Origin of the sequence: Bacillus sp. FSL M7-0307, assembly GCF_038627835.1 — a bacterium.
Taxonomy (GTDB): Bacteria; Bacillota; Bacilli; order Bacillales; family Bacillaceae; genus Bacillus; species Bacillus altitudinis.
Map to the genome: position 1 here is coordinate 3,243,239 of NZ_CP152023.1, position 230,686 is coordinate 3,473,924.

234 protein-coding genes (2 of these 234 cut by a window edge) are annotated in these 230,686 nt (G+C 41.7%); 80 read left to right on the top strand and 154 right to left on the bottom strand.

Going from position 1 to position 230,686, the window contains the following annotated elements; genetic code table 11:
* From rfbA to tagD, 4 genes are all read right to left on the bottom strand, one after another.
* On the bottom strand, window positions 1-553 hold the 5' portion of the coding sequence (gene rfbA / locus MHI41_RS16630) for a glucose-1-phosphate thymidylyltransferase RfbA (RefSeq protein WP_057078973.1). It extends 332 nt beyond the left edge of the window; 553 of the gene's 885 nt are visible here — the first part of the coding sequence; the start codon lies at window positions 551-553; its stop codon lies beyond the left edge, outside the window.
* A 211-nt stretch (window positions 554-764) separates the two neighbouring features.
* On the bottom strand, window positions 765-3,038 hold the full coding sequence (locus tag MHI41_RS16635) for a CDP-glycerol glycerophosphotransferase family protein (protein ID WP_282833353.1): 2,274 nt from the start codon (window positions 3,036-3,038) through the stop codon (window positions 765-767).
* A gap of 47 nt (window positions 3,039-3,085) precedes the next feature.
* Entirely contained in the window at window positions 3,086-4,579 is a 1,494-nt protein-coding gene (locus MHI41_RS16640) for an alpha-glucosyltransferase N-terminal domain-containing protein (protein ID WP_272511174.1), read from the bottom strand.
* Between the two features lie 95 nt (window positions 4,580-4,674).
* Window positions 4,675-5,064 carry a glycerol-3-phosphate cytidylyltransferase gene (gene tagD, locus MHI41_RS16645; RefSeq protein WP_008343212.1) on the bottom strand — a complete coding sequence of 130 codons (390 nt, stop codon included), beginning with the start codon at window positions 5,062-5,064 and terminating at the stop codon, window positions 4,675-4,677.
* Between the two features lie 368 nt (window positions 5,065-5,432).
* Here tagD and MHI41_RS16650 point away from each other — a divergent pair, with 368 nt between their 5' ends.
* Window positions 5,433-6,203, top strand: coding sequence for a WecB/TagA/CpsF family glycosyltransferase (locus tag MHI41_RS16650; protein ID WP_007499915.1), 771 nt, complete (start codon window positions 5,433-5,435; stop codon window positions 6,201-6,203).
* Window positions 6,204-6,214: 11 nt separating this feature from the next.
* Entirely contained in the window at window positions 6,215-7,402 is a 1,188-nt protein-coding gene (locus MHI41_RS16655) for a CDP-glycerol glycerophosphotransferase family protein (RefSeq protein ID WP_342494324.1), read from the top strand.
* A gap of 17 nt (window positions 7,403-7,419) precedes the next feature.
* Here MHI41_RS16655 and MHI41_RS16660 read toward each other — a convergent pair whose 3' ends face one another.
* Entirely contained in the window at window positions 7,420-10,050 is a 2,631-nt protein-coding gene (locus tag MHI41_RS16660; protein WP_342494325.1) for an N-acetylglucosaminidase, read from the bottom strand.
* Between the two features lie 312 nt (window positions 10,051-10,362).
* Here MHI41_RS16660 and MHI41_RS16665 point away from each other — a divergent pair, with 312 nt between their 5' ends.
* A complete protein-coding gene (locus MHI41_RS16665) occupies window positions 10,363-13,977 on the top strand; it encodes a CDP-glycerol glycerophosphotransferase family protein (RefSeq protein WP_057078970.1) in 3,615 nt (1,204 codons plus the stop codon).
* A 47-nt stretch (window positions 13,978-14,024) separates the two neighbouring features.
* Here MHI41_RS16665 and manA read toward each other — a convergent pair whose 3' ends face one another.
* The 11 genes from manA to MHI41_RS16720 all read right to left on the bottom strand — a co-directional run bounded on the left by manA (window position 14,025) and on the right by MHI41_RS16720 (window position 25,521).
* The gene (gene manA, locus MHI41_RS16670) at window positions 14,025-14,975 is read right to left on the bottom strand and encodes a mannose-6-phosphate isomerase, class I (protein WP_178897382.1); all 951 of its coding nucleotides are present in this window, start codon (window positions 14,973-14,975) and stop codon (window positions 14,025-14,027) included.
* Between the two features lie 147 nt (window positions 14,976-15,122).
* Entirely contained in the window at window positions 15,123-15,944 is an 822-nt protein-coding gene (locus MHI41_RS16675) for a carbohydrate ABC transporter permease (RefSeq protein WP_008343219.1), read from the bottom strand.
* Entirely contained in the window at window positions 15,941-16,912 is a 972-nt protein-coding gene (locus MHI41_RS16680) for a sugar ABC transporter permease (RefSeq protein WP_008343220.1), read from the bottom strand. Before MHI41_RS16680 ends, MHI41_RS16675 begins: the two co-directional genes overlap by 4 nt.
* Before the next feature lie 58 nt (window positions 16,913-16,970).
* A complete protein-coding gene (locus MHI41_RS16685; RefSeq protein ID WP_268416885.1) occupies window positions 16,971-18,239 on the bottom strand; it encodes an ABC transporter substrate-binding protein in 1,269 nt (422 codons plus the stop codon).
* A gap of 99 nt (window positions 18,240-18,338) precedes the next feature.
* Window positions 18,339-19,757, bottom strand: coding sequence for a response regulator (locus MHI41_RS16690; RefSeq protein ID WP_342494326.1), 1,419 nt, complete (start codon window positions 19,755-19,757; stop codon window positions 18,339-18,341).
* Window positions 19,751-21,193, bottom strand: a complete 1,443-nt coding sequence (locus MHI41_RS16695) for a sensor histidine kinase (RefSeq protein WP_017368163.1) — start codon at window positions 21,191-21,193, stop codon at window positions 19,751-19,753. Before MHI41_RS16695 ends, MHI41_RS16690 begins: the two co-directional genes overlap by 7 nt.
* The gene (locus MHI41_RS16700; RefSeq protein ID WP_250026665.1) at window positions 21,190-22,191 is read right to left on the bottom strand and encodes a sugar-binding protein; all 1,002 of its coding nucleotides are present in this window, start codon (window positions 22,189-22,191) and stop codon (window positions 21,190-21,192) included. The genes MHI41_RS16695 and MHI41_RS16700 overlap by 4 nt, the downstream gene beginning before the upstream one ends.
* Window positions 22,192-22,261: 70 nt before the next feature.
* The gene (locus MHI41_RS16705; protein ID WP_272511177.1) at window positions 22,262-22,717 is read right to left on the bottom strand and encodes a GNAT family N-acetyltransferase; all 456 of its coding nucleotides are present in this window, start codon (window positions 22,715-22,717) and stop codon (window positions 22,262-22,264) included.
* A gap of 109 nt (window positions 22,718-22,826) precedes the next feature.
* On the bottom strand, window positions 22,827-23,435 hold the full coding sequence (locus MHI41_RS16710) for a bifunctional 4-hydroxy-2-oxoglutarate aldolase/2-dehydro-3-deoxy-phosphogluconate aldolase (protein ID WP_342494327.1): 609 nt from the start codon (window positions 23,433-23,435) through the stop codon (window positions 22,827-22,829).
* Complete coding sequence (locus MHI41_RS16715) at window positions 23,407-24,423, bottom strand: sugar kinase (protein ID WP_342494328.1); 1,017 nt, start codon at window positions 24,421-24,423, stop codon at window positions 23,407-23,409. The genes MHI41_RS16710 and MHI41_RS16715 overlap by 29 nt, the downstream gene beginning before the upstream one ends.
* Window positions 24,424-24,510: 87 nt before the next feature.
* Window positions 24,511-25,521 (bottom strand): LacI family DNA-binding transcriptional regulator, encoded by a 1,011-nt coding sequence (locus MHI41_RS16720; protein ID WP_039963657.1) that lies wholly within the window; start codon window positions 25,519-25,521, stop codon window positions 24,511-24,513.
* A 257-nt stretch (window positions 25,522-25,778) separates the two neighbouring features.
* Between MHI41_RS16720 and kduI the strand changes: the two genes are divergently transcribed.
* The 5 genes from kduI (at window position 25,779) to MHI41_RS16745 (ending at window position 31,201) form a co-directional block, all read left to right on the top strand.
* A complete protein-coding gene (kduI, locus tag MHI41_RS16725) occupies window positions 25,779-26,606 on the top strand; it encodes a 5-dehydro-4-deoxy-D-glucuronate isomerase (RefSeq protein ID WP_342494329.1) in 828 nt (275 codons plus the stop codon).
* A 4-nt stretch (window positions 26,607-26,610) separates the two neighbouring features.
* Window positions 26,611-27,384 (top strand): 2-dehydro-3-deoxy-D-gluconate 5-dehydrogenase KduD, encoded by a 774-nt coding sequence (gene kduD / locus MHI41_RS16730; RefSeq protein ID WP_008343242.1) that lies wholly within the window; start codon window positions 26,611-26,613, stop codon window positions 27,382-27,384.
* Window positions 27,385-27,488: 104 nt separating this feature from the next.
* Entirely contained in the window at window positions 27,489-28,955 is a 1,467-nt protein-coding gene (locus tag MHI41_RS16735) for a spore germination protein (RefSeq protein ID WP_342494330.1), read from the top strand.
* Window positions 28,956-28,958: 3 nt separating this feature from the next.
* Window positions 28,959-30,059, top strand: a complete 1,101-nt coding sequence (locus MHI41_RS16740; RefSeq protein ID WP_045033957.1) for a GerAB/ArcD/ProY family transporter — start codon at window positions 28,959-28,961, stop codon at window positions 30,057-30,059.
* Window positions 30,056-31,201 (top strand): Ger(x)C family spore germination protein, encoded by a 1,146-nt coding sequence (locus MHI41_RS16745; RefSeq protein WP_342494331.1) that lies wholly within the window; start codon window positions 30,056-30,058, stop codon window positions 31,199-31,201. The genes MHI41_RS16740 and MHI41_RS16745 overlap by 4 nt, the downstream gene beginning before the upstream one ends.
* Window positions 31,202-31,405: 204 nt before the next feature.
* Here the strand turns inward: MHI41_RS16745 and MHI41_RS16750 are convergent, their stop codons facing one another.
* A complete protein-coding gene (locus MHI41_RS16750) occupies window positions 31,406-32,803 on the bottom strand; it encodes a bifunctional glycosyltransferase family 2 protein/class I SAM-dependent methyltransferase (protein WP_342494332.1) in 1,398 nt (465 codons plus the stop codon).
* A 136-nt stretch (window positions 32,804-32,939) separates the two neighbouring features.
* A complete protein-coding gene (locus tag MHI41_RS16755) occupies window positions 32,940-34,304 on the bottom strand; it encodes a sugar porter family MFS transporter (RefSeq protein WP_089374136.1) in 1,365 nt (454 codons plus the stop codon).
* A gap of 271 nt (window positions 34,305-34,575) precedes the next feature.
* Between MHI41_RS16755 and MHI41_RS16760 the strand changes: the two genes are divergently transcribed.
* Window positions 34,576-35,541 carry an LCP family protein gene (locus MHI41_RS16760; protein WP_008343248.1) on the top strand — a complete coding sequence of 322 codons (966 nt, stop codon included), beginning with the start codon at window positions 34,576-34,578 and terminating at the stop codon, window positions 35,539-35,541.
* Between the two features lie 348 nt (window positions 35,542-35,889).
* Window positions 35,890-36,771, top strand: a complete 882-nt coding sequence (locus MHI41_RS16765) for a Cof-type HAD-IIB family hydrolase (RefSeq protein WP_172673031.1) — start codon at window positions 35,890-35,892, stop codon at window positions 36,769-36,771.
* A 56-nt stretch (window positions 36,772-36,827) separates the two neighbouring features.
* Here MHI41_RS16765 and MHI41_RS16770 read toward each other — a convergent pair whose 3' ends face one another.
* From MHI41_RS16770 to pgsB, 5 genes are all read right to left on the bottom strand, one after another.
* Window positions 36,828-38,051, bottom strand: a complete 1,224-nt coding sequence (locus MHI41_RS16770) for a C40 family peptidase (RefSeq protein ID WP_342494333.1) — start codon at window positions 38,049-38,051, stop codon at window positions 36,828-36,830.
* Window positions 38,052-38,157: 106 nt separating this feature from the next.
* Window positions 38,158-38,328, bottom strand: a complete 171-nt coding sequence (locus tag MHI41_RS16775) for a hypothetical protein (RefSeq protein ID WP_008343253.1) — start codon at window positions 38,326-38,328, stop codon at window positions 38,158-38,160.
* Window positions 38,325-39,491 (bottom strand): CapA family protein, encoded by a 1,167-nt coding sequence (locus tag MHI41_RS16780; RefSeq protein ID WP_342494334.1) that lies wholly within the window; start codon window positions 39,489-39,491, stop codon window positions 38,325-38,327. The genes MHI41_RS16775 and MHI41_RS16780 overlap by 4 nt, the downstream gene beginning before the upstream one ends.
* Window positions 39,492-39,509: 18 nt before the next feature.
* Entirely contained in the window at window positions 39,510-39,959 is a 450-nt protein-coding gene (gene pgsC, locus MHI41_RS16785; protein ID WP_007497520.1) for a poly-gamma-glutamate biosynthesis protein PgsC, read from the bottom strand.
* Window positions 39,960-39,974: 15 nt separating this feature from the next.
* Window positions 39,975-41,156, bottom strand: coding sequence for a poly-gamma-glutamate synthase PgsB (gene pgsB, locus MHI41_RS16790; RefSeq protein WP_007497522.1), 1,182 nt, complete (start codon window positions 41,154-41,156; stop codon window positions 39,975-39,977).
* Window positions 41,157-41,903: 747 nt separating this feature from the next.
* Between pgsB and MHI41_RS16795 the strand changes: the two genes are divergently transcribed.
* From MHI41_RS16795 to rbsB, 9 genes are all read left to right on the top strand, one after another.
* Window positions 41,904-43,385 carry a spore germination protein gene (locus MHI41_RS16795; protein WP_008343262.1) on the top strand — a complete coding sequence of 494 codons (1,482 nt, stop codon included), beginning with the start codon at window positions 41,904-41,906 and terminating at the stop codon, window positions 43,383-43,385.
* Window positions 43,375-44,472, top strand: coding sequence for an endospore germination permease (locus tag MHI41_RS16800; RefSeq protein ID WP_035702259.1), 1,098 nt, complete (start codon window positions 43,375-43,377; stop codon window positions 44,470-44,472). Before MHI41_RS16795 ends, MHI41_RS16800 begins: the two co-directional genes overlap by 11 nt.
* Window positions 44,462-45,604: a Ger(x)C family spore germination protein gene (locus MHI41_RS16805; protein ID WP_058213526.1), complete on the top strand. Its 1,143-nt coding sequence runs from the start codon at window positions 44,462-44,464 to the stop codon at window positions 45,602-45,604. Before MHI41_RS16800 ends, MHI41_RS16805 begins: the two co-directional genes overlap by 11 nt.
* A gap of 117 nt (window positions 45,605-45,721) precedes the next feature.
* Window positions 45,722-46,708: a LacI family DNA-binding transcriptional regulator gene (locus MHI41_RS16810; RefSeq protein WP_058213525.1), complete on the top strand. Its 987-nt coding sequence runs from the start codon at window positions 45,722-45,724 to the stop codon at window positions 46,706-46,708.
* Window positions 46,705-47,583 carry a ribokinase gene (gene rbsK / locus MHI41_RS16815; RefSeq protein ID WP_342494335.1) on the top strand — a complete coding sequence of 293 codons (879 nt, stop codon included), beginning with the start codon at window positions 46,705-46,707 and terminating at the stop codon, window positions 47,581-47,583. The genes MHI41_RS16810 and rbsK overlap by 4 nt, the downstream gene beginning before the upstream one ends.
* A complete protein-coding gene (gene rbsD / locus MHI41_RS16820) occupies window positions 47,580-47,972 on the top strand; it encodes a D-ribose pyranase (protein WP_342494336.1) in 393 nt (130 codons plus the stop codon). Before rbsK ends, rbsD begins: the two co-directional genes overlap by 4 nt.
* A gap of 15 nt (window positions 47,973-47,987) precedes the next feature.
* Complete coding sequence (locus MHI41_RS16825; protein WP_342494337.1) at window positions 47,988-49,469, top strand: sugar ABC transporter ATP-binding protein; 1,482 nt, start codon at window positions 47,988-47,990, stop codon at window positions 49,467-49,469.
* 1 nt (window position 49,470) lies between these two features.
* On the top strand, window positions 49,471-50,424 hold the full coding sequence (gene rbsC, locus MHI41_RS16830) for a ribose ABC transporter permease RbsC (protein WP_008343271.1): 954 nt from the start codon (window positions 49,471-49,473) through the stop codon (window positions 50,422-50,424).
* 13 nt (window positions 50,425-50,437) lie between these two features.
* On the top strand, window positions 50,438-51,355 hold the full coding sequence (rbsB, locus tag MHI41_RS16835) for a ribose ABC transporter substrate-binding protein RbsB (protein ID WP_017368181.1): 918 nt from the start codon (window positions 50,438-50,440) through the stop codon (window positions 51,353-51,355).
* 233 nt (window positions 51,356-51,588) lie between these two features.
* Here the strand turns inward: rbsB and MHI41_RS16840 are convergent, their stop codons facing one another.
* Together MHI41_RS16840 and alsR are read right to left on the bottom strand one after the other, a co-directional pair.
* Window positions 51,589-52,206 carry a flavin reductase family protein gene (locus MHI41_RS16840; protein WP_282833341.1) on the bottom strand — a complete coding sequence of 206 codons (618 nt, stop codon included), beginning with the start codon at window positions 52,204-52,206 and terminating at the stop codon, window positions 51,589-51,591.
* Between the two features lie 59 nt (window positions 52,207-52,265).
* Window positions 52,266-53,153 (bottom strand): acetoin biosynthesis transcriptional regulator AlsR, encoded by an 888-nt coding sequence (gene alsR / locus MHI41_RS16845; RefSeq protein WP_008343276.1) that lies wholly within the window; start codon window positions 53,151-53,153, stop codon window positions 52,266-52,268.
* Window positions 53,154-53,303: 150 nt separating this feature from the next.
* Here alsR and alsS point away from each other — a divergent pair, with 150 nt between their 5' ends.
* From alsS to MHI41_RS16870, 5 genes are all read left to right on the top strand, one after another.
* A complete protein-coding gene (gene alsS / locus MHI41_RS16850) occupies window positions 53,304-55,004 on the top strand; it encodes an acetolactate synthase AlsS (RefSeq protein WP_017368183.1) in 1,701 nt (566 codons plus the stop codon).
* 53 nt (window positions 55,005-55,057) lie between these two features.
* Window positions 55,058-55,810 carry an acetolactate decarboxylase gene (gene budA / locus MHI41_RS16855; protein ID WP_024718720.1) on the top strand — a complete coding sequence of 251 codons (753 nt, stop codon included), beginning with the start codon at window positions 55,058-55,060 and terminating at the stop codon, window positions 55,808-55,810.
* 153 nt (window positions 55,811-55,963) lie between these two features.
* Window positions 55,964-56,440, top strand: a complete 477-nt coding sequence (locus tag MHI41_RS16860; RefSeq protein ID WP_017360010.1) for an Lrp/AsnC family transcriptional regulator — start codon at window positions 55,964-55,966, stop codon at window positions 56,438-56,440.
* A 37-nt stretch (window positions 56,441-56,477) separates the two neighbouring features.
* Entirely contained in the window at window positions 56,478-57,038 is a 561-nt protein-coding gene (locus tag MHI41_RS16865; RefSeq protein WP_058337158.1) for a chromate transporter, read from the top strand.
* The gene (locus MHI41_RS16870; RefSeq protein ID WP_007497548.1) at window positions 57,038-57,571 is read left to right on the top strand and encodes a chromate transporter; all 534 of its coding nucleotides are present in this window, start codon (window positions 57,038-57,040) and stop codon (window positions 57,569-57,571) included. The genes MHI41_RS16865 and MHI41_RS16870 overlap by 1 nt, the downstream gene beginning before the upstream one ends.
* Window positions 57,572-57,611: 40 nt before the next feature.
* Here the strand turns inward: MHI41_RS16870 and MHI41_RS16875 are convergent, their stop codons facing one another.
* Window positions 57,612-58,931: a UDP-glucose/GDP-mannose dehydrogenase family protein gene (locus MHI41_RS16875; protein ID WP_342494338.1), complete on the bottom strand. Its 1,320-nt coding sequence runs from the start codon at window positions 58,929-58,931 to the stop codon at window positions 57,612-57,614.
* A 114-nt stretch (window positions 58,932-59,045) separates the two neighbouring features.
* On the bottom strand, window positions 59,046-59,189 hold the full coding sequence (locus tag MHI41_RS16880) for a hypothetical protein (RefSeq protein WP_003214884.1): 144 nt from the start codon (window positions 59,187-59,189) through the stop codon (window positions 59,046-59,048).
* A 186-nt stretch (window positions 59,190-59,375) separates the two neighbouring features.
* Between MHI41_RS16880 and MHI41_RS16885 the strand changes: the two genes are divergently transcribed.
* The gene (locus MHI41_RS16885; RefSeq protein WP_048002959.1) at window positions 59,376-60,983 is read left to right on the top strand and encodes an SWIM zinc finger family protein; all 1,608 of its coding nucleotides are present in this window, start codon (window positions 59,376-59,378) and stop codon (window positions 60,981-60,983) included.
* A complete protein-coding gene (locus MHI41_RS16890) occupies window positions 60,970-63,747 on the top strand; it encodes a DEAD/DEAH box helicase (RefSeq protein ID WP_342494339.1) in 2,778 nt (925 codons plus the stop codon). The genes MHI41_RS16885 and MHI41_RS16890 overlap by 14 nt, the downstream gene beginning before the upstream one ends.
* 72 nt (window positions 63,748-63,819) lie before the next feature.
* Here MHI41_RS16890 and MHI41_RS16895 read toward each other — a convergent pair whose 3' ends face one another.
* The 3 genes from MHI41_RS16895 to MHI41_RS16905 all read right to left on the bottom strand — a co-directional run bounded on the left by MHI41_RS16895 (window position 63,820) and on the right by MHI41_RS16905 (window position 66,370).
* Window positions 63,820-64,608, bottom strand: a complete 789-nt coding sequence (locus tag MHI41_RS16895; RefSeq protein ID WP_017360015.1) for an STAS domain-containing protein — start codon at window positions 64,606-64,608, stop codon at window positions 63,820-63,822.
* Window positions 64,609-64,761: 153 nt separating this feature from the next.
* Window positions 64,762-65,622, bottom strand: coding sequence for a Cof-type HAD-IIB family hydrolase (locus MHI41_RS16900; protein ID WP_342494774.1), 861 nt, complete (start codon window positions 65,620-65,622; stop codon window positions 64,762-64,764).
* A gap of 391 nt (window positions 65,623-66,013) precedes the next feature.
* Window positions 66,014-66,370, bottom strand: a complete 357-nt coding sequence (locus tag MHI41_RS16905) for a hypothetical protein (protein ID WP_008343305.1) — start codon at window positions 66,368-66,370, stop codon at window positions 66,014-66,016.
* Between the two features lie 117 nt (window positions 66,371-66,487).
* Between MHI41_RS16905 and MHI41_RS16910 the strand changes: the two genes are divergently transcribed.
* A complete protein-coding gene (locus MHI41_RS16910; protein WP_003215215.1) occupies window positions 66,488-66,898 on the top strand; it encodes a YwpF-like family protein in 411 nt (136 codons plus the stop codon).
* A gap of 224 nt (window positions 66,899-67,122) precedes the next feature.
* Here the strand turns inward: MHI41_RS16910 and mscL are convergent, their stop codons facing one another.
* Both mscL and fabZ read right to left on the bottom strand, forming a co-directional pair.
* Complete coding sequence (gene mscL / locus MHI41_RS16915) at window positions 67,123-67,518, bottom strand: large conductance mechanosensitive channel protein MscL (RefSeq protein ID WP_007497563.1); 396 nt, start codon at window positions 67,516-67,518, stop codon at window positions 67,123-67,125.
* A gap of 126 nt (window positions 67,519-67,644) precedes the next feature.
* Entirely contained in the window at window positions 67,645-68,079 is a 435-nt protein-coding gene (fabZ, locus tag MHI41_RS16920) for a 3-hydroxyacyl-ACP dehydratase FabZ (protein WP_007497564.1), read from the bottom strand.
* A 219-nt stretch (window positions 68,080-68,298) separates the two neighbouring features.
* Between fabZ and MHI41_RS16925 the strand changes: the two genes are divergently transcribed.
* Window positions 68,299-69,354 (top strand): tetratricopeptide repeat protein, encoded by a 1,056-nt coding sequence (locus tag MHI41_RS16925; RefSeq protein ID WP_008343319.1) that lies wholly within the window; start codon window positions 68,299-68,301, stop codon window positions 69,352-69,354.
* Window positions 69,355-69,368: 14 nt separating this feature from the next.
* On the opposite strand, the gene MHI41_RS16930 is transcribed toward MHI41_RS16925, so the two are convergent.
* The 4 genes from MHI41_RS16930 to spoIIID form a co-directional block, all read right to left on the bottom strand.
* A complete protein-coding gene (locus MHI41_RS16930; protein WP_007497568.1) occupies window positions 69,369-70,187 on the bottom strand; it encodes a flagellar hook-basal body protein in 819 nt (272 codons plus the stop codon).
* Between the two features lie 30 nt (window positions 70,188-70,217).
* Window positions 70,218-71,057, bottom strand: a complete 840-nt coding sequence (locus MHI41_RS16935) for a flagellar hook-basal body protein (protein WP_017360018.1) — start codon at window positions 71,055-71,057, stop codon at window positions 70,218-70,220.
* Between the two features lie 134 nt (window positions 71,058-71,191).
* Window positions 71,192-72,193, bottom strand: coding sequence for a cell shape-determining protein Mbl (gene mbl / locus MHI41_RS16940; RefSeq protein WP_007497573.1), 1,002 nt, complete (start codon window positions 72,191-72,193; stop codon window positions 71,192-71,194).
* A 185-nt stretch (window positions 72,194-72,378) separates the two neighbouring features.
* The gene (gene spoIIID / locus MHI41_RS16945) at window positions 72,379-72,657 is read right to left on the bottom strand and encodes a sporulation transcriptional regulator SpoIIID (RefSeq protein ID WP_008343327.1); all 279 of its coding nucleotides are present in this window, start codon (window positions 72,655-72,657) and stop codon (window positions 72,379-72,381) included.
* 347 nt (window positions 72,658-73,004) lie between these two features.
* On the opposite strand from spoIIID, the gene MHI41_RS16950 reads away from it, so the two are divergent.
* The 3 genes from MHI41_RS16950 (at window position 73,005) to MHI41_RS16960 (ending at window position 75,330) form a co-directional block, all read left to right on the top strand.
* Window positions 73,005-73,418 (top strand): MarR family transcriptional regulator, encoded by a 414-nt coding sequence (locus tag MHI41_RS16950; RefSeq protein ID WP_008343328.1) that lies wholly within the window; start codon window positions 73,005-73,007, stop codon window positions 73,416-73,418.
* Window positions 73,419-73,433: 15 nt separating this feature from the next.
* A complete protein-coding gene (locus tag MHI41_RS16955) occupies window positions 73,434-74,621 on the top strand; it encodes an MFS transporter (protein WP_342494340.1) in 1,188 nt (395 codons plus the stop codon).
* 109 nt (window positions 74,622-74,730) lie between these two features.
* Complete coding sequence (locus MHI41_RS16960; RefSeq protein ID WP_008343330.1) at window positions 74,731-75,330, top strand: undecaprenyl-diphosphatase; 600 nt, start codon at window positions 74,731-74,733, stop codon at window positions 75,328-75,330.
* Between the two features lie 33 nt (window positions 75,331-75,363).
* Here the strand turns inward: MHI41_RS16960 and MHI41_RS16965 are convergent, their stop codons facing one another.
* On the bottom strand, window positions 75,364-76,755 hold the full coding sequence (locus MHI41_RS16965; protein ID WP_058213521.1) for an MFS transporter: 1,392 nt from the start codon (window positions 76,753-76,755) through the stop codon (window positions 75,364-75,366).
* A 179-nt stretch (window positions 76,756-76,934) separates the two neighbouring features.
* Here MHI41_RS16965 and MHI41_RS16970 point away from each other — a divergent pair, with 179 nt between their 5' ends.
* The 5 genes from MHI41_RS16970 (at window position 76,935) to MHI41_RS16990 (ending at window position 81,060) form a co-directional block, all read left to right on the top strand.
* A complete protein-coding gene (locus MHI41_RS16970; RefSeq protein ID WP_058213520.1) occupies window positions 76,935-77,822 on the top strand; it encodes a transporter substrate-binding domain-containing protein in 888 nt (295 codons plus the stop codon).
* 41 nt (window positions 77,823-77,863) lie between these two features.
* Window positions 77,864-78,541, top strand: coding sequence for an amino acid ABC transporter permease (locus tag MHI41_RS16975; RefSeq protein ID WP_007497584.1), 678 nt, complete (start codon window positions 77,864-77,866; stop codon window positions 78,539-78,541).
* Between the two features lie 10 nt (window positions 78,542-78,551).
* Window positions 78,552-79,292 carry an amino acid ABC transporter ATP-binding protein gene (locus MHI41_RS16980; RefSeq protein ID WP_008343342.1) on the top strand — a complete coding sequence of 247 codons (741 nt, stop codon included), beginning with the start codon at window positions 78,552-78,554 and terminating at the stop codon, window positions 79,290-79,292.
* A gap of 193 nt (window positions 79,293-79,485) precedes the next feature.
* Window positions 79,486-80,694, top strand: coding sequence for an ammonium transporter (locus MHI41_RS16985; RefSeq protein WP_008343343.1), 1,209 nt, complete (start codon window positions 79,486-79,488; stop codon window positions 80,692-80,694).
* A gap of 18 nt (window positions 80,695-80,712) precedes the next feature.
* Window positions 80,713-81,060, top strand: a complete 348-nt coding sequence (locus MHI41_RS16990) for a P-II family nitrogen regulator (RefSeq protein WP_007497589.1) — start codon at window positions 80,713-80,715, stop codon at window positions 81,058-81,060.
* 85 nt (window positions 81,061-81,145) lie between these two features.
* Here MHI41_RS16990 and MHI41_RS16995 read toward each other — a convergent pair whose 3' ends face one another.
* Entirely contained in the window at window positions 81,146-82,042 is an 897-nt protein-coding gene (locus MHI41_RS16995) for a M23 family metallopeptidase (RefSeq protein ID WP_008343344.1), read from the bottom strand.
* A gap of 127 nt (window positions 82,043-82,169) precedes the next feature.
* Here MHI41_RS16995 and MHI41_RS17000 point away from each other — a divergent pair, with 127 nt between their 5' ends.
* Window positions 82,170-82,667 carry a GNAT family N-acetyltransferase gene (locus tag MHI41_RS17000; protein ID WP_008343345.1) on the top strand — a complete coding sequence of 166 codons (498 nt, stop codon included), beginning with the start codon at window positions 82,170-82,172 and terminating at the stop codon, window positions 82,665-82,667.
* A 235-nt stretch (window positions 82,668-82,902) separates the two neighbouring features.
* Here the strand turns inward: MHI41_RS17000 and MHI41_RS17005 are convergent, their stop codons facing one another.
* The 3 genes from MHI41_RS17005 to MHI41_RS17015 are packed head-to-tail and all read right to left on the bottom strand — an operon-like array spanning window position 82,903 to window position 85,800.
* On the bottom strand, window positions 82,903-83,433 hold the full coding sequence (locus MHI41_RS17005) for a thioredoxin family protein (protein ID WP_243824623.1): 531 nt from the start codon (window positions 83,431-83,433) through the stop codon (window positions 82,903-82,905).
* Window positions 83,430-83,999, bottom strand: a complete 570-nt coding sequence (locus MHI41_RS17010) for a MauE/DoxX family redox-associated membrane protein (protein ID WP_342494341.1) — start codon at window positions 83,997-83,999, stop codon at window positions 83,430-83,432. The genes MHI41_RS17005 and MHI41_RS17010 overlap by 4 nt, the downstream gene beginning before the upstream one ends.
* Before the next feature lies 1 nt (window position 84,000).
* Entirely contained in the window at window positions 84,001-85,800 is a 1,800-nt protein-coding gene (locus MHI41_RS17015) for an ABC transporter ATP-binding protein (RefSeq protein ID WP_342494342.1), read from the bottom strand.
* 98 nt (window positions 85,801-85,898) lie between these two features.
* Between MHI41_RS17015 and MHI41_RS17020 the strand changes: the two genes are divergently transcribed.
* Complete coding sequence (locus tag MHI41_RS17020; RefSeq protein ID WP_039956086.1) at window positions 85,899-86,408, top strand: thiol:disulfide interchange protein; 510 nt, start codon at window positions 85,899-85,901, stop codon at window positions 86,406-86,408.
* Window positions 86,409-86,456: 48 nt separating this feature from the next.
* Here the strand turns inward: MHI41_RS17020 and MHI41_RS17025 are convergent, their stop codons facing one another.
* Window positions 86,457-86,855 (bottom strand): hypothetical protein, encoded by a 399-nt coding sequence (locus MHI41_RS17025; protein ID WP_342494343.1) that lies wholly within the window; start codon window positions 86,853-86,855, stop codon window positions 86,457-86,459.
* A gap of 516 nt (window positions 86,856-87,371) precedes the next feature.
* Here MHI41_RS17025 and MHI41_RS17030 point away from each other — a divergent pair.
* The 4 genes from MHI41_RS17030 (at window position 87,372) to rpsN (ending at window position 89,647) form a co-directional block, all read left to right on the top strand.
* Entirely contained in the window at window positions 87,372-87,794 is a 423-nt protein-coding gene (locus tag MHI41_RS17030) for a DUF5362 family protein (RefSeq protein ID WP_342494344.1), read from the top strand.
* A gap of 140 nt (window positions 87,795-87,934) precedes the next feature.
* On the top strand, window positions 87,935-88,084 hold the full coding sequence (gene rpmG, locus MHI41_RS17035) for a 50S ribosomal protein L33 (protein ID WP_003214771.1): 150 nt from the start codon (window positions 87,935-87,937) through the stop codon (window positions 88,082-88,084).
* Between the two features lie 80 nt (window positions 88,085-88,164).
* On the top strand, window positions 88,165-89,361 hold the full coding sequence (locus tag MHI41_RS17040; RefSeq protein ID WP_342494345.1) for a GTP-binding protein: 1,197 nt from the start codon (window positions 88,165-88,167) through the stop codon (window positions 89,359-89,361).
* A 16-nt stretch (window positions 89,362-89,377) separates the two neighbouring features.
* The gene (gene rpsN / locus MHI41_RS17045) at window positions 89,378-89,647 is read left to right on the top strand and encodes a 30S ribosomal protein S14 (RefSeq protein ID WP_008343369.1); all 270 of its coding nucleotides are present in this window, start codon (window positions 89,378-89,380) and stop codon (window positions 89,645-89,647) included.
* Window positions 89,648-89,900: 253 nt separating this feature from the next.
* Here rpsN and moaA read toward each other — a convergent pair whose 3' ends face one another.
* Window positions 89,901-90,908, bottom strand: coding sequence for a GTP 3',8-cyclase MoaA (moaA, locus tag MHI41_RS17050; RefSeq protein WP_017360030.1), 1,008 nt, complete (start codon window positions 90,906-90,908; stop codon window positions 89,901-89,903).
* A 10-nt stretch (window positions 90,909-90,918) separates the two neighbouring features.
* Entirely contained in the window at window positions 90,919-91,707 is a 789-nt protein-coding gene (fdhD, locus tag MHI41_RS17055; RefSeq protein WP_017360031.1) for a formate dehydrogenase accessory sulfurtransferase FdhD, read from the bottom strand.
* 134 nt (window positions 91,708-91,841) lie between these two features.
* Here fdhD and MHI41_RS17060 point away from each other — a divergent pair, with 134 nt between their 5' ends.
* Window positions 91,842-93,107, top strand: a complete 1,266-nt coding sequence (locus MHI41_RS17060; RefSeq protein ID WP_342494346.1) for an OFA family MFS transporter — start codon at window positions 91,842-91,844, stop codon at window positions 93,105-93,107.
* 82 nt (window positions 93,108-93,189) lie between these two features.
* Window positions 93,190-95,538: an FdhF/YdeP family oxidoreductase gene (locus MHI41_RS17065; protein WP_017360033.1), complete on the top strand. Its 2,349-nt coding sequence runs from the start codon at window positions 93,190-93,192 to the stop codon at window positions 95,536-95,538.
* Between the two features lie 51 nt (window positions 95,539-95,589).
* Here MHI41_RS17065 and MHI41_RS17070 read toward each other — a convergent pair whose 3' ends face one another.
* The 6 genes from MHI41_RS17070 to MHI41_RS17095 form a co-directional block, all read right to left on the bottom strand.
* The gene (locus tag MHI41_RS17070; protein WP_026050166.1) at window positions 95,590-96,264 is read right to left on the bottom strand and encodes a VWA domain-containing protein; all 675 of its coding nucleotides are present in this window, start codon (window positions 96,262-96,264) and stop codon (window positions 95,590-95,592) included.
* An 81-nt stretch (window positions 96,265-96,345) separates the two neighbouring features.
* Window positions 96,346-97,044: a VWA domain-containing protein gene (locus tag MHI41_RS17075; protein ID WP_080934067.1), complete on the bottom strand. Its 699-nt coding sequence runs from the start codon at window positions 97,042-97,044 to the stop codon at window positions 96,346-96,348.
* A gap of 324 nt (window positions 97,045-97,368) precedes the next feature.
* Window positions 97,369-98,391, bottom strand: coding sequence for a stage II sporulation protein D (gene spoIID, locus MHI41_RS17080; RefSeq protein ID WP_008343381.1), 1,023 nt, complete (start codon window positions 98,389-98,391; stop codon window positions 97,369-97,371).
* Window positions 98,392-98,648: 257 nt separating this feature from the next.
* On the bottom strand, window positions 98,649-99,956 hold the full coding sequence (gene murA / locus MHI41_RS17085; protein WP_007497616.1) for a UDP-N-acetylglucosamine 1-carboxyvinyltransferase: 1,308 nt from the start codon (window positions 99,954-99,956) through the stop codon (window positions 98,649-98,651).
* 32 nt (window positions 99,957-99,988) lie between these two features.
* Complete coding sequence (locus MHI41_RS17090; protein ID WP_342494347.1) at window positions 99,989-100,723, bottom strand: YwmB family TATA-box binding protein; 735 nt, start codon at window positions 100,721-100,723, stop codon at window positions 99,989-99,991.
* 128 nt (window positions 100,724-100,851) lie between these two features.
* Window positions 100,852-101,082: a DUF1146 family protein gene (locus MHI41_RS17095; protein ID WP_008343389.1), complete on the bottom strand. Its 231-nt coding sequence runs from the start codon at window positions 101,080-101,082 to the stop codon at window positions 100,852-100,854.
* A gap of 170 nt (window positions 101,083-101,252) precedes the next feature.
* Here MHI41_RS17095 and MHI41_RS17100 point away from each other — a divergent pair, with 170 nt between their 5' ends.
* Window positions 101,253-101,720 carry a hypothetical protein gene (locus MHI41_RS17100; RefSeq protein ID WP_342494348.1) on the top strand — a complete coding sequence of 156 codons (468 nt, stop codon included), beginning with the start codon at window positions 101,253-101,255 and terminating at the stop codon, window positions 101,718-101,720.
* 48 nt (window positions 101,721-101,768) lie between these two features.
* Here the strand turns inward: MHI41_RS17100 and MHI41_RS17105 are convergent, their stop codons facing one another.
* The 21 genes from MHI41_RS17105 to prfA all read right to left on the bottom strand — a co-directional run bounded on the left by MHI41_RS17105 (window position 101,769) and on the right by prfA (window position 118,748).
* Window positions 101,769-102,164, bottom strand: coding sequence for a F0F1 ATP synthase subunit epsilon (locus MHI41_RS17105; protein ID WP_008343393.1), 396 nt, complete (start codon window positions 102,162-102,164; stop codon window positions 101,769-101,771).
* 24 nt (window positions 102,165-102,188) lie between these two features.
* Window positions 102,189-103,610 (bottom strand): F0F1 ATP synthase subunit beta, encoded by a 1,422-nt coding sequence (atpD, locus tag MHI41_RS17110; protein WP_008343395.1) that lies wholly within the window; start codon window positions 103,608-103,610, stop codon window positions 102,189-102,191.
* 24 nt (window positions 103,611-103,634) lie between these two features.
* Window positions 103,635-104,501, bottom strand: coding sequence for a F0F1 ATP synthase subunit gamma (locus MHI41_RS17115; RefSeq protein ID WP_007497628.1), 867 nt, complete (start codon window positions 104,499-104,501; stop codon window positions 103,635-103,637).
* 88 nt (window positions 104,502-104,589) lie between these two features.
* Window positions 104,590-106,098, bottom strand: coding sequence for a F0F1 ATP synthase subunit alpha (gene atpA / locus MHI41_RS17120; RefSeq protein WP_008343398.1), 1,509 nt, complete (start codon window positions 106,096-106,098; stop codon window positions 104,590-104,592).
* 16 nt (window positions 106,099-106,114) lie between these two features.
* Complete coding sequence (locus MHI41_RS17125) at window positions 106,115-106,660, bottom strand: F0F1 ATP synthase subunit delta (RefSeq protein WP_007497632.1); 546 nt, start codon at window positions 106,658-106,660, stop codon at window positions 106,115-106,117.
* Entirely contained in the window at window positions 106,657-107,169 is a 513-nt protein-coding gene (gene atpF, locus MHI41_RS17130) for a F0F1 ATP synthase subunit B (protein ID WP_007497634.1), read from the bottom strand. The genes MHI41_RS17125 and atpF overlap by 4 nt, the downstream gene beginning before the upstream one ends.
* Before the next feature lie 120 nt (window positions 107,170-107,289).
* Window positions 107,290-107,502, bottom strand: coding sequence for a F0F1 ATP synthase subunit C (gene atpE / locus MHI41_RS17135; protein ID WP_003214968.1), 213 nt, complete (start codon window positions 107,500-107,502; stop codon window positions 107,290-107,292).
* A gap of 48 nt (window positions 107,503-107,550) precedes the next feature.
* Entirely contained in the window at window positions 107,551-108,285 is a 735-nt protein-coding gene (atpB, locus tag MHI41_RS17140) for a F0F1 ATP synthase subunit A (RefSeq protein ID WP_007497637.1), read from the bottom strand.
* A gap of 7 nt (window positions 108,286-108,292) precedes the next feature.
* On the bottom strand, window positions 108,293-108,676 hold the full coding sequence (locus MHI41_RS17145; protein WP_007497639.1) for an ATP synthase subunit I: 384 nt from the start codon (window positions 108,674-108,676) through the stop codon (window positions 108,293-108,295).
* Window positions 108,677-109,174: 498 nt separating this feature from the next.
* A complete protein-coding gene (upp, locus tag MHI41_RS17150; protein WP_003214553.1) occupies window positions 109,175-109,804 on the bottom strand; it encodes a uracil phosphoribosyltransferase in 630 nt (209 codons plus the stop codon).
* Window positions 109,805-109,951: 147 nt separating this feature from the next.
* Complete coding sequence (gene glyA, locus MHI41_RS17155; RefSeq protein WP_024718755.1) at window positions 109,952-111,199, bottom strand: serine hydroxymethyltransferase; 1,248 nt, start codon at window positions 111,197-111,199, stop codon at window positions 109,952-109,954.
* Between the two features lie 177 nt (window positions 111,200-111,376).
* Entirely contained in the window at window positions 111,377-111,916 is a 540-nt protein-coding gene (locus MHI41_RS17160) for a TIGR01440 family protein (RefSeq protein ID WP_017368208.1), read from the bottom strand.
* 12 nt (window positions 111,917-111,928) lie between these two features.
* Window positions 111,929-112,378, bottom strand: coding sequence for a ribose 5-phosphate isomerase B (gene rpiB, locus MHI41_RS17165; protein ID WP_003214714.1), 450 nt, complete (start codon window positions 112,376-112,378; stop codon window positions 111,929-111,931).
* Window positions 112,379-112,519: 141 nt separating this feature from the next.
* Window positions 112,520-112,978, bottom strand: a complete 459-nt coding sequence (locus tag MHI41_RS17170) for a low molecular weight protein arginine phosphatase (protein ID WP_017360042.1) — start codon at window positions 112,976-112,978, stop codon at window positions 112,520-112,522.
* Window positions 112,979-113,041: 63 nt separating this feature from the next.
* Window positions 113,042-113,596, bottom strand: a complete 555-nt coding sequence (locus tag MHI41_RS17175; protein WP_052320298.1) for a manganese efflux pump MntP family protein — start codon at window positions 113,594-113,596, stop codon at window positions 113,042-113,044.
* A gap of 60 nt (window positions 113,597-113,656) precedes the next feature.
* Complete coding sequence (locus MHI41_RS17180; RefSeq protein ID WP_342494349.1) at window positions 113,657-114,709, bottom strand: L-threonylcarbamoyladenylate synthase; 1,053 nt, start codon at window positions 114,707-114,709, stop codon at window positions 113,657-113,659.
* Between the two features lie 165 nt (window positions 114,710-114,874).
* The gene (locus MHI41_RS17185; protein WP_327868498.1) at window positions 114,875-115,315 is read right to left on the bottom strand and encodes a general stress acyl- n-acyltransferase; all 441 of its coding nucleotides are present in this window, start codon (window positions 115,313-115,315) and stop codon (window positions 114,875-114,877) included.
* A gap of 63 nt (window positions 115,316-115,378) precedes the next feature.
* Entirely contained in the window at window positions 115,379-116,029 is a 651-nt protein-coding gene (spoIIR, locus tag MHI41_RS17190) for a stage II sporulation protein R (protein WP_007497652.1), read from the bottom strand.
* Between the two features lie 157 nt (window positions 116,030-116,186).
* Window positions 116,187-116,666, bottom strand: a complete 480-nt coding sequence (locus MHI41_RS17195) for a hypothetical protein (protein ID WP_017368211.1) — start codon at window positions 116,664-116,666, stop codon at window positions 116,187-116,189.
* 137 nt (window positions 116,667-116,803) lie between these two features.
* Window positions 116,804-117,691 (bottom strand): peptide chain release factor N(5)-glutamine methyltransferase, encoded by an 888-nt coding sequence (gene prmC / locus MHI41_RS17200; protein WP_342494350.1) that lies wholly within the window; start codon window positions 117,689-117,691, stop codon window positions 116,804-116,806.
* Window positions 117,681-118,748 (bottom strand): peptide chain release factor 1, encoded by a 1,068-nt coding sequence (prfA, locus tag MHI41_RS17205; protein WP_008343422.1) that lies wholly within the window; start codon window positions 118,746-118,748, stop codon window positions 117,681-117,683. Before prfA ends, prmC begins: the two co-directional genes overlap by 11 nt.
* 210 nt (window positions 118,749-118,958) lie before the next feature.
* On the opposite strand from prfA, the gene racA reads away from it, so the two are divergent.
* Window positions 118,959-119,510, top strand: a complete 552-nt coding sequence (gene racA / locus MHI41_RS17210; protein WP_342494351.1) for a chromosome-anchoring protein RacA — start codon at window positions 118,959-118,961, stop codon at window positions 119,508-119,510.
* 34 nt (window positions 119,511-119,544) lie between these two features.
* Here the strand turns inward: racA and MHI41_RS17215 are convergent, their stop codons facing one another.
* From MHI41_RS17215 to MHI41_RS17260, 10 genes are all read right to left on the bottom strand, one after another.
* Entirely contained in the window at window positions 119,545-120,501 is a 957-nt protein-coding gene (locus MHI41_RS17215; RefSeq protein ID WP_007497662.1) for an AEC family transporter, read from the bottom strand.
* A 91-nt stretch (window positions 120,502-120,592) separates the two neighbouring features.
* Entirely contained in the window at window positions 120,593-122,293 is a 1,701-nt protein-coding gene (gene malS / locus MHI41_RS17220) for an oxaloacetate-decarboxylating malate dehydrogenase (protein WP_019743245.1), read from the bottom strand.
* A 279-nt stretch (window positions 122,294-122,572) separates the two neighbouring features.
* Entirely contained in the window at window positions 122,573-123,175 is a 603-nt protein-coding gene (locus MHI41_RS17225) for a thymidine kinase (protein WP_007497666.1), read from the bottom strand.
* Between the two features lie 87 nt (window positions 123,176-123,262).
* The gene (gene rpmE / locus MHI41_RS17230) at window positions 123,263-123,463 is read right to left on the bottom strand and encodes a 50S ribosomal protein L31 (RefSeq protein ID WP_003215407.1); all 201 of its coding nucleotides are present in this window, start codon (window positions 123,461-123,463) and stop codon (window positions 123,263-123,265) included.
* A 130-nt stretch (window positions 123,464-123,593) separates the two neighbouring features.
* Window positions 123,594-124,877 carry a transcription termination factor Rho gene (gene rho, locus MHI41_RS17235; protein WP_007497667.1) on the bottom strand — a complete coding sequence of 428 codons (1,284 nt, stop codon included), beginning with the start codon at window positions 124,875-124,877 and terminating at the stop codon, window positions 123,594-123,596.
* A 365-nt stretch (window positions 124,878-125,242) separates the two neighbouring features.
* A complete protein-coding gene (gene glpX, locus MHI41_RS17240) occupies window positions 125,243-126,208 on the bottom strand; it encodes a class II fructose-bisphosphatase (protein WP_007497670.1) in 966 nt (321 codons plus the stop codon).
* Between the two features lie 32 nt (window positions 126,209-126,240).
* Window positions 126,241-127,530 carry a UDP-N-acetylglucosamine 1-carboxyvinyltransferase gene (locus MHI41_RS17245; RefSeq protein WP_007497673.1) on the bottom strand — a complete coding sequence of 430 codons (1,290 nt, stop codon included), beginning with the start codon at window positions 127,528-127,530 and terminating at the stop codon, window positions 126,241-126,243.
* 246 nt (window positions 127,531-127,776) lie between these two features.
* A complete protein-coding gene (gene fsa / locus MHI41_RS17250) occupies window positions 127,777-128,415 on the bottom strand; it encodes a fructose-6-phosphate aldolase (RefSeq protein ID WP_003215343.1) in 639 nt (212 codons plus the stop codon).
* 111 nt (window positions 128,416-128,526) lie between these two features.
* Complete coding sequence (locus MHI41_RS17255) at window positions 128,527-129,384, bottom strand: class II fructose-bisphosphate aldolase (protein ID WP_007497678.1); 858 nt, start codon at window positions 129,382-129,384, stop codon at window positions 128,527-128,529.
* Window positions 129,385-129,562: 178 nt separating this feature from the next.
* Entirely contained in the window at window positions 129,563-129,937 is a 375-nt protein-coding gene (locus MHI41_RS17260) for a response regulator (protein ID WP_003214681.1), read from the bottom strand.
* Between the two features lie 180 nt (window positions 129,938-130,117).
* On the opposite strand from MHI41_RS17260, the gene MHI41_RS17265 reads away from it, so the two are divergent.
* A complete protein-coding gene (locus MHI41_RS17265; RefSeq protein WP_008343445.1) occupies window positions 130,118-130,648 on the top strand; it encodes a DUF2529 domain-containing protein in 531 nt (176 codons plus the stop codon).
* A 41-nt stretch (window positions 130,649-130,689) separates the two neighbouring features.
* Here the strand turns inward: MHI41_RS17265 and pyrG are convergent, their stop codons facing one another.
* Both pyrG and rpoE read right to left on the bottom strand, forming a co-directional pair.
* The gene (gene pyrG / locus MHI41_RS17270; protein WP_017360053.1) at window positions 130,690-132,297 is read right to left on the bottom strand and encodes a CTP synthase (glutamine hydrolyzing); all 1,608 of its coding nucleotides are present in this window, start codon (window positions 132,295-132,297) and stop codon (window positions 130,690-130,692) included.
* Between the two features lie 238 nt (window positions 132,298-132,535).
* Complete coding sequence (rpoE, locus tag MHI41_RS17275) at window positions 132,536-133,072, bottom strand: DNA-directed RNA polymerase subunit delta (protein ID WP_017368217.1); 537 nt, start codon at window positions 133,070-133,072, stop codon at window positions 132,536-132,538.
* A gap of 371 nt (window positions 133,073-133,443) precedes the next feature.
* On the opposite strand from rpoE, the gene MHI41_RS17280 reads away from it, so the two are divergent.
* Window positions 133,444-133,923 carry a DUF2798 domain-containing protein gene (locus MHI41_RS17280; protein ID WP_317328198.1) on the top strand — a complete coding sequence of 160 codons (480 nt, stop codon included), beginning with the start codon at window positions 133,444-133,446 and terminating at the stop codon, window positions 133,921-133,923.
* 13 nt (window positions 133,924-133,936) lie between these two features.
* Here MHI41_RS17280 and MHI41_RS17285 read toward each other — a convergent pair whose 3' ends face one another.
* From MHI41_RS17285 to MHI41_RS17310, 6 genes are all read right to left on the bottom strand, one after another.
* Entirely contained in the window at window positions 133,937-134,134 is a 198-nt protein-coding gene (locus MHI41_RS17285) for a hypothetical protein (protein WP_082114265.1), read from the bottom strand.
* A gap of 132 nt (window positions 134,135-134,266) precedes the next feature.
* The gene (locus MHI41_RS17290; RefSeq protein ID WP_017368220.1) at window positions 134,267-135,409 is read right to left on the bottom strand and encodes an acyl-CoA dehydrogenase; all 1,143 of its coding nucleotides are present in this window, start codon (window positions 135,407-135,409) and stop codon (window positions 134,267-134,269) included.
* Window positions 135,410-135,425: 16 nt separating this feature from the next.
* Complete coding sequence (locus MHI41_RS17295) at window positions 135,426-136,538, bottom strand: acyl-CoA dehydrogenase family protein (RefSeq protein WP_017360058.1); 1,113 nt, start codon at window positions 136,536-136,538, stop codon at window positions 135,426-135,428.
* Window positions 136,539-136,549: 11 nt separating this feature from the next.
* Window positions 136,550-137,413, bottom strand: a complete 864-nt coding sequence (locus MHI41_RS17300; protein ID WP_035389816.1) for a 3-hydroxybutyryl-CoA dehydrogenase — start codon at window positions 137,411-137,413, stop codon at window positions 136,550-136,552.
* Window positions 137,414-137,432: 19 nt separating this feature from the next.
* Window positions 137,433-138,608 carry an acetyl-CoA C-acetyltransferase gene (locus MHI41_RS17305; RefSeq protein ID WP_342494352.1) on the bottom strand — a complete coding sequence of 392 codons (1,176 nt, stop codon included), beginning with the start codon at window positions 138,606-138,608 and terminating at the stop codon, window positions 137,433-137,435.
* A 102-nt stretch (window positions 138,609-138,710) separates the two neighbouring features.
* Window positions 138,711-140,822, bottom strand: coding sequence for a heterodisulfide reductase-related iron-sulfur binding cluster (locus MHI41_RS17310; protein ID WP_017360061.1), 2,112 nt, complete (start codon window positions 140,820-140,822; stop codon window positions 138,711-138,713).
* 143 nt (window positions 140,823-140,965) lie between these two features.
* Here MHI41_RS17310 and cls (MHI41_RS17315) point away from each other — a divergent pair, with 143 nt between their 5' ends.
* The 3 genes from cls (MHI41_RS17315) (at window position 140,966) to MHI41_RS17325 (ending at window position 143,465) form a co-directional block, all read left to right on the top strand.
* On the top strand, window positions 140,966-142,162 hold the full coding sequence (gene cls, locus MHI41_RS17315; protein WP_144716428.1) for a cardiolipin synthase: 1,197 nt from the start codon (window positions 140,966-140,968) through the stop codon (window positions 142,160-142,162).
* Between the two features lie 12 nt (window positions 142,163-142,174).
* Window positions 142,175-143,137 carry a UV DNA damage repair endonuclease UvsE gene (gene uvsE / locus MHI41_RS17320; RefSeq protein ID WP_046344681.1) on the top strand — a complete coding sequence of 321 codons (963 nt, stop codon included), beginning with the start codon at window positions 142,175-142,177 and terminating at the stop codon, window positions 143,135-143,137.
* A 73-nt stretch (window positions 143,138-143,210) separates the two neighbouring features.
* A complete protein-coding gene (locus MHI41_RS17325) occupies window positions 143,211-143,465 on the top strand; it encodes a hypothetical protein (RefSeq protein ID WP_008343494.1) in 255 nt (84 codons plus the stop codon).
* Window positions 143,466-143,681: 216 nt separating this feature from the next.
* Here MHI41_RS17325 and MHI41_RS17330 read toward each other — a convergent pair whose 3' ends face one another.
* From MHI41_RS17330 to cls (MHI41_RS17340), 3 genes are all read right to left on the bottom strand, one after another.
* Window positions 143,682-144,680, bottom strand: coding sequence for a S66 peptidase family protein (locus MHI41_RS17330; protein ID WP_057078926.1), 999 nt, complete (start codon window positions 144,678-144,680; stop codon window positions 143,682-143,684).
* Window positions 144,681-144,889: 209 nt separating this feature from the next.
* Complete coding sequence (locus MHI41_RS17335) at window positions 144,890-146,605, bottom strand: ABC transporter ATP-binding protein (protein WP_317328204.1); 1,716 nt, start codon at window positions 146,603-146,605, stop codon at window positions 144,890-144,892.
* 105 nt (window positions 146,606-146,710) lie between these two features.
* Window positions 146,711-148,213, bottom strand: coding sequence for a cardiolipin synthase (gene cls / locus MHI41_RS17340; RefSeq protein ID WP_317328205.1), 1,503 nt, complete (start codon window positions 148,211-148,213; stop codon window positions 146,711-146,713).
* Between the two features lie 156 nt (window positions 148,214-148,369).
* On the opposite strand from cls (MHI41_RS17340), the gene MHI41_RS17345 reads away from it, so the two are divergent.
* Window positions 148,370-149,338 (top strand): S66 peptidase family protein, encoded by a 969-nt coding sequence (locus MHI41_RS17345; RefSeq protein WP_317328206.1) that lies wholly within the window; start codon window positions 148,370-148,372, stop codon window positions 149,336-149,338.
* A 521-nt stretch (window positions 149,339-149,859) separates the two neighbouring features.
* On the opposite strand, the gene argS is transcribed toward MHI41_RS17345, so the two are convergent.
* The 5 genes from argS to speE all read right to left on the bottom strand — a co-directional run bounded on the left by argS (window position 149,860) and on the right by speE (window position 154,276).
* Window positions 149,860-151,533: an arginine--tRNA ligase gene (gene argS, locus MHI41_RS17350; RefSeq protein WP_048001121.1), complete on the bottom strand. Its 1,674-nt coding sequence runs from the start codon at window positions 151,531-151,533 to the stop codon at window positions 149,860-149,862.
* The gene (locus MHI41_RS17355; protein WP_007497707.1) at window positions 151,530-151,952 is read right to left on the bottom strand and encodes a DUF1934 family protein; all 423 of its coding nucleotides are present in this window, start codon (window positions 151,950-151,952) and stop codon (window positions 151,530-151,532) included. Before MHI41_RS17355 ends, argS begins: the two co-directional genes overlap by 4 nt.
* A 124-nt stretch (window positions 151,953-152,076) precedes the next feature.
* Complete coding sequence (locus MHI41_RS17360; RefSeq protein WP_007497708.1) at window positions 152,077-152,424, bottom strand: hypothetical protein; 348 nt, start codon at window positions 152,422-152,424, stop codon at window positions 152,077-152,079.
* A gap of 79 nt (window positions 152,425-152,503) precedes the next feature.
* Window positions 152,504-153,376: an agmatinase gene (gene speB / locus MHI41_RS17365; RefSeq protein ID WP_017360073.1), complete on the bottom strand. Its 873-nt coding sequence runs from the start codon at window positions 153,374-153,376 to the stop codon at window positions 152,504-152,506.
* Window positions 153,377-153,445: 69 nt separating this feature from the next.
* Window positions 153,446-154,276 carry a spermidine synthase gene (gene speE, locus MHI41_RS17370; protein ID WP_003214614.1) on the bottom strand — a complete coding sequence of 277 codons (831 nt, stop codon included), beginning with the start codon at window positions 154,274-154,276 and terminating at the stop codon, window positions 153,446-153,448.
* Window positions 154,277-154,501: 225 nt separating this feature from the next.
* Here speE and MHI41_RS17375 point away from each other — a divergent pair, with 225 nt between their 5' ends.
* Complete coding sequence (locus tag MHI41_RS17375) at window positions 154,502-156,571, top strand: transglycosylase domain-containing protein (RefSeq protein ID WP_342494353.1); 2,070 nt, start codon at window positions 154,502-154,504, stop codon at window positions 156,569-156,571.
* 125 nt (window positions 156,572-156,696) lie between these two features.
* Here MHI41_RS17375 and MHI41_RS17380 read toward each other — a convergent pair whose 3' ends face one another.
* Window positions 156,697-157,215 (bottom strand): YwhD family protein, encoded by a 519-nt coding sequence (locus MHI41_RS17380; protein ID WP_272511209.1) that lies wholly within the window; start codon window positions 157,213-157,215, stop codon window positions 156,697-156,699.
* A gap of 12 nt (window positions 157,216-157,227) precedes the next feature.
* Complete coding sequence (locus tag MHI41_RS17385; RefSeq protein ID WP_234781042.1) at window positions 157,228-157,884, bottom strand: site-2 protease family protein; 657 nt, start codon at window positions 157,882-157,884, stop codon at window positions 157,228-157,230.
* Between the two features lie 113 nt (window positions 157,885-157,997).
* Between MHI41_RS17385 and MHI41_RS17390 the strand changes: the two genes are divergently transcribed.
* The gene (locus MHI41_RS17390; RefSeq protein WP_008343530.1) at window positions 157,998-158,183 is read left to right on the top strand and encodes a 2-hydroxymuconate tautomerase; all 186 of its coding nucleotides are present in this window, start codon (window positions 157,998-158,000) and stop codon (window positions 158,181-158,183) included.
* Between the two features lie 52 nt (window positions 158,184-158,235).
* On the opposite strand, the gene MHI41_RS17395 is transcribed toward MHI41_RS17390, so the two are convergent.
* Window positions 158,236-159,048 (bottom strand): zinc-dependent metalloprotease, encoded by an 813-nt coding sequence (locus MHI41_RS17395; protein WP_035389836.1) that lies wholly within the window; start codon window positions 159,046-159,048, stop codon window positions 158,236-158,238.
* A gap of 374 nt (window positions 159,049-159,422) precedes the next feature.
* Between MHI41_RS17395 and MHI41_RS17400 the strand changes: the two genes are divergently transcribed.
* The gene (locus MHI41_RS17400; RefSeq protein ID WP_025208149.1) at window positions 159,423-160,751 is read left to right on the top strand and encodes an LLM class flavin-dependent oxidoreductase; all 1,329 of its coding nucleotides are present in this window, start codon (window positions 159,423-159,425) and stop codon (window positions 160,749-160,751) included.
* Between the two features lie 39 nt (window positions 160,752-160,790).
* On the opposite strand, the gene MHI41_RS17405 is transcribed toward MHI41_RS17400, so the two are convergent.
* Window positions 160,791-161,675 (bottom strand): LysR family transcriptional regulator, encoded by an 885-nt coding sequence (locus MHI41_RS17405; protein WP_008343536.1) that lies wholly within the window; start codon window positions 161,673-161,675, stop codon window positions 160,791-160,793.
* A 150-nt stretch (window positions 161,676-161,825) separates the two neighbouring features.
* Here MHI41_RS17405 and ssuE point away from each other — a divergent pair, with 150 nt between their 5' ends.
* The 8 genes from ssuE to MHI41_RS17445 are packed head-to-tail and all read left to right on the top strand — an operon-like array spanning window position 161,826 to window position 167,340.
* A complete protein-coding gene (ssuE, locus tag MHI41_RS17410; protein WP_046526744.1) occupies window positions 161,826-162,377 on the top strand; it encodes an NADPH-dependent FMN reductase in 552 nt (183 codons plus the stop codon).
* Window positions 162,361-163,386 (top strand): LLM class flavin-dependent oxidoreductase, encoded by a 1,026-nt coding sequence (locus tag MHI41_RS17415; RefSeq protein WP_019743233.1) that lies wholly within the window; start codon window positions 162,361-162,363, stop codon window positions 163,384-163,386. The genes ssuE and MHI41_RS17415 overlap by 17 nt, the downstream gene beginning before the upstream one ends.
* Window positions 163,386-163,640: a glutaredoxin family protein gene (locus MHI41_RS17420; RefSeq protein ID WP_342494354.1), complete on the top strand. Its 255-nt coding sequence runs from the start codon at window positions 163,386-163,388 to the stop codon at window positions 163,638-163,640. Before MHI41_RS17415 ends, MHI41_RS17420 begins: the two co-directional genes overlap by 1 nt.
* 34 nt (window positions 163,641-163,674) lie before the next feature.
* A complete protein-coding gene (locus MHI41_RS17425) occupies window positions 163,675-164,238 on the top strand; it encodes a GNAT family N-acetyltransferase (RefSeq protein ID WP_008343543.1) in 564 nt (187 codons plus the stop codon).
* A 13-nt stretch (window positions 164,239-164,251) separates the two neighbouring features.
* A complete protein-coding gene (locus MHI41_RS17430) occupies window positions 164,252-165,013 on the top strand; it encodes an amino acid ABC transporter permease (protein WP_008343545.1) in 762 nt (253 codons plus the stop codon).
* Between the two features lie 17 nt (window positions 165,014-165,030).
* A complete protein-coding gene (locus MHI41_RS17435; protein ID WP_076821293.1) occupies window positions 165,031-165,873 on the top strand; it encodes a transporter substrate-binding domain-containing protein in 843 nt (280 codons plus the stop codon).
* Between the two features lie 16 nt (window positions 165,874-165,889).
* Window positions 165,890-166,600 (top strand): ABC transporter permease subunit, encoded by a 711-nt coding sequence (locus MHI41_RS17440; protein WP_342494355.1) that lies wholly within the window; start codon window positions 165,890-165,892, stop codon window positions 166,598-166,600.
* Entirely contained in the window at window positions 166,597-167,340 is a 744-nt protein-coding gene (locus MHI41_RS17445) for an amino acid ABC transporter ATP-binding protein (RefSeq protein ID WP_144683422.1), read from the top strand. The genes MHI41_RS17440 and MHI41_RS17445 overlap by 4 nt, the downstream gene beginning before the upstream one ends.
* A gap of 104 nt (window positions 167,341-167,444) precedes the next feature.
* Here MHI41_RS17445 and MHI41_RS17450 read toward each other — a convergent pair whose 3' ends face one another.
* From MHI41_RS17450 to MHI41_RS17460, 3 genes are all read right to left on the bottom strand, one after another.
* Complete coding sequence (locus tag MHI41_RS17450) at window positions 167,445-167,945, bottom strand: YwgA family protein (RefSeq protein WP_007497715.1); 501 nt, start codon at window positions 167,943-167,945, stop codon at window positions 167,445-167,447.
* A gap of 30 nt (window positions 167,946-167,975) precedes the next feature.
* Window positions 167,976-169,277, bottom strand: coding sequence for an HD domain-containing protein (locus MHI41_RS17455; RefSeq protein WP_007497716.1), 1,302 nt, complete (start codon window positions 169,275-169,277; stop codon window positions 167,976-167,978).
* 170 nt (window positions 169,278-169,447) lie between these two features.
* Window positions 169,448-169,669 (bottom strand): DUF1450 domain-containing protein, encoded by a 222-nt coding sequence (locus tag MHI41_RS17460; protein WP_003215259.1) that lies wholly within the window; start codon window positions 169,667-169,669, stop codon window positions 169,448-169,450.
* Between the two features lie 242 nt (window positions 169,670-169,911).
* On the opposite strand from MHI41_RS17460, the gene MHI41_RS17465 reads away from it, so the two are divergent.
* On the top strand, window positions 169,912-170,712 hold the full coding sequence (locus MHI41_RS17465) for an RsfA family transcriptional regulator (RefSeq protein ID WP_056704187.1): 801 nt from the start codon (window positions 169,912-169,914) through the stop codon (window positions 170,710-170,712).
* Window positions 170,713-170,747: 35 nt separating this feature from the next.
* On the opposite strand, the gene MHI41_RS17470 is transcribed toward MHI41_RS17465, so the two are convergent.
* The 17 genes from MHI41_RS17470 to pta all read right to left on the bottom strand — a co-directional run bounded on the left by MHI41_RS17470 (window position 170,748) and on the right by pta (window position 184,267).
* Window positions 170,748-170,981: a DUF5970 family protein gene (locus MHI41_RS17470; protein WP_008343557.1), complete on the bottom strand. Its 234-nt coding sequence runs from the start codon at window positions 170,979-170,981 to the stop codon at window positions 170,748-170,750.
* Entirely contained in the window at window positions 170,978-173,254 is a 2,277-nt protein-coding gene (locus MHI41_RS17475) for a glycosyltransferase (RefSeq protein ID WP_342494356.1), read from the bottom strand. Before MHI41_RS17475 ends, MHI41_RS17470 begins: the two co-directional genes overlap by 4 nt.
* Window positions 173,255-173,357: 103 nt before the next feature.
* Complete coding sequence (locus MHI41_RS17480; protein ID WP_050826706.1) at window positions 173,358-173,843, bottom strand: tetratricopeptide repeat protein; 486 nt, start codon at window positions 173,841-173,843, stop codon at window positions 173,358-173,360.
* Between the two features lie 39 nt (window positions 173,844-173,882).
* Window positions 173,883-174,728, bottom strand: coding sequence for a lipoate--protein ligase family protein (locus MHI41_RS17485; protein WP_216099204.1), 846 nt, complete (start codon window positions 174,726-174,728; stop codon window positions 173,883-173,885).
* Between the two features lie 236 nt (window positions 174,729-174,964).
* The gene (locus MHI41_RS17490; RefSeq protein ID WP_242731203.1) at window positions 174,965-175,360 is read right to left on the bottom strand and encodes an SMI1/KNR4 family protein; all 396 of its coding nucleotides are present in this window, start codon (window positions 175,358-175,360) and stop codon (window positions 174,965-174,967) included.
* Window positions 175,361-175,392: 32 nt separating this feature from the next.
* Window positions 175,393-175,668, bottom strand: coding sequence for a hypothetical protein (locus MHI41_RS17495; protein ID WP_242731205.1), 276 nt, complete (start codon window positions 175,666-175,668; stop codon window positions 175,393-175,395).
* A 65-nt stretch (window positions 175,669-175,733) separates the two neighbouring features.
* Entirely contained in the window at window positions 175,734-176,006 is a 273-nt protein-coding gene (locus tag MHI41_RS17500) for a hypothetical protein (RefSeq protein ID WP_017368246.1), read from the bottom strand.
* 28 nt (window positions 176,007-176,034) lie between these two features.
* A complete protein-coding gene (locus tag MHI41_RS17505) occupies window positions 176,035-176,397 on the bottom strand; it encodes a hypothetical protein (protein ID WP_017360093.1) in 363 nt (120 codons plus the stop codon).
* A gap of 15 nt (window positions 176,398-176,412) precedes the next feature.
* A complete protein-coding gene (locus tag MHI41_RS17510) occupies window positions 176,413-178,083 on the bottom strand; it encodes a T7SS effector LXG polymorphic toxin (RefSeq protein ID WP_342494357.1) in 1,671 nt (556 codons plus the stop codon).
* Window positions 178,084-178,094: 11 nt separating this feature from the next.
* Window positions 178,095-178,373 (bottom strand): YwqI/YxiC family protein, encoded by a 279-nt coding sequence (locus tag MHI41_RS17515; protein ID WP_008343583.1) that lies wholly within the window; start codon window positions 178,371-178,373, stop codon window positions 178,095-178,097.
* Window positions 178,374-178,377: 4 nt separating this feature from the next.
* Window positions 178,378-178,776, bottom strand: a complete 399-nt coding sequence (locus MHI41_RS17520) for a DUF5082 family protein (RefSeq protein WP_342494358.1) — start codon at window positions 178,774-178,776, stop codon at window positions 178,378-178,380.
* 170 nt (window positions 178,777-178,946) lie between these two features.
* On the bottom strand, window positions 178,947-179,213 hold the full coding sequence (locus MHI41_RS17525; protein ID WP_327878511.1) for a hypothetical protein: 267 nt from the start codon (window positions 179,211-179,213) through the stop codon (window positions 178,947-178,949).
* A 13-nt stretch (window positions 179,214-179,226) separates the two neighbouring features.
* Entirely contained in the window at window positions 179,227-180,561 is a 1,335-nt protein-coding gene (locus MHI41_RS17530; protein ID WP_050826709.1) for a TRAP transporter large permease subunit, read from the bottom strand.
* Window positions 180,562-180,604: 43 nt separating this feature from the next.
* Complete coding sequence (locus MHI41_RS17535) at window positions 180,605-181,483, bottom strand: prephenate dehydrogenase/arogenate dehydrogenase family protein (protein ID WP_282833307.1); 879 nt, start codon at window positions 181,481-181,483, stop codon at window positions 180,605-180,607.
* 11 nt (window positions 181,484-181,494) lie between these two features.
* Entirely contained in the window at window positions 181,495-182,166 is a 672-nt protein-coding gene (locus MHI41_RS17540) for an RraA family protein (RefSeq protein ID WP_079919313.1), read from the bottom strand.
* 141 nt (window positions 182,167-182,307) lie between these two features.
* The gene (locus MHI41_RS17545; RefSeq protein WP_048001138.1) at window positions 182,308-183,159 is read right to left on the bottom strand and encodes a MurR/RpiR family transcriptional regulator; all 852 of its coding nucleotides are present in this window, start codon (window positions 183,157-183,159) and stop codon (window positions 182,308-182,310) included.
* 136 nt (window positions 183,160-183,295) lie between these two features.
* A complete protein-coding gene (gene pta / locus MHI41_RS17550; protein WP_008343597.1) occupies window positions 183,296-184,267 on the bottom strand; it encodes a phosphate acetyltransferase in 972 nt (323 codons plus the stop codon).
* A 239-nt stretch (window positions 184,268-184,506) separates the two neighbouring features.
* Between pta and hemQ the strand changes: the two genes are divergently transcribed.
* Entirely contained in the window at window positions 184,507-185,277 is a 771-nt protein-coding gene (gene hemQ, locus MHI41_RS17555) for a hydrogen peroxide-dependent heme synthase (RefSeq protein WP_046526757.1), read from the top strand.
* Between the two features lie 121 nt (window positions 185,278-185,398).
* Here hemQ and MHI41_RS17560 read toward each other — a convergent pair whose 3' ends face one another.
* Window positions 185,399-186,367 (bottom strand): alpha/beta hydrolase family protein, encoded by a 969-nt coding sequence (locus MHI41_RS17560; protein ID WP_342494359.1) that lies wholly within the window; start codon window positions 186,365-186,367, stop codon window positions 185,399-185,401.
* An 84-nt stretch (window positions 186,368-186,451) separates the two neighbouring features.
* The gene (locus tag MHI41_RS17565) at window positions 186,452-186,931 is read right to left on the bottom strand and encodes an Lrp/AsnC family transcriptional regulator (RefSeq protein WP_008343601.1); all 480 of its coding nucleotides are present in this window, start codon (window positions 186,929-186,931) and stop codon (window positions 186,452-186,454) included.
* A 145-nt stretch (window positions 186,932-187,076) separates the two neighbouring features.
* Here MHI41_RS17565 and MHI41_RS17570 point away from each other — a divergent pair, with 145 nt between their 5' ends.
* The 6 genes from MHI41_RS17570 (at window position 187,077) to MHI41_RS17595 (ending at window position 193,178) form a co-directional block, all read left to right on the top strand.
* Window positions 187,077-188,309 (top strand): MFS transporter, encoded by a 1,233-nt coding sequence (locus MHI41_RS17570; RefSeq protein WP_039963017.1) that lies wholly within the window; start codon window positions 187,077-187,079, stop codon window positions 188,307-188,309.
* Window positions 188,310-188,458: 149 nt separating this feature from the next.
* Entirely contained in the window at window positions 188,459-189,064 is a 606-nt protein-coding gene (locus MHI41_RS17575) for a bacilysin biosynthesis protein BacA (RefSeq protein WP_047945786.1), read from the top strand.
* 1 nt (window position 189,065) lies between these two features.
* Window positions 189,066-189,773 carry a cupin domain-containing protein gene (locus tag MHI41_RS17580; protein ID WP_008343606.1) on the top strand — a complete coding sequence of 236 codons (708 nt, stop codon included), beginning with the start codon at window positions 189,066-189,068 and terminating at the stop codon, window positions 189,771-189,773.
* Complete coding sequence (locus MHI41_RS17585; protein WP_008343608.1) at window positions 189,770-190,531, top strand: SDR family NAD(P)-dependent oxidoreductase; 762 nt, start codon at window positions 189,770-189,772, stop codon at window positions 190,529-190,531. Before MHI41_RS17580 ends, MHI41_RS17585 begins: the two co-directional genes overlap by 4 nt.
* Before the next feature lie 14 nt (window positions 190,532-190,545).
* Window positions 190,546-191,967 carry an ATP-grasp domain-containing protein gene (locus MHI41_RS17590; RefSeq protein ID WP_342494360.1) on the top strand — a complete coding sequence of 474 codons (1,422 nt, stop codon included), beginning with the start codon at window positions 190,546-190,548 and terminating at the stop codon, window positions 191,965-191,967.
* Window positions 191,968-191,984: 17 nt separating this feature from the next.
* Window positions 191,985-193,178 (top strand): aminotransferase class I/II-fold pyridoxal phosphate-dependent enzyme, encoded by a 1,194-nt coding sequence (locus MHI41_RS17595; RefSeq protein ID WP_281215484.1) that lies wholly within the window; start codon window positions 191,985-191,987, stop codon window positions 193,176-193,178.
* A 15-nt stretch (window positions 193,179-193,193) separates the two neighbouring features.
* Here MHI41_RS17595 and MHI41_RS17600 read toward each other — a convergent pair whose 3' ends face one another.
* From MHI41_RS17600 to MHI41_RS17655, 12 genes are all read right to left on the bottom strand, one after another.
* Window positions 193,194-193,991 (bottom strand): SDR family oxidoreductase, encoded by a 798-nt coding sequence (locus MHI41_RS17600; RefSeq protein ID WP_342494361.1) that lies wholly within the window; start codon window positions 193,989-193,991, stop codon window positions 193,194-193,196.
* Between the two features lie 86 nt (window positions 193,992-194,077).
* Complete coding sequence (locus tag MHI41_RS17605) at window positions 194,078-194,533, bottom strand: dTDP-4-dehydrorhamnose 3,5-epimerase family protein (protein WP_008343612.1); 456 nt, start codon at window positions 194,531-194,533, stop codon at window positions 194,078-194,080.
* Window positions 194,526-195,380, bottom strand: coding sequence for a dTDP-4-dehydrorhamnose reductase (gene rfbD / locus MHI41_RS17610; protein ID WP_213407066.1), 855 nt, complete (start codon window positions 195,378-195,380; stop codon window positions 194,526-194,528). Before rfbD ends, MHI41_RS17605 begins: the two co-directional genes overlap by 8 nt.
* A 3-nt stretch (window positions 195,381-195,383) precedes the next feature.
* Window positions 195,384-196,349 (bottom strand): dTDP-glucose 4,6-dehydratase, encoded by a 966-nt coding sequence (gene rfbB / locus MHI41_RS17615; protein ID WP_224558806.1) that lies wholly within the window; start codon window positions 196,347-196,349, stop codon window positions 195,384-195,386.
* Window positions 196,346-197,086, bottom strand: a complete 741-nt coding sequence (locus MHI41_RS17620; RefSeq protein ID WP_058213476.1) for a sugar phosphate nucleotidyltransferase — start codon at window positions 197,084-197,086, stop codon at window positions 196,346-196,348. The genes rfbB and MHI41_RS17620 overlap by 4 nt, the downstream gene beginning before the upstream one ends.
* Before the next feature lie 2 nt (window positions 197,087-197,088).
* Complete coding sequence (locus MHI41_RS17625; protein ID WP_282833303.1) at window positions 197,089-198,117, bottom strand: glycosyltransferase; 1,029 nt, start codon at window positions 198,115-198,117, stop codon at window positions 197,089-197,091.
* Window positions 198,114-198,854, bottom strand: coding sequence for a glycosyltransferase family protein (locus MHI41_RS17630; protein ID WP_048001140.1), 741 nt, complete (start codon window positions 198,852-198,854; stop codon window positions 198,114-198,116). Before MHI41_RS17630 ends, MHI41_RS17625 begins: the two co-directional genes overlap by 4 nt.
* The gene (locus MHI41_RS17635; protein WP_272511221.1) at window positions 198,844-199,968 is read right to left on the bottom strand and encodes an N-acetylneuraminate synthase family protein; all 1,125 of its coding nucleotides are present in this window, start codon (window positions 199,966-199,968) and stop codon (window positions 198,844-198,846) included. The genes MHI41_RS17630 and MHI41_RS17635 overlap by 11 nt, the downstream gene beginning before the upstream one ends.
* Before the next feature lies 1 nt (window position 199,969).
* Complete coding sequence (locus MHI41_RS17640) at window positions 199,970-200,845, bottom strand: GNAT family N-acetyltransferase (protein WP_342494362.1); 876 nt, start codon at window positions 200,843-200,845, stop codon at window positions 199,970-199,972.
* The gene (locus MHI41_RS17645) at window positions 200,842-202,020 is read right to left on the bottom strand and encodes a DegT/DnrJ/EryC1/StrS family aminotransferase (RefSeq protein ID WP_076821308.1); all 1,179 of its coding nucleotides are present in this window, start codon (window positions 202,018-202,020) and stop codon (window positions 200,842-200,844) included. The genes MHI41_RS17640 and MHI41_RS17645 overlap by 4 nt, the downstream gene beginning before the upstream one ends.
* Window positions 202,021-202,041: 21 nt before the next feature.
* Window positions 202,042-203,454 carry a CDP-glycerol glycerophosphotransferase family protein gene (locus MHI41_RS17650; protein WP_342494363.1) on the bottom strand — a complete coding sequence of 471 codons (1,413 nt, stop codon included), beginning with the start codon at window positions 203,452-203,454 and terminating at the stop codon, window positions 202,042-202,044.
* A 6-nt stretch (window positions 203,455-203,460) separates the two neighbouring features.
* On the bottom strand, window positions 203,461-204,231 hold the full coding sequence (locus MHI41_RS17655) for a glycosyltransferase family 2 protein (RefSeq protein ID WP_342494364.1): 771 nt from the start codon (window positions 204,229-204,231) through the stop codon (window positions 203,461-203,463).
* Window positions 204,232-204,406: 175 nt separating this feature from the next.
* Here MHI41_RS17655 and MHI41_RS17660 point away from each other — a divergent pair, with 175 nt between their 5' ends.
* The 3 genes from MHI41_RS17660 (at window position 204,407) to MHI41_RS17670 (ending at window position 206,596) form a co-directional block, all read left to right on the top strand.
* Complete coding sequence (locus MHI41_RS17660) at window positions 204,407-205,081, top strand: YIP1 family protein (protein WP_072367312.1); 675 nt, start codon at window positions 204,407-204,409, stop codon at window positions 205,079-205,081.
* 223 nt (window positions 205,082-205,304) lie between these two features.
* Window positions 205,305-205,847 carry a spore coat protein GerQ gene (gene gerQ, locus MHI41_RS17665; RefSeq protein WP_007497781.1) on the top strand — a complete coding sequence of 181 codons (543 nt, stop codon included), beginning with the start codon at window positions 205,305-205,307 and terminating at the stop codon, window positions 205,845-205,847.
* Window positions 205,848-205,978: 131 nt separating this feature from the next.
* Window positions 205,979-206,596 carry a cupin domain-containing protein gene (locus MHI41_RS17670; protein WP_007497783.1) on the top strand — a complete coding sequence of 206 codons (618 nt, stop codon included), beginning with the start codon at window positions 205,979-205,981 and terminating at the stop codon, window positions 206,594-206,596.
* A gap of 41 nt (window positions 206,597-206,637) precedes the next feature.
* Here MHI41_RS17670 and MHI41_RS17675 read toward each other — a convergent pair whose 3' ends face one another.
* The 3 genes from MHI41_RS17675 to MHI41_RS17685 all read right to left on the bottom strand — a co-directional run bounded on the left by MHI41_RS17675 (window position 206,638) and on the right by MHI41_RS17685 (window position 208,753).
* Window positions 206,638-207,009, bottom strand: coding sequence for a DUF423 domain-containing protein (locus MHI41_RS17675; RefSeq protein ID WP_003215282.1), 372 nt, complete (start codon window positions 207,007-207,009; stop codon window positions 206,638-206,640).
* Window positions 207,010-207,076: 67 nt separating this feature from the next.
* Window positions 207,077-208,387, bottom strand: coding sequence for a purine/pyrimidine permease (locus MHI41_RS17680; protein ID WP_007497786.1), 1,311 nt, complete (start codon window positions 208,385-208,387; stop codon window positions 207,077-207,079).
* Between the two features lie 33 nt (window positions 208,388-208,420).
* A complete protein-coding gene (locus MHI41_RS17685) occupies window positions 208,421-208,753 on the bottom strand; it encodes a YwdI family protein (RefSeq protein WP_008343634.1) in 333 nt (110 codons plus the stop codon).
* A gap of 172 nt (window positions 208,754-208,925) precedes the next feature.
* Between MHI41_RS17685 and MHI41_RS17690 the strand changes: the two genes are divergently transcribed.
* The gene (locus MHI41_RS17690) at window positions 208,926-210,284 is read left to right on the top strand and encodes an aldehyde dehydrogenase (RefSeq protein WP_057078897.1); all 1,359 of its coding nucleotides are present in this window, start codon (window positions 208,926-208,928) and stop codon (window positions 210,282-210,284) included.
* Window positions 210,285-210,310: 26 nt separating this feature from the next.
* Here the strand turns inward: MHI41_RS17690 and MHI41_RS17695 are convergent, their stop codons facing one another.
* Both MHI41_RS17695 and MHI41_RS17700 read right to left on the bottom strand, forming a co-directional pair.
* On the bottom strand, window positions 210,311-210,997 hold the full coding sequence (locus MHI41_RS17695; RefSeq protein WP_057078896.1) for a uracil-DNA glycosylase: 687 nt from the start codon (window positions 210,995-210,997) through the stop codon (window positions 210,311-210,313).
* Window positions 210,994-211,821 (bottom strand): glycosyltransferase family 2 protein, encoded by an 828-nt coding sequence (locus tag MHI41_RS17700; RefSeq protein ID WP_342494365.1) that lies wholly within the window; start codon window positions 211,819-211,821, stop codon window positions 210,994-210,996. The genes MHI41_RS17695 and MHI41_RS17700 overlap by 4 nt, the downstream gene beginning before the upstream one ends.
* Before the next feature lie 127 nt (window positions 211,822-211,948).
* On the opposite strand from MHI41_RS17700, the gene MHI41_RS17705 reads away from it, so the two are divergent.
* Window positions 211,949-212,254: a general stress protein gene (locus MHI41_RS17705; RefSeq protein ID WP_017360126.1), complete on the top strand. Its 306-nt coding sequence runs from the start codon at window positions 211,949-211,951 to the stop codon at window positions 212,252-212,254.
* Between the two features lie 126 nt (window positions 212,255-212,380).
* On the top strand, window positions 212,381-213,190 hold the full coding sequence (locus tag MHI41_RS17710; RefSeq protein ID WP_008343648.1) for a bifunctional hydroxymethylpyrimidine kinase/phosphomethylpyrimidine kinase: 810 nt from the start codon (window positions 212,381-212,383) through the stop codon (window positions 213,188-213,190).
* 45 nt (window positions 213,191-213,235) lie between these two features.
* Here MHI41_RS17710 and MHI41_RS17715 read toward each other — a convergent pair whose 3' ends face one another.
* From MHI41_RS17715 to MHI41_RS17750, 8 genes are all read right to left on the bottom strand, one after another.
* Window positions 213,236-214,312 carry a chitobiase/beta-hexosaminidase C-terminal domain-containing protein gene (locus tag MHI41_RS17715; RefSeq protein ID WP_342494366.1) on the bottom strand — a complete coding sequence of 359 codons (1,077 nt, stop codon included), beginning with the start codon at window positions 214,310-214,312 and terminating at the stop codon, window positions 213,236-213,238.
* A gap of 154 nt (window positions 214,313-214,466) precedes the next feature.
* Window positions 214,467-214,721, bottom strand: coding sequence for a hypothetical protein (locus MHI41_RS17720; protein WP_008359596.1), 255 nt, complete (start codon window positions 214,719-214,721; stop codon window positions 214,467-214,469).
* 387 nt (window positions 214,722-215,108) lie between these two features.
* On the bottom strand, window positions 215,109-215,234 hold the full coding sequence (locus MHI41_RS17725) for a DUF2651 family protein (protein ID WP_073413072.1): 126 nt from the start codon (window positions 215,232-215,234) through the stop codon (window positions 215,109-215,111).
* A 45-nt stretch (window positions 215,235-215,279) separates the two neighbouring features.
* Window positions 215,280-216,395 (bottom strand): hypothetical protein, encoded by a 1,116-nt coding sequence (locus MHI41_RS17730; protein ID WP_342494367.1) that lies wholly within the window; start codon window positions 216,393-216,395, stop codon window positions 215,280-215,282.
* Window positions 216,396-216,744: 349 nt separating this feature from the next.
* Window positions 216,745-218,202, bottom strand: coding sequence for a sucrose-6-phosphate hydrolase (locus MHI41_RS17735; protein WP_342494368.1), 1,458 nt, complete (start codon window positions 218,200-218,202; stop codon window positions 216,745-216,747).
* A gap of 19 nt (window positions 218,203-218,221) precedes the next feature.
* Window positions 218,222-219,610, bottom strand: a complete 1,389-nt coding sequence (locus MHI41_RS17740; protein WP_007497804.1) for a sucrose-specific PTS transporter subunit IIBC — start codon at window positions 219,608-219,610, stop codon at window positions 218,222-218,224.
* Window positions 219,611-219,865: 255 nt separating this feature from the next.
* Window positions 219,866-220,699 (bottom strand): PRD domain-containing protein, encoded by an 834-nt coding sequence (locus tag MHI41_RS17745; RefSeq protein ID WP_008345476.1) that lies wholly within the window; start codon window positions 220,697-220,699, stop codon window positions 219,866-219,868.
* Between the two features lie 51 nt (window positions 220,700-220,750).
* Complete coding sequence (locus MHI41_RS17750; RefSeq protein ID WP_017368279.1) at window positions 220,751-221,029, bottom strand: hypothetical protein; 279 nt, start codon at window positions 221,027-221,029, stop codon at window positions 220,751-220,753.
* Between the two features lie 501 nt (window positions 221,030-221,530).
* On the opposite strand from MHI41_RS17750, the gene MHI41_RS17755 reads away from it, so the two are divergent.
* Together MHI41_RS17755 and MHI41_RS17760 are read left to right on the top strand one after the other, a co-directional pair.
* A complete protein-coding gene (locus MHI41_RS17755; RefSeq protein WP_282833298.1) occupies window positions 221,531-223,954 on the top strand; it encodes a S8 family serine peptidase in 2,424 nt (807 codons plus the stop codon).
* 81 nt (window positions 223,955-224,035) lie between these two features.
* A complete protein-coding gene (locus MHI41_RS17760) occupies window positions 224,036-224,263 on the top strand; it encodes a hypothetical protein (protein ID WP_017360133.1) in 228 nt (75 codons plus the stop codon).
* Window positions 224,264-224,274: 11 nt separating this feature from the next.
* Here the strand turns inward: MHI41_RS17760 and MHI41_RS17765 are convergent, their stop codons facing one another.
* The 3 genes from MHI41_RS17765 to MHI41_RS17775 form a co-directional block, all read right to left on the bottom strand.
* Entirely contained in the window at window positions 224,275-225,279 is a 1,005-nt protein-coding gene (locus tag MHI41_RS17765; protein ID WP_301232169.1) for an LLM class flavin-dependent oxidoreductase, read from the bottom strand.
* Window positions 225,280-225,332: 53 nt separating this feature from the next.
* Entirely contained in the window at window positions 225,333-226,082 is a 750-nt protein-coding gene (nfsA, locus tag MHI41_RS17770; RefSeq protein WP_008345486.1) for an oxygen-insensitive NADPH nitroreductase, read from the bottom strand.
* A 110-nt stretch (window positions 226,083-226,192) separates the two neighbouring features.
* Window positions 226,193-227,404, bottom strand: a complete 1,212-nt coding sequence (locus MHI41_RS17775; protein ID WP_008345489.1) for an FtsW/RodA/SpoVE family cell cycle protein — start codon at window positions 227,402-227,404, stop codon at window positions 226,193-226,195.
* A 477-nt stretch (window positions 227,405-227,881) separates the two neighbouring features.
* Between MHI41_RS17775 and MHI41_RS17780 the strand changes: the two genes are divergently transcribed.
* On the top strand, window positions 227,882-228,145 hold the full coding sequence (locus tag MHI41_RS17780; protein WP_008345491.1) for a spore morphogenesis/germination protein YwcE: 264 nt from the start codon (window positions 227,882-227,884) through the stop codon (window positions 228,143-228,145).
* Between the two features lie 77 nt (window positions 228,146-228,222).
* Here the strand turns inward: MHI41_RS17780 and qoxD are convergent, their stop codons facing one another.
* The 3 genes in view from qoxD to qoxB are tightly spaced (at most 1 nt apart) and all read right to left on the bottom strand, a layout consistent with a single transcriptional unit that may run on beyond the window.
* Window positions 228,223-228,603: a cytochrome aa3 quinol oxidase subunit IV gene (qoxD, locus tag MHI41_RS17785; RefSeq protein ID WP_007497818.1), complete on the bottom strand. Its 381-nt coding sequence runs from the start codon at window positions 228,601-228,603 to the stop codon at window positions 228,223-228,225.
* A 1-nt stretch (window position 228,604) separates the two neighbouring features.
* Window positions 228,605-229,222, bottom strand: a complete 618-nt coding sequence (gene qoxC / locus MHI41_RS17790) for a cytochrome aa3 quinol oxidase subunit III (protein ID WP_007497820.1) — start codon at window positions 229,220-229,222, stop codon at window positions 228,605-228,607.
* Window positions 229,222-230,686, bottom strand: the 3' portion of a protein-coding gene (gene qoxB, locus MHI41_RS17795) for a cytochrome aa3 quinol oxidase subunit I (protein WP_008345496.1). The gene runs 494 nt beyond the window's last position; only the last 1,465 of its 1,959 coding nucleotides appear in the window; its start codon lies off the right edge, out of view; its stop codon occupies window positions 229,222-229,224. Before qoxB ends, qoxC begins: the two co-directional genes overlap by 1 nt.

The following is a 230,686-nucleotide window of genomic DNA, read 5'->3' on the forward strand; positions in this document are numbered from 1 at the left end:
TTGCGATTTCCACCACTTTATTATCATAAAAATAGAGACCAGGTACCGCATAGTTTGATTTAGGTTGGCTAGGTTTTTCTTCAATGCCAAGAACATTTCCGCTATTATCAAATTGGACAACACCGTAATCCTCTGGATTCTTTACATAATACCCAAAAACAAGCGCACCTGTCGTTAGTTCTACTGCTTTGTTTAGGATTTCAGTTAAACCTTGTCCATAAAATATATTATCACCGAGCACAAGACACACATTATCTTGGCCTATAAATTCTTCTCCAATAATAAAAGCATCTGCAAGTCCTTTAGGTTCTTTTTGTACCTCATAACTTATTTGTATTCCTAAAGTTTCTCCCGTCCCTAGAAGACGTCTAAATTGTTCTAAATCATCTGGGGTAGTAATAATAAGTACTTCTTTAATACCACTTAGCATTAGAACTGATAGTGGATAATAAATCATTGGTTTGTCGTAAATGGGAACTAATTGTTTAGAGATACCCTTTGTAATTGGATAAAGCCGCGAGCCCGTACCACCAGCTAAAATTATTCCTTTCAAGATGATCCTCCTATGAAAAAATACTCAGAAAAGCCTTAAATCCTAAGAAATTATTTGTTTTTTATTTGAATATCAGCTTTATAATAACATATACCTAATACAAAGTTAATAGTTAAAATTCGGTCCTAAATTACAATTCTAAATAAATAAACCAAAAAAAGCACTATTAAGGGATTCACTCTTAGGCATGAGGATCCCTTAGTAGTGCTTCTCAATATTCCTTTTTAAATACCACTTCCACCACTCGCTTCGATGACTTTCCACTCTCTAGATAGCAGAATTTTTCATAAAACGGTGCGAATGAAGCTGGTAATGTAAAAGTCGGTTGTTCTGTTTCTCTTACCCATTCAATGACACTTGCTGTCTCTTTCACAAGCGGCCCAGGTGCTTCTTGTTCAAAGTCGAAGTAGAATCCTCTGAGCTTGTCACGATATGTTTCGATGTCTGGTACATAGAACAGCATCGGACGTTTAAGGTTTGCATAATCAAAGAACACGGAAGAGTAATCTGTAATGAGTAGGTCGGAAATCATATAAAGGTCTCGAATGTCTTCGTAATGAGAGAAGTCATAGGCAAAGCCTTCATATGGTCCGAGATCAAAGTTTTCCGCTACTAAATAGTGCATACGAAGGATGATGATATATTCTTCTCCGATTGATGCTCGTAGCTCATGCAGATCAAGATCTAAATCAAATTTGTACTGCCCTTTTTTATAAAATTGATCGTCTCTCCATGTCGGTGCATATAAAATCAATTTTTTATCAAGTGGCAAGTTCATTTTTTGTTTGAGCGCTCTCATTGTTTCGTCATTGTTTTGATTGTGAAGGAAATCATTTCTCGGATATCCTGACTCAATCATGGTCTTTTGGAATTGGAACGCACGGGTAAAGATTTCGGTCGAGTATGCATTAGGAGAAATCAGATAATCCCAATTCGATGCTTCTTTCGTGAAATTCTTTTTGTACTTCTTCGTGTTTGTTCCAGGCATATGCACTTCGTCCATGTCCATCGCCAGTCGTTTTAATGGCGTGCCGTGCCATGTTTGTAAGTATTGGGTGTGTTCTGGTTTTGGAACCCATAGCGGCAAACGACTGTTTACGACCCAATACTCGGCTCTTGCCATTGCAAAAATCCATTTCAATGACAGACGATTGATATAGTAGATGCCCTTTTCTTTAAATGGTGCTTCATGCCCTTTTTTAACACTCCAGATCAGCGTATATTCAGGGTGATTTTCTTTCATATATTCATAAATAGCACGCGGGTTACAGCTGAATTGTTTTCCATTAAAGCTTTCAAACACAACAGTTTTCTTTTTGACGGACAGCTTACTCGCCAGCTTAAAGGTTGTTTTAAAGGTTCTTGTTACAAGACGATTTCGAATTTTTTTGATTTTCCCAAATTGCTTTTTGAATTTCTTCCACTTGCTTTTCACGTAGTACTTAGCACGTGTCTTCATGGTGTAATCATTAATTCGAATACCAAGGGTTTGTCTTTTTTTCTTTCTGTACACTTCATAACGAATTGGTACGTCGTCTCTTTTATGAATTTGAACAAGCCCTTTGAGTTTGTTTGAACGATCTCCAAGTACCAAAGAAGCAGTTGTTAATGTTTCCTCCACTCCGTTGACGTCGCAAATAAATTCTAGATAAAAGCGGTATATAAGACGTTTATTTAAAGAATAAGTTAACTCCTCTAAAGGAACTTCTGCTGAAAATTGATACAGTTGTGGTGTTTGATGGTCGTCACGATATTGAATGACTTCATCTTTTTTATGTGTCATCTTGACAGGAAAACGATGCTCAACTGGTTCCTCACCATTTTTCTTCAATAGAAGCTTTACTTCTTTGATCTGATAAGGATGCTCTGCACTTAGAACGCCTGCATACCCAGATAAAGATAGCGTGCATTCTTTGTTGAGCTCGATATGATGGAATTTCACAACTTTGAGCTCCCGTTTGATTTTCAATGAAGCATTGCCTTTGTCTGTACGATATGGAATAACATACAACAGCGCTTCTTTATTTTCTAAAAATGTCAGCTCTGGCGTTTCAATTTCCATTTTCAAACGACGTTTATAATATGGTGTTTTTTCTTCTATTTCGGAAGTCGCGCTGGTATCCGCTTCTTTTGCGTCTTCATCCTCTTCTTCCGAATCAGAATCATAGGCTGAGTCTTCAAGCTCGTCTTCGTCCTCTTCTTTGTTTGCGCTCAGATAGTCCGTGACATACAAGTTGTATGTCTGGCCTTGCTCTAACGCAAGCGGAAGCGATGCTTCACTCAGTACCAATTTGAATAGATTCCCTTCTTGATGAACAAGCGGGAGGAATAGTTCTTGTTTTGAGACCCTTTCCCTCATAAACAGATAAAACTCTCTATCTGCTAATGGCATGTCATCGTAGATGCGAACGAGCATTTCCAATTTTTCATGATGATTTTTTAAACCTTCAACGACACTCTTCTTATGGATTCCCTCTTCAATCATTAATCGTTAATCTCCTCTGTTCAAAAATCTTACCGTTATTTGTATCATTATTTTACTTTCCAAGAATAGTTCCCCTGTTTCGTTTGATACGACCAACCATCAATTGAAGATGGTTTATTGGTAAGGAGCTCTCCCTCTACTTCTAGACGTTGCAACACTTCTTGAAGTTCTTCTGTTTTAAAGCGGATGTAAAAATCCACAAATTTTGTTTGGTTGGTTTCGATGTTTTTCTTTGTTTGAAAATGACCAATTGGGAAACTGACTTGATCATTCTCATCAATTGTTTGAGAAATGATTTCAGCTCCATTCACTCGATCATATCCTGCAAAATCAATTTCCACATGATCCACTTGGCTCATTTCGTCTGTCATCTTAAGCTGAAGATGAAGAACATGGTGTTCAGAGCTAAGATCATGCAGTACCCATTTCGTGCGATCCACGATCTTTCTCAGCTCATCTTTACGTATACGGTTTTCCAGCATCTGATGAAGTACTGTTTTCCAAGCTGACATTTCATCAGAAGGCACATGGTAGAAATAAGTTTGTTCTCCTAAAACCTTCTCAACATCTTCTTTATGCTTAGTATCGCCAAAGAAGACGGCATCCACTTGCTGTTTTCTTATTTGTTTAAATAATTCTCCATATTGAGAATTGATATGGAGCGGATTTTCCTCATAATGGGCTTCATGCACAAAAGCAGCATAATAAGTTGATTCCGGTTGATCTATTTTAAACAAGTGGCGGTCCTGGTCCCGGTCCTCTGTGACCATCAGTTTTAACCGGTCATTTTGTAATTGAATGCTGGATAGCCATTGTTGTTTTATATCCGTCTTCTTTGTAAACGTTTGAATTCCTGTACTTTTATACCAATTTATGTGCCGAACTGGATTCTTTTTTGCATCACCAGCATAGATGATCTCCATAAAAATGCTGCCATCGTCCTTGATCAATTCCTCTAAATAGAGGGCACCTGTATGAGGAACAAAACTTTGAACTCTGCGTAAAGCTCCCTGCCAATTGTATTCTTCTCTCTTCAATAATTGTTGCTCTTCATTATATTGATCAATCATACAGATTGGGGAAGAAGGCAGTTCATATCTCGTCACCTGAATGGTTGATGTATCTGCCGGTATGACTGCTTCATTAATGGATTGAGGTACTTCACCTGCAATAAACTCCGAATAATATCTTTTACTTCCGCTCTCTGGCAGAATGTAATGTTCAAATACATTCAGGATGTCAATTTGAGGATGAAACGTCTCCTCCAAGCGGCGAATACGGTCCTTCACATTTACATCGAAATTCAAAGTTAAAATCGAAGTATGTTTATGTTTCTCAGCCAATGGCTCTATTCTTGCTTTTAAAGACTTCGTTAAGCCGTCTTCCTCATTTGGTACGTCACCTACAATAAAGTAGTAGTCCATATCAGGAATTTCAACTAATGCCATCGTTTCATTTTGTTCAGGTTGATCCAATGTATCTTTTTGTTCAGGTTGATCCAATGTATCTTTAACTTTTTTCTTCATCCAATTTTGAAACAAAGAAAGCTCTCCTTAAAATTCATGATAACTCGCTCATTGTATTTTACATGAAAAAGCACTTCTCACCAAAAGATAAGAAGTACTTTTTTCATCTATTAAAGTCCAGCAATTTCTTCCTTAATTTGAGTTGTCGAGATACCTTCTGTTCTCTTCAAGTAAACGACTTCGCAATGCTCTTTCAAGAAATCGAATTTACCTTCCCAGTCATCTCCCATGACAAAGACATCAATGTCATGTTCTTGTACATCGCGGACTTTTTGATCCCAGCTGTTTTCTGGAATAACTTCGTCTACATAACGAATAGTTTCAAGAATCAGCTTTCTATGCTCGTAACTGTGATAAGCTTTTTTTGATTTTTGTAGATTAAACTCGTCTGTAGAGATGGCCACCACTAAGTAATCTCCGAGCTGCTTTGCACGTTCTAGCAGCTTAATGTGCCCCCAGTGTAATAAATCAAATGTACCGTAAGTAATAACTTTCTTCATTGCAAACATGAACTCCTTTCTTTCATCCTTATTCGTCTGCTTCAAGCAGTAATGTTATCCGTAATCCTATTATCATCGATCATTTTTTCGCTCTTCGGAACTTCATTATATCACAACGCCTATGAAAGGTTAAGAAAATGTAAAGACAAACTATTTCCAATTTATTGGGTGCAGGAGGAGAAGACCGAGAAATCAATATTTCACAAAGGATCGTCCATATGAATTAATGAAAATGTCACGAAATTTAAAGGATTGTAAAGTTATTGTTAATATTTCATGGAGCAACTGTGATAAAATGATGAGTAGGCGAAGAATGAATTTACAATGAACGTTTCATAGATAACAAAATGAAAAAGGAGGTCTGAACAATGCAAACAGAAGTGGTCTCTAACCTTTCTTATGTTAATGGTGACTTAGATGAATTTATTAGCTATATCAACCAGCATCATATTTCCCAGAGAAGAGGCGCCATGATTGCGACAGTGAATCCAGAGATCGGCTATGCTGTCATGAAGGATGATGCATATCATCAAGTGGTTTCTTCCGCGGATTATGTACTGCCGGATGGTGTAGGTGTTGTGTTGATGTCACGCATGACGCAAAGTCCATTGAAATCAAGAATTGCAGGTTTTGATGTGTTCATGTCTATGCTTGATCTCGCAAACAAGCAATCTAAAAGTATTTTTTTATATGGGGCGAAAGAAGAAGTGCTCGAGGCTGTCAAACAGCGAATTGATACGGAATATCCAAATGTGGTGATTGCAGGCAGCTGTGATGGTTATCAAGCGGATAAACGATTTGTGGCAAAACAAATTGCTCGTTCAAAAGCAGATATGGTGTTTGTTGCTTTAGGTTATCCAAACCAAGAGAACTTTATTTATGAATACCGTCATTTGTTCCCGCAAGCTGTTTGCATCGGTTTAGGTGGAAGCTTTGATGTATTTAGCGGTACGGTGAAGCGTGCACCACGCTGGATGATTAAAACAAATACGGAATGGCTGTACAGACTCATTGTCAATCCGTGGAGATGGAAACGAATGCTGAATATCCCAAAGTACGCTTTTGCCGTATTAAAAGAAAACAAAGGGAAAAAGCGCTACTATCCTGAGCAAGTAAAAGATCAGACGAAGCAGCTGTGAGAGACTGATACATGATGAATATACGCTCAATGATCATCTCATGCTATGCAGCTTTTGTTTCTTTTGCTGGATGGCTCATGAGCGGCGTGAAACCTCGTGACAATCAGGTGACGCTGCTTGTTTCATTCCAAGAGAACGCAGCTGCTCTCATTGATACTTATCAAAAACAGGCGATTATGACAATGAAGCTCACTGTCCTCTATACGAAGCATGCTTCCGTGATAGACAAGGACGTGCCTCATGTGTCATTTCGCTATTTTCATGAAAAAAATCCCATCCATCTCATTCAATGTATCTATACGATGCTAAAAAGCAAAGTCGTCGTCACAGATAATTATTTTCTGATGACAAGTGTGCTAAGAAATAGACCTTCTACCACTTGTATTCAAGTGTGGCACGCCAATGGTGCTTTGAAAAAGTTCGGTCTTGAAGACGCTTCAAATCATCACCGTAGTTCTCGTGATCTGCAGCGTTTCAAGCGGGTCTATGCGTCTTTCGATTATATCGTTACAGGCTCAGATCACATGCGCGAGATTTTCAAAACTTCATTTGGCGTCAAGGACGATCGTTTTCTGCCAACAGGTGTACCATTCACAGATGCGTACTATGATGAGCGCCCTATTTCCTTTCAGACGGATATTTTTCCAAAAGGCAAAAAAGTGCTGCTGTATGCGCCGACCTACCGGGACTTTGCAATGGACGGTCTTGTCTTACCTTTTTCTAAAGAACAATTGCATAGAGAGCTGAATGGTGACTATATCCTGCTCGTCAAACTTCATCCTGCAGTGAAACATTTAGCCAAAGCAGAAACAGATGGTGAGTGGATATTTGATGTGTCCGATCAGCCGCTCTTTCCATTGCTCTCTGTATGCGATGTCCTGATTACAGATTATTCGTCCATTGTGTTTGAATATGCGCTGCTCCGAAAGCCTGTTTTGTTCTTCACTTACGATCTAGAGACTTATCGCATGAAACGCGGTTTAGTCGAACGTTATGAAGACATTATTCCAGGAAAGGCTTGCGTCACTCAAGATATGCTCTTAAAGGAGCTTAAGGGGCTAAACGAATCAGCCAATCAAGACTTATTGAAAACCTTTGCTGAGGAATGGAACCAATATTCAAAAGGGAAATCAAGTCAGCAGCTTCTTTCCTTTATTGAACATCAGCTCTTACACAAAAAACGTCCGGCTTCTCATTAAGAAGCACGGACGTTTTTTTATTTGTTATACACGGGGATATCATAATACAGCGTATAGTTATCAAGTAAGTTATACAAACTATACATACGAGTGACCTGTTTAGAAGCCCAGCCAATATCCGTTGCATATTGGTGAGTCGCTGTCGCAGACCACCGCATTTTGTAAATGGTATCTTGTTTGTATGTGGCGTTATTGATGTAGCTGTTGCCAATGAATTTTGCCCCGCCAATAATGGCTGCCTCTGGTGTGAACCATTGCTGTTCATACGCATACTTTGCACCGAGGTAATTCGGGTTACTGTCATATGCACCAATGCCATACATGTTGTACACGATTCTATCATTGAACTTCGTACCGTTCGCTAAAATGGAACTGCCGTTGCCTGTTTCAAGCAATGCATGTGAAATGAGATAGATTTCGTTAATATGATACGTTTTCGCTGCTGTGATAAAGGCTTGTCCTTTTCCGGCAAGAATGCCTTTCCCTGCTAAAATCTTCGTATTCACTTCAGTCGGGTTGAGATTTGCAGCTTCAGAGAGTTTGAGAAATTGAAAATAAGATTGAGTGCCCTCCGCGATATTCGCTGGGTCTACATATTTTAATACTTCTGCTGAACTCGCATTTCTCCAGCCGAGGCTGATCTTGATCCAGTTGCCTTCTTTTCCAAGCTGCTTCACTTTTGTTCCTTTATTCAGCTGTGCGACGATGTTGCTAGCCGAACTTGAATCAGGTGTAGAACGGACATTTAGCCCGTCTGTATTCACTGTGGATGTCGCTGGGTCTACATATGTCGCATAGACATAGGCTGCACCATCTGTCTGCGGCGACACCTTCATTTGTTTGTTTACCATCTCATTGACTGTGAGGTTATAATTCGTCTGCATCACCATTGGACCATTTTTGATTTTGGTCGCAGTGGCTGTCCAGCCGTATTGGCTTTTCACAAAAGCAATGGCCGCATTCGCATTTGGTAACCCTGTAAACTGCTGTGTGATGTTGATTTTATATGCCGGTTTTGTCGTTGTTGTATAAGCAGCTGGTTCATTTCGTTTTTTGAAGAATGTCATGCCTTGATCTCTTAAGGCAGCAGTCGAAATAACCCCTGTTTTGATCTGATATTGACCATAATCAGTTGCTCCCATTTTTTGAGCGGCTGCTTTCATTTTTTGTTTTGTTAAATAACTTAAGGCTTGATTCAGCTTTGTTTGATTCACAGTCGCCTCTGTCGTAATACGGTATTGCTTAACAGCTTCTGTTAATGTTTTTGTACTGCTGGCAACTCCATTTTTTTTCATGATCTCTTGTGCCTGCTTCACTTTGCTTTGATCATATACAGGAGTTGTCATTAGGCTGTATGCTTTACTGACGGCTTGCCCCTTGCCTGTTGTGATGCTGCTTGTCACCTTTTGTGCCTTTAAGTATGCAGCACCTTTATTTACTTTTGTCTGATCCGTTGCTTGATTCACAACAAGTCGATACGTGCTGTCAGATGCTTTGCCTGTTTTTTTCGTTGTGGCGGATACTTTTTTCTTTTGGAAAAATGCCGTTGCTTTTTTCGCTTGATCATCGCCCAAAAGATTCCCAGTCACTACTTGATATGGCTGTGTAGAGGAGATCTTTTTAGACGTATAGCGCCATTTCTTTTTCTTGAAAAAGGCAACTGTTTTTGCGTAAGTTGTGTCATTTAATTGATTGAGCTTTACGATATAATTTTTCGTTTTTCCTACTCGCTGCACAGTACCTGACGCACCAGCTTGTTTCTTGATCTGAGCCGCCGCTGAGGCTGCTTGCTTACTGTCTTTGAAATAGCCTGATTCCATGCTATATACATTTTTAACAGCTCCAGCCTTCTGAATCTTTCCGCTGATTTTCGCTTCTTTTTGCAGCTGGGTCAGAAGGGTTTGCGCTTTAGACTGATTCGTTTGTGCAGCAGATGTGACGATGTAATACGGTTTGCCTGCTGCTACCGTTTGGAGTACTGCTTTTAAACCAGATTCCTTTTGAAAACCTTGCAGGATGGTATTTGCCTTGCTCTGTCCGACAATATTGCCTGAGATCAGCTGATACACGGTGCCAGCTTTGTTTTCGGTTTGATATGTACTCGTGACTCCGGCCTGTTTTTGTAGTTCGGTTTGAATATTTTTGACTTTCGTTTCAGAATCAATGGCTCCTGATATGACCTGATATGATGGTCTGCTTTGATTGATAGCTTCATAAGTGCTATTGAGTCCTGATGTTTTCGTCAGCTCGAGCGTAAGTTTTTTCGCCTGACTTTCATCGTTGATTGGATCAGATACGATTTTCTGTAAAGGAAGGCGGTCACCTACTGGAGACACCGTACCGCTCATGCCTAACTCTTTTTTTAATGCAGCGGCACTTGCATTAGCTGCTACTTGTGAGTCATATCCTGAGGCAGTCAGTTGATAAGTCGATGTATTTCCTGAAGTTTGATAAGTGGCTGTCCACTTCTTATCCTTTTTCAACGTGTCAACCGCTTTTTTCACTTCTGCTTCTGTTGTAAATACTTTTGAGGTGCTAATCGTATAAATGGATTGATCGACATAGGAGGCTGCTTGCACTTCTTTGCCTGTGTGTAATGTCATACCAAAGGCAGCTGCGAGTAACATAATCTTGATGGTTTTTTTCACGTTCCCTGTCCCTCTCTTAACTTTGCATAATAGTCTACTAATCTCTTTATCGACAAAAACACCAGACTTTTTTAACAAAATAAGCTTAATATATTTAAATTCACCTATGAAAAGTGACATTTTTGGGGGACTTTCACCTCAATACATCATCTTAAATTTACTTTAAAGATATAGTGATTTCTTAATTTTCCTTTAAAGGTATGGTATCATTTAGCATCATTAGAATTTATAGAAATTTAAAATTCACTTGTATTTTATATCACAACGAATTTCTTGACTTTTTCAATAGTAATCTCCAAAGGAGTCATAATGATGAACAAGAAAATTTTTAAACGTCAGAAAAAAATATTAAAACGAAAAATAAAATTTTTAAAAGACCCTTTAATGAATTTTATAAAGGATAAAAGACACCAAAGAAACAATTTATATGCATACTATTATCAACGTTTTGATGTTGTTGAAAAAACCGTACTATATGAATCTAGAGACGGAAAAAGTATGACCGATAGCCCATTAGCCATTTTTGAATATTTGTTACATCAGCCTCATTTCAAAGACTATACACATATTTGGTCAATTGATGATTTTGAAATATTAAAACCAATTTTAGATAAGTATACCGATTATAAAAACATCATTTTTGTAAAGCGAAATTCTAAAGATTATTTGAAATACTTAGCAACTGCAAAATATTTAATAAACAACTCTACTTTTCAACCATTTTTTATATGTAAAAAGGAACAAGTCTATATCAATACATGGCATGGCACACCATTGAAATATATGGGCTTTGATATTCCAGGAAACCCTGCACATTCTCAGAATGTATTGAGAAATTTTTTGAGCTCAGATTATCTCATTAGCCCAAATGAACATACAACAAGTATGTTTATAAATAGCTATAAGTTGAAACATCTTTTCTCGGGAAAAATTATAGAAGAAGGGTATCCAAGAATTGATTTAACGTTGAATACTGATTCCCTTGAATTTAAAAAAGATCTTCACTCTTTTGGAGTAGACCTTTCTTTAGACAAAAAAACCATTGTATATGCACCTACTTGGAAAGGGACAAGTGTAGGTAAAGTTAAAAACAATTTAACTCAGATCACTTCTGACCTGAATTACTTACATGAACGCTTTAGTCAAGAATATAATATCCTTCTTAAGCTTCATCCATTTCTGTATCACCAAGCCAGTCAATCAGCAGAATTACAAGGTCGGCTGATACCAGACTTTATCGATACAAATATGCTGCTAAGTGCGACCGATTTATTGATTACTGACTATTCAAGTATATTTTTTGATTTTCTAGTTACAAATAAACCCGTTCTTTTTTATATGTGGGATGCAGATGAATATAATGAAGAGCGAGGCATGTATTTTAATCTTAAAGACCTTCCTGGTCCCCGCCTTTATAACATTAAAAATTTGGCAGATTCGATTGCTCATATAGAAGACATAAATTCACAATTTAAACGTCAGTATGATCAATTTAAACATGACTTCACAAAACATGACGATGGTAAAGTGACTGAGAGAGTTGTTAAATCTATTTTCAACAATGAAACGGAAGACATCCGTTTCATCAATGCTCTTCATGAAAAGAAAGAAAAGATATTGATTTACCCTGGGGGAATGAAAAATAATGGTATCACTTCCTCTTTCATTAATTTAACACAAAATATTGATTATCATAAATATGATGTTAGTTGCTATATGAGCACACCAAACTCCAAAGAGGTATTAAATAATATTGCAAAAGTCAATAAAAATGTCAGGTTTATTTTCAAGCCAGGCCTACCTGTCTACACTTTACAAGAAGTTTATAAAGATAAATTCATTCATAATCGTGGAGTAACCAGTAAATTCGGGGAAAAGCTCTATCCACAAGATGCTTATTCCAGAGAATTTAGTCGCCTTTTCGGAAAATCCACTTTTGACCATGTCATTGATTTTAGCGGATATAGTTTATATTGGGCTAAATATCTCGTTTCTGCAGATGCTAAAACAAAAATATGTTTTATGCATAATGATCTTCTCTCTGATAGCGAAAGAACGATCAATGGTAAGAAGCCTCATAAAATAAATTTGAGAGGTTTATTCACCATATATCATAAATTTGATAAATTGGTCAGTGTTTCTAAAGGCACAATGGAATTGAACAAACAAAATTTATCTCACTATGCAGATGAAAGTAAGTTTGATTATGTGATGAACTCAATCAATCCAGACAAAATATTAGGAATAGAATTACAATCTGGTGACCAAAACACATCAAGCCTTATCCAATCGAATAAACCTTTTAAATCAAGAGCAAAAATTCTAAGCAGCAAACATGATAAAATCTTCACTACGTTAGTAGAAGATAACCTGTCCACTTTTTCAAGCAAAGAGTTTGAAAACAATGTAGTGATGATTACAAGAAAAGCTGTAACAAAACAAAACGAAGTTTTATATAAGTTCTCTTATGAAGATCATGTTGTGGGATGGCTAAATAAAGATGCTTTTAAACTTCTTCCAGATAGTATTATATGTGAAGAAGAAGTTCATAAATTAGCATTAATCACCAACCCTAAACATAATGATATTTGGACGAAACCCTTTAAAACGAGGGGAATTAAAAAGGTTTCTTCGAGTCACCCCTATAAGAATATTATGGTAGAGATAGACCGAGAAGCTAGAACTGAACGTTCACTCTACTGCAGATTCTATATCAACAAACAACTAATAGGCTGGATAGACTCATCTGCACTAAAAATACTGAAGAATTATGAAGTAAATAGTGTTCAATCTGAGGAAAAGCAAGTCATGATGGAAAAAGAAATACAAACATTATTGAACAAAAATTACCACGAACATGCAGAGTTTATTCGCTCATTGCCTAATAGAACACTTTTAGAAAGAAATATAAATAAAAAAATGAAAATTGTCCATACAGAGAATCATACAATATGGACAAAAGCATATCCAAATTTCGGATATGAAGAAGTTTGCAGCGCTGAGTTATATAAAGGTGCTATTGTGACTGTACACAAGAGCCATAAAACAAAAGAAGCGACATATTACCAATTCTCTTTAGATAAAAAAGTGATTGGATGGTTACATGTAAAAGCGTTTAAAACATTAGATCATCAAACTATTTTAAATCGTAAAGAAGTGAGCTACTCTGCTTCTCTTCATTTGAACGAATTTAAAATTTATAGCAAAACGAACGAAGATACTAGGTTTAAAGTCTTGAAAGATTTTTATCTTTACAATCAAAAAGAAGTTGATATTACAGAAGAAATTACCACACCTATATCAACTTACTGTTCCATAGTGTTTAATAACGAAAAAGTAGGCTGGGTAGATAAAAAAGCGATTGAAATTCTTGAAGTTCGAGGGTTTGAAATAGGAAATGAATTTGTTCCTTACCCTTCCAAAAAACACTATAATTTTGTTAATATGGGACGTCTGTCTCCAGAAAAAGGGCAAGATAATTTAATTACTGCTTTTAAACAACATTTAGAAACAAATGCAAACAGCAGACTATATATTCTCGGCGATGGTCCTCTTAAAAATGACCTTCTAAAGTTAATAGACGAATTAGAATTGCAAAACTATGTGTTTTTAGTTGGCCAAGTTGAAAATCCATTTACCGTCCTAAAAATGTGTGACTGCTTTGTTTTATCATCACACTATGAAGGCCAGCCAATGGTACTTTTAGAAGCCATGACGTTAGGAATGGATATCTTGGCAACAGATATTATTGCAAATCGAACAGTTTTAGAGAATGGCAAATATGGTGCTTTAGTCAATAACAGTGTCGATGGACTTGTAGGAGGGCTAAATAACTTTAGTAATCATACAAATCCTGCTTATGCTCCATTCAATTATAAAGAGTACAATAAAAAAGCAATGGATACTTTTTATAAAGTGTTAAATTAACTAAAAAAGACTTTCAAGCTCTATTCCATGCTTGAAAGTCTTTTTCTTTATATATGTGACACAATCAGTTCACAAGATCCTTCAATTGTGAAGTTCCCTGTTTCAGCAGGCAGGATAAAATGGGCTCCTTTTGGCAGCGGATATGTATGCCCATTATGCTCTAAGGACCCTTCCCCATTAATAACGCTGCACAGCAAAAACGGATAATCTTGCGATAGCTCTACTTTTTGATCAATTTCCCATTTATACACAGAGAAGTATTCTGCTTCTACAAATGTTCTAATGGTCATCCCTGGACGAGTTTCTACTGATTCATCTGCATAACCGTCTACATGAGGAACCGTTGTGACATCAATGGCCTGCGTGAAGTGAAGTTCACGTTCATGGCCATTTTGGTCTTTTCGTTCATAATCATACACCCGATAGGTCGTATCTGAACTTTGCTGCGTTTCAAGAACCAGTGTGCCTTCACATAGCGCATGAATGGTACCGCTTGGCACATAATAAAAATCACCCGGCTTAATTTTCACTCGCCGCAAAAGGCCTTCCCAATCGCCGCTGTTCATCATGGTCACAAGCTCAGTTCTCGTCCTTGCATTATGACCGTAGATCATTTCTGCGCCTTCTTTGCAGTCAATGATATACCAGCACTCTGTTTTTCCAAGCTCGCCATTTTCATGTCTTTCCGCATAATCATCATCTGGATGAACTTGAACGGATAAGTCTTGGTTTGCATCTAAAATTTTTGTTAAGAGCGGGAAGCGATCGCCTTCTATTCCCCCAAACAATTCTCTGTGATTGTCCCATAGTTCGATCAACGTTTTCCCTTTATATGGACCGTCTTGCACGACACTTGGTCCGTTTGGATGAGCAGAAATTGCCCAGCATTCTCCCGTTTGATCAGAAGGAATATCATAGCCAAATTGATCCCTTAAGGCTGTACCTCCCCATATTCTCTCCTTCAATTCAGGCAGTAAAAAAATTGGTGACTGCTTCATTCAGGATGACTCCTCCCTTTGCTACCCTTTGATAATCCTTGCCTAGCATGATGAAAACTAGCAAGTCTCAACTTTTATTATGACGCTATCTAAAGAGAAGTCAATCCTTTCAGTACACCGAATGAAAACGATAACAAGAAAATCAATTTACCCTTTGACAGAGCCTGCAAGAAGCCCTTTCACAAAGTATTTTCCAAGTAGAATATAGACCAAAAGTGTCGGCAGTGCAGCCAAGATGGCACCTGCCATTTGAACATTCCATTGCACAATTTGACTGCCTGATAAATTTTGCAATGCGACCATGACCGGCTGATTCTCTGCTGTGGTCATAGTGACCGCAAATAGAAACTCATTCCACACATTTGTGAACTGCCAAATGGCAACCACGACAAACCCTGTGATGGAAAGCGGCAGAATCATATGTCTGAAGATCCCGATAAACCCGGCTCCATCCATCTTCGCTGATTCAATCATTTCATCAGGAATGCTCACATAAAAATTGCGGAACATGAGTGTTGTGATTGGCAGGCCATATACGACATGGACAAGCACAAGTCCCGGAATGGAGTTATACAAGCCGATTTCACGCAAAAATTGAATGAGTGGAATGAGGATACTTTGATATGGAATAAACATACCGAACAACATGAAGGTAAACACCACTTCTGATCCTTTAAAGCGCCATTTAGACAACACATAGCCATTCATCGCACCTAATACAGCTGACAATAAGGTAGCAGGAATGACTAGATAAAGAGAATTCATTAAATTGGGTGATAACTTTTCAAAAGCGATTTTGTAGCTTGAGAAATCAAGTGTAGATGGAAGCGACCACATTCGCTCAAGGGTCACTTCACCTAATGGCTTTAAGCTTGTGACGAGCATGACATAAACAGGCATGAGAAAAAACAAACTGCACAGTATTAATAAAGCATAAAGAACTGGACGGACAAACCCTCTTGCGGTCATGATGAAGCCCCCTTCCGACTAGACAGGAGATACGGCACGATAAAGACCGCAACAGAAATCAACATGACGATCGCAATGGCGGCACCACCTGCATAATGGTTTCCTCTAAAGGTCATTTCAAACATATAAACACCTGGCACATCGGTGACAAAGTTTGCACCTGGTCCTGTCATCGAGTAAATCAAATCGAAGATCTTTAAAGAAATATGTGCCATGATAATGACGACGCTCGCTGTGATTGGTTTTAACAGCGGGAAAATGATTTTCCAGTAGATTTGCCACTCGGTTGCGCCATCCATTCTAGCAGCCTCTCTCACTTCCTCTGGAATTCCTCTAAGACCAGCCAAATACATCGCAAGTGAAAATCCTGTCATCTGCCACACAGCAGCGATGACAACTGCAATCATTGCTGCCGGTACACCAAACTCAATTTTTCCCCAGACAAATCCAGCTAAAATATTCGTATCCGTGTACCACTTGGGCTGGATGCCGAGTGTTTTTAAAAACAGATTCACCCCAGTTGATGGATTTAGGATCCATTGCCACACAACACCTGTGACAACAAAGGAAAGGGCCATCGGAAAGAAAAAGAGATTCCGAAAAAGTGATTCCCCCTTTATCTTCTGATCTAATAAAATGGCCAGTACAAGCCCAGAAGCAATGACTGCTCCAATAAAGAATAATGTAAAAAAGACCGTGTTTCGAAGATCTGACTGAAAGCGAAAATCTTGAAACAGCATGACATAATTTTTCATACCTGCGAAAGAAAAATCAGGAACAAGCGATGTCCAGTTCGATAATGAAACATATCCTGTCCAGCCAATAAATCCGTAAACAAAAATGAATAATAAAACAGCTGACGGTGCTAAAAACAGCAGGGCAAGCAGCTGGTCTCCATTCCATTTTCTCCGAACACGTTTCACTTTTGCTGCTGGTGTTTTTGTGGTCGGCGATGTGTCCATGCGCATGAAGCTACACTCCTTTTTTTAAAAAAGAGGCGGTGCCTAACGGCCGCCTCTTTCATCTTTATTTCATTGAATCTTTTAAAGAAGAAACGAACTGGCTGCTGTCTTTTTGTGTCACGAAAATATTGACGGCTTGGTTCGCCTTCGTGACAAAACCTTCTTCAGCAGCTGAGCCATGCGCAAGAGACGGTGCCAGCTTTGACTCTTTAAACGCCTTCATTGCCGATTTTCCGTATTCATCATATTTTGATACATCTGCATCCACACGAGCCGGAATTGACCCTTTCAGCGGATTAAACGCATCCTGTCCTTCCACAGATCCTAAGACAGATAAGAATTTTTTCACGTTTTCTGGCTGTTTGACACCCTTCGGTAGTCCGAATGTATCCGTGATGACCATAAAGCTGCCCTCCGTACCAGGAGTTGCCACGTATCCAAAGTCTTTATTCACCTTCAAATCTAGATCATTCACAAAATATCCTTTTGCCCAATCGCCCATGACATTCATTGCAGCTTCCCCTTTTGCCACGAGTTGTGAGGCATCCTGCCAGTTACGCGAGCTATGATCGTCGTTGACGTACTCGAGCATACGTCCAAAGATGTCTGCCGCTTCCTTCACTTTTGCATCATCCATTTTTAAGTCGCCCGCCCAAAGTTTTTGATAGTCATCTGCACCTAATACACCTAGAAGAACGCTCTCAAACAAATGAGTCGCTGCCCAAGGTTCTTTATCCCCAAGCGCAAGTGGTGTAATCCCTTTTTTCTTTAAGGCATCGGCTGTTTTGAAAAATTCATCAAACGTCGTTGGTGGCTGTAAGCCCTGTTCTTCAAATACTTTTTTGTTATACCAAAGCACATTGCCTCTATGAATATTCACTGGAACGGAATAGATTTTCCCGTCTTTGCTCACAAGGTCAATCAGTGATTCTGGGAATTTATCCTTCCAGCCTTCTTTTTCATATAGATCATCCAGCGGCTCCATTTTGCCTGCGGCTACCCAGCTCTCATTCAGCTCTGCTCCCCCGTGTACTTGGAAAGTAGCTGGCGGATCATCTCCTTGCATCCGGCTTGTTAGAACAGCCTTTGCATTCGTACCAGCGCCACCAGCGACAGCTGCATTTTCAATTGGAATGTCTTTATTTTTCTCTTCAAACAATTGAATGAGTGCCTTCAGCCCGTCTTCCTCACCTGCACCAGTCCACCAAGAGAAAATTTCTAGTTTCTCCGCTCCGCCCTCTTTTTTTGCATCTGAGTTCGTCGATGAACTGCAAGCAGAGACGACCAGCATACAGAGTGCCAATAAAGTAAAGCCTATTTTAAACTTCATCATGGATCCCCCATCCCTATTTTGTAAGCGTTATCAAAATAAGTATACTGGCAGATCCTTGCCTTTTTTCAGGCAAACTTCTTCACTTTTTTATGAAATTCTTCATTTTTTTACGACCTGTTTTCGATATTCCTTCGGTGAACAGCCCACCATTTTTTTAAACACACGACTGACGTAATTCGGATCAGTATATCCTGCTTGATAGGTGATTTCTTTTAAACTAAGCGAACTCTCTTTCAGTAGCTTCTTCATTTTATCCATCCTACAGGTCGTCACATATTCTTTAAACGTCAGACCTGTCTCATCCTTAAAGCGTTTGGTGAAATACGTCGGGCTTAAATCAACATAGGCGGCCGTTTGCTCCAGCGTGATATGTTCGCAAAAGTGTGTTTGAATGTATCGTTTCGCCCGTTCTATATCATTCACCGTCTGGGTTCTTGCTTCATACAGATCAAATAAATGGTCACAGCATTGGCGGCATTCTGTTTCTGTAGTGATAGCCAGGATAGGCACATCTGCACGAAGTCGTGATTTGAGTAAAATGAGCAGCTCTTTCACATGAGAAATGGTTGCCCCTTCTAATTGGAAGGCATCATAGTAAGCAAGAGCATCACCTCTTCTCCCTTCTTCTAGTGCCAGCATCATGTCATCGGCAAGCTCAGGCAAGTTGATCAATACGTAAGATTGTCTATCTGTATAGTAAAAGCCATAACGAACAGCGCTGTCATCTTTTTTTCGCTGATAATAGGAAAGCTTCGCTTCTGCTGCACTTTTCTGAAGTTGAAGTGGATTTGAGACAGGATGACCCATGCCAACGACAGAGGAATGCTGCTCGCTTGTCATAGAAGCGCGAATGGCTTGCAGTACATTCGCCTTTAGGTGACCAGGTGATTGATGGCTGTAAATCAAGCATGTAAACAGCTCACCGCTCACTTGGATAGGCACTGCTTGAAAAAGAGCAGACTCCTGCAAATGATTCAGGAGTTGATCCCCGCCTGTCCGCTGAACAGCGATCACTAGACCTGCTTGAAAATCCTGAAACAGCCGCTCAAACGCTGTTGAAGTATAAGATTGACCATTCAACACATGAGCTTCCAGCCATTTTGACTGCTGATTGACTTTCTCCGCCTGCCGCAGGGAGACCTCCTGCTGAATTTCTGCCGCAACAGAACGAATCGCTGTAATGGTTTCGTCTTTATCAGCTGGTTTGACAAGGTATTGTTTGACCCCTTCCTGCATGGCTTGCTTGGCATAATCAAATGTATCGTAGGCTGTCAGCATAATAAATTTAGTATAAGGGCAGCTTGCTTTGATCTGTTTGATCGCTGTGAGTCCATCCATGCCAGGCATCTGAATATCCATGAGCACAAGGTCAATTGGCTTAGACCGCGCCAATTCCACCGCCTTTTTTCCATTCGCAGCTTCCCCTGCAATATGACAGTCTGGCAGCCATTCGGTCATGAACTTACGCATCGCCATTCGTTCAATTTTTTCATCATCCACAATCAGCACGTTCAGCATGCTCGTTCCTCCTTGATTGGTATTGTCAATTGAATGGTGGTCCCTTCGTTTGGCTTTGAATCAATTTGAAGGGCATCCTGCACTCCGTAAAACAAACGCAGCCTCGACATCACATTTCGAAGACCAATTCCTGTCGAGTGACCTTTACTACGTGTGTCTGGATGATCTTCTTCCTCTTGCGATAGCAATCTCTTTTTCTCTGGATCACTGATGCCAAGTCCATTATCCCGAATCCGAATCATGACAAAGCCATCATCTCGATCAATAGAGAGCTCTACAAGCCCCCCCTCTTCTTTTGGTTCTACCCCATGAATAAAGGCATTTTCGACAAGCGGCTGCAATGTAAGGCTCGGAATGTGAACAGATAGACACGACTCATCTATGGTCGTTTTGCATGTAATACGATCGGAAAATCTTGTTTCTTGTATATGAAAATATTCTTTTACCACTTTCACTTCTTGTTCTAACGTAACAGATGCGCTGAGAGGAGATAGCGAATACCGCATCAGCGTAGAAACGGATTGTATCAATCTCGATGTCGCATCAGCTGATTCTAAGTACGCCATACGTGAAACGATGTTTAATGTATTAAATAAAAAATGTGGATTCATTTGGTTTTGCAGTGTTTTCAGCTTCATGTCTTTAATTTTCTGATCTAAAGCGGCCTTTTGTTTCATCTCTTCAATCATTACCTTCATCTCTCGCCGCATTCGCTCAAAGGCATGATTTAACACAGAGATTTCGTCCTTTGATGACACATGCAAATTCGGACCATCAAAATTTCCTTCTGATACTTCTTTGGCACTTCGAGATAGATGAACGATCGGTCTTGAAATTCCGCCCGCAATGATATAGGCCATCCATAAAGCGATACCTATCGATAATGTAAACAGACATAGAGTAAAAAGCGCATACGTTTGATGTCTTTTTTGAAGGGATTGGTAGAGTACTTGATACTCAGATAATTCATCATCCAAAAGAGTCATTGTCTGCTCTTGGATATAAGAGGACACGGTTCTTACTTCTTTCACACTTGCAGCATATTCTTTGATTTTCCCTTCTTTGACATGATTCATTGTCGCATCACTTTCGTTTATGAGCGTCCGCATCATATATTGATATTTTTCAATGGAGGGGATGGCGGCATGAAGCCCTGCATCTTTGAGCAATGCTTGATCATATGATGTCATTTTCTGTTTTGATTCAGCATACCCTTTGGCAAACGCCTGATCCTTTTCGATGGCAAAGGCGTTGACCTTTTCATACATCGTTTTTGCCTCTGTGGAAATATCATTCAGCAGGAGAAAGGAACGAAAGCTCTTGCTATATTCTGATGTGATTTTTGAACTGCTCCAATACACAAAAAAAGCGGCCACATTGCCAAGGAGCACAAGAATTAAAAAAGCCAATAATAACTTACTTCGAATTCTCTTCATGGCTGAACCCCCTGTGGTCTTTCCGTTTGATGAAGGGGCAGGTCTCCTCGCCGAATCACACTCGTCCCTGTGTACTGCAGCGGTTCTTGTTTATCCCCTTGCTGCAAACGAACAAGAGATTCAACCGCTTGATAGCCCATTTCATAAGGGTGCTGTACAACCACTGCATCGATTTTCCCATCATCCAGCGCTTGAATCGTATCAGGCAATGTGTCAAATGCGAGCACATAAACATCTTTAGACGAATGATATTGCTCTGTTGCTTGAATAATGCCGACACCGTCTAATGCGCTTGTTCCATAAAATGCGGTGAGCTGCGTATGATCATTTAACAATTTATACGCAGCACCGGAAGCACCTGATTTCGTAATCGCCGACTCTTCTATTCCAGCAATATGAATGCGTTTCTCACCAGAAACGGCATCTCGAAACCCCTTCACGCGAAGCTTCTGGTGAATCGCATCAAGCCGTCCCGTCACAATGCCCACATACTGCTCGCCTTTTGTATCAGCGATGAGTGCCTGTCCGGCGATAAAACCGGAATAATAGTTATCTGTTCCGACATACACTTGACGCTTGCTCCCCTCTGCATCGGTATCGACTGTGACGACATCAATGCCTTTCTCTCTTGCTTTTTGAAAGAGCGGTTTGTATTTCTTTGCATCAAGCCCTTGTGTCATAATGCCGTCCACATGACCAGCAATCGCCATATCAATGGTTTTCAGGTGATCATCCAAATCAGCCTGCTTTGGACCTAGGTATTCTAGATACACCCGATGAACTTCCGCCGCATCAGCAGCTCCCTTTTGCACCAATTGCCAATATTCATTATCAAGTTCCTCCGGTACAAGAACAAAGTGATATTGGTAAGTTGATACCGCCTCATCAGAAGCGCTTTCAATTTTAACTAAATCTTGACCTAATACAGATAAAAAAAGAACAGATATAACACAAAATGTGAGAAATGCGCCCATTCCGAACAACTTCGACCATTTCATTCACATTCCCCTCCTTCCATTGTTGCCGCATAAAAAAAGAGCTGCTTATAAAAGCATACTCTCTCGACCTCTATAATTCCTTTGTCATAAATAAACTGTTTGGATCTTCTTGGTATGAACCAAAAGGCGGACAATATTGAAATCCAAAGCTTTCATATAATTTTCTTGCCGGTTCAAAGAAAACAAACGCACCTGTTTCAAGGCTGACTCTTTTATACCCCCGCCGCTTCGCCTCTTGGAGAAGGTGGGTCAACAGATACTTCGCCACGCCTTTTCGCATATGGGCTGCTGCCGTCCTCATCGATTTGAGTTCACCATGTTCACTTGATAGCTCCTTGATGGCTCCGCAGCCAAGAAGCGCCTCTCCATCCCTTGCACTCCATACTGTGACATCTTGTTTTTTCAGATCGTCTAACGAAAGGGCATGAATGCTTTCTGGCGGTGAATGTTTTTTCATCTCTTCTAAATGAGATTTAATCAATTGCTCAATTTGACCATCTTTTAGTTCATCTTGTTGAATGTACATATCGACCTCTCCTTTATGCTCATTTTACGTGAAAAGAAGCGCCTTCCCATCTTTTATGTCAGATAAACGAACAAACAACCGGCAGTCATCCGCCGGTTGTTTATGTGAACTACATGATTGTGGAAGAAAGAACGGCCTGTAATTCTTCTGCTGTACTGCTTTCAAGCTGGCTGCCGACACCTACTGCCACAGCTCCTGCTTCAAGCCATTTTGGCACATCGACTGGATGAATGCCTCCTGTTGGGATGAACTCAATCTCTGGAAACGGGCCTTGCAAATTTTTCATATAGGACAAACCGAAGGAGCCGCTCGGAAAAAGCTTTAACACGCTGTATCCATTTGCTTTTGCCTGCATAATTTCACTCGGGGTCAAAACACCTGGCACGTAAAGTGTATCGTGAAAAGATAGGTGCTCTCCGATGACAGGAAGATATCCCGGGCTGACGATAAATTGAGAGCCGGCTTCAATGGCTGATTGTGCCTGCTCAAGCGTTGTAATCGTTCCGGCTCCGACAATCAAGTCGTGGTCATGCTGGTAAGATGCAATGATCCGCTCTGCTTTGGGCGTGGTATATGTCACTTCGATGGCCCGCACCCCTTTTTTCTTTAAACGACCAATCATCTCTATCCCCTCTGCTTCACTACCTGCTCTGACCACCGCAATGAGTTTACAAGCTGCGAGCTTCTCTTTAACGCTCATACTTGCTGACTTTCCCATACCTCTCATCTCCCTTCATATCGTGTCGCCTTTGATATCGTTTGGCTTCTTTTATAAATGCCTGAAGCTCTTCCCGAGTCGGCAGTCCCTCGTGATCTCCTGGGGACATGACTGCAAGTGCTCCAATGGCATTGCCTCTTGCTACCGATTTTTCATATGATAATCCGTCCAGCAGACCGCTCATCACTCCCACTGCAAATCCATCACCAGCTCCGACTGTATCCACGACATGAGACACATGAAAACCAGCCACTACACCTTGGCCGGATGCACTTTTGAAATAGGCTCCTTCTGATCCCAGTTTAATGACCACAAGCTTGATACCTTTTTGTAAATAAACATCCGCAATCGCTTCCGGCTCATGACATCCTGTGAGTCTTTGACCTTCTGCAAGCCCTGGGAAAAACCAATCTACTTGAGCAGCCATCTCGTTCACCGTATGAATCATGTCTTCTTCCTCTTCCCATAGTTGAAGTCTAAGGTTCGGGTCAAAGGAAATGGTTTTTCCTGCTTCCTTCATTTCTTTAAGGGCATGAAAAGAAAACGCTCTCATTTCACTAGACACAGCAGGCGGGATTCCGGTCATATGAAGATGTCCTGCCTGCTGAAAATAAGTGGACGGGAAATCGCTTGGGTTCAATGTGCTCGCAGCAGAGCCTTTTCGGTAGTACGTCACATCAGGGTCTCCATCGATGACTTTTGATTTAAGCAATATCCCTGTTTTAGCCCCATCATTTGAACGGAGCACTGCCTCAGTATCGACCCCTTCTTTTTGAAGCTCTTCTAAAATAAATGTACCAAGTGAGTCCGCCCCGACCTTGCTCATCCAGCCTACGCTAAAGCCTAATCTTGCCAAGCCGACCGCAACATTACTCTCTGCACCAGCAAGTGCTTTTTGAAACGTATGCACTTGGTGAAGCTCGCCAATTTCTTTTGCATAAAACATCGCCATTGATTCCCCAAATGTGATCACATCCAATGCTTTCACTCATTTCTCCCCTTTTCTTGGTACCGGTTTCAAAACAGTTGAAAAAGAGAGAGCATGCACGTATGTATACTCTTCTCTGCCTGACGTTTATAAAGATTTTCTCACAATGATTTCTCCATCAAGTTGAATGGTCTGGGGTGCACTCTTATCTCCTTCAAGACGTGTCTTGATTTTTTGCATCGCCGCTTTCCCCATCTCATGAGATGGCTGCGCCACCGTAGTGATGCCTGGCCCGATGAGCTTATACCATTCTGTATCATCAAATCCGGCAATGCCTATCTCCTCAGGTATCTTCACCCCAAGATCGACGAGTTCACTGATGAGTTTCAGCATGAGTAATCCATTGCCTGCTAAAATCGCTTTTTTCTGATGGTTTGATTGTAAAAAACGACAAATCTCATCTCGCATTTGTTCCTTTTGCTTCAAATTGATTTCTGCAATCATAGGTTTCTTATGTTGACTCATGGCCGTCTGTTCATAGGCTTCTTTTCGTTCTTCACGAGGACTAATCCCATCGACCGGCTCAGTAAAGAAAGCGATATGTTCGTAGCCTTTTTCAACCATTTGGTGAAGTAGACGAGCCGTGATGTCACGGTTATTCGTTGTGACGGTATCGACCTTGAGTTCAGGTAACTTACGGTCAACAAGAACAATCGGTACACCGTTTTGCTTAAAGTCTTGCAAAATGTCATTGTTTTGACCGGTCGTATTGATGATCAGCCCTTCAATATAATGAGCATGCAGCTTCAGTAGCATTTCTCGTTCTTTTTCTGGACGATTATCTGTGTTGCACACCATGATGCTGTATCCATATTCATCACAAATCTCTTCCACACCACGAAGTGTCGCAACAGAGAATGGGTTCGTAATATCAGCCACAATAAAACCAATGACCTTGCTCTTTCTTACTTTCAATCCTTGGGCAAGCTGACTCGGACGATAATGGAGCTCCTCAATGGCTTTTTTAATCTTTTTTACCTTTTCAGGAGAAATTTCATTTGTTCTGCCATTGATGTATCTGGATACCGTTGATTTTGAGACACCTGCATATGCTGCAACTTCGTTAATGGTGACTTTCGTTTGCTTTTTCTCTTTCATACAAAAAACTCCCAAGATCGATCTTCTCATTTGTTTCGAAACCGATTTCAAATAAACTTAAAAAAAGCATACCACAAGTTAAGCTGTATCAGAAGATTTTTTTCATAAAAATGAAGAAAAAAAGCTTTTATACAAATAAAGAAAGCGATTTCAAATTAACGGTTGACGCCACTCTCTTTTTCCTCTAGAATTTTCCTTGAAACCGATACCAAATAAAACAATTATATGTTTCAGATGGAAAGGGAGGCTTATCTCAAATGGAAAATCGTTATGCTGTACATCCTGAGCAGGTCAAGCGTTTTACAACAGAGGAACTTCGTCGTCATTTTCATATTCCGATACTTTTTGTCAGTGGTGAATTGAAGCTGTATTATTCGCATGAGGACCGTGTGGTGATTGGCGGCGTTATGCCGATATCAGAACCGATCAAGCTAGATGCCGGCGACTTTTTACGTACAGAATATTTCCTTGAAAGACGGGAAATTGGCATTGTAAATGTCGGCGGCCAAGGTACGGTCACAGTCGATGGTGAGTCATTTGTGCTGGAGCATAAAGATTTCTTATATATTGGACTTGGACACGAACATGTACAGTTTGCTAGTTCATCAGGTGAGCAGGCCAAATTTTATCTTGTGTCAGCCACAGCTCATAGAGCGTATCCGACACAAAAGGCTGCGATCGCTGAATTAACACCGAATCATTTAGGAGAAGCATCCGCCTCGAACGTACGGAATCTGTATCAGGTCATTCATGCAGACGGCATCCAAAGCTGCCAGCTTATGATGGGCATCACTCAGCTTGAAACCAATAACACATGGAACACGATGCCTGCTCATATACATGACCGGCGGATGGAAGTGTACTTATATCTTGATATAGAGGAAGACGCACGTGTCTTTCATTTTATGGGGGAGCCATCTGAAACGAGACATCTCGTTGTGGCAAATGAAGAAGCCGTCATCTCACCTGCCTGGTCCATTCATTCAGGCTCAGGTACAGCAAATTATTCATTTATTTGGGCAATGGCGGGAGAAAACTATACGTTTAAAGATATGGACTTTGTCCCGATGGACCAGCTGAGGTAATGAAATGACGACGACATCATATGTAGCGTCCCTCTTTTCCCTCGAAGGCAAAACAGCTCTTGTCACAGGTCCTGGAACTGGTATTGGGCAAGGTATTGCCGTAGCGCTTGCCCGTTCAGGTGCAGATATCATCGGCACCTACCACCATACGCCGCTTGATGAAACAAAAGAACTTGTCGAACAGACCGGTAGATCATTTCATGCGATTCAAGTAGACTTTTCAGATCCTCAGTCCGCAAAGCGGGATGTTGATGCCCTTTTAAAGCAACACACAATTGATATTTTGATCAATAATGCTGGGACCATTAAAAGAGAAGAGGCCGCTCAATATTCAGAGGAAAACTGGCATACTGTGATGGATGTGAATATCAACAGTCTCTTTTTCCTCACGCAAAAGGTCGGACAGCAGATGCTGAAAAAAGGGCAAGGGAAAATTGTCAATATCGCTTCCCTTCTATCATTTCAAGGCGGTGTCTTTGTTCCCGCTTATACAGCAAGTAAGCATGCTGTCGCAGGTTTGACGAAAGCTTTTGCAAATGAATGGGCAAGTCAGCATATTCAGGTCAATGCGATCGCACCTGGTTATATTGCAACCAATAACACGCAAGCCATTCGTGACGACGCGAACCGGAATGAAGAGATTCTGAAACGAATCCCCGCTGGACGCTGGGGACGGCCTGAAGATCTAGCAGGTGCCGCCGTCTTTCTCAGCTCCCCTGCCTCTGATTATATGAACGGGCATATTTTAGCCGTAGATGGCGGCTGGCTGGCGAGATAAACATGTGAAGAGAATTCCTATTTTAGGGGATTCTCTTTTTTCTATTTGCATAATTCTTCTCCTTCCGAGTCACTCTATAAAAAAAGACATGAGGGTGAGGTATTATGAAAAGTCGTATTGAACAAGATATAGAGTCCGTCATTAAGCGTGTCAAAAGCTTTGCCGGCAAAAGTGATGATATCGTGTTCCACTCGTTTTCATTTGGTCCTTCCGCTGTCTCTGCATGTCTCGTGTACGTTGAAGGACTCACAGAATTTGAGATGCTTTCCAAACAAATCATTTCACCTATGCAAAAGGAACTGACCATCACCGAGGTCGACCACACCACACTTTCTTCCCTTTCTAAAACGTTCTTTGGCATTCAAAATGATGTGCTGGAAGATATGAACCTTGCCATCGAGCAGTTATACAACGGCAGGGCTATTTTATTTGTGGATAGAGCCACTCAAGCGCTTGCGCTCCATACGAATCTTTTTCAATTTAGAGAAGTAGAGGAGCCGCAATCAGAAGTCCTTGTAAGAGGACCCCGGATTGGATTTATTGAAAATCTTGAAAAAAACACGGCATTGCTTCGTGAAAGAGCAAACGACCCGAACCTTGTCATTCAAAAGGTGAACATAGGTACTCGTAACAAGAAATCTGCCGCTCTCGTGTATGTTCGTGATATCGCAGACCCCAAATTAGTAGATGATGTACTCTCTCGCATGAAGCAAATCAAAATAGATGATATCCCTGAGACCGGCTACATAGAACAGCTGATTGAAGACAGTCATATCTCTATTTTTCCGCAGATTCAAAATACAGAACGTCCTGATCGGGTGATTGCCTCTGTGCTCGAAGGAAAGGTGTCTATTTTGCTCGATGGGACGCCGTTTGCCCTCATTATGCCGATGACTCTCACTGCCTTGATGCAATCACCGGAGGATTATTATCAAAGATGGACAAGTGCGACTCTTTTGCGTTTGCTCCGTTATATTGCCGTGCTTTTGACAATCTTTTTACCGGGACTCTATATCGCCCTTGTTTCCTATCATCCTGGTTTATTACCAACACGAATGGCACTGACCATCGCAGGCAGCCGGCAAAATGTGCCCTTTCCTCCTGTAGTGGAAGCCATTTTGATGTCGTTTACGATTGAACTGCTGCGGGAAGCTGGACTTCGTCTCCCTAGGGCGATTGGGCAGACGATTGGACTGATTGGCGGCGTCATTATTGGACAGGCGGCTGTCCAAGCCAATATTGTCAGTGCCTTAATGGTCATTATTGTGTCTCTGACGGCACTAGCCGATTTCACTGCTCCATCATATGATTTCAGCTTTCCCTTACGCATCCTGAGGTTTATGGCCATCTTCAGTTCAGCCATGTTTGGATTATATGGCTTAATCATGTGTTATTTATTTGTACTTTGTCACTTGATGCAGCTAAAGACCTTTGGTTTTGACTATTTCACACCTGTTTTGTCTTCACCGTTTTCAGATTTAAAAGATACGTACGTTCGTTTACCAATAGGGCTATTTAAATCGAGACCGAAAACAGCCAAGACAAAAAATCTCAAAAGACAAGGAGAGTAAACGATGTACAGAGCTGAGAAGCTATCATTGTTACAAGTCACCATTCTGTGCAGTTCTACAATGATAGGCGCTGGAATTTTAACCATTCCACGCAGTTCTGCCAATTCAGGATTCCCTGATGGCTGGATCATTGTATTAATACAGGGAGTCATCTTTGCTTTCGTTGCTTTTTTGCTAGGTTGGATTGCTGAGAAGAATGCGCCGGATACCATTTTTGAATCGAATACAAAAGGAGCCGGTGCCTTCTTTGGCACGATCTTTAATTTGATGCTGGTCGGTTATTTACTAGCCATTGTAGGCTTTGAAGCTCGTGTACTTGGGGAAGTGGTTCAGTTTTTCCTGCTGCAATCGACCCCCATGACCGTGATTGTGATGATTTTTTTACTCGTAGCGATTTATCATTTAAAAAGCGGTATTTTTCCAGTAGTGAAGATGGTGACATACATTTATCCGATCACCATGGTCATTTATATTGGCCTCATGCTGTTTTGTCTAAAAATATTTGATTTTGATTATTTACGCCCTGTCATGGCGCACGGCTTTAAAGATTTTAGTAATTTGTTCTCTCAAACATTTATTCAATTTACTGGCTTTGAAGTCATTTTGTTTGTTGTACCGCTCATCTATAAAGACAAATGGTCAAAAGCGAAATGGGCGGCAGCAATCGGTGTTGGAATGACCTCACTTATTTACTCCCTCACGCTCTTTATTGTGATTGGGTCCATGACGGTTGGAGAAACGATGTCACTCACATGGCCCACCGTTTCACTCATTCAAGCGCTAGAACTTGAAGGGGTTTTTATTGAACGATTCGATATTTTCTTACTGACGATTTGGACATGCCAGCAGTTTATTTGTATGCTTGGTTTTTTCCAATTTGCCATTAAAGGCTGTCAAACGGTCTTTAAGACGACCAATATCACAAGGTTGCTATGGCTGCTGTTTTTCTTAACCTCTGCCCTATCTCTTTTTCCAAGTAATCTCAATGAAGTCTTTTACTACTCGACTTTACTCGGTTATGCGTTGTTCGCTGTTTTAGCCATTCCTTTTATAACAGCTATTCTGCTCATGATACGTAAAAAATGGGGAGGTCGTTCTGCATGAAAAGGCGGCGTTTATTTCTAATCTTTCTGTCTTGCTGTCTTTTGCTTTTATCGACAGGCTGCTGGGACTTAAAGGATATTGAGAAATTATCGTTTGTGCGCGGTGTTGGCATTGACGAGGAAGATGATAACGGAGTCAAACTCACCTATCAAAACCTTGTCCCTAAAATGGGCGGAACACAAGAAGCAGACTCCCCTGGCTATGTGAATGTCGTCTCAAAGGGGAAAAATGTACTGGAAGCAGTCAGCAATGTCGCTTTGAAGGATCCGCCGATTTACAGTGATCACCTCAAAATCTTTTTGTTTGGCAAAGATCAAGCCGAACATCATGATATTCAAGGGACACTCAACCACTTTATGCGAGATGATGAGGTTCGAAGAAGCAGTTACCTCTTAGTGTCACGCCACGAGGCATCAAAAATCATCAACCAAAAATTAAAATCACAGCAAAAGGTTCCAGTTGAGCATATTTTTGAAACATCAAAAAACCGGAGCTTTAACGGGAAGATTTTACTGCCAACACGTATTGGCCGAGCGTCCGATTACTTTCAGATGGGTATAAGCTTTCTTGTCCAGAGTGTGGATGTGGTAAACGGAGAACTCACCTACGATGGAGCAGGCATCATCCATGGGAAAACGCGAAAGCTGATAGGGTTCATTCCAGCAAAAGATGTCCAATCTTTAAACTGGGTCATGAATCGTATCTCAGGCGGAGTCGTACCCGCCACCTACAAAGACTTTCCGATTACGTATGAAATCAAGAAAGCAAAATCAAAGATTGAACCCTATCTGAAGAATGGAAAGGTGTCCTTTAAAATTAGTGTACAAACAAATGGGAAACTATCAGAAGATCAATACCCCCCTGAAAACTCATTCGATGAACAGTACATCAAACGATTTGAGCGCATTTTTGAACGCAAAATCAAAGAGCGCATTCAAAAAGCCGTCAACCACATGCAAAAAGAAGTTGGCGTTGACTCGATCTTTTTAAACAGGCAGGTGCGCATCAAGTATCCAAATTTTTGGAATCAGCACCGCGACGATTGGGATACAATATTCCAAGAAGTAGACATTGCATATGACATAAAAGTCAGCATTTTGAACTTTGGTGCAGAAGGCGCAACGAAAAATTTTAAATGGTAACGCAAAAGGCGAATGACCGCCTTAGATGGTTGACAAAGGGCTAAAATGAACTTTGTTTTAGCCCTTTGTCTTCTTTTCAGCATGATAGAAAACCTTTGCAGTCTAGGAAGGACGAATACCGGAGCAGAGCGAATGAAGGATTCGCGAGCACCGGCGCGCAGGACTGACAAAGAATGCGAGGGCTTGCCTTCACGCTGAGGCGGATTACCCGGAGGGGGAACCGCCTTTTTTACGTGCAACGATCAAAAGCTGATAGAGCGTCACTTGATCAGATAATGCTTTTGTTTGAAAGCCAAGTGACTCTCCTACTCTCGCCACTTCGTCAAAAAACAATTGAACGTTTTGATCAATTGGCACATTGATCGGCTGTTCAATCATGCGATGAAATAAATGGTCTGGAAAGAGCGCCCGCATTGTATTTGGTGTGAAATATCTCATATGTGTTCGATCTAAAATCCCCACATCTTGATACGTAAAATCACCTGCCATTAAAGGCAGCAGTACTTCCGCATGCATCATATTAGGTAAGCAGCAAATGATCACGCCACCTGGTTTTAAAGACGCATGCGCTTGAGCAATCATCTGCCATGGATCTGACACATGCTCTAACACATCAGAAAAGATCACAGCATCAAAAAAAGCTTCTTTCTCTGACCAAGGATACTCATCCGCTTTTGTCTCAATCACTTCTTTGTAATACGCCTTTGCCATCTCTGCTTTTAATGCATCCGCCTCTACTCCGTACATGTCAGCGGACTGCCGGTTGATCAGTTCAAGCCCTGTCGCCCCAGCACCGCAGCCAACATCCAGCACACATCTGGCATCCTCAGGGAGCAGTGCTGCAAAATATGGATGGGGGGAGATCAGGTTTAAATCAATACCCCATTTATCTAAAAATCGAAGCCTGTTCTCCGCAAACAATGTAGAGATATTCGTTTCTTCATTGGCATTGAATGTGGCATGACCGTGATGATGTACAAATGAATCATGGACGATTTGCAGCTGGTATCCCTTTAGCAACGAACGCAGACAAAGGTCATCATCCTCAAATGATCCATATACAAACCGCTCATCAAATAACCCTACATCCTCGATCAGCTCTCTTTTGACCAGCAAACAAAAACCAACAAGTCTATGCACATATGTCCTTTGGCCTTTTCTCGAAGCCGTATATGCCTTCGCAAAGGCAGGAAGCTCCTTCACATCTGTGTAAGATGGCTGAACGAGCTGAGGACCACTCACATAATTGGAAACAGGGCCTACCATGCCAATACGATCTGATGCAAAAAGGGCTTCTCTTAAAGGCAAAAGCCAGTTTTCGGTCACAATCGTGTCGTTATTTAAAAAAAGAATACTATCTCCTGTTGCCTTTTTCGCCCCTTGGTTACAGCCCTTGGCAAAACCTTGATTCTTCTCGTTGTCAATCAACACGACATCTTCCAGTTGTCTCACATATTCCTTTGTTCCGTCTGATGAAGCATTATCCACGATAATGAGTTCATATTCATCACGCCGAGTATGCTCCTTGATACTGTCGATACATTTTTTCGTTAGGTGCAGTTCATTGTACGTCAGCATCACAATGCTCGTTTTTCCTTTCATCTCATTTCCACCTTTCGCCCGCCTGTTCCATATGTATGTCATAGGCAGCACGTTCAGAAGATGAGTGATTGTCCTTTCTTGATTAAACGTTTGTTTAACAAAGGAAGACCAGCTGCCTCATGCAGCTGGTCTTTTTTCATACCGTTTCCCCTTCGTCATTCACGACGGCACGGTTTCTCTTTTTTAAATCTTCTTCAATCTCTTCAAGACTTTTTCCTTTCGTTTCTGTGACTAAATATTTCACAAATAAGAAGGCACCTATGCCGATGGCTGCATAAATAAGGAAAAGGTTACTGATGCCGATTGCACTTAATAAGGTTGGGAATGTGAGCGAGATGATCAAATTCCCTGTATGCAGTAGGAAGGTCGATACCCCCGTACCGATTCCCCGGACATGTACTGGGAACAGCTCCGGCAGCATCACCCATACGACCGGGCCCCAGCTGACAGCAAAAATGACGATGAAAAGTCCTAAACATATAATCGTCGTCCAACCTGCAGCTGTTGATCCCTCGAAAAAACGATTGACCACTGCTAGAACAATCAAACTAAGAACCATCCCTACATTTCCAAATAGGAGTAACGCTTTCCGCCCGACACGATCAATGATTTTAATCGCAACAAACGTCATGACAACATTGACTGCACCAATTCCTACAGTTCCTAAAATGGCTGCTGAATCGCCAAAGCCGACACTTGTGAATGTTTTTGGTGCATAATAAATGATGGTATTTGTCCCAATAAACTGCTGTAAAAAAGCTAAACCGACACCAGCAATTAAAGCGGGGCGCACCCATGGTTCGAGTAATTCCTTAAGACCGCCCTTTTCTTCACTTTCTGCTTTTTGAATATCCGCAATCTCGTCTTCAACTTCTTGCTTACTTTGTCTAAGTTTTGACAATATTTCTTTCGCCCGGTCCGCCTGTCCTTGGACAAACAGCCAGCGAGGACTTTCTGGCATAAACAAAATACCACATAACAAAAGAACAGAAGGAACAACGGCAATTCCAAGCATCAGACGCCATGCCTCTGCATCCGCTAAAACGTAGTTCACAATATAGGCAAGAAGAATACCAAATGTGATCATGAGTTGGTTTAATGAGGAAAGTGCCCCTCTTGATTCCTTTGGCGCAAGTTCAGATAAATATAATGGAACAATCGTCGTCGAGCATCCGACAGCAAGTCCTAGCACGATTCGGAATAAGACCATGACCTCTGTATTCGGTGCAAGGGCTGTTCCAAATCCGCCGATAATAAATAAAATGGCTGCGGCGATTATCGCTTTTTTCCGTCCGAATTGATCTGTCAGTTTTCCAGAAAGAGAAGACCCGAGCATCGCCCCGATTAAAATCGAGCTGACCACAAGTCCCTCTGTAAATGCATTTAAACCTAAATCCTCTTTCATAAATAAGATAGCGCCAGAAATGACACCTGTATCGTAACCATATAAGGCGCCGCCAAGTGCGCCGAAGAAATAAAGCCACCCATTCCGATTTTTCATGATCATAACCCCTCTTTTATCTATGTAATGACTGGATGTTTCTCTATGAAAAATCATTTTCCTCACTTCCTGTCATTTCAAACATTTCGATGTTTTATGACAAATATATTTCATTTGCGTATCATTGAAACTTTTTTAGATAAGGAAACGTCAATTAAGCGTTAGTGAAAAAAATGTCGCACTATATCCCGTTTTAAGGTATATTTGTTTTAGTTTGTAAGCAGGAAGAAGGACATCTTTACTATAAAATCATAGCGAGGGTTTAAAATATATGGATCAAACAAGAAGTAAACGCAAAGGCAAAAAGCGTTTAAAACCATGGGTGAAAGTCACTCTTTTTATTTTTGGTATTCTTTTACTGACAACCGCTTCTGTCACCGGCTATGCCTACTATAAAGTGACATCGGCTGCGAAAAAAGCACAAGTCTCTCTAGACCGCGGTGCACAATCTGTCAAACGGATTGAAGCATTTGATCCTGGGAAAGACAGCTTTTCTGTCTTGCTGCTTGGCATTGACAGCAGACCCGGCGAAACAGTCAAACAAGCACGAAGCGATGCAATGGTTTTAGCGACAGTGAATCGTACGAATAAAACCGTGAAATTATTAAGTATTCCAAGGGACTCATATGTTAATATTCCAGGTCATGGTTATGACAAAATCACACATGCACACGCATTTGGTGATGCAGACCTCACGGTGAGTACAGTTGAAAATTTACTAGATATCCCTGTCGACTTTGTGATTGAAAGTAATTTCAAAGCATTTAAGGAAATTGTGAACGAATTAAACGGTGTTTCCGTTAACATTAAAGATGAATATGTTGTGAAACAGATTCTTAAAGATACAAAGGGCAAAGTTCAGCTGCAAACGGGTACTCACACACTAGATGGTGATCAAGCTCTCGCTTATGTGAGAACAAGAAAAGCAGACAGTGATCTCATGCGCGGACAGCGTCAAATGGAAGTTTTAAAAGCCATTTTCGATAAATCAAAATCAGTAACGTCCATTCCGTCTTATGACAATATCATAGATACTCTAGGTGATAACGTCTCAACTAACCTGTCAATGAAAGAACTAGTCGGTCTTTTCCCACTACTCACTTCACTGAAATCTGTTGATACGATTCAACTAAAAGGATCTGATTACCAGCCAAATGGCGTTTATTATTACCAATTGGATCAAAACCAACTGAACGAAGTCAAAACGGAATTGAAGAAACAGCTTGAATTATCATAAAAACAGAAAGCGTCCTTTTGGGCGCTTTTTATGTGTTGAAAAAGGTGTTTGCCCTTTTTCTTCTTTTAAGCGTGATAGAAAACCTTTGCAGTCTAGGAAGGACGAGCACCGGAGCAGAGCGAATTTGACATTCGTGAGCTCCGGAGCGCAGGACTGACAAAGAATGCGAGGGTTTGTCTACACGCTAAAAGCGTCCTTTTGGGCGCTTTTTCTTATATCCTTGATCAATTGACCATTTTTGTTTAGCCTTAAAGAGAGGAATCCACGATCCGACTCTTTCATGAGAATGAAGGAAATCGTACATACTTTGAAGAGGCTATTGCATGAATGAAGGAGGATATAACAGCAATGAAAAAAATGATTGCGATTGATTTAGACGGTACACTCTTAAATACAAAAAGTGAAATATCCGCTCAAAACCGGCAAGCATTGATTCGTGCGAAGGAAGCTGGATATATTGTGACCATTTGTACAGGGCGCGCGACTTTTGATGTAAAAGAGCTTCTTGGGGATTTGGACATTCCCATTATTGCGGCAAACGGAGGAACTGTCCATACAGAAGGGTACAAGCTCTTCAGCAGAATCACCCTTGATCAAGAAGCTGGAAGACGTGCTGCAAAGGAATTGGTGGAACGAAACATTTATTTCGAGGTCTATACAGACGATGCCCTCCTTTCCCCATTTGATGGAAAAGAAAAGCTCAAAGCTGAATTTGATATGATCAAAAGCGCCAATCCTAACGAGGATGTAGCTGATTTATGGGAAGGGGCGATGACTCAATTTAAACAGTTTGGCATCAAACCTGTCGATGACATCCGTCAAATTTTTGAGTCCAATGAACCAACCTATAAATTACTATGCTTCTCATTTGATATGAATAAGTTGCAAGAAGCACGAGATCTTCTTTCTAAGATGCCTGAGCTCTCATTGACCTCATCTGGAGAACATATCATTGAGGTACTGCCAAAAGAGTCAGGCAAAGGACATGCCCTCAAGAAACTTGCAGCCCATTATGGCGTAGACCGATCCAATATTTATGCGATCGGTGACAGCCCTAATGATCTATCCATGTTCGATGAAGCAGGACACAGGATAGCGATGGGGAATGCGGTGGATGTCATTAAAGAAAAAAGCACCTATATCACAAAAGGCAACCATGAAGATGGCGTCGCCTATTTTATTGATCTGCTTTTGCAGAATCAATTTCAAGAAAAAAAGACGCTTGTCTGATCAGCGCCTAGTGAGAAGTCGAGAAGTCCGATCCGAGCATTGATCGGGCTTTTTCTTTATTTTTTGATTCTAACAGCCGTCTCATATTTATCCTTCCAATACGTACTTGTTTTCATATTGGTAATGACAACGCCATTTGAAACCGTCACATGAATGACTTGATTTGAACCAGCATAAATGGCTGGCATCAACGAAGTCCCTTTAAAAAAGACAAGATCTCCCGGCTTTAGTTCCGATCGTTTCACAGGTGTACCTGCTTTAACTTGACCCGGCGCATAGCGAGGCATCTCAATTCCAAGCACTGCTTGATAGATATACTGCGTGAATCCTGCTGTATCAAAGCCTTGCTTTGGGCTCGCACCACCTTTTACATAAGGTACTTCTCCAATATACGTAGCGGCTTTTGATACGACTGGGTCTTCTTTCGCTAGTTTCAGCTCAGTTAATCGTTTCGCACCTGTCCATTTCTCACGCCAATACGATTCAGACAAATAAGAAATCGTCACACTTTCCGAACGGCTCGCATGAATAAAGCGGTCTCCTCCGATGTACATGCCTACATGTGAAATTCCTTTTTTATACGTGTTGCTAAAAAAAACAAAATCTCCAGGGCGAATATCGTCTCGTGCCACTTTCTCTCCAACCATCCATTGCTGCTCAGCACTTCTTGGCAAATAAATCCCAAGTGATTTTTCAAATAAATATTGTAAAAAACCTGAACAATCGAATCCTACTTTTGGATCTGATGCCCCGAATACATAAGGGATTCCTAAATATTTCATCGCATCTTTCACCAGTTGATCATCCGACATCTCTTGGGAGACAGGCAGACGTTTGACCGCATAGAACCGATCGGTCCAATATTTACTTTTGCTGACATCTGTTTTCACCACCCCTTGACTGAGTGTGATGTGGATCACCTGATCATTTCCAGCGTACAAAGCAACATGTGTTGGGGTGTCTTTTGTTTCTTCAAGACTGCGAAAATAGACAAGGTCTCCGGGCTTCGCTTTTCCCCATGATACGCTTTCACCGATTTGGTATTGATCAATCACCTTTCGCGGCAAATCAAATGCACCTGTTGTTTTGTATACATATTGTATAAAGCCAGAAGCATCAAAGCCCGTTTTCGGATCGATTCCTCCTTTATGATAAGGCGTGCCTATCAGCGTTTCCGCTTGTTTTAAAGGAGATGTTGTTTGAGCAGACACCTCTGTTTGGGACATAAACATGAGTCCTACAATGGCACATCCTCCAAGCAGTATTCCTTTCCATTTCATCCTCTCTACCTCCTTTCTTTTATAGTTTCGACATGACCCCTTTCATTTTACACCTTTTTCCGTCAAAAAAGAGCACGCCTCGCGTGCTCTTTTCATCATCATTTTTTTATTTACTTGCTTCCGCTTTTGACTGCTTTTGCTGTTCAATTTTCTGCATTTCAACCGAGATCTTTTGTTTCTCATGATCGGTGAGGCTGTCACTAAATTTAAAAGCAGACATAAAGACAAAGACTAAAATTAACGCAACAAACGGCCAGCTTGCTTTAAGGAATTTCATTTTTTATCCTTCCCCTCGTTTTCTTTTAATGTTTGAACTTTATCAGAATGATCGACTTCAAAGAAAATATGTCCGTCTTTTTCTTTCCAATCCGCATTCGTGCCATTTGTTAGCATACGGATAATCGATTTTGATTCAAGAGATCCTGCTTTGACTGGAGCAGGTGTCGCTTCTTTGATGTACATTGGAACCACTTCAAATGTCGCTTTTCCATCTTCATTCAGATGATACTGAACAATGGCAGAATCACGTGTTCTTGACCAGCCTTGGTCAAAAATAAAGTTCCCCAAGCTATAGAAGATCGCTGTTCCGTTATAGACTTCCATCGGCTCAAGAACGTGCGGGTGTGCACCGATAATGATATCAGCACCAGCCTTTGACATCGCTCTTGCCAGCTCTCTTTGTCTGTCGTTTACTTCATTGTTATATTCCTGTCCCCAGTGCGCATGAACGACAACGATATCTGCCTTTTCAGCAGCTTGTGAAATCATCGGAATAAAGATAGATGGATCAGCTGGCAGAATACCTGCCTTGCGATTTGTTGCTTTAAAATCATTTCCATATACATCTGTAAAACCAAGGGTAGCGATTTTAACGCCATTCACTTCTTTGTATGAAATGTTCTGCTTCGCATCTTTGACGTTGCGCCCTGCCCCTGTATAATCCATGTCAGCTTTTTCAAAGGCATCAATCGTGTTATTTAAGCCTTTTTCACCGTAGTCTGCTGCATGGTTATTCGCAAAGTTTAGTACAGAGAAATTCAAATCCTTTAACGCTTGTACAGAATCTTCATCTGTTTTCAAATGAATATTCTTTTGTGCTGCCTGTTCCTTATCTGAAGCCACTGGATGCTCAAAATTCCCTGTTACATAATCTGATACATCAAAATACGGCTTCGCATAGCGGAACAGGTGCTGCTTTCCATAGCGGTCTGTTACTTTCTCTACATTTCTTCCAAACATAATATCTCCGACAAACGAAGCGGTCAGGATGTTTTCTGGATTCTTTTCTACAGTTGGCACTTGTGCTTTCCCGATAAATGTAAATAGAAATGTACAAGCAATGACAATCGGTAAAGCAATCAGTACGTGTTTATTCGTCTTTTTCTTTTGGTTCTTTGTGATTTTCAGCAGCTTTTCCTGAAAGCTCAATTTTTTATTCATCATTGGACACACCTTATCTTAAAATAGATAGTAAACATACATGATGGCAAATGTTGCACCACTTAGAAGTAATGTGCTTCCAAGGGTAATCGTAAGACCTTGCTTTTGAATCGTATTCGCAATCAATCCAGGCACGATGATTCCGATTCCGCGGAATTCTGCTATTTCAAACGGAACTACTGGATAGAAGAAATCAAATATGAGCTTTAAGGCAATCCCTGTAATCAGCATCGCCGCAAACTTTCTACGTCCGTACAAAATCATAAATTTCGATAGTCCAAAACGAACGATCACATATGTCAGCAAGCTGACAGATAAAACAACTAAAATGAAGACTGGCTGGTTAAAGACGAGCGCCAGATAACCTGGAACAACCAACCCAGCTGGTACGATTCCTGTTTTTTCTGCAAAAATTAAACTGAGTAGAACACCTAAAATTAACGAGATATAAAGATCTGATCCGAACATTTTCTATATTTCCTCCTAGCTGACAAGCTGCTTAATTTTGTATTCTTGAATTTTTTCGATTAAAGGTTCAGCGGCGCCGTGAATATTGCCGACTCCATAAACCACTCGATTATGAAGCTTTTTCTCAAGCATGTTCATAATTTGTTCTGTAGATTGATATTCAAGGTTGTGTAAGTGGTCAGCCGGAATTTTTCCATCCTCAAATGCCTTCACAATTGGATCTGTCGTTTCACCAATTAAGACAAGATCACTTGCTTCAATATAAGGAAGTACATCCTCCGCAAACTGGATCGTTCTATCTACACGATCCGCACGACAGTTCATGATAATAATCGGTTCATCTGTTGGATACCCAATTTCCTTCACACGCTTCCAAATGTTCAATGTAGATGCTGCGTCATTAGCCGCAAATCCATTTACAAAATGTCCAGGTGTTTTTGCGTCCATTAATGGAAGAATTCTCATCGCTCCTGGATCAGGCGGCGCATTTAACATGCCTCTAAATGCCGTATCTTCATCAATTCCCAATGCTTGTGCGACACCAAGTGCAAGTGAAGCATTATCCGGGAACACCATATACTCAAATTTCCGTAAATACTCATCGGTAATCTTGGAATTATCTGCAACAATCACTTCAGTATTGCGTTTTTTCGCAATCTCTTTAAAGAAATCTGTATATTCACTATCCGTAATAACCAAGTGCCCATTGTAAGGAATTGTCGCTGTAAAGGCTTCAGCTATTTCATCAAGAGTTGGCCCCATCACATCCATATGATCTTCAAGAACGTTTACGATCACGCCAATATTCGCTTGAAGCAGCTCTTCCTGAAAGATAATTTGGTAATCTGGATTCACCGCCATACATTCACTGACGATGGCATTTGCTCCTCTTTCAACGGTTTCTCTCATAACTTCTTTCTGCTCTCCGATATTTGGTCCTTGCGGTTTCCTTTTAATCGGTTTCTCTTCTGGCGTATCCCAATAAATCATTCTTGCATCCGTTCCTGTTGTTTTGCCGACAGTTTTATAACCTGCCTCCATTAAGATACCGGTTGTCAATCTTGTAACGGTAGACTTTCCGCGTATACCATTAATATTGACGCGTACCGGCAGGGCATCGATATTTTTCTGATGACGCTTCTTTTCAATAAAGCCAATCCCTAACATGATGACACAGGCTATAACGATTAACCACATCGCTTATCTACATCTCCTTTTTTTATGAGTGTGATATGTAAATTCAATCAACAGTATATAGGTTCAGCATAAAATCACAATCGGTATTATGTAACATAATCTTTCACTTCCTCGTATGCCAAATTCCTCTAAACAGAAGGCGTAATTGCCTATCTCACTCTCAAATGAAAAGGCCAAAAGACGGACAAAATGACGCCTGATTTTCTGCTTCAAACAAGAGAAAGCGTTACCATCAAACAGTGAAAAATCTTTTGTCCTTTTCTCCCTAAATTTTTCGACAATTATTAAGATGTATTTTGAATCAATGTTTTAAAGCCCTCTCATCTCTACGAAATCAGTCATATCAGTGCTTTAAATGAATAGTGCGTGTTTTAGAATATTTTATATTTTTAAATGAACAGGTTAGAAAGTCATCCTCATTGGTCAGAACGCTATGTGTTGACCTATGACAAAGGTCACCTATCAAAAAATCAAGTCATCTGCTTATTTATAGGTCACAAAAAATTGGGATAAGATGTCAAAAATTAATCATTTTGTTATAGACTCTCTTTACGATATTCGCTCCTTATGACCTAAACAATGAAACATTATTCATTTCTTTTTATCAAGATTCATCATTTCTTAACATTTTTAATGTGATTTTAGTTGAAAGTTGTCGGTGCGTGTCATGCTTTCCCCAAAGATGACGCATAAAATCATCTTCTCGGCTTACACTATGGTTAAAAAATCTGTGAGAGGAGGCTAAAGATGCCAAATACGAATGAGCAAACACGCTTACACTTTTTATCAGGCGGTTTTGAGGAAAAGATTCGGATTCTGAAAAAAGCATTTCAACAAAGCGCTGATTTTGAATACCGGGAATTGATGGTGAATGAAACGAAATCAGTGTTGTTTTTTATTAAAACAAGAGTGGATGAAAGTAAATTAAACAACTTCATTATTGGCAACTTGCTTGGCCCTCCTGGAAAGCAGGACTATGCAAAATCTCTTAGTTCACTCGAAACAGGTGACTTGACGCTGATTGTCGACAGCATTATTGCCGGAAGTATTGCCTTCCTTGATGAAAAATCTGCACAGATCAAAATATTTGCTGTTGGACAGCCGCCTCTGCGTTCCATTTCTGAACCTTCTTCTGAAAGTATTATTGCAGGCGCACATGATGGGTTTGTTGAGAGTTTAGATACCAATTTATATTTGCTGCGTTCACACTTAAATGATCGAAAACTTGCAATCCAGTATCATAAGGTCGGTACAAAATCTGAAACAAAGGTTGCGACGGTTTATATTTCTGATATTGCCAATCAAGAAAAGATAGATGAGGTTAACAAACGAATTTCTTCTATTAAAGTAGACACGCTGCTTAGCCCCGGTTCTATTGTAGAGGCGATTGAGGATGATTCGTATTCCATCTTCCCGCAGCTTATTGACACAGAACGACCTGACAAAGTGAGATCCGCCATTCTTGAAGGAAGAATTGTCGTCTTAATGGACGGCAGCCCAATGGCTATCATTCTGCCTATTACGTTCTTTAGTTTCTTTCAATCACCAGATGACTATAATAGCCGCTGGATTCCGGCTACATTTATTCGTATTCTTCGCTATGTTGCCTGTATCATCGCAGTGATTTTGCCTTCTTTTTATATTGCGGTCATTGGTTTTCATTATGAGGTGGTCCCGGATGAATTAGCGATTACGATGAAAAATTCCATCATCGGCATTCCTTTTCCGCCGTTAATTGAAGCAATGCTGATGGAAATTACGATTGAGCTCATACGAGAAGCAGGGGTGCGACTGCCAAAGCCAATTGGTCAGACGATTGGGATTGTAGGCGGTTTGGTGATTGGAGACGCTGTGGTAAAAGCTGGACTCATTTCGAATGTCCTTGTCATTGTTGTTGCCGTGACAGCTGTTGCATCCTTTGTCCTCCCATCCTTTGAAATGACGTCCACCATTCGTATGCTTCGTTTCCCTCTCATGTTTATGGCATCGATGTTTGGGTTTATTGGCATTTCATTCGGCCTGTCGATCGTATTGATGAATTTATGCCGCCTCGAATCACTAGGTGTCCCGTACTTATCACCAGTGGCTCCATTTAACTGGCAGGACTTAAAAGATACTGTGATCCGATTACCGATGTGGATGTACAAAAAGCGCCCTGTTTACTTAAATCCAAAAAAGAAAGAGCAAATTGAAAATTTGAGAGGATGGAAAAATAAAGATGAAAAATAAAATATCTCCACCTCAAGCTGTCTTTTTTATCATTCAATCTCAAATTGGTGTCGGTATTTTAGCTCTCCCCCATTTGCTGATGAAAGACATGGGACACGATGGGTGGATGGCGATTATCTTAGCCTGTTTTTTCATTCAAATCATTAACACCATTTTTATTTACATCATTCAGAAGTATCCTGATACATCATTTTTCCAAGCCTTAATTGAAGTGTTCGGAAAATGGATCGGCCGGACATTGGTGGCACTATATACGTTATACTTCGCCTCCGTCTGCATTGTTGTTTTATCCATTTTCACAAGAATTCTTGGCATTTGGGTGCTGCCGCTCACACCAAATTGGGTCATTAATCTATTACTGATGATCTCCATCATTTACATTGCAAAGGAGCAAATTACGGCGATTGTCAGGTTTAACTTCATTTTGACGCCCTTTTTGCTCATGCTGTCTCTCTTAATGCTCTATTCATTAAAAGGAACCAATATCGACTACCTCATGCCCTTTTTCCAAGTGGACGTTTCTCAAGTTTCACTCGGATTAAAGGACGTCGTTCTATCTATGAATGGGTTCGAGATGATCCTCATTATCTCTCCATTGATGAAAGGAACCATTAAGGAACGATATAAAGTCATGACCATTGCCAATATATGCACGACGCTTTACTACCTATTTATTACATTGATTTGTTTTATGTTCTTCAGTCCGATTGAGCTCAATATCATTCCCAACCCTGTTCTTTATTTGTTAAAAACCATTTCGTTCGGTGTGATTGAGCGAACAGACTTGATCTTTCTCAGTTTCTGGGTATTTATCATTCTTGCCACACTCAGCAATTACCTTTACTTTTGTGCGAATGGCGTGGCAAGTATTCTTAAGAAAAAAGAACACAAAAAATATGTCTTTTATTTTGCCATTTTGATCTATGCGGCTAGCTGTTACCTTGCAACCGATAATTTTAGAATTCAGCGTTTTAATGATTTTACCACCATCGCTCAATATTCATTTATTTACACACTCCCAATCTTTATGGCCATTATCATCTTTATCAAACATCGCAAAGGGAAGGTGAAATCACATGCGTCATAAGTACATACTGACGTTGCTCATGTGTGTTTCTCTCATATTCATGCCTGGCTGCTGGGATCAAAATTTATTAAAGAACATCTCTCTTGTGTTAACCTCCGCTGTTGATCAGGGAGAGGATGAAAATGCAAGATACTCGATTACTTATCGAAAGGTGCAGCAGTCTCAAAGTATGGAACAAGGAAATACAGGTAGCTTTTTAACCACTCTTCTCACAACTGAAGCCCCTACTTTAAGAAAAGCGAGAACCAACTTCAGCCGGATTGTGGATCAAAAAATAGACATGTCGAAAATGCGGGTGATGCTGATCGGTGATGAATTTGCCCAAAATCGTCTTCTGCCCTACTTAGATATGTTTTATCGTGATCCAAAAAGTCCCCTCCTCGCAAATCTTGCCGTTGTTCAAGGGGGGACCTGTGAAGAAGTGATTAACTCGCTGCTGAAGGAAAAACTCATTGTGAGTGACTATTTAAATAACTTGATCACAACCGCATCACGCTCCTCCCAAGTAGCACCTAAAAACATTCAAAGTATTCGATCTAAGATGCTCCAAACTGGAGAGGACTTCACACTGCCGTTAATCTATTTTGATCAATCGAAGAAATTAATTAGTGTAAAAGGGGTTGCTCTATTTGATAATGAGAAGAAGAAAGGCGAGTTGTACGGTCAAGACGCGATCTTGCTCACCGTCATGGACGGGAAAATGGGCAAGTATGCCAACTTCACAAAAAAAGTGAGAAGTGACATGAATTCAAAAGAAAACAATTACATCACCATCCAAGTCACTGATGTGAAGAGAGACATCGAGATTCTGAATCCTGATCATCGGAACTTAACATACTCACTCAAATTTGAATTTAATACTTCTGTCCTTGAGTACCCAAAAGATAATCTAGATACAGACAAAAAAATTGAAATGCTCAATAAAAGACTTTCAACCATCTTGACAAAAGAAGCAGAAAAAATTGTTGCTACATTACAAGAAGCAAATTCTGACGTCTTAAGCCTCGGCAGAAAATACCGGGTCAGACATTATGATGAGTATATGAAAATGAATTGGGTCACCGATTATCCAAAAGTGAAAATCATTCCAAAAATCAAAGTAAACATTACACAAACAGGCATTATTAGTTAAGAAAAGGAAGACGTCCTCTTTCTTTTCTTTTTTTATTTTTTTAAGATTGTCTTTTTAATGCTTTCGTGATAATCTATCTGTGTAAACGGTTACACATTGACGAAGGGAGGCACTCCATTGGCTACAATTAAAGATGTTGCAAAAGCTGCTCAAGTATCTGTTGCGACTGTTTCACGCGTGCTCAACGATACTGGATACGTCCATATTGATACGAAAACCCGTGTGACACAAGCGATGCAGGAGCTGAACTACTTCCCCAATGAAGTGGCACGATCCCTTTTTAAAAGAGAATCAAGATTAGTTGGTCTCATCTTACCTGATATCACAAACCCCTTCTTCCCTCAGCTGGCTAGAGGCGTTGAGGATGAGATTCATGCACACGGCTTTCGGTTATTATTCGGAAACAGTGATGAAGATCGGGAGAAGGAAATGGCCTATTTACAAACCTTTAAGCAAAACCAGGTGGTCGGTGTCATCGCTGTCACAAACGAACCTGAATCGGATTTGTACAATGATGATGAACTGCCTGTTGTCTTCTTAGATCGTACCGTTCCAAATGCGCCTTCTGTGTTTGCAGATGCTACGGCAGGCGGGAAAATGGCTGCAATGGAATTAATCAAACGCGGCAGTCAGCAGATCACATTGCTAAAAGGGCCCGCTCATCTTCAAACGGCGCGGCAAAGATTCAAAGGCGCACTTGATGTTCTGACTGAAGAAGGTGTTAACTTTCATGTGATGTCTAACGCTTCTTTTTCTTTTCAGGAAGCCCGAAAAAGCGCCAAGGCTCTTTTCAAGCTGTACCCTGAAACAGATGGCATCATTGCCAGCAATGACATCGTCGCAGCAGCCGTCGTACACGAAGCGCTTCGAATTGGAAAAGCCATTCCAAAAGACGTCCAAATCATTGGATTTGATGATATTCCGCAAAGCGAACTGCTCTTCCCTTCTTTATCAACGATTCGGCAGCCTGCCTATGATATGGGGAAAGAAGCCGCAAAGCTGATCATTAAAGCCATTCAAAAACAGCCAATAGATCAAGCAGTTATTCAAATGCCCGTCTCTTTTATTGAACGAGAGACCACAAGAAAGGTGGATTCACAATGAGTCAAATAGTTGTCGTAGGAAGTTGTTCCATGGATCTAGTTGTCACATCGAATAAGCGTCCAAATGCAGGAGAAACCGTCCTAGGCGAATCATTTAAAACGGTTCCTGGAGGAAAAGGAGCCAATCAAGCAGTGGCCAGCGCAAGGCTCGGTGCGGATGTATATATGATTGGCCGGGTTGGGGATGACGCGTATGGTCAGGACATTATGCGCAATTTGCAAACACAAGGTGTTCGCACCACTTATATGAAACCGGTTACCGAAATGGAAAGCGGAACAGCTCATATCATTTTAGCTGAAGGAGATAACAGCATTGTTGTCGTCAAAGGAGCAAACAATGAGGTAACACCTCACTATGTAAAAGATGCTCTTTCTTCTATTGAAGATATCGGAATCGTCCTTATCCAGCAGGAAATTCCTGAAGAAACAGTCGAAGCCGTCTGCGCCATTTGCAGCGAAAAAGGGATTCCAGTCATCTTAAATCCCGCACCAGCTCGCAAAGTCTCTCAGCAAATATTAGATCAAGCTGCCTATATTACGCCAAACGAACACGAAGCAGCTCTTATGTTTGATGGACTCACCATAGCAGAAGCTTTGCGACAATATCCAAACAAATTGCTCATTACAGAAGGAAAAAGTGGTGTTCGTTACTTTGACGGAACAAAAGAAGTGTTGGTGCCGGGCTATCCTGTGAAAGCCGTCGACACAACAGGGGCTGGGGATACTTTTAACGGCGCTCTAGCTGTAGCACTAACAGAAGGAAAATCCCTATACGACGCACTTGCCTTTGCCAACTTAGCCGCATCTATCTCAGTCACAAAATTTGGCGCCCAAGGCGGCATGCCATCAAGAGAAGAATTGGAGAATAAGAAATGAAGAAAAATGGTATTTTAAATAGTCATATCGCCAAGGTGCTTGCTGACCTCGGTCATACAGATACAATTGTCATCGCAGACTGTGGCCTGCCCATTCCAGAAGGCCCGGTCAAGATCGACCTTGCATTATCCATTGGCACACCATCCTTTCAGGAGGTTACTTCCCTCCTTCTTGAGGAAATGGCCGTTGAACACATCACGATCGCCAGTGAAATCAAAGAAGCCAATGAGAGAGATTATTTATTTCTAAAGAAAGCGTTCTCACATCCGTTAGATGAAGTCGATCACGAGACGTTCAAAGACATGACCAAACAGGCAAAAGCAGTGATTCGAACGGGTGAAGCCACCCCATACGCAAACTGCATTCTTCATGCCGGTGTCATCTTTTAAAAGGAGGAGCCACTTATGAACATTGAAATGCATAACATCCATAAGGCCTTTGGAAAAAACACCGTTCTCGCCGGGGTCTCCTTTGACCTTGTCACAGGTGAAGTCCACGCACTTATGGGTGAAAACGGGGCAGGAAAATCAACGTTAATGAATCTGCTGACAGGACTCTATTCGCTGGATCAAGGAACGATTCAAATCGACGGAAAAGAAATCGCTTTCAAGAATCCGAAAGAAGCCGAGCAGAACGGGATTGCCTTCATTCATCAGGAGCTGAATATATGGCCTGATATGACGGTACTAGAGAATTTATTTATCGGGAAAGAAATCTATACAAAACTTGGTCTCCTAGACACCAAGAAAATGAAAACCCTCGCCCAAGCGCAGCTCGACCGATTGTCTGTCAACCTCTCGCTCGATCAAGAGGCAGGAAGCTGTTCTGTCGGACAAAAGCAGATGATTGAGATTGCGAAAGCGTTAATGACCGATGCGAAGGTCATCATTATGGATGAACCAACGGCCGCTCTCACAGACCGTGAGATTGAAAAGCTATTTCAGGTCATTGAATCACTCAAAAAAGAAGGCGTTTCCATCGTCTACATTTCTCACCGGATGGAAGAAATCTTTGCCATCTGTGACCGGATTACCATCATGCGTGACGGAAAAACGGTCGATACGAAAGCGATACCAGACACGAATTTCCATGAAGTCGTCAAAAAAATGGTCGGCCGCGAATTAACCGATCGTTACCCTGAGCGCACACCTTCTACTGGTGATATCGTCCTAGAGGTGAAGCAAGCAACGAGGAAAGGCCGCTTTCAAGATGTCAGTTTTTCCGTCAAAGCTGGGGAAATTGTCGGTGTTGCAGGCTTAATGGGCGCTGGCCGGACGGAAATGATGCGGTCGCTCTTTGGACTCGATCCCCTGGATCAAGGAGAAATTTGGGTTCATGGGAAAAAGGCTGTCATTAAAAAACCAAGTGATGCGGTCAAGCTTGGCATCGGTTTTATTACGGAGGATCGCAAAGATGAAGGACTGATGCTAGATGCATCCATTCGGGAAAACATCGGGTTACCTAACTTAGACAGCTTCTCTCCAAAGGGGCTGATTGATAAGAAAAACGAACAGGATTTTGTTGACCTGCTCATCAAACGACTCACGATCAAAACCGCTTCATCTGAAATTTCTGCACGCAGCCTGTCCGGTGGAAATCAGCAAAAAGTCGTCATCGCCAAATGGATCGGCATTCAGCCGAAGGTACTGATTTTAGATGAACCAACAAGAGGTGTCGACGTCGGGGCGAAACGAGAAATTTATCAGCTCATGAACGAGCTGACAGATCGAGGTGTTGCCATTTTGATGGTCTCCTCTGAGCTCCCAGAAGTTCTTGGGATGAGCGATCGAGTGCTTGTCATCCATGAAGGAACCATCAGCGGAGAATTAAGTAAAACAGAAGCTACACAAGAACGAATTATGACACTAGCTACAGGAGGGAAGTAACATGAAACCACTTACTTCAAATGGACGATTTGATCACATCATGCAAAAGCTTGGGCCATTCTTAGGACTCATCATCCTTGTCGCCATTGTTTCTATCTTAAATCCGGCCTTTTTAGAACCATTAAACATTTTAAACTTACTGAGACAAATCTCCATTAACGCCCTCATTGCCTTTGGCATGACGTTTGTTATTTTAACCGGAGGAATTGATTTGTCTGTCGGTGCCATTCTAGCGCTGTCTAGTGCTCTGACTGCCGGCTTTATTGTATCTGGTTTGGACCCGATTCTTGCCATCATTGTTGGATGTATCATCGGTGCCATCCTTGGAATGATCAACGGTCTTTTAATCACAAAAGGAAAAATGGCTCCTTTTATCGCAACACTTGCGACGATGACGATTTTCAGAGGATTGACGCTTGTTTATACAGACGGAAACCCAATTACAGGGCTTGGCTCTAACTATGCATTTCAGCTATTTGGCCGTGGATATTTCTTAGGAATTCCTGTTCCAGCGATCACCATGCTTCTCACCTTTATCGTACTTTGGGTCTTGCTTCATAAAACACCTTTTGGCAGAAGAACGTATGCCATTGGCGGAAATGAAAAAGCAGCCCTCATCTCAGGCATTAAAGTACCACGCGTCAAAATCATGATTTACTCATTAGCAGGCTTTATGTCTGCTTTAGCAGGTGCGATCTTAACATCTCGTCTCAACTCAGCACAGCCAACAGCCGGTACGTCGTATGAACTTGATGCAATTGCTGCCGTTGTACTTGGCGGGACAAGCCTATCCGGCGGAAGAGGACGAATTGTCGGCACACTCATCGGGGTGCTCATTATTGGTGTCTTGAACAATGGTATGAACTTACTTGGTGTTTCATCATTCTATCAGTCTGTTGTGAAAGGGATTGTCATCTTGATTGCAGTCCTACTCGACAGAAAGAAATCTGCTTAAGGAGGCAGCTGCTATGAAAAAATATGTAATCCTGATCGTGACTCTCTCATTATTCATGCTCTCTGCCTGCTCGCTTGAACCGCCAGAGTGGGCCAAATCAACAAAGGATGGCAAGAAAAAAGACATTAAAATCGGACTGTCGATCTCGACTTTAAATAACCCATTCTTCGTTTCTCTTAAAAACGGCGTGACAAAAGAAGCGAAAAAGCTTGGCATCGAAGTTGTCATTGCCGATGCACAAAATGATTCAGCGAAACAAACGAGTGATGTAGAAGATTTAATTCAACAAGGGGTTGATGCATTACTCATTAACCCAGCCGATTCCTCTGCCATATCAACGGCTGTCGAATCTGCGAATGCTTCAGACATACCGGTCATCACATTAGACCGCTCCGCAGAAAGCGGAAAGGTTGAAGCGCTCGTTGCTTCCGATAACATCAAAGGCGGCGAAATGGCCGCTAACTTTATCATCGACAAGGTTGGTAAAGGCGCAAAAGTGGCTGAACTAGAAGGTGTACCAGGTGCTTCTGCGACACGTGAACGAGGAAAAGGTTTCCATCAAATTGCAGACAAAAAGTTAGATGTCACAGCAAAACAAGCCGCTGACTTCGACCGGACAAAAGGGCTCAACGTGATGGAAAACCTTCTTCAAGGAAACCCTGACATCAAAGCCGTTTTTGCCCACAATGATGAAATGGCGCTTGGCGCACTAGAGGCCATCCAAAGCTCTGGAAAAGACATTCTTGTCGTCGGTTTTGACGGTAACGAAGATGCACTCAACTCGATCAAAGCAGGAAAACTATCTGCAACAGTCGCACAGCAGCCAGAGCTGATCGGTCAACTGGCAGTCGGCGCTGCTGACGATGTATTAAAAGGCAAAAAGGTAGAAAAAAATATCGCCGCACCATTGAAACTAGAACAAAAGAAATAAACACTAAACCCCCGATAGCCTCGGGGGTTTTAGATTGTAGACAAAGTGCTGAAATGAACTTTATTTTAGCACTTTTTTTTCTTTTCAGCGTAATAGAAAACCTTTGCAGTCTAGGAAGACGAGCACCGGAGCAGAGCGAATTTGACATTCGTGAGCACCGAAGCGCAGGACTGACAAAGAAGCGAGGGTTTGTCTACACGCTGGACCCCCGATAGCCTCGGGGGTTTTAGATGTTATTCCGGCCTCTTCAGTACAAATGGCGTGCCTAAATGGGCATAATCATTACCTGCTAGGCGCGCGACTGGCTTTAATTCATTCGTAAAAATATATCCTTTTTCCGCATCATAGACAGACTCATCTAAATGCGCACACACCACCCGGCCAATGATATGATCGACTGTGATCTCCCCTTCATCATTTTGAAAGATCAGATGTTTTTCCAGCTGACATTCAAAACGAATGCGTGCTTCCTTGATTCCTGGCACTGACACCACGCTGCTCTTCACTTGATGAAGACCGGTACGAGTCAGCTCACTCTCTTCCTCTGGCAAAGTAGCAGCTGTTTCATTAATATCTTCAATCATCGCTTCATCACTCACATGGACAACAAATTCTTCCCTGTCGATGATATGTTTTGCTGTATCTTTCATCTCTCCTTGACGACGTCCAATAGAAACAGCGATCAGCGGAGGATGACCGCTGATGACATTAAAGAAACTAAATGGTGCAGCATTGACGACTTCTTCTTTAGAAAGGCTTGTAATAAATGCAATGGGTCTTGGAACGACGGAACCAGATAATACTTTATATGCTTCTTTTCGTGACAACTGATCCATTTGTAATGTAATCACTTCAGACATGCCTCCTCTTGTATGTAACGACATCATACCATACCCCGTTCTCTCTTCCCTTATTCCGGCTCAGCACGATGGAGAATATGATGGACAAGATGAAACAATGCCGGATTATGATTTTCTCGTCTATAAGAAATGGTCCATTCCGCGAGTAGCTGCTCACCTTCAATTGACCGATACACCACATCTAAATTAAATAAACGCCGGGCCGATGTTGGAATGATAGCAATTCCGATTCCCGCTGTGACAAGACCAATGACCATTTGATATTCTGCTGCTTCCTGCACGATATTGGGTGAAAATCCGTACTTTTCACAAAGTAGGACAAAATGCTGATAAAGGGACGGCCATGATTCCTTTGATAAAGAAATAATCGGCTCATCACGAATATCTTCAATCGTGACCGCTTCTTTTTCCGCCAGCGGATGGTTTTTCGGAATCGCAAAAATACATTCACTTTGCTTCATTAAACGACTGACCAATTCTTCTTGCGGTGATGTAGGATGCAAAAAACCAATATCAATCTCACCATTCAAAAGCGCCTCAAGCTGCTGCGGGACAGAGAGCTGTTGCAGCTCAATACTGACAGAGGGGTACAGCTCTCTGAATTCACGGACAACTGGCGGCAGAATATCATATGTCGCTGTACCAACGAAACCGATGATAATCTTCCCAAGCTCCCCTCTTGCCGTATGCCGGGCATGATCAACGGCTTTATCAAGCTGATGCAGCACCCCCCGGACCTCATGTAAAAAAACCTTTCCAGCAGCTGTTAACTCCACCACCCGTTTAGACCGGTGAAACAAAGGAAATCCCAATTCTTCCTCAAACTGCTTAATTTGCTGACTAAGTGGAGGCTGTGTCATGTTCAATCGTGCGGCCGCTCTGCCGAAATGCAGCTCCTCCGCGACTGTGACAAAATACTGCAAATGTCTCAGTTCCATCCTTTCACTCCTCAAACACTTATTCGTGAAACATATTAAAACTACGTTAAACATATATTGGAAAATTTATTTTGTGAAATGTATAGTAAATCATATCATGAAAATATATTTTCATAAAAAATTTTACTTGCCGAAAGGAGTGCGGGGTAAATGAATTCTCAAACACAACCCCTAACAAAACGAGGAGCAGAGTTGATTGTCGATACGCTCATTGCCCAAGGTGTGACCCATGTTTTTGCGATTCCAGGTGCAAAAATTGATGCAGTATTTGATGTATTAAAAGACAGAGGTCCAGAGCTTGTGCTATGCAGACACGAACAAAATGCGGCATTCATGGCAGCAGCTGTCGGTCGTTTAACTGGCAAACCAGGCGTTTGTCTCGTCACATCAGGTCCTGGCGCATCCAATTTAGCGACAGGTCTATTAACAGCCAATACAGAAGGTGACCCTGTTGTTGCAATCGCTGGAAACGTCATCCGTGCGGATCGACTCAAACGAACACATCAATCACTCGACAATGCGGCATTATTCAAACCAGTGACAAAATATAGCGTTGAAGTACAAGACGTAAACAATATACCAGAAGCATTAACAAATGCTTTTCGCGCGGCACAAAGAGGTCAAGCTGGAGCAGCATTTATCAGCTTTCCACAAGATGTCGTGACCGAACACACCACACAAACACCAGTGTCTGCTCACCCTTCTCCAGAACTAGGTCCTGCACCGGATGCTCTCATCAGTTCGGCCATCGCCAAAATTCAAAATGCGCACTTACCTGTTGCAATTGTGGGAATGAAAGCTAGCCGTCCAGCTGCGGCAAATGCGACAAGAACATTATTAAAAACACTTGGTATCCCATTTGTCGAAACGTACCAAGGAGCCGGCGTTCTCTCAAGAGAGCTTGAGCCTCAATATGTGGGCAGAATCGGCTTATTCCGTAATCAGCCAGGGGACCTTCTCATTGAGAAAGCGGATGTGATTTTAACTATTGGCTTTGATCCAATCGAATACGATCCGAAGCATTGGAATTTGAAACCGCAGCAGCGTCACATCATCCATGTGGATGACATGCAGGCAGATATTGACCATTTCTATGAACCGACGCTTGAGCTTGTGGGCAATATATCTGAAACGGTGCAACATCTGGCCCACGACAGCGTTCCACTTTCATTATGCAAAAAGAACGTAGATCTGGTCACAGAATTACAAGAGCTGTTAAGTGATATCGAAAAAGCACCAGAAAGAGAAAGTCATTTATCACACCCGCTGGATGTCATTCATACGTTGAGACGTATCATCCCAGATGACACGAAAGTGACATGTGATATCGGATCTCACGCCATTTGGATGTCTCGCCACTTCCGTGTTTATGAACCGAACACGTTCCTAGTGAGTAACGGAATGCAAACACTTGGCGTGGCATTACCATGGGCGATTGCAGCCTCCATATTGAATCCAGATGAAAAGATCATTTCAGTCTCAGGTGATGGCGGTTTTCTCTTCTCCGCCATGGAATTAGAAACAGCCGTGCGCATGAAAACAAATCTCGTTCATCTCGTTTGGAACGACAGCACATACGATATGGTGGCATTCCAGCAGGAAATGAAGTATGACCGTACGTCTTGTGTTGAGTTCGGTCAGATCGACTTAGTGAAATATGCAGAAAGCTTTGGAGCAACTGGATTACGTGTCAACTCACCTGAAGAGCTTTCAACTGTCCTTCAAAAGGGTATAAACATAGAAGGACCCGTTATTATTGATATTCCGATAGACTATCAAGACAACCCAGACCTCGCCAGTCAAAAATGGCCAGAAGTCTTTCGTGAAAAACACACAACGAACGTCAGATAAGACTTCGATACATTACGTTAAAGGAGTGAGCGGATATGGGTATGATGCACCCAATGAATCAACAAAACAACACAATACCGCAGGACAAAAAGCAAGAGGTCTATCAAGTATCGACCATGACCTCCTTGCTGGAAGCCGTATACGATGGAGATTTCTCCCTATCACATATTCCCGAGCACGGTGATTTTGGCATTGGCACATTCAATCAATTAGATGGGGAACTAATCGGCTTTGATGGCGCTTTTTATCGACTGCGCTCTGATGGAACAGCCACACCAGTAACCGATCAAGATTATTCACCATTCTGCTCTCTAGCATTCTTTGAAACGGACATCGTTCATCGAATTGATGCACCGATGACGTCCAAAGAGCTAGAGGAAGAAATCGACCGAATCTTACCAAGCAAAAATGTCTTTTATGCGATCCGCATCGATGGGTCATTCAAAAAGGTTCAAACCCGTACGGTTGAAAAACAGGAAAAACCTTACGTTCCGATGGTGGAAGCAGTCAAGTCACAGCCTATTTTCGATTTTGAAAATATTCGCGGGACGATCGCAGGCTTCCGTACACCACAGTACGCACATGGCATTGCGGTAAGCGGATATCATCTCCACTTTATTGATGATGATCGCAGCGTAGGCGGGCATGTATTTGATTACACTGTGGATCAAGTGACCATTCGAATTTCCCAAAAACGTCACATGAATTTACACCTTCCAAATACGCAGGAGTTCTTCCAAGCAGACATTGATCGTGCTGACCTTGCACAACAAATTGCCAGTGCGGAAAGCAGCCCAGAAAAATAAAATGAACACACCCCGGTGATACTGGGGTGTTTTTTCATGCAAAAAGATATGTTATCTTCTTTTATTATTTCATTTCGTTACTCAATTAAAAATCAAACATTCTATTCGTAATAAAATATGATAGAATATCAACAGAAGAAAGGTGGTTATACGGTGGCACATGAATATCGCATTCCAAACTTAACATTAGATGAAAGAGATAAACAAATTCTTTCCTTATTACACGAGGACGGGCGTATGTCCTACACGGATCTAGGGAAACAAGTCGGCCTTTCCCGTGTTGCTGTACAAGCCCGTATTCAGCAGCTCATTGAAGCAGGTGTCATTGAACGATTCACCGCTGTCATTAATCCAGCAAAGATCGGCATTCATGTCTCTGTCTTTTTTAACGTAGAGGTTGAGCCGAAATGTTTAGAAACAGTCGCCCTTCAGCTTGAGCAGGAAACAGCCGTCACAAGCCTTTATCATATGACAGGACCAAGCAAACTGCATATGCATGGCATTTTTCAAAATGAACAGGAAATGGAGACGTTCCTGACAAAGAAGCTGTACCCGCTTGAAGGCGTCGTCAGTGTTGACTGTCAAATGCTCATTAAACGATACAAAAGCCGAATGGGCATGAAATTGTAGATAGGAGTTGAACCACTTGCAATCATATCTTGAACTCATGATCGCCATGGTGCGAACCGGTATTCTGGGATTTGGCGGAGGACCTTCTGTGATCCCGCTCATTCGCCATGAAGCGGTCGTCAAATACAAATGGATCAATGATGACAAATTTGGAGAAACACTCGCCATCGCCAACGCATTACCTGGACCGATTGCTACGAAAATGTCGGCATACCTCGGCTATCGATTAAAAGGTGTATCTGGCGCCATTGTTGCAACAGCTGCACATATTTTACCGACATGTCTCGCTATGGTGGCACTTGTTACACTTGTCAGCGTCTTAAGCTCTTCAGTCATCATTCAAAATATGATCGGTGCTGTGACACCAGTGATTGCCGTTCTGTTAGGAATGATGGCATATGAATTTGGACAAAAAGCGTTGAAGGGCTTCGGCATGATCTTCGGAATCGCCCTATTCCTTTTGGCATTTGTCGGTCTTCAAGTACTCTCGATTCATCCAGGAATCATTGTCATCATCTTTTTATGTTATGGTGCCTTTCATTTTAGACTGAAAGATCGCTGGAATCGAACAAATAAAGAGAAAGGAGTGTCTTCGTGATGCTGATTCTCTTTTTATTCTGGGCATTCTTCTTATCCAATCTGTTAGGGTATGGTGGAGGACCTGCCTCCATTCCACTCAATTATGAAGAAATCGTCAATCATTTTCATTGGATGACAAACGAAGGGTTCTCCAATATGCTCGCATTAGCCAACGCACTTCCAGGTCCAATCGCTACGAAAATTGCGGCTTATGTAGGCTATGATGTCATGGGATGGCCAGGCTTTATCGTTGCACTGCTTGCGACGGTCCTACCGTCTGCTATTGGATTGATTTTATTGCTAAAACTCATTGATCGTTTTCGCCAATCTTCTGTCGTCAAAGGCATGACTTTATCTGTACAGCCTGTCATTGCGATGATGATGCTTTTATTAACATGGGAAATTGGCGGAGATGCCGTGAAAGCCATTGGCTGGACGCAATCACTTGCCATTGCCGCCATTTCATTTTTCTTTATGACCAAATTCAAATTGCACCCTGCTTTTCTAATAGTGGCTGCATTTTTATATGGCGGATTCATTCTTCCGCATTAACGCAAAAACCGATAACACGTGAAGTTATCGGTTTTTCTCATTACATATAAATAGGAGAGACAGGCCTGCGCCCAATAGAATGATACTCGACACCAGCTGCTTCTGCCGCTTCAAGCGTATGACAATTCCGGCCATCAAAAATGATCGGCTGCCTCATGAAATCTTTATAAGCTGAAAGTGGAAAGGACTGAATATCCGCCCACTCTGTTAGTATACAGACAGCATCAGCATCCTTTATCGCCTCTTCAATCGTTTGAGCAAAAAAGACTTGATCAGGCAGTTCTTGAGCTGCATTGCGAGCGGCAGCAGGATCATAGGCTACGATCTCCGCTCCTAATTGATGGAGCTGATGAGCGATTGGGATTGACGGCGCCTCTCTCATGTCATCAGTATTCGGCTTAAAGGAAAGGCCAAGGAGAGCCATTCTCTTCCCTTCCAAGTTTTCTCCCATCCGCTCCTTCACACTTCGAACAAAACTTGCTCGCTGCTCATTGTTGACTTTGATGACAGCCTTCAATAGCTCAAAATCATGGGACACATGCCCTGCAATTTGGACAAGGGCATTTGTATCCTTCGGAAAACAGGAACCTCCGTAACCAATGCCTGCCCTAAGAAAGTAAGCACCAATCCGCTGATCGAGTCCCATCCCCTCTGCAACTCTCTCAACATCAGCTCCCGTTTTTCCACAAATCGAAGCAATTTCATTCATAAAGCTGATTTTTGTGGCAAGAAATGCATTTGATGCGTATTTGATCATCTCTGCGCTTTTCCGATCTGTTCTCACGAATGGAATGTGGAAATCCGCATACATAGACTCTAGCTGATCTAATCCGTTCTTTGTTTCGGCTCCAATCACCAGCCGATCCGCTCGCAGCGTATCTGAGATGGCAGACCCTTCTCGTAAAAATTCTGGATTCGATGCGATAGATAATGGCTCCTTACGACCTAACACGTGATGAATCAAATGATCAATTTGATCGCCCGTTCCGACAGGCACTGTACTTTTCACGACAAGCACTGCGCCTGGCTTTGCTTGTAAGCCCATCTCCTTTGCCGCTTGAAAGACATACTGCAAATCAGCTTGACCGTCTGCCTGTTGCGGGGTACCGACAGCAATCATTAACACGTCAGCCTGCGAATAGGCTGACGCTCCATTAATTTGAAAACGAATGCGTCCTTGCTCCATATTCCGTTTGAGCAGTTCTTTTAATCCCGGCTCGTACATCGGAGGATTCCCTTGCTTCAGCTGCATGACCTTCCGCCGGTCAATATCCATACATGTCACGTCGTGACCCGCCTCTGCTAAACACACACCTGTGACAAGCCCTACATACCCACAGCCTGCAATCGCAACCTTCATGACACATCAGCTCCCCCTACTCCTTATGCTTGTAATGTCATCGTATGCCGGGGATTTTCGTTCCATTCATAAAAGCATACAAAAACCCCCTGCTGAGAGAGCAGGGGGCTACTTTTATGAAACAAGGCCATTTCGAATATGAGCAATCAAATTTTCAAGCATTTCTTTTGTTGTGACATCATTTGAATTTTCACCAATATCATGAGCGTACATCAAAATCTTTAAAAACTCTTCTTGATTTAAACCCTTATTATCCATGTCTGTATCCTTTCGATTCCACTAATTTCAATATTATATGCTGTATGGTTGGTTTATGCAATACTCTAATACATCATTCGACAGCTTTTGAAATTTATGACCATTTTCATGAAAAACTTTTTTATAAATCACCATTGAGCTATAATAAAAGAATTGGAATCTTTTACTTGGTTAGGAGCGGATCAAATGCTTCAGCACAACATCAACGAAGAAGAAATCAAACAAACAGCCGAACAGATCAAAGAACTTCTTCCTGCAACAGATGAAAACAAGCAACTCATCAAAAAAGCATTGATTACTTATAGACAGGACAGCGTATATCGGCTCAAGCAAGAGTCTGATACCGAATGGTCAGCTTATGTACATGATGTCGTGGCAGCAAGAGTCCACCTTCATGTGCTGTTTCCAGTGAGAAGCAGCTGCTCATGTCCAGCTGATGGACTATGTAAACACATCCTCGCTGTCTTCTTTTCGCTATACGCTCAAGTAGAGAGTGTGACCGGCTTTACAGAAAATTGGTCAGAGAAGGATGAATTACAGCGCAGCAAAGAACTCATTCGTCAGCACTTCCAAGTGAAGCGCCCAGATGAACAATCACTTCAGAGCTGGCTGAATTTTTTCCAGGAGGAATTTCACCTCTGGCTGAAACGGACACCGAAGCACCAGCAAACACCACAGCATTTGTATTATGGCTATTTATCGATCCTGAAAAAACACGCACCCACTTCACCTGAATTCAAGAGTTTGTATGCGATTCATACGTCCATCGATGTGTGGTTAAGGCTCCATGAGCTAATCGACCTCGGCCGCCTTGATGCCGAAAAAGACTTTTATTCGATGAATCCATATGTAGAACAGCTCATGAACACCATTTTTGATTCAGTGGATCATTTGAGGACATACGCCCTTTCCTTTTCCCTCGATCCGTTTCTTGAAAACACACCAACTGCCGTTCGGACACTTCTTCAAATCAGCGGACCTTTCCAGCATGAACGAGTTGCGGTCTTTATGGAAATTTGGGGAACTATATTAAATAGAGGGAAATGGGTCAAAAAAGAAACAGAATTACTCAAGAGCGCCCAACAGCAGGAGCAAACGGTTGAGCGCACCATTGGGCTGATGCATATGGATTATTTGCTAAAAGAAGACGAAAGACTCTTCCAGCAATTAAAATTGCTCAATGCAGATATGCTGCCAAATGTGCTCAATTGGCTAAAGGATCTCACAAACCGAAAGGACTGGAAGCGTCTCAAACTTTGGTATCAAGAGATCACATATGTATTAGAAGAATATTGCCAGCTTGACCTATCTTATAGAGAACTGCGTGGAGCCGTCAGCGATTTCTTCTTTTATTTAGACGCGTACTTTAAACAGACGAAAGATCATTTCTTGTATGAACGCTATCTCCAAATCTGTATGCCTTATGCCTTTACTGAATATAGTCAGCTCTTATATGCACAAGAACGCTATGCAGAATGGATTGAAATACACAGCCTCGTCGGTTTCTCCATCAGTGAATTGGAGAAAGAACTGATCAAACAGATTGCAAAGGAAGAGCCTGAAGCACTCATTCCTTCGTACCACCGGGAAATCTCACTGCTTCTCGATCAAAAGAATCGAAGTGCTTACCGGGAATCTGTGAAAATGCTCAAAAAACTGCGTACGCTTTATCATAAAACGAAAAAAAACGCGGTGTGGGAAAGATATGTACAGCAGCTGCAAGATTCAACAAAACGGCTGCGTGCGTTCCAAGAGGAAATGAAGAAAGGAAAATTAATTGATGACACGCCATAAACAAATTGTCATTCATGCAGAACAAACCGAAGATTTCTCTTTCACCATTTCAGCGCAAGCAGAGGACGGACAGCCTGTACCGCTAAATGAAATGAAGAGGCAGCTTTTCCAATGGCACGAATCATCTTTTTACGGAACATTCTTAGAAGATGTGAGCTTTATTGGCACACCTGCCTTCCTGTTAAGTCCTTGGATGACCGTTGAATTGCTAGGGAAAAATTCATTCAATACTTTCAGCCATGTGACGTTAACGGATGAAACAGAGCCGCTTATGAAAACAGCCTCAACCATTTACGAATTCATCGAGGATGAAGATTTTGTCCCAGATTTCGAGGCATGGACAAAAGGCATGCTTCGCTTTAAAGACAAAGAAGGCCTGTTAGACGGCTACACAGCTGATTGGTTCTCCTTTGCCGTACAGGATTACATTCAATATGATGATGCCTTGCAGCACAAATGGAACCGAATGACTGCACAATCGCCTGCTCTTTCCTCCTTCCAAGGACATTTTTTAGATGAACAGGATTTCTTGGAAACGATCGGCTGGATTGATGATGAGACGCCTTTCACTGTCGGCTTGCGTTTAAATGAGCCTGATTTCGACGGGGATGATTGGAAAATTGAATTGTTTTTGCGTGATAAGAAAAACAGTGATCTGCATTTCTTTGAAGGCATCCGTTCTTTAAAAAAATCATGGCGTCCGTTTCAAGAAAAAATCACCAGAGAACTGGAGCGGTTCGGTCAGATTGTCCCTTGGCTCTCATTTACATCTGGTACGACCCTCATGTCAGAAGAAGAAGCGTGGCTCTTCCTATCTGAAGCGAGTGAAACACTTGTGAACATGGGGATTGAGATCCTGCTCCCATCATGGTGGCAGATCGTCAAAGAAAGCACCATGATGCTAAAAGCACGGATTTCCTCCACACCACGAGGCGAATCGCACGTTGGAATGGATGCCCTTATGGACTTTAATTGGCGCTTTGCCACAAACGGTATTGAGCTGACAGAAGATGAGTTCAACGAGCTTGTTCAAAGTAAACGTCGTCTTGTCAACATTCGTGGACAATGGATTAAAATCGACCCGACCTTTATCCAGCAAATGAAGAAATGGATGGAGCGCGCTGAGAACGAAGGACTTCATATGTCGGATATTTTGTCACGTGAACTCGCAGACCAAGAAGCCTCCTCTGAGTCGATTCCTGAGCTGCTAGACAGTTCGGCCTTTGGCCATATTCAATTTGAACTTTCGTCTCAATTACGAGGGCTTGTTCATCAGTTAAATGATACACAAGAGCTGCCATCCTACGAGATGAGTGAGTCCTTTAAGGGCACACTGCGCCCGTATCAGCAGCACGGTGTCAACTGGCTTCTGTTCTTAAGGTCTCATGGATTCGGGGCTTGTTTAGCAGATGATATGGGACTTGGAAAAACGATTCAAATGATCGCTTATTTCACCTATTTGAAGGAGCATCAACAAAACGCCGCTCCATCTCTCATCATTGCACCGACTTCCGTATTAGGGAACTGGCAAAGAGAGCTTGAAACATTCGCACCACATTTAAATGTCGCTCTGCATTATGGACCGTCACGTCCACAAGGTGAGAACTTTACAAAAGCATACGAGTCAACAGATATCGTCCTCACTTCGTATGGTCTCTCACATTCTGACCGTGATGAATTAACAGCAGCCAAATGGAATACCATTTGCTTAGACGAAGCCCAGAACATTAAAAATGCCCATACGAAACAATCGAGAGCCATTAGGCAATTAAAAGGACAGCACCACATTGCCCTCAGCGGGACACCGATGGAGAACCGCTTGACAGAGCTTTGGTCTATTTTCGACTTCGTGAACAAAGGATATCTCGGCAGCCTGACCAGTTTTCATAAAAAGTTCGTCCTTCCGATTGAAAAAGACCGTGAAGAAAAAAGAATCCAACAGCTGCAGCAGCTGATCAAGCCATTCTTATTAAGACGAACAAAACAAGATGAAGAAGTCGCACTCAATCTGCCAGAGAAACTAGAAGAAAAAGAATTCATCCCGTTATCCGCAGAGCAGGCATCTTTATATGAACAGCTGGTCAAAGATACATTCGAACATATGGCCTCATTAACAGGGATGCAGCGGAAAGCCATCATTTTAAGTATGCTTGGCAGACTCAAACAAATTTGCGATCATCCTGCTCTTTATTTAAAAGAGAGCGGGACAGATGTGAAATTGTTGAAACGTTCATTAAAAATGGATAAATTAGCAGAGCTGTTAAAAGCCATACACGAACAAGGAGAAAGCTGTCTCATTTTTACGCAGTATATTGAAATGGGCAACATGATCAAACAGCTGGCTGAAAAGATGTTTGGAGAACCAGTTCAATTTTTAAATGGGAGCTTATCAAAACATGATCGGGACAAAATGGTGGAACGCTTCCAGAAAAAAGAGTTCAACATCTTAATTCTTTCTTTAAAAGCAGGAGGAACCGGACTAAACTTAACCGCCGCCAATCATGTCATTCACTACGATAGATGGTGGAATCCTGCTGTAGAAAACCAAGCAACAGACCGTGCTTACCGCATCGGGCAAAAGCGGTTTGTTCACGTCCATAAGATGATCACAACCGGCACGATAGAGGAAAAAATTGATCAAATGCTAGAAACAAAACAAACATTAAATGATCAAATTATCCAAAGTGAAAGCTGGATTACAGAGCTGTCAACGAACGAACTAGAAGATTTATTCACGTTAAGTGCAGCCGCTCAATCATCTTAATGACAGCAAAAAGAGGACTTTTCTCAAACTTGATGAAAAGTCCTCTTTTTTTAATCTCATATAAAGGAATGCTTAAATTTGCAGCTTTTTCAATGCAGATTTCACATTCATATACGTATTCAACTCACGGAAGTCCTCTCTCATTTCTCCCATTTTCATCGCAAGATTGGGTTTAATACCTGTCACGATCAGTTCTGTGCCAGTCATTAAAATCAAATCGTTCAGCTTAAAGATCGCATCCGCCACAAATGAATCCACCTCTAATAAACCAGACAGATCCACAATGAAGTAATCGTCTTTGGATTGAGAGATATAAGTGGAGACCGTTGAGATGATTTTATCAAATCTTGGCGCTGTTAACGTACCAATGATCGGCAGTACAGAAATACCATCCTTCACCGGAACAATCGGGACAGAAATATTCAATACTTCATCAATGGATTGCTCAAGAAGCTCTTGCTGTTCCTTCTCTTTCGTAACATCCTTTTGCAGACCAACGAAATAAAGGCGTTTCCCTTCATTTTCATCAATCCATAGAGGCGCCACACTTAACTCGTTCCAAAACATTTGTCCGGATTTTTTATAGTTTTTCAACTGAACAGTGACAGCCTCTTTGTTCTCAATGGCTGCCCTAATTTGTTTGAGAGCAATCTGTTCAGTTTCATCTCCTTGAAGGAAACGACAGTTCTTTCCTAATACTTCGGTTTCTTGATAGCCTGTCATATCTAAAAAGCCCTTGTTCACATATATTAAAGGATTATCAGGTAAAGACGGGTCCGTCACCGTCAGGCCAACCTGAGTATAGTCTAAGGCTTCCTTGATTAAATGCAGATTGTCGGACTTATAAGATTCCAGCGCCATTCGTTTACTCTCCTTAACTTCCTTACAAGCGGGTTATATTCATAATTAAATTATATGATGTTCCATAGCAGGTGTAAATAGAAGTAGTTCTGAATTCCTCTTTTGTAGAATGCGCTTCATCCTATGTCATTTATACAAATACATACGATTCAATTATTTCAAAAGATGTTGAATCATATGTGCCACACCATGTTCATCATTTGTTAACGTGACGTGATCAGCTAATTCTTTTATATCCTTTCTCGCATTTCCCATTGCAATTCCAACCCCAGCTGCCCGAATCATCGATTCATCATTTAAACTGTCTCCTACAGCCGCTGTTTGGTTTAATGGAATACCGAGCTTTTCTGCCAGCCTGGTTAACGCCTGCCCTTTCGACGCTTCCTTTGCACCAATTTCAAAGTTATGATCAGCCGAACTAACCAATGTTAATTCAGAATCATGTCCAAACGCATCCCATCCGGCTTTCAATCTGTCTTGAAAAAATGAGAAACCTAAGATGTTATAAAATGAAAGCTTCTGATCCTCACGAAACAATTCTTGATATGTATCAATATAAGCAAAACCTGACTGGCTGTATTGAACTTCAGCCGCTTGCTCAAGAACACGCTGATCCGTTTCTGGATTTGCACTCTTTAAGCGGTCCATTTCTATCGCCAGAAGCTCTCTGCCGCGGTTTGGTGTGTAAATGGCTTCATTCGTAAACACTTCATAATAATAATCACGCTCCTCAAGCCATGATAAGATGTGTTTTGCTTTTTCTTCTTCTAGAACAGCCGAATGATATACCTGACCTTTGGGATCATGAATCACAGCTCCATTTGCACTGATGACCCACGTATTCATCCCAAGCTGATCAAAAATAGATTTCACATCAAAATACGCTCTTCCTGTTGAAACGACAACCTCAATCCCGCTCGCTGCTGCTTCCTTTAACGCCTGCTCGTTTTCCTGACTCACTTTGTGCTCACTGTTCAATAAAGTTCCGTCTAAATCCGTTGCGATTAATTGAATGTTTGTCATCGGTCTCTCCTTTTTTGCCTTCATTTTCAGTTGACCTTCCGTTTATCAAATCCATCATCATTATGAAATGAGTATCCACTATTTGCAAGGGATGATCGGCTTATCAATGAATATAAGAGTACCCGGTCACGCTACATGACCGGATACGCATAAGGGGATTCACAGGGGACACATGACTGATACAAAGAAACCTTGGTTCTACTATTACGCAGTGAATATGTGTACAAGACAAAGTCTATCAGCTATAGCTAGAGGGGGGCCACGAGATGCTAGACCTTTGCCTTTTGCCTCCTTTCCTTTCAGCTAACCCTAGTCTACTGAGAAATAGCATAAGAGACAAAAAACGAAAATGACAAAATCGTTCTTCAAATTCTTTATTTCCTCAATCATTTTTACTTTTTACCGCTTGCGTATAAAACATCATCTTATTTTGTTTGACGAAATACTTATTTTTCATAAATTGATAAAAAACATCTGAATGAATCCAATTACTAGAAGGCATGTGAATATAGTCAGACCCGTCCCATGCAAACCAATAAAAACAAAGCCTTCCATCATGAATGGACAATTGAAATTCAAAACAGTCCATTTGATCGTCTGTCACGTATTGAAAAGTGAGGGACTCCCCTTCTTCCATATACACATCACAAAAAGAGAGAATGTCTCCCCATGTATAGACCCTCACATTGCTTTCCTTTTCCTCACCAATATGTATGTTTCGAAGTTGATAGGACTCCATAAAACATCTCCTTTCACTTATATGCAGCTAGTTCTGAGTAGGTAGCGGTTTCATTTATACAGATGTTGTATGCTATAATGATACTTACGAATAATGAACGCTTGTGAGGTGATAAATATGAAAACCTTTAGGCTGATTGATTTAAAAATCGAACTTGATCCAAAGCAAGATAAAATGTCCAGCATTCCCCTTCGTGACGGCTTAATCATTAATAAAGAAGATGGCGAAAACCACTGGATGATCGAGGCACTGATTCCAAAGAAGCATAGACAAGTGTTTGAGGTGCTCTTCCAGCAGCATACAGAAGTAAAGATTCTCGTGACGATTACAAAAGAAAACAACCGCCCTGTTCATCTATCGGTCCAAGTCAAAAACATCGTTGCCTTAGAAGAAAACATATCTGTATTACTCGACGGTAAAATGATCACAAATCGTTACAGAACAGAAACCGAAGAAGTATTAAAAGACCTCGTCAAAGAGGGGCTGTCAGGAGAAAAACTGCTGGATGCTTTTAAACAGAACACATAAAAAAAGAGCGGGATGAGCCGCTCTTAGATGGTTGACAAAGGGCTAAAATGAACTTTATTTTAGCCCTTTGTCTTCCTTTTCAGCTTGATAGAAAACCTTTGAAGTCAAGGAAGGGCGAGCACCGGAGCAGAGCGAATTTAATATTCGTGAGCACCGGAGCACAGCCCTGACAAAGAATGCGAGGGTTTGTCTACACGCTCAGAGCGGGATGAGCCGCTCTTTTTCTATTGCACATCTTTCGATTGGCTTTGATTTTTCAATAAATCTCTAATTTCGGTTAACAACACTTCCGTTTGATCTGGCGTTTCAACCACTTCTTCTTCCTCTACCTTTTTCCGTTTTAATTTATTTAAATAACGAATAAAGATAAAAATGGAAAAGGAGATAATCAAGAAGTCGACCACTGTTTGAATGAAACTTCCATACAAAATTTGAGCAGAACCGATTTTAATAGACAATCCGCTAAAATCGTGCCCCCCCACAATAATACCAACAAGCGGCATAATTAAATCATTCACAAGAGAAGTGACAATTTTGCCAAATGCTCCCCCGATGATGACACCGACAGCCAGGTCAATCACATTCCCCTTGACGGCAAACTCTCTAAATTCTTTCAGCATTGTTTATCACCTTCATCTTTTTTTGTCTAATATGACGTTTTTTTGTCAAAAAAGCAAGTCCTTATCCGCTTTGGCTGAATGTTTCCATATAAAAAACGGTTCATACATGATGAACCGTCAGACACATTACGATACTTTCGGACCGATAGAAAATGTCAGTTCTGCTTCACATGCCACTTCGCCATCTACTGTTGCAACTGCTTTTCCTTTGGCAACTGGACCGCGAAGACGTGTGACTTCAACCTCTAAACGTAGCTGATCGCCGGGTTTGACCTGTCTTTTGAATCGGCAGCTGTCAATCCCTGCAAACAAACCAATTTTCCCTTTGTTCTCTTCTTTACCTAACATGATGACCCCAAAAACTTGAGCGAGCGCTTCTACAATAAGCACACCCGGCATGACGGGGTATCCTGGGAAATGGCCATTAAAAAATTCTTCATTTACTGTGACATTTTTGATTCCAACCGCTCTTTTCTCACCATCAACTTCTAAAATACGGTCAACCAATAAAAATGGATAACGGTGTGGAATAATGTCTTGAATTTGCTGAGCATCAAGCATGTCTTGATCTCTCCTTCTTTTCTATATCGCTAATCTTCATTTGATTCCTATTGAAGTATATTATGAATGCAGTCATTTTTCAATGTCTAGCCAACAATTATGGTAAAAAATAACATCTATTATTACCTATTGTCATGAAATATAATCCACTCTACACTCATCGTTTTTTCACAAATATGGTAATATATATTACATCATTGATTGAATAAGAGGGTAAAAATGAATTTTATAAGCGATAAATCCATTAAAAAACTTCTCCATTCGTGGTATACAATGCTAAAACATCGACACTTTTCGAAGGCTGAAGAGATCAAAACGTCCTTAACCAAATATAAACGTAGATTGTCAAAGAAACAGGAGCTTCATTTACATTATCAGCTTATGCTTTTTCGCCATCAGCTCTGGATGAACCAAACAGAAGACTTAGAAAAACTGAAGCATGAACTCATGCTCCACAAAGATCAAATGAACGATCAACTACAATATTATTTTTACTTTTTTCTCGGTTTATACGAATCTTTAAAGAGCGATCAAAATGATGCCATTCATTATCTTGAAAAAGCAGAAGAGAAACTGCCCCTGCTAGACGATGAGCTAGAGGAAGCAGAGTTTCATTTCCGTACAAGTGGTGTTTATTATAACAACCGCTATTCACTGTTATCCATTCGACATGTTGAAAAAGCCATGAATATCTTTGCAAAGCACGGGGATATCCACAGCATTTATCGGTGCAAAATTGTGCTCGCACTTAACTTTAGTGACCAAAAAAAATATGAAGAAGCAGAAGCTATTTTTATTGAAATTATCGAATACGTGAAAATGATTGATGACCAAGAACTGCTTGGTATCGTGTATTATGACGCTGGTTTTATCAAGTCAAGACAAAACCGTCATAAGGAAGCACTAGAATACTTTAAAAAAGCGCTTCGGCTCCCAGCATACCGGAAATCTGCCCACTCCTATGTATCGTGTCTCTATGAAACTGTGCGTTCCTGCTTTAAAGAGAATTTAACTGATGAAGGAATGAAATATATTCAAAAAGGGCTAAAAGAAGCCGTTGATGCCCAATTTGATCTATTAAGAATCAAGTTCCAAATCTTATTCCTTCTTTACAGCCAAACGCCCAAGGCAGATGAACAGATTGCTACACTCGTCACATGTCTTGAACGAAAAGAAGCCTGGATTGATCTTGAAGATCTGCTTGCAGATGTCTCAGATTTTTATAAAAAAAAGGGCGACTTTGAGCGAGCCGCCTTTTTTATCATGAGAGGCTGACATCCGCCTGCTCATTATCGAATGGTATTAATGAGTCCTAGCATCTGATCGCCCATCGTAATGGTTCTTGAGTTCATCTGATACGAACGCTGTGTTGTCATGAGGTCTGTTAATTCTTTAGACATGTCCACATTCGACGTTTCAAGTGCACCTTGCTGAAGTTGAATGGCCTGACGGTTTGCCCCATTCAGTGCCGTTAAAGCGCCTTGATAGTTGCCGTCGACTGAGAACAAATTTTCTCCTTCAGAGATGAGTGCTGAAGAATTATTCACTTGAACAACCCCAAGATTCACCTGCTGATTCGGTTGATTGCCTCGAGAAATAGCTGTAAGCCGGCCATTTTTATCGATAGAAATATCACGGAAATTCGCATTTAAGACAATCTCATTCCCGTTTTCGTCAAGAATCGGATGGCCTTCGCTTGTCACCAGCTGGACTTGATTCCGATTATTTCCTGGCTGTAAATAAAGAGAGCCATCTCTTGTATACCGGATGTTACCGCCAGCATTGACCTGCAAATACTGAGATGGCGCACCAAATGCAACATCAAGGTCACGGCCTGTTTCTTTAATAGACCCTTGCAATGAGTTAATGGATGCATTGACCATCGTACCAGTTCCAAGCCTTAAACCAGCAGGTGTCAGACGACTGTTTGCCACCTGCTCATTTTTTTCATCTACCTGATTAAACTGTTGTCTGACCAGCTCTGAAAAACGGGTGTTTTTCGCGCGATACCCTGTTGTTTCACTGTTTGCGATGTTATTACTAATGATATCAAGCTGCTTTTGCACCTCGTTCATCGACACAGCTGCATTGATCATCGTTCTAAGCATGAGAATCCTCCTCTCTCTTTCATTTCTTCATTAATACACTCTTCCGATTTCATTCACTGCTTTTTCTAAACTTTTATCATATGCCTGAACCACTTTTTGGTTTGTTTCAAATGCGCGGTAGGCTGTTGTCATTTCTGTATATGATTTCGTCACATCAACGTTCGACAGCTCTGATACACCTTGGCTTAATGTATAGGACATTTGACCGTTATTGACCGCACTTGGAAGAGGCTGGTTATCAGCTGTACGGTATAAATCATTTCCTTCACGCGCAAGGTTTCTTGTATCCATTGCAACACGTACATCAATTTGTCCAAGGTTTTGTCCGTTTTCACTCACGGTTCCATCTGCGTTCACTTTGAAATTCTCACTTTGAACGGTAATCGGCTGGCCCGTCACGGAAAGAAGGGCACGTCCATTGATCGTCAGCTGATTTTGATCATTCAATGTAATGGAACTGCTTTTCGTATAACGAACGCCTTCTGGTGTATTCACAGCATAAAAAAGCGCTGACTTTTGATTTGTCTCCGGGTTGATGGGTACATTATTTTCTACTAATGCGATATCAGTTGTTTGATCCGTTGTTTTTAATGTTCCTTGTGTAAATTGGGGAATCAATTCCTGCATGTATGTTCCCGTATTAATTCCGCCGATCGCCGTTTGCTGCGGGATACTAAAGCCTTTGCCTGAAGATGTTTGGAAACGTCCTGATTCCATTCGGCTTAGCAGCATTTCTGGAAATGCGCGCATGGCCCCTTCATCTGCTTTATAGCCTGGAGTATTCGCATTTGCGATATTATTTGAAAGCATTTCTGTCCGCCGCTCTTGAGCGATCATGGCAGATGTTGCGGTGTATAGTCCTTTTAACACGTGCTCACCTCATTCAAATTCTTTCACATGACCTAAAATCATCAGTACACAATCTTCTATGAAATATATCGGCATATTGGCAGGCTTCTTTAATAAAAATCCCCCATTCTTTCTAAAAAGAATGAGGGAAATCATTAGCTGAGTTTACGCTTTGGCAGCTTGTCCATATTATCAAGCATCACGCCAGTACCAACTGCTACACAATCCATTGGATTTTCTGCAACGAAAACTGGTACTTTCAGCTCTTCTGCAAGCAATTGATCAAGCCCGTTTAGAAGCGCTCCGCCACCAGTAATGATGACGCCACGGTCAATGATATCAGCTGATAATTCAGGTGGTGTTCTTTCAAGAACTTGTTTCGCAGCCTGAACAATGGCAGATACAGATTCACGTAATGCTTCTTCTACTTCTTTGCTTGTGACGGTAATCGTTCTTGGTAATCCTGTCACCATGTCTCGTCCACGAATCGAAATCTCTTCGTGACGTGCGTCTGGGAATACCGTTGCAACTTGGATCTTAATGTCTTCTGCAGTTCGCTCACCGATCAACAGCTTGTACTCTTTTTTAATGTAGTTTAGAATTTCCAGGTCAAATTTGTCTCCAGCCATTTTAATAGAAGAGGCGGTTACAATGTCACCCATCGAGATGACAGCGATATCTGTCGTTCCGCCTCCAATATCTACGACCATGTTTCCACTTGGCTGAAAAATATCCATACCAGCACCAATTGCTGCTACTTTTGGCTCTTCTTCAAGAAATACATGCTTCCCGCCGCTTTTTTCAGCAGCTTCTTTGATTGCCTTCTGCTCAACAGATGTAATGTTTGTCGGGCAGCAGATGAGCATACGCGGCTTAGAGAACAGCCCTTTCACATTCAATTTGTTAATAAAATGCTTGAGCATCGCTTCAGTTACTTCAAAATCAGCAATTACGCCATCTTTTAATGGACGAATCGCAACAATATTCCCAGGCGTACGTCCAACCATACGTCTCGCTTCTTCTCCAACAGCTAATACTTTCCCGCTGTTTTTATCAAGAGCGACAACAGATGGTTCATTTAACACAATTCCTTTTCCTTTGACATGAATCAGTACATTTGCAGTACCAAGATCAATTCCAATATCCCTAGCAAACATCTATATATATCCTCCTTGAAAATCTGTTTCCATAGCAAATACCACATTCTGCCCTAATTATATATTCTATCATAATTTGCAGAAAAAAAGATATTTCTTTACAAAAGTCTTTACAAAATTTGTGGTTAGAAACTACCGATAAGAGGAAGATATATATATCATGTTTATGAACAAAGAACTAAAGCTTACTGTTTTACAGGCTCACCTTCTAAAATTTCTTCTTTTTTATACTTTAACTTTGTGGCTTCTCCCCCTCGCAGGTGACGGATTGATTTATGATAATCCAGTATCTCCTTCACTTCGTTAGCCAGATCTGGATTAATTTCTGGCAGTCTTTCTGTTAGATCCTTGTGTACAGTACTTTTAGAGACTCCAAATTCTTTCGCAATTACACGAACGGTTTTCTTTGTCTCCACGATATACTTTCCTATCTTGATTGTTCGCTCTTTGATGTAATCGTGCACACCACTCGACCTCCCTAAAATGGATGTGAGAAGTGTGAAATGAGATCCGTATCAATATTATCCATTTTCAGCGGCGCTTGTTCGTCTTAATTTCTCATCCATTAGGTAGTAAATGCCAAACACGATCCCTCACCTCAAACACTCTCTTTGTCAGGTTTGTAACAGTGTATTAGCATTGCATAGGGAATATGCTAAAAATGAAGATGGGACAAGGGATTTATCAGAAAAGACAAAACAAAAAATCATTTCGAGTGGCGAAAATTTTCACTTTACAAGCATCGGTGTAACACGTAAAATAGGAAAGGTGATTTTATTTACCTAGATAAATATTGAATAAAGGTGAGCCTATGGATACGTTAAACAGAGAGTGTTTACATCAAATACATCAAAGCGCGCGGCTGCTGTCTAAAAAAGCGAACGAAGCGCTTGCTGCTTATGACTTGTACATGTCCCAGTGGACTGTACTTTTTTGTTTGGATACATTCGGCCCTAAAACGCAAAAAGACATTTGGACCTATTTGAACGTCGAAGCACCGACGATTACCAGAACCGTGACGCGTCTAGAAGCAAACGGCTGGGTGAAACGAGTCCAAGGAAAAGACAAACGTGAGAATCTCATCGTCATGACAGACGATGCAAAAGCAAAGTTTCAAAAAATCAAACAGACGATGGAACAATTTGAAGAAGAATGTCTTTCAGATTTTACCTACGAAGAAAAACAACTCCTCCATACACTTTTACACAAATTATCAACTGAATAGGAAGTGACATACACCATGAACGAACGCATTTGGACAAAAGACTTTATCATGATTGTCCTGGTGAATTTATTTACATTCACCTCTTTTTATGCCCTTTTGACACTACTCCCCATTTACACAATGGATGAATTAAATGGAACAGAATCACAGGGTGGCCTCCTTGTGACGGTCTTCTTATTATCAGCAATTGTGACAAGGCCATTTTCAGGGGCCATTATTGAGAAATTCGGCAAGAAACGCATGGCGATTTTTTCTTCAACAGCTTTTGCCCTGCTCACTTATTTATACATTCCAATTGATCAATTTCAAACACTTCTCATGCTGCGTTTCGTGCAAGGAATCTTCTTCAGCATTTTGACAACCGTAGCAAGTGCCATTGCTGCTGATATGATTCCGAAACATAAACGAGGAGAGGGTCTTGGATACTTTGTCATGTCGATGAACCTTGCCGTGGTCATCGGTCCGTTTATCGCACTGAATCAAGTCGGAAAAGTAGGATTCCATTCTTTATTTCTTCTCTTTTCGATCATCGTCTCTATCGGTGCAGCTTTCACGATGCTGATTAGACAGCCAGAGCCTGAAAATGGCGGAAGTGTAGTCTTTCGATTCACTTTTTCTCATCTGTTTGAAAAAGGCGCTTTAAAAACGGCAGCAGTTGGAATCATTATCTCCTTCTGTTACTCGCCGATCATTTCATTTATTTCAGTCTATGCCAATTCACTTCACCTGATGGGTGCAAGCAGTTATTTCTTCATCGTTTTTGCAGCTGCAATGCTTGGATCACGTCCATTTACAGGCAGACTGTTTGACCGAGTCGGGCCTCATATTGTGATCTATCCATCTATTGCTCTCTTTGCGATTGGTTTATGGATGCTGACCGCTACCCAAACAGCCACCATGCTTCTTTTATCCGGCGCTGTCATCGGCCTTGGCTACGGCTCTTTGGTGCCATGTCTACAAACACTTGCGATACAGCACTCACCAGCACACCGTACAGGCTACGCCACAGCAACTTTCTTTACCTTGTATGATACGGGGATTGCCGCTGGATCCTTTGTCTTCGGACTGCTTGTCAGCTTCACAGATTTTTCAAATGTATATCTCATTGCTGGCGTTGTCGTGTTACTCAGCATGGGCGTTTTTTATTGGAGCGAACGAAAACCGCAAGAAGCAAAAGCACAAAAGGTTTCCCTATCAGAATAGGATACTGTTTTAAACTTCACTGAAAACATGCTAAAATATAGGATATTTCAAATGAACAGATAGGTCTTTTGAAAAATAGTTGGCGTTAAGCGAAAGTATAGGTGATGTTTTGAATTACGAATTGTTTAAAGTCATACACGGGATGGCTCATCATTCTGAGTTTTTAGATCAGGCCATGATTTTCATTACGAAAAAGGCCATTCTCGTATATGCCCTCGTCTTATTGATTTGCTGGTTTTTAGGTAATCACAAATTTAAGAAGCATGTCTTCTTTTCTGGTGTAACAGGCATCGTGGCACTCATCGTCAATTTTGCCATTACGCTGTTTTATTATGAAGAGCGGCCGTTTGTGGCGCACAAAGTCGACACACTCATCCCGCACTCAGCAGACGCTTCCTTCCCAAGTGACCACACAACAGGTGCACTGGCTCTTTCACTAGCCATTCGATCCCGTAATAAAAAACTCGGCAATATTTTGCTTGTTTTTGGATTACTGACAGGGTTCTCCCGCATCTGGGTCGGTCATCATTATCCATTTGATGTATTAGGCAGCTTGATCGTATCGATTGTGGTTGTCTTTATCATGAATAAATTATGGAAGTTCTTTGACTCTCCTATTGATCGTATCGTGACATTTTACGAGAACATTGTGGGCAAAATTTTCAGAAGGAAGCAAAAGGACCAAGGATCAGACCTGTCCAACTCTTAAGCGGCTTGCGATAAAGTATAGAAGACCTCTCTTCTACTTTATCCCAGTCGCTTTTTTCATTGTTTGTTTTCCTCTGACCATACTCGAAAAATAAAGGCTGACGCTAATGCCGACAAGAGAAATCATGATCAACGTCCAGCCTAATTGTTCAAAATGAGAACCTGCAATTTCCTCACCAAACAGCATGCCAAGCACAGCAGACGACAGAATAGAACCAAGGTACCTGCATGTTTGAAAAAGCCCAGAGGTCGTGCCAATCATTTGTTGAGGGCTCGCTTTTAACATCGCAGCTTGAAGCGCAACATTTCCAATCCCGTAACTGAGTCCAAGCAAAGCAAGAACCAGTCCTTTCCCCCAGAATGGCGCAGGAATAAAAAAGAAAGTCATTGCGGAAGCGCCGGCCAGCATGAGCACAGCACTTGCCAAAACAGGATGCCGTTCATCGCCGCGATCTACCCACTTGCCAGTCAGCGGCGATACCATAATGCTCACGCCAGACATGCAAAGCATAAAGAGACCCGTCATCTCCACACGCCAGCCCAATTCATCCTGAAAATAACTTGGCAAGCCAAAAAAGAGACAATAGAAGAAAATATTTAAAATGATAAATTGCACATACACAAGTGAAAGCCGTTTCTCCTGCCTGAACATCCGAATTTGGATAAATGGCTCATCCACCTGATGCTCCCACCATATAAAAGCACCCGCACTCACAAGACAGAGAATGCCCTGTACATACTGAATACCATCAGATAGTGATAATAAAAAAGAAAGCAAAAGGACAATACAAACTGTAAATAGCAACATCCCTGGCAAATCAAGCTTTCGGACAGTGTCTCCTATACGCAATTTTTTCTTCTTCTCCTTAGGAAATAAGGAAAAGCCTAGAAAAAAACTGATCAATATGAATGGCAGATTCACTAAAAAGATCGCCGGCCAGCTGCCGATCGTCATCAAAAACCCGCCAAGTGTCGGCCCGAGTGCTGTCATCGCTGAAGCAAAGATGGACAATACCGCTAAAGCAGAAGCTTGTCGTTCCTTCACATGATCCCGAATCAGTCCAACACCTGAAGGATAGATCGCACTGCTTCCAATCGCCTGAAGAAGCCGGATCACAATCAGCACCGCAAAAGTCGGGGCAAACGGCGCACAAATGGCTGAGACTGCCACTAGAACTAGTCCAAATAAAAATAAGGTTCTCCGGCTCATCACATGATCTCCAATTCGTCCACTCACCGGCTGCGTGACCGCGCTGGCCAAATAAAAGGTTGAAATGAGCCAAGATACCGTCGTAAACGACAAACCGAACTCATGCTGAATTTGATGCAAGGCTAAAGAAATCATCGAGGAATTCAATGGATTTAACATCGTGCCAAAAGCAATCGCCGTTAAAAAGACTTTTCGGTTGTTTTTCCATTTGATCATACACCCGCCCCCTTCTTTTGACATACACGTTCTTTTTTGTCTATCTCCTCGTTATTATGAGATTCATTTCCCTTTTTTACCCTTAGCAATTCAAGTTCTCTCTCCGAAAAGCAAGACATACATTCTAAAAAGGGCAAGTGTTGGAAAAGCGCATATAAAATTGAGAATATGAGGAACAAATGGTAAGATGCTACACATATTTAAAAGCCTACTTTCTCCTTATACGGAGAACGGCTGAAAAGGAGGAGAAGCTTATTATTAAAAAAAGACGGTTTTGGGTCCCAGCCCTTTTCTCGGTTGCAGTATTACTTCTGTCTTCGTGCGGTTCAAATGAAACAAATGGGAACGGAGATAAACGTAATTCTACAGCGAAAGGGTCGCCGATTTTGGAGGATGGGAAATTTATTTTTGCAGCATCAGGTGAATTCCACCCATTCAGTTACATGGATGGAAACCAGATGTCCGGCTTTGATATTGATGTCGGCAACGCGATTAGTGACAAGATGGGCCTCGAGCCTGTACAGAAAAAATATAAATTCGCAGGCATCGTCGAAGGCGTCAAAGCAGGTAAATTTGATGCCGCCATTGCAAGTCATACCATCAACGAGGAACGAAAAAAACACGTCCTTTTTTCTCAACCGTATTACTACTCCGGTCCGCAAATCTTCACAAGACCCGGCGCAAACATTCACAGTGCAGATGACTTAAAAGACAAGGAAATCGCTGTCTCTAAAGGTTCGTCCTATGCGGATATTGCCAAAGAACATAGCGGGCAGGAACCAAAATATTACGACAGTGATGTTGTCGCTTTAGAAGCACTAGCCAACGGCAAACACGATGCGGTCGTCACTGATTTTGCCACAGGTGCAGAAGCCATGAAGAAAAAACTTAAAATTGAAGCACAAGAAAGACTCGGGCAAAGTGAGCAAGCAATCGCTGTCTCTAAAGACAATAAAGAGCTCATGAAAGAGATCAATGATGCGATTGATGCACTCAAAAAAGACGGAACATTAAGACAAATTAGCGAAAAGTATTTTGACGAAGATATTACCGTCAAACAGGATTAAAACCACGATTGTGCGCCTTTCTCTAGGCGCACTTTCTTCAAATGGAGATGATTGTTTTGCCTACCTTATCACACTTTTTTCAAACGCTGATTGATTCTAGAGGCGTTTTCTTAGAAGGAATGCTGCTCACCTTACAACTCACTGTCATCAGCATTTTCATCGGCATGTTCATCGGGCTTTTCTTTGCCTTACTAAAAATATCCCGCGTGGCCGTTTTCGGTTATATCGCAAATGCCTATATCTTCCTTGTACGCGGAACACCACTCATTGTGCAGATTTTTATCCTGTATTTTGGGCTTACAGAATTAAATATACCAGACTTTTGGGCAGCCTCTATTGCGCTTGCCTTCCATAACGGTGCCTATATAGCAGAAATATTTAGAGGTGCGATTCAATCAATCGATCAAGGTCAAAAAGAAGCAGGACGTTCTCTTGGCATGGGGCGATTTCTAACCATGAGACGTATCATTCTCCCGCAAGCGATGCGGCGTGCCCTTCCCCCTCTTGGCAATCAATTTATTATCGGCTTAAAAGATTCATCACTTGCCGCCTTCATCAGCGTCAATGAACTCTTTAACATAGCCACCACTCAAGGTTCCAACAGTTTTGACAACATGACGTACTTACTTGTCGTGGCTGTCTATTACTTAGTTCTTGTCCTGCTGTTAACATTCGCTGTGCAAACCGTTGAGAAGAAACTTTCAGTCAGTGATCATTAGGAGGAGAAGCATGACAGAATCAAAAGAGATCATTCGTGTTGAAAAACTGAATAAATACTTTGGAGAGCTGCATGTCTTAAAAGATATCGATCTCACTGTATATGAAAATGATGTCGTCGTCTTAATTGGTGCAAGCGGCTCTGGGAAAAGCACCTTGCTCCGTTGTATGAATTTTTTAGAAATAAAAAATGACGGTCAGATCATCATTGATGGCAGTCCCGTTCATCCAAAACGAGATCAATTAAACGAAATGAGGCAGAAAATAGGCATGGTGTTTCAGCATTTTAATCTCTTTCCGCACAAAACCGTGCTTGAAAACATCATCGAAGCACCGGTCATGGTGAAAAAAACAAAGAAAGCACAAGCGATAACTGAAGCCAATGTCTTATTAGAGAAAGTCGGACTAGCGGATAAAGCAAAAGTGTACCCTTCAAAGCTATCAGGCGGTCAAAAACAGCGCGTTGCCATCGCACGAGCTCTCGCCATGAAGCCCGATGTCATGTTATTTGACGAGCCTACTTCTGCGCTGGACCCAGAGCTTGTAGGCGAAGTGCTGCAAACCATGAAAAGTCTTGCCAAAGAAGGCATGACAATGGTCATCGTCACTCATGAAATGGGATTCGCAAAAGAAGTAGCTGACCGAGTTGTTTATATGCATGAAGGACGAATCGTCGAACAAGGTACCCCATCAGAATTATTTGATTCTCCTCAAGAGGAGCGAACCAAATTGTTTCTCAGTTCGATTTTATAGGTCAAACGCCCTTTATTTTTCGTGAATCATGCACGTTTATTCTCATTTTTTACGAACTTTTCATCCATTTATATTGATAATGACCAAAAAACCATGTTAGATAAACTTACATGAATATGTTATATATGACTTTTCTCTCTATAATGAAGAATTAAGAAATCTATTAATTCTGAATGATTCGGGGGAATGCAGCATGCAAATGGGTGATACAGTATTTATGTTCTTCTGCGCACTACTCGTGTGGTTAATGACACCGGGTTTAGCCTTATTCTACGGAGGACTTGTGAGAAGTAAAAACGTGTTAAGTACGACAATGCACAGCTTAACCTCACTAGCCATTGTCTCTATCGTCTGGATCGTGTTTGGCTATTCACTGGCCTTTGCGCCAGGCAATGCATGGATCGGAGGCTTTGACTGGGTTGGACTAAAAGGCGTTGGCTTTGAACCTGGTTCATATAGTGATACAATTCCACATTCATTGTTCATGATGTTCCAAATGACCTTTGCCGTCCTCACAACAGCCATTATCTCTGGTGCCTTCGCTGAACGTATTCGTTACTCAGCGGTGGTCGTGTTTACACTCCTTTGGGTCACATTTGTATACGCTCCAGTCGCACACTGGGTATGGGGCGGCGGCTGGATTGGAGAAATGGGAGCACTTGACTTCGCGGGTGGAAACGTCGTCCACATATCATCCGGTGTGGCTGGTCTAGTCGTAGCCATTGTTCTCGGGAAGCGAAAAGAAGCAGCAAGTTCTTCTCCGCATAACTTGATCTACACACTTCTTGGTGGAGCTGTGATTTGGTTTGGCTGGTTTGGGTTTAACGTAGGAAGTGCCCTCACATTAGATAGTGTCGCCATGTATGCCTTTATTAACACCAATACAGCTGCTGCTGCAGGAATCATCGGCTGGCTGTTAGTCGAATGGATGATCAACAAAAAACCAACGATGCTAGGTGCAATCTCTGGAGCCATTGCAGGCCTAGTAGCGATTACACCTGCCGCAGGCTTTGTCACACCATTCGCTTCGATCATCATCGGAATCATCGGCGGGATCGTTTGTTTCTGGGGCGTCTATTCACTCAAAGCCAAGTTCGGCTATGACGATGCACTGGATGCATTCGGTCTCCACGGAATCGGCGGTACTTGGGGAGGCATTGCTACAGGCCTTTTCGCCACTACATCTGTCAATGATGGCGGAGCCAACGGCTTATTTTATGGCGATCCAAGCTTACTTTGGAAACAAGTTGTCGCCATCGTGGCCACATACGTCTTTGTTGCAGTTGTCACATATGTGATCATCAAAGTCGTCAACATCTTCTTCAAGATTCGCGCAACTGAAGAAGAAGAATCAGTCGGTCTTGATTTAACGATGCACGGCGAAAAAGCATATCAAGATTAAAGAAAAAGGGGTGTCTCTATGAGCAAAATGTATAAAGTGGAGATTGTCACACGTCCAGCTAATTTTGAAACATTAAAGGTGGAGCTTGGAAAGATTGGTGTCACCTCGATTACCTTTTCCAATGTGCACGGCTGCGGATTACAAAAGGGACATACGGAACTATACCGTGGCGTCAAAAAGGAAAGCAATGTGTACGAACGTTTAAAGATCGAAATCGTCTTAAGCAAAGTACCTGTTGAACAGGTCGTGGAAACGGCTCAAAAGGTACTTCGTACAGGAGAACCAGGGGATGGGAAGATTTTTATATATGAGATAGAAAATACAATCAACATTCGGACAGGTGAAGAAGGACCTGCCGCCTTATAGCATCCCTCCGCCATATGGCGGAGGTTTTTTTAAAGACAGAAAAAAACCTCTGTGCATTTATCTACACAGAGGATCTGACATGACATTAAGATTGTTTTGTTTCTTCTGACTGACTGCGGTCTTTAGAGGAATCTGAAGACTTTTCTTGATCAGAGGATTTCCCCTTCTCATCAGACTTATCTTCAGATTTTTCTTCAGTCGGCTCTTTTGCCTTATCGTCAGCAGCAGGTTCCTTCATTTTGTCATCAGCTTTTGGCTGAGCAGGTTCTTTTGCTTCTTCCGTCACTTCTTGCGCTGCTTTTTCAATGGAAGAAACAGGCTTATCAATGAAGCTAAGTGGATTAAGCGCTAAACCTTCCATACGAATTTCAAAGTGAACATGGTTGCCGCTTTCAGCACCATATAGATTCTTACCAGAAGCACCGATGACATCATTCTGTTTCACTTCATCGCCTTCTTTTACACTCACTTGAGACAACGATTGATAAACAGTAGACAATCCATCTTCATGTTCAATTTCAACAACGTGACCGAGAACTGGATCTTTTTTCGCCTGAACGACTGTTCCACTAAGAGCAGCTGTGACATCAAACACTTTGCCATCTTTATCTGCAAGATCAATACCTTTGCTTAAGGTATAGGTGTTATTATAGTTTACAAGTGCTGCTTCTTTTTCTTTTTGATCAGCATCTGCTTCATAGAACTTTTTCACGACAGAAACATTCTCAGAATTCTGGACCGGCATAGCAACATTTTCAATTGGCTTTCCAACTTCAACGGCATCATCACGCTGTTCTTGTCCTGTTTGATTTCCATCAGATAGTTGGTCTTTCACATCTTTCGATACAGCTTGATACCAAAGAACGGCTGTTAACACGACCGCTGCGCTGACCAAGTAAATAGCAGGGAATACCCAGCGCTTACGGAAAAATTGCTGAACTTTTGTGATTTTGGAAGTACGTTTCTTTTCTTCCTCTCTCATTTTTCATCACCTCAGCAACATTCTGAACACTTTTCAAAAAATATATACACACGAAATTATTTTTCTTTTTATTTTGCGCAATCGCATCAATAATATGTATGATGAATGAAAAAAGATGGGGGTACATATGGTGAAAACTTTCAACCGCATGGCAACAGAAGATGACCTCAAAGAGATCGTCGATATCTACAATTCAACGATTGCTTCAAGAGAAGTAACGGCCGATACAGAACCTGTTACAGTAGAAGACCGCCGTCAGTGGTTTTTGAATCATTCAGAGAAACGTCCTCTCTATGTGAAAACAGATGAGGAAGGAAATATCTACGGCTGGCTCAGTTTTGAAACGTTTTACGGGAGACCTGCATACAACGGTACTGTTGAAATGAGTATTTACTTGAACCAAAACTATCGAGGAAAAGGTTTAGGGTCACTGTTCTTACAAGAGGCGCTCGAATTGGCACCCTCATTAGGCATCCGAACGTTACTTGCCTTTATTTTCGGCCACAACGAAGCCAGCATCAAATTATTTAAGAAGCACGGATTTGAGACTTGGGGACATTTGCCACGCATCGCAGAAATGGACGGCAATCGGTACGACTTAGATATTTTAGGAAAAGAATTATAAACTGAGCGTCTCTTGAAGAAAGAGACGCTTTAGATTGTTGACAAAGGGCTAAAATGAACTTGATTTTAGCCCTTTGTTTTCTTTTCAGCGTGATAGAAAACCTTTGCAGTCTAGGAAGGACGAGTACTGGCGCGGAGCGAATTTCACATTCGTGAGCACCAGCACGCAGGACTGACAAAGAATGCGAGGGTTTGTCTACACGCTGGAGCGTCTCTTGAAGAAAGAGACGCTTTTTTTATGAAGCATGCACCAACTGCTCAAATTGCTTCGCATTTTGAAGCGATTTTCTTTTCAGAATGATACCATGTTCATCAATCAGAAGCGCTTGCGGAACAACTGTTACTCCATACAACTCCATAATTTGTGATGAGCGCATATAAACAGCTTGCTCCGGCAGCAATTGAAGAAGCGAGGCATCATCGGCTTGTTCATCTCCATTAATAACAATCACATGAGCATCATCATGTGAAGTTTGAGGCTGCACATCAGACAAAATACTTTTACAAGTCATACAAGTAGAATTCACAAATAACAGCATCACAGATCGCCCATTTTGCAAATACTCCTTCAAGATCACCTTTTCACCTACATGCGAATAACTGCGAAATAACGGAGCCGGGTCACCAATATCCGCTTCCTTCAATTCAATTCCATCAAGAGATTTTATTTTATTCATAAATCTCCCGATAAAACGGGCAAGCAAAAACACGACAGCCAGCTGGGCAATGACAATTAATAACACAATGATTAATAAAATATCTGTCATTTCATTTTATCTCCTTCTATAATTGATCCATCTGCAATCTGGAATGAGTCGATCCACTTTCGCTTCAATAGCACAATTTCTTGGCTGACCGCTATGATCAAACAGACAGCCGCTGCAATGAGAAAACAAATCATTTTCAACCGCAATGAAATCATTTCAACACTAGGATGTACATAAAATAACCCTGCCACAAGAGTAAGCATCAGCAGATTACGAATCACAATCCCCCAATGCAGGCGATCGTTTTCCAGTAATCCTCCACAACCGCACGAAATATCACGATGCCCCCTCATTAAATTGAACGTAACCGCTCCAGAGTAAATACATAACAGGGCTGTAAGGCCCACTGCAGGCAGGACAGACATGTTCCATATAAACAAATGAATCGTACAAACCAACTCAATCAACAAAAATACATAAAACATGGGTGCCGCGAAAGAAGGCGGCAGCAGCCGATAAGCATTGATCTGCTGGACATGTGCCTTCTGTTTCCTTGCTTTATCCAGCCATGCACCTGCAAAATTGATTCCTAGTAAATAGACTCCTATGAAATAAAAGACACTCACCTTACACCATCTCCTTTTGTTGAAATAGTTGAGATTGTGCCTCGTATAGCCTTCTATATTCTCCGTGTAATGCCATCAGTTCATCATGGTTGCCCTCTTCAATGAAAGCACCATCTTTCATGACGATGATACGGTCTGCTAAGCGGGCCGCTCCCATACGATGTGTAATAAACAAAACACCTTGATCCTGCGTATGATCGAACAACTTTCGAATGAGTGAGATCTCCGACAATGGATCGAGAGCAGAGGTCGGTTCATCTAAAATAATAAAATCACTTTCTCTAAAGAAGGTTCTCGCCATCGCAAGCTTTTGCCATTGTCCGCCAGACAATTCATGTCCCTCTTCAAAAAAGCGACCTAGCTGCGCATCATATGTGTCTTCCATTTCATTAATTCTTTTCTCTATACCTGCTTGACGGGCGGCTGAAATCAACCGCTCTTCCTCTTCTATATCATCAATACGGCCAAACCCTATGTTTTCTCTCACAGTGAATTCGTACTTCATAAAATCTTGAAAAAGAACAGCCATTCTCGCATGATAGGTCTTTTTATGGATGGTGGAAATATCCTCTCCATTGACTTTGTGCATATTCTGTTGATCTGGATCGTATAAGCCGGTTAAACATTTGATTAAAGTGGTTTTACCGGACCCATTATCTCCTACTAATGCAATTCGTTCACCTTTATTCATATGAAAATGAATATGCTCAATCGCTGGTTTTTTCATATTCGGATAAGTAAAAGAGAGATTGTCTAATGTAATGGACTGGATATGCTCAATTCCCTGAAGCGATGCTGCCTCTTCCGTCTGTTCATGCATTTCCTCTTCTCTCTTTTGAAAAGCTCTCATTTCATCAACATATAGGCTCGTTTCATATAAACTAGAACATTCCCTCGTTAAATCTTGAAACCCACTTTGAATGTTTTGTACAGCTTGTAGCACTGCAACAAACGTACCCGCAGCTAATTTTTTTTGAAAAATAAGAAAGACAATCAATAAACCACAGCACACATAGGCCAATGTCATGAGCAACCCGCCTGCCATCTCCCAGCGCACTTGGCGTTTCAGCAAATTATATTTTTCATCTGCACTTTTAACGTAGTGACCTCTCCACTTTTGAAGAAGATAATTCCCTATTCCATATAAACGAACTTCCTTTAAAGAATCTCGCTGTGCGACGAGATCAGATACATACATTTCTCTTCGATCATTAGCCGTTAACAAACGATTTAATCGATAACGTGCGCCTCCAAAGAAAAGTTCAATCCATAATACAGGCAAGGTAAACAAGAACAATATGACCGCTAAGCCCCAATGAATACCGATCATATAAATAAGAAGTGATACAACAGTAATCAACGCGCTCATCATTGTAAAAATACTTCTCACCATACTGAGAACATGCTGATGACTGTTCATCACACGTTGACTTTCATTGTAAAAGGACGGGTGCTCAAACGTAATAAACGGCAGTCTTATCGCTTTTTGAAGCAATTCACCTTTCAAATGCAGACCAATCAGATTTGTCGCTTTCTGTTGACTAAGCTGAAGAATGAATTGAAGTCCATATCCTAAAATCACAATGACCATTTGCAGTCCAAATAACCACAAAACCTTTTGGATGTCACCTGAAGACGTCATAAATAAAATAATTTCATTAATCAAAGTTTGAATAATCCAGACACTAGCCAAAGGCATACAACCAACGATCACTTGAATGAACAAAGTTAAAAGAAGATAAGAACGACTTTTTTTCCAAGTATAGGAGATTGCATATAAACAATGGTTCACTGTACTCATGAGATGCTCCACCTTACACCATTTAGTATAATTGACATATTTTTGATATTTGTAATATGATAGCTTTGCGTAACTTCACTTTGAGAGGACGATATACGATGAATTCAATTTTTCTTATACAGCTCGCTCTTATAATTTGCAGTCTTCTATTAACGGCTGGAATTATCATCTATTTAAAACAACAGATGCAACTTATCATCTTACCTATAGAACACGTGGGGCAGAAACTTGCGCATCCACTTCTCGAACAGCCATCACCCATTCACATGAATGATCTGCTGCAAACAAATCGTACACAACAATTACTGATCTTCACTGACACAGCATGTCCGCACTGCATTCCATCACTCGAACAATTCCTAGAAACAAAAAAGCAGCGTAAACTAAACGTTTCATTGAGTATTTTGTTGAAAAACGGGCAAAAAAAGGACCAAGAATTATATCGTGATAACGAAACAAACTTGCGAATTATTCCGGTAGACGAACAATTGATAAACGCATTCCAAATTCAGGAGTTTCCGTTCTACATCATGGTAGAAGACAATGATACCATCTCATATGCAGCACCTTTTCCAGACGGTCTTTATTCAAGACTAGCTGCAAACTAAAGATAAATGAGGCATGTGAAGAGCATCAAACACATGCCTCATTTTTTATTATTGTAAATTTGGCTGAACATCCTTCCCTTTTTCCTCTGCAGCGATTTCATTAGCTTCGCTTGAAGCGGATATTTGTTCCTCAGCTTGTTCAAACTCACTGCGAGCTTCATTTGAAATGTCAACTTGATCACCGTGCTGATTCACAGTAACGGAAGAAGACCCCTCTTTTTGAACCTCTTTCTCTAGTTCCTTTAATTTAGAAACATGAAGCTCTAAATCTTTTCCTTGCTGAACTAAAGTCAGTTGTTGAAATAACGCCTTTCTCTCTTCTGGAGAATGGTCGCCTTGAACAATTTGCGCTGCTTGGGTCAAAAAAGAATTTGATGTATGGCCAGCTTGACGCTTATTTGACGTCTGCATAGCATTTGTTACTAATGAAATTGGAGTTATGCTCATGCGTTCACACCCTAATAAATAAGATACTTAAATTTAGCAGCCACATTTAACGCGTTCTTGGCTAGTACAAATCTCACCTGTGTCACGATCCACATAGTAACGGAAAGTTCCAACGCCTTGAAGGAAACAAGTTGGTGCTGATTGGCAAGAAGTTACCAATCTTTGCAAAATACATCTAGCAGCTGCAGGTTGAACATTGGTCATTTTGTTTAAAATTCGATCTAACATATGAATTCCACCTTCCAATTTTTATGGTAATACAATACAATAATAACCAATTGATAGACAACTAACAACATATTTTGATAAATTTTCTAATTACTTCAAACTACTTTTCTTATTTATGACAAAATTTTTCGATTATAATTGTAGTAATTGTTACTTTTTTCTTATTCGAAAATAATTTATTTATCCATAAAAAGTAAATAAAAGATAGAAATAAGGTCAATTCACTCTTCCTAAAGTACTACTTGCTCAAGTATGATATAGAGTGAATACATAAAGGAGTGAACACAATTGCAACAAACTGAGAAAATCATTCAATCTCTTCATTCAATAACAAAGTGGGGAAAGGTTGGGAGCATCTTTCTTTATATTTCAGGTGGTCTATCCATCCTCAGTGGATTTTGGCTTGTTCTTCCTGCTGCCATTGGCGTTTTTCTGATTATGATGGGAATTCATGTCCAAAAATCCGTGAAAGCAGCTGAACAATTGATTCAAGCGCCTGATACTTCTTACGAAGAATTATTGGAACAATATGCCAAGATGATGAAAATGCAGACACTTTTTGCCATTTCAAGTATTACCGCAGTTATTCTCTCATTCATCGCTATCGTTTTGATGTTTATACTAGGCGGGCTAGCCTTTCTCCAAGAGCTTCCTACCGATGTCCAACAGTACGAAGATTATTACGAAGAAGAACTTGGTGACTTTTATTAATAGAAAGGGGTATCAATAAAATGCGATACCCCTTTTTTATTTGAGTTGGCATAGCCTTGATACTAAACTTGACAATCAGCCTTTATCATTTTAAAATACAAATCGTAATCATTACGGAATAAAGGAGGGTTATAGCACTTATGCGCGTGAAAATCACCTTAGCCTGTACAGAAACAGGTGACAGAAACTATATCACTACAAAAAATAAACGAACGAACCCAGACAGATTGGAGTTAAAAAAATATTCTCCACGATTAAAGAAATACACCCTTCATCGGGAAACAAAATAATTTTTGGGATTCAAATCGTAAAAATTACTATTTAAGCGAGGCGGCATACAAAATGATTATGTTCAAAAGGACTAAACCAAATGGATAAGAGAATACCTGTCACAGTTCTAAGCGGCTTTTTAGGAGCTGGAAAAACCACGATATTAAATCATGTTCTACAGAATCGTAAAGGGCTAAAAGTAGCTGTTATTGTCAATGACATGAGCGAAATAAATATTGATGCAGAATTAGTTAAGCAAGGCGGAGAACTCTCTCGATCAGATGAGAAACTGGTTGAACTATCTAATGGTTGTATTTGTTGCACATTGAGAGAAGATTTATTAATTGAAGTAGAACGCCTTTGTAAGGCTGGGAATATCGATTATATTGTCATTGAATCTACAGGTATTAGTGAACCAATTCCTGTCGCTCAAACTTTCTCTTACATTGATGAAGAAATGGGCATAGATTTGACACGTTTTTGCAGATTAGACACGATGGTAACGGTGGTAGATGCAAACCGTTTCTGGACAGATTTCCAGTCAGGAGAAAGTTTATTGGATCGTAAAGAAGCAGTTTCAGATGATGATGAACGAGAGATTTCCGATTTACTTATTGATCAAATTGAATTTTGTGATGTGCTCATTATCAATAAATGTGATCTTGTATCGGTATCAGAACTAGATCGGCTTGAGCACGTGCTAACCAAACTTCAACCAGAAGCAGCCATTATTAGAACCTCTAAAGGTAACGTACAGCCTAGTGATATTTTGAATACTGGTTTATTCGATTTTGAAAAATCTAGTGCTTCTGCGGGCTGGATCAAAGAAATCAATGCTGGACACTCTCAGCATACGCCTGAAACAGAAGAATACCAAATCTCATCTTTTGTTTATGAAAGAAGGCTTCCTTTTCATACTGGCAGACTGAATGCATGGTTAGATCAAATGCCAGAGCAGATTGTTCGAGCGAAAGGATTTACATGGCTAGCGACACATCATGATTTAACCATTTTAATTTCACAAGCCGGAAAATCTGTTGCAATTGAACCAATCGCATACTGGATTGCTGCCTTGCCTGAGCAAGAACGATCACGGATCTTAAATCAGGAACCAGAAATTTTAGATGAGTGGGATGCAGAGTTTGGTGATCGACATACAAAACTTGTCTTTATCGGTGTAGATTTACCTAAAGCAGATATTATTCGTACACTAGATCAATGCTTACTCACACCTGAAGAATTTGATCAAGATTGGACAACGTTTGAAGACCCCTTTCAATGGAACATACACACTTAAAGCAGGAGGGTTTTAAATGGCAAAGAAATCAAAAATAGCAAAAGAAAAAAAGCGGCAGCAGCTCGTTTTGAAATATGCACAATTAAGGAAAGAGCTAAAAGAAAAAGGTGACTATGAAGCTTTGCAGAAACTACCTAGAGACTCTTCACCCACTCGCTTAAAAAACCGCTGTGAATTAACTGGCCGTCCTAGAGGTTACTTGAGAAAATTTAAAATGTCTCGAATTGCTTTTCGTGAGCTTGCCTATAAAGGACAGATTCCAGGAGTGAAAAAATCGAGTTGGTAAAGATTGATTTGATCTTAGCATAGTTCCTGTCAATGTAAAGCAGGACAAAATGGATAAAAATCTTTTTTTCATCCTTACTCCGTCAATTTTGAGGTACAAAATAGCATTTTAAAAAAACAGCAGAATCTCTGCTGTTTTTTATGGGGATGAGCTTATAGGAAAGATTGTCCTGATGTTAAAAGAAGATTTTCAACAGTGATTATAGCATTTTCTCTTCTTTTCAAAAATCGATGATCATGATACTTTGTTGTCATTACCCGCCGATGTAGGACATCTCAACTTTTTTCTGATCTTTCTTTTGCTCTCTCTCAGCTGAATATTGATCCTGTCTGTTTGACCAAAGTTCCTTCAATATGTTCACTAGATATTCATCATTTTCTGAATTACGGATGAATCGTCTCAGATCAAAACCCGATGATGCAAAAAGACATGTGAATAATTCGCCACGTGCAGATAGTCTAGCTCTATTACACGATCCACAAAAAGCATCTGAAACGGAAGAAATAATGCCAATCTCTCCTGACCCATCCTCATAAAAATAACGCTTGGCTACTTCACCTTGATATCGAGGGGGTTCTGGTTTGATAGGGTATTTTGAATGAATTAGCTCCATAATTTCTTTTTTCGTCAATACATGCTTGAGATTCCATTTGTTCGTATTGCCAACATCCATGAATTCAATAAATCGTAGAATGTGTCCTTCTTTTTTAAAATAGGCTGCCATTGGTAAGATATCTTGATCATTCACACCTTTTTGGACAACCATATTGATCTTAATAGCAAGTCCAGCTTTTTTTGCAGCCTCTATCCCATCAAATACTTTTTGGATAGAAATGTGTCTTCCATTCATCTGCTTAAAACGATCTGGATTTAAAGAATCTAAACTAATGGTGACTCTATTCAGACCTGCTTTCTTTAGCTTATCTGCGTACAAAGGTAACAGCGTTCCATTGGTTGTCATCGCGATGTCTTCAATACCTGGAATTTTTGCGAGTTTTTCTATCAAAACGGGCAAATCTTTACGCATTAAAGGTTCACCACCCGTAATACGTAATTTCACCACACCTAATTCCTTTGCAAAAAGCGCAGCAAGTCGTTCAATTTCCTCAAAGCTAAGCAGCTCTTCTTTATCTAAAAAAGGATAATCTGGTCCAAAGATTTCAGCAGGCATACAGTACGTACATCTAAAATTACAGCGATCTGTTACGGATATTCTTAAATCGCGCAATGGTCGATGTCTTTTATCCAAAATACTGACCATACTTAGCCTCCTATTCTGTAATACGCTGATGATGAGTATAGATATTAAAAGATTCTCCTCTTACGAATCCAACTGTTGTTATATTTAATTCTTCTGCCATTTTAAGTGCTAACTCAGTAGGAGCTGATTTTGATATGACAATTGATACCCCTAATTTTGCTGCCTTCAACAGAACTTCAGACGATATCCGGCCGCTAAATACAAGGATTTTATCTCTCAGTGGGATTTTATGAAGTAAACAATATCCATAGATTTTATCCAACGCATTATGCCGTCCTATATCCGTCCTAGTGATGAATAGCTTTTCTGTATCACATAGTCCAGCATTATGGACACCACCAGTATGTTGAAATAACTGACTTTCCTCCTGTAAACATTTCATTAAATGAATACAAGTTTCAGCAGAAATACTGATTCGGTCAATGGCTGTTTTTGCCGTCTTCACATCTTGGAGAAAATAAAAATGTCTTCCTTTCCCACAGCAAGATCCGATCACTCGTTTTGTAAAATCTGAGGATTGGAACTGAGTTGAGTGATGTAAGTCAACATATGCAAAACCCATACTTTCATCTATTGTAAACCTTTTAATCTCTTTTTCAAATCGAATGACTCCTTCTGAAGCTAAAAAACCGATCACCAATTCTTTCAAATGATCCGGTGAACAAACGAGTGTGACAAACTCTTCACCATTCACCAGCACGGTTAAAGGGAATTCTTCTACAACTTCATCTGTTTTACATGTCATTTGACCACTGCGATATTGGTGTATGCGTCGTTTCGTTTTAACAGAAGGATTCATGATCTGATCTTCCTTTCAACACAAATTTAGTTATATGAACCAGACGAATTGTGATATTATTTTAAAAAGTCATAAAAATGTAACATATTTCTATCTTATCAAACTTTTTGTTTGCTTTATATGGAGGGAACACAATGAACAAAACAAAAAACCGTTGGCTTATCGCTACAAGTGCTGTGGGGATTCATTTATCTATCGGATCTGTTTATGCATGGAGTGTTTTTACGAATCCTTTACATCAAACCTTTCAATGGTCATTAACAGAAATAAGCCTGACATTTAGCATCGCTATTTTATTTTTAGGTTTATCGGCTGCCTTTATGGGGCATTTCGTTGAAAAGTATGGGCCGAGGACATCAGGGCTCTTCTCAGCTATTTTCTTCGGCATTGGGATGACTGGATCAGGGTTTGCTGTTCACATGTCTTCATTACCTCTCCTCTATTTATTTTATGGTGTACTCGCTGGAATCGGATTAGGTGTAGGCTATATTGCACCAGTTTCAACATTAGTCAAATGGTTTCCAGATCGAAGAGGACTCGCAACGGGTTTAGCCATTATGGGTTTTGGATTTGCTTCTCTGATTTGCAGTCCCATTATTCAATTTCTCATTGAAAAAGTTGATATTGCAAATACCTTCTATATTCTCGGAATCTCTTATTTTATCATCATGGTCGTTTCATCTCTTTATTTATCACCACCAACACCTGATGATGTCAAACAATTTAACGTGCTAAAAACAAGCCAAAGGAAAATTCCTCAAGATTTATCACAGCTCACAGCAAATGAAGCCATTAAAACACGGCGTTTTTATTATTTGTGGGTCATGCTCTTTATTAATATTACATGCGGAATTGCCATTATTTCTGTAGCATCACCGCTTGCTCAAGAAAGTGTTGGTTTCACGGCCGGTGCAGCAGCTACTCTTGTTGGAATTTTAGGTGCCTTCAATGGGCTAGGACGGATCGGATGGGCATCTTTCTCTGATTATATTGGAAGGCCAAATACGTATACGATTTTCTTTACTATACAGCTCATTGCTTTTCCCTTACTTCCCTACTTAAAAGATCCGCTCATCTTTTCAATCGTGATGGCGATCATTTATACGTGCTACGGAGGAGGGTTTGCTTCAATTCCAGCCTATATAGGAGATTTATTTGGTACGAAGCAGCTAGGTGCTATACACGGTTATATTCTCACCGCTTGGGCCGCTGCTGGTTTAGCAGGACCTTTATTTTCCTCCTTTATTCGTGACATTACAGGCAATTACACACAAAGTCTCATGGTCTTCTCTGGCCTATTTTTCATTGCGTTTATCATATCTCTTCTCATTCGGAAGGATATTAAACAACTTCGTGAATCAAATCTTACTGCTCCTTCTTCTGTCACGGTCCGCTCTTAATATGAATTTGACAGAATGACAATCTACAGGTAATTTTTAGATATGAAAACGCTTTACAAAGTAATAGGAGGGTGACGATATCATGGGAAAAACAAAACACAAGGGGCCTATTAAACTCAACAAAAAACCCTCACCAAAGCTATGGGCCTCTTTTGCTCCTATGGGGCTTGGAAAAGTAAAACCGAAACACATTCGAGACACAATGAAAGTGGCATGGGAGAACAAAGATAACCTCCCCTATGCGTACCGTATATTGACTCAGGGCGTTTGTGACGGCTGTGCTCTTGGTGTATCAGGTTTATACGATCAAACACTAGCAGGACCCCATATATGCACAACAAGACTGAATGTGCTACGGCTTAACACAATGCCAGCTATTGATCCAAAATGGTTCGAAGATATTGAGCGGCTCAAACAAATGGATAGCACGTCTCTTCGAAAACTTGGGCGTATTCCTTATCCCCTGATTCGAAAAAAAGGTGAGAATGCCTTTACACGCATTTCTTGGGATGGTGCATTAGATCAAATCGCCGCTAAAATCAAATCGATTGATAAACGTCAGCTTGCTTTCTATTTAACAGCTAGAGGGATTACGAATGAAGTGTACTATACTGCGGCGAAAGCTGCGCGATATATTGGAACAAATCATATCGATAATGCTTCTCGTATTTGCCATTCACCAAGCAAAACCGCTCTTAAACGCTCCCTTGGTATAGGTGCATCCAGCTGTAATTACAGTGATTGGATTGGAACAGATGTATTGATTTTTTGGGGCTCTGTTGCAGCAAACAACCAGCCGGTTTCCACTAAATATATGTACGCCGCTAAAAAGAAAGGAACCAAGATCATTGTCATCAATCCATATAAAGAGCCTGCAATGGAAAAATATTGGGTCCCTTCTATCCCAGAAAGTGCTTTATTCGGCACAAAAATAGCGGATGATTTTTATCAAGTCAATATAGGCGGCGATATTGCGTTTATGAATGGTGTCATCAAACATTGGTTTGAAATGGAAGAGCAAGCGCCTCATTCCGCTCTTGACCATGAATTTATCCAAGCGCATACAACCGGCATAAAAGATGTAAAGCAGCATGTCACTCAGTTAAAATGGTCGGATCTCGAAGCATCGTCAGGCTTATCTAAAGAAAGAATGAAGGAATTCGCTGTACTTCTTTCCAATGCCAATTCAGGCGTGTTTATTTGGAGTATGGGTCTCACTCAGCATCGCTTTGCAACTGATAATATATCACAAGTCGCAAACCTTGCCATGTTACGCGGATTTATTGGCAGAAAACATTGTGGCGTTATGCCTATTCGTGGCCATAGCGGTGTCCAAGGTTCAGGCGAAATGGGTGCCGATCCATTCGTATTGCCCGGCAGTGATTTTGATGAAGAGAATATTAAAAGAATCGAGAAGATATGGGGATTTGATATTCCAAAATGGCATGGTGACACGATTGGGCAATCATTTGAAAAAATGGCTCTTCCAAAAGAACACCCGCAAAAGCTGAAGATGCTGTTTACTAGCGGTGGAAACTTTTTAGAAACGATGCCAAATCCTGAAGCGATTGAAAAAGCACTATCCGAGCTTGAACTTCGTGTCCATCAAGATATTATTTTGAACACCTCTACACTGGTAGAAGCAGAAGAGACTGTGATTGTTCTGCCTGCAATGACAAGATATGAACAGCCAGGCGGCGGTACATCAACCAGTACGGAACGCATGGTGTATTTCAGTCCGGAAATTGAAGGGCCACGCATTGAAGAAGCCAGAGCTGAATGGGACATTTATATTGACCTAGCAAAAAGGGTTCGTCCAGAAGATGCGAAGCTGATTCATTTTGACCATGCTGAAGACATTCGTCGTGAGATTGCCATCGCAAATCGGAACTATGATGGGATCCAGCATTTGTGTCATAAAGGGGATGTCTTTCAATGGGGTGGCGCATGGCTTTGCGAAGATGGGGTGTGTCCAACACCGGATGGAAAAGGACACCTGCTCCCAGCACAGCTGCCCCAATATCGAAAAACTGAGGGGCATTTCAATATCACGACAAGACGAGGCAAGCAATTCAACTCTATGATTTACAGTGAAAAGGATGCCTTTAATGGCGGAAAGCGGCATTCTATCTTGATGAATGAAGAAGATGCGAAAGAGCTTTACGTCCAAGAAGGCGATCCTGTTGTCCTTTTCAATCAATATGGATCCTACCAAGGAGTTGCTCAATTCGGAGAGCTGAAACGTGGAAATATTGCAGTTTATTGGCCTGAAGGAAACGTGTTAATACCAAAAGGAGTTTACGAAAGCTATTCCCAGATTCCAGAATACAATACCACCGCGATATTAGAAAAAGCCGAAACCTTTCATGCAAGAAAAGATCAGCACTACGTGGAGAAACGGATTGATGAATTAGAAACGACTTTAAATTGATCCTTTATTAAAAAACAGCTGGGGGTTTCTCCCCAGCTGTCTATTCACATCTTATTGACCAAAAGAGTTCGCTTCTTTTTGAAGAATATGATTCAATTCTTCTGCATTTGCTGCTGGTTGATATTGTCCACCACCAGCTTTGGCAACAGATTTTAGACTTTTTGCTTCTTTTTCATTTACATCGAAGCCAATGATATTGACGATTGTGTCAATACCTTCTTCATGTAATTGCTTCGCTGCTTGTGATGGGCTTCCGCCACATGTTTCCTCACCATCGCTGACAACATATACAATATTTTTTCCTTCAGCTTGGTGATCTTCAAAATCTTGTTTCGTATCAGTTAATGCTTTGGCAAGTGGTGTCCAGCCTGTTGGACCATACACATTTAGCGCTTGTTGAAAGGCTGCTTGCTCATATGTTCCAAATCCATAAACTGCTTCGGAACTTGCACAAGAAACGGCTTTTCCTGCATTTTTATTCGTTCCTTCATGACCAAAAACACGAAGCAAGACTTGTGTATCTTCTGATAAAATACTTGCGAAACTTTGGATCGAGCGTTTTGCGATATCGATTTTCTTTTCGCCTTCAACCGATTGTGCCATGCTTCCGCTTAAATCAAGTAAAATCACCACATGAGCAGGCTCCTTTTTCGTTACAGCATGAGCTGGTGAAGAAAGAAGCAGAACAAGACTCGCTAAAATGGTTAATATAATATTTCTTTTCATTAAAAAATCTCCCTTTTTTTCATTTGTACAGAAAAAGAGAAACGAAAGCATCAATCAATCGTTTCCCTTTTCTTCAGCAAGTTATTCGTGTAGTTTTAATGATTCTGCTGTAAGGATAGAACCCATTTCTTTCCCAGTGCTTGCTTGGTAGTAATGACCTTTACCAGCTTTAGCTACTTGCATCAATTGACCTTCATAGCCATCGTTAAAGTCTAATCCAATCACATTGACTACAGTAGATCCCTTTGAGTTATGAAGCTCTTTCGCTACTTTCACTGGATCTCCACCACAAGTTTCTTCACCATCAGTAATTAAGTACACAATGTGTTTTGTTCCTTTATGAAGCTGCTTATCTGCTTGCTTTGCACTTTCAAGAGCACGTGCAATCGGTGTCCAGCCATTTGGTCCAAGACCGTTTAGAGAGTTTTCGAAACTATCCTTTTCATAAGGCTGAACGCCATAAACGCCTCTAATGACTTCACATGATTGAGCTTTACCTGAGTTTTTGTTGTTTCCTTCAGACCCAAACAAACTCATACGGATTTTAGCATCTTTCGGAAGAGACTGAGCAAATTTAAATACCTCTTGTTTTGCTAAATCGAATTTGCGCTCTCCATCCACTTTTCTTGCCATACTTCCACTTGCATCAAGTAAGATGGTCACTCTTACATCTTTCTTATGTTTTTTGGCTGATGCTGCTTCTGCAAATACTGGTGAAGAGATTGACATTGATAATGTCAATACAGCTAAGGTTACGAGTGTAAATACTTTTTTCAACATGCTTTTCCTTCCTCCTTATGTATTTGATTGAAACATCTTAATCGTAAAATATTCTGTCTTGGAATGGTATAGGACTCGATCCCTTTTTCTCTTTTATCAAAATCACTAAAATTCTGTCAGATGTCTAGATATTTTCACCTAAAGACTCTTTTGTCACCCTCGTTTTCTCATTCTTTCGAGGGGCTTTGTATCGGCCATCGGTTCTTGTCGGGATGTAAATGTTTAAGATTTCCTGAGGTGCGTCTTAAGTCGCAATTTGTCACATTCTGTTCAAACCTCTTCACACTTAAAAAAAGATGCCCACATTTTGAGGCATCTTTGCTTTTATTTCTTAGCCATATATGTGTTCAGAAAGCGATCAGCTGATTCAATTTTTATCCCTTGATAATAATGTTTCACGATCGCCTCTACTTTTTTACCTGACTGTGCCATATAATGTGCACCATACTGACTCATGCCCACACCATGGCCATACCCTTTTGTCGTAATCACGATTTGCTGACCCTTTCGTTCCCATGTAAAGTCCGCAGAGTGCAATCCTAGTGATTCGCGAATGTCTCTACCCGACAATGTTTTTCCGTTAATGACGGCTTTGGCTACTTGATTGCCTGGTGTACGTTCTACAATTTCTCCCACCTGCTGCTGGCCAAGGGTCACACCCAGTTTTTGCTGAAATTCGCTCACTGTGATGGTTTTCTTGTTTTGGAATTTGGGTGATTTTTCGTCCCATTTACTTGAGACGCTTTTCAAATAAGGGATTTCATTTTTCCAATAAGCTTCTGCATTTTCGGTTTTCCCATTACTTGTTGAAAAGAAGGAAGCATCAATTGGTTTTTCGTCATACGTCAGTACTTTCCCTTGTGTACTGGCGACAGCTTCTGTGACCTTTTTTAATTTCCAATTGTACGCTTTTCCCCAAATTTTCTTCAGTTCCTGTTTATTTTTGTACACTTGGAACATTTGAGTGTCATCTACAAGAGAACCTTGTGGAGATTTGACGGTTTTATCAATGATCATTTGTCTGACGATATACGTTCTAGCGGCGAGTGCCTGTGCCTTGAGCGCCTCAATTTCAAAATCGGCTGGCATTTCAGAAGCGACGACACCGATCACATACTCTTCTAAGGGGATGTTTTCTACCTGCTGATGCGCTGAACGGTAGACGGGAATGGAGACGGGTGATTGTTTCAATTTGACTGAACCTTTCACTTCTTTTTTAACTGATGGTTCTGCTGCTACGTGTTGGCTGGCCGCTGGTTTTCCTTGGAACGTTGGCAACACGAGTAAGGTTGGAATCATTAAAATGATGATGCAAATTCCTGCGATTGTCCATATCATTGGTTTCATATTGGCTGCCCCCATTTGTCATTGAATCTCTTTTATCCTATGGGCAAGGACAAGCTAATATGACAGCTTCTTTCATTCATTGGACAAGTCTTTTGGTGATACGCTCGTGCTCTTCATCATTTGATTGACTGTTCGTCTTTATGAATAAAATTTAAAATGATTGGATACACTAATGATAAGCTTTTGAAAATGCAACCAGTCTATGATTCTAAAAAAAAATCAGCATGCCCAAATGGACACACTGATTTCTTTTATCATTACGCGTTCAGATCTGATACAACTTGTTCTTGTGTCACATCTGCTGATTCATCATTTACTCTTTCAATGTCTGCACCGATTGCTGCTAGTTTTTGGTGGAAGTTCACATATCCACGATCAATATGCTTCAATTCAGTGACACGTGTATGACCTTCTGCCACTAATCCAGCAAGTACAAGTGCTGCTCCTGCTCTTAAATCAGTCGCTGCCACTTCAGCACCTTGAAGTTGAACAGGTCCATTGATAATCACAGAGCGACCCTCAATTTTAATATCGCCATTCATGCGGCGGAATTCTTCAGCATGCATAAAACGATTTTCAAACACAGTTTCTGTGATCATGCTTGTTCCGTTCGCACGAAGCAATAGCGCCATCATCTGAGATTGCATATCCGTTGGGAACCCAGGATGCGGCATTGTTTTTAGATCGATTGGCTTGAGCTCAGATGGTCCAATGACTCTTAAACCTTCTTCTTCTTCAATGATCTGAATACCCATTTCTTCCATTTTTGCCACAAGTGAAGTCATGTGCTCAGGCACAGCGCCTTTTACAAGAACATTTCCTTCAGTAATGGCTGCTGCCACCATAAACGTACCAGCTTCAATTCGGTCAGGGATGATGTTGTGTTTTGCACCGTGAAGTGTTTCTACACCTTCGATTTTGATTGTACCAGTTCCAGCCCCGCGAACCTTACCGCCCATGGCATTGATGTAGTTTGCCAAGTCAACAATTTCAGGTTCTTTTGCTACGTTTTCTAAAATCGTCGTTCCTTCAGCCAATGCTGCTGCCATGATAATGTTTTCAGTTGCCCCTACACTTGGGAAATCCAAATAGATTTTTGCACCTTTTAAACGGCCATTTACTTCAGCCTCGATGAAACCATTACCTACTTGAATTTTAGCTCCCATTGCTTCAAAGCCTTTTAAATGCTGATCAATTGGTCTTGAACCAATCGCACAACCACCAGGTAATGCAACTCTTGCATGACCTGTTCTAGCTAAAAGTGGTCCCATGACGAGCACAGATGCTCTCATTTTACGGACGTACTCAAACGGAGCCTCAGTTTCTAGTGCATGAGATGCATCTACTGATACTTCGTTATTTTCAAAATGTACTTCTGCTCCTAAATGACGTAACACTTCATTGATTGTATATACATCGGAGAGCGTAGGTACATCACAAATTACGCTTTTTTCTGTACTTGCTAACAAAGATGCAGCGATAACTGGTAAAACGGCATTTTTTGCGCCTTCTACTTTAACTGTGCCGTTTAACTTTTGACCGCCGCGGACGATGATTTTTTCCAAGGTCTTCCCCTCCGCGTCCCAAATTCTCTATATTAATATTCAGTCGTTACGATTGGTGTGCCAACCGTAATCGTATGATTTTCGTTCATTTCCGAACTTCTGATGGCAATTTGAACATTCATTTTATCATTTGAAGTCATAATGAACTGTTCCCACTTCTCTGTGTAAGCGGAAAGCGACACAAAATTAGACTCAACGAGATACTCAACTGGTTTTGCTTGAAATTCATTTGCTATCATTTCAGCTTTTTTTTGCAAAACAACATCCATCATACCATTTACATGACCATCGAGACAAGTAAAAATCACAAATTTTTCTTGTAATATGCTTTTTGCATGACGTACGAACTGATCATATGTATGCTCCCAGGTATTCAGTGGGCGAGCACCTTTTTGCTCATATAATAAATACGACTTTTGGTTTGATTTTGTGTCGGTCTTCACGAGTAAAATTTTCGATAATGTATCATTTTTTTCATCTTTGTAAATTCCTGTGACTTTGGTGACATGTTTCTCTTTTTTTTCGGTCCACTCATACTGTCGTAGTTCGACTTTCAAACGTTTCACTTTTTTTGAAAATTGTTCGGATGAAATGTCTATATTTGTTTTGGCATGAAGCGTCCATCCACTTACTTCGATTTGCTGGTTTTTCATACCTTCTGCTATTTGGGCAAGCGTGGATGTTTCTTCCGCCCGAACACCTTGAATCATCAGAACAAAAAAAAGAATAAATGCAAATAATGGCCAACCTTTTAAATACTTTCTCACTTGTCATTCCCCCTTGCTACAAGTGTTGCCGCAAGGAGATCAATGCATACGTGGAAAAGTCATCAAAGGCCATATTTTTGACACTTCTTTTTACGTTCCCGCAGAAGGCAGTGACCAAACCTTTTATGTTAAAACATATAAGGGATTTGTCTGGAGAAATTTAAATAATCAAGGAAGAAATTGCTGACTGCCGATGCAATAGCAATCGTGAGCAGCATCATGAGCAATCTAGCTTGAATAATTTTTCCTTTTTTAATCAGTGGATCAATATTCACCGCAAGCAATGCCCACCACGTAATGGCGATAAAAAATAGGTGGATCACAATACTGACAATTGCTTGTTGTCCTACGTCTTCCATACACTTGAATCCTCCTTTTATTGATTTCTGTAAAGGAAAACTCCCTTTCATTATATCCTCCAAAATCGGAAAGATGAATCATTTGGAAAAAAGAGCTACATTTAGAGTGAATCCCCTCTTATTCTGATGCGAAGGAGATGATATACTGCGGTGGAAGGAGCTGATCATATTTGAAAGATTCTTTTCCTGACTTTGTTGATTTGTACGGAGAACTGGTTCCCTCATTTGAACATGAATGGGAAGCCATTGCTTACTACTTTGATTATAGACAGACACAGCTAGAAGAATTAGCACAATTGTGTCATTTTCATAACATTTCTTTGGATTACTCAGAGGAAAGCCTTTATCAGTTAGAGTCATTATACTTCGATGCCTTCCGTCAGCAGCTTTTTGCTGAGTGGAAAATGCCTATTGATGCATTGGAAGCGATGTTGAGTGTGTACATGGGAGAGGTTGTCATCAAGCATCATTCAGATGCTGATTGGGTCGTGCGGCCTTATATGGACTCTTCGCATCAATATACCCTTGGCTTGCGCCGAAACAATAAAACGTGGCATAGTACGCATTTTTGCGAGCATTTATATCTTGAAAAGCAAGCATCTCATCCGTATGTGTCGATGTATCAGTCTCTCATGTAATCCTTAAAAAAATCCTTCTTATCGCAATGATAAGAAGGATTTTCTGTTTTATTTCCCTGCTACATTTAAACGGTTTAATGCCCGTTTTAATGCGAGTTCCGCCCTGCGTACATCACTTTCATTCGGGTGGTTCAAATGCTCTTCAGCACGCTGTTTCGCTGACTTTGCACGATCGACATCAACTTTGTCTGATGTTTCAGCAGCCTGAGCAAGAATGGTTACTTTTTCGGGGCGAACTTCAACAAATCCACCGCTTACTGCAACCAATTCAGTTGATCCACTATGTTTTAAGCGAACTGCACCGATTTTTAGCGGAGCAACCATTGGAACGTGGCCAGCTAAAATCCCAAGCTCACCGCTTTCTGCTCTTACACTGACCATTTCCACATCCGCTTCATACACTGGGCCGTCGGGAGTAACGATATTGACTTGAACGGTCTTCATGCTTTTACCCTCCTAAGGACCAGATTAGGCCTCTACACCCATCTCTTTGGCTTTTTCAACCACTTCTTCAATGCGGCCGACTAAGCGGAATGCATCTTCTGGAAGGTGATCGTATTTACCAGATAAGATTTCCTTGAAGCCTTTAACAGTTTCTTGCAATGGCACATAAGAACCTTTTTGGCCAGTGAACTGTTCTGCTACGTGGAAGTTTTGAGATAGGAAGAATTGAACACGACGAGCTCTGTGTACCACAAGCTTATCGTCCTCAGATAATTCATCCATACCTAAAATGGCAATGATATCTTGCAATTCTTTATAACGTTGCAATGTTTGCTGAACTTCACGCGCGATCGCATAATGCTCTTCGCCAACAATCTCAGGTGCAAGGGCACGAGATGTTGAAGCAAGTGGATCTACCGCTGGGTAAATCCCCATCTCTGTCAACTTACGCTCAAGGTTTGTCGTTGCATCAAGGTGAGCGAACGTTGTAGCTGGAGCTGGATCTGTATAGTCATCCGCAGGTACATAGATCGCTTGAATCGATGTAACCGATCCTACGTTTGTAGACGTGATACGCTCTTGAAGCTGACCCATTTCTGTTGCAAGAGTTGGCTGATAACCTACCGCTGAAGGCATACGTCCAAGAAGGGCTGATACTTCAGAACCTGCTTGTGTAAAACGATAGATGTTATCGATGAAGAACAATACGTCTTGACCTTGTTCATCACGGAAATGCTCTGCCATTGTCAAACCAGTTAGAGCTACACGCATACGTGCACCTGGTGGCTCGTTCATTTGGCCGAAGACCATCGCTGTTTTTTCGATAACGCCAGAATCTTTCATTTCGTAGTAAAGGTCATTTCCTTCACGTGTACGCTCTCCAACACCAGCGAATACAGAAATACCGCCGTGTTCTTGTGCGATGTTGTTGATCAATTCTTGAATCAGAACGGTTTTACCAACACCGGCTCCACCGAATAGACCGATCTTTCCACCTTTGATGTAAGGAGCAAGAAGGTCAACAACTTTGATACCTGTTTCAAGAATTTCAACTTCTGTAGAAAGTTGATCAAAAGAAGGCGCTTGTCTGTGGATTGGGTCTCTTTGCGCTTCCACACCAAGTGGCTCATCTAAGTCAATGTTATCTCCCAGTACGTTGAATACACGTCCAAGTGTTACGTTACCAACTGGTACTGAAATTGGTTTTCCAAGGTCTACAGCTTCCATACCGCGCTTCACACCGTCTGTTGATGCCATTGCGATGGTTCTCACTGTATCATCACCTAAATGTAGTGCTACTTCTAAAGTTAAGTCGATATCAACTTCACTTTCGCTTTCCGCTTTATGCGAAACTTTGATCGCATTATAAATCTCAGGCAAGTGACCGTCTTCAAAACGAACGTCTACGACTGGTCCCATGATCTGACTGATGCGTCCTGTTTTCATTGCATTCCCTCCTGACAATTATTTCTATTCTAAGGCAGCTGCTCCGCCGACAATTTCTGTAATCTCTTGTGTAATCGCTGCTTGACGAGCACGGTTGTAAGAGAGTGTCAGGCTGTCGATCAATTCTTTTGCGTTGTCTGTTGCACTCTTCATTGCTGTCATCCTTGCAGCATGTTCACTTGCTTTGCTGTCAAGAAGCGCACCGAAAATCAAACTCTCTGCATATTGAGGAAGGAGAACTTCAAGAATTTCTTCTTCAGAAGGCTCAAACTCATAAGATGCGGAACGTTTATTTGGTGTCGCTGCGGCCGAAAGGTCCGTTAGCGGCAATAATTTTTTCTCTGTTACTTCTTGTGAAATGGCACTGACGAAATGGTTATAGAACATGTAAAGCTCATCAAACGCTTCATCAGAGAACATTTGCACTGTACTGCTTGCTAATTCTTTAATATCAGCAAACGCTACTTCGTCTCCAAGCCCTGTTACTTCAGAAATAACTGGAATACCACGCTTTTTGAAGAAGTCGCGTCCGATTTTACCAATCACAATCACCGCATATTCATCAGCAGATTGATGACGAGATTGAATGGCTTGGTAAGCGGCACGTAAAATCGAGCTGTTAAAAGGTCCTGCAAGTCCTCGATCAGATGTAATGACGAGATACCCTGTTTTCTTAACAGGTCTTGAAAGAAGCATTGGGTGCTTAGCACTTGTTCCAGTTGCGATTGCCGCAACGACTTCTTGGATTTTCTCCATGTAAGGAACAAAGGACTTCGCATTATTTTCAGCACGATTCAGTTTCGCAGCTGATACCATTTGCATCGCTTTTGTGATCTGACTCGATTTTTTTGTTGACGTGATCCTTGACTTAATATCGCGTAATGAGGCCAAAGATTTCACCACCTTTTTTCAGGAATCCGTGTTCATTTACGTGAAAAGAGAGAAAAAGAGAATCTTTTTCTCTCGGAAAGATTACTAATTAGTTGCTTGGTGCAAACGTACGTTTAAAGCCTTCGATCGCTGCTTTCCACTCTTCATCAGCAGGCATGTTTCCTGTTTGAGAGATTGTGTCAAACAAGTCTTTATGGTTTTCTTCAATGTACATGAATAACTCAGCTTCAAAGCGTTTGACATCAGCAATCGCTACATCATCTAAGTATCCTCTTGTCAGTGCATAAAGAATCGCTACTTGTTTTTCAACTTTCAGCGGTTTGTTCAAGTCTTGTTTTAAGACTTCAACTGTTCTAGCACCACGGTTTAATTTGGCTTGAGTCGCTTGGTCTAGATCAGATCCAAACTGAGCGAATGCTTCAAGCTCACGATAAGAAGCAAGATCCAGACGAAGTGTACCTGCTACCTTTTTCATCGCTTTGATTTGTGCAGAACCACCTACACGAGATACAGACAATCCTGCGTTTACCGCTGGACGTACGCCTGAGAAGAAGAGATCAGATTGTAAGAAGATCTGTCCATCTGTGATTGAGATAACGTTTGTTGGGATATATGCAGAGATATCACCAGCTTGCGTTTCTACGAAAGGCAATGCTGTGATAGAACCGCCACCCTTTTCATCACTAAGCTTCGCTGCACGCTCTAATAAACGAGAGTGAAGGTAGAAAACATCACCAGGGAATGCTTCACGGCCTGGAGGACGACGAAGCAATAATGAAAGCTCACGGTAAGCTGCCGCTTGTTTAGAAAGGTCATCATACACAACAAGCACATGCTTGCCGTTATACATGAATTCCTCACCCATCGTTACACCTGCATAAGGAGCAAGGTAAAGAAGTGGAGCTGGCTGTGATGCAGAAGCTGTGACAACGATTGTATAGTCAAGCGCACCATGCTTACGAAGTGTTTCAACAACACCACGAACAGTTGATTCTTTTTGTCCGATCGCTACATAGATACAGATCATGTCTTGATCTTTTTGGTTAAGGATCGTATCAATTGCAACAGATGTTTTACCTGTTTGACGGTCCCCAATGATCAATTCACGCTGTCCGCGTCCGATTGGAATCAAGGCATCAATTGCTTTAATTCCCGTTTGAAGCGGCTCATGTACCGATTTACGATCCATAACGCCTGGTGCTTCACTTTCGATTGGACGTGTTTTGCTTGTTAAAATTGGACCTAGTCCATCAACAGGCTGACCAAGTGGGTTCACAATACGTCCGATTAACTCTTCTCCTACTGGAACCTCCATGATACGACCTGTACGTTTTACGTCGTCACCTTCACGGATATCTTTGTAAGGTCCTAAGATTACGATACCTACGTTAGACTCCTCAAGGTTTTGAGCCATACCCATTACACCGTTAGAGAACTCAACAAGCTCTCCTGCCATAATGTTGTCAAGGCCATGTACACGCGCGATACCGTCCCCTACTTGAATGACTGTACCGACATCTTTTACTTCAATTTCAGATTGATAGTTTTGGATTTGCTGCTTTATCAGCGCGCTAATCTCTTCAGCTTTGATACTCACTAAGGTTTCACCCCTTCTAACGATTTTCGCCTGCAAGCTGACGTTCAATGCGGGAAAGCTTTCCGCTGACACTGCCGTCATAAATGCGGTTTCCGATACGGATTTTCACTCCGCCTATTAGATCCTTGTCAATCACGTTTTCAACACGCAGTGATGTGACTCCGGCTTTTTTGGCAAATACTTCAGATAAAGATTGGATTTCAGCTCCGCTGAGCGGTTTAACTGAATACACGATCGCATCGTCTATTTGTTTCGTACGGTTTGCAAGTTTCACAAACTCAGACGCCATTTCAGGAAAAATATTCGTGCGCCCGCGGTCAATCAGTAAATACATTGTGTGCAAAACATATGTCGAAACACCTTTGAAAGCTTCTGCAATCAGATGTTTCTTTTTGTCTGCCGTAATCTTCGGATGAACAAGAAAGTCATTTAATTCTTGGTCAGCCTTCAGAACTTTTTTGATCTCATTCAGCTCTTTTTCAGTTTCGTCTACTGCCGAAGAAGCAAGAACGATGTCAAAAAGAGCAGAAGCGTAACGCTTAGAGACAATAGTCACGCTCATCGGCTTTCGCCTGCCTCTTTAAGATACTCTTGGATCAATTTCTCTTGTGCTTGCTCATCAAGTTCTTTTTCAATCACTTTAGAAGCAATTAATACAGATAGTGATGCAACTTGCTCACGCAGTGCAGCCACAGCTTGTTCTTTTTCTTTCACGATTTCAGTTCTAGCAGACTCTTTCAAGCGCTCTGATTCTTGACGCGCTGCTTGAATGATATCTTCTTTTTGTTTCTCACCAATCTTTTTCGCATTTTCGATGAGTGTATGTGATTCTTCGCGTGCTTCTTTCAATAAGACACGTTGTTCTTCAAGAAGCTTTTCAGCTTGAACGTGCTTTTCTTCAGCACTTGAAATTTCATTTCCTATATAATCTTCACGCTGTTTCATAATCCCTAATAAAGGCTTAAGCGCAAATTTCTTTAAAAGTGCAAGCAGGATGAGCATAGCGATCAGCTGGAATATGATATCTCCGGTGTTTAGACCTGCTCCTAAAACTACTGGTAACTGAGACATTTAGTACGGCAACTCCCTTCTTTAAATAATATGTTAAGAAACAAAACATAAAGGAATGGCGAAGTTTCGAACTAATCTGATCTTCGCCATTAAAATTCATATTAGAACGCTTCTCACATATTAACCAAAGAATGCCAAGAATGCGATAACGACAGCGATAATTGGAAGTGCCTCAACTAAAGCTACCCCGATGAACATAAGTGTTCTTAGTTCTCTACCAGCTTCTGGCTGACGAGCGATTCCTTCAACTGTTTTAGATACGATTAGACCGTTACCAATACCTGCTCCTAGTGCTCCTAAACCGATTGCAATTGCTGCTGCTATTAAATTCATTAAAAAGCTCCTCCTTTAAAATAACGTCCTTTTTGGACTCTCAATTTTTTAGTGTTCGTCGCTGACTTTATGGGAGATATACACCATTGTCAGCATGGTGAAGATAAATGCCTGGATGGTTCCGACAAACAAACTGAATGCCTGCCATACAATCATCGGCACGATGGCACCCAATGTACCAATGATACCTAGTGCAAGGTTTTGCGAATAGAAATTAGTCGCAAGTCCTGCAAGTAAACCAAGAAGAATCTCTCCAGCGAAAATATTTCCATAAAGACGCAAACCAAGTGTTAATGTGTTTGCAAATTCTTCAATAATTTTCAGCGGTACTAAAAGTGGGATTGGTCTAAAGTAGTCTTTTGTATATTCCTTGACTCCTTTTGCTTTAACACCATAGTAGTGTGTCAATCCCATGACCATAACCGCTAGTGTCATTGTGATTGCAGGATCAGCAGTTGGTGATTTCCACCATAAGTTGTGATCGACCGTAATCGAGAATGGCAGTCCAAGCATGTTTGAAACAAATATGTACATGAGTAATGTAACGCCAAGCGCTAGAAATGGGGCTCCTGTTTTCATGTCCATCGAACTACCTATGATATTTCGAACAAAATCAACAATCCATTCCATGAAGTTCTGCGCCTTTGTCGGACGAATAGCCAGAACACGAGTAGTCAGCACCGCTATGAGAAGAACGATGATACTAGCAATCGTAATCATGAGAACATTGGATAAGTTGAACGTTAACCCTAAAAATTCTGTAGTTTTTGAACTGTGACCCAAAGAGTATTCACCTCTCTTCCATAGTAGAACGTTTAAGTTGAATGAAGGAATCTATCATAATGACAGGATATATTGTCATTAATCCTATAACAACACCTGCCAGATGAACTTCGTTAGGGTAACGCCAAGCAATCGCTACTGCGAGAATTGCGTTGGCCCACCTGGCTGTACTTCCCATTGAACGAATAGATTTTCCTTTTTTAACTGCTCGATCAAAAGCATGCATTCTCCGAATAAGCAGGAATAAATTAAAGAAAGCAAAAATTGTGCCGATAATGAAACCAAGAAACAGTGGTTTAAAACCAGGCATGGCATAGCCAAACACAAAAATTGCCAATAAATAGAACATATATTTACTCTGTCTGCGGAAAATGACGTTTGGATCGTTCATTCATCTGACTCCCGATGAAAAATATTGTAAAAAAGGTGATAAATGGTGATGAAAACTGCGTAGAAGACGCTTATGATAAGCCGTCCTGTTTGAAAAAAATCAATCACCCATCGGTCTAATTGTGCAATCAGACTTGAAATCTTTAGATCTATGGGATTCTGCTTCATTCGCTGATACAAACCCTGATTATTAAAGGGTTCACAATGAGGATTAGTAGAGTGCTATAGGCTATGAAAACCTTACCATAATACCCTCGTTTAGCATACAATAGCGTCTATGATGTGTCAATCCGTTGAAAGTTAAAAAACTTTTCTATAATGAGAGAGCACACAAAATGTTCACAATTTCATCAAACTTTAGGAGAGATGTGACATTCATTCAAAAAAACTGCTAATGTTCAGTATACATTGATTTTTCTAAGAACGATATCAACCGTTTGTCATATTTTTCAAAAAAGCCCACATGCACGTTTGCATGTGGGCTTTTCATGAATCATTCTTATTTTGTTCCATACATACGGTCACCAGCATCACCAAGACCTGGGATGATGTAACCTTTTTCGTTTAACTTCTCATCTAATGCTGCAATGTAGATATCAACATCTGGATGATGCTTTTGCATTTCTTCTACACCTTCTGGCGCAGCAATCAGACACATGAAGCGGATGTTTTTCGCACCGCGTTTTTTCAAGCTGTTTAATGCTTCTACTGCTGATCCGCCCGTTGCAAGCATTGGGTCTACTACGATAAATTCACGCTCTTCCACATCAGATGGAAGCTTCACATAATATTCAACAGGCTTTAATGTCTTCGGATCACGGTATAAACCGACATGTCCCACTTTGGCAGCTGGAATGAGTTTCAAAATCCCGTCTACCATTCCAAGACCTGCTCTTAAAATCGGCACAACTCCGAGTTTTTTACCTGAGATCACGTTTGATTTAGCGACTTGTACAGGTGTTTCTACATCTACCTCTTCAAGCGGTAAGTCTCTTGTGATTTCAAATGCCATTAATGTTGCGACTTCATCCACTAGCTCTCTAAATTCTTTTGTTCCTGTATGAACGTCACGAATATATGTAAGTTTGTGCTGAATAAGCGGGTGATCAAATACATAAACCTTTGCCATTGCTTGCTACAACTCCTTTTCTGTCATCTTCCGGTGAACTTTGCACACTTCCTACAATTCTACATAAAAAGACATCATCTTTCAATATGATTCGCAAATCCTACAAAAAAAACCCACATGCCAAAAATAGGCAAATGGGTCTACATTTTAATAATCTAATTCTTGATATAGAGGGAAACGAGCTGTCAGATCAGATACACGCTTTTTCGCCTCTTCTAATTTCGCTTCATCTTCATGATGTTTCAGAGCAAGCGCAATAATGGAACCGACTTCTTTCATCGCTTCTTGATCGAAGCCACGGCTTGTCACTGCTGCTGTACCTACACGTACACCACTTGTAACAAATGGTTTCTCTGGATCATAAGGAATCGCATTTTTGTTCACTGTGATACCAATTTCATCAAGAACGTTTTCTGCAATTTTTCCTGTAATGCCAAGAGAGCGCAAGTCGATGAGAACAAGATGGTTGTCTGTTCCACCAGATACAAGCTGAATATCCTCAGATAAAAGTGTTTCAGCTAGTTGTTTTGCGTTATCAATCACGTTTTGTGCATATGTTTTGAAATCTCCGTTCAATACTTCACCGAAAGAAACAGCTTTTGCAGAGATCACATGCATGAGTGGTCCACCTTGAATACCAGGGAAGATCGATTTGTCGATCTTTTTACCAAACTCTTCACGGCATAGAATCATTCCGCCGCGAGGTCCGCGTAATGTTTTGTGAGTTGTCGTTGTCACAAAATCAGCGTAAGGAACTGGATTTGGATGAAGACCTGCTGCAACAAGACCCGCGATGTGAGCCATGTCCACCATAAAGTAAGCACCGACTTCATCGGCAATTTCACGGAACTTTTTGAAATCAATTTGACGTGGGTAAGCACTTGCCCCCGCTACGATTAGTTTCGGCTTATGCTCACGTGCTTTTTCAAGTACATCTTGGTAGTCGATATGCTGTGTTTCTTTATCTACACCGTATTCTACAAAGTTGTACTGTACGCCGCTAAAGTTTACAGGGCTTCCATGTGTTAAATGCCCGCCATGTGATAAGTTCATGCCTAGCACTGTATCGCCATGCTCAAGGATTGTAAAGTATACGGCCATATTCGCTTGAGCACCTGAGTGAGGCTGTACGTTCACATACTCAGCGCCAAAAATTTCTTTTGCGCGGTCACGTGCGATATCTTCTACAACGTCTACATGTTCACAGCCGCCATAGTAGCGTTTACCAGGGTAACCTTCTGCATATTTGTTTGTTAAGACAGAGCCCTGCGCTTCCATGACTGCTTCGCTTACGAAGTTTTCTGATGCAATTAATTCGATTTTGTCCTGCTGGCGTTTCCGCTCTAGTTGAATTGCTTTGAATACTTGTGCGTCTTGCTCAGGTAAATGTTTCATCAGCGAAATCCTCTCCAATCTATTTCCATTCGATGTTTTCACCATCTCATTGTACACGGTTTTTGAGTAAAATGTAAAAGTTTTTTTTGGAAAATCGACTTCTTTTTTATGAAAACCCGAATATTCAAGGGGTGAAGCGTCTTCATCATTCAACATTATATTAGAAATATATCCGAACTATGATCTTGTATAAACGGCTCGTTCTCCGCCAATCAGCTTTGGACGAGTTTTTGCAAACGTCACATGTGCTTGTCCTAATTGATGACGGCTGAGACGGACCGGTACGGCTACCCGCTTTAAGTGCATGCCGATGAATGTATCACCGATATCAATACCTGCATGTGCTGAAATGGATTCAACCAGCACAGGGTGTTCCATTTGCTGATACGCATGAGCCGCCATAGAACCACCCGCCTTACGGACAGGTACTGCCGCTACAATCTCTAAGTTAAGCCGGTAAGCCACCTCTTCTTCCACAACGAGGGCACGATTCAAATGCTCGCAGCATTGGAAGGCCAATTCAATTCCTATCTCGCGCCTCAGTTGATCGAGCTCTTGATAAATAGCTTCAGCAATTTGCTCACTTCCCGCTGTCCCAATGTGCTCGCCAGCCACTTCTGACGTACTGCAGCCAATCACTAAAATGTGGCCGGCTCGCAGTTCAACTGTTTGATGAAACTCTTTTAACATCTCAAGCCAATCTTGACCAATGTTCATGTTAAGCGCTCCTTACAGATGCTTTTCTTCGTAATCAGCGATTTTACCAATCCGCACAGCATGACGTCCTGCAGTAAATTCTGTTGTCAGCCAAATGTGAGCAATCTCTCTTGCCAATCCTGGTCCAATGACTCGTTCTCCCATCGCAAGAACATTTGTATCATTATGTTCTCTCGTCGCCTTTGCACTGAATGTATCATGCGCCAGTGCACAGCGGATGCCTTTCACTTTGTTTGCTGAAATGCTCATACCGATACCTGTCCCGCAAATCAAAATGCCACGATCGACTTCTCCGTTTGCCACCATGTTGGCTACAGGAAAAGCATAGTCTGGGTAGTCTACAGAACCTGATCCACATTCACAACCCATATCAATGTATTCAATCTTTAATTCATCCATTAGTTGTTTGATTTCTTCACGAATATTCGTTCCGCCGTGATCGGATGCAATGGCTACTTTCATCGGGCAATTCCTCCTAAGGGTGAGTTGATCTGTCATGTCTTACATTCATTCTTTATTTACAGTTATATTTTAACCTCTGCCTAGTCATTTGCAAACAAAAGCAGAAAAACCGTTTGCGCAACGGTTTTACAGGTTGTCCATTTATGAGGATTTGTGATCCTGTTTAAGCTTTTTAGCAAGTTGATACAATAGCGTTTCTAGTTCATCTCGTGTCTCCTGATAAATGGAGAGACTCCCTCCAAATGGATCCGACACGTCACCTTCTGATCCTGTCGCAAATTCTTTTAGAGTGAAGACCTTGTCTTTCACATGAGCATATTGCTCCACAATCAACTGTTTATGCTGAATCGTCATGGTGAAGACATAATCTGCTTCATGAAGAAGTTCTTCTGTTAGTTTAGACGATGAGTGATTCAGTGGAATGCTTTTCTCAAATAATGCTTCGACTGCTTGAGGAGAAGCCTTCCCTGCATCAGAGGCGAAGATGCCCGCTGATTTTACAGTGACCTGTAAGCCTTTTTCATCTGCAATGGAGGAAAAAAGGGCTTGAGCCATCGGACTTCTGCAAGTATTTCCCGTACAAACAAATAAGATATTCATCTTTCGACCTCCTTTTCTTCTATTATATAGCATTTCATTCTACATGTTATGTAAGGAGACTGGCTAGAGCGGAAATAATAATTTGATTCCAAAGGCTAGTAAAATAAACCCGCCAAGCGCCCCGCTGTATGAACCTACCCATGACCGAACCTGTTTACCGAGTAATAATCCAAGCCATGTGAGCATCATACTAAAAAAGCCAAACAATAAAATGGTCATCAACACCCGAGAACCGTAAATCCCCAGGCTTAAGCCAACGGAAAAACTATCTAAACTCACACTTGTTGCAAAAAGAACGAGACCGGCCCCAACAGGTGCGATAAATGGCTTATCTTCTTTTCGGATAGAAGCGATGATCATTTGCAGACCCAGCACCAAAAGCAGCGCCCCGCCAATATAGGTTGCTAGGAGCCCAAGCCAGCCAGATAAAAGCTGACCTGTTAGCATGCCAAAAAGAGGCATAAACATATGAAATATCCCAATGACAAGTCCAATATAAAGGATCTGGCGGAATCTCAGCTGAATCATCCCCATGCCGAGTCCAACCGAAAAGGCATCCATTCCAAGTGCAAAAGCCATGATACTGAGTGTCAGCAATTCGCCAGCTAGTTCATTCATGTAAATCCCCCTTGGACACGCATTCTCCTTTAACCTATGTTTGTCCAAGAGAGGTTAGAACTAATTGAACGAAGAGAGGGTACGCCCTCCTGCCGCTTTTTGCAGACGGTTCATGATCGCAGAACCAACTCCCTGCTCTGAGAAGGCTTCTGAAATGATCAAGTCTACATCCGTTTCATCAAATTGTCTCAGCACACGATATAAGTTTGCCGCAACCGTTTCAGGCTTTTCTCTCCATCCACAGCTAAAGATAACATCTGCCGCAAACCATTCCTTCTTTTCTTCTGTCGTCAGCACACCTACTTTTAGCCCTTCAGCTCGATACTTCTGAATGTGCAGCTGCATGTCTTCATCACTTCCATGAAATATATACATTTGTGCTTCAGGTGCATAATGTGTGTATTTCATTCCCGGCGATACAGGCGCCTCATCCTTTTTCGTCAGCCCTGGATCCATGTTGACTGTTCCTACGACCTCTTCTAACGCTTCTTTTGTAATACCGCCCGGCCTTAAGATCACTGGAATCTCGTCTATACAGGATACAACCGTTGACTCCACACCAATACCTGTTGAACCACCATCGACAATGCCAGCAATTCTCCCATCAAGATCACTCGCGACATGGTCCGCAAGTGTCGGCGACGGTTTTCCCGAACGGTTGGCACTTGGTGCGGCAATTGGCAGACCAGCTGCTCGGATGAGTTCAAGCGCAACAGGATGATCAGGCATTCTTACGCCTACTGTAGATAAACCTGCCGTCACCTGCTTTGATAGTGTGCCTGGCTTACAAGGTAGAACAATGGTGAGAGCGCCTGGCCAAAAGGCATCCATCAGCGCTGTTACTTTTTCATTTTCTATTTGCGCAAATTCATGGAGCTGTTGAACGTCCGCAATGTGAACAATCAACGGATTATCACTTGGGCGTCCTTTCGCTTCATAAATTTTCTTCACAGCCTCTGTCTCTTTTGCATTTGCCCCTAGTCCATAAACCGTTTCTGTCGGAAAAGCGACCACTTCATTCTGCCGCAACAACAGAGCTGCTTGTTCAATTTGTGGATAGTATGTGGATAAATCCTTTTTTAAATCCACAGACCACCTTTTTGTATTTAACATCATACAAACTCCTTTTAAAAAAGATAAAACTGTTGATATATCTCAATTATCCTTTTGAAAGTATAAAAGATGATGCTAAATAAAACAAGCGTTGTCCACAATTTGTGGATAACGCTTGTTTTACAGTGGATAAGTATGTGAATAAGTCCGGTGTTTTGTGATTAACTAGCTGTTTTTTTGCAGCACAACCGCCTGCTCTTTTCCCAACGACTCTTTTGCATGCGCAGATACCCACACACTTTCTGGGATTTCCTCTATAGGCGTAAAGCCCATCAGCGCTAAAAAATCATGCGAGGAGGAGTGATTGGCTACAACATAAAAGGTGTCCACACCTTGTTTTTCCCCTAGCGTTTGAACACTTTGGAACAAAGAAACGATATGCCCTTGGCCGAGTTTATCTGATATCACAAGTGATCTTAGCAATCCTTCTTGTTCATTTAGTCGTTCAAGACCTAAACAGCCTGCAAGCTCACCGTCTGCATCTTCCATGACCACAAATGACGTACGCTCTGCAATCGTCACCCCGCCTTTTGCTTGGCCTTTTTCAAGAAAAGCATTAATGGCCGGAGCATCTTCTTCTGTCGCTATTCTTAATTGATAATACATGCTTTCACCTCTTTTTGTTCTCTTACTTCAACTCTATGAGGCAAAAACAGATTTAGACCTTTTTTAAGAGAAAAGACTAGAGACCCATTCGAACAGAAAGAATTTCACTTCACCCGTCTCTTCTTCTTTTACCACTTCATTGACAGATTCATTTGATGGCTCTGCGGCTACCTGCTCTTTATCATCTCCTTCTGGTGAGGCGATCGCTTCTCCGTTTGAAAAATCGATAAAGCAGAGAGGTGGGAATAACACACACCACCAATTAGCTCCGTCTCCTTCCCCTAACGTAATCAAAATGGCTTCATATTTCCCAGCAGGATAAACAAAGTTGCCATAAAGCTTTGTTGGAAATGAGGCTTTTTGAAAGCTGACCGATACGGATTGATCAATGTGTTGTTCCTTTAATTTTGCTTTGGCGATACGATTGATGTCTGGAAGCTTTGAACGAATTACACGTCTGGCTTCTTCAATGGATGTGAGGTCTTTCACCCACTCCGTTATATTGGCATTGACCTCATCTCGAATACTTCGTTTCACATCTTGATCTGCCGACCGGTCACTATTGGCTAAAATGCGTAACCGAATGGCTTCATCTGGAATCACAACAGGCTGATTGGCAGATGCAGCCGCCGTCTCCTCTTTTCCAAGGTTTGCAAAAGCACCACATAATAATAGAAACATATAAAGACAAATCATCATTTTACTTTTGAACATGTTGTGTTCCCCCCACTTTTTCTCTTCGCTACAAACATTGTGTCCAGGAAACGCATCTCGTAAACAGCAAAAATGATTTTTTTAATAGATTATGAGGTCAGCCTCTTTATGAGGGGAGCGAATCAACATTTCTCCTGCACGCAAAAAGCCGTTCAACTTATGAACGGCTTTTTAGTGAGGATTGGTAATCGGAAGGGTACAATCTCCCATCCCAATCTCGGCTGATTTTTAAACCCGAATCTGTTTTGATGACTGTCATTGCGCCTTTTTTCTCGATTTCCTTTTTGACCTTTCCTTTATGGTCAATAAATTGAATGATCATTTCATAGTCAAATTCAATACTGTCATCGCTTTCATCTGAAGGTGTAAACGTAATTTTTTTCAGTTTAATTTGACAATCTTGATCTTTTGCTGCTTCTAATACACTTGGAAACATGCTGTCTTGTGTATATTCTTGATATTCATGCTCGGTTAAATAATCCTTCAACTTCTCCTTCATGTCAGATAGGTCATCCGTTCGATTCACTGTGTATTGTGCTTTTTTATAGTTTTCCCCAAATGCTGCTGCTTCTTTTTTAAAGCTCGGTTTACCGCAAGCACTCACAATCAATAGTACACTGACGATGACCAACACCATCGCATACCTTCTGTTCACACCATTCGCTCCTTCAAAACAAATTTATGTAAAAAATCATGATCAGAATGTTCATTCTTCTATATATACGTTTCCCTTTTACCATAAGTTTCATCTTTACATAATAAAATAGTCCGACTTTATTCAGCCGGACTTCCGTTTTGAATGTGTGCGCAAACTGCTCGATCCTTTCCGTTGATGTCCTTGATGATATGAACATCAGCTGAAGGGAACGCCTGCAAAAGAAGCACTTTTACATCTTGTGCTTGTGTATGTCCTATTTCAAAGACAACCACCGCTTGCTGATGAAGTACCTTGTGGAGATCACAGGCGATACGCTCATAAAACCACAGGCCATCACGCCCATCTGTCAGCGCATTAACAGGTTCATGCTTTGTGACAACCTCTGATAATCCATCCATTTCTTCTGCCGCAATATAAGGAGGATTGGAAATAAACACATCGACTTTGATGCCTTGAGACATAATCGGTTCAAGTAAATCCCCTTGGACAAAATGAACGTCTGCACCAAGCGCTTCTTGATTTCGCTTTGCTACTTCAAGTGCTTCATGTGAAATATCCGTCGCTGTCACAGTGAGAGATTCTTTTTCAAGAGCTAACGTAATCGCAATTGCACCGCTACCTGTTCCTACATCAACTGCTTTGAGCGGTTGATCATTAGGAAACACACGATTCATCATATTCAATGCCGCCAGCACCACTTCCTCCGTTTCAGGACGAGGAATCAGAACGTGTTTGTTTACTTCAAAAGGACGCCCATAAAAAAATTCAACACCCGTTAAATGCTGCACAGGCACTCCACGCTTGTGCTGTGCTACGAACTCGCTGAATTGTGAATCTTGCTCCTCTGGCAGTGGATCATGAAAACGGGCAAGAAGTTCACTTCTGCTCCATCCCAGCACATGCATCAACATTAACTCTGCTGCGTTTTGGTCTCTGCCCGCTTCCGTTAACAAAGAAGAAGCCCATTTAAGGGCTTCAAAGATCGTTCGCTCTTTATTTTGCATTTTGAAGTTTTCTTGCTTGGTCTTCCATAATTAATGCATCAATGACCTCGTCAAGTTTTCCTTCTAAAATTTGATCAAGCTTTTGAATCGTCAATCCGATACGGTGGTCCGTCACGCGGTTTTGCGGGAAATTGTACGTACGGATACGCTCTGAACGATCCCCTGTTCCAACAGCAGATTTACGGGTTTGGTCATATTCAGCTTGTGCTTCACGCTGGAATTTATCATAAATTCTCGCACGCAAAACTTTCATCGCTTTTTCTTTGTTTTTGATTTGTGATTTCTCATCCTGACAGGAAACCACTACACCTGTTGGAAGGTGAGTCAAACGAACAGCAGACATTGTGGTATTAACACTTTGTCCCCCTGGTCCGCTTGATGCGAATGTATCCACACGAATATCTTTTTCGTGGATATCAATTTCAACTTCCTCAGCCTCAGGTAATACAGCAACTGTCGCAGTTGATGTATGAATACGGCCGCCTGACTCAGTTTCAGGAACACGCTGCACGCGGTGTGCACCGTTTTCAAACTTTAGTTTAGAATATGCACCTTTACCGCTAATCATAAAGATGATCTCCTTATAACCGCCAGTTCCAGTGACACTCGCTTCCATGACTTCCGTTTTCCAGCCTTGCATTTCAGCATAACGGCTGTACATACGGTACAGGTTTCCTGCAAACAGCGCAGCCTCTTCTCCACCCGCTGCACCACGAACCTCCACAATAACGTTCTTATCGTCATTCGGATCTTTCGGGATGAGCAAGATTTTCAGCTCGTCTTCTAAACGTTCTGTTTCCTCTGTGAGCTCTGAAATTTCTTCTTTGACCATGTCGCGCATGTCGGCATCCAGCTTATCCTCAAGCATGGCTTTCGCATCACTTAGCTGATCGTATGCCGCACGATATTGTCTATATACCTCAACAGTTTCTTGAATATCAGATTGTTCCTTCGAGTATTCGCGAAGCTTCTTAGGGTCGTTCACCACTTCAGGGTCACTTAAATATTCATTTAGCTTTTCATAGCGTTCTTCAATTGATTTTAAACGGTCTAACATGGTCTTCACCTCTGTTTTGTGCGTAACAGTCTAATTATAGTATAGCGGGGTATGACAGTCAAAAAAATTTCCAAAACAATTGATTTTCTGCAATTTTTCACTAGAAAACACGATCTTTGGCGATTGGTTACTTGTTTTGTCTAACGTGAAGGAACGGATGCTCCCGAAAGAGAATGGTACTTATAATTGAAAAAAGGGAGGGCATTTGGTTTGAATACAAATGAGGTTGCAAAGGAAATTGGTGTATCTTCAAAAACAATTCAGCGCTGGGTCAAACAGCTCAACATCCCTGTCGCCCGGAATGAACTTGGACATTACGAATTTCACGATGATATTGTCCAGCTGCTCAAAGAGGTCAAACACCAAATGAACGAAGGTGTGATTCTCCATGACATTAGACTGCCGATCCATGAAGAAACCGCCCAGCAATTATCACCTGCTGTAAAAACTTCTGACTCATCAAAACGGATAGAAGCCTTAGAAGAACAAGTGAAACAGCTCCTTCAAGAGCAATCACACGTTAGTCATATTGAAGCGCGTTTTCAAGAAATGGAACGGAAACTCGCTAAGAAAGCAGATGAAGGTGTCTCCTACCAGCTCCTCCAGCACAGAAGAGAAATTGAAGAATTAACTGCAAAATTAGAACGCCTCACAGCCACATTGACAAAACCAAAACCATCAAAAGAAGAAGAAAAGGAAAAGGCACACCCCGAAATGAAAAAAAAGCGTGTGCTCTTCCCTCTGTTTCATTCATTTCGCTAAGAAAGGCTGCCTAAAAGGCAGCCTTTCTACTATATTATACGGTAAGTGCAATAATGATCGGTAATGTAATGAGTGACATGATCGCACTGATCACAAATGCGGATGCTGTTTCTGCTTCCTGTTTCTCGAATCGAGTGGCAATCATGGCCGCAACAGCTGAACCTGGGAAGGCAACAAGCAATACAGCTTTTGTAATTTCATCCGCCGAAAGACCCATAAGAATGGCGATAAAATACATAAGCAACGGTTGTACAGCTACTTTGAGCAATGCGATACTGAAAGCTGGTAAGCTCAGTTTAATTTTGCGGATACCGACTGTGACACCGACTGCAAAGAGCGCAACCCCTGATGTAACACTTCCAATTTCCTCTAGCATTTCATGTCCGATTTCAGGAAGTTTAAATCCTAAAAGAACAAGAATGATACTTGCTAACGGTGCAAGCGCAAGCGGCTCTGATAAACCGTGCAAAATCGCTTTCGTCGTCATTTTTAGGAAACTTTCGCCGTCTTTGGCTTTTCCTTTTGTTTTTTCACCGACAGTTGACACAATAATAGCAATTGGATCAAGCAATGCATTTACAACTATTCCGGTAATAGCAATCGGAATTGCAACTTCTTGAGCCCCAAATAAACTGCCCAAGACCGGAATCCCCATAAATGCAAAGGTCGGTTGTGCTGAGTTTAATGAGAAAACAGATGAATCTGTTAAATCATATTTAAAAGCAAATTTCGTAACTAAAAGGATAATGATATAAAAGCCTACGATTCCGAGAATCAATGCAACGAAAAATGGAATTTGACTATAGAATTTATCTTTTGGTGTTGACAGAATGCTGGCGATAAAGTGCGCTGGCAAAGCATACTTTGTAACAAGTGTACTTACACCTTTTGCAGATTTAGCGTCATAGCTGCCGAAGTTCCCTGCGAACCAACCCAGCGCGATAACGAAAAAAATCGGTGCTAGGAGGATCAAAATATTTAAAAAGTCCATCTTACTATTCCTCCTTGAATCCTTTACATGTTTCTTATTTTATAGCGGCATTGCTTACATTACCCGAAACAATGCCGCGTTACACATTTTATTATGCTCTTACAATTTTTTTATATTCAGGAATCCACATAGCATCTTTCACAGCTTGTTCGATGTTGTCAGGTGTTTTTCTAGCGACACCATCTTCAATTGCTGCTTTTGCTACTTCAACAGCTACCTTGATTGATACTTCTTGCAATTTATCAATGCTTGGAAGCAGTCCAGCGCCTGGTTTTTCATGATCAACCATTTCAGCGATCGCATTTGCAGAAGCAACGAACATGCCTTTTGTGATAATTTTTGATTCCGTTACGATTGAACCAAGACCAAGTCCAGGGAAAACGAACGCATTGTTTGATTGTCCGATTTCATGTTCAATTCCGTTATACTCGACATTTTCGAATGGGCTTCCAGTTGCAACAAGCGCACGACCGTCTGTCCATTTGAATAGATCTTCCGGTACTGCTTCAGCAAGTGGTGTTGGGTTAGACATCGGCATGATCACTGGACGCTCTGTATGAGCTGCGATTTCTTTAATAATTTCTTCAGTGAATGCGCCGCCTTGACCTGATGTACCAATAAGAATGGTTGGCTTCACCTTGCGAACTGCTTCAGCAAATGAGATTTGTCCTTTTTCATCACGAGCCCAGCCTTCTACTTCATCAGAAGAACGAAGGTATGGTTTTTGGAAATCAAGCACTTCATCTTCAAACTGATCTGTTAGCAATCCTCTGTAGTCTAACGTCCAGAATGCATTGTTTGCTTCTTCTTCACTTAGACCTTCAAGAACCATTGTGTCACGCATTTGATCGGCGATTCCGATTCCAGCTGATCCAGCTCCGAAAATCATCACACGGTGATCTTTCAATTGAGTACCAGTTTTCTTGACAGCTGCAAGAACACCCGCTAAAGTAATGGCACCAGTACCTTGGATATCATCATTAAATGTTAAGATGTTGTCGTTGTATTTTTTCATGATGTTACGCGCATTTTTGTTTCCAAGGTCTTCCCAGTGAAGCAATGCTTTCGGGAAGAATTTAAGTGCTGCTTTTACATACGCATCAATGAACTCTTCGTATTTTTCACCTTGCACACGTTTATGGTGGTTCCCGATGTACAATGGATCATTCAATAATTTCTCATTGTTAGTTCCAACATCTAATACAACTGGAATCACGCGGCTTGGATCAATACCTGCTGCAGCCGTGTAAACAGCTAATTTACCGATTGCGATGTTGATACCACCAACACCCCAGTCACCAATTCCAAGAATACTCTCAGAGTCAGTTGCTACGATGAGGTCGATGTCGCCTGCTGTTGCATGTAAGTTTTCAAATGCTTTCTCAATGCCGTCAATGTTGTCGATTGAAAGGTAGACACCATGAGGTCTTCTGTATTCATGACTGTATTCTTGAATCGCTTCACCAACAGTTGGTGTGTAAACAACAGGAAGCATTTCACGAAGCTTGTCTGATATAAGCTTATAGAACAATACTTCGTTACGGTTTTGCAAATCACTTAAGTATACGTTTTGACGAAGACGATCTGGCTGAGCTAGAAATTGCTTGTATGCTCTCTCCGCTTGCTGTTCTAAAGTCAGAACAGTTGGAGGAAGTAAACCTTCTAGTCCAAGCTCTTGTCTTTCTTCTTCAGAGAAAGCAACGCCTTTGTTCAACGTTGGAATCGATAATACATCTTTACCTGTCAAAGTGGTTTCGAGGTACCCTTCTTTTGTTTTCTTCACGTTGTTCATCAAAAACTACCCTCTTTCTAAAATATAAATAAAGTGAACTATTAATACAAAGAATGATCAAGGAGAAAAATCCTTAATCAAAAAAATTATGACAAGAAATCGAACTTTTCGTTTAAATGCTTTACACTACAGTTAGTCATTTTATGCCTGCTTATACTAAAACGCAAGCGTTGAAAATTAGATAATTTTTTCGTAGCGTTATTTAATTTATTTAAGTACAAATGATGGGTGTTCAGCCAAAAAATCGAAAAACGAAACACAGCGGCATTTGCTATTTTTTTAATTGTCAAGTGTTGTACCAACATCTAGTTTTGGTACTTCATGGTGATGTCTGCATCGTGCTTCGTATGATTCCTGCGCACCTACTAAAATAATGGGATCATCATAGGATGCGGGTTTACCGTCGATCAAGCGTTGTGTTCTACTCGCTGGGGAGCCGCATACCGAACAAACCGCTTGAAGTTTTGTTACAAGCTCTGCACATGCCATTAAATGCGGAACAACACCAAATGGCTCTCCTCTGAAGTCTTGATCAAGGCCTGCAACAATGACTCGGTAGCCTTTATCAGCCAATTGAGTGACAATATCAATGATTGTCTCATCAAAAAATTGCACCTCATCAATGCCAATGACATCGGTTCGTTCTGATATGTGCGTTATTATGTCTTTTGGTGAGGTTACTGCAATCCCATCGACGGATGAACCGTTATGTGACACAACTGAGCTTGTGCTATATCGGTTATCAATCGCTGGTTTGAATATTTTTACTTCTTGTTTGGCAAAGGTGGCTCTTTTGGCTCTCCGAATCAATTCTTCCGACTTTCCAGAAAACATACTTCCGCAGATGACTTCAAGCCAACCGCTTTGTTTCATCACATACATAAGGTCTTCTCCCCCGTTTTAAAGTTCCATCAATCCACGTAAAAAAACAGGCAAGAACGGATTCCTGCCTGTTTATTGTATCTATTATTACTTAAGACCGTATTTTTTGTTAAAGCGGTCAACACGTCCATCAGCAGAAGCGAATTTTTGACGGCCTGTATAGAAAGGATGGCACTCAGAGCAAATCTCGATGCGTACCTCTTCTTTTACTGATCCAGTTTCAAACTCATTTCCACAAGCGCATTTGACTGTAGCTTTTTTGTAGTTAGGATGAATTCCTGTTTTCATCTACTGTCATCTCCTTCCGCCCTGAATCCAATTCGGAAACAGAGTTAATATCTCAGAATAAATTCTGAAACGCACATGATAAAATTATAACAGTGTGAGTCTATGATTGCAAATGTATTTTTTCAGGAAGCTATCTTCTTGATGCAGACATATTTGCTTGTTTCCACTCTTGCGTTAAAATATCGAAAAATTCTTGGTTTGTCTTTGTTTTTCTCATTTTGCGCATGAATTTCTCAGCGAAATCAGGTGTATCTGACATCGATTTTCTCATCGCCCATAGACGATCAAGATGCTCTTTAGGCACAAGCAGTTCTTCTTTTCTTGTACCGGAACGACGAATGTCGATGGCTGGGAAAATTCTTCTTTCTGCAAGAGAACGATCTAAATGGAGCTCCATGTTTCCTGTTCCTTTAAACTCTTCATAAATCACATCATCCATACGTGATCCCGTATCAACAAGTGCAGTAGCTAAAATGGTCAAGCTTCCACCTTCTTCGATGTTACGCGCAGCACCGAAGAAACGTTTTGGGCGATGGAAAGCAGCTGGATCAATACCGCCAGAAAGCGTTCGGCCGCTTGGTGGAATGACCAGGTTGTATGCACGGGCAAGTCTTGTGATGCTGTCCATTAAGATGATGACATCTTTTTTATGTTCAACTAGACGCATCGCACGCTCTAATACAAGCTCTGCTACTTTAATGTGGTTTTCCGGTACTTCGTCAAAGGTTGAGCTAACGACATCACCTGCAACAGATCGTTCGATATCTGTTACTTCCTCTGGACGTTCGTCAATAAGAAGAACAATCAGTTCTGCCTCTGGATGATTTTCAGAAATGCTGTTGGCAATTTCTTTGAGTAAAATGGTCTTCCCTGCCTTAGGCGGCGCAACAATTAATCCACGCTGTCCAAAACCAACTGGTGCCATCATATCCATAATTCTAGTAGACAGATGATTAGGCTGTGTTTCAAGAATCATTTGACGATCAGGGAATAGCGGTGTGAGAGCAGGAAAGTGAACACGTTCCTTTGCTGATTCTGGGTCGTCCCCATTTACCGCTTCTACATGAAGGAGGCCATAGTAGCGTTCATTCTCTTTTGGAGGTCGTACCTTTCCAGACACCTTATCACCATTTCTTAAATCAAAGCGTCTGATTTGTGAAGCAGAAATATAAATGTCTTCAGAGCTTGGGGAATAGTTAATTGGTCTTAAGAAACCAAATCCCTCTGACTGAATAATTTCTAGAACCCCTTCCATAAATAAGAGATCCTCTTGCTCAGCGTTTGCCTTTAAGATGGCAAAAATTAATTCTTTTTTTGTTAGTTTGCTGTAATAAGAGATTTTGTACTTTTTTGCTAACTCATACAGCTCTTTTAATTTCATATTTTCCAAAGATGAAATCGAAACATCTTTCAATATGGACACCACACTTTTCTAGTCAATGTATTTCATTACAAATGCATGACCATTGTATTTGATTAGCTTTTAATTCCGTTTTTTGTTGGAATGACCTTGCTCTCATGGTAACGCTCCCACTCGTTTTATCGTAAAGATAGGAACAATGTGAAATAGAGCTTTGTCAACATAGAGAAGGATAATGAGTATATCGTCATGATGCGGCAGTATTTAAACTTGTTGAAGCTTAAAAGAAGTAAATTCGCAGAAAATTTCGCAGCACTCTTTAGTTTTACCTCATTTGCAGGGAATATTCAACTTTAAAAAGAAAATGATATATATTTGACACCTATATGAAAAGCGGGTAAAGAATACCCGCTTTCAGATTACGGACGAATGACAAGATTCGGTTTTTTCTTTAAACTGTGTCTGCCATCGACGAATCGAACAGTACCTGATTTCGCACGCATGACAACACTATGTGTTGTTCCAACAGAGCCTTTAAATTGAACACCTTTTAATAACTCGCCATCTGTTACACCTGTCGCTGCAAAAATGGCGTCATCGCCTTTCACGAGGTCTTCCATTCTGAGGACTTTTCCAACATCCAGCCCCATTTTCTCACAGCGTCTCAGCTCTTCTTCACTTTGTGGAAGAAGCTTACCGTGGATTTCTCCACCAAGTGCTTTAAGCGCAACAGCAGAAAGGACACCTTCAGGCGCTCCACCTGAACCAAATAGAATATCAACACCTGTGTGATCAAATGCTGTATTAATGGCTCCTGCAACGTCACCATCATCGATCAGCTTGATTCTTGCTCCAGCTTCTCTCAGCTCAGCAATGATCTTTTCATGTCGCTCTCTGTTTAAAATTGTCGCAACAACATCTTCAATATCTTTGTTTTTCGCTTTTGCAACAGCACGAAGATTGTCAATGACAGGCGCTTCAATGTCGATGCAGCCTACCGCTTCTGGACCTACTGCGATCTTATCCATGTACATATCAGGTGCATTCAGCAAGTTGCCATGATCTGCAACAGCGATAACAGCTAAAGCATTCCAGCCGCCGCTCGCCACAATATTTGTTCCTTCCAATGGATCAACAGCGACATCCACGCGAGGTCCATATCCGTTTCCAAGCTTTTCCCCAATATAAAGCATTGGCGCTTCGTCCATTTCTCCCTCGCCGATGACCACAGTTCCCTTCATCGGAATCGTATCAAATACATCACGCATGGCACTTGTTGCAGCATCATCCGCTTCGTCTTTTAAACCTCTACCCATCCAACGAGCAGATTTTAATGCAGCTGCTTCTGTCACCCGTACTAGTTCCATCGATAAACTTCTTTCCATTTTTGTCCAAATCTCCTCTCACAGTCAAAGCCTTATGAATTTTGAAGTTCTTCTATTTCTTGGTCATTCAGCTTTTCACGCCAGATGGTTGCACCCAAGCCTTCAAGCTTCTCCTCAAGCATACTATATCCTCTGTCTATATGTTCAAGCCCTGTGATTTCGGTCACACCGTCTGCCATTAACCCTGCAACAACGAGACAAGCACCTGCTCGCAGATCACTTGCTTTGACCTTTGCACCTTGAAGTTGCGTTTGACCTGTAATAATGGCAGATCTTCCTTCCACCTTCATGTTAGCACCCATTCGACGCAATTCGTCAATGTGTTTAAAGCGGGCAGAGTAAATGGTATCTGTCACGACACTCGTGCCTTTCGCTTTTGTTAACAAAGCCGTCATCGGCTGTTGAAGATCGGTCGGAAAGCCCGGGTACACAAGGGTTTTGATATCGACAGGCTTGAGTCCTTCATTTCTGCCAACGATCAGCATTTGATCGTTGCTTGTTTCAATTGTGAATCCCATCTCTCTAAGTTTCGCCGTAATTGATTCTAAATGAGTTGGGATCACATTATCAAGCACAACTTCATCCCCCATCGCTGCACCTGCAATTAAAAATGTACCTGCTTCTATGCGGTCAGGGATGATGGAATGCCTGCAGCCATGAAGAGATTCCACACCTTCGATCCGAATCACATCCGTCCCCGCACCTTTGATTTTAGCTCCCATGCTTGCAAGCAGTGTCGCTACATCAATAATTTCGGGTTCTTTTGCGGCATTTTCAATCACTGTTTTCCCTTCAGCTAGCACGGCTGCCAGCATGATGTTGATGGTCGCACCTACACTGACAACATCAAGATAAATACGGGCTCCGACTAATTTTTCAGCGCGCAAATAAATCGCACCCTGTTCGTTTGTCACCTCGGCTCCAAGTGCTTCAAAGCCTTTGATATGCTGATCGATCGGTCTAGGTCCTAAGTGACATCCCCCTGGCAATCCAATGACAGCCTGCTTGAATCTACCGAGCATGGCGCCCATTAAATAATAGGATGCTCGCAGTTTCTTCACTTTCCCATTAGGAAGCGGCATACTGATCATGGAGGCAGGATTGACAACCATCTCACCTTTTTCAAAAGTGACCTTTCCGCCAATCTCTTCTAACAGATCTCGTAATGTGTCAATATCTGAAATATGCGGAAGGCCTTCAATGGTTACTGGAGAATCAGCGAGAATCGTGGCAGGAATCAGTGCCACAGCACTATTTTTCGCACCACTAATATGTACGGTCCCGCGCAAGGGGTCACCGCCGGCAATGTTTAACTTTTCCATATTTGTCTCCCTTCTTAAAGAAGATCACTGTTGGAGTTATACTGTTTGTGGATGTCGCGCTTTAAAAGGTCTTGTCCAAAATTTAGCCAATATCAAGAGAAAGAATACAGGTTAAACGAAATTTGTCGGAAGAAAAATAATCGAAGCTTTGCGAGGCTGTGATGTTCTCTTCTTTGCACAAAACATTTCTTAGCGTATTAAAGGAAAACTGCGGCAAACGGATGGATATCCGTCTGCCACAATCACTTATTTATTCCAGTCTGCTAAAAATTGCTCAATGCCTGCATCCGTTAATGGGTGTTTTGTCAGCTGCTTGATGACTTTCAGCGGCATTGTGCCGATATGAGCACCTCTAAGCGCAGCTTCTGTCACATGCTGCGGGTGACGAATGGATGCAGCAATGATTTGTGTATCTAATCCATGAACATCAAAAATGGTTTTCACTTCACTAATGAGATCAAGACCATTTTGGCCAATGTCATCTAAGCGGCCGAGGAATGGAGAGACATACGTCGCACCAGCTCTAGCTGCAAGAAGTGCCTGGTTTGCACTAAAAATCAACGTGACGTTTGTTTTAATCCCAAGGTCTGTTAACGCTTTGACCGCTTTAAGACCGTCTGTTGTCATTGGGATTTTAACTGTAATATTTGGTGCAATAGCAGCAAGCTCTTTTCCTTCTTCGATCATTTCTTCTGCTTTGAGGGAAATGACTTCCGCACTAACTGAACCTGATACCACGTCAGTGATTTCACGAAGGCGGTCGTGGAACGATACGTCCTTTTCTTTCGCTACTAAACTAGGGTTTGTTGTCACGCCTGCTAAAATGCCAAGCTCGTGTGCCTCTTTGATGTCTGCGATATTCGCTGTGTCTACGAAAAATAACATAACTGTGCCACTCTCCTATCAATAAATTGTCTGAAATGTAAATTTGATTGCGCTTTCTCAAGATATGGAGAAAACCGCCTGTGACTCAGGCGGCTTTCGGTTCTCATCAAATTATGCTTGGTTAGAAGAACCAAATTCACGCATTTTGCCGATAACAGTCGCTTTAATTGCGTCACGAGCTGGTCCAAGATATTTACGTGGATCATACTCTTCTGTTTTTGCAGCAAGTGTTTCGCGAACTGCTTTCGCAGAAGCAATTTGGTTTTCAGTGTTTACATTGATTTTTGCTGTACCAAGTGAAATCGCACGCTTGATGTCAGCAGTTGGGATACCTGTTCCGCCGTGAAGAACAAGTGGAAGTCCAGTTGTTTTACCGATTTCTTCCATTTCAGCGAAACCAAGGTTTGGTTCACCTTTGTATGGACCATGAACTGAACCTAGTGCAGGCGCAAGGCAGTCAATACCAGTACGTTCTACAAGCTCTTGGCACTCTTTTGGATCAGCATAAATAACGCCCTCAGCGATGACGTCGTCTTCTTGTCCACCAACAGTTCCAAGCTCAGCTTCTACAGATACACCGTGGAAATGTGCAAGCTCAACCACTTTTGCAGTTGTCGCTACGTTCTCATCAAATGGATGGTGAGAAGCATCAATCATCACAGAAGTAAATCCTGCATGAATAGCTTTTGCACAAGATTCAAAGCTTGAACCGTGATCTAAATGAATCGCAACAGGAACTGTTACATTATATTCTTCGATTAACGCTTTTACCATTGCGACAACTGTTTTGAAGCCGCCCATGTAGCGTCCTGCTCCTTCAGATACTCCTAAAATAACTGGAGATTTCTCTTCTTCAGCAGCTTGTAAAATCGCTTGCGTGAATTCTAAGTTATTTAAGTTAAACTGTCCAACAGCGTAACCTTTTTCCTTTGCGTCTTTCAACATTTCTGTCATTGAAACTAAAGGCATGATGAAAAATCCTCCCTATGTAGCTAATTTGCTTACTAAAAAAAGCTCTCCACCCTAGCATGACCAGAATTTCTCGCCATATGTAAACTTTCAAAGTCAGATCGCTTTCTTCTTCTTATCTAGAATACCAATTATTCGACAAATCGGCAACAGAATGACTTGATTCAATCATTTCCATCTAGCCATTTGTTTCGAGTGGCAAGTATTCTTTGACCGCATCACGGATTTCATCAATATCAAATGGTTTAGCAAAATGCGTTAATGCACCGAGCTCTTTAGACTCTTGAATCATATCTAGTTCGCCATAAGCTGTCATAATGATCACGCGGATGTCTTCATCAATTAATTTCATGCGTTTTAAAATCTCAATGCCATCCATTCCGGGAATCTTCATATCAAGCAGGACGAGGTTTGGTCTATGGTTTTTCACAATATCTAATGCCTGTAGTCCATTAGCGGCTTGAAAGGTTTGATAGCCTTCTTTATGAAACACTTCATTCAGCAATATTCTAATACCGTACTGATCATCGACAATTAAAATTTTCTCATTCATCTGTTACACCCCATTGCTTTCATTTTTCGCCATAAAAAGAGCTGTTGTTAAATAATTCTGTTTGATTTTCACATTTCCTTTAATTATAATAGTTTACTTTACGACATTTTCTGAGCATTTTTCCTAATATTCTCTTTATATTCTATTATAAAATGATCTGACAGAAGGAGGAAATGAGTCTTGTTAAAAATTTTCACTACCCAATTATCAGGTATTTTTTCACGTATTGGAGATAAGCAGGCCGAAGCGATCGAAGACGGTGCACGCCTTCTTGCTCAGGCCGTTGTCAGTGGACATGCCGTGTATTTTCATGGCAAGAATGAACTGGCGGCTGTAGCCTTAGAGGCATCCGAGAGCAAGGAGCCGTTTCCGGGTGCGAAGGTTCTGCCGCTGGATCAAAAGGAGCGCAGCTTACTTCATCCAAGTGACAGGGTGCTTTTATTTTATTCAGATCCAGAAGATCAAGAGATTCAATCCCTTGTCAAAGAGCTGCACGAACAAGGCACACCTATTGTCGGTGTCGGTCCTGCACAAAAGGAGACATCATTTATTGAAGAGCATTGTGATGTCCACATTGATTTTCAGCTCAAAAAACCACTTGTGCCTGCTGAAGATGGAACAAGGTTCGGCTATCCTGCACTGATGACCTGCTTATATGTCTACCATGCTCTATCGTTTACTGTGAAAGAAATCGTTGAGGAATATGAATAAAAAAACTGCCGAGAAGATGATATTCTCGGCAGTTTTTTGTTTTATTTTGATTCAGATGCCTGTAGTGAAGCACCAACGAAATCTCTAAATAACGGCTGTGGTCTTGTTGGTCTTGAAATGAATTCTGGGTGGAACTGAGAAGCAAGGAACCATGGGTGATCCTTCAGTTCAATGATTTCAACAAGGCGTCCGTCTGGGCTTGTACCAGAGAAGACAAAACCTGCTGCTTCCATTTGCTGTCTGAATTCGTTATTAAACTCATAGCGATGACGGTGGCGTTCGTACACGACTTCGTCATTGTATGCAGCAAATGCTTTTGAGTCTTCGTTTAATTTACAAGGGTATAGGCCGAGGCGAAGTGTTCCACCTAAGTCATCAACATCCTTCTGTTCTGGAAGAAGGTCGATGATTGGGAATGCTGTTTCTGGATCAATTTCAGCGGAATGTGCTCCCTCTAAACCTAGTACGTTTCTCGCATATTCGATAGATGCGACTTGCATACCTAAGCAGATTCCGAAGAATGGCACTTTGTTTTCGCGCGCATATTGTGTTGCAATGATTTTCCCTTCTACTCCGCGGTCTCCGAAGCCTCCAGGAACAATAATGCCGTCTACATCTTGAGCGAAATCAGCCATATTTTCTGCTGTGACTTCTTCTGCGTTGATCCATTTGATTTGAACATCCGCATCAAATGCATAGCCCGCATGACGAAGGGATTCAACGACAGAAATGTATGCATCTTGCAGCTCAACATATTTCCCTACTAGACCAATCGTAACTTGTTTTGAAAGGTTTTGTACTTTATCAACAAGCGCCGTCCACTCCGTCATGTCCGCATCTTGACAGTCAAGCTTCATGTGCTCACATACAAGCTTGTCTAATCCTTGTTTTTGTAAATCAAGCGGAATCGAATAAAGGGTATCTGCATCCTGACATTCGATGACTGCTTTCGTATCAATATCACAGAATAGCGCAATTTTGTCCTTCATGTCTTGTGCCAATGGCATTTCAGTTCTGACCACAATGACGTTTGGCTGAATACCAAGACTGCGAAGTTCTTTTACACTATGCTGTGTTGGTTTTGTTTTCAGTTCGCCTGCTGCACGGATGTAAGGAACAAGGGTACAATGAATGTACATCACGTTTTCACGGCCGATGTCACTCTTCATTTGACGAATCGCTTCAAGGAATGGAAGGGATTCGATGTCTCCTACTGTTCCACCGATTTCTGTAATGACCACATCTGCACCCGTTTCTTTTCCGGCACGGTACACACGGTCTTTGATTTCATTTGTAATGTGGGGAATAACCTGTACTGTTCCACCTAAGTAGTCGCCGCGGCGCTCTTTCTTCAAAACAGTAGAGTAGATTTTACCTGTTGTAACGTTGCTGTACTTATTTAAGTTAATGTCAATGAAACGCTCGTAGTGACCTAAGTCAAGGTCTGTTTCAGCACCGTCGTCTGTAACAAATACCTCACCGTGCTGGTATGGACTCATTGTCCCTGGGTCTACGTTGATATATGGATCAAATTTTTGAATGGTGACATCCATCCCTCTATTTTTCAGAAGGCGGCCTAACGATGCAGCCGTGATCCCTTTTCCAAGTGAGGAAACAACTCCTCCTGTTACAAAAATATACTTTGTCATTTCGTATGCTCCTCTCTTTTTTACCCTTGCATGACTAGACATGCACAGCTTCATCCTTTTAGAGTGTATCCCTAAATCTCTTGAAAAATAAGAAAGCTCCCTTTCAAATAAATGAAAGGGAGCGTAAATGAACGTATCTTTACGTACTCTTTTTTAGAGAGCCCAAAATACATACTACATAGTTCGCTCTTGAAAGTCAAGACGGTTTTGTCCTGTTTTCAGGACCGGCTTGTGAGGGTTATTTGTCTTCCTCATCATCGTCTAAATCGTCTTCATCAATTTCCGTTAAGCCGTCATCATCTTCATCATCATCTTCGTCGAAGTCTTCTATCTCTTCATCGATTTCTTCATCATCTAGGTCAAGGTCCTCGTCGTCTTCAACAAGATCAAGATCTTCTTCAAGCTCGTCGATTTCTTCTTCCTCTTCAATATCATCGAAGTCTTCTTCAACGACAGCAGCTTTTGTTTTTTTCTTTTTCGCTTTTGTTTTCACAGCTGGCTGAACTTCTTCTTCGATTTGATCAACTGGATACCAGCTGCGAAGTCCCCATCTCTGATCACCTAACGAAATAAAGCGGCCATCTATATTTAAGTCTGTATAAAATTGAGCAAGTCGATCATCAAGATCAGATTTTTGTATCCCTTGCAAACGGACAATTTCATCTATTAACTCGGAAAACGTAATCGGTGTTTTGCTGTCTCTGAAAATTTCATAAGCAAGTTCAACTAAAGACATTTGTTTGAGCTGTTCCTGTGAGTATTCTTTCAAACTCAAGGTCAGACACTCCCTTTCTATTACATGTATGTATCCATTTATCAGTGAAATAATAAGTATTTATACCTTATTCTTACGACAAACCATACCTCTCATTATAAACAAATTAGGAGAGTTTATGCCACCTTTATTGATGTTAATTTTTGATTTTTTCGCATGAGGAGCCTCTAGCGGTCAATCATTTGCGCCGAATTGGCATAATTCATGTGTGAAGTACACATTTTGCATGCTTTTTTGTCTTCTCTTTTGATGAATACAAAGCCATTTACTCTTCTTAAAAAAGGGGATTTATTCCTTCACAAAATGTTCACTTACGACGAATTGAAACAGAAATCTATAATAAATAGACTAATTTTGAGAGGTTGATCGAATTGCCAATGACAAAAAAAGAAGATATACAATTTGGTGTCTTGATGTGTTTTTGTATGTTTTCAGTGATGTTCTTTTATAACCTATTTCTAAATGGACGGCTTGGACATATGACATGGTTAGAAGGTGTACTCACCTATGTGATCGGTTTTGCCATCACGTTGTTGATTGAGATGTGTATTGTTGGGCCTTCAGCAAAAAAAGCAGCCAACCGTTTTGCCCCAAAAGGCAAGAAAATCTATTTTATTCTTACTCTTTCTATCTTTATCGTGTTTGGGATGGTGTGTCTCATGTCTTTATGCGGATATGTCGTTCAAAGCATCAGCACAGGATTTCAAACACAATCGATTCTATCTGATTACTTAACGATTTTCGGCCATAATGTCATGTTGGCGTTCCCTTTGCAGATGTTGATTATGGGACCACTTGTCCGTTTTGTTTTCTTCAAATGGATGAAATTAAAACAGACAGCAGCGGTTTAGTCGAAGGGATATGTTACAGCTGGATATTCTGAATGAGTGAAAAAACCAAAGGTACGGTGAATAAAGTGCCCGCAGACATGAGTACAATGAGTTTTCTGCGGCTGTTTTCTTTTTCTTCCTTCTTTTTTGGAGAATTTGAAAGCTCTTTGGAGACCATAATCCATATGATCATTGTGACGATTGCTAAAATGCCAATCAATGTTGTGTTCATCATGATAACCTCCATTTTGATTCTTTTTCCAATTTTACCATAACGATCAGGTGATATGAGATCACATTGGAGAGGATTTCACATTTGAGACAAAAACAGACCACCTCACATCAGGTGGTCTTTACTTCGTTTCTACATATCTAGCAGTTTCCGTGAGATGACCAGCCGCTGGATTTCTTGTGTACCTTCATAGATTTGAGTGATTTTCGCATCACGCATGTAGCGTTCGACTGGGTAATCCTTTGTATAGCCATATCCACCAAAGATTTGTACGGCTTCTGTCGTCACCTTCATGGCTGTATCACCAGCAAAGAGCTTGGACATAGCTGATTCTTTCCCATACGGAAGCCCCTTTGTTTCAAGCCATGCTGCCTGATAGGTGAGCAGTCTTGAGGCCTCAATTGCCGTTGCCATATCCGCTAACTTAAAAGCAATGCCTTGCTGCTGAATGATTGGTTTACCGAATTGTTTGCGCTCCTTTGCATAATTGACTGCTGCATCCAGAGCACCTTGAGCAATACCAACAGCTTGTGCGGCAATACCGTTTCTGCCGCCGTCAAGTGTCATCATCGCTATCTTAAAACCTTCGCCTTCTTGACCAAGCCGGTTCCTTTCGGGTATACGACAGTCTTCAAAGATGATTTCTGTCGTTGGCGATGAGCGGATGCCCAGTTTGCTTTCTTTTTTGCCGATTGAGAAGCCTTGCGTCTCTTTTTCTACAATAAAAGCGGTTGTATTGCGGGATGAAGCATCCTGGTCAGTAACAGCAAACACAATATAATAATCCGCAATGCCTCCATTGGTAATAAAAATCTTTGCACCGTTCAAGACGTATTCATTCCCTGCTTTTACTGCTGTTGTTTTCATTCCGCCGGCATCTGAGCCCGAGCCGCTCTCGGTCAGTGCGTATGCGCCGATCTTCTGACCCGCTGCAAGCGGCTTTAAATACGTCTCCTTTTGCTCATCTGTTCCGAATGTATAGATCGGCCATGAAGCGAGTGATGTGTGAGCAGACAGGGTGACACCTGTAGAGGCGCACACTCGCGAGAGCTCCTCAACCGCTATGACATAGGCCAAATAATCACTACCAATCCCTCCATTTTCTTCTGGCCAAGGGATTCCCGTTAAACCAAGCTCTGCCATTTGACGAAAAATAGCCGGATCATACGATTCTGTTTCATCTCGCTCTGCTGCTGTTGGCTCCACTTCATTTTTCGCAAAATCTCTCACCATTTTTTGTATCATTTCGTGTTCGTCACTTAATTGGAACTGCATCATGAGCCACCTCACTTCATATTAGCTGTTTACAAATAACCAGCCTTTGTATTTCACTTGTTCCTTCATAAATCTCACAAATTTTCGCATCACGAAAGTACCGCTCTGCTCGGTATTGCTTCGTGTAACCGGCTAGACCAAGCAAATGGATGACTTCTGTACTAATATCAACCGCTGTTTTAGATGCAAATAACTTCGCCATCGACGCTTCCTTCGTGACAGGGCGATTGGCCTCTTTATAAGAGGCGGCTTGATAGACAAGAAGTTTTGCCGCTTCCAGCTTGGTGCCCAGATCGCCCAACCGAATGGTCGTTTCAAGGCCAGCTGGGTGCTGCTTTAAATACGTCACCGCCTCATCTAATGCGGCTTCTGCAATGCCAAGGCTTTGAGCCGCAATGCCAATTCTCCCCGCATTTAAGCTAGACATGGCAATCCGAAAGCCTTCTCCTTCTGCACCGAGCAGCTGTTTTTTTGGAATTCGAACACCGTCAAAATGAAGTGTGACTGTTTTTGATCCATGCAGGCCCATCTTCTTCTCATCTTTTCCGATCGTAAATCCTGGTGTCCCTTTCTCCACAATAAACGCTGATATATTTTTCTTAGTAGAAGCAGGGTCTGTCACAGCAAATACAAGATACACTTCCGCTTCACCGCCGCTTGTGATAAAAATTTTCGTTCCATTTAACACATAGTGATCGTCTGCCCGCTCTGCTTTCAACTGAATACTAGAGGCATCTGATCCTGCCTTCGGTTCAGTTAGACAAAAGGCGCCCAGCTTCTGCCCGGACGCAAGCTTGGGAACGTAGGATTCTTTTTGTTCAGTTGTTCCAAACGCCAAAATCGGCATCGTCACAACGGATGTATGAACGGATACAATGACACCGATGGTTGCACTTACTTTGGATAATTCATGAATCGCCATGATATAGGTTGTAAAATCTGCCCCTAATCCGTGATACTTATCTGGGATCGGAATGCCTAAAAAGCCTTGCCGACCCATTTCAGCTAAAAGCGTTTTCGGGAACACGCCCTGTTCCATCGCTTCTACTTCTGGGAAGACATGCTGGCGTGCAAATTCTGCTACTCGTTTTCTCCAAAGACGTTGTTTTTCTGTCAGCAACACATCCATCTTGACTCCCCCTATGAGTGGTCGTGGTAAGTGTAAAAACCTCTCTTTGTCTTTTTGCCCAGCCAGCCTGCGTTCACATATTTTTTCAAAAGAGGACAAGGTCGATATTTGCTATCTCCAAGACCCTCGTGAAGGGTATTCATAATAAATAAACAAGTATCGAGCCCGATGAGGTCGGCGAGACGAAGCGGGCCCATTGGATGGTTCATTCCAAGCGTCATGATGCCGTCAATACTTTCTACATCTGCTACGCCTTCATAAAGGGTGTAAATGGCTTCATTAATCATCGGCATTAAAATGCGATTTGACACAAAACCGGGGAAGTCTTCCACTTCAATTGGCGTTTTGTCTAATGTCTTTGCTGTATCAAAAACAACTTGGTACGTGGCATCATCCGTTTGCAGCGCACGGATCACTTCAACAAGTTTCATCACGGGAACTGGATTCATAAAATGCATGCCAATCACTTTCTCTGGCCTGTTCGTCACGGCTGCTAATTCTGTGATCGACAAGGAAGACGTATTTGTCGCAAATATCGTGTCATCAGGTGCAAATTGATCGAGGGTTTCAAAGATTTGTTTTTTGATCTTCATTTGTTCAGATGCTGCTTCAATCACTAAATGCGCCTGCTGTACATCCTTTAAATCTGTTGAAACAGCCAGCCGCTGTGTAATATCACGGACTGCCTGATGTGCCAGCTTTCCTTTTTCTGCTCGTTTCGTCAGTTGTTTGGTCATTGAAGAAATGGCTCGATGAATCTGCTCCTCTTCTGTATCATGGAGCAGGACTGTATAACCTGACTGTGCAAATACTTGGGCAATACCTGAGCCCATTTGCCCAGCCCCAACGACCATGACGGTCTCTTCTATACTCATGACAATGAACGCCTCCCTTTTAATCCACCTTGATCATGATCGCATCACCTTGACCCCCGCCGCTGCAAATCGCCGCAATGCCGATCCCGCCGCCTCTTTGTCTGAGTGCATGGATCAAGGTCAATATAATACGTGTTCCGCTTGCTCCAATCGGGTGACCAATCGCGACTGCCCCTCCGTTCACATTCATTTTCCGCCGATCCAGTCCAAGCATTTTTTCGCATGCTAATGCCACCGCTGAAAAAGCCTCATTGATTTCAAACAAATCGATATCCTCTACTCGCTTCCCTGTTTTCTTTAACACTTTTTCGATGGCATAGGCTGGTGTTTTCGGAAAGTCCTTTGCCTCTACTGCTACTTGCGCATGCCCAAGCACAACTGCCAGAGGTTTTTCACCTTGCTGCATGGCGTATGTGTCTTTCATTAATAGAAGCGCACTTGCACCATCATTGACACCCGGTGCATTGCCAGCGGTGATCGTACCTGCCTGATCGAAAACGGGCATCAGTTTTGACAAACGTTCATATGACGTATCACGCCGCGGGGCTTCATCTTCTGAAATCAGCTGATCTCCTTTTTTATTCTTGACGGTAACGGGGATGATCTCATTTTTAAAAAAGCCGCTTTTTTGCGCCTCAATGGCTCGTTCATGACTTCTTAACGCCCAAAGGTCTTGTTCTTCTCGTGTGATGCCAAGCTCTTTCGCCGCCATGCTTCCATACTCACCCATATGAACACCTGTAAACGAACAGGTTAATCCATCTAAAATCATGGCATCTTGTACTGCACCATCTCCCATTTTGTAACCCCATCGTGCTTTTTTTAGAAGATAAGGAGCATGGGACATGGATTCCATGCCGCCTGCCACGATCACCTTGGCATCTCCCGCTCGAATGATTTGATCGGCTGTCGTGACACTGCGCATTCCTGAAGCACAGACTTTGTTGATGGTTTGTGTCGGAACCGACCAAGGAAGATCTGCATGTCTAGCTGCCTGCCTTGAAGGAATTTGACCTTGTCCTCCTTGAAGGACACTGCCCATGATGACTTCATCCACTTCATGAACATTTGAGGCTCTTTCCAGCGCAGCTTTTATCGTCATCCCCCCTAATTCTGCAGCAGTCAAACGACTTAAAGTTCCACCTAGTTTTCCAAATGGTGTTCTCACTCCAGATACAATGACCGTCGTGCTCATTTCTTCCCCTCCTATTTGTTACCGCTTACATAAATGCTGCACAGCTCTTAAAACATCGGTATCTATCGGCCGATGAACAGTAGATCCATCGGCCTGACACCTTCATGAAGCCTGCGTTCTCGTTTCGCCAAACACTGATTTTTCAAGAAGTTCTGCGACATCAAATGTTCCGACCTGCTCTTCTACTTCCTTCGCTTTCGTCCCATCCCCAAGCATGGTTAAACAATATGGGCATCCTGAGCTGATGATGGATGGCTGTACCTGTAAGGCCTGCTCCGTCCTCGCTGTGTTAATCCGAGTACCTGTCTCTTCTTCCATCCACATTAAACCGCCGCCGGCACCGCAGCACATCCCGGATTCACGATTCCGTTCCATTTCTTTCAGTGTCACACCCGGAATGGATTTTAAAATATCTCTTGGCGGATCATAGACCTCGTTATATCTGCCTAGGTAGCAAGAATCGTGGAAAGTAATGACCTCGTTCACTTCATGAATAGGCGTTAATTTTCCCTCTTTTACTAGCTCTGCCAGTAATTCTGTATGATGGTACACCTCTGCCTCGAGCCCGAAGTCTGGGTATTCATTTTTAAATAAATTGTAAGCATGCGGATCGATCGTGACAATTTTGGTTACGTCATTTTTTTGGAATTCTTCGATGTTCTTTGCAGCAAGTTCTTGGAACAAAAATTCATTCCCAAGTCTTCTCGGTGTATCGCCTGAGTTTTTCTCTTTATTACCTAGGATGGCAAAAGAAACCCCTGCTTCATTGAGCAGTTTTGCAAAAGCAAGAGCAATCTTTTGGCTTCTATTGTCATATGCACCCATCGATCCAACCCAGAATAAATAGTCAAAGGTCTGATCTGCTTTTTTCAGTTCTTTCACTGTCGGAACATGCACATCTTCTCTTAGTTCACGCCAGTTTTCTCTTTCTTTTCGGTTCAATCCCCATGGGTTCCCTTGGCGCTCGATGCTTGTCATCGCACGCTGTGCATCTGCGTCCATTTTTCCTTCAGTCAGCACTAAGTATCTGCGCATATCAATGATTTTGTCGACGTGTTCGTTCATGACAGGACACTGATCTTCACAGTTTCGGCATGTCGTGCATGCCCAGATTTCTTCTTCTGTAATGACCTCACCAATGAGAGAAGGATGATACATTGCGCTCGCCGCAGATTCTTCCGCTCCGGCTCCTCTTGCCTGTAATGCCAGCTGATTTCCTGTCGTCTGCTTGAAAGCAAGCTGCGGAACCCACGGTGTCTTTGAAGTAATGGCAGCCCCTTTATTTGTTAAATGATCTCTTAATCGTAAAATCAAATCCATTGGAGACAGCATTTTCCCCGTCCCAGTCGCTGGACACATATTGGTACAGCGTCCGCATTCCACACAAGCGTAAAGATCGATCAGCTGAGATTGACGGAAATCTTCAATTTTCCCAACGCCGAACGTTTCTTGTGTCTCATCTTCAAAATCAATTTTTTGCAGTTTGCCTGGCGGGTCCAATCTGCTGACAAATACGTTGACCGGGCCAGCGATGAGATGGGCGTGCTTAGACTGCGGGACGTACACTAAGAACGTCAGTAAAATAAGAAGATGCACCCACCATGCGACATAGAAAACAATTGTTGCCGCAAGTGGTGACAGCCAGCCCAGCAAGAAAGCAATGCCGGAAGCAATTGGCTCAGTTGCTGATAGTGAGTGCCCATGCCAAATGATGTTCATTCCGTTTCCCAGTAATACGGTCAGCATCAATCCGCCAATAAACAAAAGGACAAGCCCTGACTTAAAGCCCCTTTTTAAACGGACTAACTTCTCGACATATCTTCTATGGAACGCCCAAACCACCGCCACTAAAATGAGAAGTGTGACTACCTCTTGGAAGAACGTAAAGACACCGTAAAGCGGACCTAATGGTAGCCCGCTGTCTGGAACAAGTCCCTTCATAATAAAATCAAGGGCTCCGAACTGCACTAAAATAAATCCATAGAAAAACAGCACATGAATGATGCCACTCTTCTTGTCCTTGAGCAGTTTCTTTTGCCCAAACACATTCACCCAAACACGTTCTAAGCGTTTTTTCATGTCTTTTTGAAATTCTTCTTTTTTGCCAAGACGAATATACGCCGCTCGTGTTCGAATGAGATAAATAAACAAATACACAGCGTAAGCGGTCACTGCCGCAAATGCAATCAAGTTAACAATTAAAAGGCTATTCATCTTGCTCCCCCTTTCATTCCCCAAAACCCACTTTGTTCCGTTTCCATGTTGTACCTCTATCATAAATAATGAATGAGTATTCAGTCAATATTTTTTGCCCATTTGGGTACACTATCGTCATATGTAAAAAAGGAGGAACCTTCATGATCGCATTGATCATTCTACTCGTCGTCTTCGTCATTGTTCTACTCGTCAGGCTAGATCTTTATATAGGGAGAAAATATTTTTCTACCCATGCTTTTGAACGGTCTTTTGACCAAACAAGCGGCGATGCAGTTTTTTATCATGATGGCGAACCACTGTTTGATCAGCTGCTTACGGATATACAGCAAGCCTCTTCTTCTATTCATATGATGTTCTTTATTGTAAAGAACGACAAGATCGGGCAAAGGATTCTGCAAGCACTTAAAGCGAAAGCAGAGCAAGGTGTTTCGGTTTTTTTGCTCACTGATCGGTTAGGCTCCTATCCATTTGATCAAACATCCATTCAGATGCTAGAAAAAAGTGGCATTCAATTTTACTTTTTAAATAAACCACGCTTTCCTTTTTTCATTTATCGTTTAAACATGAGAAATCACCGAAAGATCACAGTGATCGATGGGAAGATCGGCTACATTGGCGGGTTTAATATTGGAGATGAATATGTAGGGAAAAACGGCAGGTTTGGCATTTGGAAAGACTATCACCTGCGAATGACAGGACAGGTTGTCGCAGACCTACAGCATGTGTTTCTGAATGATTTGTACCGGTCATCTGGTATTCACCAGCTGCAATACGAGGTTTTTCCTGCACTGGAACCGGGAACATTACAGTGCACTACACGTGCGACGGCAGGTTTTTCTTTAGAAGCCTTATTTCTTCACGATATTCAACAGGCGAAAAAGCAAATCACCATCTGCACGCCCTATTTTATTCCATCAGCTCCTCTTCTAAGCGCCCTTCTTGACGCACGGAAGCGAGGCGTGACTGTCGACATCATCATCCCAATGAAGGCAGATCACCCGCTTGTGAAAGAAGCTGGATTTCATTATTTGAAAGATCTGATCGCTGCTGGATGTCTTGTGTATCGTTTTTATAAAGGGTTTTATCATGCGAAAGCCATTCTCATCGATCATAGCCGTTGTATGATCAGTACGGCGAACTTTGATAAACGAAGTTTGTTTTTCAACGAAGAAGTGGATGTGGCCATTGATGATTCCACCTTCACCGCACATGTAGAGGAAAAGATTCGTGAACACATGGAAGTTTCAGAACTGATGACTGAAGAAAAATACAAACAGCGCCCACTTCTCACGCGTCCGATTGAGTGGATAGGCGCCCTGTTCTCGTATTTTTTATAAAGGAGTTGACCTATGCGTTATCGATTTGGTTATGTATCCAACGCCGTCACTTTATGGGAAGCTTCACCTGCCAAGTCGCTGACCTTTGCAAGATACAGTAAGCTCTCAAAGGAAGAGAGGACAGAGGCTCTATTACGAACGACGAAAGCCAACCTCGTCAATACATTAAGAACGCTTTATTTTGCGATTGCCCATGATATTCCGCTTTACCGTTTTTCAAGCTCGATTGTCCCGCTCGCCACCCATCCTGAGGTGCGGTGGGACTTTGTGACACCCTTTCGCAAAGAATTTCTAGAGATTGGTCAACTCGTAAAGCGACACGGATTACGAGTGAGCTTTCACCCCAATCAATTTACTTTGTTCACAAGTCCAAAGCCATCCATTACAGAAAATGCCGTCATCGATATGACCTATCATTATGAAATGCTTGAGGCCATGAAGCTTGAAAAGGAAGGCTATATGAACATTCATGTCGGAGGTGCATATGGTGACAAGGCATCTGCTTTACAGCGTTTTGATGACAATATAAAGCAGCTTCCTGCACATATCAAGGCGAGAATGACGCTTGAAAATGATGACAAAACATACACGTCATTAGAAACGCTTGATGTTTGTGAAAAGCATGGCATCCCGTTTGTATTTGATTACCACCATCACATGGCAAACAAAGATGATGATGCGGCACTTGATGACATTCTGCCAAGAGTGTTTGACACGTGGGCAAACACTGGCATACCGCCTAAAATCCACTTATCCTCACCAAAATCAGAAAAGGCGATACGAAGCCATGCGGATGGAGTGGAGATGTCCTTTGTATTGCCACTTTTTCAAGCTTTAAAGCCGTATGGTCGTGATGTGGATTTTATGATTGAGGCAAAGAAAAAGGATCAGGCCTTACTCCGTCTTGTTGAGGAGCTGTCAGCGATCAGAGGCAATCGGCGGACGGGCGGAGGCACCATTGAGTGGAAATCGTAGAGAAAGGTTTACCTCTATCGCAACGGGGGTAACAAAGCTATTGTGAGAAAGTATTTAACAGGAGGATATGAAGATGTCACAAATCTATTCAATCCGAATTGCTGCGAAAGCATTGAATTTACATAAGCTTATTTCTCTATACGAAAAGTGCCAGCACGCTCAGCATCGTTTATATGTATATTCTAAAAAAACAATGTGCAACATTAAGAACATCGTAGAGCTAGAGACCTTTAGGCTCACTCATTTAGAATCAGACTATTTAATCGTGGTAGAAGGAAAAGAGGCACAAGACCTCCTTCAGCCATTTGAAAAAGAGAATGCTTCGTAATCGTAAAGAAAGGCAGCCTTAGGCTGACAAAGGGATAAAATGAACTTTATTTTATCCCTTTGTCTTCTTTTCAGCGTAGTTGAAAACCTTTGCAGTCTAGGAAGGACGAGTACCGGCGCGGAGCGAATGTCACATTCGTGAGCACCGGCACGCAGGACTGACACCGAATGCGAGGGTTTGTCTACACGCTGGGGCAGCCTTAGGGCTGCTCTTTTTCTATATCCATGCTTCTGTCAGCCAAACCTCGCCTGACGCTGCATTCATTTTTACTTGTGTACCGATTGGCATCGTGAGCATCGGATGCGTATGGGCACTGTCAAATTCCGCGATGAGCGGCCTCTTTGTATCTCCCAGTACTTCAAGTAATAGATCGTGCGGCCTTTTGCCCGTTCCTTCATCATCAAACAGCTCATGTTTCCCTAAGAGGATACCAGATACCCGTTCAAACACACCATTTATCTTTAACAGAGAGAAGTTCTTTTCGACGATGGAGGCGGTTTTCATACAATCTTCAATGAGAAGGATATCGCCCTTTTGGATTTGAGGCATGAATTCACTTCCCCATATGCCATACATGGCATTTAGGTTCCCGCCGATCAGTCTGCCTTCTGCCTGCCCTTCAATGACGCACATCCAATCGTTTGGACGTTTTTCTTTGTCTCTTATTTTCTCTTCCCAGTTGATCCGTTCGTCCGTCCAGAAGGGCGGTTTTTTCACCTGATATGGGATGGGCTGCGGATGAATGAGAATGTCCTCGAAAGATTGATATGTATGGTTGACAAATGGTTCAAACTCTCCAAAAGACGGCACAAGTGCAGGCCCGTAAAAAACAGGCAGACCCGTTTTTTCATAAGCCGCTAAAAGAATCGCCGTCGCATCTGAATAACCAATCATGATTTTCGGATGCTTCATCAGCAGCTCAAAGTCGAGATAAGGCAGCAAACTATTCGAGTTCGTCCCCCCAATCATCGACATGATACAGGACAAATCTTCTCTCGCCATCAGCTCATTCAGCTCAGCTGCTCGTTCTTGAATCGTTCCCGAACGATAGTGATCCTCTTTCCCTGTTAATGATCCTGGTACCACAATGAATCCTTTTTGTTCAAGCCATTCCTTCGCCCGCTCATACCTAAGAGGCGAGGTAGCAGATGCTGGACTTGAGGGAGAATAAATACCTATTTTATCGCCCTTCTGTAAACGCCGAAGCCCCTTCATTCCATCAGATCCTTCCTACACGAGTTTTTACTATCCTAGCAAAAAAAGCCCTTTTTCAAAAGGGCTAAGATTTAAAAATAAAGTACACTTCAATTTAACAGCTTAAACAGGCCAAATATGATGACAGTAAAACTGATGGCCAGCGTTGCAAATATCTCAATATGAAAAAGAGCCCAGCTTAATAGCTGGACTCATTCAATCACTTCTCTTCAATGACCAAACTGCGCTTCATGCAGTCTGCTATAGACGCCGCCCATTTGGATTAAGTCTTGATGGCGGCCTTGTTCTTGGATGCCTTTTTCTGTGACGACGATGATTCGGTCTGCATGTTTAATTGTCGCAAGGCGGTGAGCAATGACGAGTGTCGTCCGGCCGACTGCCAGTTCGCTTAGTGCGTCTTGGATCGCTTTTTCTGTTTCTGTATCAAGCGCTGACGTCGCTTCATCCAAAATAAGAATAGACGGGTTTTTCAAAAACATCCGTGCAATTGACAGGCGTTGCTTTTGACCGCCAGATAGCTTAACGCCGCGTTCACCGATGACAGTATTCAACCCTTCTGGGAACCGCTGAACGAGCTCCTCTAAATGGGCACGTCGCACCGCCTCCCAAATGTCTCCATCACTCGCTTCTAGGTTGCCGTACGCAATATTCTCACGAATGGTGCCTGAGAATAAAAAGACATCCTGCTGCACAATGCCAATCTGCTGTCTTAAAGAGGACAAGGTCATCGATTTTGTGCTCACACCATCAATGGTGATGTCTCCTTCGTCCACATCATAAAAACGAGGCAGCAGACTACAAATGGTCGATTTCCCCGCTCCTGATGGCCCGACAAACGCAACAGTTTCCCCTTGTTTGATCTTTAAGTTGATATCCTTCAATACATGACTGTGCTCATCGTAGCCAAATGTCACGTTGCGATACTCAATTTCACCTTTCAAGCCGTAAAGATCACGTGCTCCTTCTGTATCCTTCACATCTGGCTCTGTTTCAAGCAAATTGACATAGCTTTTAAAACCGGCAATGCCTTTTGGATACATTTCAATTACCGTGTTGATCTTATCAATTGGTCTGAATAACACATTTGTGATCAAGACAAAGGCGATAAATCCGCCTGCCGTTAATTGACCTTGAAGGACAAACCATGTACCTGCCAGAAGAACGAACAGCGTCACAAGCCTTGTGAGAATATAGCTGATTGATCCGTTAACCGACATAATTTTATAGGAAAGAAGTTTCGCTTTTCGAAAGCGGTTGTTGTTTTCAGCAAAGCGCTTTTTCTCAAAATGTTCATTTGCAAAGGCTTGAACAAGACGAATACCGCCAATATTGTTTTCAACCCTTGCATGAAAATCTCCAATGTCATTGTTGAGTTGTGTAATCGCCTGTGTCATTTTTTTATTAAAATGAAGGGCTAACCAGATGATGACTGGCATAATTAAGAAGGTTAAAATGGCAAGCTGCCAATTAATCATGAGCATGACGGCAAAGGCGCCAAGAATGGTCATAATGGCAATAAACAAATCTTCCGGCCCATGATGCGCCACCTCTCCAATGTACATGAGGTCATTTGTCATCCGTGACATGAGTTTGCCTGTTTTGTTATTATCGAAAAATTTGAAGGACAGACGCTGAAAATGATCGAACAGCTTTTTTCTCATATCGGTCTCAATATTAATGCCAAGCATGTGCCCCCAATACGACACGATAAATTGCATCAATGAACTGAGCGCATAAATGACAAACAACGCAAGTGCGGTCCAGGCAATGACCGTCCAGTTCCCTGTCGGCAGTAATGTATCAATGAAGTAATTTACGATGAGCGGGAAGCCCAGTTCCATGAGTCCAACGGCAACAGCACAAAAGAAATCTAAAAAGAACAGACCACGATAGGGCCTGTAATAGGCAAAAAAGCGTTTTAGCATATGTAAAAGAACCTCACTTCCTCTATAATTGATAATCATTTTCAATTATAGAGGAATCGTCATAGAAATACTAGATCAGGAAATGATTTCTTTCCCTGGAAACCCTCACAATACACCTGAAAACAATCGCGCAAACGATTCCTTTAAACGTTCCTTTAAGCCCCTTTTATAAAAATGAACCGGCCCCATTTGCTCGCATTCTTTCATATCTTCCTCATAATGAGCCATCAATTGCTCGATCGGTTTCTTTGCCGCTGTAAAGACATTGACCTCAAAATTGAGCTGGAAGCTTCTCATATCGACATTTGCCGTTCCGACAGAGGCAAGCTCTCCATCTGCAATCATGACCTTTTGATGCATGAAGCCTTTTTGATAGTGATACACCTTGATGCCTTCTTTCAAAAGCTCAGAAAAATAAGATCGTGTGGCGTATTGCGTGAGAAAGCCATCGTTTATCTCAGGCACCATCACACGCACATCCACCCCTCTTGTGGCCGCAATTTTTAACGCTGTACGGATGGATTCATTTGGGACAAAATAAGGCGTCGCAATCCAAACAAATTGCTGTGCATTCGAAATGAGTGCGTCATATAAATCACTCATACTTTCCTTCATATCAGGTCCAGTCGGCACGACCTGAATGACATCTTTTCCTGTCACAGGATGCGGGGTGTGATACTTCGGATCATCAATTAACACTTCATCTGATACATACTCCCAGTCCAGCATAAAAATGGAGTGAAGTGTCTGAACGGCTTCACCCTTTAATATCGTATGCGTGTCACGCCAAAAGCCGATGTTTTCATCGCGTCCTACATATTCCTTCCCGACATTGAGCCCGCCAACAAATCCTGTTTCACCATCAATAATTACGATTTTTCGGTGATTTCGGAAATTGAATTTTTGATTAAAGAATCCGTATTTTAATGGCAGAAAAGGAGCGACCTTTATCCCCGCCTGCTTCAATCGTTTAATATCTTTTCGTGAGAAGCGAATGCTGCCAGCCGCATCATAGATGAATCGGACCTCTACTCCTTCTTTCGCTTTTTCAATTAGGATCTCCATCATCCGGTGACCGAGAAAATCAGATTTGAACATGTAATATTCTATATGGATGAACGTTTTTGCCTTTTTTAATTCTTCAAAAATACGTGGAAAGGTTTCCTCTCCATTCTTTAAAATCTCCATATCACTATTTGTATTTACATGCATCCCTGTTGCTTTTTCTGTGTAATGAAAAAAAGCACGCTGATTATCGGTTAAACGCGTCTCATCCGGTTTACTCTCAAGCTCTGATATTCTGCGTAATTTTTCTCGGTTATACATTCTCTTTGATTTAAACAAATGTCCCTTGACATAAAGCTGTCCTGAGAACAAATAAAACATATAGCCGATGATCGGGAAAAAGATCAGTACATACATCCATAACAGCGTGTGCTGTGATGTCCGGTTCTCTAGCATAAGCGAGATAATACTAAATAAAATGATGGCGATGTAACTAGCTGCATAAAGCTGAAAACCCCACGCTGGAACCGGCCACCAAAACACCACATATGCCCCAAATATCATGAAATATAAAAATAGAAATTCCAGTCTCCTCTTTTTCACATTCTCCGCCCTCATTCGTTTCTGTCTTTTTCTCTTCCATACCCTTTGCACAGCTCGTCTGAAACGCACGGTTTGCTGCTTTCTTTTAGCTTTTACAGACTGGAGCGTTTTGATCCGATATAATGGAAAATATGTGAAGGAAGGGACGAATGACTTATGCGTACACCACCTGCTTTAAAAAAGGGAAGCCACATTCGGGTAATTGCTCCAAGCCGAAGTGCCAGCATTTTATCAGAAGAAGGAATGGCTCAGGCGAAAAAACGTTTAGAGGCATTAGGGTTCACTGTTTCTTTTGGACAACACGTGTTTGAATGTGATCTGCATTCCTCTTCTTCTATTGAACAACGTTTATCTGATCTACATGAGGCATTCTCAAATGATGAAGTCGACGGCATTTTGACAGCAATCGGCGGCTTTAACTGCAATGAGCTTTTGCCTTATATAGATTATGATTTGATTCGTCAGCACCCAAAAGTTCTTTGCGGCTACAGTGATATTACCGCACTTGCAAACGCCATTACCGCCAAATGTGACATGGTGACGTACTCAGGTCCTCATTTCTCCAGTTTTCAAATGGAACAGGGACAAGAAGAGCAGACAGCCATGTTTCAAGCGTGCGTGATGAGCAGCGAGCCATTTGATTTTACCCCTTCTACAAAGTGGAGTGATGATGCGTGGTACCTTGATCAAGCAAATAGGCAGTTTCATCCGACAACATGGGGAATTTATCAGGAAGGAACAGCTAAAGGCACCTTGTATGGCGGAAATCTTTGTACACTGAACTTATTGCAAGGGACATCCTTTATGCCTCACATCAAGGATGCCATCTTATTTGTGGAGGATGATGACTTGGTCTTTCCTGAAATGTTCGCCAGAGACCTTGCCTCGCTCTTGCAGCATGCCGAATCCATTAAAGGGTTAATCATCGGACGTTTTCAAAAGAAATCCAAGATGACAGAGGAACATTTGAGGTTCATTCTAGATAAACATCCAATGCTCAAACACATCCCGGTGATCTATGATGTAGACATAGGACATACACAGCCAGTCTTCACCTTGCGGATTGGCGGGAGTGCCGAGCTATCCTGCTACGACGGACAAATCCAATGGCGTGTTCATGCATAAATAAAACCTAAAAAGCACCCACATATGAGGGTGCTTTTTCTATGCCATTATTTCTTTTTAAAAATTTTTTAGAAAAAGTGATCCAACCCTTCATCCCCTTCGTTAAGTAGATGTAAAAAGAAAAGAGAGGAGGCAAAAACATGTTCTCTGATGTACTTAGCCAATTATTCGATTCTATCTCTAACATTATTAATACACTTGGATAATCCCATTAACGCACACATACTACATGCTTGCCGAAGGGAGGATACGCTCTATGTTCTCTGATGTACTTAGCCAATTATTTGATTCTATTTCTAACATTATTAACACACTTGGGTAATTCCTATGACACGCACATACTACATGCTTTCTGAAAGGAGGATACGCTCATGTTCTCTGATGTACTTAGTCAATTATTCGATTCTATTTCTAACATTATTAATACGCTTGGTTAATTTTCAAAACCCGCTATCTCTCGAGAATAGCGGGTTTTTTATATAAAGAAGCCCCGCTCATAAAATAGAGCGGGGCTCTTTGCATTACATTTTTTCCGGTGCAGATACGCCAATGAGTTTTAATGCGTTGGCTAGTGTAATTTGTGTCGCCTTCATCAGTGATAGGCGTGCTGTTGTTTTTGTTTCATTTTCAACATCAATGACCTTCTCGGCATTGTAGAAACTGTGAAGGGCTGATGCTAGATCATAGATATAGTTTGTGACGCGGTGCGGAATACGTTTTTCTGCTGCTTCTGCTACAACCTCTGGGAAGCTGCCGATGATTTTCAGAAGATCGTATTCTTTATCGGACTGAATGTGAGAGAAATCAGCTTTTTCAAGGTTTGGCTCGTAGCCTTTTTCTTCCCCTTGACGGAGCATGCTGCATATTCTCGCATGTGCATATTGCGCATAGTACACAGGGTTTTCGTTAGACGTAGAAATCGCTAAGTCTAGGTCAAAGTCCATATGAGTTGCCGCACTTCTCATCGCAAAGAAATAACGAGTAGCATCTAAGCCCACTTCTTCAATCAAGTCACGCATTGTGACGGCTTTACCTGTACGTTTACTCATCTTCATTTTTTCACCGTTTTTGTAAAGGTGAACGAGCTGAATGATTTCGACTTCCAGTTTGTCCGCTGGATATCCGAGTGCTTGGATCGCCGCTTTCATTCGAGGAATGTAGCCGTGATGGTCCGCTCCCCAAATGTTGATGAGCTGGTCAAAACCTCTGTCCAATTTGTCCTTGTGATATGCGATATCTGGAAGCAAGTACGTGAAGCTGCCGTCTTTTTTAATCAGGACACGGTCCTTGTCATCACCAAAATCAGTTGAACGTAACCATGTTGCGCCATCTTCTTCAAAGACATAGCCTTTAGCGCGAAGTGTTTCTAGCGCTGGTTCGATTTTTCCGTTTTCATATAAAGACGTTTCAGAATACCACACATCAAATGGGACACGGAAATTCTCTAGGTCGACACGTAGTTTTTCTAGTTCATATTTTAAACCGTACTCACGGAAAAATTTCATACGCTCTTCTTCTGATTCATGCACGAAACGGTCACCAAATTCATCCGCAAGTTTCTGCCCGATGCCTTTGATGTCTTCTCCTCTGTAACCGTCCTCTGGCATTTCTTTTTCAAGACCGAGCGCCTCAAAGTAACGTACTTCTACAGATAGAGCAAGGTTATTGATCTGATTGCCTGCATCGTTGATATAGTATTCACGGCTCACGTCGAAGCCTGCTTTATCAAGGATGTTGCAAAGAGAATCTCCTACAGCTGCGCCGCGGGCATGTCCAAGGTGTAGATCCCCTGTTGGGTTTGCCGATACGAACTCAACTTGAACCTTTTGGCCTTTGCCTGTATTTGTTTCTCCATATGCCTCTTTTGCTTCAAGGACTGCCGGAATCAGTTTCGTTAAGTATTGATTGTTCATATAAAAGTTGATGAATCCTGGACCTGCAATATCCAGTTTTTCAATTGAAGCTTTGCCTTTGTCAAAAGCTTTCACAATGTCCTCGGCGATTTGACGAGGTGCTTTTTTCGCAATGCGTGCAAGCTGCATCGCCATATTGGTGGAATAATCACCGTGAGTTTTGTCTTTTGGCACTTCCAAAAGAACATCCGGCACCTGGCTTTCATCAGCAAGTCCTGCTTTGACGACTGCCGCAATGATTTCTTCTTTTAACGCATCTTTGACCTGTTCTGCGATATTCATGAACGTAAATCCTCCTTATATGAAATCGATAATGTATGTAAATGCTTTTGATCTTCACCTGTCAGCATATCGTACGTAATGTGCAGAAGCCCATTGTCTACATCAAGATCAATACCATGTGTGTGCACATCGAGCTGAAGTGTGCCAAATGGCATCGTGTAATGTGTCACGGTCGTTTCTCCAATGAGAAAGCGCTGCTTCATTTGAATCGCACCTGATCTCATGACAAAAATTTCTTTTTCACTTATTTTGACAACAGTTTTTACTTGACCCATTTCATGTTCTTCATGGTAAGTGAGATACGTTTTGTCATTCTTCTCTTGATACGTTCCAGTTGTTCGGAATTCGATCGTTTCAGCCGGTTCCGTCTCTGGTTTCATCACTGACTTTACATGAATTGAAATTTGGTTTTGTGTCATTTTGCACTTCCTTTGCTAAGACCCGTTTAACTAAAATAGTATACCATAATCCCGATTGCCTATCATCCCATCATTTCTCATCTCCGTGTGGATGAAACCCCATTTTTGATCTTCACATGTCTCTTTAGAAAAAAAGAAAAATGAAGCTCACCCCTATCACGAGTCCAGTCTTGAGCCCTGCGCTTTTTCGATTGATGAGATAAAACAGTGCTTGGATGCCTGAACTTGCCAAAAATGCCTGAAACAAATCAAATGGGAGAAGATGCCCTTGCTTATAAACAAACTGCATCAACAGCGCTATGCCAGTGAGATAGAAAAAGCCTCGATCCTGAAACAGATGAACCATCTCATCCTTTGCCTCTTTTTTCGAGGTGAACGTGGGCGGACTCGCTGCAAGCTCTCTTTTCAGCGTAAGAAAGCCTGCCGCTAACACACATAAAGCGAGTAATACCATCAATACAGAAGAAAACACGACCTGCCTCCTTTATCATGTCACCAATGTAAAAAAAAGAGCTTGTCCATATGAGATGACAAGCTCCTCTATCAAGATGTTATTTCACAAAACCAAGCAGCATTTCTCGTAAAAGTTTGCTTGCTGTATTCGCTGTTTGATCGGAATGATCGTATACAGGCGCTACTTCCACAAGGTCTGCACCGACGACATGCACATCAGAACCAGCAATAGCATGAATAGATGCCAGCAGTTCTTTTGACGTAATACCGCCAGCATCCACCGTTCCAGTACCAGGCGCATGTGCCGGGTCAAGTACATCAATGTCAATTGTCACATAAACTGGGCGGCCTTTCAGCTTTGGCAATACTTGCTTCAATGGCTCCAGCACTTCAAATTTAGAAATGTGCATACCTGCTTCTTTTGCCCATTCAAATTCTTCTTTCATCCCTGAACGGATGCCGAAAGAGTATACATTTTCAGGTCCAATAAGTCCTGCAACTTTACGAATCGGTGTCGAATGTGAAAGCGGCTCACCCTCATATTCCTCACGAAGATCGGTATGTGCGTCCATATGGATGATGGCCAAATCAGGGTATTTCTTATACATCGCACGGAAAACCGGCCAAGACACAAGATGCTCGCCGCCCATTCCTAATGGAAACTTCCCTTTTTCTAAAATGCTGTCAACATACTCTTCAATTAAATCTAAGCTTTTCTGTGCATTACCAAATGGAAGCGGGATGTCGCCAGCATCAAAGAATGGTACCTCGTGAAGTTCACGATCTAAATAAGGACTGTATTCCTCTAATCCAATGGATACTTCACGAATACGGTTCGGGCCAAAACGTGAGCCTGGACGGTAACTGACGGTCCAATCCATCGGCATCCCGTATAAAATGACTTTCGCATCTTCCCATGTCGGATGACTTCCAATAAACACTTTTCCTGAGTAAGCCTCGTCGAATCTCATGCAAGATTCCTCCTTTTACGCTTCAAAAAATGCGCAAACTGACATTTGCGCATTTCCATTTCGCTTGATTTATTTGATTAAATCGCTCACAAATTTCGGCAGAACGAATGCCGCTTTGTGCAATTCTTTTGTGTAATATTTCGTATCAATATCAAAGAAACGGCTGTCTTCTACAGCAAGTGGATCATACTTCTTAGAACCGATAGTAAATGTCCAAAGACCGCTTGGATATGTTGGGATATTCGCTGTATAAAGCTTCGTAATCGGGAAAATTTCTTTCACATCACGCTGTACATTTGTAATTAACTCAGGTGTGAACCAAGGGTTGTCCGTCTGTGCAACGAAAATACCGTCTTCTTTTAGTGCTTTTGAGATTCCTGCATAGAAACCTTTAGAGAACAAGTTCACAGCTGGTCCAACTGGCTCAGTTGAGTCAACCATGATCACGTCATATTCGTTGTCGGCTTCCGCAATGTGCATAAAGCCGTCTCCGACTTTTACATCTACACGAGGATCGTCTAGTTTCCCAGCAATTGAAGGAAGGAACTTCTTCGAGTATTCAATGACCTTGCCATCAATATCAACAAGTGTCGCTTTTTTCACACTTGGGTGCTTGAGGATCTCACGAATAACACCGCCGTCTCCTCCGCCTACAACAAGGACATTTTCCGGGTTTGGATGAGTGAAAAGAGGAACATGTGCCACCATTTCGTGGTATACAAACTCATCTTTCTCTGATGTCATCACCATACCGTCTAAAAACAGCATATTGCCAAACTCTTCTGTTTCCACCATTTCTAAATGCTGAAAATCTGTTTGTTCTGTGTGAAGGGTTTTGTTCACCTTCAATGTAATGCCAAAATTCTTCGTTTGCTTCTCTGTATACCAAAGTTCGCTCATTGTTCATCTTCCTCTCATCCAATAATAAACAAACATCTATTGTTAGCGCCTTTTATCGGCTATGACTATATCGATTGTCCAAGAAAAAAGTATAGTGGATTCATATCAAATTGTAAAGAACCGCATGAGATAACTTCATTTTTAAAGCACACCCTTGCAGTCGCCTGTTTAAAACGGTTTTCTTTGTCCCATACTGATAAAAAACCGTCAAAATGGGGGCTTTGCATGGACACAATCATGAGTAATAAAAAAATCCGCATGACCGTGAAAACGATTCGGGCCTGTTTTTTTATCGGCTTGCTCGCTTTTCTATTTGCAGGCACAGTCTTTTTGACGATTCTTTTACTTGCTAAGTGGCAAGGCGCTCCCTCTGTTCAAGTTCCCCAATCCACGACCATTTATGCAGCCGATGGGTCTAAACTTGGCGAATCAAGCTTTGGAGAAAAGAGATATTGGGTTCCGTTAAAGGACATGTCCCCTCATATACAGCAGGCAGTGGTCGCGGTTGAGGATAAAACCTTTTATCAGCATCACGGCTTTGATGTGAAACGCATGGCGGGTGCTGCGGTGGCAGACATTCGTGCAATGGCAAAGGTACAAGGCGCCAGCACGATCACCCAGCAATACGCACGAAATTTATATTTAGATCATGATAAAACATGGAAGCGGAAGTGGAATGAAGCCTTTTACACGATCCGCTTAGAACAAAACTATACAAAAGATGAGATATTAGAAGGATACTTGAACACCATTTATTATGGCCACGGCGCATACGGAGTGGAAGCGGCATCCCGCCTTTACTTTGGGAAAAAAGCGAAGAACTTAACTTTAGCTGAGTCTGCCTTGCTTGCCGGTATTCCAAAGGGGCCTTCTCTCTACTCCCCTTATGTGAACGAAGAAAGAGCCGAAGCAAGAAAAAAGATGATCCTACAGCAAATGCAAGAGGATGGCATGATCACGAAAAAAGAGGCTGCTGATGCCAGCAAGGAAAAGCTGTCCTATCGCCCGCTCAAGCAAAAGCAGCTGCAAGCAAAGTTGGCCCCGTATTTTTATGATGATGTCATTCGCGAACTGAAACAAACGCTGGGTTTAACCGAGGAACAAATTGAAACGTATGGTCTTCATATCGAAACGACCTTACAACCTGAATTACAAAAAATCGCTGAAAAGACTTTAACCAACATCATGGATTCTGAATCAGGTATCCAAATTGGCTTAACCGCCATTCATCCCCAGACAGGTCATGTGCTTGCACTCATCGGGGGAAGAGATTACGAGAAAAGCCCATTCAACCGGGTCACACAAGCGAAAAGACAGCCCGGTTCAACAATGAAACCACTTCTCTATTACATGGCCTTGCAAAATGGGTTCACTCCAGCAACGGTGATGCGCAGTGAGGAAACCGTTTTTGAACTGGATGAGCAAGGAAGCGGCGCTGCTTATTCACCAAGCAACTATCACGGCTATTACGCCAATGACGGTATTACGATGCTTCAGGCTTTGGCTCTATCTGATAACATTTATGCGGTCAAAACCCATCTATTTTTAGGAATGGAACAGCTCGTACGTGCAGGCAAGACGTTTGGGATTCACGAAAAACTAGATCAAGTGCCTTCACTTGCGCTAGGTACCTCACCTGTCAAACCAATCGAAATGACCAATGCTTACGCGATGCTGGTCAATGGAGGAAAACGCGTCAAACCAACCTTTATTACGAAAGTAACGGATGCAAAGGGCAATGTTCTATTTGAGGAGAAACAAAAACGAGAGCAAGTACTAGATGAAAAAGCAGCATTTGTCACCACTGACATGATGTCAGGGATGTTCAATGATCAATTAAATGGCTATACAAGTGTCACAGGACGTACCATTTCAAAAGATCTTACCAGAAATTATGGAGGAAAATCAGGGACGACAGGCGCTGACAGCTGGATGATCGGCTTCTCTCCCCAGCTCGTCACAGGTGTGTGGACCGGCTATGATAAAGGACGCACCATTGACTCGGTCAAAGAAACCGCCTATGCGAAAAAGATATGGGCTTCCTTTATGGAATCAGCCCTCTCAAACCAGCCAGCCTCCTCCTTCATGCCGCCAGACGGTGTAAAAGGCGTATATATCAATCCAAAAACCGGTGATCTCGCTGGCCCAGGATGCGAATCAAAGGTATTCACCTATTTTATAGAAGGAACGGAGCCGACCGGTGTCTGCTATGGTGCCGAGAACAAAGCATCTGAGCAAGACACCGCTCAAGATCCAAAGCCTAAGAAATGGTGGGAAAAGTGGCTGAAACGTTAAAAATGGACATGAAAAACCCCGAGATCTGCATCTCGGGATTCTCCATGTCCTAGCTTTAACACCAGTTTACTGAAAAAACGCTTGGAATTGGTATCCATTCATCATTCTTCACAAAAATTTCACAATTACTCAGGAGCAGCCAATCCTTCTTTTAATTCATCTGTGGATGCTTCCCATAACGCCTCATTGTGACTCTTCAAGAAATCAGCGAGCACCTTTTTCGAACCATCATCCATATGACTGACAACGATTTTACGCTTCATGGATTTATCCATTAAATTCACATGCTCAGGAAGTGATTTATATCCTCTGCGGATCGAGCGGTCAACCGTCATTTCACAAGCTGTGACACCAGCATAATATGGTCCCTCTTCTCTACGGTCAATCGTCACCCATACGAGCCAATACGGTTTTCCGTTAGGTACCTCTTCTTTGGTTTTTAAAAATTTAATTCCTTTTTCGACTGCACTTCTTGCATGCATCGCACCAATATCAATGACGGCTTCCTTTTCCTCCACATCAATGATCACTGGCGAGATATTATCAAGGCTGAGGGCACCTGCCCCAAAACCTCCATGCCCATCCGTTGCATCTGTTTTTTTAATGATATTAAAACCAATTGGTTTCTTCTTTTTACCTTCCATTCACTAAACCTCCTAAAGCAGCGGCTTCAAAATAAGATTAAACCAGTCAATAATTTGATTACGCATTCCGATCAATGGACCAAAAACAAACTGACCTAGCGGCGTGATGACGAAGATGAGGAAAATGATGATTCCATACTGTTCAAATTGCGTCATCTTTGCACGGATGCCGGGACTGACAACATCCTCAATAATACGATATCCATCCAGCGGCGGGATCGGTAATAAGTTAAATAGGAACAAAATCACGTTCAAGTTAATAAAGATTTGGAAGAAATAATCGATCCCCGGCTCAAAGCGCATGAGCGACTCCCCGCCAAATTTCTGAAGAAGCACATACACAAAAAAGCCTAGAAACGCCAACACCAAGTTACTTAATGGGCCAGCAATCGAGACGCAGATTCCTGCTAAGCGCGGGTTTTTGAAATGGTACCGATTCACAGGTACAGGCCTCGCCCAGCCAAACCCAGCCACAAAGATCAAGATCGTCCCGAAAACATCAAGGTGCTTCAATGGATTGAGCGTCAGTCTGCCTTGATTTTTAGCTGTCGGATCTCCAAAACGATACGCAACATATGCATGCGCCAGCTCGTGCATCGTAAAAGCCACAACAAGCGTAATGGCGACATATGGAATCAGTTCTAATGGATAAACAAGAAATTGGTCCAAAGGCATGAATCCCTCTTTCTTTCTATACAATGATTTACTTCATTCAGTATACTATAAGAAGTCCCTTAAACTAAAGGGAAGCGTAGCACTACAGGAAAAAGGAGGTTGCCATCATGCCGATTATCACCGTTCAAATGCTTGAAGGAAGAACAGATGAGCAGAAAAGAGCTCTTGTGGAGAAAGTCACAGATGCCGTTGTTGAAACAACAGGCGCAGGTGCAGAAAAAGTCTCTGTCATTATTGAAGAAATGAAAAAAGAACATTATGCTGTAGCAGGAAAGCGAATGAGCGACCTGTAAGCATATAAAAAGGACAAACACTTTTTCGGTGTTTGTCCTTTTGTCTCTTACCTTATCTGTACCAAGCTTTATTACGGTTCACTTGATTTTTATGAGCCGCATCGAAGTAATCGACAGTGTAAGAATAATCATAATTCATTAAGCAGACAATTCCGCTGCCTTGAGGGTCATGCGGCAAACCAAAGTTATGGCCGTATTCATGTGTAGCCGCTTTTGCTGTATTCGCTGTTCCTTGATCAAGGTTGACGCTGAATGCACTTCCGCTCGGTGCACTATTGTAAACATAAGCGATTCCGCCAGCATCAAAGTTTGGATTTGCTGTAAATCCTGTGACAAAATCGTATCCTCTGCCATCAAAGCTGCGCTGAAGGTTAGACAAAATTTGTGATGCATTTGATCCTGAAGACGTCCAAGACCCTACGGCTTGTACGACAAAGTCCACATCATGATCACGGTTAAATGTCACATCCGCTTGCTCAATGATGCTGACAATTCGCGTCTGCCAATCACTATATTTCGCACGATACTGCGCATCAGCTACTGCATAGACGGTCACTTTCTGACTGCCTGTACTAGCTTTTGTTGAAATCGAATCTCCTGTATTTGCTTTAAAGGTTCTAGACCCTACCTGTTTACCAGACTCGTCTAAAATTTTTGTTGTCACATCTCTTTCAATAGGAGGTGCCTTCGTCAAATCTTTAAAATCGTTTGCCTTTGGCAACCCTTCACTAATATGTGTTTCGAACGGCGCATGACCATGATCATGCCCATGACCTGCACTTGCAACTGGTGCTGAAGCTGAACTTACCCCCGGTAACAAACTACCTACCAATAAAAATGACAAAAAGACTGAACGCTTTTTCATTCCTATCCCTCCTTTGTTTTTCACAAAGTTATATATTCACTGAAAATTCACCATTTTCCTTCTATTCAGTAAAAAACAGGGAATTTGATATACAGGAAGAAAGTCGAATCATGTCATTTTCACTAATTTTTCGGATATTTTGACACACATTTCATCAAAAAACAGCACTTTTGGTCTGGGTCATTTACATAGTAATCATCCGCCTTTTTCTAAAATGATGTCATAGACCCAGCCACACCATATAAAGAAGAAAAAATTGATATTAGAAAAGATAAAGTCAGACTTTACTGATACGAATTATACTTCTTTGCGATTCTCCCTTATGATGAAGAACATAAAAACAATGCTACTTCAAAACAGAAGGGACGATCCACATGTCTGAAAAAAAGCACATACAATTTGGATTAATGTTACATGGTCCAGGAGGTCATATGAATGCATGGAAGGATGAATCCGTTCCAGCAGATGCAAGTGTGAACATTGATTATTATCAAGCAATGACAAAAAAGGCAGAAGCAGCGGGTTTCCGTTTTGTCTTTGTCGCAGATGGCTTATATATTCATGAACATTCAATTCCTCATTTCTTGAACCGATTTGAACCATTAACCATCTTATCCGCTCTTGCAGCGGTCACAAAACAGATTGGACTTGTGGGCACCGTATCCACTTCTTACAGTGAGCCCTTTACCATTGCACGGCAATTTGCATCCCTAGATAAATTAAGTAAAGGCCGGGCCGGATGGAATGTTGTGACTTCCCCACTTGAAGGCTCTGCTGAAAATCACATCATTCGTCCGCATCCAAGCCATTCACTTCGATATGAAATTGCAGAAGAATACTTAAAAGTAGTGAACGGCCTATGGAGCTCATGGGAAGAGGATGCTTTTATAAGAGATCGATCAACAGGGGTTTTCTTCGATCGGGATAAACTGCACACATTAAACCATCATGGCAAACACTTTTCTGTCAAAGGTCCTTTGAATATCGAACGATCTGAACAAGGTCAGCCCGTGATTTTTCAGGCAGGTGCGTCAGAGGCAGGAAAGGATCTAGCCGCAAAAGAAGCGGACGCAGTATTTACGAATGCAGACTCACTTGAGAAGGCGAAAGCATATTACCGCGACGTGAAAAATAGAGCCGCAGCGCTGGGCAGAAATCCAGCTGATATCAAAATTTTCCCTGGCATCCACCCGATTACAGGGAGAACAGTCGAAGAAGCAGAAGAAAAATATGAAGCCATTCAACATCTGGTCTCTATTGAAGAAGCCCTTCATTACCTGGGCAGGTTCTTTGATCACTTGGACTTCAGTCAATTTCCACTTGATGAGCCATTTCCTGATATCGGTGATGCCGGTTCAAACAGCTTTCAATCCACAACAGAATCGATTAAAAAAATGGCGAAAGAACAAAACTTGACCTTAAGAGAAGTCGCTCTACGAGTGACCACTCCCAAAAGTGCTTTTTTCGGAACTTATGAACAAGTGGCAGACCAGCTGATCCAATGGATCGAAGAAGATGCCGCAGATGGATTTATTTTTGGCGCGCCTATTCTAGCAAGCGGTTTATCTGAATGGACGGAACACGTCATTCCGATATTAGTAGAAAGAGGATATTACGACCCGAATTATCCAGCTCATACCCTTCGTGAAAATTTGGGTCTGCCTATTAAGAAGAATCAGTTTCTTAAACAAACCGTGAAATAAACATGAAAAGAGGGGTTAGCTCAAAGGCTCCCCCTCTTTTCATGTTGGTTGATGCAGTCGATTTTCGATGAGATCAATGAATTGAAGTACGGCTCTTCCTGGCGAATCATTTGTTTTCCTCAATAGACCAACTGGCGGGGAAACATGAATGCCCTTTATTTCTAATACCTTGGTGCCTGGAAGGGTAAAGGAATGAGCAGTTCGTGTAAAAAGAGAGACACCTAATCCAGCCTGAACATAATGTTTATGGGACATGCTGCTCGTAATCTCTAACTTATTGTAATTGGTCCCAATGACATCGACGATTTGTTGTTCGATTTGAATACGGATGGGGCAATTGTGTGGCGTGAATAAAATGGTCTCATCCTTTAAATCGGTCACCTCCACTACCCCTTTTTCCGCTAATCGATGGGAAGACGGGACGAGCAGCACGATATCATCTTGAAAAAGAGGCTTATAGCTATTCTCCATCGAAGCTTCTGGTGCTCCGCAAATCGCAAAATCAATCTCATCATGAGAAAGTAAGGAACTCAACGTATTCGCATCCGCTACTTGCACAGAAAATTCTACATTCGGAAACCTTTCCTTGAATTCTGCAATAAGTGCAGGAAATTCTAAGCTGGCTGTAGGCTCAGAAACACCGATTCTAATGAACCCCGCAATGCCCACTTCTAAATCTTGGAGTGTTTTCGTCAATTTCTCATATTCATTGAGTAAAGAATTGGCTCTTTCATAAAAAAGCTGTCCTGATGCTGTTAACTTTAAGGTCTTCCCTCTTTCTAGAAGCTTCTCTCCAATTTCCTCTTCTAAATGTTTGATGTGCAAAGTGATGGTTGGCTGAGAATAATTCAGCGCTTCTGCTGCTTTTAAAAAATTTCCGTATTTCACGATCGTGGCAAAGGTGCGTATCGCTCGAATCTCCATGAAAACCCCTCTTCTCCCTATATTTTAAATATCTGAATCGTGTATTTATGATTACTAATTATACTTTTCTATTGGTTTGCCTTATTATAATTTATATTATCAACTATTCCAAGTTGTTTAGAAGGAATTATCAGAAATGGAGGAGACGAATTGGCAAAAGTAACGATTATAGCAGGCGGGCATTCCGTCCAATCTCGGTTAACCGGTGTCCTGCAACATATCCATCATCGTTTGGCGTTACATGGGATTGATGTTCATGTCATTCAAGTCCACCAGCTTCCTAGCGGCGCCTTAATAGGAGCAGATTTTTCAAACGAAGCCATTGTGAAAGCCATTGATCTTGTGAATGAGAGCGACGGTGTCATTGTGTTAACACCTGTCTACAAAGCGTCTTTTTCCGGTATTTTAAAAACTTTTTTAGATCTACTCCCCCAGAAAGCGTTACAAGGGAAACCCGTTCTTCCCTGTGTTTTAGGAGGAACATACGGACATTTGCTCGTCATTGAATATGCACTTAAACCGATCATTCATCAACTCGGTGCAACCGTCGTTCAATCTGGCGTGTATGTTGTCGATCAACAGGTCTCAAAGCAGGATTCAGATAGCTATGTGCTTGATCCAGATGCCACAAACAGATTAAACCTCGCACTATCTCAATATCAAAGTCTAATAGGAGGAACAGCCAATGTCGCTCACCCTTAGTATTCTTGATCAAAGCCTCGTCAGTGAAAACGAGAAAGCAGAGACGGGTATTCAGCATACTGTCAGATTGGCTGAAGCAGCAGATCAGCTTGGTTATCACAGGTTTTGGGTGTCTGAACATCACAATAATTCTCAAGTGGCAGGATCATCCCCTGAAGCCCTCGCTGGTTATCTTTTAGCAAAAACGAACCATTTGCGAATTGGGTCAGGCGGTGTCATGCTTCAGCATTACAGCCCGTTTAAGGTGGCTGAAACATTTCATGTACTGGCATCACTAGCGCCTGGCAGAGTCGATTTAGGCGTTGGGAAAGCACCGGGAGGGTTGAACCTCTCGACACAAGCGCTTCAGGAAGATTATCAAGCGTCACGGAAAGACTTTTCTCAAAAATTAGTGGATCTCAAAACGTATCTTACTGAACAAGCAAATGAATTAAATGCTCAGCCAATTCCTAGCGTATCACCCGACATGTTCCTTCTAGGCGGCAGTATTGAGAGCGCGGAATTCGCAGCAAAACTTGGGATATCCTTTGTGTTTGCCTATTTTATTAACGGGGATGACGCATTATTAAAAGAAGCAAGAGAGACTTTTCAAAAATTCAAGACACAGAACACGCACCAGCAATTTCTTCTCGCCATCACCGTATCTGTAGCAGAAGACCACGAACAAGCCCTCTCGTACATCAAGCAAAAGGAAACAGTAAAGGTCTCCTTTTCCGATGGAAGAAAGCTTAATGTGACGTCACTAGAAGATGCAGAAAAGCTGGTGAAAGGAACAAACAAGGAACACTACAACATTCACGTTCAAAAAACCGGTTATACCGCTGGCACAAAAGAAACCGTTCATCACCGGCTGACTGAACTAGCCGAGACATATGAGATCAACGAGTTCATTGTGCTATCTCCGATTGTAGACATTGAGGCAAGAATAGCGTCTATCACATTATTAAAAGAAGCATTTGATCATGAACTAACAGCCAAAAAACAAATAAACCAAGAGGTGAGCGTCTAATGTCAAATAATCAAAAAATCATTTTATGGAGCAAAAATGGATGCAGCTTTTGTCAGGACATTCAGTCCTATTTCAACGAACAGCATATTACTTATTCAACCATTGATGTAACAGAGCATGATCATTACAGAAATATTTTAGAAGAAAAATACGGCGTCCGTTACGTGCCAGTAGTAGAAATCAGCCGTGATTCCCACGTGTATCAAGCATTTCTGAATCCAGATATCGATACTTTACGAAAAGCGTTGAGCTGACATTACACACTACCCTTTTGATTGGAGGTTTGTCATGAGTCGAGATATTTTTCGCATCGCTACCGAAGAAGATGCACCGGCTTTTCTAGAATTGCTGTCCAGTGCATTTAAACCGCTAGGAGAAATGGGCATTGATTGGCCATCCACGAACGCCACACTTGAAATGGTCACAGAAAACATCAAACAATCCGTTGCTGTTGTGTTAGAACGAGACGGGCGGCTCATATCAACCATCACCATACGTTTTCCATGGGAGAGCACTCAACCGGTTTCAGGCTATCCATTTGTTTGGTGGTTTGCCACAGCTCCTGATTTAGCCGGTCAAGGGATTGGAAATAAGCTGCTCGATTATGTAGAAAACACCTTGCTCCGGCAGACATTTAAAGCACCAGCATACACACTAGGCACTTCTGGCCGGAAACACCCCTGGCTTCTAGAGATGTACGAACGAAAGGGCTATACAGCATATATTGAACGTGAAGCCGATAATGGCGACTTAGGTGTATTAATGTATAAAGTCCTCATCCCTGAACGGTTCGATGCCGCCATATTAGGCGCACCGCCCTCAGAAGAAAAAGTCCAAACGACTTCAACATAGGAGGTGATTCAACATGGGGGAGTTTTTCAAATGGGAGTATGTCGTCACACTCTTCCCTAAAGTATTGTCAGCCCTTCCAACAACCTTACTGATCGTTTTATTTGCCACTTTGATTGGCAGTTTTCTTGGATTCATTCTTGCTTATTTTCGAATTGAGCGTATTCCCATCCTGCATCAGCTCAGTGCAATTTATGTCTCATTTATTCGCGGAACACCTATCCTTGTTCAAATGTTTATTGTGTTTTATGGCCTGCCTGGTGTGCTTGCAACAATTGGGCTTGATATCTCCATGTGGAACAAATTGATCTTTCTGTATATTACATATGGACTCAATACAGCTGGGTATTTTTCAGAAATATTCCGATCTGCCCTATCGAGTGTCCCAGCATCTCAATATGAAGCGGCCGCCTCGATTGGACTGACGAAATGGCAGATTTATAGAAGAACGCTTATTCCTCAAGCAGGGAGAATCGCCCTTCCTAATATCGGCGTGGCCATTGTCAACTTATTACAAAATACCTCCCTCGCCTTTACATTAGGTGTGATGGACATGATCGGAAAGGTTCAAACATTAGGGGCTTTATACTATCGCGTATTAGAAGGATACTTTATTGCTGCCGTTATATTTATCATTTTAAGTATGGTGTTAGAAAAATCATTTGACCTATTGGAAAAACGGATCAATACACCGAAAACAAAAAAACAGCGTCAGACGGCATTGCTTCCCTTAAAAAGAGCCGAAGCGGCCTTCACTGTAGAAAAACGTGCAAAATAAACTGGGGAGGAATTTACATGAAAAATAACAGAATATTCAGTAATAATTACATCATCGGTCTGCTTCTACTTGGTTCATTGCTCCTTGCCGCCTGCGGAAATAATGAGCAATCGGATGAAGTCAAAGCAGAAGCAAACAATAATGACCCAGATGCAAAAGAAATCGTCATTGGGACAGGGAACGCCTATCAGCCCTTCGTTTACTTAGATGAAAACGGCAAATTAACAGGCTACGAGAAGGCTGTATTAGATGAAGTGGATCAGCTGCTACCACAATATAAGTTTAAATATGAATCCTTTGAGTTTAAAAATATTCTGCCTGCTTTAGATGCCGGTAAAGTTGATCTCGCTGCACACCAATATGAAATCAATGACGAGCGTCAGAAGAAATATCTATTTGGAAAAGTTGGCTATACAGATTATACAAGTTATGTGGTGGTGAATAAAGCATCCGGTCATGACTTTCAAAGCCTGGACGATTTAGCTGGACACAAAGTGCACACCTCTACAGGAAGTAATTTCGCTTATCTGCTAGAGCAATATAACGCAAAGCATGATCGGAAAATTGACATTGTCTACGGGGATGGCGGGAACGAAATTTTAGTCAAAAACCTGCAGAATGGCACGGTCGATGCTGCCTTACTCACAAAGTATGACGTCAATAAGCTAAACAAACAGTTCAATGCTCATCTTGTGACATCCGGAAAGCCTGTAAACGTATCTAAAACGTATTATTTATACCAAAAAAACAATACAAAACTTCAAAAGGACATTGATCAAGCCCTGCAAAAACTGATTGATAACGGCAAGCTCGCTGAATTGTCTAAAAAAATATTGGGCGGAGACTTTACTACATCATAAGAAAGGAGCGATCTGAGTGGATTTTGACGTTGCTTTTATGTTTCAGGCCTTTGTAGCCGCACTTCATTATTTGCCAACGACGCTGCTATTAGGTTTTCTCCCGCTATTATTCGGCTCCGTGTTTGGCTTTGGCATTGCCCTTATTCGTTTTTATCAAGTGCCTATATTGTCTCCATTGTTCAAATGGTTTGTGGCGATTTTCAAAGCCATTCCTGTTGTATTAATCTTGCTCGTGTCTTATCTTATTTTTTCCGATTCGCTCGATCAATTGGCTGCATCTCTTTCGCTGCCCATCCGTTTTAGCGATTTAGATAGACGATGGATTGCCATTTTCGCCCTTTCTTTATATGCCGTCAGCGGGTTATCAGAGATATTTCGAAGCTCTCTTGCGTCCATCCCAAAGGGTCAATTTGATGCCGCTCTATCCGTTGGTTTCACAGGCAGGCAGGTGTTGCGAAGAGTGATCATTCCACAAGTCTTTCCCATCTCTCTTCCTTTACTGAACAACATGCTCATCAGTTTAATCAAAGCCTCTTCTCTCGTCTCTATGGTGTCTGTGGTCGATATTTTAAACGGCGCTTTAATCAAAGCCAATGTGAATTACCGTTATCTTGAAGCATACATTGCTGTTGCCCTTATTTACTGGGCTTTGTGTGCCTCTATTGAAGCCATCACTGCTGGATATGAGAAATATGTACACAAAAGTAAAAGGGGGCGGTTCGCATGATTCACATCAAACAAGTGCATAAAGCATTCGGTCAAAACCAGATTCTAAAGGGAATTGATTTAACGGTGGAAAAAGGCGAAGTCGTTGTCATTTTAGGTCCGAGCGGCTCTGGGAAATCAACATTTCTCAGATGCTTAAATTTTCTTGAGCGTGCGGATCAAGGTGAAATCAGCATTGATCAGACCACTGTCACATTCAATCAAGCAAAACCGAAAGACATTCTAGCAATTCGCAGAAAAACAGCCATGGTCTTTCAGCAATACGACCTGTTTATTCATAAGACAGCACTTGAGAATGTCATGGAAGGCTTAGTCATTGCCCGTAAACAACCGAAAGACCAAGCCTATGACACAGCCCTCCATTTGCTCACAAAAGTAGGGTTACTAGAGAAAAAAGATGCCTATCCGCATCAATTATCTGGCGGACAGCAGCAGCGAGTAGGCATTGCAAGAGCACTTGCATTGAATCCCGAGGTCATTTTGTTTGATGAACCGACCTCCGCTTTAGATCCCGAGCTTGTAGGTGAAACACTTGACGTCATTAAACAAGTGGCACAAACAGGCGTCACCATGATCATCGTCACGCATGAGATGAGCTTTGCCTATGATATTGCCGACAGGGTCATTTTCATGGAAGATGGTGTGATTGTCGAATCAGGCACACCAGAAGAAGTCTTTGAACAGACGAAAGAAGAACGGACGAAACAATTTTTAGCAAGATTTTCTTATCATCATTCCTAAAAAACAAGTCGATCCATGAGGTCGACTTGTTTCTGTTTCTATATGCGTGCAAAATAAAAACCAGTCTGTTCTAGCCATTGGCTATCACAAACTGGTTCTTGTCGTTAGTTCAATTCCTTCAACTGATCAATATACGCAAGGGCTGCCTCAAATTCTTCGTCCGTATAGCGCTGCTTGCTTTTAATGGTGAAGACCTTTTCCTTTACCTCATCTTTTGGCAGATCATCAAAGTATAAAATCGTTGAGACAAGCTCTAGAAAACGAGACGATTGCTCATTCATCTGCTGCGTCAGCACTTTGAGGTCAGGCATGTCCACTTCACACTGATCGAGAAACTCTTTCCCATTGTCCGTCAGCGAATAACGATATTGATAGTATCCGCCCTTTTTTTCCTTCATTTCGTCCAAGAATCCAAGGTTGCACAGCTCTTCAATTCTGAGCGTCAACTCCTCTGAATAGGGACCATAAAAATGAAAATCGTATTTCTCGTAAAAAGGCAAATCTAGCTTTTTTGCTATGTAAATCATTTTTTGCAGCTTCTTCCGTCCAACGATTTCCCCAGATTCAGAGAACACCTTCATCAACTTTGCATGCTCTTTCAACAAATTCCCGACATCTCCTTTTTCAGTACTTCCTTATCCCAATCCAAGCAGCTTCATGATCGCCTTCTTTTCTTCAGCTTTTTCCGACATATCTACAATTAAGTCCATCGGGAAATAAAGTTTATGATCGGTTCTTCGTTTACCGGAAATGGCGTCAACAATATCTGACTGTCTCGACAGTTCTTTAATATGACCACTTTGCGTCAAAAGGTGGATCGGCAGCCGCTCTTCTTCTTCGCCCGGTCTATAAAAGTCATAAGGCAAATCAGAGGAAGAATCGACCACTAAATAATAGTCAGGATCAATTCCTGCTTCTTTGAACAAAGCAGTCAGCTTGAAATATTTCGTCATTTCTTCGTTTGGATTAAACTCTGTATATTGGAATAAACGGCGGTTCATAAAACGGCGGCACAAATCAGCCAGCACGTGATCTTCTTCATCTTCCCACGCCTGAAAATAAAATAAGACAATGGATTCATCCAGCTTAATATAGTCCTCTGTGGTGACATTTCCTTCAAAAATTGAATAAAAATGAACCGGAGCATGTGTAAAAATGTAGCCAGTTTCATGCAGCTCTTTTGCACGATGGAGGATTTTTGTTAAAATGACCTCCGCACTGCGGGTCACTGGGTGAAAATACACTTGCCAGTACATTTGATAGCGGCTCATAATATAATCCTCTACGGCATGCATCCCGCTCTGTTTCATCACAATCTGATCTTCTCTTGGACGCATCACGCGTAAAATACGTTCCATATCAAAGTGACCATAGCTGACGCCTGTATAGTAAGCATCACGCTGCAAGTAATCCATTCGGTCGGCATCAATTTGACTTGAAATCAAACTGACCACCTGTTTGTTTTGATACGTTTTGGCAATGACTTCTGCTACATGCTTTGGAAAATCGTCACTGACCCGGCGCAGCACTTCATTTACTTCCGTCTGCCCTAAAATGATATCTCTTGTAAACGATTCATGATCTAAATGAAAGACCTTTTCAAAGGAATGAGAAAACGGACCATGTCCAAGGTCATGAAGCAGGGCGGCACTCAGTACAAGCTCACGCTCCCCTTCATCCCATTCGGGTCTTCCTTTAAACACATCATCCACAATTCGTCTGACAATCTCGTATACACCGAGTGAATGATTAAATCGGCTGTGTTCTGCCCCATGAAACGTTAAATAAGTGGTGCCTAGCTGTTTAATTCGTCTAAGGCGCTGGAACTCTCTCGTTCCGATTAAATCCCATATCAATGCATCCCGTACGTGAACATAGCGGTGCACAGGATCTTTAAATACCTTTTCTTCGGATAATTTCCCTTTTGGATACGCCATCGTTTCGTCCCTCTTTTTTTAAGACGTGTTTCTATTATATCGGGTAACTTTTCCCGAAAACATCCTTGAATTTGCTGGCGAATGTGTTCTCATAGATTGAACGGACGTAAAAAGCCCGACCTGACAGGGACGGACCTCTTTTTAGGTCGACTGAACACATTCAGTGACATTTATTTGACTTTTTTTTGAACCTTTTCGAGTAACTCATCTTCTGTTGGTGCGGATAATGGGCGATTGTTCACAAACGCAAAAGCCTTTTTTCGTCCTGGACCGCAATACGATTGACAGCCAATCTCAATTTTTGCATCAGGGTCAACCGATTTAAGTCGAGGCAATAACGTTTTTAGGTTCGTCGCATCACAATCGTCACATACGCGAAACTCATTAGCCATGTTCTTACGCTTCCTTTCAATGATGAAACTTCATTCTATATGAAACAGTTGGACAACTAAGAGTGAATAATATACCACCCAACATTGTACATCGAAGCGACTGGAGTTGCAAGAAGCATTGTCAGCACAGAGACGTATTCACATAAAAGCTAGTATTTTCCACTATCCTTTTAGCAAACTTGTATAAACCTTCTTCAACTTGGCTAATCTAATACCATCAAATCTTATGGGGGTTTAAACACATGTCAAAACAAAGACAAGATGCTTGGTCAGAGGAAAATGATCTCCTTCTGGCAGAAACCGTCTTACGTCACGTCAGAGAGGGCAGTACACAGCTGAACGCATTTGAAGAAGTTGGAGACAAGCTAAACCGTACCTCAGCGGCATGCGGATTTAGATGGAATGCTGTCGTGAGGCATCAATATGAAAAAGCATTGGCACTTGCCAAAAAACAGCGTAAACAACGCATGCGTGCTCTCGGCAATGGACAGCCTGCGAAAAAACGTTTGCTCTATCAGCCGCAAGTTGAAGAAACGATCACACAGGAAGAGTTCTCTCAAGAACTGGAACCTGCGCAAGAAGAAACGTTTGCACCTGCAGCCGAAACAGCCGACCAGCTTCAGTTTGTGGATCAAAGCTACAATGAAGAGTTAGCTAGTTTATCACATTTATTGTCACAGGCTTCTCAAGTGACAGAGAAAAAGCCAGAAGCCAATCCATTTGGGCAGCGCCAAGAGTTAACCATTGAGGATATCATTGATTTCTTACGCCGCTATGAAGGCGATGGACAGCAATCATCTGCCTTACGGATGGAAAACAGCCGGTTAAAACGAGAAAACAACGAACTTTCACATAAAGTCACGCAGCTAGAAGCTGAAGTGAAAAAGCTTGAAAAGGATCAGCTCACCATTCAAGAAGATTATGAAACACTCGTCAAAATCATGAACCGTGCAAGAAAACTAGTTTTGTTTGAAGAGGACGACAGTGCCGCACCAACCTTTAAAATGGACCGGAACGGCAACCTTGAAAAAATGGCAGAATAAGCAAAAAGTGCTCCCCACCTGCGGGAAGCACTTTTTTAAATATCCAAAAATAGCATCACACTAAAAAGGACATTGATCAAGAAGACGAACATAAAAATATACCTAACTTGCCTCACCTGAAAATCACCAAAGATAAAAATATAAAGCCCTGCGATACCAAGCGTCAGTACAGGTTGAAGAAACGGCACGAAAAGCGAAATGCCGTAGCCGGCTCCTATGATGACAGGAAGCCATAATAAATAGAGATAACCGCCATTTTTGGATTTCAAGAAACCACTCCCTCTCTTTCTTCTATCTGCTTGATTTCAGGCTGAACAAACTTGAGTCCGGCCATTGTACGTCTGCGTTTTTGTGATGTCCAAATCGCAATCGCCGGCTGATCCGTTAGAGATTCTGTGTCAATGGTGATCAGCACTTTCCCATTTAATTCAATTGAATCTTCAAACTCAATTTTGCACCCAGATAAACTGATATCATGTATGATCACCGGCATCTTCTCTTCTAGTCTGTCCTCATAGGCGATCGTGCCTGTCACACCTTGCAATGGCCTTCTCATCCATTTGCGACGCAGAGCCTTTGGTACCTTCTCCGTTTCTCTTAAAAAGCGGAGAAACGTCCGAACAGCATACGATTTTTTCTCACGATCCGTCATCGCTACATGCTCTCGTGTGAATAAGAAACGGATCAGTGATAAATACTCTGATTTTTGTGTGTCAGTAAAAGCAACACCAACCATCAGCTTGTCTCCCTCTGGATAGCTCCAAACCACGTCACACGCCACACTTTCATTCTCTGAAAAAAATAATTGCGTTTGTCCTTGATAAAGAGAAGACGCTTGGTCCAATGGAATGGATAGACGCGCACCTGAATCACTCATATCTAGTAGAAAACAAGCAATAGACTGATCTTGATGATCAGAACGAAGATGCCCCTCTTTTTCAATGACAAATCGCTCTGATTTCCGGTAACGCGGTCGATCAAACGCCACAAGCAGTGCCATGAATAAGCCTGCACCGTTATAAAGCACCCAAAAAATATTAATCAACATGAGATCAGCGTTCATCGTCCCATTTACCTTCACATCGTAACCTATTTTCACAAGGGCAAGCAATGAGAGCAGCAAGAAGATCAGATGGGGAATCATCGTTTTCAAATGAAAATGCCTTTTGTCCGTTTGAATTCCCTTCGGTGTCACCAGAAATTCAACACGTTTCTTCAAGAACAGTTCACTGAGTGCCACACCAGCTAAGTGGAATGCCATTGAACTTTCATAAATATGACTCCAAAACATACTTCTTTTTTGATTCGACACAAGTTTAAATGCTAAATACGAGCTAAAGAACGCCGGCAGCCAAAACATGAAAACGGACTGGAAATCTGCCCAGAAACTTTGAATACCAAACAATAAAAACAAAATCGGTGTGAGAATATAAATCATTTTAAACAAACCGTTAAACCAATACACAATGCCATCTAAATAAAGAACGCGCTGCATAATCGTTAAGCCGCGCACCTTCAAAGGATTAAACTTACGGGCACACTGAATGTTCCCTCTCGACCAGCGATCTCTCTGCTTTAACAGATCAAGCCAGCTTTCAGGTGCCAGACCGACGGCTAATACTTCTCCGACAGACACAGATTTGAATTTCCCCTGGAGAAGCATTCCTGTTGCCATGTCTTCTGTAATCACTCCAGTAGCAAATCCGCCAATTTCATCTAATGCCGTTCTTCTAAATACCGTATTACTCCCAACATACATGACGGCATTAAACCGATCCTTACCAGCTTGGAGAGTTTGCATGAAGAAGTCCTGCTCATTTGGAATTCGATCTTTCGAGAACATATTATATTGGAAAGGATCTTCGTTATAAAACGCCTGTGGAACTTGAACAAACGCAGTTGCTCCATCATGAAAATAGGGCACTGTTTTTTCTAAAAAGGAAGGAAGAGGGACCATATCTGCATCAAGTGTCAGAATCAGCTCTCCATCCGTTTGAGACATCGCATGATTTAAATTACCTGCCTTAGCAAATCTGTTATCTGTTCTTGTCAGATAATGAACACCAAACTCAGAAGCAAGCTGCTCTACAGCTTCCCTATTGCCATCATCACATAAATAAATTTGAACGCTTTCCTTCGGATAAGAGAGATTCAAACAACCTGCAACAGTGCGTTTCAGCACCTCAATCGGTTCATTATATGTAGCTATGAAAATATCAACTGTTGGCAGCCTTTCAAGATCACTGATCATGACTTGTTTCCGATTTGAAGGCTTCCAAACAAGTGTATAAAACACAAGCAGCTGGATAAACCCAATGCATTCACAGGCAACAAGCAAAATGCCCATGACAATATTAAAAGTACCTTCATGCGGCAATGTAAAGAAGAGACGCCAGCAAATATAGGCAGCATTTGTTAACACACATAGCACAATGATGATTTTTTTCACAGTAGAAGCCATTGGCTGGATACGATATATCATATACAAAAGAGACAAAATACAAAGCATAAACAGCGGGTAATACGTGGTGATGAATGACAAAACATTTTCCTTCTTTCTTATGTCATAAAGGACTATCACATATAAAATGTCATAGCAAAGGAGGGGATTCTTTCATAACATTGCCCCTCCATTTCTATATAAATCATTTCCACAATCGATCTAACTGATCTGAATAAAAGTCAATGGCCTTTCGATAACTCAAAATAGCAGGATCGTTTGTCGTCTCAGTTAAACAGTTCAGTAATATTTCCATTGCTTTGCTATGTTCATTTAAATTATACAAAGTCATGGCATAAAACGTTTGAATGGCTTTATTATGCGGATAAGCTTCCATCGCATGGAGGAATATCTGTTTTGACTTTTCATATTCCCCTAAGGTTCTGTATGTACTTCCTAATCCTAAAAAAGCATCTTCTCTTTCTTCTGAAGACAAACCTAGCTCAAGCGCCCTCTCATAAAAAAAGACAGCTTGTTTTTCCTTCCCTAACACATCATAACTCCAAGCACATTGATAGTGAATGGAGGCATGATCTGGATACTTTTCTACAAGACGGATGAGCATGTCATTGGATTCTTGAAGTTGTCCACTTTCTCGAAGTTCAATCGCTTTCAGAAGTTTCGTTTCCATCACATCACCCCTATTTTCAAGATGGCTGGAAAGATATGTTTACGAGAACACTTTCTCATTCCGCTCAATCATCCGCGTCATGTTTTTCTCAAACTCCAGCTGTTCCTCGGTGGTCAACCCTGAAGCGGTCAGTTGCTCGCTCAGCTTTTGAAGTTCTTCTAGTAAAAGACGCATGAGAAGCGCACAGTCAATGGGTTTTCCAGTTAATTCTGATAGGGATGCCATCGTATCAGGCTGTATATCAGGGAATACCGCTTTCACCTCATGCCGTTTATCCTTTAAGGCCGCCTCATAAAAACGGCGAATCAAATCAGCTCGTTCCCGGCCGCTTCCATCTGCACACAAATAGATTTGCACAGCGACCCCTCCGCGTAATCTACGCTGAGAAATGCCGGCAAATTTCTTTCCATTGATGCTCAAATCGTAGCTACCTGGACAGTAAGAGCCGACAATTTCATAGGCTTCAATGTCCACCTCATACAGCGACAGCATCCGGCGGATCAATTCCACCATCGCATCATATCCTCGGTCAATATCAATGCCCTTCTTTTGTTCAGCAAAGATTAAAGACACATTCAGTACGCCTTCATCCAGCACCACAGCAAGACCGCCTGAATTGCGCACAATCACGCGATATCCCTCTTCCTCAAGAAGCTTTACACCATCTTGGAGAAATGGAAGTCTTGTATCCTGAATCCCAAGAACGATCGTATTGTGGTGCACCCAAGAACGCGCTGTCGCTGGCGAGAGTCCTTTCCCGACCGACGCACAAAGCGTATCATCCATCGCAAAAGATTGCTTTGGGTCTACATAGAGACCAAGGCTCGATTGATCTATGATTCGCCATGTCGGCTGCGTCAATAACTCAATAGGTTCATTTTTCATGTCCTGCATATCCTCTCGTTCATAAACTGTGTTTATTATAACATGGAGGGAGAATGAGAGAGAAAAAAGCTCTATGACAAGGAACGTCACAGAGCTTTTCAACTGGATGCTTTGGTTTTCTTGTTCTTCCTTTTCGAGATGAAATAAACAGCTGCAATCAAAACGACAGGAACCCCAACCACGAGGCCCGCAGCGATCAATGTGTTCCACGGCAAATCGATCATCTCCTTAATAGACTAAACTTCTATGCAACAGCCGTGACTTACCCAACTTAACAAGTCTTCAGCCACCAATTCCGCATGCTGAGGGTCCATCACACCAGCATCGACAATCCACACTTTTTGCTCCTCTTCTGCCTGCCGCATAAGAAATACTCGCCCGCCGCCATCGTCACCAATGGCTACATAGCCGCTTGCATAATGATGGACTTCCCATGTTTTATTGCGTTCCACTATGTCTTCAGTTCCGTATAAAAGCAGGTCGCCTCCAATGGAACATCCATTTGATTGTTTCAGTAAGACTTGATGAGCATGAGGAAACATCATATTTAGTTCAGCTTCTGCCTCTTTGATATGTATGTCACTTGCTGGTTTGTTTATGACCAGGTTGGGAATCTGAGAAAAATGAATCATTTTGAACGCCTCCTAAAAGGTTGAACTAGCGTTTATTCAGCTGATTTTGTCATAATCCTTTTATACACCCGCAGGAGCACCTTTAATAGAAAATAGAAAATGATGACATCGAGTATAAAACCTAAAAATAGAAATTCAGCACCATAATTTGAATGCAGGACTAGCCAATCAATGGGAAAACCTCGATAATCCGAACCGGCATGTGGGACATAAACCCCTCTCATAAAAGCTGTCCCAATGACGAGAAGAACACTGATGCTTAATAGCCAATTGACTGTTTTTTTGTTGATGTGTTTTTTCTGATTCATACGAATTCCTTTCTGTGTTTTTGTATCGCTTTCTAATACAAAGACTTCTACCTATCACTATATAATCAATACAACAATTCTTTTAGTAGACTTTCCGCTTTATGTAATTCATCTAAAAATGGATTTAGATAATCATTATGACTATCCAAGTAAGCCCTAACTCCGCCAATGATAAAGACTTTTTGGAGATCATCATTGGCTTGCATGATTCTTTGGGCATTCTTGTATCTTCTATATATTAATTCAAGTACACCTTGATTGATCTCTTGCGAATATTCTTTTTCTAGGATGTTGATGACCGTTTGGATTTGTTTTGTTAGTTCTTGTTTTTTGTGCATTTAATGCTCCTTAAGACTTTGGCTCATACTAATAAATATCTAACCGTTGACAATTAAAACTTATAAAATCGCCTTCATTTATATCTCCCGGTATATTGTAATCTAATTCTAATAAAAGTCCGCCTACCTTCACTTTTTCATCACGCTTATCAATTAATTGTCCTAAAAAACTATAACTGAAATTATCATCTAATTTTTCAATTCTATACTCTGACAATTCAGCTTTCACTAAGTCTGACACGTCTAAACAATAAATAGGTTCTAATAGTTCATTTTCTTCAAGGTAATTTAATGGTTGAGCAAAACACATTATTTCCAGTTCGCCATCTGTTACAATCACTTCAGCTTCTGAGGCTTCTTGTGAAATCCAGTTTATTTTTTTTATTTTCAATACGATCACCCTTTTTTACTTCTTTGTTTTTATCCCTAAACTTGGTGCTTTTTTAGAAAGTTCTTTAACCGATTTTATATGAAATGTGGTGATATTTCCTGTTTTTCTATCGAGCCCAACAAATCCGTATTTTGCACTTCCCTTTCCACCAACAATTCTCACATATCCATTCAGTTCTGGTACATATTGTCCCTTCTGAATAAGGTGATTTGCATCTTCAAGATAATTTTTAATATTGTATTTGTTTTTGCCCATTGCACCCATTATCTCTTTACTATGCTTTTCAAAATGAATAATAGCTTCATCACCTTTGAATTTAATCAGTTCACCCGTACCCTTTCTTGTCTTCTCAACCCTCTTCACCACATTCTTCCCTTGATCAATCTTAAAGACATATTTCCCACCTTTAATGATTTTCATAAATGGGATAATAGAAGCTGCGGACAGAGCTTGTTCTGTGCTACTAATATTTTTGCTGGTTTCTGGGTCTTTGCCGGTGAAGGCTCGATAACCGTCATAGATTCCGCTGTATTCTAGGATGATGTTTTCGGTTGTTGAGACAACTTCACCGTCTAATATGCGTTTCGCATTGCCTCGGCTCCGGCTTTCTGGGATTTTGTCTACTTCTTCTATTCTAACTTCGCCGTTTGCGATATACGTTCGGATGATTTGTTTATTGGCGTAAACGGTGTATCGACCGCCAATAAAATCAATATCGGATGAGTCGGTGACGACTTCATCTGCTATATCGAATTCTTTTAATTTTTTAATGCCTTTGACGTTGTATAGTTTACCATTTATGACCCTGATGTCTCTATGAATCTTGTTTTTCCCGTTCACAGCTTCCCTTTGCAATGTCGTAAGTGATGGATCGTTTGCTGTGACTTGTTGATTAATGTTTTTATGAGATTCGTCCCGAACAACCGTCTCCACATTCGCCTGTTGTTTCTCTCTCAGCTTCTTCAGCATGATCATCATCGGGTTTTCTTTCGTGTTGTCTATTTTGTCATTCAATCCACTGATGGTGCTGCTTATTTTTTCTTCTTTTCCATTTTTGAAAATAGATCCTTTTTGATAGCTCGTGATGTCGATTTTTGGACCAGTGAACATGGTGCTTAAAGTATTGATGTATTGCTTCATTGTTTGCAATGCACTTGTTGTTTCGTTCATAGCACTTGTTTGTTCTCTGTCAAAGGCATGGAGCAGTCCAATGGTTCTGGATGCCTCAAGCCACGCTTTTTGATAGCTCTGTTGAAAAGCAGACTCGTCTACATGAGGCAAGTGAACGATATGACTGACCCTGCCGATCGCCTGGCTCACATCTGAAACGATGTCAGAAATCGCTCGCTCCGCTTTTTTTACACCTGAATCAAGTTCGTGTTCGATGAATGTTTGTGAAATAAAACCGTGTTGATTTGATTCAAGGGCATGAAGTGCCTGTTTTGTTTGTTTGAGCGCAGAACTGTATTCCTCAATGACAACCTGAAAGAATTGCAAGAAAGGAATATGGCATTCTGTATAAAATGCTCGGATGGCTTGTCCTGCCTCTCCCTTTAGTGCGCCATCAAGTGAGATGATCTGTTGGATTTGTTTTTCTATGGAGCTAATCTGTTGTGATTGCTGTTTTAATGTATTCAGCGTTTGGTCAATTCCGTTTATTAGCGCAAAAGCATCAAGGGTTTTCATTACGTTCTCCTTTATTTTCTTTTACTGCTGGAAGCAAGCGCCTTGTCCGTTTCGATCATGGTGTTCACCGCTTGTTCTGTTTGTACAAGTTGTTTCTGAAGAATGTCTATATAGGATGTACTTAATTCGTTCAGCTGCTGATTGATTTTTTCTAATGTGTCTGCCGTCAGGAGCTGATTTCTTCCTTTGATGGTTGTTGGAAGTGTTGCATTCATTTGAGCGCCTGATTGTTTTGCATGCTGTAATACTCGTTTGACCTGACTGGCATCTATTTTAATTTCTCTGCTCATGTGACTACCCTCTTTTTTCTTCCAGTTGTTTCTGTTTTTCTTTCTCTATTTTTCTTTCAACCGAATGAATTTCATGTTCTAATGAATGGATCTCTGATTTTAAGTCGCTGATTTTCTCATCAATTCGATTCAATAGATTGGTCAGCTGTATACTTTTTATCTCTTGACTGGCGGATGCCATCTCGTCTCGAATGTCATCAAACGTATCTGCGAGATGGCCAAACCATGTATGTGATGTCAGATCTGGATGAGTCATTTTCTTGTTAGCATCTGCCAGAGCAGACTTTGCCTCTTTCACTTCTTTTCGGCATATGCTCAGTTCTATGATTTGTTCTTTTTTTATGGATATGTCTGCCTTTAACGAATACAAGGCTGTTGTATAACCGATGATAGCTCCAGACATCGTCAAACACCTCTATTCCTCAAATAGTCCTCCGTTATGTTACCATTTACTAGCACAAGAGGCATATGATTGAAAACGAATTCACTAAAAAATGAATCGTATGTATTGGGTTTTTATACCTAATTCACATAAAAAAGCTGAATCCTTCGATAGGATCCAGCTTTTGATGGTTATTTTAAAGTCTCACCAACTGATGCTGAGTCATGATCGTTACATGCAGCGTCTTTCTTCTCAGGTATATAATGGAGTGAAAACCCGACAAGGCTAAAAAAGGCACTTAACACCAGTGTTGGGTTTTTAAATAGGTTCGTACTTGCAATGATCATATCTCCCTTTTGCAAGAGTATTCCTAGTATTTGACCGAATACCAACAACGTTCCTGACGTTAGAAATAGGACAAGCAGCACTTTAAATAAGAATTCCATCAATACTCTCATCTGTTTCTCCTTTCTATACGGGAAGTATCTCCATTCCAATGAGCCAGCCAATGCCAACGATCGGAAGCATATAATAGAGGATCAGTGGGATAAAGGTTTTTTCTGGTCTGGCCCCTGCAAGACCAGAAGCGATAAATATGGACCCTGATGCAGGCGGGGAAGCGCCTTCAGTTGATGAAAAAGCAAGAATGGCAACTACAGCCACAACTGGGTCCACTCCAACTGAGATTAAAGCTGAAAATGAGACAAGTCCAACTGCTGTTAATGTCGCTGTTGAAGATAGAGGGCCTGCCACCAGTGTGACAAGAACACCCACAATGAGCACCATGAGCCATTTCGGAATGGCAAGTACTGATGTGATTTGCGTCAAATCATCTGCGAGCCCTAATTCTGCAAGCACTTGACTAGCAGCCACCGCAAACAGCATCAAGGCTCCGATCGTTGTAAACTTAGGAATAGCCGACTTGAAAAACTGAGACCAATCAAGTGCAGACGCCTTTTTTCTTCCAATTGTTAGACTAATTAATATCATGAGAATCGGAATCCACGTAATTAAAGAAATTTGATCCATTGCCTCCGGTCCGATGTTTGGATTACTTTTTAAGTAGTTTGCAAACGGACCAATGGTGATCATGATAGGAATCAAGGCACCGAAAAAAATAAAGATCGACTTCCACCCTTGTTTTACCGCTTCCCAGAAAGGAAGAATATCATCTGGCGGCATGGCCTGAATTTTATTCTTTTTCACCAGAAGATACACCAAAATAAATCGGTATACGACTTGATACAGTCCTCCTATTAGAAGGGCAATATATAAATCTCCCTCAGATACAAGGGCGGCAACTGGTGCAAACCCAAGCATGATAAACATGGAAGAGTTCGGAGGCAGTGCCGCTCCAAGTCCGCCATTCCCTGCTAGAATCGTGGCCGTATGGGTCCGGCTCCACCCGGATTTAATCATCCAAGAGGCCGTGATAGAGCCAGTCGCAGCTGTGTTTGCAGAATTTGAACCTGAAAGAGCGCCTAACACTGCTGAACCTAACGTACTCATATAAGCCGCTCCACCAGGAAGTTTGCCTACAACCGAATTTAGGATTCGTAAGAGTGCATGAATTAATTCCAACTTTTCGATTAAATAGGCCATGAATACAAATGCGACAGCTGCATAAAGCACCTCATATGTGGATGCAAATATTAAACCATCCCAGAAAAGTCTTAACGCATCCAATCCGCCAAATAATGTGGTTGCAATAAAGCCTAGTAGCATGGCTTCTCCCATATTCCGTTTCACCATAACATTCCATATAATGATGACAGCTATGAACACAATCAACGCAATAAAACCCATATCGTTTCTTCGCCTCCCCTTCATTAAATAAAACGCTTACAATTTATTCCCCTTGCTGCATCACGTCAATGACTTCTTCCCAGCTAGCAGGTTTTACCCCGTCAAATCGTTCAGCAAAGTGAAAGTCTGCTAATCTCTCAAGCTTCTGTTGTGCTGCCCGAGACATGCTGGCATCAATCTCTGCTTCATCTAGCATTTCAATAGAGCCAAGCAGCTCAACCGCCCGTCTTTTTGCATGCAATGCGCTCCCTGTCACAAGACGGTTCATGGTCTCTTCAAAATTTTTGCTATCGATTGTATCGCTTAGTGAAGAAATCACTTGATGTTCCACATTATATTTTTTGGAAATTTCCAAAAATTCAATCAAGAGACCGACAATCCCCTTCATATAAATGCTTCTGATTAGCTTTAGTGCCGAAGCATCTCCTGGCTGGTCACTAATTTTTGTGATATTCATGCCATAAGCATTCATTACTTTCATGAATTGGTCAACTCCACTGCCGCTTGCCGTGATCGGAACCTTGTGTTTGTTGATTGGAAGAGGCCCTAGCATGGCGGCATCTACAAATAGAGCTTCTTGCTTTTCAATTTCGTTTGCTACTTGTTTTTTGATGTCTGGTGTTGATGCCGATACATCTACATATAATTGATTCTTTTTCAAACTTCCCGATACGGATTGTGCCACTTCTAAGGTTTTATTCGCTGGCACAGCTGCAATCACAAGATCAGATTTCTCAATGACTTCGCTAATACTGCTCGTTAATTGAACGCCTGTTTGCGATGCTTTTTCTTTCAATGAGCCAGCTAATTTCTCATTTTTTAATAGGACATCATACGCATAAAATTGATTTAATCCTTCTGTTTTCAATCCCGTTGACAGCTCATATGCTGCTTCTCCATATCCGATAAAGCCTATCCTCATCACAGATTCCCCTATCCTTGAAATTTTTTCATTCTGCCTTCTAGCCATGCCGGTGCTAAGAGACTGATGTCCTGCTTTCCTTCGTCCACATACTGTTGAATCGTTTTTAATCTCTGATGTTCATACGCTTGTTTCTCTTCCGCTAGTGTCAGCAGGTGTTCCGCCTTTTCCTTTGGAACGATGACGACTCCATCATCGTCAGCAATCACTAGATCACCTGGGGCTACTTTGACACCGCCGCACGAGATGGTTTGATTCAATTCCCCAGGACCATCTTTAAAAGGTCCGTTTGGCATAAATCCCTTGCTGTAGATTGGAAAAGCCAGCTCCTCTAAAGAGAGTTTGTCGCGAACAAGCCCGTCAATCACGATTCCTTCTATTCCTACAGCCTTTGCTGAATGTGCCATCAATTCCCCTAAATAGGCATGACCCTTATGGTCTTTTCCATCAACAATCAGTACATCTCCTTCTTTAGCAGAGTAGATCGCTTGATGAAGAAATAAATTATCCCCTGGCCGTAAGCTAACAGTAAAAGCTGTGCCGACTACATTCATGCCTTTCGCAACTGGTTTGATTTGATGATCCATCGCGCCGGTGCATCCCATTACGTCTGACAGCAAGGTCGAGTTAAGCTTTTTTGCCCTAGCGATAAGATCATTTGACACGAAATGAACAGTACTCATTGTTTCCATCATCCCCTTTGAGTTATATTCATTACACTTATTTTTATTAAAGTAATATTTATTACTTTCGTGATATGATCATACCACCTCATTTTCAATTAGTAAAGCGCTTTCAAAAATAAAAAAATGAGTTCCACACGACTAATGTGTTGTGTGGTAACTCATTTTCGTTAACATATGATTGATTTGATCTAAACGTGGTTTTGTTCTTTCAGGATCATTCATCGCTAAGGCACTTAAAATGTAATCGACGATAAAGATAGCAGATACGACAGAGTTATGAGAGCCTACACTTGCTGAGGAACATGGTAATACATATTGTGCATATTTGGTTAATGGAGAGCTGTAGCTGTCTGTAATTAAAAGGACTTCCACCCCATAAGACTTCGCTGCTTCCATCAAATCTTTCATACGCTTTGCATAGCGCGGATAGCTGACAGCTATAATGAAATCACCCGAGTTGAAATGAACCAAATCATCCACCCAGTCGCTTTTGTCTGCATCAATGTATTGGCAATTCCCCAATAACCGATTGATTCCGAGTGACAGATACTCACCAACAGGTCTTCCACTTCGAACACTTGTACACAAAACGTGGCGTGCGCTGGCTATTTTCCCAACAATCTGCTGAAAGGTTTCTTCCGTGATATTGTCTAGTGCATACTGGATATTTTGAAATTGCAGTTCTACATGGTCATGCAGGAGCTTATTTTTATTTGAATGCTTGAGATTCGCTTCAAGTCTCGTTTGAGGGTCGGCTTTATGCTTCATAGCTGATTGAAGCTCTTTTTGGAATTCAGAAAAACCGGAATACCCCACAGCAGCAGAGAAGCGCATGATCGTTGCTGTACTCGTCCCGACTTTTGACGCCAATTTATCGACAGTTAAAAAAGCGACTTCCATTGGATTTTGTACGATATAATCTGCAATTCTCCTCTGCGCATCGGTTAAAAATGCGACCTTATGCTGAAGTTTATATATTAAATCCTCCATTATAGCACCTGCCTATCCTATCGGCTTTATCTACGATTCGTGTTTTCTTTTCACTCTTTATTGTACACATTTGGACAAAATAAAAAAACAGCCAGCACGAATCTATCGTACTGACTGCTCTAGTCGAGATGCTATTTTATAGTGCTTGAGCTGCTGTAATCAGCGCAAGATTGTAAACGTCTTCGGCATTACAGCCTCTTGAAAGATCGTTTACTGGCTGATTTAGACCTTGTAGGATTGGACCTACAGCTTCAAAGTTACCTAAGCGCTGGGCAATTTTGTAGCCAATGTTTCCTGCTTCAAGGCTAGGGAAAACAAATACGCTAGCATCGCCCTTGATGACGGAATCTGGTGCTTTTTTCGCTGCCACTGAAGGAACGAAAGCTGCATCGAATTGGAACTCTCCATCAAGAACAAGCTCAGGTGCTTTTTCTTTTGCAATGCGAACCGCTTCAGATACTTTGTCTGTTTCGTCTGATTTTGCTGAACCTTTTGTAGAGAAGCTAAGCATTGCTACACGTGGTTCGATGTCAAACATTTTTGCTGTGTTTGCACTTTCGATCGCAATTTCAGCAAGATCTTGGCTGTCTGGTGCAATGTTGATCGCACAATCAGCAAACACATATTGCTCTTCGCCGCGAGCCATAATGAAGACACCAGAAGTTTTCTTTACGCCTTCTTTTGTTTTAATGATTTGAAGTGCTGGGCGCACTGTGTCAGCAGTTGAGTGTGCTGCTCCGCTTACAAGGCCGTCTGCAAGACCTTTATACACAAGCATTGTACCGAAGTAGTTTTCATCCAGTAATGCTTTTCTCGCTTGCTCTTCTGTCGCTTTGCCTTTACGTCTTTCGACGAAAGCTTGTACAAGATCTTCAAAACCTTCATATGTATGAGGATCATACACGTCAACACCATCAAGTGTAAGACCTAATTCTTTTGCTTTTGCTTCTACTTCTTCTTTCTTACCTACAACAATTGGCTGCAATACTTTGCCATCTGCTAGTTTTTGAACGGCTGTTAGAATGCGTTCGTCCATTCCCTCAGGAAAAACGATCTTAACTCCTTTACCTGCAACCTTTTCCTGAACTGTTGAAAAAATATCTGCCACTTCAATACCCTCCTTGATTTTACAAAAAAAGCGTTCTCTTTTAAGCATACTCTTCTTCTACATAAATTCAAACTACCAACTTACATTATAGCGCTTACAATTTAAATTCTTATTTTTCAAACTAATTAAATCAATTTCTAGAAAAGCGTTTTCGTCGTTCAAGTTTTGATCACATCTTCATTTGGACAAACTATGTTATAGTTGGAACAGATGGAAAACTGTAAATAGGAGTGAAAGAAATGAGCGAACAACATACAACAAATGAAGCAGCTCAAACACTAGATGGCTGGTATGCGCTGCATGATTTTAGAACGATCGACTGGACGGCTTGGAAGCTGCTGACAAGCGATGAGCGTCAAGCCATCATTCATGAGTTCACAGGTCTATTAGAAAAATGGAAAACAGCCGAGCACAATCAGGCTGGAAGCCAAACAATCTATAGTATTGTCGGCCAAAAAGCAGATATTATGCTCATGATTTTACGTCCGACCATGGAAGAACTAGGTGAAATTGAACTTGAATTCAACAAGACACGACTAGCCGAGTTTACGATTCCAGCTTATTCTTACGTGTCAGTTGTTGAACTCAGCAACTACTTAGCAGGAGGCGGAGATGGCGGAGACCCTTACGAGAACCCACATGTACGTGCGCGCCTCTATCCAGAGCTTCCTTCTTCTCAATATGTCTGTTTCTATCCAATGGATAAAAGACGTTCTGGCAATGACAACTGGTACATGCTTTCAATGGATGAACGTAAATCCCTTATGAGAAGCCATGGCTTAATTGGCAGAAGCTATGCTGGGAAAGTAAAACAGATCATTACAGGTTCTGTTGGCTTTGATGATTATGAGTGGGGCGTCACTCTTTTCGCTGACGATGTGCTTCAATTTAAAAAATTGGTTTACGAAATGCGATTTGATGAAGTGAGTGCACGTTACGGCGAGTTTGGTTCCTTCTTTGTTGGAAACCGATTAGCAAACGAGCAGCTAGCGTCTTATTTCCATGTATGATAAACTCTTAAGGCTTCGGATCTCTCCGAAGCTTTTTTATGTATTTGTTTAGAAAGGTGATCATATCATGAAAAACATCATTTTCAGGATAAGTAAGAAACAAAACTAAATGAACATCATTTTATTTCTTTAGCCTACTTTCAATAAATTGAAGTGTGTCGGCTGCTATTCTATTTCTAGATAGTACAATTCCCGCATGCCCACAACTGTATATGTGCCTTTGAGGTTGATTCCAGCTATTCCACAGAGTATCAGCATCGTTTATGTCGATATACATGTCATATTTTCCTGATATTAAGAGTACATTTTCTTTGTCTACGAGAAGTTTTGCTTTACTAGGATTCATAATATTCCAAGCTTTGTCGAGTTCTTCATACGTTGTTCCATGTTCCTCCAGATCTCTTCGTATATACTTCCCAGGAAGAGTGTTCCAGATGGAATGCGCAATATTATTCGCATAAAAAGCTGATACAACAATATTCACATCTTTCTCGACTGTTGCTAATAAGTTTGTTAGCCACCCTCCTAAACTAATACCAACTATAATTATTTCTCCACCTTCATTTTCCTTGATCCATTTAATCAGCCCTCTAAGTTCAACAATAGCTTGCTGGGAGGATTGCACTGTTCGACTGATATTGGCGCTAATCATGTGTTCACCAGAATATGTTGAATTTTGTGGTTCTCTATCGAAATGATAAGGCAGCGTGTAGTAATACATGTTCCAATCATAATTTTTAACGATCTTATCGTGATAAATCTTCTTGATTCTGTCGTATGAATCCATTCGCCAACCATGTACGAAGATTACATTGGGCTTGTGCTTTGACTCTTTTCGTAAAAACACTTCCCCAGAAACCTTGTCATTCTTATCTTCACCAGATTTGATGCTTGAATGAAAAGAAAAGATTCCACTTTTTAAGTTTGCTGTATGGTTATTGATGTGAAATTCTAAATCAATTGGCTGAGCACTAAAAAAAAGATCCCTATCACATACGTCAATAGGCAAATGATTATAGTGACTTTCTTTGCTTCTTGTTCTGTGCATATCCATTAATGCTACGTAATCTATTACTTTTAAAAGCTTCAAAAGATTTAACTCCTTTAATCACAAATGATTACTATACGAATATTTTAGTATAGAGGAAAAAGGACCTGAGGGCAGGTCCTTTTTCTATTTCACCACGGTCATTTCTGGCTCTTCTATTTGTTTCACACGTTCCTGAATGGGATGGGTAAAGGAATGCTCTGATAAGACAATATGAGAGACCGTTTTTGTAAAGCCAGACACATCTTGAATAAAGGCTTCAATTTCTTCAAGAGAAGAAACAGACAGCTTAATGAAAAAACAGGACTGTCCTGCCACTCGATAAGCAAAAAAGGCGCGTGGATGCTGGTTCATAAATGTCACAAAACGCTGATACTCCCCATTTAATACGGTGACTTCCAGTAAACAGTCTATCATCAGACCCAGCTTTTTATAATTGACTTGAACAGAATACCCTTCGATAATCCCTGCATCCTCTAGTTTTCGCACTCTTTCTGCTACCGCAGGCGCCGATAAATTCACTCGTTTGGACAATTCCCTCATTGATAAGCGGGCATCTTCTCTCAATTCGTTTAAAATATGCACATCCACATCGGTGATTTTCATTCGTTACGCTCCTATCCCAAAATCGTTCCATTTGAAAAGTATTTTATGATGATACTTATGATACGAAATGTAAAATAAAACTAAATAATGGTAGAATTTATTTTAACGGAATTGAATGAAAAAGCAAGTATGGAGGGATCACTTGATGAAAGAATCTTTAGACAGCCAGGCTTCTAAAACATTTCCCATCACACTTGCCATTGCACTCACACTTGGCGTTTTTGCGGCGGGATCGGAGGAACTGGTGATTTCACCACTGCTGCCTGATTTATCAAACTCCTTTCAGCACTCTCTTGATGTTCTCGCTCTTTCCATCAGCATTTATGGGTTAGCTGTGCTGGTTGGAGCTCCGCTACTCGTTCCTTTAGGGGACCGATATTCAAGAGAGCTGTGTTTGATAATTGGGCTGTCCTTCTTTTTAATTGGAACAGTGATGTGTGCTGCTGCCCCAAATTTGGCAGTGTTTTTTGCAGGCCGTGCTATTTCTGGGCTGGCGACAGGTGTATTTGTGCCAACAGCCTATGCTCTTGTGGGCGACCGGGTTCCATACGAATACCGCGGCAAAGTGATGGGACTCATTGTATCGAGCTGGTCTCTTTCTCTTGTCCTTGGTGTGCCCATTGGCGCCTTTATCGGCCAGAGTTTAAACTGGCGCTGGACGTTTTGGATCTTCGCTATGATGAGTCTCATTGTCCTGCTGCTCGTCATCCTTGAATCAAGAAAACAAGTCAGAGCAGCTGATCCGAAGGCACCTCAAGCTAGAGAGACAACAGGCTCTTTATGGGGAGCTTTGAAAATTGATCGTGTGCCTGCCTATTTGACTGTGACGTTTTGCAATATGCTTGGATTTTACGGCATGTACTCGTTTTTAGGTGCTTATCTGCAAAGTCTGTTTGATGGCGGACAATCAACAGCTGGACTTCTTATTATGGCTTATGGCGTCGGCTTTTCTATGAGTATGTTTACTGGAAAATTAGCAGACTGGTTCGGTAAAACCCGTTCCCTTGTCTTCGTGCTGGGTGGAATTGCGCTTGTTCTAGCCTTGCTTCCTTATGCGCCATTCTCGTGGATGTTGCTGATTTTCGCCCTATTTATTTGGGGTGCAATGCAAAGCTTATCTGTCACGCTTCTAAGCACCGTTCTAAGCGACTGCTCTCAAACCCATCGCGGGAAAGTGATGGCTTTTTACAGCCTTGCCTCCAACCTTGCTGTTATGCTCGGTTCCGCACTGATGGGACCCGTTTATGTCCATTTCGGATATCATACGGTAGGTCTTGTCTGTGCATTGATCACACTTGTTGGTTTTATCATCAGCTTCGGCAGCTATAAACGAGAACGTGCCTTACAGAAAAAACAGCCAACTACACTTGAAACGTAAGCACATTTCACTGCACATCTCGATATGTGCAGTTTTTTAGATCAATTTTTAATATCATCATATATTACATTTTTTATAAAATTTGTTGACAATTGCCAATTTTAAATTTTATAATCTAGTAAAAATTTGAAAAAGATTGGATGGTAAACATGATCCTAAAGAATGATGATGTGTTTCATTTCAAAGAAGAGCCAAGCCCTTCACCCAAGATGTTTACAGTCAACACACTAGGCCCTAAGGGGACAAGCAGTGAATACGCAGCAAAACATTTCATCTCTCAATCCACCACTACACTCGGCACTCATACGAAACTATCCCTTTATGACACATTCGAAACTTGCATTGAACATACTCTCTCTCAACCACTTCAATTTACTCTCGTTCCACACGCATATGAAGGCATCAAACACTTCTACATGAGACCAGATCTACAGCTTTTACAAATTTTCAGATGTGACACGCCCATGTATGGTTTGGCTGTCAGACCTGATTTCCCATTCAATGAACAAATGCTCCACCATTTAAAAATTGTCTCACATCCTGCACCTGTCAATTTAATTCAATATTTCATTCACCAAAATGCTGAATTTGAACTTGTTAATTCTACAAGTACTGCCGCGCAGAAAGTAAGGGACGGCGAATTTGATTTTGCTTTAACGAATGAGGTGGCAAGAGCCACATATGGCCTCATCTTCATTCGAACGTTTAAAAGTATACCCATGAGCTGGTCCATATTCGGAAAAGGAGAGATGTAAGATGCAAACTGAACAAAAGACGCAAGAACGATATTTTCCTCAAGCGAAAAAATTAGAATGGGATAATGGCGTTATCCAATATTCCACTGTAAGAGGCGGTACGGAAGTGTTAATTTCATACGTCCCTCCCCACACAATCATTGAACCTCACGAACATCCCGAAGCACAAATCGGCATTGTATTAAAAGGCGAGCTTCAAATGACTGTCGGCCAATCGACTCAACTGCTCACCCCTTTAGAATCAGCCTATATCGCACCACCGTTTGTCCCTCACGGCGCTTCAAATCTGACAGATGAAGAAGTGATCGCCATTGATATTAAGAGATTAAAGGATGACGAAGAATATACAGCTCCACCCACTTATTTCTTAGACATTTTCAAAACACGGGATTTACTCCCTGGCATGGAAGTGACTTTTTTTGTGGAGGATTGGATGGAGCTGATGATTGCCAATATCCCTGGAAACGGCGGAGAAATGCCTTTTCATAAACATAGAAATGAACAAATCGGCATTTGCATCAGCGGAGGGTATGATATGACGATCGAAGGCTTTACAGAAAAGATGGAATTTGGCACCACCTATTTCTGTGACCCAAGGGAAGATCATGGGGCCATCAATCCAAAGCCAGAAGCATCAAAGTCTATTAATCTCTTCTTCCCTCCCCGCTATAATCGCTTGAAACCAAAGGCATCTAAGGTGAAGAAATGAAGCTGGACGGAAAAGTTGTCCTCATTACAGGAGGTGCGTCGGGGATTGGGCTTGCTGCCGTCAAGCTCTTCCTTGAGCATGGAGCAAAAGTAGCTGTCGCTGACATCAATGAAAGCAGCGGCAACCAACTCATTGAATCATTGCCGCATGAGCACCTTGCATTTTTTAAAACAGATATTACGAAGGAGTCTGACTGTCACCAAACCGTTCAGAGCGTGCTGAGCCGATTCGGTGCCATTGATGTCCTCATTAACAATGCAGGCATCGAAATTGTCTCACCTATTCATGAGATGGCACTGGAGGATTGGCATCGTATTCTTCAGGTCAACCTGACCGGCGTCTTTCTCATGAGTAAGCATACATTGCCGCATATGCTTGAAAAGAAGAGTGGAAGTATTATCAATACCGGATCTGTCGGAGGTCTTGTGGGCTGGCCTGACATTCCGGCATACAATGCAACAAAAGGCGGTGTCATTCAGCTCACCAAATCAATGGCCATCGACTATGCCGCTCATCAAATCAGGGTGAATTGTATTGCCCCTGGCATCATTGATACGCCACTAAATGAAAAGTCCTTTTTAGACAATCACACAGAAAGTCTCGAGATCGTCAAAAAGGAAAAAGCAAAGGTGAATCCTATGCTGCGGCTTGGAAAACCTGAAGAAATTGCTGGCGTGATGCTGTTTCTCGCCTCTGACCTATCCAGCTATATGACTGGAAGTGTCGTCACTGCAGATGGCGGTTACACCGCTAGATAAAAGGAGTGCTTTCATTGAGTAAAAAAACTGTACTTGTCATTGCTGACTTAGGAGGGTGCCCGCCCCATATGTTTTATGAAAGCGTGGCGGCATCGTATCATATCGTTTCTTATATCCCGAGACCCTTTGCGATTACAAAGGGACATGCCGAGCTAATCGAAAAATACTCCATTGCGGTCATCAAAGACCGTGATTATTTTGAGACACACCCTTCTTTTGAACACCCTGATTCTATTTACTGGGCACATGATGATTATCCGAAATCAGAAGAAGAGGTTGTGGAAGACTTCATTCAAGTGGCTTCCTTTTTCAAAGCAGATGCAATCACCACCAATAATGAATTATTCATTGCACCGATGGCAAAGGCCGCTGAACGTCTTGGGCTACGAGGTGCCGGTGTCAAGGCAGCCGAAATGGCGCGTGATAAAAGCCAAATGAGGGCTGCATTCAACGCCTCTGGCGTCAAAGCGGTGAAAACTCAGCCTGTCACGACTTTATCGAATTTCCAAAAAGCCATTGAGTCTATCGGAACACCGCTCATTTTAAAGCCTACATATTTAGCCAGTTCTATTGGCGTCACCTTGTTTCATGACAAAGCCGGAAGTGATGACTTGTTTTTACAAGTACAATCGTATTTGGAAACCATACCAGTCCCAGACGCTGTCACGTATGAAGCACCGTTTGTCGCTGAAACGTATTTAGAGGGTGCTTACGAAGATTGGTATCAAGATGAAGGTTATGCTGATTATGTCAGTGTAGAAGGGCTGGTCGTAGAGGGCGAATATCTCCCTTTTGTCATACATGATAAAACCCCTCAAATCGGTTTTACAGAAACGGCTCATATCACTCCGACGATCTTAGACAATGAAGCCAAGCAAATCATCATTGAAGCAGCAAGGAAGGCAAATGAAGGGCTAGGTCTTGAACATTGTGCAACCCATACAGAAATCAAACTCATGAAAAATCGAGAAACTGGACTGATCGAATCAGCGGCTCGATTCGCTGGCTGGAATATGATCCCGAATATTAAAAAGGTCTTTGGCGTCGATATGGCCAAGCTATTGATTGATGTATTAGTTGATGGAAAAAAGGCTGTACTGCCAAAACAACTGCTTTCTGGACATACATTTTATGTAGCGGACTGCCACTTGTATCCTCAGCATTTTAAAGAGAGTGGGCACATACCACCTGAATCCACACATATCACCATTGATCATGTGTCTATTCCGCAGGAAGCATTCGTTGGAGATACTGCGATTGTCAGTCAATCATTCCCTGCCAAAGGGACTATGGTGGATCTTGATTTATTTGAAGCTTTTAATGGAATCGTATCTCTTGAATTAAAAGGATCATCCTCACAAGATGTTGCCGCGTCCATCCGCAACATTCAGAAACAGGCAACGATTCAGTTAATGGATGAATTAGTGAAGGGATAGAAAGAGAGGCTGCTGTGGTGAAAATGTTAGCATCTAAAATGATTGAACGGCTGCCTGAACAGAAATTCGGCACCGTCTTTGAAAAAATAGCTCAAAAGACAAAAAACGGAGCAAACATCATGAATCTAGGTCAGGGGAACCCTGATCTACCAACTCCTCCCCATATCGTGAGTGCCCTACAGGAGTCAGCGGGTGTTTTGCCATTTCAACAATATGCCCCTTTTAGAGGCTTTGACTTTTTCAAACAAGCCATTGCAGATTTTTATAGATCGGAATTCGGTGCTGAGATTGATCCGCAGAAGGAAATTGCTCTTTTCACTGGCGGAAAAACGGGGCTGTATGTCATGAGTCAGTGTCTGCTTGATCCAGGAGATATCGCACTCGTTCCCGATCCAGGATACCCTGAATATCATTCAGGCATTTTGATGGCGGACGCCAAGCCATACAGTATCAAACTTGAAGAGAAAAATGGCTATTTACCAGATCTCTCCTCAATTGATCCTGACATAGTCAAAAAAGCAAAAGTACTGTTCTTGAATTATCCGAATAACCCCACGGGTGCTGTTGCAAATGAGGCATTCTTTGAAGAGGCTGCTGCCTTTGCGGCCACTCACGAGCTGTATGTTATTCATGATTTCGCCTATGGTTCATTTCATTATGAACAAACACCCGTGAGCTTCATGAATACTCCTCTCGGGAAAAGTGTAGGAGTCGAATTATATTCTCTATCAAAGACATTTAATATGGCAGGATGGAGAGTCGCTTTTGCTGTTGGAAATGAGGAGATCATCCAAGCCATCAACACCTTTCAAGACCACGTGTTTGTCAGTATGTATGGGGGATTTCAACGTGCAGCGACTGTTGCCTTGCAAAGTGATGACTATCATATTCAATCATTAAGGGCGGTATACCTTGAACGAATCAATTTCTTCATCCAGCAAGCGGCGAGAAAGCTTGGTTGGACAATCGAACGTCCACCCGGCGCCTTTTATTTATGGGCTCCGATTCCTGATGACTTTGAACATTCTCATGCCTTTGCTGACTATTTACTCGAACATGCCGATGTTGTCGTCACGCCTGGAGGAGTATTTGGAGCCAATGGAAGCCGTCATGTACGCATTTCCATGGTTGCCCCGATTGAGGAGCTTGCTCTCTTTATCGATCGCCTGTCCATCCTCCCCATTCGATTTCATCAAAAAACCCGCCAATAGCGGGTTTTTTTCAGTTTATATACTTTTCATCGTTCCACCGTCTACGGAGATTTGTTGACCTGTGATATAAGAAGCTTCCTCTGATACCATAAAAGCTGCCAATGACGCCATCTCACTCGCTGAGCCCACTCTTTGCATTGGAATACCTGATGCGACAGCTTGTACAGCCTGCTCTCGTGACAATCCCTGATTCGTCATCATATTGCCGATAAATTGTTCATACCGATCGGTTGCAATAAAACCTGGATTTAAACAATTTACCGTAATACTAGACGACGCGAGCTGTGTCGCTGCATTTTTACTGGCATTAATAATCGCTGCATTCATCATACTATTCGTAAACATTTGTTCACCAGGTTCCTTCCACAGGTTCCCGACAATTTGAATGATCCGTCCATATTCATGTCTTTTCATCAATGCTGCTGCACGCTTCATTGTATCGACGTAAGCGATGGCTTTTTGGGAGAAAGCAGCCAGCATCTGGTCAGTTTCACATGAATCAAATGTATCTGGCTTTCCTCCTGGAATGTTATTAATCAGCACATCGAGTCTGCCAAACTCCTTTTCTATTTGTTCAAAGGCTTCCGACCTCACTGCTTCAAGCGACATATCTCCACAGAATAGAGACAGCGGTTCCTTTGTTTCTGTCATATCTTGAATGTGCTGTTTCGTCTGTTCAAGTGAGGCCATATTTCTAGAGTTGATGATCACCTTCATATCGCTCTGAGCGGCAAGTTTTATTGCGATTGCCTTTCCAATGCCTGTACTTGCCCCTGTTACAAATGCAATTCTTTTAGACAAACTCTTCCACATCCCTTTTCATCAATATACATAAAATGACACATATAGAATGTATTTCAACAAAAAAAGACCTTTCTCCTGCGAAAGGCCTCTCTTCTCTATTTAAATGTCGTTTCCCAGTTAAATCCGATCGCCTCATCATTCCACGCAATTCTCTTCTCATCTGGGTTTTTTGGGTCGTACGATTCTGTTGTAAAATAAACAATCTGCAGCGGCGTCTCCCCTAATACGCGGTAGCCATGTGCAACTCCCTTTGGAATGAGGAGCAGCATCGGATTATCTTCTCCCATATAATACACATCGGTTTGACCCTTTGTCGGGGAATCTTCTCTCAAATCGTATAAAACGACCTGTGCATGACCTGCTGGGAAAAACCAAACATCGTCTTGTTTTTCATGATAATGAAAGGCTTTGATGACTCCTGGGAAACTTTTCGACCACGACGCCTGCCCAAAGCGCTTCAGCATCGGTTCGTCATCTCGAATAAGCTCTGCGAAAAAGCCGCGATCATCACAATGTTTCATGAGTTTTTTCGTTTGTACACCATCAATCATGCTGCTCGAATCTCCCTTCTTTCTGCAAGTATTCGTGAAGTGCGTCTTTCCAGTGTCTTGGCTTCCAGCCTGTCGCTTCAATCGCTTGCAGATCTAAAACAGAGTAGGCGGGCCGAGGTGTTTGGTATCCATACTCTTCAGTGGAAATGGGTTCAATTGTCGTAGACAGACCGCTTGCTGCCACAATTTCTGTCGCAAAGTCAAACCATGAACAGCTAGCTCGGTTACTGACATGATAAATACCTGCTTTCTGGTCAAACAAGTGAATCAAAGCTTCTGCGGCATCCTTTGTATAAGTAGGAGACCCTAACTGATCATTGACGATGCGCAAATGATCCTTCGTTTCAGCCAGTCGAAGAATGGTATTCACAAAATTATGTCCCTCATGTCCATAGAGCCACGATGTCCGAATGATCTTCACTTCATCTGACACAAGATGAATCAATTCTTCTCCAAGTTTTTTACTCTTTCCATAAATGGTTTGCGGATCTGCTTGTGCATCAACTTGGTAAGGGGTATCCGCTTGCCCATCAAATACATAATCTGTGCTGACATGTAACACATCTGCCCCTACGTTCTTAGCCTCCAGCGCTGTATAGTAGGCGCCAATCCCATTCACAAGATAGGCTTTTTCCGTTTCTGTTTCGCATTGATCCACAGACGTATAAGCAGCCGCACTGACAACAATATCCGGACGGAAATGTCTCATTGCATGTCTGACTGCCTGTTGATCTGCGATATTCAGCATACTCCTTGTTAAAGCAATGACGGTGATGTCTTTTTCTTTCAGCTGTTTCGTCAATTCTTTCCCTAATTGGCCGCCTGCACCGGTGATTAAAACTTTCATCGGTCACCCTTCTTCACTTTGATCATATTTGGCACGATACCAATCGATCGTTTTTTCGATACCTTTTTCAAATGAAGTTGCCTGCACCCAGCCGAGCTCTTCTTTTAGCTTACTGGCATCAATGGCATACCGCCTGTCATGCCCTTTCCGGTCTTGAATAAACGCGATTTGGTCATGAGAGATGCCTAGATGTGTGAGAATGGTTTTGGTTAAATCAAGATTTGTTTTCTCGTTGCCTCCGCCAATATTGTACACCTGACCGACTGTTCCGTTTTCTACTACTTGTTTTACGGCTCTCGCATGATCCTCTACATAGAGCCAATCGCGGATCTGCTGGCCGTCTCCGTAAATCGGAATCTTTTCACCATTGACCGCTTTTCTAATAATGGTTGGGATTAATTTTTCTTCATGCTGATAAGGTCCGTAGTTGTTGCTACATCTTGTGATCATTGCGGGTAATTGGTGGGTGTGGATATAAGATTTCACAAGCAGGTCTGAACTTGCCTTGCTTGCTGAATAAGGATTATTCGGTGAGAGTGGTGTTTGTTCTGTGAAAGCAGGATCATCCGGCTCCAAATCTCCATATACTTCATCTGTAGAAATATGAATGAGTTTATTCGCCTTTCCCTTTAAGACAGCTTCGAGCATACGATAGGTACCAAGGACATTTGTTTGGATAAAGGGTTCTGCTGACTCAATACTGCGATCGACATGTGATTCTGCTGCGAAATGAATGATGGCATCATAGGCTTCATCAAATACTTGATCTAGTTCGTCTTGCAGCGTGATATCTCCTTGGACAAAACGGAAATGAGGCAGCTTTGATAAATATTCCATCTCCTCTGGATGACTGGCATATGTTAATTTATCAAATACGGTCAGCCGGACATCGGATTCTTGAAGCAGCAGCTTCACAAAATTCAGTCCAATAAACCCTGCTCCACCTGTAATTAAATAAGACTTCGTCATTCGTATCCCTCTTTTTCCTTCATCGTTTCAAACATTTTTGTTGATGCTTCGTGGAGAGATTCATGTGTTCCTGCATCAATCCACCACCCTTTTAACATATCATAGGTCAGCTGGCTATTTGAGATGTAGAGATTGTTCACATCAGTAATCTCTAGTTCACCTCGATCTGACGGCGAGATTTCCTCGATATATTGAAAGACGTCTTGATCATAAAAATAGATGCCCGTGACGCAGTAAGATGACGTCGGATGCTCTGGCTTTTCTTCTATTGATAAAATTCGATGATGAGCAGGATCAATTTCTGCAATGCCAAACCGTTTTGGATCTGCCACCTCTTTCAATAGAACCTTGGCTCCGCTTTCTTGCTGCCGAAAGACGTCAACAAAAGGGCGTAATGAATCTTCAAATACATTATCACCAAGCATCAGCACAAATTTTTCCCCTTGAGCAAAGGGCTTTGCATAGGATAAACCATCGGAAATACCAGACGCTTCTGGCTGTACTTGATACACAATGTTCATCCCAAGTTCACGATCATCTTCCAATAACTTTTGAAACAACGGAATTTGTTCTTCCTGTGAAATCAGCATCACATCTACAATTCCTGCTTCTTTCAGTTTGAATAATGACCAATAAATCATCGGATATGGACCAACCGGCAGCAAATGTTTGTTGAAAATCTTCGTTAATGGTGCCAGCCGTGATCCCTTTCCTCCTGCTAAAATAACTCCCTTCACATCTACACATCCTTATGTTCTTTTTGGTGTGAATTCATGAGGTGTATAAGAATGTTTTTCACTCGTTCGATTCCTTTTCCATCAATGAGTGAACGTCCATTAAGATGAATGCTTCTGCGGAGAAAATAGCTGTCAGACAGTTTTTGAACAGCTTGCAACAGGTCTTTTTCTTCCACAAGGGCACCTAATCCAAGGTGAAAACAAGCTCCCTTTTGCGCAAACATGCTCGCTGTCACTGCTTGGTGGTCTACTTGCGATAGGACAATGCTGGGCACCCCAATACAAATTACCTCATATAACGTCATACCGCCTGCTACGATAGCCACATCAGCTTCTGATAAAAGAACCGGTAGTTGATCTGTATGTTGAATGAATTGGATATGTTCCGCCTCTACTTGCTCTTTGATGTGAGAGGCTTTTCCTGCGACCGCTAAAATGTCTAGGTGATTTGTTTGAAGAAGCGCCGATACAGCCTTTGATAACAGGCCGCACGGATCACTACCGCCAAGACTGATGACCACCTTTTTACATTCTTTTCGAACCTCATATGTGTCTTTGAATCGTTTAAACTCGTGATCTAACAATAAATAGGGCGTTCCATGATAATAAGCCGTGCCATTAAGCAGCTCGTGCTTCCCGTCCAGACCGCCATAAATGCTGTTTATGACCGTGTCTGCAAGCTGACAGGCTTCCTCTCTTTTTTCCTCAAATAAGACAAGCCTCGCACTGCCACAGGAGTCTTTGATCGTTTGAAGAAACTGAAGATCACAATCAAGCACATCTATGACTAAAAGGTCAGGATTTAGCTTTTTGATGTCTTGTTGGACCTGGAGAAGCGCATTCGACTCATGCACCATGTGAACGTACCACTCTGGGTGCGAAAGCATTTCTACACAAATCTGATCATTTGTATAGAAATATAGGTCGTTCCCTTCCTGAAGCAGTTCTTTTGCCAAACGTTTCATTCTGACGACATGCCCCATTCCTCTTAAAAAACCACCATAAACAACAATCATGATTTTTTTGTTCATTCAGCATCCTTCTGTCTCACAGATTGATTCAAACGAACAATGTCTGGATGTTGTTCACAGATGGAAATGAGCTCAGCTGTCGGCACAGCAATAGAACCACCAGCTTTCTCTAGTAAACGGGTAGCAAACACATAATCTTCTTCTGTATCAATCGTGAATCGATAAGCAGGATATGCAAGTTCTTTGGGCGGTGTGAATAATTGAAGGGAAAATTGCTCGGGATGCTTTCTGATATACAGGGTGACATGCTCACGTTCTGAATAAGTGAGGGGAAATTTGTCGATTTCACATAAAATAGATGCTTCAATCATTTCCCCGGAAATACCGAGTGGTGTTCCGTTCGTATATGTGTAATCAGCCTTTTCCTGTCTATGTTTTTCAAGCATTTTCGACAAAAGCGAAGGATCTATAAATGGATTGTCTCCCGTTAAACGTACAACCGTTTTAGGTTCAAATTGGCGGACAATCTGTGCAAACCGCTCAAGCACATCTGCCTCACTGCCTCGAAACACCTTATAGCCCTTTGACATACAATATTGAGCCAAATAGTCATCCTCTGGCTCGACCGTTGTGGCAATCATAAGGTTTTGCATTTTGTGATGGTAATCATCTGATTGCTTCACCCGCTCCACAATCAAATCAATCAGCGCCATGCCGCCGATCGGTTTCATCACTTTTTTGGGCAGTCTTGTTGACCCCATCCTAGCCTGAATGACAAAAAGCACATCATGCATCATCATGAGACTCCTGCGTGAGTACGTCTTTCCACGAAACGCCTGTATGAGCTGGGATGTCTCTCACAGCCTTTGTGCCAAGTAAAATCGGCATATATCGCGGATGCAATCCCTGATTTTTTTGTCCGGGGCGCAGCACGGCTACATTTTCTGACGTGAGGGTCTCACCCTTTGCAATGCCTTTGGTCGTAAAAATTCCTCGATACGCAAATTCTCGAATCTGCCCTTCAATGGCTGTTGTCGTTTTATAAGAACTGCCAAGAAGCTCCTCTGGTAATGAATGAACGTCTATTTCTGCTTGATTCCGCTGCTTTTCTGCCGCTCGAATGTGCTGAACCATTTCCTTTAATTCTTCAGGATCAAGAGCAAATGAATGATCCGCTCCGGGTAATGTTTTATCTATTGTAAAATGTTTTTCAATCATTGCTGCCCCGAGCTTCACAGCGGCTACTGGCGCTTCCGTCGGGTGTTCACTATGATCTGAAAAGCCAATGACTGCTTCAGGGAAAGCGGATCTTAAGGTTTGAATCACCCGCAGGTTCGTATATGCTCTAGGCGCTGGATACTTTGCCACACAATGCATGATGGCGACTTGCTTATTTTGCTGGCTCGTAATCGTTTCGTATGCTTCATGAACATCTGCAATGGTGGCCCCAGCTGTTGAAAAAATGATCGGCTTTTGAAAAGAAGCCGTATGACGCAAAAGAGGCAAATGGTTGATTTCATAGGATGCCAGTTTAAAAGCAGGCGGATTCGTTTGATTCAATAAATCAGCCGATTCTTCGTCACACACGGTGCTTAAAAACATCAGTCCTTTTTCCTTACAACGTGTCAATAAGACAGGCAGCCATTCAGGCGGCAGCTCCATTTGTTCCACTAAAGAAAAAATAGACACTTCTTCTCCTTTGGCCGTTTTGTATAACCCCGGTTCCTTTTGATACATCCGATCCGCTTGAAACATTTGAAACTTCACCGCATCAGCCCCTGCTTCTTTTGCCACATCAATTAAAGCAAGTGCCTGATCCAGCTTGCCATCATGGTTAATGCCTGCCTCTGCAATGATAAAGACAGGCGAACCATCTCCCACTTTGCGATCTCCGATATAGAAATGCGCCATCTTACCTCTCTCCTTTTTTCGGCCACACATGGTAATACAAAAAGGCATTTGTTGTCCTAAACCCCATCTTTTCGTACAGCTGGATGGCTGTCGTATTATGAAGCTGTGTCCCCGCAGAAATGAAGTGATGCCCTCTGTCATGAGACACTTTCATCATCTCAATAAACAGCTTTTTTCCGATCCCTTTTCCTTGAACATCCGGTCTAATCGCAAAAAGCTCAAGCCCCATCTCATGCCCCTTTGTCATACCTTGAATCAAGCCAACCACTTCATCATTCACCTTGGCAACGAGGTTAATATCTGCGCGTCCAAGTAGGTTGTTTCTCATCCACTCCTGATAAAAATGCTGAACAACACGCTGGTCTAAATATGGGTCAAGGGCATAACGGCTTTTCACAAAAGCCTGATCACCTAGTAAGACCGCCTCATCGTAATCCTTCTTATCTGGCACACCCATCACCACATCTTGATCTGATAATGGCATCTCCATGAGGGCAGGCGGTGCCTCAAGCCTAGTCAGACCACCGACATAATACACATGGGATAGTTTTTGAACAATGCGGTTTTTTTCAAGATCAGCCGCCTCAAGCCGTAAAAAGAAAAAATCACATTTTTCTGTTCTCATCCAATTGATGAATCTCTCCATCAATTCTTTAAAGAGCAGCGCTGATTCAGCTTCCACAAACTTCACATGAAAAATATGCTTGTCAAAAATGCCGCTCTCCCATTTGGACCATTCGTATAACAGCACTGCTTTGAGCTTAGCGCCGCTGACAAGAGCAAACTGCTTGAATTCTGCCATGCGTTCCGCTTCATGATCATATGTTTTCAGCCAAGATGCCAGCACCTGATCGTCTATTGCATGAACGACTTTCATGAAGAGGCCTTCTTGTCTTTCAAAATAGACACGACTGCGGTGATGACATCCTGCACATCTTCATCTGTCATACTTGGATAGAGCGGGAGCGAAAGCGTTCGTTTGTAATAAGTGAGTGCCTCAGGGAAATCCTCTGGTGAATAGTTGTAGGTCTTCTCATAATATGGATGCAAGTGAACGGGAATAAAATGAACACTCGTGCCGATTTTATATTCCTTTTGCAGCTGATCAATCATGTCATCGCGTGTGATCAGTGCTTCTTTTGGATCAACTTGTAGCACATATAAATGCCACGCATGTCTTCCCTCATCATGTACAGGCGGCAAGATGAGACCAGCTTCATGTTGAAATGCCTGATTGTATGTCTTCGCAATCTGTTCTCTGCGTGTCTGCATCTCCTTCAACCGGCTTAGCTGAACGAGCCCTAACGATGCTTGCACGTCAAACATGTTCATTTTATAGCCCGGTTCCTCGACCTCGTAATACCATGTTCCCTTTTCTCCATAACGATTCCACGCTCCCTTACTCATGCCATGGAGCGCCAGCCTTCTGATTCTAGCTGCAAGGGCATCATCATTTGTCGTCAGCATGCCGCCTTCACCAGTCGCTATGTTTTTCGTTGCATAGAAGCTAAAAGCGGTCGCATCACCAATTGATCCAATCGGTTGATCGTGATAGGTCGTATAAAGGGCATGAGCGGCATCCTCCAGCACGAACAAATCATACTTTTTGGCAATCGCTAAAATTCGGTCCATATCACACGATTGACCAGCAAAATGTACAGGGACAACCGCTTTTGTATGTGGTGTAATAGCCGCTTCTAATTTTTTCGCATCTAGATTGAGTGTCGCCGGATCAATATCCACGAAAATAGGGGCTGCCCCCGTATGGATGATCGTATTGGCTGTTGCGCAGAACGTCAGAGGCGTTGTGATGACCTCATCACCAGCTCCAATGCCTCTCGCCTTTAACGCTAAAAATAGAGCAGCTGTACATGAATTGACTGCTATTGCGTGCTTCGCTCCAGTCAGCTGCCTAAACTCTTCTTCAAACTGTCTAACTTTTGGTCCGGTGGACAACCAGCCGGACTTTAATGTTCCAATGACTTCATCAATTTCTTCCTGTTCAATAAAAGGCAGTGCATAAGGAAGAAATTGTGCTCTCTTTTGTCCCATATCGCTTGCACACCCCTATCTTCATCTCTGAAAATCCATGCCTGTTTTTGTTTTGAGCAGAGAAAGCAGAACATCGGTCGATTGTGCATGCGGATAATGTTCTTGAATGAAACGAGCCCCTTGCTGTTTCGCCAGCTTTATTTCTTGTTCATCCGATAAAATACGGATCGCTTTCTCGGCCAGCTCAATAGGGTTTTCCATGTGGCAGCTGCCAAGCGACTCGTAATAAGGGTATCTTCTGCCTTCTGTCATTTTTCCAATCAGTACACTCTTTTTAAAGAGCATTGCTTCCAGACCAACTGTTGATGTGAGCGTTATGACCATATCCATATACGGCAGGAGGTCATACAAGTCGATCTCTTTTTTAATTAATCTCACATGGTTCCCCGCGCGCTCAATCGCTGTATAGTCATTTAAACGATTTCGAGCGATTTCCCACGGGTGCGGCTTCATAATCAGCTGAATGTCTTTCCGTTTTGCAATCGTTTTAAGAACATCACCGTAAAAGGCTTCTGAAAACGGCTGTGTTGCCACAAGCACAGTCTTTTTGGCAGGATTGAAGTTCAATTTACGAAAGACCACTTCCTGTTGAAGCGGTGTTCGCTCCTGCACCAAATCAAATCTCGGGTGACCTGTGATCTCCACCTGCTCAGGCTGACAGCCTTTGTCTACATACCAGTCCTTTTCATATTTTCCAAACACTCCGTGGCAGGTGGTGAAAATCGGCAAAAAGGCTTCGTCTCCCATGAGCGCACCGTGCTGAAGACAAATACTTGTGAGATGGCGCTTCACGGTTTGCAAGGCGAGCACACGGCTATAAGCATCCTCCGTCGTACCAACCACTACAGCTGCAATAGGCTGCATCTCAAATAGCGTTTCTATTTGGTCAATTACATCAATAAATTGCACAATGTCCTTCCGAAGCTTTTCTCTAAAAAAGACATTACCAAAGACAGGATGCTGGGCGTAAGGTTTCAATAGAGCATTTGCTTTTTCAATATATTCAACATGGGCTTCTTTATTAACCTCTCTGGCTAATTCAGGCTTACTAATCACTGGTAATCCGAAATAATCAGCCTTCTTCCAGCGCGCGAGCACCACTGTTTGGTTCGGATGGAACCGCATGTAATTTTGTTCAGTAAAACGTAAGTGTTCAAAGTGAAGAAGCACCTTTCCATGACTCGGACGATAAGGGGTACGCTTGATCTGCTGTTTATGCTGATCAAAAAAGGGCTGAATGTCTTGCGGCTTTGGACAAGTCGTTGACAGCTCTTCACCAAACGCCTCATCTTCCATACGTTCTCTCACTTCTGGGCTGATGTATTGATAAAAATTACTGATTAACCCAAGGGGTATGTGGCGATAGGATAAGTCTTTCATCAGATTCACATACTCAAAGTACACTTGCCAATAATGATGAATATAATGCGACACTTAAGGTCACCTCCCATGTCTCTGTTTTAATATATGGCGGAGCTCCCTGCAGGTAGACTGCGGAGGAAGTGCTTGAATAAAATCGCTTTTCTCTTCTTCTGCCAACTGATAATGAATAGACTGTTCTGTGATGTAGTTTGTATCCAATACCTCATCAAAAGGGTAGAACGGATAAAAGTGATTTAATCTAAAAAAGAACCGGGCATCCCCTATTCGATAAAAATGCGGACTCTCGTCCCAGTAGGATCCAAACTCAGCTCGAATCTTTGTTAAAATGGATGCACGATGTACAACTGAACAGTGATCAATAGCACAAGGTGCATTCCACTGCACCGTTTGCGCAGGTCGAATCGTTTCCTTTACTGGCTCTTTTTCGCTATTTAAATAGATAACTTTTGAACTAGAATAGACAATATGTTCATTCGGACGAGCATCTAAATATTTTGTGAGCTTCTCTAAACGGTCTGGTGCATAGACATTGTCATCTGTGGCATAGGAAATATACTCGCCCTTTGCCTGTTCTAATGCTTGATTAATGAGTACGGCATAGCGTGTTTTCGCCGTTCTTTCCTCCAGCGTTTTCACCCCGCTTTGGATAAAATGGACGCGTGAATCTTTACGGAAAGGCTCAATAGCAGCAAGAGTTTGTTCGTTTGATCCATCATCCATGATAAAAAGTTCAAGGTCTGACAAGGTCTGCTGCAGCACCGCTTCAATTGATCTGCCAACGTAGGCCGCTTTGTTGTAGCTCGTCATAATGACCGTTACTTTCGTCAATGTTTTCACCTCGGTCTCTTTTAAACTATGGTTATCATATGTGTCTCCTCTTAAAGAGACTGTAGAGTGACCTATTTTTTATAAAATTGGATTTTTTTCATGATCTATCTTTGAAAAACGTAAAAATTTTGGTAATATAAGTAATCATTTATGTGTATTAAAGGAGTAAAGAACATTGGAGTATATGAAGAGTGATCTCTCCCAAGAAGAGGAAGCAAAAGGTTTTTTTCGATTCTTTAAAATTTTTGTCGCGACAAAAACGATTATTCGCTCATATGAACATACCTCTATTCCCATGTGGCTGATGATACTCCTTGCAAGTATCGCTGGTACAAGTTGGATGTACGAAGGGTATTTTAGTGAGTATATGGGCAATCATATTCCATATCCTTTTATTCTGTTACACGGAGCAGGTTTTGGTATTTTAGTAGGCAATTTTCTTCTATTTTTCGGTTCATTCATTTTACAGTGGTTAGGACGACTGTTTTTTGGCAGTAAAGCGCCGTATCGAGATGTGCTCAAAGCTTGCACACTGACGGTCATTTTTCCTTCCACCTTATTTGCTCTTACTTGGATTTTTACTGTGGGGTTGCTTGGTCCGTATACATTTGTGAAAATCTCACCCTATTTAGACCAGTACTATGAAGTATGGTATTATCTCAGTGTTTTACCACTGGTTGATGCGTATACCAAAGCATGGATATTTGGGATGGCTGTTTTAGGCCTTGTTGCTGTGATGAAGCTGAGAATATGGCAGGCCTTTATCATTGCCATCACACCGATCGCCTTATTTTTTCTCATCATGACCCTTCTCTATGACGTGCAGCGGGCTATGAATTGGTTGATGTAAACAGGCATTCCTTAAATTGTTGGAAACCTTTGCAATCTAGGCAGTACGAATATGGGGTTTGTCGGAATACTGAGGAACTGCACAAAGCAGTTCCTTTTTTTCGTTCAATGTACATATTCTCTCTTCCTGTCTCATAGTGTGAAAGAGAAAAAGAATGTTATGGAAACAACAGGCGCTTTTCTGCCTTCTGTTTAGAACACCATGAGGAAAGAGGAGGAACGTTATGAAATTGAAAAATCAATTTGGGCAAGGTTCGGGTTTCGAAGGTCAAGATTTTCGCCAGCAACAATATGGAGCAAATCCGTATCCTGCGCAGCAGATGGGTTATTCAGTCCCTCCCCAAACGCAGGGTCAAATGCAAGGTCAAATGCAGCAGGGGTATTCACCAATGCCGTCTACTGGTACTTCACAAGGAGGCCAAGGTGGGCAAAGTGGCGGGCAGCCCTATCAAATTCCTTCTGGACCGATTTATCAGCAGAACGTCACCGGTCAGCTGCCGCTTGAGCAGTCCTATATTGAAAATATTTTACGATTAAACCGCGGCAAAGTAGCCACGATCTATATGACGTTTGAGGCAAGTAAAGAATGGAACTCAAAGATTTTTAGAGGAGTCATTGAGGCCGCAGGACGTGATCACATTATCATTAGTGATAACAAAACAGGGACACGATACTTATTGTTAACAATCTATCTTGATTACATTACGTTTGATGGGGAAATTCAATATGACTATCCATACTCGATGTCTACGTATTCCCCAAGATAACCTCAAGGTCATATTAGCAGCAAGGTGCAGACGCCCTTGCTTTTTTCTTTTGTCTAGGTTTTTGACACACCTTCGGGGGAAGGCTCATAAGATGCCTAGTAGTTTTTATTAAACGCCTAGAGGTGACATCAATGACTGTTGAGCTGGATTATACATCGCCGAATGTCAAATATTCATTTGATTTGAACCAAAGCCCCCTTGTGAAATATGACCAACACAACCTGATTAATGTTTTAGGAAAAAAACAATTAAATTCGCTCGATCAAGTATCTCTGCTGGATATATATTTGAGTAAAAGCAAAGTAGTAGAGCCTCATTATCATCAAAATGCTGCCGAGCTTGTTTATTGTATCGCCGGCTCTGCTGCTGTATCCATGCTGAACCCTTTTACAAAAAAGCTGTCCACCTACACCATTACCCCCGGGCAGGTAGCCAATGTGCCACAAGGCTGGTGGCATTACGAAGTCGCCTTACAGGACAAAACCCATTTGTTAGCCATTTTTAACGCATCGACACCAGAAGTCATCTTAGGTTCAGACCTTCTAACCCTCACGCCTTCTCACATCATGGCACATACTTATTGCATGAACGAAACGCAGTGGAAACAGGCGACGCAGCCTGTGAAACCTGGTGTGTTTATCGGACCTTTCTGCCATCGGGAGGAAGAGGCACAAACGCACCCTGTCCCCCCTTCTCACTATGTACCTTATTATCAAGCACCTCCGAACTATTCTCCTTATTGGAGTTAAGAAAAAACCGATGCCCCTATGAGAGCATCGGTTTTTTTATCTTATAAATTTTTTGCTGCTGCAATCACTAGCATGATCCAAGAAGCGATAAATGCCACTCCGCCAATTGGTGTAATGGCACCTAGAATCTTCACCTGAGTCAAGGCAAGCACATAAAGGCTTCCTGAGAAGAAAAGAATGCCTGCCAGCATCACCCAGCCAGCGGTCGGCACTAGGGAAACACCTGACAGCTTATCTGCCAGAAAGGCGACAATAAACAGGCCAATTGCATGGAACATCTGATATTGAACCCCTTTATTCCATATCTCAATATACTTTTCAGGAATTTTCCCTTCCAGTCCATGTGCACCGAAGGCTCCAAGACCAACCGCAAGCATGGCGTTAATGGCACCTAATATGAAAAATAGTTTCATTCGTCATTCTCCTTATCTCATCAATTATGTTTATCATAGCGCGGGTCTTATCCAACATTCAACTTTCCTATGATGCTGACACGAGATTGTCGGATTTCTTCTTCTTTCGCAGCAGCACTTGATCGACCACAATCGCAATCAGTGTGCCAAGCACAAGACCATTGCTCAATAAAGAAATCAGCACAGGATGCATGCCTTTTAATGCCCCTTGTGGCACAAACATTGCGCCCACGCCTGCTAAAACAGCGATGCCAAGCACAAATCGAATGCGCGGGATGTCTTCTTTTTCATACTGATCGAATTCAGACATGGCAATCCCAATCATAGAAGAGAACACCACAAAGTTCACAGCCAGCCCCACAGGTGAAGGCAATGCAGAGAAAAAGCTCATCAATAATGGAAATAAACTAATGAGGACAATGAGCAGACTGCCAAGAAAAAATGGCTTTCTCGATGGAATTTTTGTTGTTTGTATAAAGCCCGCTGCCCCTGAAATAGGAACAGGCGCAATCGCACCAATCAGTCCGCTCAGCAAATGACCAAATGCGGCGACAAAACCAGCCGGTCTGGCTCGTTTCCGCTCACGCAGTTCACCAAATGCCTTGACGGAACTTTCCACAATTCGAATACTTGCCAGCATATTCACAATGAGTAAGATCGTAATAAAAAAGGACGTGACAAGCAGGCCACTGTCAAAGACCGGCATGCCAAACGGAAACAGTTTTGGAAACTCAATGATCTGCTCAGGAATGCGAACAGGCTTCGCTAGTCCGAGTAAAGCAAATAACAACCAGCCGCCTGCAAGTGCGAATAACACAGAAAACTGTCTTAAATAATGCCATTTTGAGCGGCTGATCATGAAGGTGATGACAATAATCAAGATCGATAGACAAAAGACAAGCCCATCTACCTGATTTCCCCGATAACCGATCCCCATCAGCCCTTTCATGATTGGCTGACTTAACTGCACAACAAGCAGCAGCAAATAAATACCTGTGACAACCGGCGTAAATAAAGACGCAAGCCAATTAATGATTTTAAAAAGACTAAAAATAAAAAAGAACGCCGCACTAAAAATTAACGCCCCTTGTAATGCTTGCAAGGTTTCAGGATATGTGGCGAAAATTGTCCCTGTCATGCCTGCATAAAGGGTATATACCCCCCACCACAGCCCTGCTGGACTTTCATTGATTGGCAGCATATGACCGCATAAACACTGCACCATCGCCACAAGTCCAAGTGAAAAGAATGTACTCTGAATCAGTTCCGCCGACTGCACTTGATTTAATTCAAATGCTTGTGCAATCGCAATCGGCACAGCAATAGAAGCTGCGATAAAAAATGCCATCCACTGAATGGCGCCCAAAAATAGTTTCAACCCGATCACCTTCCCTTTGTCGTGACAAGACCATTAAAAATCAAAAATAGAGTCACCGTTGCCATCTTTCTCTTGTTGACCCTCTTCTTTATGCTGAAATTTCTTTGCACCGCTAGTGCCCATCAATTTCTCTAACATAGCTTGATCCGTAGACACAGCCGGTGCAGATGGTGTCTGTATAGATGGAGGTGGTGAAATAACCGAAGACTGCGGCATTTGCACCTGTGATGATGTGTCGAGAATGACATCACATAGTGAAGAAATGACCGCCGCTTGACGTTTCACCTCTTCATCATTTCCACTTTGTTTTGCTTTTTGAATGGCTTCCTCCATTTTTTGAAGCAGACTTGATATATGAATATTCAAGGGTAGACCCTCCAATCTAAAAAATTCGTTTTCCAACATTATTTTACCAAATGAACAAACCGAATGGGTTCATTTTTTCAAAGCTGTGTGCTTCTGTTCATCTTATTTGACCCTTACCCAAGATTCACACATAATAATAAAGAAACAATATCGTCTTTGAAAGGACTGAAAGATGAGCAAACTCACTGAACTCATTCACAAACAAAAAAACGTTCAAACACCAGCGGTTCAAGAACGAATCCGTCTTCTTAACGATTTGAAAGCAGCCATTAAACATCATGAAAAGGACATATTACAAGCCTTAGCCCATGATTTACATAAATCCGAACAGGAAGCCTATACAACAGAAATTGGCATGGTATATGAAGAGATCAATCATACCGTCAAACATCTTCACAAATGGGTCAAACCATCTCGCGCGAAAACACCTCTGACCCATATCGGATCAAAAAGTATGATCATTAAGGAACCGTACGGAAGCGTTCTGATTATTGCCCCTTGGAACTATCCTTTCCAATTGGCCCTTTCGCCATTAGTTGGAGCCATTTCTGCGGGAAATGCCGTTACTTTAAAACCGTCAGAATTAACGCCGCACGTCTCAAACGTGATTGGCACGATTGTGGAAAGCGTGTTTCAAGAAGATCTTGCAGCGGTCGTTGAAGGCGGTGTGGATGTCAGCACAGAGCTTCTGAAACTGCCTTTTGATTATATTTTCTTTACTGGAAGTGTAGCCGTCGGCAAAGTCGTCATGGAAGCGGCCGCAAAACATCTCACACCTGTCACACTTGAGCTCGGCGGAAAAAGTCCATGCATTGTCATGCCTGATGCAGACATCAAACTCGCTGCGAAGCGAATCACCTTTGGTAAATTCACGAATGCTGGTCAAACATGCATTGCACCAGACTATTTACTTGTTCATGAATCGATCAAAGAGGACCTATTGCGTGAAATGACGACCTGTATCCGTGACTTTTACGGGAACCAGCCTGAAACAAATCCGCATTTCGGAAAAAATGTCAGCCAGCGTCATTTTGATCGACTTTCACAATTTCTCTCAAATGGCACGATTGTGACAGGTGGACAGCGCAATGAACAAGAGCTCAAAATCGCACCGACCATTCTAGATCACATTACTTGGGAAGACCCTGTGATGCAGGAGGAAATTTTCGGACCTATTTTGCCTGTCATCTCATTTGACTCTCTTCAAGAGGCAGCTGACATGATTAAGGCAAGACCGAAGCCGCTCGCTCTTTACTTATTTACAACCAATAAAGAAACAGAAAACTATATTCTAGACAACCTCTCATTTGGCGGAGGCTGCATCAATGATACGCTGATGCATGTCGCCACTCCATACTTACCATTTGGTGGCGTTGGCGAAAGCGGTATTGGACGATATCATGGAAAGGAAAGCTTTTTCACCTTTACGCATGAAAAAAGCGTCCTGCGCCAGACCAATCGCTTTGATTTTTCTTTCCGCTATCCAAATGCGAAAAACGGACTCGACATTGTCCGTAAATTTTTAAAATAAACAGGACGAAGGGATTTTCCCTCGTCCTATTTTGATTCGATGTCCTTGATACACCAGTTGATTTCATCGATCCCCATTTGCTTTAAATAGGCGTTTACTTTTGAGAACGGACGACTGCCAAAAAAGCCGTTTCTTGCGGAAAAAGGACTTGGATGAGGTGACTCAATGATGTAATGCTTACTTTGATCAATGCGTTCTTTTTTATTTTGCGCATGTCTGCCCCAAAGCACAAAAACGACTGGCTGATCTCGGTCATTCAGGACGTCGATGACGCGGTCTGTCACACGTTCCCAGCCTTTGCCTTTATGCGAGTTCGCTTCCCCTTTTCTTACAGTGAGCACGGTGTTTAACAGCAAGACACCCTGCTCTGCCCAGCTGACAAGCGAGCCATGGTTAGGGACCGGACAACCGAGGTCATCCTTTAGCTCCTGAAAAATATTTCTCAAAGATGGAGGATGTTTGACACCAAGCTGAACAGAAAAGCTTAATCCGTGTGCCTGTCCCGGGCCATGATAAGGGTCTTGTCCCAAAATCACGACCTTCACAGCTTCATACGACGTCAAATGGAGGGCACGATAAATGTCATCTGGCTTTGGAAACACGATCTGCGTACGATATTCTTCCTTTACCCACTCACGTAATTCCTGATAATATGGCTGTTCAAATTCACTTTTCATCACAGCCCACCAGCTATCATTTAAAAATGGCTTCATTGCGGTTGTCCTCCTTCTGTCTGCTGTGCCAATCTTGAGATCATCGGTTTTCCATCCCATACAATCTCACTCTCTGATTCTCGTTTTTTCATCGCTGGTTCTTCTAATAGGACAGCAAAGTTCGCTGTCGGCAAATCACCGAGCCCATGCTTTTCACTCAGATCATCTAAGTAGTTCTTCCTTGTTTCACCAAGATCACTCGACTGATTGCCCCCACCATCAAAGAACGCATAGATCACACTGGCAGCTGGCACTCGTTTGGCTCGTGCATGCTGCGTAACACGCAGGAAAAAGTCCCAGTCCCAGTAGTGATGCATCGCTGGATCAAAATAGCCGATCTCATCATGTATGCGGCGTTTGTACATACTGCCAGAAGGAACATATGTAGAAAAAACACGCATGTCCTCAATGTCCGCTGTATAAGCAAACAAACGTCTTGATACTGGAAAACGAGTCGCACCTCGTTCTTCAAACGAAACAATTTCCGCATCCGAAAAGACAAAATCAGCGTCTTCCAGCGCCTTGCTCATACGTTCAATATGACAAGGTGTAAAATAATCATCGTCATCACTCACCATAATGACGTCACCTGTCAGCTCACGCACGCCAACATTTCTTGCGTTCACATGCTGGACATTCTCATCTAAATGAATCAAGCGGATTGGCAGCTCGGGATAGAGTTCCTGAATCACGTCCACTCGCTCTCCTGCATCATTTACGACCACAATTTCAAAAGGCTGTACGCTTTGTCTCGAGATGGATTCAAGCAGTTCACACAATGCGCTCAGCCGGTTATGTGTCACAATTAGTAAAGAAATCTTCATATCGGCCTAACTCCTTTAATAGATTCGTCTTTTTCATTAAAACATAAATCGGCTTTCTTCTCATGATATAAAAGGCGGTTTGATTGATCGAGAAAATGGGAATTTTTGATGAAAAGGAGTGATGATGATGGAATTTTTCACAGTTGAGAATAGTAAAGAAGCCAAACAGACGATCGAACAGATACAATCAGCAAAGGACGATGTGTTTGTTTTTGCGTATGACCCCGAACGCTCTGATACCGTTACTGAGTACACGGAAGCAAAGAGCATGACAGCTGTCGATCAAGGGATTTTAGATCAAATCGCCAATATCATTCGCACCAGGGATGATGAACTGATGGCCAAAATCATGTCGACCGGCGCCGATCAAGAATTAGCCTTAACGCTTTTAGAGGAGCTGAAAAAAGGGAAATTGGTGATTTGTAAAAGATAAAGAATGAGGCGTTCCATGAAGAGTGGAACGCTTTTTTATGCCGTTTCATTGTGATAAATGGAAAAGCTGATTATAATAAGGGATAGAACAGTAACTGTTACACATCACATTGGAGGTTCAGCAACTATGTCTATGAATAAAGCACTCACCATCGCAGGTTCGGATTCAAGCGGCGGTGCAGGTATCCAAGCAGATTTAAAAACGTTTCAAGAAAAAAACGTCTACGGGATGACAGCTTTAACCGTTGTCGTTGCAATGGATCCTCATAACAACTGGGATCATCAAGTGTTTCCAATCGATACATCAACAATCCGCGCGCAGCTCTCAACGATCGTGGAAGGCATCGGTGTAGATGCGTTAAAAACAGGTATGCTGCCAACAGTTGACGTCATTGAACTCGCAGCTGAAACGATCAAAACATATGAGCTGAAAAATGTCGTCATTGATCCTGTTATGGTATGTAAAGGTGCGAACGAAGTCCTTTACCCAGAGCACGCTGAAGCATTGCGCGAAAAGCTCACGCCACTAGCAACAGTTATCACACCTAACCTTTTCGAAGCAGGTCAATTAAGCGGCATTGGCGAGATCAAAACGATGGAACAAATGGAAGAAGCCGCAAAACGCATCCATGAACTTGGTGCAAAGTATGTGGTCATCACTGGCGGCGGTAAGCTAAGCCCTGATAAAGCGATTGATTTGCTTTATGATGGACAAACCTTCGAACGCCTTGAAACAGATAAGATCGACACAGAATACACACACGGTGCAGGCTGCACATTCTCAGCCGCAGTCACAGCTGAACTAGCAAACGGCTCAGACGTGAAAGAAGCCATTTATGCAGCAAAAGAATTCATCACAGCTGCCATTAAAGGCTCTTTCCAACTAAACGAATACATCGGACCAACGAAACATTCCGCACATCGTTTGGACAAATAAAACACTAAAAACCGATCCGCCGCTTGGGTGAATCGGTTTTTTTGTTTATCGTAAGCTGAGTCTCTGTGCAAATAACCAATCTGTTAAGCCTGGCGTCTCATAAGCAGGCGTCCATGATGCATGATCATACCCATACTTGCTTGCATACTCGGTATAAATCGGTCTTCCACCAGCTTTTTGAATCGCTTGAATTGTATTTCTCGCATAACTGATAGGAATAATGGAATCATCCTCTGCATGAAATGCCCATATTGGCTTGTGCGCTAAAATTCTTGCCTTGCTTGGATTTGCACCCCCCGCAATAGGAATCATCGCTGCAAACAAACGAGGATATGTGATGTTCAACTGATACGAGCCAAATCCGCCTTGAGATAAACCAGTCGCATAAATCCTTTTCTGATCAATCTTATAAGAAGTTAACACATGCTGAAGCACTTCATACGCTTTGTGTAAATCTGGTGAAAATTGAAACACATTTGTCAGGTCGATCTCATTTTGCGCGTTTCTTGTTAAAGCAAAACCCCCATCCACAGCATTTCGAGCCTGAGGTGCTAGTACGTATGCAGGATGTTTCTTTTGAACTTCAGGAGAAGCCCATAAAACTGCACCATCATTTGCAAGTAACTGCTTTTGATTATCAGTCCCCCGCTCCCCTCCTCCATGTAAGAACAAGACGAGAGGATAAGCTTTACCCCTCTTATGATTTTTCGGAATGTATAACCGATAAGGCATTCCTTGATATTCAAAAGATAAAAAAGATGAGGCAATGTCCTCTCGTGTGACAAAACGATAATTGTATGTAGACGTAGCTAAGCGATGCCTATTTTTGTAAACGCTTACTTTTAAAGTCGTATCGGTATCAATTTGAATAGGCTTTTTATATCGCTGACTTTGAGTTGTCGGCTGGCTGCCATCTGTTGTGTAATAAAGAGAAGCTTTTGGCACCTGAGAATGGAGTACCACCTCTTGCGAGCGATAATATTGACCAGATGGTACGGAGGCAGTAGGTGTAAAAAATGATGTGTGTTGCGTTCGGGCAGATGAAACGGAAGGATGAAGAAAACTCATAGAAAATAGCACAATGATAAAGGTGATCAGACATTTCTTGGTTGCATGGTTCATATCGTTCCTCCTGTATATGCTCAGATGAATTTTTATTTATTTTGTACCATGACAAAAGGAATGTCAACGCTTTCATTTAAATTTCTGAATAATCTGACTAAAATAAAAAAAGCATACCCGCACCCAGGTACACTCTTTCACCATACTTTTTTACCTACTTTTGCTGATCGGATTCTTTCGCCATTTTTCGAATAAAGGCTTCAATGGATTCAACAAATAAGGCATATTCTTTCATTTGTTTATACGTATCTGACAGCTTCTCTTTTAATTCTTCCTGCTCTAGAGAAGGTTCACCGAGAATAGATTGGACTTGAATCAGCAATTCTTTATATTCTTCACGTTTATCTTCAACATGATCTGCCATTGTCTCCAAGCGTTTTCTAGTCGTCGGCTGCTGTTTTGAATTCAAGTAAACAACCCCTTTTTGTCCTACCGCATTTGGATAAACGTCAGCCTCAGCTGTATATATTTTAAAATGATACCATAATTGAACCTGTTATCATATATGTAAAACGTCATCAAACCGCTTCAGGCCAACCTTGTATATACATGATATAGGCTTTAAGATACAGGCTGATCTCACTAGAAAAAAGCAGATCATTGATCTGCTCAGATTGTAGAGAAAGCCATGTTTTTATACAATTTTTTGCGTAAGTATGATGAAGTGCTTTAATGAAAAAAAGTCTCCCATAAACCGAACATTTTTTCACAAGCAACATTTATTTTTTGCAAAAATGAACGACAGTTCCGATTGAGTTTATCCTCTTTCTATTGACAACTGTAAGACTAAGTATAATCATATGAAAATGGTTGATGTGATAAATGTGATCATTAGCACCACATAAACCTTCTTAAAAATTAAATAGCCAATAACTCCCCAAGCTAAATACAACAACGGCAATGTGAATAACACAAGACCCATGGGTTGAAGATCTTGTAAGTAAATATACTCCACTCTCCTATACAGCTATCTTATAACTTCCATGCTTGTCATTTCCCAATCTTTATCAGATTTTAGTGATATCTCTTTAGATTCCTTGCTTTCAATATTATATTCAATAATTCTGCCAATAACTCCATTCTTATCTCTCTCAAACATTCTTACCAATGCATAAATCTTGTCGTCTAAAATCTTAGCCTCTTCTAAACGTTCGTCATCTGATTTAAAATTAAGTGGAATCTTTTCAGAAGATATCTCTTTGAGGTCTCTGTTGAATGTCTTAATTTCTCCTTCATAGGAGACTATCGTTACTTTATCATCGTCTACGTTTGTCTTGTAGATAGTGAATCCTTTATCCATTACTATTTCTCTTTTCTTATCGAGAGTTTTTTTGTCGAGTACAACCAACATAGACTCCTGTTTACTGTCAACGCCATCGTTTAAGGCAAGTATTAACTCTTCGTTGTTTAATGACTTCAAAGACTCATTATTGTCAGGGAAGAATACTGAGTCTACGTCTAACTTTTTTCGTTTTTCTTTATGGGTTTTAGGATTTATTGAAGACATTGTTACACTTTCATCATTACTGAGAATGGCATAGATTTTTTTGTCTTCAAATATAGCTGTTGTTAATTCTCCTTCTAATTCAACTTGATTTTTATCGTTGTCATCTTCATTCCAGTATACTAATTCTCCTACTAAGCCATTCTCTGTAAAGCCAACGTTAATGTCGTGTAGAACATAACCATTAGAGTAGTTAATAAAGAATGCACCCTCGTCATCTGTAGATTTTGAAAGTGATTTTGTATTCAAAGGCTCTACCTTGCCAGTCTTCTTATTTAAAGACACATGGTAATTAGACCTATTAGATGAAAAGTAGATATTATTATTGCTTTGAGTAGAAGAAGTAAATCCTACGCAGTCTTTCATTGTCATACTCGACAATTTCTTTCCTTTATCGTTGTAGTTGACCATCTCGCATCCTCTGTCCATTGCCTGTGAATATATGATAGCAAATTTACTATCTTTCATATGGCTCAATTCTCCCTTAGGAGAGTCCCCCGCAGCCTCCTCTTTTTTTGAACATGCTGAACAAACAAGTGCTATGGCGCAAGCAAATAAAAATAACTTAAAGTATTTCATTCAATCATCTCTCCAATTACTTTTTAGCGTGGTCCACATTTACCCCATATTATTAGTTAATATGGATTATGTAAACATAAATAGAATTTTAAGGATATTTTAATATGTAATGAATTGACATGTTAATTTTGAGTGAATTTTTAAATTAAAAAAGAGACTATTCGTAATAGTCTCTTTTTCACACACGTACATTTTCTTATTGTCCTACTCGATCCAACATCTTGATGACTCTCTCTTAATGACAACCTGTTTCCTCTAATTCTCTCTTGAAACATCAATGTCTAGGAGTGGCTTCTTTTTTCTTTAGAATTAGCCAAGGCGTAGACATTTTCTCTGCTTGTTTAGTAGATCAAAAACCTGCTTCTTTTTGCAATTGCCACGTCTTCAATTTAAGCTTCGTTTCATTTCTACCACTGATGGAGATTGATTTATTTCCCGGGGAAGGAAAGTAACGTGCAGTAAATACTTCCCGGCCTCCGTTGACAAAAATCTCAATCGATGATGCATCAATAAAAATATGCAGATCCTGTAGTTCCTCAATTTCTACTTCACGAACTTCCTTTGTTCGATCTTCAAATCGATCTCTCTCTAACGTTAGTTTGCCATCATCTTTATCATAAATGATACGAGCAGCAGCACGAATACAGCATTCAAACCCTTTTTGTGTTTCAATTTGATCAATGAATACCTCTGCGCTCGTCAAATCTTCAACAGGAATGGAATGAACAGATCGTTTAACGTGAAAAACATACTCCTGCTCATTTGTCCGCATAGATCGAAGTTCACTTACCGGCTGTTGAATAAGACGTCCTTCATCATCTAAACGAAGCTCTCTCGGAATCGTCAAGCAATGGATCCATTGATAAGAGATGGTTGGATGATGCTCTTCCCCTTGATCTGGTACACCCATCCATCCCATTAAAATGCGTCTGCCCGATTCATCTTGGAAAGTCTGCTGTGCATAAAAGTCAAAGCCACGATCCAGCTCCTCAAACGCTCCATGTGTATATTGGTAGGTACGATCATCCAATGTACCAACAAAATAACCAGATTGATGTGTATTGTTGTATTTGAATCCATCAGGCTTCAACCCCTGTGGTGACACGATCAATACATCCTGACCGTCTAATTCAAACAGATCTGGACATTCCCACATGTATCCGAAATGATCTAATCCATTCTTTCCACTGCCTGCAATAATGCCTTGAAACGTCCAATTGTCTAATGTATCAGATGTGAATAAGACAAGATGTCCCTTGAGATCTTCACTTTGTGCTCCAAGGACCATGTACCACTTTCCATTCCGCTTCCACACCTTCGGGTCACGAAAATGTGCAGTAAATCCGGCTGGCAAAGTCGCCACGACACCTTTTTTCTCAAAATGAACCCCATCCTCTGAAACAGCTAAACATTGATATGTCTCACGGTTCCCTTGCTCATCACGGACATTTCCGGTATACATCACATACATACGACCATCGTCAATGACTGCACTGCCAGAATAACAGCCATTTTGATCAAACCAATCACTTGGCGTGAGGGCAGCCTCTTCATGCTGCCAATTCACTAGATCGGTTGATGTGTAGTGACCCCAGAATTTTGCCCCATGTCCTGTTTTAAATGGCTGCCATTGATAAAACACATGGTAGACTCCCTTCCACTGAATCAATCCATTCGGGTCATTTAAAAGACCGACTGGCGGCATTAAATGGAAGTTCTGACGGTACACATCCTTTTTCACCAAATGCTCATAGTTTCGAATACGATCTGTTACCTTTTGACGAAGTGCTGCGTCCGTTGTTGTCATCACTGTGACCACTCCTTGATTATTTTTCGACTTCTTTGACTTTAAAGATGATGGTAAGAATAAATGAAACAGCAACAGCTATTAACATACCAATAACATAATTTACCACATTTTGTAAACCAAATGGAGCTGCAATGGCAATCATCGGAATCCCTGTTAAACCATAAGCGTTGGCGGCTACCTTCGTGAAGACGACAAACGCCCCGCCTAATGCACCTCCGATCATTGCAGCAATAAATGGCTTACGATAACGAAGATTCACACCGAATATGACCGGCTCTGTAATACCTAAGAAAGCAGAAAATGCTGCTGGTAATGCAATTTCTTTCGTTTTTGCACGCTTTGCTAAGAAAAAGACCGCCAGCCCTGCTCCGCCTTGAGCGACGTTGGACATGGCCCAGATCGGCAGCAAATAATTCCGTCCAATATCATTTAGAAGTCCTGCCTCAATCGCATGGAAGCTATGATGAACACCTGTCAGTACAATTAAAGAATAAGCACCTCCGAAAATCAGTCCAGCTAAGAATCCTGCATGATCATAAACATAAGTGAGTGCATTTGAGATTCCTGTACCGAGCATTCTCCCTAGCGGTCCTACAGCAATAAACGTCACAAATCCAGTCACAATCACCGTCACAAACGGTGTCACAAGTAAATCAATACTGTTCGGCACAACTTTTCTTAAATTCTTTTCAATCACGCACATGATATACACAGTTAATAACACGGGAATGACCGTTCCTTGGTAACCAAGAAGCGCAATATCAAAGTTGAATAGATGCATATATTCTGGTTTTGCGTCTGTCAGTCCCCATGGATTCAGCAAGCTCGGGTGAATCATAATGCCCCCAATGACGGCTCCTAAATATGGATTTCCACCAAACTCTTTGGCTGCACTAACCCCAATTAAAATCGGTAAAATGATAAAGGCAGCACTTGAGAACATATCTAGCATTTGGAAGATGGCAGAGCTTGGATCAGCCCATTTGAAGGCTTTCATCATGCCTAATAGGCCCATTAATAAACCGCTTGCTACAATTGCTGGAATGATTGGTACAAAAATATTCGATAGCGTCTTGGCAAAACGTGCAAGTGGATTCATTTTTTGCTTCACGGCTTCATCATGGCTGGCAGGTTTTTGATTCTCGTCGTCTGCCTCAAGACCCGTCTCACGAGCAAAAGGCTCATATACTTTGTTGACAGAACCTGTTCCAAATATGATCTGGAATTGACCCGAGCTTGAGAAGGCACCCTTCACACCCTCAAGTTCTTCAATGGCATCTTTGTCAATCAACGCCTCATCTTTCATCACCAATCGGAGTCGTGTGGCACAATGTGTTGCGCTAATGACATTTTCTTTGCCGCCTAATAATGTTGTTAATTCTTTGGCTGTTTTTTGATAATCCATGTTGTCTCCCCCTTTTTTTAAAACAAAAAAGACCTAAAATTCACCAACGATGAAAGGACATACACGTCCCCTCGTTACGCAAATTTTAGGTCTTGCCTGCCTGACAGTCACAATCCCACGATATTGGTTTTTGATTACGCTTTCATCATAGTATAAGAGCGTGACCTGCGTCAACCTATTTTTTCGAATCAAATGACCCATATACACTAATTAGAGTAGTGTGCATAAAAAAAAGCCTGCGGACAGGCACAACCTTTACACCAATTCGGCATCCTGCAGACGCTGGACATGCAGCGTGATGTAGCCGATCTCCGATTTAGGGAGATGAAGTCCATATTCTTTTTTCAACAAATCAGCCAGTCCAAGTGCACACCGGTAAGCCGAGTCATACTTTGTTTGGATAAAAGTCAGCATGTCATCGTCCATGATTTGAAATGCTTCATTCGATTCCAACCTGCCTAATGCATACCTCAAATGTGTCACAAGCCGCTGATATGAAATACTATCCTCATCAATCGAGCGCTCAAAAACGCTTTCGATATGCTCGATCATTTCTTTGATCATCGTTGTGTATTTGACCGTCTTCTTCATGGACTCCGTATTCATTTTGGCCGTATGAATATGAAGTGCCACATACCCTGCCTCATCGTCCGGCAGGTCAACCCCAAGCCGCTCCTTTACATAACGAATGGCATACTTTCCAATATCATATTCCTGCTTATATAAGACTTTGATCTCACCAAGCAATTTATTATATAAGACAATGCCTTTTTGAACGCGTTCAATGGCAAAGGATAAATGATCTGTCAGTGAAATGTGGATATGATCACTGAGCGGCATCATGAGTTCACCCTCTGCATAACTAATAATATGCTCTGCCACCTCAATATGCGCTTCTGGCAATGTCGCAAGAATTTGTTTGAATTTCTCATTTTCTTCACGCACAACAAAAATCTTCTCTATTTTTTGAACGGGAACGACGTCATTTTTCCCCTTCTGAAAAGCAATTCCGGGCCCCATCACAATTTTCTCCTGATCACCCTCCTTTACAACCACTGCATTGTTATTCAATATTTTATATATCTTCAAGGGGCATCCTCTCCCACAGATAACGTGTCTTATGTGGGATTTTACCCTGTTTCAACTTTTCTGTAAAGATAAGAACGGACCGGCACGAGCCTCTCTCGTTGTCTTTTCATAAAGCATCATCAGACTTTCTTGAAACGGCTTTTCTATCCTGCGCTTCTTCTTCTTTTCAACTGCCAGTTTCTCTAGCTTTCTCTCATTCACCGCAAGAAAGAATCCTCCATCCACTGCTGTCACTTTCACCCCTTGCTTCTTCAGCAGCTCACCAGGATTCACAAGCACATTCATCACAAAACCAAACCATACACTCAACCAGTTCTTCCATTTCTTCACTGAACATCCCTCCGATTTACTTAGAATCTAGCAGTTCTAGCAAATTAACTGTTCCTATCATATCCCGAGAAAAAAGAGAGGTTTGTCACAATCTGGGTGAAAAAACGAACTAGTTTTCAGAAGTTTTGTTGAAAAGTGCAGAAGATGATCATGTTCCACAATGTTTCTATGAAAATTTTATACACACACTATCCCAAAGATAAGCACATCTTATCAACAGGGTTTATCCACATATCAACACCCTCTTACTAGATTTTGTGTATGAGATTTTTTTATTTTCCATATATATATCTGAATAATCGAGTTATCAACAGATTATTGTGCATAAGTGTGACTTTATAAACAAAATAGTTCTTTATGACTATGTAAAATAAGACCATTTTAGTAAAGGAATTGGTTTCATCGTATGGAATACTTAATAACGGGCAGTGAATCTTTCCTATTTATCCACAAAAAGAAAGGCTATCTCCCTAAATACACAGCTAGAAAGGGGAAAATTAATTGAAAAAAGTAATCTCTCGTTCTTCTGTTCTATTGTTCTCCACTATTTTTACCTTATCCACATTCTTTTCAGGTCAGGCTGCTGCCGCTCCATCGAACAAACAGGTGGAACTGGAAAAAGCAGAAATCTTCGGCGAAATCAATGTTAAGTCTAGAAAACACACCACTGTCATTGTTGAATTAAAGGAAAAATCCTTAGTTGAAGCCAAGCAAGAAGGCGAAGCACAAACAAAGGCCTCCCTCAAAAAATCTCGAACGAAAGTAAAGAATGCAGCACTCAAAAAGCTAGATAAAGCGAGTGTTCATCAAGAATATGAAAAAGTCTTCTCTGGTTTCTCTATGAAACTTCCTGCAAACGAAATCCCGAAACTGCTCGCAGTTGACGGAGTAAAAGCCGTTTATCCGGATGTTACATATCAAACAGATGAAGTGAAAAAGAAAAGCGTCCAGCTTCCTAATGAGGATGTCTCTCCACTCATGGATAAAAGCGCCCCATTTATCGGTGCCCCAAAAGCTTGGGATGCCGGCTACTCTGGAAAAGGAGTAAAAGTCGCTGTCATTGATACTGGAGTAGATTATACCCACCCTGATTTAAAAGGAAACTTCGGATTATACAAAGGCTATGACTTTGTTGATAATGACTATTCTCCACAAGAAACACCAAAAGGAGATCCTAGAGGCGAATCGACAGATCATGGTACACACGTCGCAGGAACAATTGCGGCAAATGGACAAATTAAAGGTGTCGCAAAAGATGCTACCCTTCTCGCCTACCGTGTCCTTGGACCAGGCGGATCAGGAACAACTGAAAATGTCCTTGCAGGCATCGACCGGGCTGTCACTGACGGAGCCGATGTCATGAACCTTTCTCTTGGAAACAGTGTGAATAACCCTGATTATGCAACAAGCATCGCACTTGATTGGGCTATGTCAGAAGGGGTTGTCGCTGTCACATCAAATGGAAACAGCGGGCCAAACAGCTGGACCGTTGGATCTCCTGGGACATCAAGAGATGCCATTTCTGTCGGAGCCACTCAGCTTCCGTACAGTCTATACAACGTGAAATTCCCGAACTATTCAACAGCAAAAGTGATGGGCTACTATCAAGAAAATGATTTAAAAGCACTTGACCAAAAACAAGTCACACTCGTCCAAGCAGGCATCGGTGACGAAAAAGCTTTTGAAAACATCGATGTCAAAGGAAAGGTGGCAGTGATTGAACGTGGAGCCATTGCCTTTGTTGATAAAGTGGACAATGCGAAAGCTGCTGGTGCGATCGGCGTTGTCATGTACAACAATACCGATGGAGAAATCCCTGTGGATGTACCAGGTCTGGCCCTTCCGACGATTAAGCTGTCAAAAGCGGAAGGAACAGCACTTGTTAAAGCCATTGAGGCTGGTAACAATACAACAACTTTCTCGATTCAATTTGTGAAAGAGTTAAGTGAACAAGTCGCTGACTTCTCATCTCGCGGACCTGTTGTCGATACGTGGATGATCAAACCAGATCTTTCAGCACCTGGCGTGAGTATTGTCAGCACCATTCCGACACACGATCCTTCTCAGCCATACGGCTATGGATCGAAGCAAGGAACAAGCATGGCATCTCCTCATGTAGCCGGAGTAGCAGCGATTATTAAACAAGCAAAACCATCGTATTCTACAGAGCAAATTAAAGCGCTGATGATGAATACAGCAGAAACATTGTATGACCCAAATGGCAGCCCGTTCCCTCACAATACGCAGGGCACAGGCAGCGTTCGAATCATCGAATCACTTCAAGCGTCTTCTATTGTGTCTGATGCAAGCTATTCGTACGGCACTTTCTTAAAAGAAAAGGGCGTTCAAATCAAAACGAAGAAGTTCAAGGTAGAAAACCTGTCAAAAGCACCGAAAACCTATACCATTGATTACAAGTTCGATGGCAACGGCATTAGCACAAACGGCACGAAAAAAATCACAGTAAAAGGGAATTCCACAGGGTCCTTTACTTCCGCAGTACAAGTGAATTATGGAAAAACGAAAAAAGGAACGTACCAAGGCAGTATCACCATTCGCGAAAATGGCAGAAAGGTCACTGAAATCCCTACTTTATTGATTGTAAAAGAGCCTGATTACCCGCGCGTCACTTCGGTTTCCGTAGAGCCGGATAACCGTGCTAGAAGCTATGTTATTAGCAGCTATCTCCCAGGCGGTGCTGAAAATCTTGCATTCCTCGTCTACTCGACAGATGGAGAGTATTTAGGTGAAGCAGGAGTTTATCAACATGTTGATAAAGGAGAGCATCGTGTGAAATGGAATGGCACGATCAATAAAGGACAGAAGTTAGAAGCAGGTGAGTATACAATGCTTGCGTATGCAAGCCTGAAAGGCAAATCAGATACGGTTCAAACGAAAGAACCATTCGATATTTATCCTGAATAAATAAGAATCACATAAAAAGCCTTGTATGAGCCCATCAGCTCAACAAGGCTTTTCTATCATGTATGGAGGAAAGAGAAATTCATGTTGATATGGCTATGGATCGTTTCTTTTATGACGGCTTTTTTTCTCACGATCACCTTGGTTTATTTTTTTACCTTTTTACATGCAAAACAGCCTCGTCCTTTTCATCAAGCATGTGAACTGACTGTCTATACCACCTGCATTTATCCGCTTAGCTTGGCGGTGACAGCTGCCTTTATTCTCACCATGATGCTCCTCTATCCCTTTTATTGGCTGCGCAGACGGTAAATTTACATATGTTATGCGTCAAAAGCTTCTTTTAATAAACGATACGATGTGAGACGGTCTTGCATGTGATGTGTGATGGTCACAGCGATCACTTCATCTGTACGATACGCCTTTGCGAGTGCTGTCAGCTGCTGCTTCACAGAAGATGGTGTGCCAACAACCATTCTCTGTCGATTGGCTGCTACTCGTTTTTGTTCATATGGACTGTAGGAATAGGCCTTTGCCTGTTCAAATGAAGGAAAGCCGCCAAGGTTCTGTCCTTGTTCGCTAGCTAATAATGATAAATCTAAGCTGACAGCCAATTTTTCTGCCTGTTCCTCTGTTTCTGCACATAAAACGAAGACCGCAAGACTGACACGCGGCTCATCACCAAATTCCGAAGGTTCAAATCGGCTGATATACTGCGACACAGAGTCTTCTCCGCCTTCTCCATTAATGAAAAGAGCAAACGTATAGCCTGCACCTGCTTTTGCGGCAAGCCGTGCACTTCCTCCAGAGGAACCTAACATCCATACCTCTGGGGCAGTTTCTACTTTCGGAGAAGCGGTCAAGTGAGGCAGCGGATAAAATTCATCGGCTAAATCATGTAAATACACCCTTAATTCTTCTACCTGCTCAGGGTATTGATCACCAAGTCGCTTCCGTTCTCCATGATGAAGGGCAATGGAGGAGATCGGCATACCTCCAGGAGCACGTCCAATGCCAAGATCGATTCTGCCCGGAGCCAAGGCTTCGAGCACTCTGAAGTTCTCTGCTACTTTATAGGCACTGTAGTGAGGAAGCATGACGCCGCCTGAGCCAATACGGATATGTGACGTCACAGCTGATAAATGACCGAGAAGCACCTCTGGACTCGATCCTGCGAGCCGGTTTGAAAAGTGATGCTCTGATACCCAAAATCGATGATAACCCCATTTCTCTGCCTGCTTCGCCAGCTCGACTGTTTGCTTCAGCGCCTCAGCAGGCGTCGCATCTCCAATCAAAGGAGATTGATCCAGTATACTTAATTTCATGATGTCGCACCTCTTACAGAAATCCCCCTCTCTCACTCGAAAGGGGGATTTCTGATTTATTTTCGATTAAAGCCCTTCTCTTTCACAAAATCTCCGAGGAAGGCACGTTTTGGCTGGCTAAAGCCTCGAAGCATTTGCTCAGACCATGTATCTTTTCTCTCACCGTTTGTTCGTTCTTCATAATATGATGAAATACGATCATCGTATTCTTTTAAATAACGATCCACATGAGCTTCGTCTTGCTGATATGTGTTTTCATGGTAGATCAGCTCAACGGGCAGCCGTTCCTTTTGAGATGATGGATTGGCAGGATGTCCTATGGCCAGGCCGAATAGCGGCAGCACATAGGAAGGCGTTTCAAGTAATTCTGATACTTCCTTCAGCTGATTACGCAGTCCGCCGATATAGCAGATGCCAAGTCCCATAGATTCTGCTGCGACACTGACATTTTGCGCAGCGAGCGCCGCATCAATCACACTGATAAGAAAGGCTTCAGTATTCTCAAGCGCTTCTTGATGGTTTTTCCCTGCTTTTTTTGCGATATAGTCGTGGCGTTTCAAGTCTGCACAGAAAACAAAAAAATGCCCATTCTTCTCAACGTATGGCTGATTTCCAGCCAGTTCAGCAAGCTTCGCCTTCTTCTCCTGATCTGTTACACCAATGATACTATACGCCTGTACATAGCTTGATGTCGAAGCAGCCTGCGCACTTTTGATAAGTGTCAGCACTTCTTCGTCTGTCAGACGCTCATCTGTAAACGAACGGATGGACCGATGATTCAAGATGGTTTCTATCGTTTTATTCAATTCGAAGACCTCCTTCACTCCTACTATCATAAGTCAAATGAACATTGCTTTTCAAAAGTTAGAACTCACGCCAAAAAGGCAGCCTACGCTTAGACTGCCCTTTACCCGTTTTATTTAAATAAATAACTTTGATATTTCGTTAACTGAACACTTGCATTATAGGCGATACCAAATCCAATAAGAACTGATAAAACAGAGCTTCCCCCGAAGCTGATGAATAAGAGTGGTATCCCCGTTACAGGCATGACGCCTATGTTCATGCCAATGTTCTGGAATGTATGGATGACAATCAATGCTGTATATCCTACACAGAAAAATGACGCAAACCGGCTATAAGGATGGATACGGTCAATCAACACAACAAGCCTGTAAATCAGGAAGAAGAACATGATCACCACAAATGCGCAGCCGACAAAACCAAAGGCTTCCCCTATGATAGAGAAAATCATATCTGTCTGTGCTTCTGGAACATAAACTTTTAAGTTTTTAACACCGTTCCCGAATATTTGTCCTGCCCCAATTGCCATAATGGCCTGCTCGACTTGATATTTATCAGATCCAGATGCATCCTGTGTCTGGGCTTGGTTGGCTGTCGAAGAACTATCAGGCAGCCAAGCGGTAATCCGGTTGATCTGATACTGCTGAATCCCGATCTTTTGTGCGAAATCAGGGAATAGAATAATCACGGCTAACACAGCGGCAACTAAGAGCACAACCACTGAACCGATGAGAGAGATCAATTTCCAGTTGACCCCTGATAAAAAGACCATGACAACGACAATAAACATACATACCGCAGCCGTACCTGCATCTTGCAAAAAGATGAGTCCGACTGGTACAGCAGCCACGCCGGCAATTTTTAATAGTAGGAAAATATCATCTTCTAATGTTCGTTTTCCTCTTGGGGTTGCCTTCCCAATGACAGAGGCGAGCATCATAATCAAACCAATTTTCATGAACTCTGAAGGCTGAAATGTTCCAATTCCCGGTAACACAAACCAACTTTTTGCACCATTTTTAATTGGAGCAAAATCATGACCTGCAATTTGTGCAGGGGCAATTTTCAAAAGAATTAAGAGCATAATGCCGCCTATAAAAATATATAAGCTCAACTTTTCTAATTGTTCCAGATCGAAGTAATTAATAGCCACAATACAGATGACCCCGACCATGTAGTAAATGATCTGTCTGGTCCATGCATTAGATCCATATTGCCCAAACTGTCCCGCAGCATAAATAGCGATGACACTGATGGCAAAGAAGGCTAAAAATATAAAAATCAAATCTCCCTGATAGTAAGGAGATGTATTCTGCTTGTTCATGAACTAACCACCCTTATTACAAAACATAAAAGCCCTTATTTATATTAGATTGAAATTTTCACAAAAGCAACTCACCTTAAATATGACGGAAGTGACACCTGAAAGGTTCCATTCTATTTTCAAAAAATGAAATACTTTTCATCCTAACAATAGGAAAAAATTCCTTTCCACTCTATCATGACAACCGATCATAAGTCCTTTAAAAAGATTATTTTACAGATTTTAAGGGGAAAATTCAATGACTTATGTGGCGATATGAAAGGTGAACATCTTGCCAGCATAAGCTTAACTGAGGTATAAGAAAAAAAACAAATTCTGCGGAATAAGGCCCATTTTCCAATTATTGAGTTTACTTCAAAGTCAATTGTGGTATAATATTTGTAACAAAATGTTCACAATATCTCCTAAAAACAGACACAATTGCATCCTGACCTCTCATTTGAATTTGGACATCAACTTACAAAGGAGTTGGATACGATGGATATGTTCTTTGCGTACCTATGTATTGCAACAGCTACACCCCTGTTTTTATGGTTGGAAAACAGAAAGATTGCATTAGCATCTATTCCACCCATCATGATTATGTGGATTTTCTTCGGTCTTTACATGACAAGCAGTTTATCTCCAGCAGGACATACCTTCATGATCGCATTCTTTGCCATTAACGTGATTCTGGCTCATATTGCAGCTTTCCTCATCTATGGACTTCCATTCATTCGCAAAAGATTCAGTAGCAGATAGATATTGCATCATCAATTGGAAGCGTTATCACAATCAGCATAAAAACCACTCATCTATGAAAGATGAGTGGTTTTTTATTATTTCTCTGAATGCTCAGACTGCTTTGGCGCAGATGGTGAATAACCGTCTTTGCTGTTCTCTCCATGGCTGTAGTGAGCCGCGAAGATCCAAACAGACCCGATGACGAAAATGATCGCACAGAACAGACCAAACAAAGTATTTCCGACTTGAACAGTCCCGTTCTCACTCTCTGTCATGTGCATGAACATGAACAGCTGCAAGAATGCTTGAATGAAGGCAAAACCAAAGATAATCCATAGTTTTGCGGAACTGCCAATTTCAGCTCCGATAGCAATCCAGAATGCTAAGATGGTTAGCACAATGGAGAGAATGAAGCCGACTACGTGTTTCCAAGGGAAGTGTTCGTGCTCTGCTGAGGAATGTGTTTTTCCAGCCATATCACAAAAGCCCCCCTAATCCGATCAAGTACACAGCTGTGAAGATGAAAATCCATACAACATCAAGGAAATGCCAGTATAGACTTGAGATAAAGATCTTCGCTGCTGTTTGTGGTGTTAATCCACGTTTTTTAATTTGGAACAAGACGCCCGTAATCCAGAAGATACCAATGGATACGTGTAATCCGTGAGTTCCTAAAAGAACAAAGAATGCAGACCAGTATGCACTTGTATGGATGCTCGCACCCTCATGTACATAATGGAAGAATTCGAAAATCTCAAAACCAACGAAGCCTGCACCTAGAAGCAGTGTCAGAATCGTCCAAATGACAACCCCTTTTGTACTTCCACGGCGCATTTCATGAACGGCAATCCCGCATGTAAATGAACTCACCAATAGCAGGAATGTCATGATCAATACAAGCTTCATATCAAATAGCTCAGCTGGCAAAACGCCGCCAGCTGTTCTGCCATGAAGAACAAAGTAGGTCGCAAAAAGTGTTGAGAATAACACGATTTCCGCGCCAAGGAATATCCAAAAACCAAGGATGTTTAAACGTCCTGTTTCAGACTGATATTCAAGCGGTGCATTTGCATAGCTGCTATCATTATGTCCCATTACTTCTGCGCCTCCTTATTCTTTTTCTCTGTTTCAATCACTTCTTCAACAGGAATATAGTAGCCATCGTCATATTCAAATGAACGTAAAATCATTGTTGCGAATACACCAATTAAGCCGATAACGCCAATCCAGTACCATTCAAATACAAGACCGAATGCACCAAGTCCGAAGAATGCAGACATGATCAGCGGTCTGCCTGAATTGTGCGGCATGTGAATTTTCTTGAATTCTTTTTCAGGATGAACGTCTACATTGTTTTGCTTCCAATGATGGAATGCATCTGGTGACGTCACTTCTGGAAGTGCTGCAAAGTTATAATGCGGCGGAATTGCAGAAGATGTCGCCCAGTCAAGCGTACGTCCTTCTCCCCAGCTGTCTCCAGACACTTCACGTTTCGCATGTCTCCAGCTGTAGTAAATGTTATAGCAAAGGATGATGAATCCGATACCCATCATGAACGCACCAATTGTTGAAATAAAGTTTAGTGCAGTCCAGCCATCTTCTGGTCCATACGTATAAATACGTCTTGGCATTCCTTGCAGTCCTAAGAAGTACTGCGGGAAGAAACAGATGTTAAATCCGATCATGAATACCCAGAAGAACCATTTGCCGATTCGTTCGTTTAACTTGTAACCAAACATTTTCGGATACCAGAAAACAAGACCTGCAAAACAAGCAAATACAGTACCTGCGATTAATACATAGTGGAAGTGGGATACTAAGAAGTACGTGTTATGGTACTGGTAATCCGCAGCTGCCATCGCAAGCATAACCCCAGTCACACCACCGATTACGAAGTTCGGGATGAAACCAAGTGCCCAAAGCATTGGGGATGTAAAACTGATACGGCCTCGATACATTGTAAAGAGCCAGTTAAAGATTTTCACACCTGTTGGTACAGAAATCGCCATTGTTGTGATCGAGAAGAATGAGTTAACCGCTGCACTGTTCCCCATTGTAAAGAAGTGGTGAACCCACACAAGGAAACTAAGAACAGAGATTGCCACAATCGATACAACCATCGCTTTGTAACCAAACAACTGCTTTCTTGAGAACGTCGCAAAGATTTCTGAGAAAATACCGAAAGCTGGCAGGATAACGATATATACCTCAGGATGTCCCCAAATCCAGAAAAGGTTCGCCCAAAGCATTGGCATACCGCCCGCTTCGAGTGTAAAGAATGCTGAACCGAATAAACGATCGAATGTCATAAGTGCTAAAGCAACTGTTAAAACAGGGAATGCGAAAACGATAATGACAGACGTGATCAATGTTGTCCATGTAAACATCGGCATACGCATAAGCGTCATACCTTTGGTACGCATTTTTAAGATGGTCACCATGAAGTTAATACCTGTCATTAGTGTACCAATACCTGCAATTTGGAGCCCGAGCAAGTAGTAGTTCTGTCCAGGTCCTGGTGAGAAATCATTTCCGGCGAGCGGCATGTAACTCGTCCAG

Bases quoted from the DNA above. Each gene is read 5' to 3' on its own strand.
- prmC (WP_342494350.1), bottom strand. From the start codon at position 117,691: ATGCAAAATAAAGAGCGAACGATCTTTGAAGCCCTTAAATGGGCTTCT.
- MHI41_RS17455 (WP_007497716.1), bottom strand. From the start codon at position 169,277: ATGGCGTATCCAAAAGGGAAATTATCCGAAGAAAAGGTATTTAAAGAT.
- MHI41_RS16975 (WP_007497584.1), top strand. From the start codon at position 77,864: ATGGAGATGATTGTTTTGCCTACCTTATCACACTTTTTTCAAACGCTG.
- MHI41_RS17430 (WP_008343545.1), top strand. From the start codon at position 164,252: ATGGGGGAGTTTTTCAAATGGGAGTATGTCGTCACACTCTTCCCTAAA.
- manA (WP_178897382.1), bottom strand. From the start codon at position 14,975: ATGAAGCAGTCACCAATTTTTTTACTGCCTGAATTGAAGGAGAGAATA.
- pgsC (WP_007497520.1), bottom strand. From the start codon at position 39,959: ATGTTCGGATCAGATCTTTATATCTCGTTAATTTTAGGTGTTCTACTC.
- MHI41_RS16690 (WP_342494326.1), bottom strand. From the start codon at position 19,757: ATGCTGAACGTGCTGATTGTGGATGATGAAAAAATTGAACGAATGGCG.
- MHI41_RS17530 (WP_050826709.1), bottom strand. From the start codon at position 180,561: ATGGGTTTTATTGCGTTGATTGTGTTCATAGCTGTCATCATTATATGG.
- MHI41_RS17445 (WP_144683422.1), top strand. From the start codon at position 166,597: ATGATTCACATCAAACAAGTGCATAAAGCATTCGGTCAAAACCAGATT.
- MHI41_RS17730 (WP_342494367.1), bottom strand. From the start codon at position 216,395: ATGAAATACTTTAAGTTATTTTTATTTGCTTGCGCCATAGCACTTGTT.
- mscL (WP_007497563.1), bottom strand. From the start codon at position 67,518: ATGCTGAAAGAATTTAGAGAGTTTGCCGTCAAGGGGAATGTGATTGAC.
- MHI41_RS16805 (WP_058213526.1), top strand. From the start codon at position 44,462: ATGCGTCATAAGTACATACTGACGTTGCTCATGTGTGTTTCTCTCATA.
- MHI41_RS16755 (WP_089374136.1), bottom strand. From the start codon at position 34,304: ATGAAAAATCGGAATGGGTGGCTTTATTTCTTCGGCGCACTTGGCGGC.
- speE (WP_003214614.1), bottom strand. From the start codon at position 154,276: ATGAGCGAACTTTGGTATACAGAGAAGCAAACGAAGAATTTTGGCATT.
- MHI41_RS17395 (WP_035389836.1), bottom strand. From the start codon at position 159,048: ATGAAAAAGCGTTCAGTCTTTTTGTCATTTTTATTGGTAGGTAGTTTG.
- MHI41_RS16890 (WP_342494339.1), top strand. From the start codon at position 60,970: ATGACACGCCATAAACAAATTGTCATTCATGCAGAACAAACCGAAGAT.
- MHI41_RS16895 (WP_017360015.1), bottom strand. From the start codon at position 64,608: ATGGCGCTGGAATCTTATAAGTCCGACAATCTGCATTTAATCAAGGAA.
- MHI41_RS17675 (WP_003215282.1), bottom strand. From the start codon at position 207,009: ATGAAACTATTTTTCATATTAGGTGCCATTAACGCCATGCTTGCGGTT.
- spoIIR (WP_007497652.1), bottom strand. From the start codon at position 116,029: ATGTTCAAAAGTAAAATGATGATTTGTCTTTATATGTTTCTATTATTA.
- MHI41_RS16885 (WP_048002959.1), top strand. From the start codon at position 59,376: ATGCTTCAGCACAACATCAACGAAGAAGAAATCAAACAAACAGCCGAA.
- MHI41_RS16970 (WP_058213520.1), top strand. From the start codon at position 76,935: ATGGTAAGATGCTACACATATTTAAAAGCCTACTTTCTCCTTATACGG.
- rpiB (WP_003214714.1), bottom strand. From the start codon at position 112,378: ATGAAAGTAGCCATTGCATCCGATCACGGCGGAACGAATATTCGTGAA.
- MHI41_RS16985 (WP_008343343.1), top strand. From the start codon at position 79,486: ATGCAAATGGGTGATACAGTATTTATGTTCTTCTGCGCACTACTCGTG.
- rfbB (WP_224558806.1), bottom strand. From the start codon at position 196,349: ATGACGAAGTCTTATTTAATTACAGGTGGAGCAGGGTTTATTGGACTG.
- MHI41_RS17500 (WP_017368246.1), bottom strand. From the start codon at position 176,006: ATGCACAAAAAACAAGAACTAACAAAACAAATCCAAACGGTCATCAAC.
- prfA (WP_008343422.1), bottom strand. From the start codon at position 118,748: ATGTTAGACCGTTTAAAATCAATTGAAGAACGCTATGAAAAGCTAAAT.
- MHI41_RS16760 (WP_008343248.1), top strand. From the start codon at position 34,576: ATGGATCAAACAAGAAGTAAACGCAAAGGCAAAAAGCGTTTAAAACCA.
- MHI41_RS17630 (WP_048001140.1), bottom strand. From the start codon at position 198,854: ATGATGCATGATGTGCTTTTTGTCATTCAGGCTAGGATGGGGTCAACA.
- MHI41_RS17300 (WP_035389816.1), bottom strand. From the start codon at position 137,413: ATGAGTATAGAAGAGACCGTCATGGTCGTTGGGGCTGGGCAAATGGGC.
- MHI41_RS17690 (WP_057078897.1), top strand. From the start codon at position 208,926: ATGAGCAAACTCACTGAACTCATTCACAAACAAAAAAACGTTCAAACA.
- atpE (WP_003214968.1), bottom strand. From the start codon at position 107,502: ATGAATTTAATAGCAGCAGCAATTGCAATCGGTTTAGGAGCACTAGGA.
- rbsB (WP_017368181.1), top strand. From the start codon at position 50,438: ATGAAAAAATATGTAATCCTGATCGTGACTCTCTCATTATTCATGCTC.
- MHI41_RS17355 (WP_007497707.1), bottom strand. From the start codon at position 151,952: ATGACACAAAACCAAATTTCAATTCATGTAAAGTCAGTGATGAAACCA.
- MHI41_RS17305 (WP_342494352.1), bottom strand. From the start codon at position 138,608: ATGAGCACGACGGTCATTGTATCTGGAGTGAGAACACCATTTGGAAAA.
- MHI41_RS16965 (WP_058213521.1), bottom strand. From the start codon at position 76,755: ATGATCAAATGGAAAAACAACCGAAAAGTCTTTTTAACGGCGATTGCT.
- MHI41_RS17000 (WP_008343345.1), top strand. From the start codon at position 82,170: ATGGTGAAAACTTTCAACCGCATGGCAACAGAAGATGACCTCAAAGAG.
- MHI41_RS16995 (WP_008343344.1), bottom strand. From the start codon at position 82,042: ATGAGAGAGGAAGAAAAGAAACGTACTTCCAAAATCACAAAAGTTCAG.
- MHI41_RS17600 (WP_342494361.1), bottom strand. From the start codon at position 193,991: ATGTGGAAGAGTTTGTCTAAAAGAATTGCATTTGTAACAGGGGCAAGT.
- MHI41_RS16795 (WP_008343262.1), top strand. From the start codon at position 41,904: ATGCCAAATACGAATGAGCAAACACGCTTACACTTTTTATCAGGCGGT.
- MHI41_RS16800 (WP_035702259.1), top strand. From the start codon at position 43,375: ATGAAAAATAAAATATCTCCACCTCAAGCTGTCTTTTTTATCATTCAA.
- MHI41_RS17570 (WP_039963017.1), top strand. From the start codon at position 187,077: ATGAAAGAATCTTTAGACAGCCAGGCTTCTAAAACATTTCCCATCACA.
- MHI41_RS17310 (WP_017360061.1), bottom strand. From the start codon at position 140,822: ATGAATAGCCTTTTAATTGTTAACTTGATTGCATTTGCGGCAGTGACC.
- MHI41_RS17215 (WP_007497662.1), bottom strand. From the start codon at position 120,501: ATGGACTTTTTAAATATTTTGATCCTCCTAGCACCGATTTTTTTCGTT.
- MHI41_RS17485 (WP_216099204.1), bottom strand. From the start codon at position 174,728: ATGAAAAATGAACCTATTGAGTTATTGACGCAGCCGACATGGCGAATC.
- alsR (WP_008343276.1), bottom strand. From the start codon at position 53,153: ATGGAACTGAGACATTTGCAGTATTTTGTCACAGTCGCGGAGGAGCTG.
- MHI41_RS17260 (WP_003214681.1), bottom strand. From the start codon at position 129,937: ATGAATGAGAAAATTTTAATTGTCGATGATCAGTACGGTATTAGAATA.
- MHI41_RS17015 (WP_342494342.1), bottom strand. From the start codon at position 85,800: ATGAGTACAGTGAACCATTGTTTATATGCAATCTCCTATACTTGGAAA.
- MHI41_RS16770 (WP_342494333.1), bottom strand. From the start codon at position 38,051: ATGAAATGGAAAGGAATACTGCTTGGAGGATGTGCCATTGTAGGACTC.
- kduI (WP_342494329.1), top strand. From the start codon at position 25,779: ATGGAAAATCGTTATGCTGTACATCCTGAGCAGGTCAAGCGTTTTACA.
- MHI41_RS17725 (WP_073413072.1), bottom strand. From the start codon at position 215,234: ATGGGTCTTGTGTTATTCACATTGCCGTTGTTGTATTTAGCTTGGGGA.
- MHI41_RS17105 (WP_008343393.1), bottom strand. From the start codon at position 102,164: ATGAAGACCGTTCAAGTCAATATCGTTACTCCCGACGGCCCAGTGTAT.
- MHI41_RS16720 (WP_039963657.1), bottom strand. From the start codon at position 25,521: ATGAAAGAGAAAAAGCAAACGAAAGTCACCATTAACGAAGTTGCAGCA.
- MHI41_RS17195 (WP_017368211.1), bottom strand. From the start codon at position 116,666: ATGGTGTTGGTCATCGTCAGTGTACTATTGATTGTGAGTGCTTGCGGT.
- MHI41_RS17060 (WP_342494346.1), top strand. From the start codon at position 91,842: ATGAACAAAACAAAAAACCGTTGGCTTATCGCTACAAGTGCTGTGGGG.
- MHI41_RS17670 (WP_007497783.1), top strand. From the start codon at position 205,979: ATGACTGTTGAGCTGGATTATACATCGCCGAATGTCAAATATTCATTT.
- MHI41_RS16665 (WP_057078970.1), top strand. From the start codon at position 10,363: ATGAACAAGAAAATTTTTAAACGTCAGAAAAAAATATTAAAACGAAAA.
- speB (WP_017360073.1), bottom strand. From the start codon at position 153,376: ATGAGATTCGACGAGGCTTACTCAGGAAAAGTGTTTATTGGAAGTCAT.
- MHI41_RS16875 (WP_342494338.1), bottom strand. From the start codon at position 58,931: ATGAAGGTTGCGATTGCAGGCTGTGGGTATGTAGGGCTTGTCACAGGT.
- MHI41_RS17295 (WP_017360058.1), bottom strand. From the start codon at position 136,538: ATGGATGTGTTGCTGACAGAAAAACAACGTCTTTGGAGAAAACGAGTA.
- MHI41_RS17070 (WP_026050166.1), bottom strand. From the start codon at position 96,264: ATGAAAAGAAATATTATATTAACCATTTTAGCGAGTCTTGTTCTGCTT.
- MHI41_RS17515 (WP_008343583.1), bottom strand. From the start codon at position 178,373: ATGAGCAGAGAAATTAAAATAGATGCCAGTCAGGTCAAACGAGTATTA.
- kduD (WP_008343242.1), top strand. From the start codon at position 26,611: ATGACGACGACATCATATGTAGCGTCCCTCTTTTCCCTCGAAGGCAAA.
- MHI41_RS17290 (WP_017368220.1), bottom strand. From the start codon at position 135,409: ATGCAGTTCCAATTAAGTGACGAACACGAAATGATACAAAAAATGGTG.
- MHI41_RS16980 (WP_008343342.1), top strand. From the start codon at position 78,552: ATGACAGAATCAAAAGAGATCATTCGTGTTGAAAAACTGAATAAATAC.
- MHI41_RS17180 (WP_342494349.1), bottom strand. From the start codon at position 114,709: ATGTTAAATACAAAAAGGTGGTCTGTGGATTTAAAAAAGGATTTATCC.
- qoxC (WP_007497820.1), bottom strand. From the start codon at position 229,222: ATGGGACATAATGATAGCAGCTATGCAAATGCACCGCTTGAATATCAG.
- MHI41_RS17710 (WP_008343648.1), top strand. From the start codon at position 212,381: ATGTCTATGAATAAAGCACTCACCATCGCAGGTTCGGATTCAAGCGGC.
- MHI41_RS17405 (WP_008343536.1), bottom strand. From the start codon at position 161,675: ATGGAGATTCGAGCGATACGCACCTTTGCCACGATCGTGAAATACGGA.
- MHI41_RS16870 (WP_007497548.1), top strand. From the start codon at position 57,038: ATGCTGATTCTCTTTTTATTCTGGGCATTCTTCTTATCCAATCTGTTA.
- MHI41_RS17705 (WP_017360126.1), top strand. From the start codon at position 211,949: ATGGAATTTTTCACAGTTGAGAATAGTAAAGAAGCCAAACAGACGATC.
- qoxD (WP_007497818.1), bottom strand. From the start codon at position 228,603: ATGGCTGGAAAAACACATTCCTCAGCAGAGCACGAACACTTCCCTTGG.
- MHI41_RS17625 (WP_282833303.1), bottom strand. From the start codon at position 198,117: ATGAACAAAAAAATCATGATTGTTGTTTATGGTGGTTTTTTAAGAGGA.
- pyrG (WP_017360053.1), bottom strand. From the start codon at position 132,297: ATGACAAAGTATATTTTTGTAACAGGAGGAGTTGTTTCCTCACTTGGA.
- MHI41_RS17435 (WP_076821293.1), top strand. From the start codon at position 165,031: ATGAAAAATAACAGAATATTCAGTAATAATTACATCATCGGTCTGCTT.
- MHI41_RS16675 (WP_008343219.1), bottom strand. From the start codon at position 15,944: ATGACCGCAAGAGGGTTTGTCCGTCCAGTTCTTTATGCTTTATTAATA.
- MHI41_RS16880 (WP_003214884.1), bottom strand. From the start codon at position 59,189: ATGGATAATAAGGGTTTAAATCAAGAAGAGTTTTTAAAGATTTTGATG.
- MHI41_RS17170 (WP_017360042.1), bottom strand. From the start codon at position 112,978: ATGAATATCTTATTTGTTTGTACGGGAAATACTTGCAGAAGTCCGATG.
- MHI41_RS16700 (WP_250026665.1), bottom strand. From the start codon at position 22,191: ATGAAATGGTCGAAGTTGTTCGGAATGGGCGCATTTCTCACATTTTGT.
- MHI41_RS16735 (WP_342494330.1), top strand. From the start codon at position 27,489: ATGAAAAGTCGTATTGAACAAGATATAGAGTCCGTCATTAAGCGTGTC.
- MHI41_RS16865 (WP_058337158.1), top strand. From the start codon at position 56,478: ATGATCGCCATGGTGCGAACCGGTATTCTGGGATTTGGCGGAGGACCT.
- MHI41_RS16990 (WP_007497589.1), top strand. From the start codon at position 80,713: ATGAGCAAAATGTATAAAGTGGAGATTGTCACACGTCCAGCTAATTTT.
- argS (WP_048001121.1), bottom strand. From the start codon at position 151,533: ATGAATATCGCAGAACAGGTCAAAGATGCGTTAAAAGAAGAAATCATT.
- MHI41_RS16905 (WP_008343305.1), bottom strand. From the start codon at position 66,370: ATGGAGTCCTATCAACTTCGAAACATACATATTGGTGAGGAAAAGGAA.
- MHI41_RS16650 (WP_007499915.1), top strand. From the start codon at position 5,433: ATGCAAACAGAAGTGGTCTCTAACCTTTCTTATGTTAATGGTGACTTA.
- pgsB (WP_007497522.1), bottom strand. From the start codon at position 41,156: ATGTGGTTAATCGTTATAGCCTGTGTCATCATGTTAGGGATTGGCTTT.
- MHI41_RS17335 (WP_317328204.1), bottom strand. From the start codon at position 146,605: ATGCTAAAACGCTTTTTTGCCTATTACAGGCCCTATCGTGGTCTGTTC.
- MHI41_RS17715 (WP_342494366.1), bottom strand. From the start codon at position 214,312: ATGAACCATGCAACCAAGAAATGTCTGATCACCTTTATCATTGTGCTA.
- MHI41_RS17020 (WP_039956086.1), top strand. From the start codon at position 85,899: ATGAATTCAATTTTTCTTATACAGCTCGCTCTTATAATTTGCAGTCTT.
- MHI41_RS17640 (WP_342494362.1), bottom strand. From the start codon at position 200,845: ATGAAAGTCGTTCATGCAATAGACGATCAGGTGCTGGCATCTTGGCTG.
- MHI41_RS17775 (WP_008345489.1), bottom strand. From the start codon at position 227,404: ATGAACAAGCAGAATACATCTCCTTACTATCAGGGAGATTTGATTTTT.
- MHI41_RS17075 (WP_080934067.1), bottom strand. From the start codon at position 97,044: ATGTTGAAAAAAGTATTTACACTCGTAACCTTAGCTGTATTGACATTA.
- MHI41_RS16955 (WP_342494340.1), top strand. From the start codon at position 73,434: ATGAACGAACGCATTTGGACAAAAGACTTTATCATGATTGTCCTGGTG.
- MHI41_RS17185 (WP_327868498.1), bottom strand. From the start codon at position 115,315: ATGTATTATCAATTAAGAATAGCGACAGAAGAAGATGCTCCGGCCATT.
- MHI41_RS17565 (WP_008343601.1), bottom strand. From the start codon at position 186,931: ATGAAAATCACCGATGTGGATGTGCATATTTTAAACGAATTGAGAGAA.
- MHI41_RS16750 (WP_342494332.1), bottom strand. From the start codon at position 32,803: ATGAAAGGAAAAACGAGCATTGTGATGCTGACGTACAATGAACTGCAC.
- MHI41_RS17525 (WP_327878511.1), bottom strand. From the start codon at position 179,213: ATGAGAGTATTGATGGAATTCTTATTTAAAGTGCTGCTTGTCCTATTT.
- upp (WP_003214553.1), bottom strand. From the start codon at position 109,804: ATGGCAAAGGTTTATGTATTTGATCACCCGCTTATTCAGCACAAACTT.
- malS (WP_019743245.1), bottom strand. From the start codon at position 122,293: ATGAACAACGTGAAGAAAACAAAAGAAGGGTACCTCGAAACCACTTTG.
- MHI41_RS17285 (WP_082114265.1), bottom strand. From the start codon at position 134,134: ATGAACACAACATTGATTGGCATTTTAGCAATCGTCACAATGATCATA.
- MHI41_RS17160 (WP_017368208.1), bottom strand. From the start codon at position 111,916: ATGAACATTGGTCAAGATTGGCTTGAGATGTTAAAAGAGTTTCATCAA.
- fdhD (WP_017360031.1), bottom strand. From the start codon at position 91,707: ATGAATCCTTCTGTTAAAACGAAACGACGCATACACCAATATCGCAGT.
- MHI41_RS16910 (WP_003215215.1), top strand. From the start codon at position 66,488: ATGAAAACCTTTAGGCTGATTGATTTAAAAATCGAACTTGATCCAAAG.
- MHI41_RS17040 (WP_342494345.1), top strand. From the start codon at position 88,165: ATGGATAAGAGAATACCTGTCACAGTTCTAAGCGGCTTTTTAGGAGCT.
- tagD (WP_008343212.1), bottom strand. From the start codon at position 5,064: ATGAAGAAAGTTATTACTTACGGTACATTTGATTTATTACACTGGGGG.
- hemQ (WP_046526757.1), top strand. From the start codon at position 184,507: ATGAGCGAACAACATACAACAAATGAAGCAGCTCAAACACTAGATGGC.
- MHI41_RS17760 (WP_017360133.1), top strand. From the start codon at position 224,036: ATGTTGATATGGCTATGGATCGTTTCTTTTATGACGGCTTTTTTTCTC.
- MHI41_RS16775 (WP_008343253.1), bottom strand. From the start codon at position 38,328: ATGAAATTCCTTAAAGCAAGCTGGCCGTTTGTTGCGTTAATTTTAGTC.
- MHI41_RS17420 (WP_342494354.1), top strand. From the start codon at position 163,386: ATGTCAAATAATCAAAAAATCATTTTATGGAGCAAAAATGGATGCAGC.
- rbsD (WP_342494336.1), top strand. From the start codon at position 47,580: ATGAAGAAAAATGGTATTTTAAATAGTCATATCGCCAAGGTGCTTGCT.
- atpD (WP_008343395.1), bottom strand. From the start codon at position 103,610: ATGAAAACAGGACGCATCAGTCAGATCATGGGACCAGTCGTAGACGTT.
- MHI41_RS17375 (WP_342494353.1), top strand. From the start codon at position 154,502: ATGGACACAATCATGAGTAATAAAAAAATCCGCATGACCGTGAAAACG.
- MHI41_RS17095 (WP_008343389.1), bottom strand. From the start codon at position 101,082: ATGGAAGACGTAGGACAACAAGCAATTGTCAGTATTGTGATCCACCTA.
- MHI41_RS17425 (WP_008343543.1), top strand. From the start codon at position 163,675: ATGAGTCGAGATATTTTTCGCATCGCTACCGAAGAAGATGCACCGGCT.
- MHI41_RS17245 (WP_007497673.1), bottom strand. From the start codon at position 127,530: ATGGAAAAGTTAAACATTGCCGGCGGTGACCCCTTGCGCGGGACCGTA.
- rfbD (WP_213407066.1), bottom strand. From the start codon at position 195,380: ATGAAAGTTTTAATCACCGGTGCAGGCGGCCAATTAGGGAAAGAATTG.
- rbsK (WP_342494335.1), top strand. From the start codon at position 46,705: ATGAGTCAAATAGTTGTCGTAGGAAGTTGTTCCATGGATCTAGTTGTC.
- MHI41_RS17005 (WP_243824623.1), bottom strand. From the start codon at position 83,433: ATGACAGATATTTTATTAATCATTGTGTTATTAATTGTCATTGCCCAG.
- alsS (WP_017368183.1), top strand. From the start codon at position 53,304: ATGAATTCTCAAACACAACCCCTAACAAAACGAGGAGCAGAGTTGATT.
- MHI41_RS17480 (WP_050826706.1), bottom strand. From the start codon at position 173,843: ATGGAAACGAAACTTCTGAAAGCGATTGAACTTCGAGAAAGTGGACAA.
- MHI41_RS17780 (WP_008345491.1), top strand. From the start codon at position 227,882: ATGGATATGTTCTTTGCGTACCTATGTATTGCAACAGCTACACCCCTG.
- MHI41_RS16825 (WP_342494337.1), top strand. From the start codon at position 47,988: ATGAACATTGAAATGCATAACATCCATAAGGCCTTTGGAAAAAACACC.
- MHI41_RS17225 (WP_007497666.1), bottom strand. From the start codon at position 123,175: ATGTATGTGATGAAACAAAGCGGTTGGCTTGAAGTCATCTGCGGAAGT.
- MHI41_RS17545 (WP_048001138.1), bottom strand. From the start codon at position 183,159: ATGGAGGATTTAATATATAAACTTCAGCATAAGGTCGCATTTTTAACC.
- MHI41_RS16745 (WP_342494331.1), top strand. From the start codon at position 30,056: ATGAAAAGGCGGCGTTTATTTCTAATCTTTCTGTCTTGCTGTCTTTTG.
- MHI41_RS17575 (WP_047945786.1), top strand. From the start codon at position 188,459: ATGATCCTAAAGAATGATGATGTGTTTCATTTCAAAGAAGAGCCAAGC.
- MHI41_RS17345 (WP_317328206.1), top strand. From the start codon at position 148,370: ATGCGTACACCACCTGCTTTAAAAAAGGGAAGCCACATTCGGGTAATT.
- MHI41_RS16930 (WP_007497568.1), bottom strand. From the start codon at position 70,187: ATGCTTAGAACGATGATCAATGCAGCTGTGTCGATGAACGAGGTGCAA.
- MHI41_RS16950 (WP_008343328.1), top strand. From the start codon at position 73,005: ATGGATACGTTAAACAGAGAGTGTTTACATCAAATACATCAAAGCGCG.
- rpsN (WP_008343369.1), top strand. From the start codon at position 89,378: ATGGCAAAGAAATCAAAAATAGCAAAAGAAAAAAAGCGGCAGCAGCTC.
- MHI41_RS17510 (WP_342494357.1), bottom strand. From the start codon at position 178,083: ATGAAAACCCTTGATGCTTTTGCGCTAATAAACGGAATTGACCAAACG.
- MHI41_RS16680 (WP_008343220.1), bottom strand. From the start codon at position 16,912: ATGCGCATGGACACATCGCCGACCACAAAAACACCAGCAGCAAAAGTG.
- MHI41_RS16695 (WP_017368163.1), bottom strand. From the start codon at position 21,193: ATGAAGAGAATTCGAAGTAAGTTATTATTGGCTTTTTTAATTCTTGTG.
- budA (WP_024718720.1), top strand. From the start codon at position 55,058: ATGAATCAACAAAACAACACAATACCGCAGGACAAAAAGCAAGAGGTC.
- glyA (WP_024718755.1), bottom strand. From the start codon at position 111,199: ATGAAACATTTACCTGAGCAAGACGCACAAGTATTCAAAGCAATTCAA.
- MHI41_RS16925 (WP_008343319.1), top strand. From the start codon at position 68,299: ATGAATTTTATAAGCGATAAATCCATTAAAAAACTTCTCCATTCGTGG.
- MHI41_RS17460 (WP_003215259.1), bottom strand. From the start codon at position 169,669: ATGGCTAATGAGTTTCGCGTATGTGACGATTGTGATGCGACGAACCTA.
- MHI41_RS17735 (WP_342494368.1), bottom strand. From the start codon at position 218,202: ATGACAACAACGGACGCAGCACTTCGTCAAAAGGTAACAGATCGTATT.
- MHI41_RS17125 (WP_007497632.1), bottom strand. From the start codon at position 106,660: ATGAGCGTGACTATTGTCTCTAAGCGTTACGCTTCTGCTCTTTTTGAC.
- MHI41_RS17700 (WP_342494365.1), bottom strand. From the start codon at position 211,821: ATGAAGATTTCTTTACTAATTGTGACACATAACCGGCTGAGCGCATTG.
- MHI41_RS17520 (WP_342494358.1), bottom strand. From the start codon at position 178,776: ATGTCTGGAGCTATCATCGGTTATACAACAGCCTTGTATTCGTTAAAG.
- MHI41_RS16655 (WP_342494324.1), top strand. From the start codon at position 6,215: ATGATGAATATACGCTCAATGATCATCTCATGCTATGCAGCTTTTGTT.
- MHI41_RS17145 (WP_007497639.1), bottom strand. From the start codon at position 108,676: ATGAACGATCCAAACGTCATTTTCCGCAGACAGAGTAAATATATGTTC.
- MHI41_RS17465 (WP_056704187.1), top strand. From the start codon at position 169,912: ATGTCAAAACAAAGACAAGATGCTTGGTCAGAGGAAAATGATCTCCTT.
- MHI41_RS17535 (WP_282833307.1), bottom strand. From the start codon at position 181,483: ATGAGGATAGGCTTTATCGGATATGGAGAAGCAGCATATGAGCTGTCA.
- uvsE (WP_046344681.1), top strand. From the start codon at position 142,175: ATGCGTTATCGATTTGGTTATGTATCCAACGCCGTCACTTTATGGGAA.
- MHI41_RS17645 (WP_076821308.1), bottom strand. From the start codon at position 202,020: ATGGGACAAAAGAGAGCACAATTTCTTCCTTATGCACTGCCTTTTATT.
- MHI41_RS16765 (WP_172673031.1), top strand. From the start codon at position 35,890: ATGAAAAAAATGATTGCGATTGATTTAGACGGTACACTCTTAAATACA.
- MHI41_RS17400 (WP_025208149.1), top strand. From the start codon at position 159,423: ATGTCTGAAAAAAAGCACATACAATTTGGATTAATGTTACATGGTCCA.
- rbsC (WP_008343271.1), top strand. From the start codon at position 49,471: ATGAAACCACTTACTTCAAATGGACGATTTGATCACATCATGCAAAAG.
- MHI41_RS17740 (WP_007497804.1), bottom strand. From the start codon at position 219,610: ATGGATTATCAAAAAACAGCCAAAGAATTAACAACATTATTAGGCGGC.
- MHI41_RS17175 (WP_052320298.1), bottom strand. From the start codon at position 113,596: ATGAATGAACTAGCTGGCGAATTGCTGACACTCAGTATCATGGCTTTT.
- mbl (WP_007497573.1), bottom strand. From the start codon at position 72,193: ATGTTTGCTAGGGATATTGGAATTGATCTTGGTACTGCAAATGTACTG.
- MHI41_RS17380 (WP_272511209.1), bottom strand. From the start codon at position 157,215: ATGGAAGGTAAAAAGAAGAAACCAATTGGTTTTAATATCATTAAAAAA.
- MHI41_RS16710 (WP_342494327.1), bottom strand. From the start codon at position 23,435: ATGGGAAAGTCAGCAAGTATGAGCGTTAAAGAGAAGCTCGCAGCTTGT.
- MHI41_RS17585 (WP_008343608.1), top strand. From the start codon at position 189,770: ATGAAGCTGGACGGAAAAGTTGTCCTCATTACAGGAGGTGCGTCGGGG.
- MHI41_RS17255 (WP_007497678.1), bottom strand. From the start codon at position 129,384: ATGCCTTTAGTTTCAATGACAGAAATGTTGAAAGACGCAAAGGAAAAA.
- MHI41_RS17490 (WP_242731203.1), bottom strand. From the start codon at position 175,360: ATGATTCATTTTTCTCAGATTCCCAACCTGGTCATAAACAAACCAGCA.
- MHI41_RS16635 (WP_282833353.1), bottom strand. From the start codon at position 3,038: ATGATTGAAGAGGGAATCCATAAGAAGAGTGTCGTTGAAGGTTTAAAA.
- atpF (WP_007497634.1), bottom strand. From the start codon at position 107,169: ATGTCTCAGTTACCAGTAGTTTTAGGAGCAGGTCTAAACACCGGAGAT.
- glpX (WP_007497670.1), bottom strand. From the start codon at position 126,208: ATGGAAAGAAGTTTATCGATGGAACTAGTACGGGTGACAGAAGCAGCT.
- MHI41_RS17025 (WP_342494343.1), bottom strand. From the start codon at position 86,855: ATGAGCATAACTCCAATTTCATTAGTAACAAATGCTATGCAGACGTCA.
- fabZ (WP_007497564.1), bottom strand. From the start codon at position 68,079: ATGCTTGATGCTCAGCAAATTCAAGACATTATTCCACACCGTTATCCA.
- fsa (WP_003215343.1), bottom strand. From the start codon at position 128,415: ATGTTATTTTTCGTAGACACAGCGAATATCGCAGACATCAAAGAGGCA.
- moaA (WP_017360030.1), bottom strand. From the start codon at position 90,908: ATGGTCAGTATTTTGGATAAAAGACATCGACCATTGCGCGATTTAAGA.
- MHI41_RS17495 (WP_242731205.1), bottom strand. From the start codon at position 175,668: ATGAATCAGAAAAAACACATCAACAAAAAAACAGTCAATTGGCTATTA.
- MHI41_RS17330 (WP_057078926.1), bottom strand. From the start codon at position 144,680: ATGAAGGGGCTTCGGCGTTTACAGAAGGGCGATAAAATAGGTATTTAT.
- MHI41_RS17695 (WP_057078896.1), bottom strand. From the start codon at position 210,997: ATGAAGCCATTTTTAAATGATAGCTGGTGGGCTGTGATGAAAAGTGAA.
- MHI41_RS16705 (WP_272511177.1), bottom strand. From the start codon at position 22,717: ATGTACATTCAACAAGATGAACTAAAAGATGGTCAAATTGAGCAATTG.
- MHI41_RS17325 (WP_008343494.1), top strand. From the start codon at position 143,211: ATGTCACAAATCTATTCAATCCGAATTGCTGCGAAAGCATTGAATTTA.
- MHI41_RS16685 (WP_268416885.1), bottom strand. From the start codon at position 18,239: ATGATGAAGTTTAAAATAGGCTTTACTTTATTGGCACTCTGTATGCTG.
- rpmG (WP_003214771.1), top strand. From the start codon at position 87,935: ATGCGCGTGAAAATCACCTTAGCCTGTACAGAAACAGGTGACAGAAAC.
- MHI41_RS17390 (WP_008343530.1), top strand. From the start codon at position 157,998: ATGCCGATTATCACCGTTCAAATGCTTGAAGGAAGAACAGATGAGCAG.
- MHI41_RS17580 (WP_008343606.1), top strand. From the start codon at position 189,066: ATGCAAACTGAACAAAAGACGCAAGAACGATATTTTCCTCAAGCGAAA.
- gerQ (WP_007497781.1), top strand. From the start codon at position 205,305: ATGAAATTGAAAAATCAATTTGGGCAAGGTTCGGGTTTCGAAGGTCAA.
- MHI41_RS16740 (WP_045033957.1), top strand. From the start codon at position 28,959: ATGTACAGAGCTGAGAAGCTATCATTGTTACAAGTCACCATTCTGTGC.
- MHI41_RS17415 (WP_019743233.1), top strand. From the start codon at position 162,361: ATGTCGCTCACCCTTAGTATTCTTGATCAAAGCCTCGTCAGTGAAAAC.
- MHI41_RS17635 (WP_272511221.1), bottom strand. From the start codon at position 199,968: ATGGCGCATTTCTATATCGGAGATCGCAAAGTGGGAGATGGTTCGCCT.
- cls (WP_144716428.1), top strand. From the start codon at position 140,966: ATGATCGCATTGATCATTCTACTCGTCGTCTTCGTCATTGTTCTACTC.
- MHI41_RS16780 (WP_342494334.1), bottom strand. From the start codon at position 39,491: ATGAATAAAAAATTGAGCTTTCAGGAAAAGCTGCTGAAAATCACAAAG.
- MHI41_RS17065 (WP_017360033.1), top strand. From the start codon at position 93,190: ATGGGAAAAACAAAACACAAGGGGCCTATTAAACTCAACAAAAAACCC.
- MHI41_RS17540 (WP_079919313.1), bottom strand. From the start codon at position 182,166: ATGAGTACTGTTCATTTCGTGTCAAATGATCTTATCGCTAGGGCAAAA.
- MHI41_RS17605 (WP_008343612.1), bottom strand. From the start codon at position 194,533: ATGATTGATGGTGTACAAACGAAAAAACTCATGAAACATTGTGATGAT.
- spoIID (WP_008343381.1), bottom strand. From the start codon at position 98,391: ATGAAACCAATGATATGGACAATCGCAGGAATTTGCATCATCATTTTA.
- rpmE (WP_003215407.1), bottom strand. From the start codon at position 123,463: ATGAAAACAGGAATTCATCCTAACTACAAAAAAGCTACAGTCAAATGC.